Source organism: Edwardsiella sp. A.80236 (genome assembly GCF_044540725.1).
Lineage (GTDB): Bacteria > Pseudomonadota > Gammaproteobacteria > Enterobacterales > Enterobacteriaceae > Edwardsiella > Edwardsiella tarda.
Window position 1 is genome coordinate 114886 of sequence record NZ_JBIUCY010000001.1, and the last position, 230686, is coordinate 345571.

Consider the following 230686-nt stretch of genomic DNA (forward strand, 5'->3'; position numbering starts at 1 on the left):
AGTCGGAGTGTGGTGCGCGAGGCGTTGATCATGTTGGAATTAGAGCATTTGATCGACGTCCGTAAGGGGTCAGGGGTGTATGTGATGGCCCTTCCCCAGCAGGTCTCGGGGGTGCACGTACGCAACCTCGACGAGAATACCTTTGGGCCCTTTGAGCTGCTCCAGGCGCGCCAATTATTGGAGAGCGAGGTCGCCGCCTTCGCCGCGACGCAAGCCACCAAGTCCGATATTTTGCAGATGCGTGAGGCCATCGAGCAAGAGCGCCAGGCATTGAATGGCGGCTGTGCGGATGAGAGCGCGGATGAGCGCTTTCACTGTTTGTTGGCACAGTCGACGCAGAACAGTGTCTTGGCCGGTATGGTGCAGGAAGCTTGGCGGGCACGTCAGCATAATCCGCTGTGGGCGGGGCTGCATGGTCATACCCAGGACTTCAGCTACCGCTGGAATTGGCTGGAGGATCACCAGAAGATCTTACAAGCGGTGTTGCGCCGTGACGCGCTCGCCGCCAAACAGGCCATGTGGCAGCATTTGGAAAATGTGAAGGCTAAACTCTTGGAGATCTCTAATCCGGATGATCCAGGATTTGACGGTTATCTGTTTGACTCCACACCGGTACGACTAGACTGTAAGTAACGAACGATGCGCGTCGGGGTGGGTGGTCGGCGCAGGGAGCGGCGGGCCGTATGGCGCGTCGGGCAAAAGCGAGGCATAGCGGAATGACGCAACTGGGCACTGAGCGTTGGCGCGGTTATTTCCGCCCGCTGCTGTCTGCGGGTGCGGTAGGGATGGTGTTGCTATTGGCGGTGATCACCGTCTCCTGGCAGGCCTCGCGTGGCTTGAGTAATTCGGCGCATCAACGCATTACGCTGGCCTTGGGGCAGATCGAGGAGGCGCTGGGCAATGCCCGCCTGGCTTCCGATGCGGTGTTACGCTATGCCGGACAACCCTGTGATGCCACGGTACACGCCGCGTTGGCCTTCCAAGTGACCACGGTGCCCGACGTGCGCTCGGTCAACCTGGCGCGAGACAGCACCATCTACTGTTCGTCGTTGTATGGCGCCACCCAACGTAAACTTGGTCATGATCGCTACAGCGAGCATCGCTTGACCCTGATGCCGAATAATCAGCTGACGCCGAACCGCTCCCTGTTGGTGTTCAGTACACCGGGGCCGGAGAATAGCAGTGTATTAGTTGGGATCGATGGCTACTATCTGCGCAATATTTTGCGTTCGTTGAGTGAGCCGACCCCGCTGTATCTGCATATCGGCGATCGTTGGATGGATGCGCGCGGCCAGGTGATCGCGGCGCTGCCGCCGGTGGAGGGGCGGCGCATCGTGCAGCAGGCCCCCCATTATGCCGTCTCGGTGGTGACGACGATCCCGGTCAACAGCCACTGGGCCTATATTTTGGATTACTCGCGCGGCAGCCTGGTGCTGTTCTTGGGCCTCGCCATCGTGTTTGGTGTGGTGACCTACCGTCTGGCGGGGCAGGTGAATAGCCCGGTGGCCTACTTGCGTGAGGCGTTGCGTCGTCATCAGTTCATCCCCTACATCCAACCGGTCGTCAGTGGTCAGGATGAGCGTCTGGTCGGCTGTGAGATCCTGATGCGTTGGCAGCATCCCCAGTTGGGGCTGATCCCACCGAATAACTTCATTCCCTTGGCGGAGGATAGCGGGCTTATCGTCGCGATGACGCGTGACATGATGCAGCAGGTCAGTGACTATTTTGCTCCTCGCTGCAAAAGTTTACCGGCAGATTTTCACTTCGGTTTTAACATCAGCGCCAGCCATTTTAACGATCTCAGCCTGGTCGAGGAGTGTCGTCGTTTCCTCGCCGCCTTCCAAGAGAACCCGATTCAGCTGGTGTTGGAGCTGACGGAGCGTCAGCGGGTGCCCGATGGCGCGTTGACGGAGCGTATCTTCGATGAGTTACGCGCATTAGGGGTGCAGCTGGCGCTGGATGACTTCGGTACCGGGCACTCGAGCCTGGCTTATCTACAGCGTTACCCGTTTGATATCTTGAAGATCGATCAGAGCTTCGTGCGGATGATCGGGAGCGACGCGTTATCCGAGCATATTGTGGATACGGTGATCACTTTGGCGAAGCGTCTCAACATGGTGACGTTAGCGGAAGGGGTGGAGTCGGAGCCACAGCTACAGCATTTACGCGCTTACCATCTGGATTTCTTGCAGGGTTATTGGTTCGGTCGTCCATCATCTCTCACGGATTTTACCCAGCATTGGTTAGCTAATGCGCCAACTCAGGCGATGAAATAACATAAAATGTTATTTCACTAGTTATTATCACCGAGCGGTCTATTTCTACAGCCATTATTTGGCTGTATGCATTGTAGACATATTTTATATTTTCAAAAAAACTGATAAAGAAAGTGATGCGCGTGCCGATAACGCTTACTTAATAAATAATCGGCGACAGGAAAATCCGTTCTTATGTTTTCTAAGGTAAAAATAGCAACATTAATTCCGATAATAATCGTTGCGATTTTTTCAATTCAGGCGATCTCATTCTGTATTTTTTATAATGTAATTAATAACGATGATGATCACATACAGGAAAATTATCAGTCACGGCGTAATGTCATGTTCTTCAGCGAAGCCTGGATCAATTTAATTCAGGCGCGCTCGAGTTTACGCGAGGCGTTAAATCAGGTTACGGCAGTAAAGTTTGATCAGGAGAAGGTGCAAGGCCTCTCAGACCGAGCGGAACGGCGGATCGCTGAAGCTCGCCGCAACTACCTGGCATATAAAGATATTCCTGATGTTGATGGTTTATCGGCCGATGTGGTTAATCGGGTAAATAATAATTTCAGTCAGTATCTCACCATTGTTTCTCAAATCTATTCATTTTTAAAGCAAAATGATATCCAGCAGGCGATGGCGCTGAATGAGAAACTGGTCGATCTGAATATTGCGACACAGCATGCCTATAATGCCTGGCAGGAGCAACATGATCGACTCATGCATCAGGGCGTCAGTAAGAGTCAACATGATTGTCTGGTGATGAAGTGGGTATTATCGCTGGTCGGTATGTTATCCCTGCTTTGCCTGTTGATATGTTGGCTCTCGGTGAAAAAAGCGATGCTACTGCCGTTGCAGATCGTCATTCGCCATATTCAATACATTGCCCGCGGGGATTTGACGCAGCGTATCGCCTGTCAGGGTAAAAGTGAAATGCAGGTTTTGTCCAGCCATCTGGCCGAGATGCAGCGGGCGTTACGGGATATTGTTATCTCTGTGAGAGGCAGTGCCGAGGTGATTTATTCGGGGGCTGGCGAGATTTCCTCCGGTGGGAGCAATCTTGCGTCGAGAACCGAACAACAGGCGGCGGCGTTAGAGGAGACGGCCGCCAGCATGGAGCAAATTACCTCTATCGTGAATCAGAATAGCGATAACTCACGCAACGCGGCGCAGCTGGCCAATGAGGCGGCGAAGACAGTGGTGTCGGGCGGCCATGCGATTACGGATGTCGTTAAGACCATGGAGGCGATTTCCGCTAACTCCCAACATATCTCGTCGATCACCAGTGTCATTGACAGCATTGCGTTTCAGACCAATATCCTGGCGCTGAATGCGGCGGTTGAGGCCGCTCGCGCGGGGGATCAGGGGCGGGGCTTCTCCGTGGTAGCCAGCGAGGTTCGCAATCTGGCCCAGCGCAGCGCTCAGGCGGCGAAGGAGATTAATAGCCTGATTTCCGCCTCGGTGGAGAAGGTGAACCAAGGCAGCGCCAGCGTCTCGGCGGCCGGTTCTACGATGGAGAATATCATTAATTCGATCACCCATCTCTCTGCGGTCTTGGGGGAGATCTCGGACAGTGCAGAGGAGCAAAGTCGGGGGATTGTCCAGATAAACCAGGCCATCAACCAGATGGATACCGTGACGCAACAGAATGCGACGCTGGTGGAGGAGTCCACCGCCGCCTCCCATGTCCTGGAGGATCAGGCCAAGGTGCTGACTGAAATGGTCGCGACATTTACCGTTAGCGAGGGGAGCAAAACGTTGCCGGCCGTGTAAGCGGCGAAACGCAGGCCCCGGAGGGGGCCTGCGAGGAGAACGCGAGGCCGTCCAAAGACGGCCTTTTTTTATGCTTGAGCGGCCAGATCGGCACAGCTCTGCGCCGCGCCCTGCTGCATCAGTGACAGGTAGGCGGCGGTCACCGCCTCGACAAAGCGGGACTCTTGCGGCAGCGCGTCACCGAAGACCGCGCTGACGCCCAGCAGCGCCTGGACACGCTCTGCGCCGTCGGCGCTGTTGGCTACGCACTGCTTCAGGGTTTCCGCCATCGGGTCGCGCACGTCGATCGGCTGCCCGGCATCATCGATAGCTCCGACGTAACGCATCCAACCGGCCACGCCCAGCGCCAGGCAAGGGAAGGCGCTATCGTGCGCCAGATGCCAGCGGATGGAGTCCAGCATGCGTTGCGGTAGCTTCTGGGTGCCGTCCATGGCGATCTGCCAGGTACGGTGCTTCAGAGAGGGGTTGCTGTAACGGTCGATCAGCAACGCGGCGTAGCGTGCCAGATCGACGCCGCTGACGCTCAGGGTTGGCGCCTGCTCTTGCAGCATCAGACGATGGGCATCTTGACGGTAGGCGCCATCCTCCATGCAGTCATTGATGTGTTGATAGCCTGCCAGATACCCCAGGTAGGCGAGGAACGAGTGGCTACCGTTAAGCATGCGTAGCTTCATCTCCTCGTAGGGCAGCACATCGCTGACCAACTCGGCGCCGGCGATCTCCCACTCGGGGCGACCGGCGACGAAATTATCCTCGACCACCCACTGAATAAAGGGTTCACAGGCGATGCCACACGGGTCGTCGACGCCCAGTGCCGTATGGATCTCCGCCAGCGTCTCGGCGGTGGCCGCCGGTACGATGCGATCGACCATGGTGCTGGGGAAGGTGACATTGGCGTCGATCCAGGCGGCCAGTTGCGGGTCACGCGCCTGGGCCAGATCCAATACCGCATTCTTCACCACATGGCCGTTTTCCGGGATGTTGTCGCAGGAGAGTACGGTAAAGGGGGCGAGGCCGCGCTCACGACGTAGGCGCAGCGCCTCAACGATGGCGCCAGGGGCGGAGGCGGGTTGGTGCGGCGTGGCCAGATCGGCCTGGATCAACGGGTTGTTCAGGTCCAAGCGTCCGCTACCCGGCTCGATGCAGTACCCTTTTTCGGTGACCGTCAGAGAGACGATGGCGACCTGCGGCTCGGCCATCTTCTCGACCACCGCCTCGATGCCATCGAGGGTGGCGTGCAGCGACTCATGCACCGCGCCGACCACGATCGCCTGATTGTGGCTAGCGCCCTTCTCCAGCACGCTATAGAGATGATCCTGCTGGCGCAATTGCTCGATCAAGGCCTCCCCGCCGATCAGGTTCACCTCACAGTATCCCCAGTCACCGCCTTGCTTATTCAAGACGCGATCGGTCAATAAGGCTTGATGCGCACGGTGAAAGGCGCCAAAGCCTAGGTGTACGATACGGGACTTCAGGGCGCTGCGATCGTAGCTGGGACGCTGCACATCGGCCGGTAATGTATGGTTGGCGAGGTTTTTCATTCGGAGCTCCATCTAATGGATGAGTGAAGCAGCACCGCATGGGCGGCCTGTTTCATAGCAATACGCAAAGGTGTTAGACCACTTTATCGAGAGCCGTCACCTGAATCGCGCTAAGCCCACACGCATTCACAGGGTGGTCAGACAGCATCACATGGGCTTGCAGTCTAAATTGATATGACAGAAAATCAAATTGGTTAGTCCAAAATTCCCCGATAATCGTGAGGCGGATCAACCAATGAGACTTTCGCTTTTGACAGGCGCATCGGGATGCGTCAGGGTAAAGCTGAGTGATATCTGTGACGATTTGGTATGACAGATTGTGCCGGCGATGGCCGTGAATCGTGAAATCTGTCTGACCCGTCAGAGCAGTACCCGTTAACACACCGCAGAAGGTAACAGTAGATGGAACAAACTTGGCGTTGGTATGGCCCGAACGATCCGGTTTCCCTTGATGATGTCCGCCAGGCTGGCGCGACCGGCGTCGTGACGGCGTTGCACCATATTCCGAACGGCGAAGTGTGGAGTGTCGAGGAGATCGAGCAGCGTAAGGCGATGCTGGCTGAAAAGGGATTGACCTGGTCGGTGGTAGAGAGTGTTCCGGTTCACGAAGAGATCAAGACGCAGACGGGTGACTATCAGCGTCATATCGACAATTACAAACAGAGCCTGCGTAATCTGGCGGCCTGTGGCATCGATACCGTCTGCTATAACTTCATGCCGGTATTGGACTGGACGCGTACCGATCTGGAGTTTCTGATGCCGGATGGCTCCAAGGCCCTGCGTTTCGACCAGATCGCCTTCGCCGCCTTCGAACTGCATATCTTGCAGCGTCCGGGTGCCGAACAGGATTACAGCGCGGAAGAGCAGCGCCAGGCCAAGGCCTACTTCGACGCGATGAGTGAGGCCGAGGTGGCCAAGCTGACGGGCAACATCATCGCCGGATTGCCGGGAGCGGAAGAGGGTTATACCCTGGATCAGTTTCGTGCCCGCCTGGCCGAATATGATGGCATCGACAAGGCGCAGCTGCGTGAGCATATGGCTCATTTCCTGCGTGAGATTGTCCCGGTGGCCGAGGCCTGTGGTCTACGCCTGGCGGTACATCCGGATGATCCGCCGCGTCCGATCCTCGGCCTACCGCGTATCGTCTCGACAATCGAAGACATGCAGTGGCTGAAAGAGACGGTCGACAGCATCTACAACGGGTTCACCATGTGCACCGGTTCCTACGGCGTGCGGGCCGATAACGATCTGGTGGAGATGATCGAACGCTTCGGCGATCGTATTCACTTCACTCATCTGCGCGCCACCTGCCGCGAAGATAACCCGAAGAGCTTCCATGAAGGGGCGCATCTTCAGGGGGATGTCGACATGTTCGCCGTGGTCAAGGCGATCCTGACGGAAGAGCAGCGTCGTCAGCAGGCGGGCGATCTGCGTCCGATTCCGATGCGTCCGGACCATGGTCACCAGATGCTGGACGATCTGAAGAAGAAGACCAACCCGGGCTACTCCGCCATCGGGCGCCTAAAGGGGTTGGCCGAGGTTCGCGGTGTCGAGCTGGCGATTAAACGTGTCTACTTCCCGCAGATGAAGTGATGCGCTCGGCGCCTTGGCGCATGAGATAACCAACAGGGGGGACGCGATGCGTCCCCCCTGTTGCGTACCGAGCGGCGTCACCTGCCGCATGGGCGGCGACTTAGTCGGCGCGGCCCATAAAGCGACGCTCTTCGACGTGAATACGGATCTTCTCGCCGTTGCTCAGATACTCCGGTACCTGGACGACCAGCCCGGTTGGCAGGGTAGCCGGCTTGGTACGCGCACTGGCGGAGGCACCCTTGATGCTCGGAGTGGTCTCGATGATTTCCATGTCGACGGTCTGCGGCAGTTCGAGTGCCAGCACCTGGCCTTCCATGGTCAGCACCTGCATCCCCGGGATGCCGCCTTCCGGGATAAACAGCAGCTCTTCTTCGATCTGCTCTTTCTTGAAGGTGTACGGGGTGTAGTCTTCGTCATCCATAAACACATACTCGTCGCCGTCGATGTAAGAGAAGGTGACGGGACGACGGCTCAGGGTGATGGTCTCCAGCAGATCGTCGCCTTTAAAGCGCTCTTCCACTTTCAGCCCGGTACGCACGTCGGAGAAACGCATTTTGTACAGGGTCGCCGCGCCGCGTGCGCTGGGGGACTGGATATCAATATCGCGGACCAACAGCAGCTTACCGTTGTAGTTTACCGCCATACCGCGTTTGATTTCGTTAGCTCTGGCCATGATTGCAATACCTTAAAAAAACAGCGGGGTTATTCGGCCGCGCTCCCATCCGTTACGGATACCACTGGCGATACGGCGGGAGGCAGTCAGGTGGCGACACACTACCCGTACACCGCGTTTCAGGCAAGGGGAGGCGGCGGAAAAAGTGGCCTCGACGGGAAAAGAGGCGCCCCGGAGAACGGGGCGCGAGTCGTTTAGCGGTAGATTGGTAACAGATTGAACAGAGACAGAATATGGGCGATGGCGTTGAGCAGGCCAAAGCCGATCACCAAGACGATGACCGCGATGCCGCCCGGCACGCGATAGTGCGCTTGCGGGAAGCGGCGGCGGCTGGCGTGCGCCATTAGCGCCGGGACGATCACCGCCCAGATGGTGGCCGCCAGGCCAGCGAAGCCGATGGCATACAGGAAGCCATTGGGGAACAGCAGCGCGCCGATGGTCGGCGGCACGAAGGTGATCAACGCGCTCTTGGCCCGCCCACTCGGTGTATCGGTAAACTTCAGCATGTCGGCGATGTAGTCGAACAGCCCCAGAGAGACGCCGAGGAAGGAGCTGGCCAGAGCCATATAGGAGAAGGCGTTCAGCAACTGCGTCACTAACGGGCTGCTGGCGACGCTGCCCATCTGCTTGAGCAGGCTGCCAATGTTACCACCCTCGGCGATGATCTGGCGGAAGGCCGCCCGGCTGATGTTGCCCTGGATCACATACTGCCAGAAGAGGTAGATCACCAAGGCGATCAGGGTGCCGTACAGCAGGCTACGCACCACCGCGCGACTATCCTTGTTGTAATACTTGACCAGCCCCGGCACGTTGCCATGGTAGCCAAACGAGGTCAGCAGGTAGGGCATCGCGGCCAATGCATAGGGCAGGTAACTGGCCTGTTCGTCGCCGCGATCGAACAAGATGGCGGGATCGACATGGGTAAACATATCACCGGTCGACAGCAGGAAGGTGATCACCATCCCGCCGATGAGCACGGTGCTCAGGCGATCCACCGCCCGCGTCGACAGCCAGACGATGAACCCGACTAACAGGGCGAAGACCCCACCGGCCAACGGCTGGCCAACCTCGACCAACGGTGCCAGCGTATGGGTGATGATCGAACCGCCGGCGGAGATATAGGCATAAGTCAGGATATACAGCACGAAGGCGATGGACAGCCCGTTGAGACTATTCCAACCCTTGCCCAACAGATCGCCCACCATGGTATGGAAGCTGGCTCCCGCCGGGTAGTGCAGGTTGCTCTCCAGGATCATCAGACCGGATAGGTACATGCAGGCCCAGGTGATGAGTAACAGGATGGCGGAGAGGCTGAACCACACCCCGGCGGTGACGACGGGAATGGAAAACATACCGGCGCCAACGGCGGTTCCGGCGATGATCATCGCTCCGCCCAAGATTGAGGGGCGCTGCAACGAGGTGGTCAAGGTCTGCTCCATGGTCATCGGTGACTCCTGTGGATTCTTATGTACTAGCGCAATGGTACGATGCGGCGCATAGAAAGTAAACCGGAGAATCGACGTGTAGAGAAAGAAAACCCGATGGGGTAGAGGAGGAGTCGCGACCGGGCCGCTGAAAAGGCGGCCATGACGTTTTTTTCACCGGCGGGGCTAGCCGACGCGGCGCGGCTTTGTTAGGGTAAGCGCCCCGCCGAGCCGAGCGCCGATTTTTTCTGCGCCGCATCGGTCCTGGCCGCCCATCGGGTGTGCGCCCCTAGCATCGACCGCCCGAGGCGGAGAGGAGAAGTCATCAATGATGGAGTGCCGCGCCGCGTGTGCCGCCTGTTGTATCGCCCCGTCGATATCCAGCCCGATCCCGGGGTTGCCGCAGGGCAAGCCAGCGGCGATGCCGTGTCCACAGTTGGATGAGGCGTTGCGTTGTCGGCTATTTCACTCCGCACAGCGCCCGGCGGTGTGTGGCCAGCTTAAGCCCTGCGCCGAGATGTGCGGCGCGGATCGTGAGGCGGCGTTGGCTTATCTGGGCGCCTTGGAGCGCGCCACCGCACCCTGAGTCGGCGCCACCGCGCGGGCGAGTCCATCGCCACGTGTTCCCCGATAGGCGCCCGGTTTAGGGCGCCGATGTCGAATTGTCCGTGAGTTGACGATCGCTCTTCATCTTCAGCATGCAAGCGCTGGCGGCGAAGAGCATCAGCAGCGACACCGGGAATACCGCCGAGTAGTTCCACCATTCGGCCAGGACCCCGGCGATCGAACCGGCGATGATCCAGCCGATACGTCCGCTGGTGGTGAACAGCGTGGTGGCCGAGCCCGCCTGTCCCGGCATCAGATCCTGGAAGTACAGCATGCCGATCCCCGCCAAGATACCGATAAACACCGCATTCAGCAGTTGCAGAGCCAGCAGGGCCCAGGGATGGGTGATCCAGCATAATCCCGCGTAGAACAGCACCCCGGCCGCCAGCGCCAGTAGCATCAGGCGCCGTTTCCCCAACCGTTTGGCATAGACGCCGGCGATCAGCATCGTCGGGATCTCTAGCCCGGCGGCGCTGCCCATCATCAAGCCGGCCAGCCGCTCCGGGAGTTGCAGCTGATGGCTGATATAGAGCGGCATATTGATTAGATACATGCTATTGCAGGTCCACATTAAGGTGGCGCAGATCAGCAGCAGCAGCGTCTGATGGCGATTACGGCGTGGAGCCTGGGCGCCGCCGCGCGGGGTTTCCGCCGCTCGCGGCATCGTCGGCAGCCAGCGCCACACGATGGCGGCGCATAATAGAAAGGTGAGGGTCGCGGCCAGATACATCAAGGTGAAGCCCCAGCCCAAGGCCATGGCGAAGGCCAGCGGTGGGCCAATCACCCAGGCCAGGGAGATCTGGGCGCGCAGGATGGAGCTGAACATCACCGCCTCCTTGCCGCTGCGATCGGCATACTCGCGCGCCAGGGCGAACATCTGCGGGTTGGCGGTGGAGCCGAAACTGGTTAGGCATACCCCGACCACCAATAACAGGGTGTAGTTGCGGTTGTAGGCGAACAGGAGGCAGCCGAGGGCTCCCAAGAGGCAGCATCCCAGGATTAGTCGCTTACGATCGCCGCGCCGATCCGAGAGGCTGGCGAGCCCTTGACTGACGATGATGCCGATCACGGCGCTGCCAGTATAAAACAGGCCGACCAGCAGCGGACTCTGCGTGACCTCGCTGGAGAGGAACAGGCTGAGCGTCGGGGTTTGAAGCGCCCCGGCGATCCCGGTGAGAAACGCGACGATCAAGAAGGCGCTGCCGGTACGATCGGGGAGTCGTCGAGTGAGGGCGCGGGCAAGAGTGAGCATGGATCAACCGCTAATAAGCTGAGAAAGTAAGGGGGTATTTGGCGCGCATGTTACGCACCTTCTAGATAAATGAAAAGGGATTTCAATATGCGACGGCGCCCGTTGCAGGCGCCGTCAGACGGTGGGATTAACGCGTCGTGCCGGCGTTAGGCGCCGCGCGGCACGTCATGTGCGGTATTGGCCGGAGGGGTGCCCTGGAACTTCTCGATCTCCAACTGCGCCATATGGCCACAGTTACCCTGGGCCAGGCGAGAGGAGCCGATATCGAAGGTCAGGCAGTTGACGTTGCCGTTTCGACACAGCGAACCGGGCTTTGCCGGATCGGCCGGATCGAACCAGGCCCCTTCGCTGATACGCACGACCCCGGGGCGGATATCCTGGGTGACGATGGCGCCGACCAGGATCTGACCACGATCGTTCCAGGCGCGTACCAGATCGCCGTCGGCGATGCCACGTGCCTTGGCATCCTGCGGATGGATCAGGATCGCCTCACGATTGGCGACGGCATACTTCTCACGCAGCGGGGTGTTGTCCAGCTGGGAGTGCAGACGGTTGACGGCGTGCGCGGTACTCAGCGAGAGCGGGAAGCGTTGAGCCACCTCGCTTTGATACCACTCATAGGGTGGCATCCAGCTAGGTAATCCCTTGCAGTCGGGGTAGTTCATCGCGGCGATGGTATCCGAGTAGATCTCGATCTTGCCGGACGGTGTCCCGAGTGGGTTGAGCAGCGGGTTGGCGCGGAAATCGGCGTAGCGCACCCACTCCTTGTTGGCCGGCGGGATCGGGAAGCGGATGTAGTTGTTGGACGCCCAGAACATATCGAATGGCGGCAGGGCGACGCGCGCGTTGCGTGCCTGCGCCGCCATGCCATCGTACATTCCTTTCAGCCATTGCTGTTCATCCTTACCCTCGGTGAAGGCCTCCAGGACCCCAAGCTTCTCTGCCAGCCCCGCGAAGATGGCGAAGTCGTTACGTGCCTCGTGTTGCGGTGGAACGCATTGATGCATCGGGAATACATACAGCTGGGAGTAGTCACCGCCCATCTCCAGATCGTTACGTTCATAGCTGGTGGTGGCGGGCAACACGATGTCGGCGTACTTGGCGGTGGCGGTCCAGTAAGGTTCGTTGACCACGATGGTCTCCGGCCGACGCCAGGCTTCGATCAGGTTGTTGGTATTTTGATGGTGGCCGAAGGGGTTGCCCCCGGCGACATACACCATCTTCACATCGGGATAGGTAACCTTGCCGCCGTTAAAGTCGATGGTCTTGCCCGGGTTGGCTAGGCAATCGGCGATGCGTGCCACCGGAATAGGCGTCGGACTGTTCTTCGGCGCATTCCCCGCCGAGATCCCCGACAAGATGCCGCCGCGCGCCGTGGGGCTACCGCCGGAGGAGTAGTGATAGCTAAAGCCGAAGCCACCGCCAGGCAGGCCGATTTGGCCAAGCATGGCGGCCACGGTGACCAGCAGCCAGTGAGGTTGTTCGCCGTGATGCTGGCGCTGGATCCCCCAGCCCGCCATGATCATGGTGCGCTGACGAGCCATGTCTCGTGCCAACTGGCGCAGGGTTTCGGCCTCGACGCCACTGATGGCCGCCGCCCAGGCGGCATCCTTGACGACGCCATCATCCTTACCATTCAGGTAGTCGGCGAAACGATCGAAGCCGACGGTATAGGTGGCGAGGAAGTCGCGATCGTGCAGCTTCTCGCTCATCAGGGTGTGGGCGATACCGAGTAGCATCGCCGCGTCGGTGTAGGGGTGCGGGGCGATCCACTCGGCGTTGAGCTGGGTGGTGCTGGCGCTGCGTACCGGATCGATACTGATGATACGCGTGCCCTTCTTCTTCAACGCCTCGAAGCCGGTCTGGCCGACATGGTCGGGCATATTCCAGCTGTTTTCCAGGGTGATCATGGGGTTACAGCCCCAGAGCACCACCAGCTCGCTGTGCTCGATCACGTTGGGCCAGGCGGTTTGCTGCTCGTAGACCTCCATCGAGCCGACCACGTGGGTCATGATGACCTGCGCCGCGCCGGTCGAGTAGTCACCGGCGTAGCCGAGGAAGCCGCCGCTGAGGTTCATCAGGCGTTGCAACAGGGTACGGCTATTATGCAACATGCCAACGCTCTTCCAGCCATAGGAGCCGGCGTGGATGGATTGCGGGCCATACTGGCGTTGCAGGCGGGTGATCTGGTCGCTGACCAAGGTGAGCGCCTGATCCCAGCTGACGCGAACCCACTCGTCGCAGCCACGTAGCTCGGGATGGCCATTCTGCGGCCCCCCCTCCAGGTAATGCTTACGCACCATCGGGTACTTGATGCGGTTGGCGGCATGGACCTGATAGGGGGCCATGGTGATCAGCTCGTTGGGGTAGGGATCGTCGCTGACCGCTCGTACGCCGACCATCCGATCGTCGCTCACGATGGCCTCGAAGGCCCCCCAGTGGGCGCCGGTCAACGGCCCCTTTTGGGCCGGCTGCAGGGCGGTAAACTGCGGCAACGCCAGGCTGATGGCCTGCGCCAGCGCCGACTTGGGCCACAGTCCGGCCAGTAGCGGTGCGCCGAGCAGGGCGGCGCCACCGGCGAGGAAATGACGGCGTGAGACGCGCAGCGGCGCGGCGGTGGGGGCGGTTTTCTTATTCATCACTTCGTCTCCTCGGCACGATCGGCAGACATATCGCTGGCGTGTTTTTGGACATATTGGGTCAGTAGGCGCAGCTGTTCTTCATTCAACGAGGTGCGTGAGGCCATGCCCTTGACCACCCCGATCCATTGGTTGGCGTTGAACCGATCCAACGCGGTGAGGCCGTGACAGCCGGTGCAGTTGTCGGACATCATCGTGGCGGCATAGCGCCAGATGGGTTGCTCACTGCCGATCAGTTTGGCCTTCGGCAGCCAGACGGCGAGGCTGACGCGATGCCAGATCAATCCCGTCGCCGCATCGGTCTCGCTCGACAGGACTTTCACCTGCTTACGCGCGGCCTCACCCAGCAATGCCGCCAGAATGCGTTTGCCTTGGGCATCGTAGATCACCTGGTTGACGCCATCCTGTTGCCAGCCATTGAGTTCGCCTTGGATCATCTCGCCCTGGCGTTGCAGGACGCGGATGGCGGTCGACGGCATCAGGCTACCATCGTCGTGCGCGCCGCTGTTCGGGCTCAGGAAGAACGGTTGGGTGGCGATGGCGTACAGGGTGTGGGCGCTGGCCGGTGTCTGGGCGGCGGCGGCGGCCAGTTCGTTGGCGCCGGCGGCCGTCAAGGCGCTCATATCCGGCAGAATATGAGCGACACCCTTATGGCAATCGATACAGGTTTCACCTTGCTTGATCGCCACCGGGTGCTGCTGACGTGCTTCCGGGCTCTGATCGATGATATCCATCGCCTGGTAGCTGTGGCAGGAGCGGCAGGTCGCCGAATCGTTGGCCTTCATGGTGTTCCAGACGCTTTGCGCCATGGCCAGCTTGTGGGCCTGGTACTTCTCGGGGGTGTCGATCTTCCCGGTGAGTTCACCATAGACATCCTTCAGCGCCAACACCTTGGTTTTCAGGAAGTCGAGAGGTTGTTGCGGGACGTGGCAGTCGGCGCAGTCGGCGCGGATGCCGGGTTTATTCTGGAAGTGGACACTGCCCTGATATTCGGCCAGCGGTTGTTGCATGGTGTGACAGGAGACGCAGAACTCGGTGCTACTGGTCTTATGTAGCACGGTGAAGCTGGCGGCGACCAGGATGATGCCGAGGATCACGCCCAGCAGCAGTAACCACGGCCAACGCCGATGTCGCCCAGAGGCGGGATAACGATTGCTCATAGAATGGACCTTATTATTATGAGAGAGGGGTAACACTTGCCATAACACGCCGCGTGTAACACGTCGGCGTTACACTTTTTCCTAATTAATCATATTACGATTAGTGCTATCTACTCTGTTGAATTGCGGTCGAAAGATGGGTTTCGTGAGCGGGCAGACGCTTTTTGTATCGGTCATTAACCCACGGATACAGCACGTTCACACCCCGATTACCTCAGGGGAGGAGACGCCAGCGGGGAGGGGGGAGGACGCCGCCGTAGCGGCGTCGGGTGAGATTAAGGGCGGCGGGCGTGGCGCTGAGATAGGCAGTCGATGACGTCACCCAGCGATAGACGCTGATCCTGAAGCAGCACCAGCAGATGGTAGACCAGATCGGAGGCCTCGTTGACCAGCTCGTCGCGGTCCTGCACGGTGGCGGCCAGCGCCGTCTCGACGCCCTCTTCACCGACCTTCTGGGCGATGCGTTTGGTGCCGCTGGCGTAGAGGCGCGCGGTGTAGGAACTTTGCGGATCGGCGTGCTTACGCGCCGCCAGCAACTGCTCTAACTGATAGAGGAAGAGCCATTGCGGGGTGGCGGGGTCGAAACAGCTGTCCGTGCCGAGGTGGCAGGTCGGTCCCTGCGGCTCGGCCAGCACCAGTAACGTATCGCGATCGCAGTCCGGCGTGATGCTGACCACATTCAGCACATGGCCGGAGGTTTCCCCCTTGGTCCACAGGCGCTGCTTGCTGCGCGAATAGAAGGTGACCTTGCCGCTGCGCTCGGTCTGTTCCAACGCCTCCGGCGTCATGTAGCCCAGCATCAGCACTTGGCCGGAAGCGGCATGCTGCACGATGGCCGGCATCATTCCCTCGACCTTATTCCAATCCAGCCGCTCTTTTTGTTGTTGCGAAAGAAAACCTTGAGTCAACACAGTCGAATCTCCACACCGTTGAGCGCCAGATAGCGCTTGAGTTCACCGATTTGAATAATCTGTTTATGGAATACCGAGGCGGCCAGGGCGCCGTCGACATCGGCCTGGTTGAAGGCCTCTAGGAAATGTTGCGCCGTACCCGCGCCGCCGGAGGCGATCAGCGGCACCTGACAGACGGCACGCATCTGTGCCAACTGACGTAGATCGTAGCCGTTGCGTACCCCATCCTGATTCATCATATTGAGGACGATCTCGCCGGCACCCCGGCGTTGTACCTCCTGCACCCAGGCCTCGGTCTGCCAGGTGGTGGCGCGGGTTCGCGTCTCGTCGCCGGTAAATTGGTAGACCTGATAGCTGTCGCTGGTGGTGTCGTGCCAGGTATCGATGCCCACCACCACACACTGTACCCCAAAGCGATCCGCCAGACGTGAGATCAGCGTCGGATCGGCCAGGGCCGGTGAGTTGATGGAGATCTTATCGGCCCCATAGCTCAAGATCTGCCCGGCCTCCTCGACGCTGCGGATGCCGCCGGCGACGCAGAAGGGGATATCGATCACCTCGGCGACACGGGCGACCCAACGCTTATCGACCGTGCGCCCATCGGCGGAGGCGGTGATGTCATAGAACACCAGCTCATCGGCCCCCTCGGCGGCGTAGCGCTGCGCCAGCGGTACGATGTCGCCGATGATCTCGTGATTACGGAACTGAACGCCCTTAACGACCTGGCCGTCGCGTACGTCTAGGCAGGGAATTATGCGTTTTGCCAGCATGCGATAGCCTCCTCGACACTCATTTTTCCTTCCAACAACGCCCGCCCGACGATCACCCCCTGTACGCCGCTACCGCGTAGCGCGGCGATGTCGGCTAATCCGCCGATGCCGCCGGAGGATTGGAACGCCACCTGCGGGTAACGCGTGCAGATCTGGCGATAGAGCGCCACGTTGGCGCCTTGTAGCGTGCCGTCGCAGGCGATGTCGGTACATAACACGTGTTGCAGTCCCAGTGGTAGGAAACGATCGACCATCTGCTCCAGGGTAACGCCGGAGTCCTCCTGCCAACCGCTGACGGCCACCCGTTTCTCGCCGTCCGCGCCGATGCGGACATCCAGCGCCAGCACCAGCCGCTCGGCGCCGAAGCGGGCAAACCAGCGGGCCACCTCGTCGGGCTGACGCACCGCCGTCGAGCCAATCACCACCCGGGCGGCGCCGGCATCGAGCAGTGCCGCCACATCATCGGCGCTGCGCACACCGCCACCGACCTGGACCGGCACGTGCAGCGCCTGTAATAGGCGTGTCAGCATCGCTAGCTGACGCTGTGCCGGATCGCGCGCGCCGCTCAGGTCGACCAGGTGCAGCGCCTGAGCCCCTTGTGCCTGGTAGGCCAGCAAGCGGGTCAGGGCATCCCCCGCATAGTCACGCTGGCGGCCATAGTCCCCTTGATGCAGGCGCACTACGTTGCCATCGATAAAGTCCAACGCCGGAATGATCATGACGGCATCTCCAGAAAGTTTTTCAACAGGCGCGCGCCAGCCTGACCGGAGCGCTCGGGGTGAAACTGTACGCCATAGAAGTTGTCGCGCTGCACCGCCGCGCTGAAGGTATAGCCGTAGTCGCACTGCGCCAGCGTGTTGGCGCACAGTGGGTAGGCGTAGCTATGGACGAAGTAGAAGTAGCTGCCGTCGGGAATCGCGCGGAACAGCGGATTGCCGGCGCGCGAGCTGACCTGATTCCAACCGGTGTGCGGCAGCGGCAGGCCGGTATCGGTCATCTGCGCCACCGCCGTATCGATCAGTCCGAGGCAGGGGACGTCGCCCTCGGCGCTGCGGCTGGCCAGCAACTGCATGCCGAGGCAGATGCCGAGCACCGGCTGGGTACAGGCGCGGATCAACTCGATCAGATCGCGCTGGCGCAGTTGGGCCATGGCCGCTTGGGCGCTACCGACGCCGGGCAGCAGCAGCTTGTCCGCCGCCAGCACCCGGCGTGGATCGCGACTCACCTGCGGGTCATAGCCCAGGCGACGCAGGGCATACGCGACCGAGGCCAGGTTGGCGCAGCCGGTATCCAGGATCACCACGTTACATTTTTCGCCCATCACAGCACTCCTTTCGAGCTGGGTAAGCGGTCATCCTCGATGCGGATGGCTTGGCGCAGGGTACGGCCAAAGGCCTTGAAGAGGCTCTCGACGCGGTGATGGTCGTTCTTACCCTTGGTCTTCAGGTGCAGCGTGATCCCCATCGCGTAGGCGAGCGATTGGAAGAAGTGCTCCACCATCTCGGTGCTGAGATCACCGACACGCTGATGGCTGAACTCCGCCTTGAAGGAGAGGTAGGGGCGTCCGGAGATATCCAGCGCACAGCGCGCCAGACACTCATCCATCGGCAGGACGAAACCGAAACGGGCGATGCCGCGCTTGTCGCCTAAGGCGACACGTAACGCCTCACCCAATGCCAGGCCGCAATCTTCCACCGTGTGGTGATCGTCGATGTGCAGATCGCCCTGCGCCTCGAGGCGCAGACGTAGGCCGCCGTGGGTGGCGATCTGATCCAGCATGTGATCGAAGAAGCCGATACCGGTACGGATATGGTTATCGCCCTGGCGATCCAGCCACACCTCGGCGACGATCGCCGTCTCGCGAGTGACGCGCTCGACCCGAGCATGGCGATCGCGGCGGGTCAGGCGCTCGGCGATCTGCGGCCAGTCGAGGCTAGTGCCCTCCTGTGGGTCGGCGGCGTAACGCAGGCCGTTGATCCCCATGTTATGTGCCAGCTGCAGGTCACTGTCGCGATCGCCGATCACCCATGAGGCCTGGCTATCGAGGATGCCGGGTTGCAGATAGGCGTCGACCAGCCCGGTGGCCGGCTTACGGCAGGCGCACCCGGCTTGCGGCAGATGCGGGCAGATCAGCACCTGATCGAAGACGATGCCCTGTGAGGTGAAGATCTGCATCATCAGATCGTGCGGCGCGTCGAAGTCCGCCTGCGGGAAGCGTTCGCTGCCCAAACCATCCTGGTTGCTGACCATCACTAGGCGGTAACCAGCCTGTTGCAGACGCAGCAGCGCCGGGATAACGCTGGGCATCAGCGCCAGCTTATCCAGTCGGTCGACCTGAAAGTCCTGCGGCGGTTCGACGATCAGGGTGCCGTCGCGATCGATAAAGAGATACTTTTCCATGGTTACTTCCCCTCCTGGCTATAACGACGCAGCACCGTGAGCACCCGCTGATGTTCGGCGTCGCTGCCGATGGTGATACGTAGGCAGTTGGCTAACGCCGGCTGGCGGCTCTGATCGCGCAGAATGATGCCCTGTTGCCACAGGGTCTGGAAAATCTGGGCGGCTTGGTCGCTGCGGAAAATAAGGTAATTCCCCTGAGAAGGATAGACCTCCTGAATACAGTCGCAGCGCAGTAACTGTGCGATCAGCGCCTGACGCTGCGCGACGATGTAGGCCACCCGCTCACGCATGGCGGCGATCCCGGCGGGCGTGGTCGCCTGCGCGGCGATGTCGGCCACCGGCGATGGCAGGGGATAGGGAGCGATCACCTTCTGCAAGAGGGCGATGATTTCGCTGCTGGCGAGGGTAAAGCCACAACGCAGTCCGGCCAGGGCGAAGGCCTTCGAGAGGGTGCGTAACACCACCAGATGGGGATAGTCGGCGAGCCAAGAGACGACGCTGGCCTCGGGGGCGAACTCGATGTAAGCCTCGTCCACCACCACCAGCGCTCGCCCGGCGGTTAGCGCCAGCAGATGACGCAGCGCGTCGGGGTCGAGCAGGTTGCCCGTTGGGTTATTGGGGCTACAGACAAACACCAGTTTGACGCCGTCGAGGGCGGCGGCGATGGCGGGGAGATCCAGCTGCCAGTCGGCATCCAGTGGCACACAGCGCCGCTCGACGTCACAGGTCTCGGCGCTGACGGCATACATGCCGTAGGTAGGCGGGCAGTAGAGCATCGCATCGCACCCCGGCTCGCAGAAGGTACGGATCAGCAGCTCAATCCCCTCGTCGGCGCCCCGGCTGACCAACACCTGCTGGGGTGTCAAACCGGCGTAGTCGGCATAATGCGCGACCAGCTCGGCGGGCTGACACTCGGGGTAACGGTTAAAGGCGGAGCTACGCAGCGGGTAGCTGACCGGCTGCGGGTATTCGTTGGCGTTGAGCCAGACGTCACCCTGGCCGCCGAGGCGACGCGCGGATTGATAAGGGGTCAGGCGCTGAATAGTCTGGCGCGCCAGTGCGCTGATCGGTTTCATGCTTGGCTCTCCCTAATGGCGGCAACCCGTAGGCTGACGGCGTTGCTGTGGGCGTCGAGGCGTTCGGCCTGCGCCATGACTTCGACCGTCGGCGCCAGCGCCAGCAGGCCGGCGGGGCTGAGTTGTTGCACGGTCATGCGTTTCTGGAAATCGGCCACGCCCAGGCTGGAGTGGGTGGCGGTGTAGCCATAGGTCGGCAGCACATGGTTGGTGCCCGAGGCGTAATCGCCGACCGACTCCGGCGACCAGTCGCCGAGGAATACCGAGCCGGCGCTAGTGATGCCATCGACCCAGGCGGCGGCGTCGCGCGTCTGGATGATCAAGTGCTCTGGCCCGTAGCGATTGCTGATCGCCACGCAGTCGGCCAGCGAGTCGGTCACGATCAGTCGGCTCTGCGCCAGGGCTTGGCGCGCGATGGCCGCACGCGGCAAGCGCGCCAACTGTGCCTCGACTTGCTCGGCGACCTGCTGCGCTAACCCGGTATCCGGGGTCAGTAGGATCACCTGCGAGTCGGGGCCGTGCTCTGCCTGAGAGAGCAGATCGGCGGCGATAAAGGCCGGATTGGCGTATTCATCGGCGATCACCAAGACCTCGGAGGGACCGGCCGGCATGTCGATGGCGGGGCCCTGTACCTGCTGGCTGACCTGGCGCTTGGCCTCGGTGACGTAGGCGTTCCCCGGGCCGAAGATCTTGTCGACGCGTGGAATCGACTCGCTGCCGTAAGCCATGGCGGCGATCGCCTGGGCACCGCCGACCTGGAAGATCTCGTTGATGCCGCACAGGCTGGCGGCATAGAGGATCGCCGGATCGATGGGTGGCGGCGAACAGAGGATCACCCGGCGGCAGGCGGCGACGCGCGCCGGGATACCCAGCATCAGCACCGTGGAGAGCAGCGGGGCGCTGCCGCCGGGGATATACAGGCCGATGGTATCCAAGGGGCGGGTGATCTGACGGCAGATCACCCCCGGCTGGGTCTCAACCTCGATGGCGCGGGGCAGTTGGGCGCGGTGGAAACGGGCGATATTGTCCGCCGCTTGACGCATGGCGCGTTTCAGCGTTTCCGGCAGGGCGTCTGCGGCGGCGTCGCGCGCCTGTGGCGTCACGCACAATTGTTCGGGCGCAACGCGGTCGAACCGTTGGCTGAGGCGGCGCAGGGCGGCGTCACCATCTTGGCGCACTTCTTCGAGGATCGCCGTGACGCTGGCGCCGATCTCGGCGGCGTTGTCGATGGCCGGACGTTGTAACAGGGCCTGCTGTTGTTCGGAGCTACAGGCATTCCATTCGATCAGGGTAGCAAAGCGGCTCATGGTCTCACTCCATCATCTTTTCGATCGGCAACACCAGAATCGAGCTGGCACCCAGGGCTTTGAGCTGTTCCATCGTTTCCCAGAACAGCGTCTCGCTGCTGACCATGTGCATGGCGACACGCTTCTGGTCGCCCGCCAGTGGTAGCAGGGTCGGGCGTTCGGCACCCGGCAACAGCGCCATGATCTGATCCAGGCGATCGCTCGGGGCGTGCAGCATGATGTACTTCGACTCCCGCGCCTGGATCACTCCTTGGATGCGAGTCAACAGGCGTTCGATCAGCGCCTGCTTGGCGGGCGCCATCTCCCCATCACGCTGGATCAGGCAGGCCTTCGAGCGGTAGATCACCTCGACCTCACGCAGGCCGTTGGCCTCCAGCGTGGCGCCGGTAGAGACCAGGTCGCAGATGGCGTCGGCCAGACCGGCGCGCGGAGCCACCTCGACCGAGCCGTTGAGCAGGCAGGACTTGAAAGCGACGCCTTGCTCGTCGAGATAGCGTTTGAGCAGGTGTGGGTAGGAGGTGGCGATGCGGCAGTCTCGCAGGCAACGGACACCGTCGTAAGGGGCATCGAGCGGCATCGCCAGCGACAGGCGGCAGGCGCCGAAGTCGAGGCGGCGCAGTAAGCTGTAACGCGGATCCTCACCCTGGGCGCGACGAGAGAGTAACTCCTCCTCCAGCACGTTTTCTCCGATGATGCCCAGATCGACCACGCCATCCATCACCAGGCCAGGGATATCATCGTCACGCACCCGCAGAATATCGATAGGCATGTTCTCGGCGAAGGCGATCAGGCGTGGTTGATGCAGGTTGATTTTGATCCCGCAGCGGGCCAGGAGTGCCTGAGAGTCTTCGCTCAGACGGCCAGATTTTTGCATGGCGATGCGTAAACGTGTCTTGTCCAACATGATGTTACCCCTTACTTGCCGGCCCGTGTGGCCGGTGCCTGTGAATGATGAACAACAAAAAAGCCCTCGGAAGAAGATCTTCCGAGGGCTTTTTCACATCTTGCGTCTGTCGCCACTGGAAGATCCGTTGACCGTCTTCCAGCACTCATCCGCCTGAAAGAACTAGTCAGGGTGATGATGATGGTGGTGGTTAAACAGTACGCGAGTCAGCATGATGGTGTCCGTATTTCTGGGTGGTGCCCGTAATCAATAATGCATCGCCTTGACGATGCTGCGCAGTATGCGCTCAGTGATTTTTAACCTAAACCAATTCGGTCATGCCTGGCAAGCGCTTTTTTGTTCAGCGGTCAATGACGCGCTGCCCGCCCACCATCAGGGGAGGTGCCGAGGCTGCGTGTCACCTGCGTTGTCGCGAGTAACAATTGTCTAACCGTCGCGGGCAGCGTAGCCTTAACGGAGAATATGCCGACGACGAGACGCGGCGGGGCCGAGATGAGGAGAGGGCAATGAAGCGAGTGGCTATCGTAGGGTTAGGTTGGTTAGGCATGCCGCTGGCGTTATCGCTATTGGCGCGCGGTTATCAGGTGGTGGGCAGTAAGACCACGCCGGATGGGGTCGAGGCGGCGCGCTTGAGCGGCGTGGAGTGTTATCCATTGCTGCTGGCACCGCAACTGGAGTGCGACGAGGAGGATTTGGCGCAGTTGTTACGCGTCGATGCCTTGGTGATCACCTTGCCGGCCAATTGTGGTAACGATGGCGGTATCGCCTATCGTCAGGCGGTGCGTCAGCTGGTGGATAGCGCGTTGGGCTATGGGGTAGCGCGTATCATTTTCCTTAGCTCGACCTCGGTGTATGGCGATGTGGCGGGTGAGGTGAATGAGGATACGCCCCTGTATCCCACGAGTCAGGCCGGCCAGGCACTGGCCGATCTGGAGCGCTGGCTACACGATCTGCCCCATACCTCGGTCGACGTGTTGCGTCTCGCCGGGTTAGTGGGGGAGGGGCGTCATCCGGGGCGCTTCCTGGCGGGGAAAACCGATCTACCGGGCGGTAACGCCGGGGTTAATCTGTTGCATCGGGACGATGCGATCGCGGCGATCCAACTGCTGCTCGAACAGCCGCAGGGGGGGCATATCTATAACCTGTGCGCACCGCATCATCCGGCGCGTCAGCAGTTTTACCCGTCATTGGCCCGCTCCCTCGGCTTGACGCCGCCGCAGTTCCGCACGGCGGAGGATGGGGACGCGGCGGGTAAGTCGGTAGATGGCTCGCGCATTCATCATGAGCTGGGATTTGTCTATCGTTACTCTGATCCTAACGTGATGCCCTATGAATAAGGAGTGAGACGCCGCCGCCCATGATGGCGGCGTTGTTTTTTCTGTTGGTGTTTTTTTGTCTCAGCGAGTAAAAAAGCGCATCGTTTTATGCCGAGTGATGGGGAGATAAATGGCGTAAAATGATATTTTTATTATTTTTATCTGCAAGATGGCTGTTTTATACAAAGTAGCTAACCCATGCCAGGGCAGTAGGGGCGATGAGGAGAAGAACGATGAATTTATGGGATCGTTATGGCGCACCGCAGGCACGGTGCGCCATAAGTATTAGGCCAGAGAGCCCCACATGTCATACTCATCGACATTTTCGATGGTGACGTTGACGATATCGCCCGCTTTAACGTTGCGCTCGCCATTCAGATAGACCACACCGTCGATCTCCGGTGCATCGGCCATGCTGCGCCCGATGGCACCTTCCTCATCCACCTCGTCGATGATCACCGGCAGGGTCAGCCCTACCTTCTCTTGCAGTCGCTCGGCGGAGATCTGCTGCTGCAATTGCATAAAGCGATCATAACGCGCCTGCTTGACTTCATCCGCAACCTGATCGGGCAGGGCGTTGGCCGCCGCGCCTTCGACCGGGCTGTACTGGAAGCAGCCGACGCGGTCCAGACGCGCCTCACGCAGGAAGTCTAACAGCATCTGGAAGTCCTCCTCCGTCTCGCCGGGGAAGCCGACGATAAAGGTGGAACGCAGCGTCAGTTGCGGGCAGATTTCGCGCCAGCGCTTAATGCGCTCCAGGGTGCGCTCGACGGCGCCCGGGCGCTTCATCAGCTTGAGGATGCGCGGGCTGGCGTGTTGCAGCGGGATATCCAGATAAGGGAGCAGTTTACCCGCCGCCATCAGCGGAATGACATCATCCACGTGCGGATAGGGGTAGACGTAGTGCAGACGCACCCAAACGCCCAGCGTCGCCAGCTGTTCGCACAGGCTTAGCATGCTGGTCTTAACCGGCTGGCCGTTCCAGAAGCCGGTACGCTGTTGAATGTCGGCGCCGTAGGCGGAGGTATCTTGCGAGATCACCAGCAACTCTTTGACGCCAGAATCGGCCAGGCGTTTGGCCTCGTCCAACACGGCGCCGATCGGGCGGCTCTCCAGATCGCCACGCAGAGAGGGGATGATGCAGAATGCGCAGCGGTGGTTACACCCTTCGGAGATCTTCAGGTAGGCGAAGTGCTTCGGCGTCAGCTTGACGCCCTGCTCCGGCACCAGGCTGGTAAAGGGGTTGTGCTGCGGCTTGGCGACATATTTGTGTACGTGATGCAGCACCTGTTCATAGCTGTGCGGCCCAGAGATCTCCAGCACCTTGGGATGCACCTCACGGATCTGATTCTCCTTGGCACCCAGGCAACCCGTCACGATGACTTTCCCGTTTTCATTCAACGCCTCGCCGATGGCTTCCAGCGACTCCTGCACCGCGCTGTCGATGAAGCCACAGGTGTTGACGATCACCAGATCGGCGTCTTCATAGGTCGGCACCACCAGATAGCCTTCGGTGCGCAGTTCCGTCAGGATGCGCTCGGAGTCGACCAGGTTCTTTGGGCAGCCGAGTGAGATAAAGCCGATCTTCGGCTGGCGGGATTGATTGCTCATAGCGTAAAAATTCATCGTGTCTGGTTATGATAGGGCAGGGATTTTACAGCGCCCTGCGCTGAATTTGTACCGCTATTTCTCCCGTGTCCGCCGCAGAGGGAATTAGACGAGCGCCGAGCCAGCCTGAGGGGCGTCGGGCTGGCGCAACGCTTGGCGTAGGGCGCTGGGGGTCAGGCCGTAGCGGCGCACGAAGCGGGCGGTGAAACGTGATGGGCTGGCGTAGCCGCTCTGGCCGGCGATATCGCCGATCGGGGCGTTGCCCGACTGGATCGCCAGCAACGCCTGGCCAAGGCGTACCTCATCGAGAATATCGCGAAAGCTTTTGCCTTCGGCGCTCAGGCGGCGGCGCAGGGTCGATTCGGCCATATGCAGGCGCTGGGCGACCTCCCCGGCCTGCCAGGCATGGGCCGGGTCGAGCAGTAACAACTGCTGGATCTGCTCTGTCAGGCGGTCGTGGCGCTCATGCAGCAGCAGCGCGCTGTGGCCGCTCGGCTGGAGCGCCAACAGTAGCCCTTCGGCCAGATGATTGAGCAGCGTGGGCGCCAGCGGCAGACGTAATCCCTGTAACAGTTGCTGCCACAGTAGCGTCAGCGTCGGCGTCATCGCCAGGCAGCAGGAGCGGGACGCCCCTTCGGGGGGCGTCGGCTGAGGATAACGGCGGCGAAACTGCTGCAACAGCGCCGCCGGTAGGTAGAGCATCTCGGCGCGATAGTAGCCGCCCCCCGGCTGGTTTGCCATGCACACCTCGCTGCCCGCCGGGAACAGCACCAACGATGCCTCCCCGGCAACCTCGCAACGCTCTCCCCACTGAATGGTCTTGCTGCCTTGGCGTATCAGGCAGAGGGCCGGGCTGAACAGGGTGACGCGCCGCAGTTGATGACTCTGGCGGGCGCTGATCTCTTGCAGCGTCGGAACAGGGATGACGGGCTGTGGCATGTCGCGCGCTCTCCGGATCTTAGTGACCGTATACCGGCACCAGTTGGGCGGTCGCCAGTTTGTTGGCGTTCAGCATAAAACCAACCAAGGCACCGCTGGAAGCATTATCGATCGGCAGTTTATCGGTTTTCAGCGCCCACACGGTGAACTGGTAGCGGTGCGGTTTGTCTCCCGCGGGCGGGCAGACGCCACCGAAACCGGCATAACCAAAGTCGTTACGCCCCTGAACCGCGCCGGCGGGTAGGGTGGTGCTGTCCTGTGCTCCGGCCCCGGCCGGCAGATGATGCACGGTGGCCGGAATATTGACGACGGTCCAGTGCCACCAGCCGCTGCCGGTCGGTGCGTCGGGATCATAGGCGGTGATGGCGAAGCTCTTGGTCCCTTGCGGGGCGCCGGACCAGCTCAGCGCCGGGGAGCGGTTGCCGCCTTGGCAGCCGAAACCGGCGAACACCTGCTGATTGCTCATCTGTTGGCCTGGCTGCATATCTGGGCTGCTCAGGGTGAAGTCTTGGGCGTGTACCGGCAGTGAGAGCAGCGCCAGGGCTGCCAGGGAAACGGTGGTCTTAGTCATGGGATAGCTCCTCTGTGATGATGACGATAGCCTACCCGAGCCGGCGGGGGGATGTTGTGCCGAAACGCTCTGAGATTGTGCCGAATCGCTCATCCGATGGTGCCCATATGGGGGGGAATGACCGTTACGGCATAGTGTTCATTGCGGCGGGATGGGGCGCGCGGCGCTTGGTGGAGAGCGGCGGCGCGCTCCTCGGTGCGAATGGATAACCGAGAAAAATGTGCCCCCGCCCACAATCGCGCGTCAAGAAGTGTCTTTACATGGAAAAAATCCTGTTAGCGGCGCTATAACGGCGTGAAATGTCATAAAATTAAGTCATGCTTTCTCGGCAGGATTGTCCGCCGGGTGGTGGCGGGCGGAGTCCCTCCCCCACGATACGGTGTCGCTGCCAACGCTATTCCAGGCGCATTGCTGCGGGCAATGACGCGTTGTTTGATCATTTGAATGGACACATTGGTCTTATCATGAAGAATCGTGCGCTTACTCTCTTTCTCCGCCGGCTAACGCTGGGGGCGGGGCTGACCTTGGTTGCCTTACCGTTACTTGCCGCCGAACCGGCGCCACCGCAGATCAACGCCAAGGCTTATATTCTATTGGATTATGATAGTGGCCGCGTGCTGACGGAGGGCAATGCTGATCAGCGTCTCGACCCGGCCAGCCTGACCAAGATCATGGCCAGCTACGTCATCGGTCAGGCGTTGAAGTCCGGTAAGATCGCCCCCGGTGACATGGTGGTGGTCGGTAAGGATGCCTGGGCGACGGGCAACCCGGTGCTGCGTGGCTCCTCGTTGATGTTTCTCAAGCCAGGCGATCGCGTGCCGGTATCGGAGTTGAACCGTGGCGTGGTGATCCAATCGGGTAACGACGCCAGTATCGCGTTGGCGGATCATGTGGCTGGCAGTCAGGACGCCTTCGTCAACCTGATGAACAAGTATGTGGCGTCCTGGGGGCTGAAGAACACCCACTTCCGCACCGTCCATGGTCTGGACTCCGCAGGGCAGTACAGCTCGGCGCGTGACATGGCGCTGATCAGCCAGCATCTGATCGCCGATGTGCCGGATGAGTACCAGCTGAATAAAGAGAAGGAATTTACCTTCAACAACATCCGCCAGACTAACCGCAACCGTCTGTTGTGGGACACGAGCCTGAACGTCGATGGCGTAAAGACCGGCTTTACCAATGGCGCCGGGCATAACCTGGTGGCCTCGGCCACCGACGGCCCGATGCGCTTAATCTCGGTGGTGCTCGGCGCGCCGAGCGATCGGGTGCGTTTTGAAGAGAGCAAGAAACTGCTGACCTGGGGCTTCCGCTTCTATGAAACCGTGACGCCAATCAAGATCGGCCAACCGTTCACCACCCAGAAGGTATGGTACGGCGAGCGCAGCGAGGTCGCACTCGGGGTCGATAAGAGCGCGGCGGTCACCATCCCGCGCGGGCAGATGAAGGATCTCAAGGCCAGCTATACCCTAACCCAGCCGACGCTGGAGGCGCCGCTGAAGAAGGGGCAGGTGGTCGGCACCATCGACTTCCAGCTCAATGGCAAGAGCATCGAGCAGCGTCCGCTGGTGGTGTTGGAGGCGGTGCCGGAGGCGGGCTTCTTTGGCCGCATCATCGACTTTATTATGCTGAAGCTGCATAGCCTGTTCGGCGGCTGGTTCGGCTAAATACGCCTGTCGCGCCGAATGCCTGCAAAAAAATGCCCGGCCAATGCCGGGCATTTTATGTTTAGCGCAACCTTAGCCGCAGGAGAGCACCTTCAGCGCCAGGCCACCGCGCGAGGTTTCGCGGTACTTGGCGTTCATGTCCTTACCGGTTTCGTACATGGTCTCAATGACCTTATCCAGGCAGACGCGCGGTTCGCTGGTACGACGCAGGGCCATACGCGCCGCGTTCACGGCCTTGACGGCGGCGATGGCGTTACGTTCGATGCACGGCACCTGAACCTGGCCCGCCACCGGGTCACAGGTCAGACCCAGGTTATGTTCCATCGCGATCTCTGCCGCCATGCAGACCTGTGCCGGGCTACCGCCCAGCAGTTCGGCCAGACCGGCCGCCGCCATGGAGCAGGCGACGCCGACTTCACCCTGGCAGCCCACTTCGGCGCCAGAGATGGAGGCATTCATCTTATACAGCGTACCGATGACCCCAGAGGCCAGGAAGTAGCGGGTATAGGAGTTGGCGTTAACTTCACGGATAAACTTGTCGTAGTAGGCCAAGACCGCCGGAATGATCCCGCAGGCGCCGTTGGTCGGTGCCGTGACGACACGGCCGCCAGCGGCGTTCTCTTCGTTGACCGCGAAGGCGAACATGTTGATCCAATCGACCACCGCCATCGGATCGATGCTGATCTTGTCGTTGGTGACCAGCATGCGGCGCAACGCGGAAGCGCGACGCGGCACGCGCAGCGGCCCCGGCAATACGCCTTCGGTGTTCATCCCACGCTCGATACCGGTACGCATGACATCCCAGACTCGGGCGAAATGCGCGTCGATCTCTTCTTTGCTGTGCAACGCCAGCTCATTTTGCATCACCAGGCCGGAGAGCGAGAGGCCGGACTCTTTGCACAGACGCTGTAGATCGGCGGCGCTGGCGTAAGGGTAGGGGACGGAAACCTGCTGGCTGCCCTGCTGACCGAAGTGCTCCTCGTCGACGATGAAGCCGCCGCCGATGGAGTAGTAGGTCTTGCTGTAGATCGCCTGATCGCCGGCCAGCGCGGTGATGCGCATGCCGTTCTCGTGCAGGGAGAGGTTATCCTCGTGGAAGTTCATGCTGGTTTCCAGCGGGAACGCCACTTCGTGGCGACCGTTCGCCATCAGCAGACGACCACGGGTCTCCACATCCTTGATAAAGCCAGGAATGCTGTCGATATCGACGCTATCCGGCAGGTTGCCGGCGAGGCCCATGATGATGGCCAGGTCGGTGTGGTGCCCCTTGCCGGTCAGCGACAGGGAGCCATAAACGTCAACAACGACGCGGGTGACGTCGTTCAGTAGACCCTTTTCGATCAGGTCGTCGCAAAATTGTTTACCGGCCTTCATCGGCCCGACAGTGTGGGAGCTGGATGGGCCAATGCCGATCTTATAGATATCAAAAACACTAATCATATCGCCTCCAATAATTCATCAAGGCTGGGAATTAAAGCGGTTGCCAAGCGAAAAAAACGACCGGCGCGAAGACACGCCGGTCGAGTTGTCGAGCTGAATTAACCGAACAGGGTGTACAGGATTGCGGAGATGGCAATCAGACCCATGATGACAACGAATACGTTGCTGATGTGGCCGCTGTACTTGCGCATGGCCGGTACTTTGTTGATGGCATACATCGGCATCAGGAACAGAATCATCGCGATAACCGGGCCGCCCAGGGTTTCGATCATGCCCAGGATGGACGGGTTCAGCGTCGCCACGACCCAGGTGGTGATCAGCATGAACAGCGCGGTGATCTTATTCAGTTTGCCGATTTCGATGCTCTTGCCACGGCCACGCAGTGACTTGATGACCAGACCGTTGAAGCCTTCACGAGCACCCAGGTAGTGACCCAGGAACGACTTGGTGATGGCCACGAAGGCGATGATCGGCGCTGCGAAGGCGATGACCGGCGTATTAAAGTGGTTAGCCAGGTAAGACAGAATAGAGATGTTCTGTGCCTTGGCTTCGGCCAGATCCGCCGGAGAGAGGCTCAGGACGCAGCTGAATACGAAGAACATCACGGTCAGAACCATCATGATGTGCGCGTAGCTCAGGATCTGAGAACACTTCTTCTCGGCCAGTTCGTCACCGTACTCTTCACGCTTCGCCACGGCGAAGGCGGAGATGATCGGTGAGTGGTTGAAGGAGAACACCATGACCGGGATAGCCAGCCACAGGGTCATCCACAGGCCGCTACCGGAGGCAGAGCTGGCGATGGCCGCGCTGTCGAAGATGGCGCCGTTCCAGTTCGGGATCAGATACAGAGCCAGCATCATCAGTACCGCGACGAACGGGTAAACCAGGATGCTCATGACCTTCACGATCAGATGCTCACCGAAACGTACGATGGTCATCAGACCCAGGATCAGGATCAGGGACAGGAGGATACGCGGCGGGGCCGTCATACCCAACTGGTGAGTAATGAAGCTTTCCACGGTGTTGGTGATAGCGACGCTATAGACCAGGCAGATCGGGTAGATGGCAAAGAAGTACAGCAGGGTAATCAGTTTACCTGCGCCGATACCAAAGTGCTCTTCAACCACTTCCGTGATGTCTTCGCCCGGATTTTTACCGGACAGGACGAAACGGGTCAGACCACGGTGAGCAAAAAACGTCATCGGGAATGCCAGGATCGCCATGATGATCAGCGGGATCAGACCGCCGACGCCGGCGTTGATCGGCAGGAACAGAACGCCCGCGCCGATCGCCGTACCATACAGGCCCAGCATCCACATGGTGTCTGACTTACGCCAGGCACTCTTTGCGGCGGAGGTAGAAGCAATAGTACCAGTTTGAGTGGTGTCCATAGTGTCTCCAAATTGAACACATGTGTTCTGATTGGCCTATTTACCCCATGGGCAAACAGACGCTCAATCAGGGAACTGAGTGAGTTAATAATTCCTAATGAAAAAACGAAAAAAGTTTAATCCGTTAAAATAAAGCCGCTGAGCGGAAAAGAGCACAAACAGTAATCGCTCGCTATTTCTTGAGAACAGCGAACCGATTGAATCCGTTCAGAAAACAACTTTTCTTGTTGGTGTGCTACAGCATTTTTCGGGCGCAAAGATATAGATTTACAGTTTAAACGTCCGTGATCAGGCTCGCAAATGCAATATTCATTTATTTTTTGCCGTTTTTTGCCGGATTTTTGGTCAAAAGTCAAACAAAGGCTTAACAAATAAAATCGCGCCGCTTAACATAATTAGCGAGTTAAGTAAAAAAATGTAGAGAGTATGTGATGAATATTCTGCTGCACCATTTTCCCCTATTTAATTGAATTACAGTGAAATAACTCTTATAGGTTACGCCGAGGCTGCATTTTTAATGCATTGTTTTTAAAAGTCTTTTTAAGGAAAGGTCAAGATTCTTCAATTCGGATTAATTATTCATCTAGTCGTTGAAAAATAACGCAACCGTTATCGTTCCAGATAATTTACGAATAATAAAAGAGCCCATTCCTGATATTACATATTATGTATGATAATTAATTTTGTAGTCTGAATAGTGGCTCACACTTTAACGAGAGAAAAATCTTGCGGGGATTTTATACCGGGGGATAAGGCTGCCGTTGTTATGTCTAGCGAGAGAATTAATAACGACGGCAACGATAAAGCAGGTGAGCACCGTGAGGGCTAGTATAATAATTGTACTTTGTGTGTCTGAAGATAGTTCTTTAATTCAGCACGCGGCGCTTGATCGCAGATGAGGGCGCTAAACTGCTCCAAGGGCGCGATCCAGGCGCTGCGTACCTCACCAAATTTGCTGGCGTCGGCGATCAAGATAGTGCGCCGAGAGCATAGCAGAGCCTTGCGCTTCATGGTGATCTCGTCGAGGTTGTAGCACGTCGCTCCCTGTTTAATCGAGATACCAGCCGCGGAGACGAACGCGAGCGTCGGGCAGAGGTTGTCTAACTCGCTGGCGCCGTCGCTAGCGACAAAGATGGCGCTATCTGGGTTAAAGATCCCTCCGCACAGGATCACCCGACAGTGGGGCTTGCTCTGTAAGGCGAGAAAGGTGTTCAGCGAGTAACAGACGCCAGTAAAGCGCAACTGCTCATCGATGGCATCGATGATAAAGGGCACCGTCGTCCCACAATCGAAAAAGACCACATCGTCTTGCTGCACTTGTTTCGCCGCCAAGGCGCCGATGTGGCGTTTCTCTTTGACCTGTTTTTCCTGCTGATCGCTGACAAAGTAGCGCACGCTCTGGTGGATCTTGGGATCCAGTACGACATAACCGCCCAGCAACACTACATCACTGTTCTGGGCCGCCAGATCGCGGCGGATGGTCATTTCAGAGACATTCAGTAATTCGGCCGCATCTTTCAGGTGCAGCTTATCAGTACGTTTCAGTGCCTGAGATAGGCGATTGATACGATCGTAACGCCGGGCTTCCATAATCTCTCTCGCTGTGTGATTCCGTGAATGGCGTCGACGAGCCTGGAGGGAGGGGGCCGCCGTTTGATACAACGCAAGACACCTCGACCTGCGCAGCCATACCTGACTTTCATCAACTTCAGCATGCACCCTAGGTGCGTGGAAACGACGCGTAGGGAAAGCATACTGTGTTACTTCCCCTACATGATACGCCGTTTCTTGATGATTACGTGACATTTTTATTTGTCACGCATCACGCATCACGCGTGTAACACCTGATTATTCCACGCTTAGTTTTGCACCCAACCACGTCGAATCGCGTAGCCGAACAGGCGACGGTAAAGGCGCTGTAGCGCCGCTACCAGCGCGTTGCCATAAGATGGCCAGAGCAGTTGTACCAGGCCACAGCTGGCCAGGGAGACCAGGAAGGCGCCGATCATATCCAGCGGCCAATGCACGCCAAGGTAGACGCGTGACCAGGCGATGGCGAGGCCACAGAGCAGTAGCGCCAATCCGGGCCACTTGCTCGGCGACCAGAGCAGGAACGCCAATGCGAAGCTGAAGATGGCGCAGCCATGATCGCTGGGATAGGAGCTATCGGGCGCATGGGGGAGGAACTGATGACCCAGCCCAATGGCGAAGGGGCGCGGATGGGGCAGTAGCCAGCCGATGATCTGGGCCAACAGGAGGGTGATGATCAGGGTAAGCGTCGCCTGGCTGATGATCACCCGACGGGCGGGCAGCCGCGCGGCATTGCCCCATAGCCAGCCGGCGACGATGGTCAGGGGAATCACCAGGATCACATCTTTGGCGATAAAGCGGGCGAACATCAGCCAGGCTTGCGGTGCGTGCGGCGTGGCGTTGATCCACAGAAAAAGGGTGCGGTTAAACTCTTCCATGCAAACAGACTCAATCAACAACGGAACAGGGAGGACGGCAGCCCGACCTCGCCTAGGGCGAGCGGACGAACGCTAAACTATAGGGAGAAGCGCTCGCCGACGCCAATGCTAATGCGCGGCGGTTGTCGCCGGGTTTAACCACAGCGTAATCGGCCAGGCTTAAGGAAACCTTATTCCGCTCGTGGGGCGTGGAGGAATTGATGGAGTGAATGGTGATTCACGCAGTTGCGCCGGATATCGCCAGTCAGTGCGGCGATCAGGTTCTCTACCGCGCAGCGCGCCATCGCATAGCGTGTCTCATGGGTCGCCGAGCCGATATGTGGCAATGCAACGACATTGGCTAACCGGAGTAGCGGATCGTCGACGGGGAGCGGTTCAGGATCGAAGACATCCAACCCGGCGGCGCGCAGTTGGCCCGATTGTAGTGCTTGGAACAGAGCGTGTTGATCGACAATTTTTCCCCGGGCACCATTGATTAGGATCGCGCCAGGCTTCATCTGAGCGAGTCGCTGCGCATTGATTAGACCTTGACTCTGAGCGGTGAGTGGAAGCGTTAAGCAGACAAAATCGGCGCGCGCAAGCAAGGTTTCTAACGAGCAGCGCTCGGCGGCGAATACCCGTTCTGCTGCGGGATGTGCATGGTGACTGTGGTAGCATACCGACATGTTAAAGCCAGCATGCGCGCGTTGCGCTAAGGCATAACCGATTCGCCCCATCCCGACGATGCCGATGGTTTTATGATGCACGTCGATGCCGTAATGACGGGCGTCGATGCTGTCCCGCCATGCGCCTGCCTTGACCCATTCAGCCAGTTCCAGAGCTCGTCGGGCAGTCATCATCAATAGCATAAACAGCGTATCGGCGGTGGTCTCAGTTAGGACATCGGGGGTATGCATGAGAGCGATGCCGCGCTGGGAAAGGTCGTCGACATCGAACTGATCGATGCCGACGGAGATGGTCGAGATGGCGCGCAGTCGTGGCGCATGGGCTAATAGGGTGGCATCGATGACGGCGCCGGAACCGATCAGGCCGATGGCATCGGGGAGTGCGGCCTCTACTTGCTGGCGATTGTCAGCGGTGAGAGCCGCGAAGCGATGCACGGTAAAGTGCTCAGTAAGGCGCTGTTGCAGATCGGTAGGCAGGGAGTTATAGAGAACAATGCTTGGTTTCATGGTGCCTTTCTCCGTGAAGTGTGATGAGCCGCGAGGAAAGGCGGCACAGAATAGCGCGCCGCCATGATCTCCCTTAATGGCGCCTCTGAACGAGGGCCATTAAGGGAGTCGATGACCGGATAAGCCTTAGCCCATCCAGGCCAACGGTACGGTGACGATTTGCGGGAAGATGATCAGCAGGATCACCACCGAAAACTCGGCGAGTAAGAAGGGCATCATGGCCAAGGTCACGGCTCCGATCTGGAGTTTACCGACGCTGCATACCGAGTTGAGCGAGGTGCCGACAGGCGGAGTGATCAGTCCCAGTGCGGTTATCATGACGAAGATGATGCCAAAATAGACCGGATCGATACCGACGGCTTTCACCACAGGAATTAACACCGGCGCTAAAATCAGGATGATCGGCGTCTGATCCATCGCGGTGCCGATCACGAATAGCAGCGTCACTAATACCAGTAGAAATAGGGTGGGATGGTCGACGAAAGGTTCGAGCACGGTGAGTAACTCTCCCGGCAGATCGGCAACGGTGATTAGCCAGGAGGTGACCATCGCCCCGCCGACTAGGAACATCACGGTGGCGGTCATCTTGGCGGCATTAAGGAAGAGTCGGTAGAGATCGTGGAAGTTAAGTTCGTGGTAGATAAACCTGCCGACAAACAGCGCATAGGCCGCGGCGACGACCCCGGCTTCTGTCGGAGTAAATAGGCCGAACTTCAAGCCGAATAAGATAATGAAAGGCAATACCATCGCCCAGCATCCCTGGCGAAATATCTGGCAGAGCTCGGCCTTGCTAGGTTTGGCGAAGGTTGCAACGTGTTGATCGTTGCGCGCAATCCACCCCCAGACGATGAGGATGCTCAGCCCCATCAGGATACCGGGTACGATACCGCCGATGAATAGCTTGGTGATAGATACCTGCGCGGCGACGCCGAAGAGGATTAGGGCGATGCTGGGCGGGATCACCGGGGCGATCACGCCACCACAACAGATCAGGCCGGCAGAGCGATTGAGGTTATAACCCGCATCGCGCATCATGGGAAGCAGCATCGCCGCCAGTGCGGTGGTATCAGCCAGTGCCGAGCCGGAGAGACTGGCCATCAGGATGGCGGCAAAGACGGCGACATAGCCGAGACCGCCGGGAATATGACCGACTAAAGCCAGCGCCATGCGAACAATACGGCGTGAGAGACCGCCCGCATTCATAAACTCGCCAGCCAGCATAAAAAAGGGCGCCGCCAACAACACGAAGTTATTGGTGCCGTCGACGGCATTCTGTGCGATCAGCTGTGCATCGAAGAGATCCATATGCCACATCAATCCGATACCGGAGAGAAAGAGGGCGAAGGCGATGGGAACACCGATGGCGAGGCTGCCAAGTAGGATGCCGAGGAAGATAAACAGGATCATCGTCTCTCCCCCTGCCATTGACATAATAGGCGCAGAATATTGCGGAGTGCATATAAGGCGATGCCAATGCTGGCGATGACGCTGGTGATATAGAGTGAAGCCATTGGCCAACCGGTGACGGGGGAGTGGGTCGTGATGTTGATCAGGGTCTGCTGCCAGCCGCCCTCGAGTAATAGGCTACAGACGAAGATGATGAGGCCATGGCCGATCAGCATACAGCCTTGTTGAGCACGCGCGGGGAGATGGTTGAGCAAGGAGTCCACATTGATATGACTACCATCGCGCATGGCGATAATCGCGCCGAGGAAGGTCATCCAGACAAAGCATAGCCGTGAGACCTCTTCGGAGAAGGTGATACCAGTGTTGAAGCCATAACGTAGCACCACATTGACGAAGACCATCACCATCATGGCGGCAAGACAAGCGACGATGATCCCGTTGATCAGTGTAATAAGATATTTTTCGAATACAGCCATCGCGATGTTCCCTGAGTTGAGTCTTCCCTTCACTCACTCCCCAACGTGCGTTGTGTCTCTCGCATCAGCGGCATTGGGGCCGTTACCGACGGGATGGGTGAGGACGCTTATAGATTGTTGGTACGGGCTAACTCCTGCTGAAATTGTTTGACCAGTTCAGGATCTAGCTTGGCGGCGTATTTATCGATGACCGGCTGGACCACGCTCTGCATACGAGCCAGTTCGGCGGCAGAGATCTCATTGAGCTGCATACCATTGGCCAGCAGATTCGCCCGCGATTTCTCGGTCATCTCACGAGCGAACTGGCGTTGGGCGTCACGCGCCGTCAGGGCGGCTTGCTGGAAAATCTGCCGCTCGTCCTCCGAGAGTTGGTCCCAGAGCTTCTTACTGACCATCAGCATTTGGGGATTGTAGATATGACGTGTGCCGCTAAAGTATTTTTGTACCTCATAATATTTATTGGCATCGATAGAGGTTTCCGGGTTTTCTTGGCCATCGACAGTCTTAGTCTCCATCGCGGTATAGAGCTCGGGGAAGGGCATAGGAATGGCGTTCGCCCCTAAAGCATTCAGCATGTCGATATATAACGGATTAAGGATAGTTCTAATTTTTAATCCCTTAATATCCTCCAGTGTGTTGATCGGGCGTTTATTATTGCTGATGCTCCGATAACCTTGTTCCATATAGGCTAGACCGACCCAACCCTTCTCCGGCATATAACTCATCAATTGTTTTCCGAAGGGGCCATCTAATACGGCGTCGGCCTGGGCTTCATTTTTTAGGGTGAAGGGGAAATCCAATACGATAAATTGTGGCACGGTCCCGACAATCTGGGCTGGCGACATCATCGAGACTTCGATCGTCCCACCCTGCATAGCTGAGGCTACCTGTTGCTCACCACCGAGTGTGCCGTTGGGAAAGATCTTTATCTTGATCTTACCGTTACTATTTTTAGCTACCTCCTCGGCGAAGACCTTGGCACCAACGCCTTGAGGATGATCGATGGCGTTAACGATCGGCATTTTGAGGATGCGGGAATGAATGTCGGTGGCTGAACTGGTAAGGGGGAGAAGAATAAGGGCGCTGGCTATAAGGGTTCTGGTTATAATGGGTATAGAGAAGAATTTATTTATTTATTTGCATTATATATGCTCCATCGGCGCGGTGATTCCATGAGGGAGAGAGTGCCTATATGGCGCAGCCAATATAATTGGGACCGGTCCCAGTCAAAGTGAAACTCATCACAGATGATTAATTGATCATGAGTCGAAAGATAAAAATGTGAGAGTGACTCAATTAGAGCATGTTGATTGACGGATAATTAACTCAGGTAAACAACGTTGTTCACAGAAATCGCTGAGATCGCCGTTCAAACGCTGGATCAATCGTTCGGCGGCGAGGATACCTATCTGCATGGTCGGTTGGCGGATCGCGCTGATGGTCGGCGTGGCCAGGCGATACCATTCGGCATCGTCGAAGCCGAGTAACCCCAATTCGTGACCCCAGCGTAGGCCAAGGCGTAGCAGCGCGAGAGTGACCTGTTGGGTCAGGGCACCATTGGCGACCAATATCGCCCCCCGACGTCGCGCTGCTGTTGGTAAAAGTCGTATAACAGCATGTCGAGTGCATTGTTGTCTTCACGCTCAACCTGAGCGCATTGAGCCAACCGGGTAGGATATCGTGCTGTAATCTGTTGAAAACTCTGCCAGCGCTCGCTACGTGAAGAGATATGAGCGATGGGTTCGCTAAGAAAGAGCAGCGCATCATAGTGTTGGGAGTAGAGATGGGCGCAGGCTTGCTGCATAGCGAGTTGATTATCCAGTCCGACGAAATCGCCCGCAGTTTGCGCCATGTCACGATCGATGATGACATGTGGCAAGTCGGGTAGTGGTGAGGTCGGTTGAGGGCTGAGGGCGATGGCCGGAGGATGCAGCAGGAGACCTTGTACCCGATAGCTGGCAAAGAATGTCAGGTAACGTTGCATCTGCTCAGCCGAGTTGGCGCTATTACCGAGTAACAGCGTGAAGCCCCGCTGTTGGCAGACTGACTCGATACCCTGTATCAGACCGAGAGAGTAGGGATTAGCAATGTCCGCCAGGATTAGTCCCAACAGGCGAGTTTGCCCATTCCTTAAGCTGCGTGCCACCGGATTGGGGCGATAGTTGAGTTGCTCGATGGCGTGTGCGATGCGGGCTTTAAGCGAGTTAGAGAGTGCATGTTGTTCGCCGTTCAGATAGCGAGAGACGCTGCTTTTCCCTACGCCGGCTACTCGGGCTACATCACGAATCGTTGGCATGACACGGTTATCCTGTCGGTCGGTGCGACCTTCTCCATCTGGGAGGCATATAAAACGATGGTGCGCTAGCGGTTAGCGATAGCATAGAAATATTATCAATAAAGTAAATGTCTTCACATTATATGTTGTGGGTTGGCTGGTGTATTGAGGAGAGGCTCTCATTGGGGAGGTGGACGGAGGTTGGCATAGCAGCTGATGGTTGCCTCAACACGGTTCGGCTCACTGGAGATAAGACAGTTTTTCCTGTTTGGTCAGATGGCTCGTATCAGATATATGATTTATTGGCAGTTCCCGACTTTGTTAATGGAATGGTCGTCCCCTACATCTTGTGCCACAGTGGGGTTACTGACTGCGGCCTGAGTTTTTTAGAGACCATTAAGTACTAGCCGATCAAACCTGTCGTTAAAGGTCGAGATTGCCAAATTCTTCGTAGTGGTCAATCAGCCGTTGTTGGTAGGTCTCGTTGTCTTCGATAAGGATTTTTTGGCCGTTATATGTCCCGTTCAGGAAGAAGGCCATCACGACCTGCTGCGCCTTATCAACACCATAGTCTTCAATCTTGAGTAGGTACTTCGCAATGTAAATCCGGCAGATGTCTTGGAGCAGAAGTGCGACAGTAGCCCGCTACCCGTAAAGATGCCTCAGGAGATTCCGCGATGTCCAATCTGATCGAGCCTGAGTGCGCAACTGAATTACGAAGGACATTCAGCCATTTGAGTCGTTTCAGCGCTTCATCATCTGGATTTTCCGGATACATGCCACCGGCTTTCAAAAAGGCAGCGAGTTTGGCAAGCGCAGATTCATTCGCAAGGTTTTACAAGCGTGGCATGATATCATCAATAATATTTTGATTAACACATGCTTTTTCAAGATTCTTCTTAAATTCCAGACCCGCAGCCTTGATCTTCGCTTTTACTTCGCGAGTATAAGGATTGGAACCTGAGACTTTATACCAGCGGGTGTTCAGCCCATCAAGCGCGGCCGAGCCCATCGCAATTTTCACGCCTATATTGTCATTAGTCATTGCCAAAAGCACTGTTTCCACCGCTTCCCCAGCCCCCGCTTCTCGCAGAACAGGAAGCAGTGTCCAGTCGACCATTGGGTCAGTACGGAAGAAGTTTTTACTGGTGATAGCCTGCCCAGGCGACACCGGCAAGTACGGCTCGACACCATTTCCAACCCGCGTATGGCGACCGCTGAGAAGCGAAAGAATTACCGATAGATCGTAGGCTCCATTCAGCCATGGATTGTCAGGCAAGAGTACGGAGGCTTGATCAAGCTTTTCATGCTCTGCTACAACAGCGGTTATGCTCCAAGTGCCAGAGCTGGAAGGTTCTTCTTTCACGGATTGCTTGAACCCCGAAGAATCCAAAGTACTACTAAAAATTAACCGTTTTGACCGAGCAAAGTCCCCCCCAATGTGCTCCTTACTGACAGTTATTTCGTAGGGGCCAATGAAAAACTTCCCCTCAGAGGTGAGGTGGTGCTCAAAGTTGAAAATCTCTCGAAATCCGGTTTGCTCAACGCTCATACATCTCCTTAGTTCTCGCTGTGTAATCTGTTCACCAAGAGGCCAAGGCTATAGAAAAGTGCTTAAGTTAGCACCATCCCACATTTCCAGATTTGAAAAATTATTTAGCATCTGGTGTCTTGACTAGTTAGACGATGATATCAGTGAATTCACTAATTCACTAATTCACTAATTCACTAATTCACTAATTCACTAATTCACTAATTCACTAATTCACTAATTCACTTCTGGGAATGTTTTAGTCAATGATTATGGCCATCAACTTCGGCTTTTGGCACAGAGCGAACCTTCATTGACGCCATGCGAGTGTCAATGTAATCGCTCGTCTGGACGTTCAGATTATTCTCTCCAGCGCTGGCAATTCATCACTTCTGGCTACGCGTACAGCTCAACATCTGTTGGCAACCGTCTAAGATGAGGGCACACTGTGCCTCGGAAAGTGTTTATACCTCACGGGTTTTTCCCTCCGTAATGAGCAATTTGTGCTATGATTTTTATACCCCTTGAAATCTAAAATGGGATATATGTTTTTGAACGCGCTGACCGCCGTGATGTCAGCAATTTTGTCTGTTTTCCTCTCAGTGCAAAAAATCATTTTGAGCATGTAAGATCATCCTTTATTTAAAAATATCAGTAGTAGGAACGATTAACTTAGTTGCCAGGGCGTCTTATCGCACAGCATATGTATCAAAAGTTCAGAAGATCACTTGGGCGGCCAACATGAGTTCCTGTCAAAGCCTCAATCTTGGATTGAGCATAGGCAATGGGAGATGCTCCACTGAAAACGAGCCACGATACAATCTCGGGATTCGCTATCGAAGTGAACTTGGCAAAATTATCGATGTTTTCTTTGGCTAGTAATACGCGTTTAAGGTGTTTCTTGAGTTTATCTGGTTTGCCCTTTATGTCATCACCTTGATATTCAGATAGTTGCGAGGCAACTTCTGAGTAATTACGAGCAAGGGAGAGGTCCTTACATTCGATAACGAGAATTTGATTGCGGTCTGAGCGCCAGGCAAGAAGATCAATATCCCCCGGATCACCTGGTAGATTCCTGCGAAGAATTTCAGGAAAGCCTATGCCACGTCGAACTGTCCAGCCTGTTTCACGAAGTTCTCTCTCCAAAATTTTTTCGAACGTGTGTCCTTCCCGCGCTCCACCTAACCAAGTGTCTCTCATACCCTCTGTGCGAAAGAAGTCACGCTTAAATTGCCCAGTATATGCACCATCGAAAACGTATTTAAGGGACAGACTCAAGAGGCCTGGTGCGATAACAATTAGTGGATCGTGACTCTCTTCAATCTGTAACAAGGGACGTACAGCAACTGAAAGGCGTCGGCCAAACCTCCAGGGATATATATCAGAAAGGTCAAATCCATCGGGCACTACATCCCATTTCGGACGTGCGCTAAGGATAAACTGGTTGAGGAACGCATCAATAGTTTCATCTGCGAGCCCAGCCGATTTAGCAGCATCCGCTAATTGGCTTCTTTGCATCTCGAAGATTGCTGATTCTTGCTCTATTCCGATGGACTCAAGGAACTGGATAAATCGCATTCCATCCTCGAGAGTGAAGCCCATTTCTGCTTTCCAGAATGCAAGGAAAATATCGGTTTGGTCCTCGGTGGTTTCAGCCGCAATACTATCTTTTTTGCTATTCTCATCATCCCCTCCGGCAGTTTTCACATAGTGTTGCTCGAATTGTGCCGCTTGTTCCTCAAACCGTTCGTTAGTAACTTTTGAAAGCATTGGTTCAAGCACCATTTTGCCGAGTTCATCGCGAAAGAGGAGATCACCTAAGGGGGAGATGCGAATATCAGCAGGCAAAGCACCGAAACGTACGGCATCTGACATACCACCTATGCGAAAAAGCAGTGATGCCCGTGCAAGAAGTTTACTGAGTGTCATATCAGAAGGTTCAATTCCACCGCTAGTCGGGCACACACAGATGGCAAGTTCAATGATTAGCCGGGAAGTTAACGCTGCGCCCGCATAACGGCTCATTTCTTGAGCTATCGTCTCTTCGACAGCCTCTTCTCCTGCATGCAAGCCAAGGACCGCTGCTGCAGTACTACGCCAGTGCGCCTCTTCACAACGTGCCTTTACAACGTTTTCAAGTAATCGCGTTACTGTCTGTTTACGGTCAAATCTTGAAAGTTCGCTTAGTAAGTCTTGGATCAGCACATCAACCACATCATTAAGAAGCTTTCCAACTGCCTTTTTACCCTGATATCGTGATGGTGCATCTGTCGAAACAGCACGCCATGCTAGCTCAATTCGGGCTGCAGCTGAGTCGATATCTTCAATAGCTAAAAGACGTTTAGTTAGTGAACGGCCTAAATATTGGTTGAAGTCATAAGCCTGCATTATGTGGAAGCTGCGCGCTCTGTCATTGGGCACCGCTATCTGCTCAACAACTACCCCTTTACCCACTGGTTCTTTCATCCGAAGAAGTGTGGCAAAGGCCGTACCGAGTGCACGCACCAGAGCTCGTTCTGCACGGTTATCCGGTAGACGAAAACCTGCAAGATACCCATCTTGCAGAACCACGCGAATCGCCCCATGCTCATGGATTCGTTCAAGTCGCCAAAATGTATTCATATCATCAGGAAATTTCTCTCCATCAAATCGGTCAATATTGTCGTTACCATCAAAATGCAGATACACCTTTAATGATTTTTTTATTTGTTGCTTACTCAAGACCTCCAGTGCCTCTCCAATCCGCCAAATCCATGTTTGAACCATTTTGGCAAGCTCAACGATGAGCATCCGATCTTCCATTTCTGGGGCTTCAAGCGTTACCCAAAGATTACCATGCCCCTCATATACACAGGTCAGCCGCTGCGCTTTAAGATCATCTATGGATGCGTAGCACTTGCTCTCACGCTCGGTGGGAAAGAAATCTTCTGCAGAAGGCCTCATTACTCGATGCCATTTACCATTGTTGTCACTAATGCGATGCCGGTCATATCCTGTGTCTGCCGCTATTCGTATATCACGGAGTAAATTCGTGGGAATCATTAACATTAGTGGATGTTCCGGTGTGATACGGTCATCTGGTAACTGGTCATGAGGAACCATATGGCCATCATTGGCGCGTATCCATCCAAGAAGATTGAGAGTTCCGCTCATATTGATGAACCGAACACCAGCTTGCCTGATCGTTTCGACTGCGTCTTGCACACGCCAGAAGGCAATTGGTGACATATCGGGTAATGCCCCGAACCGGACAAAGTCCGCACCAGACATCCATTCAAATTGCCAACCATCTGGCAGTTGGGGAGGCATACCCAAAAAACCCGCCCCCCACCCACATTCTACGCGCACGACTATGCCACGCTGAAAGTCAGGTTGTTTGGCGAGGTCACCTGTAATTTGTTCAACAGAGTTATCTAGAAATTGCGTGGTCTCCTCATCTAGCTGTAGCAAGCTGTTGAAACGGGTATCGGCGTATTGCTGTATGGAAGGCAAGACGAACTGAAGTACCATCAAATGACCAGCATCCACGACGGAGGTTACCATCGTTGTTCGGCTCATTTTGTGCTTCTGCCATGTCAGTCTTCTTAACCTTCTGCCATTGCCGAAGACTGGCATCTCGGAGAAGGTACGGCTATAGGCGTTAGCTAATGCTTTGTCTAGCTCGCTCAATTCTTCGGTGCGCTTTGCAAATTTTATAACTGCCTGGCGAATTGCAATGGTCATGGCGGTAGGAAGTACAACCACAATACCATCGCGTGTGCGGAGCAATGGCCGTTGTTCAAGCATTCCCTCCCCTGGGGCCTGATTTCCAAGCGTGCTTATATGAGAGGGCTCAAGAATGAAAGGTGCTAAGTCAGAGAGTTTGATCCCCTCAGCTCTAAGAGAACGCTCGGACAACGTTACCCTTGAACAGAGCTCTTTCTCATCAAGACCAGCGGTGTCAAGAGAGTCCGGGAATTCGTCTGCGCCTTCCTGAAAACGATGAAGGCCAGAGCGAGCACAAATAGCATCTGAGAGACGGAGAATTGCCTGTATAGCGAGTTTCAGTGAGCGATAGCGGTGCGTATCAGGCATGTCGGATACAATTTCGACCATTAATTGTGTATAAAAACCTGCAGCCTCCCAAACCCCCTCTAGCACACGGTAATCACCTTTTTTATTATCAACAAGGGTGACGAAGACGTCCTCAGCAGGATCTTCTCCAACGATATTACTCGACTCTCCAATAGCGACATACCAGCGTTTCACGTCATCGATATTTGCTTTCTGCTGACCTTTGCAGTGAATAAGTGCAAGGCTCGCTAGGAGCTCGAAGCGCAAACACTGAGATTGGTGTGCCGGGAGAGTAAGAAGGCTGGAGAGTAAAGCTACTGTGCTGTCACGCTCAAAATTGACAAACTCAGTGACAACCAATGCGTTGCTCTTTGCTATGTCATCAAATGAGCATTTAAGCGTTATTCCATCAGCCTGCTCGTCCATTTCTTCAAACAAGGTATGTACATCCATATGAGAGAGATGCTCGTTCACGGGAACTCCTGGCTAAACATTTGTCAACTTGGATTGAGGAGTCATAGCGGAGATGATGACTTTAAGTCAATGTATAACAGATGTTTTTCTGATTTTAGTCTATTTTCCGTACATTTTTACGATGACTATTATCCATAAGCAGCATTTTGAAGTTTTTTCCGACTCTTGTTGGTTTTAGTTCGTATTTTTAATTCAACCAAACAGCCCCTTCAAATTAGTACCGGACAATGCCAAGGGTAATGTGCTGAACTGCTCCCTTACCGTCGATACAGTGTGGACTTACAAACGTCCGCTCTTGGCACGAAGCGGACTAGTTATACAAGCTGAAGGCCCGCTGCGAGCGAGTAGCGGAAGCTCGCAATTGTTATTACCGCGTAGAATGCATTACTAACGTTGCTATGTGTTAACGAACGGGGAGCAGGTCACCAGTAACAGATGACGCTACTTACTTGGTGTTAGCGGAAACACAAAGTTGGCAGCCTTCATTCGTTAGGAGGACTAAAGCATTATCACTGATCTAGCGCTCGGTTCAATTTTCCTCACGTTACAAAAGGGGCAAGGGAGCGATAGGTTGATCAGACAGGTGGTTGTTGAGGGGGTGTCGCCACGTTGTCGCCACATCGTACACGCTGCTTGTATAACAGTTTGATGATAAAACGATTTTTCTACAGGCAATAAAAAACCCGATAACCTTGAACCTAAGCGGCGGGATTATCGGGCTCCTCAATATGGGGACGTCAAAGAAAAGCAGTGGCATTAATTCAGACTGACGCTGGCGTGGAAAGTTCAGCCGCCAGCGACGAAAAAGATGATCTTTTTTCGTCGCCGGTGAGGGGGAGAGCGTCAGCCCACCACGCCGGGCCAGATGATGACGATCAGGGTACCGGCCAGGGTCAGCAGCACGTTGGCGATGGCGTAGGTGCCGGCATAACCCAGGGCAGGGATGTTACTGCGTGAGGCGTCGTTGATGATGTCCATGGCTGGCGCACAGGTGCGCGCGCCCATGATGGCCCCAAACAGCAGCGCGCGGTTCATCTTCAGCACGAAGGCGCCGAACAGGAAACAGATCACCACCGGCACCAGGCTGACGATCAGCCCGGCGATCAGCATCTGGCCGCCGACCTCGCCCAGGCCATTGCGCATGCCGGCGCCGGCGCTCAGGCCGACCCCCGCCATAAACACCATCAGACCAAACTCCTTCACCATGTTCAGCGCCCCCTGCGGAATGTAGCCGAAGGTCGGATGGTTGGCGCGCAGGAAGCCCAGCATGATGCCGGCGAACAGCAAGCCAGCGGCGTTGCCGATCCCGAAAGAGAAGCCGGTGAATTGGAAGGTAATCAGGCCGATCATCAGGCCGATGATGAAGAAGGCGCAGAAGGCCAGCAGGTCGGTAACTTGGCTGTGGATCGAGATAAAGCCGATGCGGTCGGCCACGCTCTTGACGCGGCGGGCATCGCCGCTGACCTGCAACACGTCGCCCTTGTTGAGCACGATATTGTCGTCGATCGGCATCTCGATCTGGCTGCGGATCACCCGGTTCAAGAAACAGCCGTGGTCGGTCAGCTTGATCTGGCTTAGACGTTTGCTGACGGCGTTACTGTTCTTCACCACGATCTCTTCGGTGACGATGCGCATATCCAGCAGGTCGCGGTCGAACACCTCTTTGCCGTTACGGAAGCTCGGGTCGAGGCGTGCGTGCGCATCGGGGTAGCCCACTAAGGCGATCTCATCGCCGACCTGGAGCACCGCGTCGCCGTCCGGCGTCGCCAGGATGCCGTTGCGGCGGATGCGTTCGATATAGCAGCCGGTTTGGCTGTAGATCCCTAATTCACGCAGATTCTTGCCATCTGCCCAGGCGACCAGCTCCGGGCCGACGCGGTAGGCGCGGATCACCGGAAGAAACACCTTGCGTTGGGTGTCGTTGTCCAGGCCGCGCTCACGGGCGATCTGTTGGGCTGAGGTGGGCAGATCCTGGTGTTGTAGCTTCGGTAGGTAGCGAGCGCCGAAGATCAGGCTGACTAGGCCAACCAGGTAGGTCAGGGCGTAGCCCAGGCTCAGGTGATCTTGCAGTTGCCCCAAGTGAGGATCGTTGGCCAGCGTCTGACGCAGGGTATCACCCGCGCCCACCAACACCGGCGTCGAGGTCATCGAGCCGGCTAGCATCCCGGCGGTCAGGCCGATGTCCCAGTGAAACAGCTTACCCAGCCCCAGCGCGATAAACAGGGCGCTGGCGACCATCACCAAGGCCAGCATGAGATAGTTTTTCCCGTCGCGAAAGAAGATAGAGAAGAAGTTGGGTCCGGCTTCGATACCGACGCAGAAAATAAATAGCATGAATCCTAGGTTGAGGGCATCGGTGTTGATGGCAAAGTGTTGTTGGCCCAGTAGCAGGGAGACCACTAACACACCGATGGAGTTACCCAGTTGGATGGAGCCTATGCGCAGCTTTCCGAGGCAAAGCCCCAGCGCCAGGACCACGAACAGCAGCAGGATATAATTGCCTGTTAACAAACTCGCGACATCAATATTCATGTAGAATAACTTATTGTTAACTATCAGGTTCTTGATATGATCGACTGTTAGAGCTAAATTCAGCCGTAGAATATATGAGAATTCACCGAGGACTCGCCAGCGGTGAATGGTGGATACCCAATGGGTATGACCGCCCATTTTAGACGGTTGGCTGACGGACAGCCAGTAAAAAGCCGCCTTCAGTTGATGGTTCGTTGTTTTTCTGCGCCGGGAAGAGATTCGCTCGCTGCTGGTAGGCCGTTCGCGGTTTGTCGGGGGAGGGGCTGTGGTATCTTTTCGCTGTAGGGAGGCATGGGGTGGCGAACAAACGGCGTTGGTTTTCTTTTATTCTTTGTTTTTTCTTGGTGACGGCACTCTTTTTACTGCTGCACGGCTATAGCCAGGCGAATGGTGGCGCGACGGCGCGTCTGCCGGGGCTGCGCCCCGGGTTATTGCTGTATATGCTGCCGGGCGCGATCGCTTGCCCCTTGGCGCAGCGGCGTCGTGTCTTGACGGTGTTCTACGGCGCGTTGCTGGCGGCGCTCTTCTGCCTGCTGCTGCATACGCTGTGGTTAGCCTGTCAGGTGAGTGTGTTGCAGTTGTTGCCCTACAGCGCCAGCATGGTGTTTTGGTGTGTGTTTGGCGCGCTGCTGTACTGGTTCGCGGCGGTGATGCGAGGTCGGCATGCTATTCGATAGTTATAATCGATGATGATCCTTTCACCTGGCGTCAAAAACGCGCGCTAGAGGCATAAAAAAAAACCGCAGTCGCGGTTTTTTTTATTGGCCGTCGTCACGCGTTAGTTGGTGTTGTTGAACAGCTCCAGATTCGCCTTCGCATAGGCTTCGAAGTCGGTGCAACCACCGATGTGCTGCTGATCGATAAAGATCTGCGGTACGGTTTCTACCGGCTTACCGACGGTCTTGGAGAGATCTTCTTTACTGATGCCTTCCGCATGGATATCGACATAACGGAATTTAAAATCATCGCGCTCGGCGCTCAGCTTCTCGGCCAACTCTTTGGCACGGACACAATAGGGGCAGCCCGGACGCCCAAAAATCACTGCAAACATGAGAGGACTCCTTAAAGGAAATGGCGAGTCCCACTAAATCCCTAACGGGTTTAGCATGGGCTCCTTGATGCGCACTACTATGCCTGTAGCGCGCGGCAAAAAAAAGTAGGATTTGCCTGTTACTTTGATAAATTTCATCTATCCAATGCTAAGGTTTGACCGATGTCGGCGCACCCAGGGTCAACGGCGGGGTGGAAGAACGCGTTAGCATCGGAGCATGCCGTCCCACAGTGTTACTTTATTCGTTTACGCGACTCATCAGGGAGCTAGCTAATTCATGATTTCGACCATCGATTTGCTGTGCGATCACCGTTCCATTCGCCAATTTAGTGCCGAACCGATCGGCGAGGCGCAACGTCTGGCGATCCTCGAGGCGGCGCGCGCCACCTCGTCGTCCAGCTTCTTGCAATGTACCTCGATCATCCGTATCACCGATCGCGCCCTGCGAGAGCAGCTCGTGGAGTTGTCCGGCGGGCAGCAGTATGTCTCGGAGGCGGCGGAATTCTGGATCTTCTGCGCCGATTTTCAGCGCCATCAACAGATCTTCCCGCAGGCCGAGTTGGGATCAGCGGAGCAGTTGCTATTGGGCTGCGTCGATGCGGCGCTGATGGCGCAGAATGCGCTGACTGCCGCCGAGTCGTTGGGGTTGGGTGGGGTGTTTATCGGTGGCATCCGCAATCATATCGAACAGGTGACCACGTTGCTGGCCTGCCCACAGCATGTGTTGCCGTTGGTCGGCCTCTGTCTGGGCCATCCGGCGCAGCGCCCTGAGCAGAAGCCGCGCCTACCGTTGAACATTCTGGTACACGAGAATCGCTATCAGCCGTTAGATCGCGCCGCGCTGGCCGCCTATGATGCGCATGTCCGCAGCTATTACGCCCAGCGAAGCGACCATAGCCGCCAGGATAGCTGGAGCGATCAGATCAGCCGCACGCTGGAGAAAGAGCGGCGTCCCTTCATGCTGGACTATCTGCACCAGCAGGGCTGGATCACCCATTAAGGCGCGTGAAGCCCGCCGATCGCGCGTTAAGCCCGGCGGGCACAGGCCTAGCGTGGGATGAACTGGTTGCTGTCGCGGTAATAGCGGAAGCCGGCAGCGGCCAGGCGTGACTCCAATAGGGGCTGTGGGATTTCGTAGCGCGCGCACAAGGCTGGCAGTGAGTCGCACTCGTCGCGCAGCTTCATGTTGATGATGCTCAGCAGCATCACGGGGTCCATCGTGGCGTAACGGGATAACGGCATGGCGATCTCCTGGTCGTGAGTGCGGGTGGCAGGCTTTCCAGACGTCAACGCGGCAATAAATTGCCCTCGGGCATGGCGCAAGCGGCTAAAGTTCCGTAAGCTATGCCCCCTTTCTAATAACAATTACCCGATTTATCTTTGTGAGGTAGGGCGCAATGGATCCTCTAATCGTCCCCGATCTGGACGTGTTACGGCACTGGCTGGATCAACTGGGTACCACCTTCTTCGAGTGTGACTCCTGCCAGGCGCTGCATTTACCACACATGCAGAATTTTGACGGGGTATTCGACGCGAAAGTCGACCTCCTCGATAACACTATCCTGTTTACCGCCTTGGCGGAAGTCCGTCCTACGGCTTTGATCGCGCTAGTGGCGGAGTTAAGCCAGATTAATGCCAGCACGCTGGGCGTCAAGGCGTTTGTCGACATCCAGGATGACAACCTGCCGAAACTGATCGCCTGCATGTCGCTTAATGCGAGCGTCGGCATAACGCTGGAGCAGTTCGCCGCCTTTATGCAGCAGGCCGAGGAGCAAGTCTCCATGGTGATGATGGAGGCGCGGGCGAATGGCATGCTGTTTCTGGGCGAAGGGGAAGAGGGCGAGGGCGAGTTCAGCGCCGAGAGCAGTGGCGGTCCGCTGCTGCATTGATTCCCCAAGAGGCTAACCTCTTGATGAAGTATCGTTATTCGGCATCGATGGCTTGTCTCGGCCCAGCATCCTCCTTATGATGGAAGCGGTGAGGTCCCGCGGAGTAGGATGCGATGGCGCAGATGATCAGTATACAGCCAAGGATAGATAGCCTGTTTGCTGCCCCGGTGCCGGTTTTGATTGCCGGCACGGCGTTAATCGGGGTGCGTCTGGCGAGCGTGGTGCTGCTGTGTGTCGCCCTCGGCCCGAGTGGCATCGCCGCCTTTCTCAGCGAAGCGCTGCACAGCTGGCAGACCATCCTCCTGTTGGTCGCCAGCCTAGCGCTGTGGGTGATCGAGTTGGGCTGCGGTCTGGCGTTGATGCTGGGTAAGCCGCTCAGTCGCTGGATCTACCTAGGGTGTCAGCTGCTGGTGGTCGGCTACATGTGGTGGGCCTCGCTCGGCTGGTTCCATCCCGAGTTATTCCGTGTACCCGGCGATGACGGTGGCCAGATCCTCCAGGTCTTGTTAGGGCAGAAGTTGCCTGACTTGTTGATCCTGGCGTTGCTGTTTATTCCCTCCGCCAGTCGGCGCTACTTCCGCCGTTCGCTGTGATACAATCCCCCGCCCCGACCGTTTTCATTTCCATCGAGTGAGTTGTGATGCATTGTGCCCAGTATCAGGCGGGTCGCTGTCATTCCTGTCAGTGGCTTTCCCTTCCCTATTCCCGTCAGTTGGACGATAAACAGCACCACTTGGCCGCGCTGCTAGACGATCAGCCGGTGGGTGAGTGGCTGCCGGCGTGTCCCAGCGCCGAACAGGCGATGCGTAACAAGGCGAAGATGGTGGTTACGGGCAGCGTCGAGCGTCCGTTACTGGGCATGTTGACGCGTGAGGGCGAGGGGGTGGATCTGTGCGATTGTCCGCTCTATCCCGCCAGCTTTGCCCCGGTGTTCGCCGTGCTGAAGGCCTTCATCCCGCGCGCCGGTCTGACTCCCTATAACGTGGCGCGTCGGCGTGGCGAGTTGAAATATCTGCTGTTGACGGAGAGCTGCCTCAATGGCGAGATGATGCTTCGCTTCGTGTTGCGCTCCGAGAGCAAGTTGGCGCAGCTGCGCCAGGCGTTGCCGTGGTTGCAGGCACAGTTGCCGCAGCTGGCGGTGATCAGCGTCAACCTGCAGCCGGTGCCGATGGCGATTTTGGAAGGGGAGCAGGAGATCTTCCTGAGCGAGCAGCAGGCGTTGGAGGAGTCCTTCAACGGTGTGCCGCTCTATATCCGCCCGCAGAGTTTTTTCCAGACCAATCCCGCGGTGGCCGAGGCACTCTACGCCGAGGCACGCGACTGGGTACGCGCGTTGGGCGTGACGGCGATGTGGGATCTCTTCTGTGGCGTCGGCGGCTTTGGCCTGCACTGTGCCACGCCCGAGATGGCATTAACCGGCATTGAGATCAGCGCCGAGGCCATCGCCTGCGCGCGGCGTTCGGCTGCGCGTCTGGGGTTGGAGAAGGTGAGCTTTGCCGCCCTCGATTCCACCGCCTTTGCCGACGAGCATGGCCAGGCGCCGCAGTTGGTGCTGGTCAATCCGCCTCGGCGAGGCATCGGTGTGGCGTTGTGCGACGACCTCCGGCGCATGGCGCCCCCCTATATTCTCTACTCCAGCTGTAACGCTCAGAGCATGGCGCAGGATATTGCCTGTCTGGAGCGCTACCGCATCGCCAAGATCCGTCTGTTCGACATGTTCCCGCATACCGCCCATTACGAGGTGTTGACGCTGTTGGTGCATCAACGCGTTCAGGCGTGATAAGGGATCCCTTCGAGATCCAGCAGGGCTTGCTTGATCGCCAGACCGCCGCTGTAGCCGGTCAGATTACCCGCCTTGCCGAGGATGCGATGGCAGGGGATCAAGATGGCGATCGGATTGCGTCCCACGGCGCCCCCGACGGCGCGTACGGCGCGTGGGTTACCCAAGCGCTCGGCCAGGGCGGCATAGTGGCTGCTCTCCCCATAGGAAAGGGCACATAGCAACTGCCACACCTGTTGTTGAAAGGGGGTACCCTGCGGCGCCAGCGGCAGATCGTGCCAGTCGGGACGTTGGCCGGCGAAGTAGGCGTCGAGCAGTGTGCGGGTACGCTGCAAGAGGGGAAAGGCTCCGTCATGCCGCCAACTGGCGGGGATCACGCGGCTGATCAGTTCGTTGGGCAGCCACAGTTGGCGCAGGCCCACGTCATCGGCGACCAGCAGCAACGGGCCGATCGGTGAAAGGTAATGGTCGTAATGCATGCAGGCTCCGGGCGGTAGACGGGCGATATTGACTATGCTAACAAATCGCTCGCGGCGCGCCAATCGGAGCCGAAAGGCGCGGCCTCGATGTGCATCAGGAGGCGGGGAACCACTTGTCGCTGATCTTCTGGTAGGTCCCGTTGGCCTTGATGGCAGCCAACGCCTGGTTGAGTTGTGCCAACAGGGCCTTGTCGCCCGGACGAACCGCGATGCCTAGCCCGATGCCGAAGTAGTGCGGATCGGTGACATGCTCGCCGACCGACGCCAGCTGTGGGTTGTTCTTCAGCCACTCATTGACCACCGCCGTGTCACCGAATACGCCGTCGATGCGCCCACTCTTCAGATCCAGAATGGCGTTCTGGTAGCTGTCATAGGCCACGGTTTTGATCTCCGGGTGCTTCTCTTGCAGGTATTTCTGATGGGTGGTGCCATTCTCCATCCCGACGCGTAACCCTTTCATGTCGGCCATGCTGTGATATTTCCCCTTCTGGGCGATGATGATCGCCGAGTTGGCGTAGTAGGGCTGAGTAAACGCCACCTGCTTCTGCCGCTCGGGGGTGATGTCCATGCCGGAGATGACGGCATCGTAACGCTTAAACTTTAACGCGGTGATTAAGCTGTCGAACGCTTGGTTGCTGAAGGTACAGTTCGCCTTCATCTCCTGGCACAGCGCCTTGGCTAAATCGATGTCGAAGCCGACGATGTTGTTGTTGGCATCGAGGGACTCAAATGGCGGGTAAGTGGCCGATGAGGCGAAACGAATATTCTCTGCCGCCTGAGCGCTAAAACTCATTGCAGCGACGATGGCGCAGACCAGTAACTTCTTCATAGCTCACTCCTGTACAAGGCCCATCCCGCGGGGTGTGATTGATTTTATTGGTTGTCTGTCAGTGGGGGTCGAGGCGGAAAACGGGAACGACCGTCGCCGCCTCTACCTGTCTGAATGTGCCATTGGGTGAATTATTATGCAATACTTATGAGTAAATATTTTCAAATGCGCAACGACAGGAAATAAAAAAAGATCGGTCGAAACCGATCTTCTTCGCGAATAAGGGCGGGACTAGTTACGCTGTTCGAAGGCCAGGGCGCGGCGTTCGATCAGGCGCATCATCAGGGTGAGCAAGCCGTTGACGCACAGGTAGACGACCCCGGCGGCACCGAACACCATCACGTCGTAGGTTCGCCCGTACAGCTGCTGGGCATAGCCCATCACTTCCATCAGGGTGATGGTGTACGCCAGCGAGGTACTCTTGAAGATCAGCACCACCTCGTTGGAGTAGGAGGAGAGGGCGCGTTTAAAGGCATACGGCAGTAGGATGCGTAGGGTTTGTCCCTTGGACATCCCCAGCGCCGCGCAGGATTGCCACTGGCCATTCGGGATCGCGCGCATCGCGCCGTAAAACAGTTGCGTACTGTAGGCCGCGCTGTTCAGCGCCAGCGCCAGCATGGCGCACAGCCAGGGTTGTGACAACGCACTCCACAGCCAGGGGGTCTCGCGGATCCAGGCAAACTGCCCGGGCCCGTAGTAGATCAGGAAGATCTGTACCAGCAGCGGGGTGCCAGTAAACAGGGTGATGTAGCCCTGTACCAATAGCGTCAGCCCCCGTGGCCGCAGGGTCAGCACCACGGTAAAACAGAGCGCGAGCACCAGGGCCACCAGCAGGGAGACCACGGTCAATGACAGGCTGGTGTGCAGCCCCTGCAATAAGTCGGGAATATAGCTCAACATCAGGAAGCACTCCGTTCAAAGCGGGTGGTACGCGACTCGATATGCTTGAGCACAGACTGGCTGAGTAGCGTGATCAGCAGATAGATGGCGGCGGCCACGCAGTACCAGGTGAACGGTTCCTGGGTCCGGGTGGCGATGCTCTTGGTTTGCAGCATCAGATCGTTGACGCTGATCAGCGAGACCAGCGCGGTATCCTTGAGCAACACCAGCCATTGGTTACCCAGCCCCGGCAGGGCATGGCGCCACATCTGCGGCATCACCAGACGGAAGAAGATATGCGTCTTGCTGAGCCCCAACGCCATCCCCGCTTCACGTTGCCCCTGCGGTACCGCCTTTAGCGCGCCGCGTAGGGTCTGGGAGCCGTAGGCGGCATACAGTAAGGCCAAGGCCAACACCCCGCACAGGAAGGGACTGACCTCGAAGTTATCGATGTTCAACTGTAGTGTGAGGGTGGTGAACCCCAGGTTCAGTGGGATGCCATCCGAGAGCCACAACAGCAGCTGTGAGGAGCCGAAGTAGATGAACAGGACCACCAGGATCTCCGGCAGCCCGCGCAGCAGGGTGACCCAAGCGGTACCCAGCAACGCTAGGGGCCGGAAACGGACCGATTCCCAGACGGCAAACAGCATGGCGAGAACCAGGCCGAGCAGGAGAGAGCAGAGAGCCAAGCCGACAGTGATGCCGGCGGCATGGACTAAGGGAATAAATTCAATCATTGCCTGACGCCTATCCCATCAGGCGGCCTGCGCCGCCTGCATGTTACTAACCATAACGCCTACGCCGATAGGCACTACTGGCATTTCCGATGATTACTTCTGGAACCACTTGTCATAGATGGTCTGGTAGGTGCCATCCTGCTTGAGCTGATTCAGCGCCTGGTTAAACTGCTCCAGTAGCTTGCTGTTGCCCTTGCGCACCGCGATGCCCAAGCCGCTGCCGAAGTAGTCGGCATCGGTCACCTTACTGCCAACCGGTGCCAGATTCGGGTTCTGTTTCAGCCACTCGTTGACTACCGCCGTGTCGCCGAAGACCGCATCGATACGGCCATTCTTCAGATCGAGGATAGCGTTCTGGTAGCTGTCGTAAGGCACGGGCGTCAGCTCTGGATGTTTGTCCATCAGGTACTTCTGATGGGTGGTACCGTTCTGGATGCCGACCCGCTTGCCTTTCAGCGCCGCCACATCGGCGACCTTGCCCTTCTCGGCGATGAACAGGGCCGAGTTGTCATAGTAGGGCTGAGAGAAGTCGACCTGCTTCTGGCGCTCAGGCGTGATGTCCATCCCGGAGATCACGGCATCGATCCGCTTGAACTTCAGGCTCGGGATCAGGCTGTCGAAAGACTGATTGCTAAAGGTGCAGGTGGCCTTGATCTGGGTACAGATGGCGTTGGCCAGATCGATATCGAATCCCTGCATCTTATTCTGCGCGTCCATAAACTCGAACGGCGGATACGAGGCTTCGGCGGCGAAGCGAATGGTTTCGTTTGCCGAGGCAGAGACGCTGATACCGGCTAACATCGCAGCAATTATGATTTTTTTCATCGCAGACTCCAACGGTTACGCATGGCCTAGCGGGCCGTTAATGGGACAAATATCCGGCAAACTCTTGGGTCTGCGGATGAATAAAGTGGCTGGCGTCGCCCTGTTCGATGATGCGACCCTGCTCCATATACACGACGCGGCTGGCGGTCTTACGCGCCACCTCCACTTCGTGGGTGACGATAACCTGGGTGATGCCGGTCTCCGACAGCTCATGGATGATGCTGACGATCTGGGCGGTGATCTCCGGGTCGAGGGCGGCGGTCGGTTCGTCGAACAGCAGCACCTGCGGCTCCATCATCAAGGCGCGGGCGATGGCGACCCGCTGCTGCTGGCCACCGGACAGATGCAGCGGATAACGGTCGGCGAACTCGCTGAGACGCAACCGGACCAATAGCTTCTCGGCGCGCGCCAGCGCGGCCTCCTTCGACAGCCCCAGCACGCGGCAGGGCGCCTCGATCAGGTTATGCATCACCGACAGGTGCGGCCACAGGTTATACTGCTGAAACACCATGCCGACGTTACGCCGCAGATCGCGAATGGCCTTTTCTCCCGGAGGCTGGCGGAAATCAAACTGATGACCGGCGATACCCAGGGTGCCAGAGCGCGGCATCTCCAGCAGGTTCAACACCCGTAGCAACGAGCTCTTACCCGCGCCGCTCGGCCCGAGCAACACCAGCGTCTCGCCGGCCGAGCATTCCAGGGTAATGTCAAACAGCGCCTGGTGTGCGCCGTAGTAGCAGTTGATGCCGTCGATTTGAATACTCATGCGCCTAATCTGAATAGCAATTGATAGGGCAAAGAGTAACTTCATCAGAATAATTATGCAATATTTGTGGGTTAAAATTTGGAGATGTGCATATTGAGCGCTGAAAAATAGTACGATGTCGGGCCGTGAGATGGGGGGCGGGGGGAATATGGGGAGCTAAGGCGGCGCGGCGGCCTGAGACCGCTCGCGCCATCGCTTACTCGTAGTCGATGTTGATGGTAACGTTGGCCTCCAGTTGACCAGGCTGAACCTTGCTACGGTCATAGAGGTAATAACCGGCGCGGATAGGGATGCTGAATCCCCGCTCGGGCAGCGTCGTCCACTGGGGGATCTGCCGGATGACGCTGGGCTGAGCCGCCGCGCCGCCCAGCGTGATGGGCTGCTGCTGCTCGTCGTACAGAATAAAGCCGACGCCGCCCGATCCCACATGCGGCCGCACGACCCGGGGATTCTCCGGTAACAGCGTATCGCTGCTCAGGGTCACCCGCAGGGTGCGGTTGGTCTGTGTCCCGCTCAGTTGGTCGCATTGGGCGACCAGGGTATGGTCGGCGATCATGCCGGTAACCGCACCGCTCTGCGTCAGGTCGCCGATGGAAATGGGCGGCAGCGTGAGTAGCGTGTCGGTAAATTGACAGGTGGTCGCGCGGTAGTCCAGCGTCAGATTAAGATTCACCTGGTACAGGTCGTGTTCCGATGCGGGCCATTTCCCGGTTGAGAGAAACATGAGGAGACGCCAGAGAAACTCCAGCAGAGAGCCGGATGCACCGCTGCCGGCGCTGATTACCATCGCGGACTCCAGCAGATACTGCCCTTCTGGGGCGAGCCGATCGGTCTGGGTGGGGGCGACCTGCCTGGCGGTGACGGTGATCTGATCGAGAAACTGCGCCGCCGTATAGCTGCCCACGGGTAGCTTGATGTTTTCCTGAGGCGGCTTGTGGACGATGATCTCGATAAAGACGTTGTCATAAAACTTGACCACGACGCCCTGATTGTAGGGCGTGCCGAGATGCACCTCGTTTCGCTTATTGCTGTAGTTGTCACATACGGTTTGCTTGCTGAACTGCGGCAGCGGTACCGACACTTGCTGCCCGCCGGGAGACATATTCTGATTACTTATCAGCATCTGCCCCAGCTGGATCTCTAAGCCCGGGTTTTCCAGTTTACACCAGGAGAGCGCCGGGCCGCTGAGCAGCAAGAGTAGGATAAAAAGATAACGGCGATAGTTCATGAGTCGACCTCGTAATACTCAGCGGCAAAGGTGGGTTTGACTGCTCAGCGTGGCGGCTGAGAGGGTAAGGGTGCAGCGGGTGCCCGCCTGCGGATCCAGCGGTACCGTCACCTGCGCCGGCAGCGTGTCGCTGCGCAGGGAGATCATGCCGCCCTGACCGACCAGCCCCAGGGTCTCCCCATCGAGGGCGTTGACCGGATAGCCGAAGCCGAGCGGCGCACCGTCGGCGCGGCGCGCCTTAAAGTAGAAGCTTTGGCGCGTATCGGTCTCAAAGCGCGCCAGCACCACGGCCCCTTCATAGGGCACTCGCTTCTGCATGTTCCCCTTCAGCTCCACCGTATCGTCCTGCGGTGACGGCGTCAGGCGCAGGCTGTTTTCGCGGTAGGGGGTCAGGGCGGCGTAGAGTGCCTGACCGGCGCCGTTGGTGGCGTGATAGCCATAGCCATTGACGCTGGCGTCGCGCAGCCCCGGGGCGTCGACGATCGCCATGGTGTCCGTCAGGGCATTGCTGAACAGCACGCCGCCGCGATAGGCCACCACGCCGCCGCTGATGCCGGCGCTGGTCTGACGATAATCCTGCGACTGGCTATAGCTGGCGCTCAGGGTCGCCGAGCGGGCCCGATAGCTGAGGTTGGTGCCCAGCGCGGTGAGGCGATCCTGGCGCTGGTTATTGAGGCTAACGCTGTAGTTAAACTGCTGCCACTCGCCGGCGTAGCCGCTCAGAGAGGCGTTGTTGGACTGGTAGCCATCGCGATCGAAGGTGGTGGCGTTCGAGAGATACAGGGAGCGCCGCGGCTCGCCAAAGCTCAGCGGCAGGGTGAAGTAGAGATAGACGCGGCGGTCGCTGTTCAGTCCCTGATCGTAGGTCTGGCTGGCGGCTAGGGTATAGTTGAGCTGCTGCCAGCTGTTGCTGTAGCTCACCTGGTAATCCTGGCGGCGGGTACCGGCGCCCCAGTAGTCGCGCCAGGTGCCAGAGAAAAACACGGATCCCCAGCCCTGCGGCAGCGTCTGGCTCAGGTTGATAGCATAGTTGTTTTTACGGCCCGGATCGTAGCGGTAATAGTCCCAGTCGCTGTTCGGGCTAGCGCGGTTGTCATTAAGATAGAGATGATCGCTCAGGGTGCGGTAGTGGCGTGACGAGTAGCGGTAGGCGGCCAGTGAAAACTGGGTTGCCGTGGCGGCCAGATACTTGTTGTAGGCTATCTGGTAGCTTTGCCCGCGCTGTTCGTCGCGATCCGTCAGGCGGCTGGAGGAGTGAGTGATATCTAGCGAGAAGGCGCCGATGGCCGTGTTAAAACCGTTGCCCAGCAGCAGCGCATAGTAATCCTGACTCGCCTGCGCGCCGCCGTAGAGGGTCAGCAGGCTGTTGAGACCGTGCTGGTAGCTGCCCTGAAAAAAGCCGCGCTGATCGTTGATATCACTGAGGTAGGTTTTCCCCACCGCCAGATCGTACTTGCCAACTCCCGGCTGCAGCATGTTAGGCAGAGAGGAGTAGGGAACAATAAAGCGGTTGATGCGCCCATCCGCCTCCTGCACGCTGACATTGAGATCGCCACCACCGCCCACTAACTGCAAATCCTCGATGGAGAACGGCCCCGCCGGCACCTCTTGGCGATAGACGATGATATCGTTTTGCTCGACGGTGACCAGCGCGTTGCTCTGGGCTACGCCACGCACCAGCGGGGTGAAGTTCTGCTTGGAGCTGGGCAGCATGCGCAGATCGCTATACAGACGGACGCCGTGAAAGCGCACGCCGGTAAACAGATCGGAGGCACTGTACATGTCGCCGACGCGCAGCACGCCGTTGATCGGGGCAAAGCTGCGCTGCAGATAGGCGCTGTTGCTGCTCCAGTCACCGCGCTGGGTATCGCGCTGATTATAGCTGGTGGTGGCGCGCAGCTGCCAACCGAACAGGTTTAGACCGCTGTTAAGGTTGAGATAGGTATTGCTGCTGTGGCCGCTGCCGCGGTAGTCGCTGTAGTAGTAGCTGGCGTTATAGCTGGTGAAGAAGGCGTTGATGCCGCGATCCCAGCTTTCCGGGGCGATATAGCCCTTTTCCCTGCTGATCACGAAGGCCTGTGGCACGGTCAGCTCCAGCTGCAGCAGGCTGGTGTTAAAGCGGTAGCTGCCGCCGTGCAGCGCCTGGCGCAGCGGGATACAGCGCGTATCCCTCGGCGATGCGGGGAGCTTAATCCCCAGCCCGCGCAGCTGCGACTCACTCAGACAGGTGTTGTCGGGCCGTTGGCTGACGCTCAGTGTATACACGCCGCGCCATTCGCCGTTGACCATGATATCCAACGGATAGTCGCCGGGGTAGGGCGCGTTGGGATCCAGCGTAATCTGACTCAGCTGGCGATCTTTCGCCGTGCCTTTAAGAAAGTGAGTATCGAAGGTGTCTGTCGCGTTGGCCATGGCATAGGCCACGGGAAACAGTAGGGTCAGGGAGAGGGTAATGGCGTTTAACCTGAGCATCCGTGCCTCACTCGTTGCGATTAGTTAAGGGGAATGGCCTGCTGACGCTTTACGCCATAGTCATTCAGATAGGAGAGGGTCAGCGTGGAGACTCCGCCCGGTAGGCCGGCGACGGCGACGTGCCGTTGGGAAAAGGGGGCCAGCATCAGGGTTGTCTTTAGCAGCTGCTCCTGTTCACCGGCACCGAGCGCGGTAATCGTGATGTGGTTAGGCGAACGGTTATCCAGCGTCACCCCCTGTGCACTGCGACGGGCGGAGAGCTGATCGACGTTTTTTTCGCCGAGCGCGGCGATCCCCTGAGGGCGGTAGAACAGCTTGATACGGTTTTGCATCGCTAGCTTGAGCAGGTTGCCGCTACGCGCCGGGTTATCCGGTGGAATGTCGAGGACATTGAGGTAAAACAGCGACTCCCGATCCTGCGGCAGGGCGTTGGGCAGCGCTCGAATCCGCAGCTGCTGGCCGTTACCCGCCGTGATGGTGGCGATCGGCGGCGTCAGCAGGAAGGGGGCCTTAACCTCTTCGGGGGGAACATTGGGATCCCCGTCATCGATCCAGGCCTGGATCAGCGAGGTCTTGTGGCCGCGGTTGGCTAATTGGACGGTTATTTCCTGGCGCTCTGCCGGGTAGATAATCCGGGTGCCGTAGATCACGATGGTGGCGTAGGCCGGCCAGGCGGTGATGGCGCACAGTAAGGCGCATAGCACTTTCTTCATAGGATCACCAAATGGTAGGGACTCCCGACGGAGTCCCGCAGGCTTCAGGTTAATCGTGGGTAATGGTGTAGGTGACGGCGGAGCTCACCGCGCCTTTGCTCACGGTGCCGCTGATTTTGTGGTAGTAGGCGGTGATGGGCAGGACATAGTTGCCGCCCGTACCGGTTAGCGTGTGCTGGGTGTTATAGCCATCGATTAGCTTATCCTTGACCTTCAGCTGAAAACCGACGCCGGTCTCGGCGCCGCGGGTCGGGATAATTACGCCTTTGTCTGTCATATTGCTATTGGCGAAGCTGAGCGTCAGGTTACCTTCTGTGTAGTCGCTGCAGACGATGTTGATATCGGCCTGCGCGGAGGCGCCGGTATAAATATTACCCGCTTCGAGGGTCCCAAACTGATCGGCGCCGACCTGTGGCAGCTGGAGCAGTTGATCTGAGTTTTGAATCATGCAGGAGGCGCCCACGATTTCGCCCTGAATCTGCAGCTGACCCGAGGGGACAGCAAATACCGCAGACGAAATAAAAAGGCCGCTTAACATCGCTATGGAAATAATACCGTTCTTCATGACAACTCCTTGTTTTAGGATGGGCATTATTCCGCCGCGTGATGGGGCGCATCACAGAACGGAAAAATCTCATCTTTAAAAAATAAAATCACGATTGACAGGCTGTCGTTTTTTCCAGCCGTTTTATTTTTGTCTGTTACCTTTAGTTTGTAACTAATACAAAGTTCGTATTTATATCGGCAAAAAAGAGTATTTTAATTTGCTAGCGTTGCTATCTAATTTAAGCTAAAAATGATAAGCGGTGCACTGATTAGTTACCTACTGGAGTAAATAGCTTTTATTGCACCAACATTCAGATAGGATGTTTTGACAGCTGAATAATTACCGAATATGCTTAGACAGGCTATTCAGCCTGTGCCTTTTCCGCCGACGGTGGACGTCGCGGTCTATGTGGGTAATCCATTATAATGCCAGCAATAGCCAGCGTTTTATGTCGACTGCATGGGGAGTGTATGGGCGTCGCGTCATTCTTTATTACTTTTTCCTGATCATATTGTGGGGTGATATCTCAATTAGTTATTAGTCAGTGCCTAGCCTTTCGTTAAAAATTAGTGTCTGCGTTTCCATGAAGAGGATTTCATGATGGCGATGAGCCATGACGTATTTAAGGAAAAAAACGGGCTGTCATTAATTACCTATCCCACGCTACAGTCGATGCTTCTCGTCGATATGCTTAATAACTATCTTAGCGTGCCCATTTATCTGTGTGATGCGGCCAGAAATTCAAACTGTTTATTTGATGATGATGCCTTTGTTATATTTGATGCAATGTTGCTTGACGGCGAGTCGGAGCAGCGAGCGTATTGGCTTGAGGCTATATTTAACCCGCGAGTTGGTCGGCGAATTATTTTGATCAATGTGAATATCTATGATGAGAGGCTGGCGTGGCGCCAGCATGGAAATATCATCGCCGTCTTTCCGGCCAAGACGCATCAGCAGGCGCTGATCCGCCGGCTGCGCACCCTGCTGGTGGCCGCACAGGAGGAGGCGGGAGACGTGGCGTCCCCACCGCGCCTGACGCGGCTGACGTTGCGCGAGCAGGAGGTGCTAAAGGCGATGCAGCAGGGGGCTAGCAATCTGGATATCTCGCGTATTCTGTATATCAGTGAAAATACGGTCAGAACGCATGTCTATAATATTTTTAAGAAAATAGCGGTGAAAAATCGGATCCAGGCGGTGAAATGGGCCGATGCCCACCTGTGCGGATAGCGGAGCATGGACGGCGGGGCTGACGTTGCAAAACACAACGGGTAATATCTGCGCTGGAGAATTCAACGCGCAGAGGCGAAACGATGAGGGGAAAAACGTCCGCCCTATTGGCACTCTTACTGCTGGCGGGCTGCCAGCAGCCACCTGCGCTGCGTGATCGCGGAGACTACCTGGTGGATGATAGTCAGCAGGCGTTGCGCGCCGAGCCGCGGGTACGTTACCTGGTGATCCATTACACCGCGGAGGACTTCGCCTCTTCCCTCAAGGTGCTGACGGACGAGCAGGTCAGCGCACACTATCTGGTGCCGGCGCAGCCACCGCAGCGCCAGGGTAAGCCGGTGGTATGGCAACTGGTGCCGGAGTCGCGTAGCGCCTGGCATGCGGGGGTCAGTTACTGGCGCGGCCAGACTCGGCTTAACGATAATTCTATCGGTATCGAAATCGAGAATCCCGGTTATCGGCGTACGGCCAACGGCATCGTCTGGTACCCCTTCAGCGCGCAGCAGATCGCGGCGGTGCGCGCCCTCAGCCGCGACATCGTGCGGCGCTATCATATTGCACCACCAGACGTGGTGGGGCACATGGACATTGCGCCACAGCGTAAGGTCGATCCGGGGCCACTGTTTCCTTGGGCGTTGTTGGCGGAGCAGGGCGTCGGAGCCTGGCCCGATGCCGCACGCGTGCGCGCCTACCGCCAGCGTTATCAGGCGTCGCCGCCAGGCGTGGCCTACCTGCAACGGCGTCTGGCCCTCTGGGGCTATCAGATCGCCGCGACGGGGATCAACGACGCCGCCTCACGACGCGTCATCGCCGCCTTCCAGATGCATTATCGTCCCACCGATTTTCGCGGCGAGGCCGATGCCGAAACGTGCGCCATCGTCGATGCCCTGTTAGCGAAGTACGGCCCCGGCCCGCAACCCCCTGAGCGTTAATTAGAGCTGGCGCAGGCGCCCATGGTCATGCAGCCAGCGCGCGGTACGCACGATGCCCTCTTCCAGCGAGACGATGGGTTGGTAGCCCAACTCATTCTGCGCTCGCCCGGTATCCAGCGTCATGTCGAAGTTGAGCTTGGCCGCGCCATAGTGGGTCAGGGTGGGCTCCTTGGCGCTACGCGTGCTCAGCTTTTCCATGGTGCGTGCCACGATGTCCAGCATCGGGTAGGGAATGGCACGCAGCCGGCAGGTGACGCCCAGCGCGTCGATCAGCTGTTGCAGCATCAGATGGAGCTGGCGTGGCTGGTGGTTGGTGATGTTATAGGCGCGCCCCGAGGGGGTATTCGGATGCTGGGTCGCCAGCCACATGGCATGCACCGCGTTCTCTTCGTAGGTCATGTCCAGCAGCGCCACGCCGCCGCGCGGTAATAACAGGTAGCCATGCTTCTTCATGGTGCTGAGCAGACGGGGCAGCAGCACCTTGTCGTGCGGGCCGAACAAGCCTTGTGGACGCAGGATGGTGAAGTGAGTCTGTGGGTTGGCCAGCGCCAAGGCGCGGATCACCTCTTCGCCGGCCGCCTTACTGCGGGCGTAGTAGTTAGCGTAACGCGCCGGGGTAAACTCTTCTTTGATGTCGTGGTGATGACGATAGTCGAAGTAGACGGCGGGCGAGGAGATATGAATGAACTGGCGCACGCCATAGGCGGCGGCCCACTCGCCCAAGCGGCGGGTGGCGCGCACGTTAGCGGTTTCAAACAGCTCTTGAGATCCCCAGGGTGAGGTGAAGCCGGAACAGTGCCACAGGGTATCGACATCGCTTAGCATCGCCTTGGCCTGGGCGGAGACTAAGTTGCCGAGATCGGCGTGAATAAACTCCGCTCCCATCTTTTGTAGCACCTGCCCCATGGCCAGGTTGTCCCCCGCAGCGCGCACGCTGATCCCCCGCTGGCGTAAATACTCTACGGCATTACGCCCGAGACCGCTGGTTGCCCCGGTCACCAAAACTTTCATACTTGCCTATCCACCGTGAGCCTGTCTTGATCAGGCCATTCGTTGCGGCCGATTAGCGGCCGTTCTGACTGCCGGGAACACGATTCGGCTCCGACTGCACAATAAGGGTGCCATTTTTCCGTGAATCGGCCCGACATGCAATCGGATTACTCAGCAGATTTGTTGTTGTCTGTGTCTGGCGGTGGCGCTATCGTGCTATTAACCTGGTCTGGATGAGGATTACGCGCTGAGTGCCTCGTTACTCGGCGTATCCGATTCGACCGATGACCTCATGCAAGGTGGGATTGCGCGAGGCGGCCGCTCGAGAGGCGACCCGCGCGTTGCGACGGGCTGCCGGGTGGTGCCCCCATTGGTGTTACATCGCGCCACGCGCTCTCCTCTGTGCTCGTCTAGCAAGAGGGAAGCGGCGCGGAGGGAGGGCCGGCTTTTCTGATGGTAGGCCGCACGTTTGATAAGCGTGAGCGGGAGGAGCAGCGTCAAGTCGCATAGGGATAATGCCAAGGTCGAACGCTTAATAGGGCCAATAACGTCAGCCACGAAAAATATGACCAAGCCGGTGATGCCGCCCCTGCTTTGGCAGGAAAGATAACCATGGTAATGGCTATGGCATTGGTAACAATAAGCCCAATACAGATAAGCATGAAATATAGGGGGCGCAGCGTAAACATATCGGGCGGCTAAGCGCATCGATGAATGGCAGGGGGCCTCCCGCCTTAAGCGTCACTGCGTTATTAAACTTGGTGATAAGGTCTCGGTTAATAATAGCGCCGATAAAGTAGGCTCTAAGCCGAGGCGCATGCGAGATAGCCAGAGCATCACTCCGTATGGTGTAAGGGTTGTTCCTATTAAATAAGGGCCGACTGTATTGCAAACCAAGACTGAGCTATCGCTTCCGCCCTAGATAAGGCGTAATGGTGCCAAGAGTGAATGGAGTAGCGCGCGTGGACGCGGGGGAAAGGAAAAGGCAGATGATAAGTATGGCGCCGTCATAGAGGGAGAATAAGTAAAAATTGGCTGGCCAGCGAAAACAATGCCACAGATTCGCGCCAATGCTCGGGGCGATGATGGGCCTCGATGGCCAACGTAATACAAAATAGTTGGCCATTTTTTTAGCATCGAAACGCAAAATAGCTCGACGCAAATTCCCCCTCATGCCGGAGGCTACGCCGGCGACAGCGCCACCTGGTATGCCTCTCCTGCCGTTTATCATTGCGCCAGAGCCGGGCAGGACAGCGAAGCGCGAATAAAAATACCGCGAGGTGTAAACCAAGACTTTTTCGCCCCTCAGCCAGTTAGGCGAGTTTGCCCTTGCGCTAGTGTGGCAACCGCGCGCGTAGGGTGAGGCATAGTCCTGCCGTATATGTCCCATGTATATCCTCGTCGCTGGCCGCCTGGCTAGATCTCGCGTTGGCTTATGGGGTGGATGACTCAAGCCGGTGAGCCTGCCATCGCGCCGGCGATGGCAAGCGTGAACGGGGTGGGTGACCCGGTTGGCGACCCGTTAGCGCTAGGTTTACTCGCCGGGTGTGGCGTTTGTCCCCTTGGGCTCCTCGGGGGTGTTCGGCGTGGCGTCGAGCGCCGTGCTGCGGCTATCGCGGCTGCTGGTGGGCTGGGCATCGTCCCAGGCCTCGGCCAGATCGGCGATGCGTTGCGCCATGCCGCGGAAGATAAACAGATGCGCTGGCATCATCGCAAACCAATACAGCAACCCGGCGAAGCCTGCGGGGTGCCACCAGGCGCGGACATCCAGTGAGCGTAAGCCGTTATGCTCGTCGAGGGTAAAGGTCAGGCGCCCGAGCCCAGGCGCCTTCATGCCGAACAACAGCGTCAGTTGGCGCTCTTCCTTCAGGGTGATCACCTTCCAACCGTCGATCTGGTCGCCGAGTTGCAGGGTGGGGCGTGCCGGGCGGCCATAATGGACACGATTACCGGTGAGATCATCCAGGCGGGCGCGGATCTGCCACAGCAGGTTGGCGAAGAAATACCCCTGATCGCCGCCTATCTGCTGCACCACATGCCATAGCGCCTGGCGTGAGGCGCGGGTGGTGAGGCGACACCCCGCCTGTTTCGGGTAGAAGCCGTAGCCTGGCCGCCAGCGGGCCAGCGCCTGGGCGTCGTAGCCCCAATCGGCGGAGTCGATCACCTGTTGCTCATGCGCCAGGGTATCCGTTAACGCCTGATCGAAACCGATCAGCGTCTGCGGGATCAAGTGGGCGATCGCCCGGTCGTCGGCCGGGAGATCGTGCTTGAGCCCTTCGATCAGGGCGCGGGCGATACTGGTCGGCACCGAGGTGATCAGATGCAGGAAATAGACCGAGATCAAGCGGGTAGGGATCGGCAACGGGATCACCCAACGCCGCTTGCCGCTGACGCGGATAAAGCGCTCGAACATGGTCTGGTAGCTGATGTATTCGGGGCCTGCGACCTCGAACACCCGGTTGTCGCCGTCCGGCAGATCCGCCAGCGCGCAGAGGTAGGTCAACAGGTTCTCCAGCGCGATGGGCGCGCTTTTGGATCGCACCCAGAGCGGCGGCGTCAGGATCGCCAGGTTATAGACCATGTCACGCATCACCTCGAAGGCAGCTGATCCGGGGCCGATGACGATCCCCGAGCGAACCTCGGTGACCGGTACGCCGCTGGTGCGTAAGATATCGCCGGTCTCACGCCGTGCGGCCAGATGACGTGAAGGATCGTCGGGCGGCTGCAATGCCCCGAGGAAGATCACCTGCTGGACGCGTGAGATGCTCAAGGCCCGGCTGAAGTTCTGCGCCGCCTGGAGTTCGGCGCGCACGAAGTCATCGCCGTCTCCCATGGCATGCACCAGATAGTAGACCAGATCGATGCCATCTAACGCCGCCGTCAGGGTCTGCGGCTGGTAGAGATCGACATACTGACACTCGACGCCGGGCCAGTTACGCTCTTGCAGCCAGCGAATACGGCGCGCGGCGGCACGCACATGATGCCCCTGGGCACACAGTTGGGGGATCAGATGTTGGCCGATGTAGCCGCTGGCGCCTAATACCAGAATACGCAATCCGCGCATGCACACCTCTCTGGGAATCGATTAGCCGTAAGGGGTTGGGGCCGGGGCCGCGCCGCTCGTCGGGCGATATTCCTGACGGAAGGTGCGCCACAGGGCGATCAACCGTTCTAGATCGGTTCGGCTGACATCCAGATGCGTGACCAGGCGGGTGGTGGCCGCCGCGCTGATCAGGATGCCGTGGCGCTGCATCCAGGGGCCGAGTGCGGCGGCCTCGTCGGCGGGCATGCACACGAACAGCATGTTGGTCTGGGCGCCGGGCGGCAGCAGCGTCAGCCCTAACTCCTGCACGGCCTGTGCCAGCCAGGCGGCGTTAGCGTGGTCGTCGCGTAGGCGTTCGACGTTGTGCTGCAGGGCGTAGCGCCCGGCCTCGGCCAGGATACCGGCTTGGCGCATGGCACCCCCGGTCATCTTACGCCAGCGCCGCGCCTGGCGAATGAAGGCCTCGTCGGCGCACAATAGCGATCCGACCGGTGCGCCCAACCCCTTAGAGAGGCAGAGGGTCAGGGTGTCGCAGTATTGGGTCAAGGTGGTCAGCGGCACCTCCAGCGCTACCGCCGCATTCATGATGCGCGCGCCGTCGATATGCAACGCCAGCCCCTTCTCGCGGCTGAATGCCCAGGCCTGCGCCAGATACGCCAGCGGCAGCACCTTACCGTTATGGGTGTTCTCCAGACTCAACAGGCGGCTACGGGCGAAGTGGATGTCGTCGGGCTTGATCACGCTCGCCACCTGCGACAAGGGGAGGGTACCATCCTCGGCGGCATCGATAGGTTGCGGTTGAATGCTGCCCAACACCGCCGCGCCGCCCGCCTCATACATGTAGTTATGGGCCTTCTGCCCGACGATATACTCGTCACCGCGCTGGCAATGGGTCAGCAGTGCCACTAGGTTGGCCTGCGTACCGCTGGGCAGAAACAGCGCCGCTGGCTTGCCGCTGAGCTCGGCAGCCTCTTGCTCCAGGCGGTTGACGCTGGGATCGTCGCCATAGACGTCATCGCCGACGTCGGCGCGTGACATAGCCAGGCGCATGGCCTCGCTGGGACGGGTTACGGTATCGCTACGTAGATCGAGCATCGGGCACTCCTTGGTCGGCTAAATCCATTGAGAAAACTCTGTTGTATCATGCCGACCGATGGGCTGCCAAAGGAAAAGCAAGGGGGCGACGCGATCGATTGCGTGCACCGATTAGCGATAGCTGAGTAGAAATATCCCGCGGGCGCTCACATCGCCGGGAATGAGTGGCTCACCGCTGCGCGCGTAGTAGAGATGGAGCGGCAGATCGACGCTACCACTGTCGGGGATGGCACCATCGTAGCCCTCCTCCCCACTCCAGCGTACCGCCTGCTCCGGCTGTCGATCCGCCAAGGTGACGATAAACCCGACGCCGCGCGAGGCGCTGAGTAGCTGGGGGAGATCGTTGGGATGTCGGCCAAGAAAGTGGAGGGTGAACCCCTCGGCCACGCCGGGAGTACAGCGAATGGCGAGTTGTACGCTCTCTGCGCCCTGAGTCAAGGGTTCACCGACCTCGAGCCGCTTGAGGCGCGCGATGTCGACCGGTGGCATCTGCACCGTCAGATCGCGTTGCTGTGGGGCGCAGGTACCGGCGTGGATCTCGGCGGCGACATAGATGGCGCCGCTTTGCAGTGGTTGCGTACTGTCGCCGTGCAACGGTTCGAGATACCAGCGCAGCAGCGGGCGGGTCGGGTCGAGGCGCCCGGTCTGATGGCGAGTGCCGATGGCGAACAGCGAGAGGGTCAGATTGGGATCGTCTGGGGTGGTCTCGCGGGTGTCCAATGCGATACCGATGCCCGGCAACGCGCTAAAGAAGCGGTAGTGCCGCGCCGTTGGCGATCCGGGGATCGGTAGGCCGACGCGCTCCCAACGCAGACGGGTGTGTTGGCACGCTGGCGCACAGGTGAGGGGCAGGGTGAGGCGCTGTTCCGCCAGGGTTTCGTTGGGGGCCAGGCTAAAGCGTGGCGTCACGCCGCCAAACTGCACCAAGCTGGGTAGCTCCGCCAGGGCACACAGGCTAAAGAGCAACCCGATGCCAGTGCCGCATAACAGGCCGATCCGCTCTCGATTCATCCGCGTTTCTCCTCACATTCTAGGCTGAGCTGTTGCAGGGCCCGTGCCGCTAAACTGATAGTCAGCCTGGCAACGAGGGTGACTGTTCCACTGCGCCTCGATATGCCCCTGGGGCGGCAGTCCAGACAGGTATACCTGCCCTTCGTCCCCCACCAAACCATGGATGACGCCATTGGCATGTGTGACCTGTACCTGCGCGCCCAACGGCAGAGCTTGGCCCCGTTGCCGCAGGGTGATCAGGGCGCGATAGCCGGCGCTGACGTTAAAGCGCAGCGGGATCAGGGCGCCGCGAGCCGGGAGCACGCGCTTATCCGTCTCGCCCGCTTCGGTGTCGTCGCGGAAGCGGTTGACGTCCAGCGCGACGTTGTTGATCTGGTAAGGCGTCAGGTTGGGCAGCAGGGCATAACCATGCAAGTCGGTCTGTAGCGAGCCGCCGCTCTTCACCGGCACACCGGCCACGCCTTGGGCGTCGATCAGGGCGGTGCCGGCATTGAGCGAGAGGGTCCGCGAGAGCGTCAGGCCGCCGGGGTGTAGCGCGAAGCCGCCGAGTAAGCCATAACTGAGCATATCGCCGTGGCGATAGTGGTTGTAGTTGGCGGTCAGTTGCCCCTGCCCGGCGCTCCACATCAGGTTGGCGCTCTGCGAACGTGACTGCCCATCCTGGCTCCAGCTGTTGGCCAGCCCCCAATTCAGCCGCCCGTCGGCGGCGCTGCCGGAGAGGCTGGTCTGATTCGACAGGCGACCGTTGAGCCGCGTGGTGGTGTTGCCGAGGCTCAGCGGGGCGCCACCGAGCAGGTTGGCAAGCGGCAGCGACAGGCCTAAGGAGATCAGCGTGTCGTGGGCTTGTCGCGGCGCTTCGCTGTAGCTGAGGGCGAGGTTGACGTTAAGTGGACCGAGGCTGTTGCTCCAGTAGGCCGTCCAACTGCTGCCCGCGCTCGCCTGCCGCCAATAGGCTTCCTGGCTGCCGGAGAGCGATACCTGCCCCAGACTGGCCAGCGACTGGGAGAGCTGGAGCGAGACGCGCCGCTTGACCCGCAGCGTGGCGGCGTCGTGCCAGAAGGGCGTGTCGTCGAGGCTATCCGCCAGGGTATAAAACCCTTGGCTGGCGTAGTGGGACCAGGAGAAATTAAGCGCGGTGCCGCTGTTAAAACCACGGGCGTAGGCCAGGCGGTAGGCGTAACCCGTATGGCGCTGGGGCGCACCGAGCCGGGTATCCATCGGCTGGCTCTCGGCATAGCTGGCATCCACGGCGAGCGCCCCGAGGAGGGCGTCGTATTTGCCCGCGCCGAGCTGTGCCGAACGATAGCGGCCGCTAAGCAGCAATCCGCCGTACAGCGTACTCTCCCAGGGCAGACCGTAGGCCGCACTGGCACTGGCGAAAAGCGGCTGCTGGCGTTGCCGGTAGCCATTGTAGCGCCCGCTGGCCAGGCTGTACTTCAGCCGTCCATTGCGTTGGAGCAACGGCAGCGTGGCGGCGGTCTGGGTATAACGACGTTCGCTGCCGTCGGCCTCACGGATAGTCACCTCCAGATCGCCCCCGTTGTAGGCCACCAGATCGCTGAACTCGAACGGCCCAGGCGGCACGTTTTGCTGGTAGATCACCTGTCCGGACTGGCGCACCGTCACCTGCGCCTGAGAGGCGGCGATGCCCCGAATGCGCGGGGCATACTCGGTGAGCGCGGGCCAGAGCATGCCGTCGTCCGACTCCAGCTTGACGCCGATAAACGGAAAGGCGTCGAAGAACTCGCTGCTGGTGGCCGTCTCCCCCAGGGTAAACTCGCCCCCTTGGCCCGCACCATAGCTGTGTTGCAGGTAGCTGCGCAGCACCTGGAAGCGCCCACCCTCCTGGCCGTAACGGTAGTTGCTGGCGTTATACAGCCGCCAGCCGCCCAGATTGACGAGCGCGTCCGTACCGAGAAACAGCGTATGTTCGCCCTGCGCGTGCGCTACCAGTAGCCCCTGTTTGCTGCCGTTGAGGCTGTAGTTGGCCTGGAGCGCCGGCGTGCCCTGCTGCCACTGCTCCGGTGTGGTGCGCAGCCAATCGCTGTGCAGCAGATAGGCCTGCGGCACGGTGAGACGATACGCCATCTGGCTCAAGTCGACGGCTTCGTGCAGGTTACTGTCGCCCGCGGCCAGAAAGGCGTGGCAGGGGACGTCGGCGTCGGGAGGATGCGGTAGGGCGATGCCCCAACGCAACAGCTGCTCGGCGCTGAGGCAGGGCGAGAGTAAGCCGGGATGCTGTTCGGCGGAGACGAAGTGCAGGGTACTCTCTTCGATGCGTTGATCGTTGATCCAGACGCTAACCCGGTAGTCGCCCGGCATCTGGCCGCCCTTGACGGCGAAATAGGAGAGATCCGTCTCGCGCGCCGCCTCACCGTCAGCCAGGGTAAGAAAGTGTGGATTAAAGCGTAGCGTCTCGCTGGCGTCGGCGGGAACGCTCGCCAATATCAGCAGCCCCAGCCAGGCCGGCGATCGGCGCCGCTGGGGTGTAACGCGAGGGACTCGTCTACTCCGCATGCGTCGAACGACCCGCCGAAGGAAGGGGGGTGATGGTATAGCGGGTAGAGCGTCCACCATAGTCGCCGATCACCTGGTAGCTGATCTCGCGGGCCTGACCGCGATGGGCGATCGTCAGCTCGCCATAAGGCGCCAGCATAAAGTCTTGCCCCTTGCCCTGTGCCTCGCGTTGATCGATCTGGGTCGCGTTGAGCGTGAGGTAGTAGGGTGACGGGTTGTGTAGGGTCACGCCACGCTGATCTGGGTAGGCGCGTATCTGGCTGTAGGCGGCCTTCACCGCCTGGTTATCGACGATGGCCGCCGGGCGGTAGAACAGTTTGATGCGGGTGTTAATGGCGAAGCTTACGTTGCCGTGCGTATCGCCCTGGCTGGACGGCGTGGGCTCCGCCGTCGGCGGGATCGCCAGGACATTTAAGTAGAAGAGTGACTCACGGTCGGCGGGCAGCGCAGCGGTATTGAGTGCGTTGATGCGCAACTGCACCTCGTTGCCGGCATCGAGCCGGTAGAGGGGCGGGGTGACGACAAACGCCGAGCTCTTCTGCTGGCTTTCTGCCTCCGCCACCCAGCCGCGCAGCAGCCACACATCATGCTGCGAGCTATTATTGACGCCGAGCGCGATGCTGCTCTTATCACCGGGGTAGACCACTCGGGTCTGGGCGAGGGAGAGTCCGCCGGCGGCCAGGGCGGATGGCCCGCCACTTAGCGCCAGGCTCATGATGAGGATTGTTGTCAGACGATTCATGGCTCATCTCGTCCCCGGCGCGCCGCGCCAGGGAACATGGGTTAGAAGTAGGTGAAGCTATAGGTGAAGGTGGCGCTCAGTGCGGGGGTAACCGCTGACGTTTCCGCGTCCTCTGGCGACGTCTCGCCTTCTGGTGTGCTGCCGATTAACGCACGGACGGAGGGCGTGGGGCTGAGTGCTTGGGCGCTACGCTGAATATTGACCGAAATATCGAAGGTGGCGGTTTCGGCGTTGGATTCGAAGATCGGCCCTTGCGATTGGGCCGCCCCGTTCTGGAACACGATCGACTCACCGGTTGCAACGGGGCTCTTCTTCTCGCCGTCACTCGCCGTGTTGGGCCGGTACCAGCTACCGCTGGCGGCATCGGGTTGCGTGACGATCTGGTAATAGATCCCCGCGCGGTCGTCGCCGTCAAAGGCGTTATGGCTGGCATCGCCCTGATAGGGTTTCCCCTGGATGGCAATCTGTACCGGCGTCCCTTGGCAATGCGTCAGGGTAAAGGTGAAGGGCAAGCGGGCGAGAACCTCATCGGTGCTCGCCTCCGTGAGGGCGCGGGGGTTAATCACGAAATCCCCCGTATTTTCGGAGATGGCTAAATCACAGGTATTGTTGATGATATACCCGTTGATGGTGATGGTACCGCTGCCATTCGTGATGGTACCCCCCGCGGCGCATGCCTGATGACTGGCGAGTATCAATGCCAGGCTCAGGCCAGCCCATTGCAAGTAATTACGCATTATTACTCCATCCTCTATAGTTTTATTCGTTATTCATTCCATAAATCAACCCGCGGCGATAATCACTCCTGATGGAACGAACATCACGCTGATGATGTTGAGCGCACCGGGAGGGATTGATCGCTCGCGTGGAATAAGTAGTTTTATTTTATACCGTTAGCTGGGCTAATCAGCCAGCCTATAGGGCTGACTTACCCTTATTTTCAGAGCGATTGCACTCCAGGGCATGTTCTATCGCCGCCGATTACCTTAGTTTATTGTCTTTCATATTTATAATTTTATGATCGCTATTTTTTTGTTCGCCATCATTCTCTAGAAGAGATAATATTAAATTTAGAAATAGGTGAACTCATAGGTAAAACTAGTGGTAATCTCATCTAGATCAGAAATGGGTGTGTAATTATGCTCACCCAATGTTTTAACAATCACCATATTGATAGTAAATCGTTCGATCTCTGTGAGGGGGGTAAACAATAGCGCCGCTCTCTGGGCGGTATTGTAATTACGTAGGGGAATGCCACCGTTTTCGTTTATTACTAACGATTTGGTCTGCGATCTCTCGATACCTTGCCATTGTTCTTGATTGATATTTTTAGCAAATAAGAATAATCGATATATAAGTGAATCGATTTTGTCAAAAGAATACGAGTAATCCTGGCTGTTTGACATTTTTAACATGAATACAACCGGCATATTGGCACATTGTGCGAGAGTAAAGGTGAAGGGGAGCGTGGCTAATACATCATTCAATACCGCGGTCTGTACCTGACTCTGGCTGAGGGTAAACTCAGCGCTGTTCTTATCGACTGAGACGGCGCAGCTGCTGTTAATCAGATGGCCGGTAACATTGATGGTGCCGCTACCGCCGGGTACGGGTATGCCGGAAAGCAGGGATCTCTCTACGCTAGAGGCGGAGGATGGCACCGCCCCCACGCCGCCGTAGCGCTTAATCCCATGGCCAGGGCAATCGCACCGACCCCCACCCACCCCCGATGATTCCGCTGATCTGCCATAAGCTCCCACTTGAACATATTAATAGTTAATCGATAAACATCATCACCCTAGCGCTCTGCCGTTTCCGTCGGTACGCGACTAGGATGCGATAATATAAGACAATTATCTCAGATAAGATTATTTATACTGTTACATCCTTTGCTGTCAGACGCCATTCTTGATCTATCGCCAGGTTGAATTTTCAGAGAAAGTGTCGAGGTCGAGGCCTTAATGATAAATGGTTTTTCTGTTTTAAATTGGTGGTATTGCTTTGAAATATATTTCTGTCCGACGTAATGCGTGGATGCGGTTCAGGTGATGGCAGGGCGATGAATAGTATTAAAGCAGCTAGATAATACTAAGATAAATCGACTGCACTCATTTCTTACTGATGGCAAATATGACGCGGTATAACCATTCACATACGTTATATTCTATTAATGGCTCTATTTATACTAATATCGGCCATAATGGCCGTCATTGTTGCTATTGGGCCTTGGCTGGCGACAAGGTGGCTATACTCAAATCATCGCTGGCTTATCGCCAGGCATAAAAATAAACATCATTTCTCGACTCAATAAATTGGAATACAACTGGGGCGCCCGACTGGAGCCGGGTGTGCACGCGTGTCGTGAGCAACAAGGCAAGGAAAGATTAATGATGAGTGACTAAATAAAACGAAGGAAAAAGTATGTGTGAACATGACCGATTATCTCCCCCTCCCTCAGCGCGGGTTGGATCGGCGAAAACCCCGCGTGGCGCGTTTATCGATTTCCTGTTTTTCTTGAACATGTTGTCGTGGTTTGCCATTGGCACCGCATCCTGGCTGGGGATCGCCTTATCGCTATTTTGCTTTGTGTTATCAGGTATTACGGTGAAGAGTAGCCCGGTTGAATATCGGGCAAAACATATCGCGTTGCTCTTGCTGTCGCTGGTCTTCCTCTGTGCATCGATCACGGCACCGGGCATTCATCAGGTGATCTGGGGGTAATGATGGCTGATACAAATAATGGTGGGACGCATGCCGGATTTTATCCGATGTCGGCATTGCTGGCGCTGAGCGTATTGCGCATCGCGGGCTCGTGGAACTGGATTAATGGCGCCTTTTTCGGTGCCGATGCTAAGTCTTCGCTCGCCTGGTTATCGGGCAGTGGTCTGGTCGAGCGCATCGGCGGGTCGGGCGGGTTTGCGGCCAAGGCGATGTATCCTTGGGTCGGGGACATTATCACGCAGGATATCGCGACGCATCCCGCGTTTTGGGCCTTTTTTATTTTCCTGGCCTATGCGGTTCCAGGGATAAGCCTGTGCCTAGGGTTATTTACGCGGGTCGGTGGATTGGTGGCGATATTGGCCTCGCTGATGAACCTGCTTGCTGCCGCGGGGAATGGGGCGGATACGATTGGTCAGAATGTGCTGCTGTTGTTGATTGGCGCCCTCTGTATGTTGACCGGTGCCGGACGCGCCTATGGGATCGATGGGTGGCTACTGGCGCATTATTCGGCCAGGTGGCTGCGCATTGTCGCCTGATCGCCTGGCATTCAGCCCTATACGCGCGGCTTGGCAGGCCGCGGCCTCTTTTTCAGCGCCCAGTGTGGACGCTTATTGGTTCACGCCTCTCTGGATAGGGGAGGCGGATTTGACGTGGCGGATTGATGCGCTAATACGCCCGCGTTAGTAGTAAAAGAAATAATAGATAATACGAGCGTTCAGCTCACGTGGGGTCGTCTCTAATTTATGGTGGTTATGATGCGAGATTCTGAGGATAAAGTTTACTGTTGCAGTATCACTGTGTGCGCTGAACGCATAGCCACGCTTTTCGTTTTCGGAGACAGACGCCGGAAAAATTAGATTTCCATAGGAGATTCTACCGAGGTGCTCCTTGCTAGTCGCCGTTTCATGGTAGTACTTATACCAGGTTCCCTGCGAGCCCGTGCTCTCGGCGACGATCTGGTAATGAAGGAAGGGGACCTGGTCAAAGGCATTGAACTCTCCCGAGGGTTCTCCCCGGATAACGCTGGGTTGTCCGCCGCTTAGGGCGACGCGTACCGGGGTATCTTGGCAATGCAGTAGGGTAAAGCTGAAGGGGATCTCTTGCACAAGGAGTCCTTTGAGATCCCGTAGTTGTTGACTGGTGAGGGTGAACGCGATAGTGGGATCATTCACGACGAGGCCGCAGCTATTATTCATGATCTCCCCATGGAGGGTCACGCTACCGTTGCCATTTCTGATCGCCTCACCGTGCGCTGCCCTGGCGCTAGCGGGCATCAATGCGTAGACGATGAGGGTCAAACATAATCCTAAATAATATTTTATTGTCATGATATTAGAGTCGGTAACAAATTAGGTGCGTCGATGAGCCGTTCTCGGAATTCAGCCTTATGGTGCTGTCGTCTAATTAAAGCGAATTGATCTTAATAATATTAATTTTGTGAGTATTACATGGTCGCGAGGCATCGGCCACGACCTAGGCAGGTCACGGCCTCTTTTTCAGAGCCAGTGCGAAATGAAGAGGGGGAAATACGACGTGGGTGAGTCCATCGCCGTATTATGCGCCTCCCGGTAGGGGAGGCGCATGGCGAGAGACCGGCACAAGTGGGCGCGGATAGCGGCGCGGGGGGACGCGGTGCCCCTTATAGATCTCGCCTTGCCCGCGCGCAGGGGATACATGCTGGCCTGCGTGCTCGGTTAGGCTAGCTCGACGTCCCCGTTGAGTTGGCAGCAACAGGCCAGCACGTAGCCCTGAGCGATCTCCTCGGGGGTCAGCGTCTGGGTGCTACCGGCCTGATAGTCGCCCCGTAGGATGCGGGTCTTACAGCTGCCGCAGACACCGGCGCGGCAGGCCGCCTGTACCGGTAGCCGGTTTTGCTCCATCGCGCTGAGTAGCGTGCTGCCGACGGCGGCGCGGTAGTCGCCGGGGTGTGAGCAGGAGAGGATGCGCAGCGTGCCGCCGAGCGGGGTGCTCGCCGCCTCCGGTTGGAAGCGCTCCAGATGGATCTGTTGCGCTGGGACGTTTAATTCGCTCAGCAGCGTCTGCGCGTGGCGCATGTAGGGCGCCGGGCCGCAAATCATCACCGTGCGGGCGGCTAAGTCGGCGACCTGGCCCAGTACCGCCTGATTCAGGCGACCCGCCAGGATCGCGCCGCTGGCGTCGTCTTCGGCCAGCAGGATCAGTTGTAGGCGAGGATGGGCGGCGGCCAGACGGTGCCACTCCTCGGCAAAGATGATATCGCGCGGACTACGTACCGCGTAGATCACCGCGATATCGCTGGCCGGGCGGTGTACCAAGAGCCAGCGAGTCATGGCGATGATCGGCGTCACCCCACAGCCGGCGGCCAGCATCAGGTAGGCGTCGGCCCCCGGTTGCGGGCAGGTGAATTCCCCCTGAGCCGGGGAGAGCCACAGGTAGTCGCCGGGTTTTACCTGGTGGGTGAGCCAGCCAGAGCCGATGCCGCCGGTAATGCGCCGTACCGTGAGGGTGATGAAGGGGCTAAGGCCCGGCGTGGAGGAGAGGGTATAGGCGCGCAGCGTCTCGGCGTCACCGCCGATGCTGACCAGGGCATATTGCCCCGGCTGGTACGGGTAAAAGTCGGGGCAGATGAGGTTCAAGGTCCAGACGTCGGGGGTTTCTTGGCGTAGTGAATGGACCTGCATCCGATGCGGACATTGCGGAGTGGGCATAGTCATGATGGTGAATTCTCGCAGTACTAAGGCCGCCCCTGGCGCGGGGCCGGGGCGGCGTAAGGATTAAGCCTGGTTGAGGAGTGCGTCGAGATCGGCCTCGACACTGCTGATGCCGCGCATGCCGAACTGCTGGTTGAGGATCGCCAGGAGGTTCTCCGTCAGGAATGCCGGCGCGGTCGGCCCGGTATAGATATTTTTTACGCCCAGCGACAGCAGGGTCAGCAGGATGACGATGGCCTTCTGTTCGAACCAGGAGAGCACCAGGCTCAGCGGCAGATCGTTAACGCCGCAACCCAACTTCTCGGCCAGCTTGACCGCCAACATGATGGCGCCGTAGGCGTCGTTGCACTGGCCGACGTCCAGCAGGCGCGGTAGCCCCTCCAGGGTGCCGAACTCCAGCTTATTGAAACGGTACTTGCCGCAGGCCAGGGTCATGATCAGGCAGTCTTGTGGGATGGCTCGGGCGAAGTCGGTGTAGTAGCTGCGCTCGTCGCGGCTGCCGTCGCACCCGCCGAGCAGGAATACGTGGCGCAGCTTCTTCTGGGCGACCAGGTCGATCACGCTATCCGCCGCGTTGAGTAGGGTGGCGCGGCCAAAGCCGACGGTGATCCACTGCTCAATCTCACTGTAGGGGAAGCCGTCACACACCTGAGCCTGAGCGATCACCTGGCTGAAGTCATCCCCTTCCAGGTGACGAACGCCCGGCCAACCGACGATGCTGCGCGTCCAGATGCGATCGCTGTAGTTGCCGACGTTGGGATCGATGATGCAGTTGGAGGTCATCAGGATCGGGCCGGGGAAACGGGCGAACTCTTGTTGTTGATTCTGCCAGCCGCTGCCGTAGTTACCGACCAGATGGCGATACTTACGCAACTCAGGGTAGCCGTGAGCCGGCAGCATCTCACCGTGGGTGTAAACGTTGATGCCGAGGCCATCGGTCTGTTCCAGCAGCATCTGGAGATCTTTCAGATCGTGGCCGGAGATCAGGATGCACTTGCCGGCGACCGGTCGCACGTTGACCTGCGTCGGCGTCGGATCGCCGTAGGCGTCGGTCGAGCCCTTATCCAGCATCGCCATGATGGCGAAGTTCATCTTGCCGATACCCATGGCGTTGTTGAGTAGGGTTTCCATGTCGCGCGGCTGGGTGCCGAGCCAGGCCATATAGTGGTGGTAGTCGGCGTAGATCGCCTCGCTGTGCTGGCCGAGAACATGGGCATGTTCCAGGTAGGCAGCGGCGCCTTTCAGGCCGTACAGGTTTAGCATGCGTAGACCATGGATGTCATCGCCGATCTCGGCGCGGTCGCTATTCAGGGCGAAGGCGGCCGCCTGCTGGCGGAGGGTGGCGATATCGTCGCCTGCCAGGCGCAGATCGGCCAGTGGATGGTCGCACTGCGTGCCTGGTGTCTTGGCCAGGCAGGCGGCGCGCAGGCTGTCACGCATCGCCAGGGCGTCACGGGCGTAGCCGATGATGCGTGCAGAGTCGAAGTTGACGTTGGTCAGGGTGGAGAAGAAGGCGCGCGGCGCAAAGCTATCGATGGCGTGATCGCGGATGTCCAGCGTGCGGGCGACGAGCGCCCAGGCCGAGAGGCTTTGCAGCGCGGCGACCAGCAGATCTTGCAGATCGGAGGTTTCGGCGCTCTTGCCGCACATCCCTTGGGCGTAGGAGCAGCCGTTACCGGCCGGCGTACGGATGGTTTGCTCACATTGAACACAGTACATGGGGAACCCTCTGTTTAAAGTTGCATTTATTATGCTTGTTTTTGAGGGTAAGGCGGACGCGGGCAACAAAAAAGGAGTTTTTAATACAACTTCTACTTTGTTTGATTTAGCGCAAAATTAATTTGCGAATGGGAAGTATTTACGTGGAGTCGAGGCGGCGCGGTGCGCCGCCTCGGGCCTCAGGAGGAGAAGAGCGCCATCAACACCGGTGCCAACAGGCTCAATAGAAAGCCGTGGACGATGGCGGCCGGGACCAGTTCGAGACCACCGCTGCGCTGCAAGACGGGCAGGGTAAAGTCCATCGAGGTGGCGCCGCATAGCCCTAACGCACTGCCGCGATGGTGTTGGATCAGCGTCGGGATCATCATGATGGCGAACAGCTCGCGCGCCAGGTCGTTGAAGAAGGCGGCACTGCCGATCACCGGGCCAAAGGCCTCGGTCAGCATGATACCGGAGAGGGAGTACCAGCCATAGGCGGAGGCGATGGCCAAGCCGGTCTTAATCGGTAGGCCCAGCAGCGCCGCGGCCAGGGCGCCGCCAGCCAAGGCGCTGACGCAGACCACACAGCCGATCATCATCCCACGGCGGTTAAGGAGGATCTGTGTCGGTGACATGCCGCTGTTGCGTAGCTGGAGGCCGACCAGAAACAGCAACCAGATCAGCGCGTACTCGCTGGCGTGGGTCGCGTTGCTCAACCATGGCCATTGTGTCAGCCCCAATAGGAAGCCGCCGACCACCACGCCGCACAGCTTTAGCGACTCCAGCGCCATGTGCAGCCGCGAGGGCAGCGCCTCCTGGCGATGGGCGACACGCCAGGGATAACGTTTCTCCAGTAGCCACAGCGCCAGCAGGTTGGCACCGATGATCAGCACGAAGAATAGCGAGGCATACTTGGCGATCAGCCACAGGTTGCTGCCCAGGTTGTCGAGGAATGCCAGGCTGATCCCCATGAAGAACAGGATCAGATAGACCATCCAGCTCAGCATGCGGTTAATGAAACGGATCAGCGTCTTGTGATGCAGGGGCAGCAGGTAGCCAAGCAGCAGTGGCACCAGAATGATCAGGAGTCCAGAATACATAACAGCCTAACTTGTTAAATTTTAAAGCTAATACCGTACTGAAAAGGGGGAGGTGAGTAAAGCTGCAGCAGCCTAGCGGGTGATAAAAAGGTGTTTTTAGCTTTTTTCTCTGCGTACTTTTTAGAAAAGCAGCACAAAATGGCGCAACGACCGTGGCCTTACCTTGACCCGTTTACGCTTTGCCCGCATTCTCAAAGAGTGTGCAGCGGCGAGAGAGGGATGGCATGTATCTGGAACGCATTGAGGTCGTTGGGTTTCGCGGGATCAATCGTATCTCGTTGTCGCTAGATGAGAATACCGTGCTGATCGGTGAGAACGCCTGGGGTAAGTCGAGCCTGCTGGATGCCTTGACGCTCTGTCTATCGCCACAAAACGATCTCTATCGTTTCGAGGCGCACGATTTCTATTTTCCACCGGGCGATGAGACGGCGCGCGAGCATCATTTGCAGATCGTCTTCACCTTCTGTGAAAGCCTGCGCGGTCACGCCCGCTCCCGCCGTTATCACCGCCTGTCACCACTCTGGCAACAGGGCGAGGATCGCCTACAGCGCATCTACTTCCGGCAGGAGGGCGAGCTGAGCGACGATGGGACGGTCTGTACCTGGCGCTCCTTTCTCAACGAACAGGGGGAGGCGCTGGCGCTGCATCATGTCGACCTGTTGGCGCGCGAGCTGATCCGCCTGCATCCGGTACTGCGTCTGCGCGACGCCCGCTTCATTCGCCGCCTGCATCCTAACGTGCTGGCGGGGCGCCAGCACCCCGACCAGGGGCAGTTGGCACAGCAGTTAGCCGATCTGACGCGCGAACTGGTGTGCAATCCGCAGAAGCTCAGCAACAGCGAATTACGTGCCGGGTTGGGCGCCATGCAACAGTTGCTGGAGCACTACTTCGCCGCCAATGGCGATGAGACCGCCGCCGGTGCTCGTCGGCGTCACCGCAACGAGATCATCCATGGCCGTCAGGCCTGGCGCTCCCTGGAAAACATCAATCAGATGATCGCCGAGTCGGGTAGCCGCAACATGCGGCTGATCCTGTTGGGGCTCTTCTCGACACTGTTGCAGGCGCAGGGGGCGGTGATCCTCGATCATCATGCGCGCCCGTTGCTGCTGATCGAGGATCCCGAGACGCGTCTGCATCCGATCATGCTGTCGGTCGCCTGGGGGCTGCTCAACCTGCTGCCCTTGCAGAAGGTGACCACCACCAACTCCGGTGATCTGCTGGCGCTGATGCCGGTCGAACGGGTGTGCCGCCTGGTGCGTCAGTCTGGGCGGGTGGCGACCTATCGCATCGGGCCGCGCGGTATGTCGCCCGAGGATAGCCGGCGCATCGCCTTTCATATCCGTTTCAATCGCGCCTCGTCGCTGTTTGCCCGCTGCTGGCTGCTGGTGGAGGGAGAGACCGAAGTCTGGCTACTGAGCGAGTTAGCGCGCCAGTGTGGCTACCACTTCGACACCGAGGGCATCAAGGTGATCGAGTTTGCCCAGTGTGGCCTGCGTCCCTTGATCAAGTTCGCCCGGCGCATGGGGATTGCCTGGCATGTGTTGGTCGATGGCGACGAGGCGGGGCGCAAATACGCCGCCACGGTGCGTGGCCTGTTAGATGGCATGCAGGAGACGGAGCGCGATCGCCTGACCATGCTGCCAGCGCCGGACATGGAGCATTTCATGTATCACGAGGGCTTTGCCGAGGTGTATCACCAGATGGCGGGCATCCCGGCCTCGGCGCCGATGGCGGCGCGTAAGGTGATCATCAAGGCGATCCACCGTTCCTCCAAGCCCGATCTGGCGATCCTGGTGGCGGCGCGAGCGGAGGAGGCGGGGGTGAGCCAGGTGCCGCTGCTGCTGAAGAACATGTTCTCGCGTGTGCTGTGGTTGGCGCGCGGCAAGGCGGATTAACGCGGCGGGGAGGGGACGATGGTGCAAGACGGGGAGTTGGCGTTAGCCGCACTACTCGGCTTGGCGCTCGGGTTTCCGTTGCATCGCCTATTGTGCGCGTTACCGCCGCCATTACTCCCCCCGCTCTGTTGGTATGACCGCCATATCTCTCCCTTTCCCGCTCCTGCGGCGTTGTCGTGTGGCCTGGCGGCGATCGCCCTGATCCTGGCCAACGTCCTACCACCTGGCGCGCCCTGGCTGTGTGGGATGGGCTTCTGCACCCTAACGCTGGGATTGGCGTTGCTCGATCGCGCCGCGCTGCTGTTACCCGATCGGCTGACATTGGCGTTGCTGTGGCTCGGGTTGCTCTGGCAGGCGAGTTATCGTCCCGCCGCCTTGCCCGACGCGGTGTTCGGCGCGGCGGTAGGTTATCTGCTGTTGTGGTTGGTAGCCTGGGGCTTCTGGTGCTGGCGTGGCATAGAGGGGCTGGGCGGCGGCGATGCCAAGTTAGTGGCGGCACTCGGCGCCTGGGTCGGCGCCTCACGCTTGCCGACGCTGCTGTTAGCGGCCTGCCTGCTGGCTTTGGCCGGTTTCGCCTGGCGTGCCTGGCGCCAAGGGGGCTTGGTGCCGTATCCCGCCCCCTTCGGTCCGCCACTGGTACTGGCTGGGTTATGGCAAGGCTTGCCGCTGCTGTTGAGCGCGGCGAGTTAATCGGAGCTGGGCGCCTGGTCGAGGTGGTCGCGTAGCGCTTGCTGTAGGGCATCGAGCAGCTGATAGCGGCGGCGGTATTCGGCGCGCTTCTTACTCGGAATGCTCTCCGCCGGCTTACGCGTGGGCGTCAGGGGCAGGCTGAAGTAGCCCTCCTCATTCGGCTCGCCGTTGAGGGAGCGCCAGAAGCCATCGTAGTCGGCCAGCATTTGGGACTGCTTCTTGCGCCGATAACGCCAGTGGCTGTAAATATGATCGGCGTTGCCGACCGCCAGGATCTGCTGGCACCGCGCCCGTTGCGCGATCTCACTCAGTGCCTCGGCCAACAGGCGCTTAGGAAAGAGCCCATGACATGCCTTGGTCGCCGCCTGCGTGTAGCTGTGCGGCAGCGATGGTGAGGAGCCTTGCAGCCCGCCGATGAAGAGTGTGGGCACGCCATGATGCGTGAGCAGAGTGAAGGTGCAGACAGCGAGCAGATGATCCTGCTGATCGTGCAGGGAGAGGGAGAGTTCCCCCTCCTTGCCCAAGCGCTCCCTTACCGCTAGGCGCAGGGTGTAACTCTGCTCCTGCTTGCCGCAGACCTGCGCCAGGGTTAACGACTGGCCGCTATACAGCGCCTGGCGTTGTGCGTGGCTGAGCCAGTGGTCGATCAGGCGGTAATGTGTGCTTAAGGCGGCGATGATCTGGTGCCGGGAAAAACGGCGACTCAGATAGGGATGATGCAGGCGGCAAGGCAGACGGGGCTGGCAGCTCAGGATGGCATCGCGTTGCGCCAAGCTGGCCAGCATGGTCAGCAGTTGTCCGCTGGCGCGGGGCATTAACAGGGTACGCAGGGCAAATTTGGCGCGGAAGCTGGCCTTATGCCACAGCCCAGACGGGCGGTACTTCCCCTGTGCCAGCGCGGCGAATAGCGTGAAACCGGGGTGGGCGGGGCGGCGAGCGTGGCCGATCTCAAGAGTGGACATGGTGCGACCTGTCATGGCTGATGAACGATGTCAGCATTGTCGCGGAGCGAGTTTAAACCGTAGCACAATATGCTAAACGGTTGTTGGCGAGATAACCGCCGGGTTGAGCCGGGGTTGAGGTTAAGCGGGCACCAGCCGGGAGAGCCGGCTAGTGCGAGCGCCGATTACGCGAGCGGCTCGTTGGGAAGGGGGATAATGGTGTCGGCATGATTGCCTTTCGGCCCAATATGAAGCTCAAACTGTACCCGTTGACCCGCCTTCAGCGTGCGGTAACCCTCCATTTGAATCGAGGTGTAATGGGCAAAAATATCGTCGCCGCCGCCGGCTGGACAGATGAAGCCAAAGCCTTTGGCGTTGTTAAACCACTTTACGGTACCCGTCTCCATGCTTATACATCCCTCGTTACGGTGGCAGATCGCGGCGGGTGGCAGCGATCACGGTTAATGAGATAAGACTGATTCAAGATCGGTTCTTAACCTGTCGCAGATGGGGCGGCAACAGCTTAGGAACAGACCCTACGGGCGGCGGCAAGCCATGCCACGGGCGAGTCACCGGGCGGTGAGGCGGCGGAGAATTCCATGCATCGACCGCTTGTCTACACTCTATTGATGCCCCTGTCGGCGTCAAGCATTGGTTATTTTTAGCGCGCTAACTTTTGGTTAAAGTTTGAGGTGGTTAACGCAATTGCGCACCGTTGCATTTTTTTTATCCTATTAAGCGGCCAGAACGCACGGCGGGCTGGTAATCTTATAGAGAGTTGTGATATCGCTCAGTAATGAATGATGACCGGCGATGCCGGGGGAAGGAAATAGGTAACAGATTGAAATGGCAAACTTGAACGATTGGCTGAATCTTGAACCCCTGGCCGATGAACGGACACGCGAGGCGGTGAAGCCGCCGTCACTGTATAGCGTCATCTTGAATAATGATGACTATACGCCGATGGAGTTTGTTATTGAGGTATTGCAAAAATTCTTTACCTACGACATCGAACGTGCAACGCAGCTGATGCTGACTGTGCATTATAAGGGAAAGGCGGTGTGCGGCGTGTTTACCGCTGAGGTGGCGGAAACCAAGGTGGCGTTGATCAACCGCTATGCGCGCGAGAATGACCATCCGCTGCTGTGCACGCTGGAAAAAGCCTGACCGGGTAACTGAAGAAGGGAGATGCCCATGCTCAACCAAGAACTGGAACTCAGTCTCAACATGGCGTTCGCCAGAGCGCGCGAGCATCGACACGAGTTTATGACTGTCGAACATCTGCTGCTGGCGTTGTTGTCCAACCCGGCGGCGCGCGAGGCGTTGGAGGCCTGTGCGGTGGATCTGGTCGCCTTGCGTCAAGAGCTGGAGACCTTCATCGAACAGACGACGCCGCAGTTGCCCCAGGGTGACACCGAGCGCGATACCCAGCCGACGCTGAGTTTTCAGCGGGTGTTGCAGCGGGCGGTGTTCCATGTGCAATCTTCTGGACGCAATGAGGTTAGTGGCGCCAACGTGTTGGTGGCCATCTTCAGCGAGCAGGAATCCCAAGCGGCCTATCTATTGCGCAAGCATGATGTCAGCCGGTTGGACATCGTTAACTTTATCTCCCATGGTACCCATAAACACGATGGCGGCCCCGAGGCGGGCGGTGGGAGCAGCGATGGCGCCAGCGGGGAAGAGGGCAACGCGGTGCCCGGCGGTGAAGAGCGGATGGAGAACTTCACCACCAACCTGAATCAGCTGGCGCGTGTCGGCGGCATCGATCCGCTGATTGGGCGCGATCGTGAGTTGGAGCGCACCATCCAAGTCTTGTGCCGTCGGCGCAAGAATAACCCGCTACTGGTTGGGGAGTCCGGGGTCGGGAAGACCGCCATCGCCGAAGGGCTGGCCTGGCGCATCGTACAGGGCGAGGTGCCGGAGGTGATGGCCGACTGTACCCTCTACTCGCTGGATATCGGCTCGCTGCTGGCCGGTACCAAGTATCGTGGCGATTTTGAGAAACGTTTTAAGGCGTTGCTGAAACAGTTGGAGCAGGACAGCAACAGCATCCTGTTTATCGATGAGATCCATACCATCATCGGGGCGGGCGCCGCCTCCGGGGGCCAGGTGGATGCGGCCAATCTGATCAAGCCGCTGCTCTCCGGTGGGCGTATCCGCGTCATCGGTTCGACCACCTACCAGGAATTCAGCAATATTTTCGAGAAGGATCGCGCCTTGGCGCGTCGCTTCCAAAAGATCGATATCAGCGAGCCGAGCGCCGACGAGACGGTGCAGATCCTCAACGGGTTGAAGGCCAAGTATGAGGCGCATCACGACGTACGCTACACCGCCAAGGCGCTGCGGGCGGCGGTCGATCTGTCGGTCAAATATATCAACGATCGCCATCTGCCGGACAAGGCCATTGACGTGATCGACGAGGCGGGCGCGCGTAGCCGGTTGATGCCAGCCAGTCGGCGGAAGAAGACCATTAACGTGGCAGATATCGAGGCGGTGGTCGCGCGTATTGCGCGCATTCCAGAGAAGACCGTCTCCGCCAGCGACCGCGACGTGTTGAAGAATCTGGGCGAGCGTCTACGGATGCTGGTCTTCGGCCAGGATAAGGCCATCAGCGCTTTGACCGAGGCGATCAAGATGAGTCGTGCCGGGCTAAATCAGGATCATCGCCCGGTGGGATCGTTCCTGTTCGCCGGGCCGACCGGGGTCGGTAAGACCGAGGTGACGGTGCAGTTGGCACGCGCGCTGGACATTCCGCTGCTGCGTTTCGACATGTCGGAGTATATGGAGCGCCATACGGTGAGCCGCCTGATCGGCGCCCCGCCGGGCTACGTCGGCTTCGATCAGGGGGGACTGCTGACGGATGCGGTGATCAAGAGTCCGCATGCCGTGCTGCTGCTCGATGAGATCGAGAAGGCGCATCCGGATGTCTTTAACCTGTTGTTGCAGGTGATGGATAACGGAACCCTGACCGATAACAACGGGCGTAAGGCGGATTTCCGCAATGTGATCCTGGTGATGACCACCAACGCCGGGGTGCAGGAGACCCAACGCAAATCCATTGGCTTCAATCTGCAAGACAATAGCAGTGACGCGATGGAGGAGATCAAGCGGGTCTTCACGCCGGAGTTCCGCAACCGTCTGGATGGCATCATCTGGTTTAATCACCTCTCCAGCGAGATCATTCACCAAGTGGTGGATAAGTTTATCGTCGAGTTGCAGGCGCAGTTGGACGGTAAGGGGGTGTCACTGGAGGTGAGCGACGCCGCACGGAATTGGTTGGCGGAGCGGGGTTACGATCGGGCGATGGGTGCACGGCCGATGGCGCGAGTGATCCAGGAAAACCTGAAGAAACCGCTGGCGAACGAACTGTTGTTCGGCTCGCTGGTCAACGGTGGCTCCGTCAGCGTGGATGTGGTGAGCGGTGAGGGGAACCTGAGTTATCAGTTCCGCAGCACCCAGCAGCGTAAGGCCGAGGATGCCATGCCATAACCCCCGCGTGGGCGAGGTAAAGAAAGAGCGCCATCAGGCGCTCTTTTTTATGGTCGGAAGTCTATTCCGACCCGGAAGCCCCTCTTGCCGCTGCCGGTCAGAATCATGCTGCCGGGTATGCTAGCGCCCGCGGCACGGGAAAAAGCCTATCAGCGGCTACGGAAGACAATGCGGCCTTTGCTCAGGTCGTACGGGGTCAGCTCTACAGTGACTTTGTCGCCCGTCAGGATGCGGATGTAGTTCTTACGCATTTTACCGGAGATGTGAGCGGTAACGACGTGTCCGTTTTCCAGTTCTACGCGGAACATCGTGTTGGGCAACGTATCCAGAACGGTACCCTGCATTTCAATATTGTCTTCTTTGGCCATCGAATCCTCTAGGTATGAATACCACAGTTTTTAACCGGCAAGATAATGCCGAAAAACCCAGGTTATGTAAAGGCAAGTTAGCTTTGCTTGGGCGATTAAGGCGTAATCGGCGCAATTGGGGGGGGATCCCCCAGTGTAAGAGACTGCTGTCGCCAACAGCGTGCATCGAGCGACTGTCCTCGGCAGGCGAGCAGTTGTTGTAAATAATGGCGGCGTGGGATCTCCTCGGCGCCCAGGGAGGCCGTGTGGCTGTTTAACACCTGGCAGTCGATGAGTTGCCCGCCCATCGCCTGAAAATGGCGACAGAAGCTCCACAGCGCCATCTTGGAGGCATTGCTGACTCGACTGAACATCGACTCACCGCAGAAGAGCGTACCTAGCGCCACGCCATACAGGCCGCCGACCAGCTGTTCCCCTTGCCAGACCTCCACCGAATGGGCATGGCCCAGCCGATGTAACTGACCATAGGCCTGCTGTACGCTAGGGCCGATCCAGGTGCCATCGCTACGCCGTTCGGCGCACCCGGCGATGACGCCGGCGAAGTCGTGATTGAGGGTGACGCGTAGGGGAGTGCGCCGCGCCGCCTTGCGTAGGCTGTGGCTGATATGCAGCGCCGCAGGCGATAATACGGCGCGTGGATCCGGCGACCACCAGAGGATCAACTGCCCCGGCGAGAACCAGGGGAAGATGCCGCGTTGGTAGGCGAGCCATAGACGCTCCGGTTGCAGATCGCCGCCGATGGCCAACAGGCCATTCGGCTCACGCAGCGCCTGCTCCGGCGAGGGAAACGCCAGGGCGTGTTTATCCAGTTGCATGATGCGCATCAGGCGCCCTCCCTCTGCATCCGCTTAACGCTGCTGACTGCACAGCTGATAGTAACGGCCACGTGCCTGTAACAGCGACTCATGCCGCCCCTGCTCGACGATACTCCCCTCGTCCATCACACAGATGCGATCCATCTGGGCCAGCCCCTGTAGCCGATGGGTGACCAGCAACAGGCTCTTCTGGGCGCAGTGTTGGCGCAGCAGCGCCAGGATTTGGCGCTCAGTTTCGGCATCCAGGCCCTCGGTCGGCTCATCCAATAGCAGTAACGGCGCCCGATGGAGCAGCGCGCGTGCGATGCCCAGGCGGCGTTGCTCACCACCAGACAGCGGGCGGCCACCGTCGCCGAGCCAGGCATCCAACGCACGATCGTCCAGCAGGCGCTCCAGACCGACCGCGCGTAGCGCTTCGCTGAGCTGGGCGTCGCTGGCCTCTGGGTCGGCGAGTAATAGATTATCACGCAGGGTGGCGCTGAAGATGTGGACCCGTTGGCTCACGACGGCGCAGGCGGCGCGTAGCGCGCCTTCATCCAGGCTGTCGAGCGGGAGATCGTTGAGGCAGATCGTCCCCTGATCGCACTCCCAGGCGCGGGTCAGCAGTTGCAACAGCGTCGACTTCCCGCAGCCGGTCCGCCCCAGTAAGGCGACATGCTCCCCGGCACGGAGCGTTAGCGTGACGCCATTCAGCACCGCCCGCGACTGACCGGGGTAACGGAAATGGACATCCTCGATGCTCAGGGCGATCGCTGCGTCCTCATCCAGCACCTTGCCCTGCTCGGGAAAGCGTATCTGCGGCGTTTGATCGATCAACTGCGCCACCCGCTGTGCCGAGGCCATCACCTGGCCCAGCTGTTGGAACGCGCCGGCGACGGGAGCCAGTGACTCGAAGGCGGCCAGCGTGGCGAAGACGAACAGGGCGATCAACGCACCCGGCGTCGGATCATCGGCGATGCCGCCAGCCGCCAGCCAGAGGATCAGGGTAAAGGTCAAACCGGAAGCGAGGATCATGATCCCTTGGGCGAGCGCACCCAGTGCCGCCTGACGCTGTTGTTGCTGCTGCCACTGCCGCTCTTTTTCCTCCAGCTGGTCGCGGAAGCGCCCCAACGCGCCGTAGATCGCCAACTCGGCGTTGGCACGGATCCAGCCGACTAACTGCGTGCGGTAGTCGGCGCGCAGCGAGGTCAAGGCGGCCCCGACCGGCTTGCCGGCGTGGTAGAACAGGATCGGCAGGCCGATCAACAGCAGCAACATGATGCCGCCGAGCGTCAGGGCGAGATGGACATCGAGCCAGGCGAGGCCGCACACCACCACCACGATGATCACCAGCGCGCTGATCAGCGGTGACAGTACGCGCAGGTAGAGGTGGTCCAGCGTATCGACATCGGCCACCAGGCGGTTGAGCAGTTCAGCCTGGCGGAAGCGGGCCAGGCCGCCGGGTGACAGCGGTAGCAGGCGGCTGAAGGTGAACACACGCAGGTGCGAGAGCACCCGGAAGGTGGCGTCGTGGCTGACCAGCCGTTCGGCATAACGCCCGGCCGTGCGGATGATGGCGGCGCCGCGAACCCCAGCGGCGGGCAGCATGTAGTTGAAGGTGACTAATCCGGCGAGTCCCGCCAGCGCGGAGGCGGCGAGGAACCAACCGGAGAGGGTCAACAGGCCGATGCTGGCCAGTAGGGTGACGATCGCCAGCAGCATGCCGAGCGACATGCGGAACCAGTGTCGGCGGTAGAGGGCCAGGAAGGGCAGTAATACTCGCATGATTAAATCTCCTGACGACGGCTGGCGAGGAGGGTGGCGAAGGGGCTACCCCGTTGCTGGGAGAGGGCGGCGAAGTCCCCCTGCTGTACCAGCATGCCTTGATCCATCACCCAGATGCGATCGAAGTGCGCCAACTCGTCCAACTGGTGCGTGACCATCAGCGTGGTCTGGTTACGGGCGGCGGCTTGCAGGGCGCGCATCACTAAGCGTTCGCTATTGGCGTCCAGGCTGGCGGTTGGCTCATCGAGCAGCAACAGGCGGCAGGGGCGAATCAACGCACGGGCCACGGCGACGCGTTGTGCCTGGCCGACGGAGAGTCGCGCGGCGTCCTCTCCGATGGGGGTATCCAGTCCCTGGGGTAGTTGCGCCAGAAACTCGGCGACGTAGGCGCACTCGATCGCCGTCTGTAGTTGCGCCTCATCCGCCTGGGGATTGCCCAACAGGATGTTGTCGCGCAGGGTGGCGAGGGGGAGCGTCGGGTTTTGCCCGACCCAGGCTAACTGGCTGCGCCAGGCATCCAGGGCACTACTGACTAACGGCTGGCCGTCAATCAGCAACTCGCCACGATAGGGCAGGAAGCCGAGCAGTAGGTTGATCAATGAACTTTTCCCCGCGCCGCTGTGGCCAACCAGGGCGATACGCTCACCGGCGGCGATACGGAAGTTAAGCGGCCCGGCCAGTATCTGGCCTTGGGGCGAGAGGATTTCCAGGTTATGCGCCTCCAAGGTCAGCGCGCTGTCATGGGACAAGGTGGTGCAGGATGCGCTGGGAGGCGGCGTCGTATCGGCCGCCACCGTTTGCACGGCCTGAGCCTGATCGCTGTCATCGAGGAAGGTGACCAGTGCCTCCGCCGCCCCGATGGCCTGAGCCTTCGCATGGTAGAAGGCGCCCAGATCGCGTAGCGGCTGGAAGAATTCGGGTGCCAGGATCAGCACCAAGAAGCCGGCGAACAGGGTCACGCCGTGATCATAGTGACCGAAGTTGAGCTCGCCTAAGTAAGAGAAACCGAAGTAGACCGCCACCACGGCGATCGATACCGAGGCGAAGAACTCCAACACCGCCGAGGAGAGAAAAGCCAGGCGTAATACCTCCATGGTGCGCTTGCGGAAGTCTTCCGATGCCTGGGCGATGTGCTGGGTTTCGGCCTGGGCGCGATGAAACAGGCGCAGGGTATCCATACCACGTAGGCGGTCGAGGAAGTTGGCGCTCAGACGGCTCAGGGCCAGGAAGTTACGCCGGTTGGCATCGGCGGCCCCCATCCCGACCAGCGCCATGAACAGCGGGATCAGCGGGGCGGTGGCGAACAGGATCAGTCCGGCGGCCCAGTTGATGGGAAAGACGGCGGCCAAGATCAACACGGGAATGGTCACCGCCAGTGCCATCTGCGGCAGATAACGGGCATAGAAGTCCTGCATCTCTTCGATCTGTTCGAGGATCAGCGTCGCCCAGTGACCGGCGGGGTAGCCCTGGATCCAGGCCGGCCCCAGCAACGCCAGGCGATCGAGCACCAGGGCGCGGATCTCGCGGCGTACCACCTGACCGCAGTGAAAACCGACGCGTTCGCGCAGCCAGCCCAAGAGCGCGCGCAGCACGATGGTGGCGATTAATAGGGCGAAGTCGTTGAGCAGGGCGGAGCGTGGGGTGTGGTCGATGATGAGCTGTTGCAGTAGGGTGGCTAATAACCAGGATTGCGCGATGATTAGCAGACCGGAGAGGAGGCCGAGCAGCATGGAGAGCCGCAGCCAGCGACGGGCTAGGCGGCTATGCTGTTTTAGCCACTGAGTGAGTTCGCGTTGTCGTTGTTTATTCATTAAGCGATCGTGTCTAGTCTGATGCAGGTGAATTAAGATCAGGCCCGGAGCACAGGCGTACGGCAGGCTGAACGCATGCGCCGACCCAAGCGGGGGTCGGCGGCGCCCTTGATATTACAACGCCTTATTAACCGTTGAAACCGGGGGCAGAGAAATTCTCTCACCCCGGCCTGGCGTGACCAGAGACGACCCGCCGCCACAGGCGGCAGGTGTCAGACGGAGTGACGCTTACAAGGCGGCGTGGGCGAGACCGTCGAGATAGCGCTCGGCATCCAGGGCCGCCATACAGCCGGTACCGGCCGAGGTGATCGCCTGGCGATAGATGTGATCCATGACGTCACCGGCGGCAAAGACCCCAGGGACGCTGGTCTGGGTGGCATTACCGTTCAGGCCTGAGTTGACCTGGATATAGCCATCTTTCAGTAGCAACTGTCCTTCGAAGATGGCGGTGTTCGGGCGATGGCCGATGGCGACGAATAGGCCGGTCACGGCCAGCTCTTCCTGCTGATCGCTCTGGGTATCTTTCAGCCGCAGGGCGTTGACCCCCATCTGATCGCCCAGTACCTCGTCCAGGGTACGGTTTGTATGTAGGACGATGTTGCCGCTCTTAACTTTATCCATCATGCGGTCGATGAGGATCTTCTCGGCGCGGAAGGTGTCGCGGCGGTGGATCAGATGCACCTTGGCGGCGATGTTGGCCAGATAGAGGGCCTCTTCGACAGCGGTATTCCCCCCCCCGATGACGGCCACCTCTTGCTGGCGATAGAAGAAGCCATCACAGGTGGCGCAGGCAGAGACGCCGCGCCCTTTAAAGGCCTCTTCCGAGGGGAGTCCCAGGTAGCGGGCGGAGGCACCGGTAGCGATGATCAGCGCATCACAGCTGTACTCCTGGCTATCGCCGAATAGGTGGAAGGGACGCTGGCTCAGATCGACGCGTTGGATATGGTCGAAGACGATCTCGGTGTTGAATTTGGCCGCGTGCTGGTTCATCCGCTCCATCAGCAAAGGACCGGTTAGCCCTTCCGGATCGCCGGGCCAGTTCTCCAGATCGGTGGTGGTGGTCAATTGCCCCCCCTTCTCGACCCCCGTGATCAGTACCGGATTGAGGTTGGCGCGCGCGGCATAGACGGCCGCGGTATATCCCGCCGGGCCAGAGCCCAGAATGAGAAGCTTGCAATGTTTTACGGAGCTCATGAGATCCTCTTTTCCTCTGTGGTACACCTTGTATGGCTGCTGATTTTAAGAAAACTTGCGGATTAAAAAAAGCATGCAAAAAAGATGTTATCAATCTGTGTGATAGGTATTTTCTATCAATAAACCTAACCAATATTAGCAAGATGCGCTGTTTTCACATGGATATCCAGTCTTTTTAACGGGAATTTTTCCTTTATATTGCTTAAAAGTAGCAAAATCATCCTGCAACCGTGTGGTGATTTTAACCTGAGCAAACGTTGCCTTACGGGCTTATTCGGCAGGTTCCTCTGGTTTTATTTCTTTTGCTTTGACAATCGGCTGTTCATTTGCGAAAACATGGAGAAGAGGTGGGGATTTAGGCCCGATTTACTGGCTGTATGCTTAGCGATGATGCGCTTTGTGTCGCTGTCAGGTCAATCGTCCTCTCTTCTGGGCGGCGTTCCGCCGAGGCGTGCGTAGTAGCATGATGACGCTGTCATGCTGGGCGCGTTGTGAGCCGTCCTGCCGTACACCACGGGTGTGGTACTGGCAGGCAGTAGGAAAACCGGGGTGATCCCGGGAGGTTGTTAAGCGCGGCGTTCCGGGCTATCCGGCGGTCGCAGGAGGTGGCAATGGAAATTGCCAATTGACGGGCAGGCATAACATCTTCTTTTGAGACGATTCTTGGGCAATAACCGCTTGCCGCAAGGGGGTCGCAGAGAAGAGTATAAGAGAGATAACAAGATGGTAGATAATAAGAAACGCCCCGGTAAGGACCTTGATCGTATCGACCGCAATATCCTCAATGAGCTGCAAAAGGATGGTCGAATCTCCAACGTTGAGCTTTCCAAACGTGTAGGGCTTTCGCCGACACCGTGCTTGGAGCGTGTGCGCCGTCTGGAGCGGCAGGGATTTATTCAGGGGTATACCGCGCTATTGAACCCGCATTATTTGGATGCCTCGCTGCTGGTGTTCGTCGAGATCACCCTGAATCGTGGGGCGCCGGATGTGTTTGAGCAGTTCAATACGGCGGTGCAGAAATTAGAAGAGATCCAGGAGTGTCACCTGGTGTCCGGTGACTTCGACTATCTGTTGAAGACCCGTGTACCCGATATGTCCGCGTACCGTAAATTGCTCGGGGAGACCCTGTTGCGTCTGCCGGGCGTTAACGACACCCGCACCTATGTGGTGATGGAAGAGGTAAAGCAGAGCAACCGCTTGGTGATCAAGACGCGCTGATCGCGGGCAGGTGCAAAGCCGCAATAATTTGGGTACACTCCTGTGTATGTATACAGTTTCAGCGCCGGGATACGCCTCGGCGCTGTTCTTATGGCGGGCAGGCCAGATAACATGTTCGCAATGGCAGACAACAGGACCCTGGAGAGCCTTTCTTGAGCCAGGAATATACAGAAGATAAAGAGGTCGTCCTCAAGCATGTAAGCGGTGGACGGCGAGTGTACGAGGCGCTACTTATTCTGGTCGCGCTATTTGCCGTCTATATGATGGCGTCCTTGATCACCTTCGACCCCTCCGATCCCAGTTGGTCGCAGACCGCTTGGCATGAGCCCATTCATAATATTGGCGGCGGCGCCGGAGCCTGGCTGGCCGATACGCTCTTTTTCGTCTTTGGCGTACTGGCGTATGCCTTGCCGCCGATTATGTTGGTGTTGTGTTGGGTCGCCTACCGTAAACGGGACGATAATGGCTATGTCGATTATTTCGCCATCGCCTTACGCCTGGTGGGCATGCTGGCGCTGGTAGTTGCGTCCTGCGGGCTCGCGGCATTGAATGTGGATGACCTTTACTACTTTGCCTCCGGCGGGGTGATCGGCAGCCTGATCAGCAGCGCGGCGTTGCCGTTGCTGGGGAGTATCGGCGCGACGCTGGCCATGCTGGGCGCGTGGGCCGTCGGCTTGTCGCTATTTACCGGCTGGTCCTGGTTGACCATCGCCGAGAAGATCGGGGCGACCTTGCTCGGAGCCTTGACCTTTATGAGCAATCGCTCGCGTCGCGATGAGGCGGTAGAGGATGAGTACGACGATGACGACGAGCGGGACGATGTCGACGAGGCGCCACTGGCCGCGCCTTCGACTGGGCGAGTCGCTCCATTGTTGGATGACGAGGCCCCGGATCCCCTGTTTACCGGGTTGAGTGCGCGTGATGAGGCGCAGCCGGACGATCCGTTACTGGCCCCGACGGCGGTGAAGGGATTGCGTCCGTTGGATCAGGTCGATGATACTCCGCCCGAGGCGGTAGCACAGGACAATGAGGTCGCGGGGATTGCCGCGGCCGAGCCGACCCTCACCCATGCGCCGAGTGGCGGCACGATCGATGCGCCGCACACGGCTTCGCCTGCAGCGGCGGCGACGCAGTCAGCGACGACGCTGGCATCGGGCGCGCCACCGTTCGTCCCGGCTCAGCCGTTGGTGACGCCTTCGGCGGCAGCGGCTCAGGCAGCGACGACGCAGACATCGAGCGTGCAACCGTTCGTTCCCGCTCAGCCGTTGGCGACGCCTACAGCGGCGACGCAGGCATCGGGCGCACAACCGTTCATCCCGGCTCAGCCATTGGCGACGCCTTCGGCGGCGGTGACACGGGCGCCGAGTTCCCTGGCGTCGGAGGCCTCCTTCTCTGCCGTGGCCGCGGAAGACGCGCCGTCCTCGGCGAGCGAGTCCCCTTATCGCTTTAGTGCCAGCGACGCGGAGAGTGACGTGTCGTTGGCGCCGATGTACCCCTTTAACCCGTCCGAAAACCCGTCCGACGCGCGCCCTCAGGCATCCGCCTCGGCGCACCCCGTCGGCGGACGTTCCCCCTCGTCGCGCGACGTCGAACCGCCGCTGGGTCACTGGCCGAGCGAGTCGGAACCGGCTGCGGCGGGTCCGCGCGCGGCTTCGTCGAGCGATCTGCCCTATATCAATCCGGGTCTGTCGCCGGATCTACCGGTGTTCGGGGCGGCCAGCCGCCACGAGGATCTGGCGCTCGGCGCGGCCGCCAGCGCCGCCTTCACACCGGCTATCGGCGCACTGGATGGGGGGCCGCAGGTGAAGCAGGGCATCGGCCCCGAGTTGCCAAGGCCCAATCCGGTACGTATCCCGACGCGACGGGAGCTGGCTTCGCTAGGGATCAAACTCCCCTCGCAGCGGATGGCGGAAGAGCAGGCTCGGCGCGAGGCCCAGCAACGCCGGGCGCGTGAGGAGCAGGCGGAGCTGGAGCAGATGCCTGAGGTGCAGGTGACGCCGTTGGGTGCGCCAGCGCAAGCCTCTGCGGATCTGGCGGGTCAGTCTATCTTTGCGCAGGCCACGGCACGGGCTACGGCCGAGCGTGTGACGAGCGCGGAGGCAGACAGCGCCGCGGCGTCCTTGCCCCACTTCTCCGCCTACTCCGAGCCTAGCGCTGCGGCGTCGGTTGAGACGACGGAGGATGAGGATCGTGCCAGCCTGCTGGAGCAGGCTGCACTGCGTGAGGCCTTTGTCAGCCAGCAACGCGCCCGTTATGGTCAGGCCTATCTGCATGAGGGCGAGGATGAGCATGCGTTGGAGCAGGCGCGCTTGCAGCGTGAGTTTGTCGCCGCTCAGCAGCAGCGTTACGCCGATGCGTCGGCCACGCCGACCGCCTCCATCGCCCCGCCAGCGCATCGCCCAGCGCCTTCCGCGCCGGTCGCGCCGCAAACAACATCGGCGGCGCACGATGGGTTGCTTAACTTCTCCGCCCGCGAGGTCTTGGCGCGCGCGGAGCCGTCGCCATCGGATAGCGCGCTGGCCGACTTTGACTTCGCCGCCGTGGATGAGGGGCCGATAGAGCCACTGTTCACGCCATCGCCGCTGCCCAGCAGCGCGCTGGAGGCCCCGACCCATGACGTCACGCCGCCTCAGCCGCTGGCGGCCAGTGGCCATACGCCCGCCCAGGTCAATCCGCAGGATGCCCTGGTGCATCCCTTCCTGATGCGTGATGAGCGGCCACTGCACAAGCCGACTACGCCGCTGCCGACGCTGGATCTGTTGGCCTCACCGCCCGCCAATGCCGAGCCGGTGGATATGTTCGCCTTGGAGCAACAGGGGCAGTTGGTCGAGGCACGCCTGGCCGATTATCGGGTCAAGGCGTCGGTGGTCGGCATCTCGCCGGGGCCGGTGATCACTCGCTTCGAGTTGGATCTGGCGCCGGGGGTGAAGGCGGCGCGTATCTCTAACCTGTCGCGCGATCTGGCGCGTTCGCTCTCCGCCGTTGCGGTGCGCGTGGTGGAGGTGATCCCGGGTAAACCCTATGTCGGTCTGGAGTTACCGAACAAGCACCGCCAGACGGTCTACCTGCGTGAGGTACTCGACTGTCCGCAGTTCCGCGATAGCCCGTCGCCGCTGACGGTGGTGTTGGGTAAGGATATCGCCGGTCAGCCGGTGATCGCCGACCTGGCTCGCATGCCGCACCTGCTGGTGGCCGGTACTACCGGTTCCGGTAAGTCGGTCGGGGTCAACGCGATGATCCTCAGCATGCTGTTCAAGTCGACGCCGGATGAGGTGCGCTTCATCATGATCGACCCGAAGATGCTGGAACTGTCGGTGTATGAGGGCATTCCGCACCTGCTGACCGAGGTGGTCACGGATATGAAAGACGCCGCCAACGCCCTGCGCTGGTGCGTCGGCGAGATGGAGCGGCGTTATCGCCTGATGTCGGCGCTCGGGGTGCGTAATCTGGCGGGATACAACGATAAGGTCCGCCAGGCGGCCGAGATGGGGCGTCCGATCCCCGATCCGTTATGGCGTCCGGGGGATAGCATGGATGCCTTGCCGCCGGCGTTGGAGAAGCTGCCCTACATCGTGGTGATGGTGGATGAGTTCGCCGACCTGATGATGGCGGTGGGTAAGAAGGTCGAGGAGCTGATCGCGCGCCTGGCGCAGAAGGCGCGTGCCGCGGGGATCCATTTGGTGCTGGCGACGCAACGCCCGTCGGTCGATGTGATCACCGGCCTGATCAAGGCCAACATCCCCACCCGAATCGCCTTTACCGTCTCCAGCAAGATCGACTCCCGCACCATCCTCGATCAGGCCGGGGCGGAATCGCTACTGGGCATGGGGGATATGCTCTACATCCCGCCCAATACCTCGATGCCGGTGCGTGTTCACGGCGCCTTCGTGCGTGATGAAGAGGTTCATGCCGTGGTGCAGGACTGGAAGGCGCGTGGGCGTCCACAGTATATTGATAGCATCACCGCCTGTGAGGATGGCGAGGGCGGCGCTGGTGGCGGCCTGGACAGCGACGATGAGCTCGATCCGCTGTTCGATCAGGCGGTCGCCTTCGTGATCGATAAGCGTCGCGCCTCGATCTCCGGGGTGCAGCGCCAGTTCCGCATCGGCTATAACCGGGCGGCGCGCATCGTCGAGCAGATGGAGGCGCAGGGGATCGTCAGTCCGCAGGGGCATAACGGCAACCGTGAGGTGTTGGCGCCCCCGGCGGGTGATTACGATTAATCGCGTGCTGGCGCGTGGTTTTTCCCGCGTGCCAGCGTACGCCTTGGCGTATACTCACTACGCGGTGCCATGTCTGCCCGTGGCTGCGCTGGTCCGGGTAGACCGAACTTATTCTTGTTGAAGGTAATCATTCCGATGAAAAAGCTGTTAGTTGCCTGCTGTGTTGTCGTGAGCGGCATGATGTCGGCCTCCGTTCTGGCGTCGCCGAGCAGCGATCTGCAAGGCCGTCTGAACAAGGTCAATAGTTTCCATGCCAGCTTTACCCAGGCCGTCAGCACGGCGGATGGGACGGCGGTACAACAGGGTGAGGGCGAGCTGTGGGTGAAGCGTCCCAATCTGTTTAACTGGCACATGACCTCACCGGATGAGAGCGTGCTGGTCTCCGATGGCAAAACCTTGTGGTTCTACAATCCGTTCGTCGAGCAGGTCACGGCCACCTGGTTAAACCGGGCCACCAGCAATACGCCGTTTATGCTGATCACCCGTAATGACGCCAGCGAGTGGGCGCACTATAACGTGACCCAGCAGGGTAACACCTTCGATCTGACGCCGAAGAGCAACAAGAACAACCTGAAGAAATTCACCATTACCGTGTTGCCGGATGGCACCATCAATGGCTTCAGTGCCGTCGAGCAGGACGGTCAGCGCAGCGTCTATACCCTGAAGCGCCAGCAGAATGGGGCGGTCGATGCGGCCAAGTTCCGCTTCACGCCACCGCCGGGCGTGACGCTGGACGATCAGCGCCAGAAGTAAGCCCAGGACGCCGCTCGTGAGTAATCTCTCCCTCGACTTCGCCCAGGATACCTTCCAACCGCTGGCCGCGCGCATGCGGCCGCAGACGTTGGAACAGTATATCGGTCAGCGTCATCTGTTGGCGGCGGGCAAGCCGCTGCCGCGCGCCATCCTGGCCGGCCACCTGCACTCGATGATCTTGTGGGGGCCGCCGGGAACCGGTAAGACCACGTTAGCGGAGTTGATTGCGCGCTATGGCCATGCCGAGGTGGAGCGCATCTCGGCGGTCACCTCGGGGATCAAGGAGATCCGCGAGGCGATCGAGCGGGCGCGCCAGAATCGCGATGTCGGTCGGCGCACGATCTTGTTCGTCGATGAGGTGCATCGTTTCAATAAGAGTCAACAGGATGCCTTCCTGCCGCATATCGAGGATGGCACCATTACCTTTATCGGCGCCACCACCGAGAACCCCTCCTTCGAACTGAACTCGGCGTTGCTGTCGCGCGCACGGGTCTATCTGCTCAAGGCGCTGGAGGCGCAGGACATCGTACAGGTGTTGCAACAGGCGATGAGCGATAGCGAGCGTGGCTACGGTGGGCAGGATCTGCTGCTGCCGGAGGAGACGCGCGATACACTGGCGGAGCTGGTTAATGGCGACGCCCGTCGGGCGTTGAATACCCTGGAGATGATGGCCGATATGGCCGAGGTGGATAGCCAGGGCCAGCGTCGCTTGACCATGGATCTGCTGCGTGCGGTCTCCGGCGAGCGCAGCGCGCGCTTCGATAACCACGGCGATCGCTATTATGATCTGATTTCCGCGTTGCATAAGTCGGTGCGCGGGTCGGCGCCGGATGCCGCCCTGTACTGGTATGCTCGCATCATCACGGCGGGGGGCGATCCGTTGTATGTGGCGCGGCGCCTGCTGGCCATCGCCTCGGAGGATGTGGGCAACGCCGATCCCCGCGCGATGCAGGTGGCGATCGCCGCCTGGGACTGCTTCACCCGCGTCGGTCCGGCGGAGGGGGAGCGTGCCATCGCCCAGGCCATCGTCTACCTGGCCTGTGCGCCGAAGAGTAACGCGGTGTATACCGCCTTCAAGGCTGCCCTGCGCGACGCCAAGGAGCGCCCGGACTATGACGTGCCACCTCATCTGCGCAACGCGCCGACCAAACTGATGAAGTCGATGGGGCTAGGCGAGGAGTACCGCTACGCCCACGACGAGCCCAATGCCTACGCAGCGGGCGAGGTCTACTTCCCGCCGGAAATGGCGCAGACGCGCTATTATCAGCCGACCTCGCGCGGCCTGGAGGGCAAGATCGGCGATAAGCTAGCCTGGCTCGCTGAGCAGGATCAAAATAGCCCGACAAAACGCTACCGCTGATTCATTCATTGCGGTAAGGTTATGAAGAAATCCGCTTTGCATTGAGTGCGTTGCCGCCATCGCGACGGCCGCTTCAGTGTATGAGTTTATTAAAACCCCTCAATAATTCACAGGATTAGCATGCTAGATCCCAATCTGCTGCGTAATGAGCTAGACGCAGTCGCCGAAAAACTGGCTCGCCGAGGCTACAAACTGGATGTTGACACACTGCGTCAGCAGGAAGAACGCCGTAAAGTGTTGCAGGTGGAGACGGAATCCCTGCAAGCCGAGCGTAACTCGCGATCCAAATCCATCGGTGCGGCCAAGGCCCGGGGTGAGGACATCGAGCCGCTGCGCCGTGAAGTCAACGAATTGGGTGAAAAGCTGGATGCCGCTAAGGCCGAGCTGGACCAGCTCCAGCAGGAAATCCGTGATCTGGCGCTCTCCATCCCCAACCTGCCGGATGACTCTGTCCCGGTCGGCAAGGATGAGAACGATAACCTGGAGGTCAGCCGTTGGGGTGAGCCGCGTCACTACGATTTCGAGGTGCGCGACCATGTGACCCTGGGTGAGATGGCCGATGGTCTGGACTTCGCCGCCGCGGTGAAGCTGACCGGTGCCCGTTTTGTGGTGATGAAGGGTCAGATTGCCCGCATGCACCGCGCACTGGCGCAGTTTATGCTGGACCTGCATACCGAGCAGCACGGCTATCTGGAAACCTATGTCCCGTACCTGGTGAACCACGATACCCTGTACGGTACCGGTCAGTTACCGAAGTTCGGTGCGGATCTGTTCCACACCCGTCCGCTGGAAGAAGAGGCCGATAGCAGCACCTATGCGCTGATCCCGACCGCCGAAGTGCCGGTGACCAACCTGGTGCGTGGCGAGATCCTGGACGAGAGCGAACTGCCGCTGAAGATGACGGCGCACACCCCGTGCTTCCGCTCTGAAGCCGGCTCCTATGGCCGTGATACCCGTGGTCTGATCCGTATGCACCAGTTCGATAAGGTTGAGCTGGTTCAGATCGTACGCCCGGAAGACTCCATGGCGGCATTGGAAGAGCTGACCGGCCATGCCGAGAAGGTGTTGCAGCTGCTGAATCTGCCGTACCGTAAGGTGCTGCTGTGCACCGGCGACATGGGCTTCGGCTCCAGCAAGACCTACGATCTGGAAGTCTGGGTCCCGGCGCAGAACACCTACCGTGAAATCTCCTCCTGCTCCAACATGTGGGATTTCCAGGCGCGCCGCATGCAGGCCCGCTATCGCAGCAAGGAAGACAAGAAGCCGCGTCTGCTGCACACCCTGAACGGTTCCGGCCTGGCCGTAGGCCGTACGCTGGTCGCCGTGATGGAAAACTACCAGCAGGCCGATGGCCGTATCCAGGTGCCGGAAGTCCTGCGCCCGTATATGAATGGCCTAGAATATATCGGTTAATCGCCCTCGCGCTGTATCGACGAAGACCCCGCCTCGCGGGGTCTTTTTTTTGCCGGGTGAAAAGCGCCTGCTCGACCGGGGGCAGTAACGCCTTTCGCTCAGGATTTGCCTGGGCGTCTGTCTGCGTTAAGTGCGAGCGGCCGGATCCCACCGGAAAGGCGAGTCATCTCGCTGGCGTCAGCGCGTCGTTTTTCTGTGTGATCTCAGGCTAAATAGTTATTGTTATCAAAAGGAAAACGCCAAATTAAGCCGATAAAAAACATTTACGTGATTCTGTGAAATCCGACGGATTCTTTTTTGATATGAAACAAATGCGGGCGAAATGAAAGCCGTATGCTCATGAGTGAGGCGAGGAGTTGCCATGGAGTTGGTTAGTAGGATGATTATTTTAATGTTTAATGGGTCCTGAACTCGTGTCCCAATGAGCTGGCATCTGCCGGGTTATTGCGATCTCTCCTTTGCCTTATTCCGTTTTTCTTTCTTTGCGTCAGCATCTCTCCTGAGCGAGGGGGCGAGCGCGTATTAACCAGTAGAAAGCAAAATAAAAGTGAGCATGCTATGAAAAAACACAATCGGACGGCATTGCTAGATGCGGCGCTGACACGGCGTACTCTGGTGAAAGGCGGCGCGATCGGCGGGCTGGCGGCGGCCAGCGGTGCGCTCTCGCTCCCCTTTACGCGTCGAGCGGAGGCACAACCCGCCCAGCCCGCCCCGGCGGCGCAGGATGAGCAGGTGATCTGGAGCGCTTGCACCGTTAACTGCGGCAGCCGCTGCCCGCTACGTATGCACGTCGTGGATGGTGAGATCAGCTATGTCGAAAGCGACAATACCGGTGACGACCGTTATGACGGTCTGCACCAGGTCCGCGCCTGTCTGCGCGGTCGCTCCATGCGTCGTCGCGTCTATAACCCGGACCGTCTGAAGTACCCGATGAAACGGGTCGGTAAGCGCGGTGAAGGGAAATTTAAACGTATCTCCTGGGAAGAGGCCTTCGATACCATCGCTGTCAGCATGAAGGGGATCATCAAAGAGTACGGTAACGAAGCGATCTACTTGAACTATGGCACCGGTACGCTGGGCGGCACCGTGACGCGTTCCTGGCCACCCGGCGCGACGCTGATCGCCCGCCTGATGAACTGCTGTGGCGGTTACCTCAACCACTATGGCGACTACAGTACCGCGCAGATCGCCGCCGGGCTGAATTACACCTATGGTGGCTGGGCGGACGGTAACAGCCCGTCGGATATCGAGAACAGCAAGCTGGTGGTGATGTTCGGTAACAACCCGGGCGAGACGCGCATGAGTGGCGGTGGGGTGACCTACTACCTGGAGCAGGCGCGCGCCAAGTCCAATGCCAAGATGATCATCATCGATCCGCGCTACACCGACACCGGCGCCGGGCGTGAGGATGAGTGGATCGCCATCCGTCCGGGGACCGATGCGGCGTTGGTGGCCGGTCTCGCCCATGTGCTGATCAGCGAAGGCTTGGTCGATCAGCCCTTCCTCGACCGTTATTGCGTCGGTTACGACGAGCGCACGCTGCCCGCGGGCGCACCCGCCAACGGCCACTACAAGGCTTACATCCTCGGTCAGGGGCCGGATAAGACCGCCAAGACCCCAGCCTGGGCGTCGGCGATCACCGGCATTCCAGAGGATAAGATCATCAAGCTGGCGCGCGAGATCGGAAGCGCCAAACCGGCGTACATCTGCCAAGGGTGGGGGCCACAGCGTCACGCTAACGGCGAGTTGACGTCACGCGCCATCGCCATGCTGCCGATCCTGACCGGTAACGTGGGGATCAACGGGGGCAACAGTGGCGCACGTGAAGGCTCTTATAGCCTGCCGTTCGTCCGCATGCCGACCCTGGAGAACCCGGTTAAAACCAGCATCTCGATGTTCCTGTGGACCGACGCCATCGTGCGTGGCCCGGAGATGACGGCGACCCGCGACGGGGTGCGCGGCAAGGAGAAGCTGGATGTCCCGATCAAGATGATCTGGAACTATGCCGGTAACTGCCTGGTTAACCAGCACTCTGAGATCAACCGTACCCACGACATCCTGCAAGACGATAGCAAGTGCGAGATGATTGTGGTGATCGATAACCATATGACCGCCTCGGCCAAGTATGCCGATATCTTGCTGCCGGACTGCACCGCCTCGGAGCAGATGGACTTCTGCCTCGATGCCTCCTGCGGCAACATGAGCTACGTGATTTTCGCCGATCAGGTGATCGCGCCACGCTTCGAATGTCGCACCATCTATGACATGACCAGCGAGATCGCCAAGCGGATGGGCGTCGGTCAGCAGTTTACCGAGGGACGCAGCCAGGAAGAGTGGCTACGCCATCTGTACGCCCAGTCGCAGCAGGCGATCCCCGGATTGCCGTCGTTTGAGGCGTTCCGCAGCCAAGGGATCTACAAGCAGCGCGATCCGCAGGGGCATCATGTGGCCTACCGCGAGTTCCGCGCCGATCCGCAGGCCAATCCGTTGACGACGCCTTCCGGGAAGATCGAGATCTACTCGGCGCCGTTGGCCGAGATCGCCGCCACCTGGCAGCTAGCGCCGGAAGATGTCATCGATCCGTTGCCGATCTATAGCCCCGGATTCGAAAGCTATCAGGATCCGCTACGTAGCAAGTTCCCGTTGCAGATGAGTGGGTTCCACTATAAGGCGCGCACCCATTCCACCTATGGCAACGTGGATGTGCTGAAGGCCGCCTGCCCGCAGGAGGTGTGGATCAACCCGTTGGATGCGGCGCCGCGCGGCATCGCACAGGGGGATGTGGTGCGCATCTTTAATGATCGCGGTGAGGTGCGTATCAACGCCAAGGTGACGCCGCGTGTGTTGCCCGGGGTGGTCGCACTGAGCGAGGGTGCCTGGTATAGCCCCGACGGCGCGCGCGTCGATCACGGTGGCTGCATCAACGTCCTGACCACCCAGCGCCCCTCGCCGTTGGCGAAGGGTAACCCGTCGCACACCAATCTGGTTCAGGTTGCTAAGGCTTAAAGGAGTAGCTGATGACAACGCAATACGGTTTTTATATCGACTCCAGCCGTTGCACCGGGTGTAAGACCTGCGAGCTGGCCTGTAAGGATTACAAGGATCTACCGCCGGACATCAACTTCCGCCGCATCTATGAGTATGCTGGTGGCGAGTGGCATCCGGATGGCGATACCTGGCACCATGACGTGTTCGCTTACTATCTCTCCATCTCATGCAACCACTGCGACGACCCGGCCTGCGTCAAGGTATGCCCGAGCGGCGCGATGCACAAGCGCGAGGATGGCTTCGTGGTGGTGGACGAGTCGGTATGCATCGGCTGTCGCTATTGCCACATGGCCTGTCCTTACGGCGCGCCGCAATACAACGCGCAGAAGGGGCATATGACCAAATGCGACGGCTGTTATGAGCGTGTCGCGCAGGGGCTGAAGCCGATCTGTGTCGAGTCCTGCCCGCTGCGGGCATTGGACATGGGGCCGATCGAGGAGTTGCGTGCCCGCTATGGTGATCTCGCCGCCGTGGCGCCGCTGCCAGCGGCACACTACACCCGGCCGAATATCGTGCTGAAACCGAATGCCAACAGCCGCCCGGTCGGGGATACCTGCGGTTATCTGGCGAATCCGAAGGAGGTCTGAGATGGGTATGGGATGGCATGAATGGCCGTTGATGATCTTCACGGTATTGGGGCAGAGCGTCGCCGGTGCCTTTATCGTCATGGCGTTGGCGTTGTTGTGCGGTCGGCTGGAGGCGGGGCGAGTCCTGCGTATTCAGGGACGCATGTTCTTCCTGTGGCTGCTGCTGGCTATCGCTTTCGTCGCGTCGGTGATGCACCTCGGTTCGCCGCAGCGCGCCATCAATGCGCTCGATCGAGTCGGTGCTTCCGCGCTGAGTAACGAGATCCTGTGCGGCTCGTTGTTCTTCGCCGCCGGGGGGCTGTATTGGCTCCTGGCGGTGTTGAATAAGATGCCGGCAGCGCTGGGACGCCTGTGGTTGCTGGTGACCATGGCGCTGGCGTTGGTGTTCGTCTGGTCGATGACGCGCGTGTACCTGATCGACACGGTGCCGACCTGGTACACGGGTTACACAACCCTCAGCTTCTTCGTGACCATGCTGGTCGGTGGCGCGTTACTGGGCTACCTGTTGCTGCTGTCGGTCGATATGGCGCCCGGCTCACTGCGTCTGCTGCCGCCGATCGCCTGCTGTGCCGCGTTGATCGGCGTGGTGGCGGGCGGAATGCAGGGTACCGACTTGGCCGTAATCCATAGCGCCGTGCAGCAGGCTTATGCCTTGGTGCCTGATTACGCCGGGTTGTTGGCGTTGCGCAGCGTGTTGCTGGCGTTAGGCCTGGGATGCTGGTTGTACCCATTATTGCGCGGGAAGATCCCGTCGATGGGGGGGCTGATCCTGGCGCTGATCCTGGTGCTGGCGGGTGAGCTGGTGGGCCGTGGCGTGTTCTATGGTCTGCATATGACCGTTGGCGTGGCTATCGCCGGTTAATGGAGGGGGAGGGCGGCGTCTCGCTGTCGCCCTCCCGTAAGGATTGCTATGTTACAACCACAACAATTACAGGATATGGCGCTGACGGCGCGGGTGCTGGGCACCCTGTTGTACCGCACGCCGGATAGCGAACAGGCCGCGCCATTGGTGGCGGCATTGCGCCAGCCGCAAGAGGTGCTGCACTGGCCCTATGGCACCCCCGCCCAGCGCGAGCACTGCGCCGCGTTGCTGGCTGCACCAGCGGACGAGCCTCTGGCCGAGGCGTATCAGCGTCTGTTTATTGGGCCGCACGCGCTGGCGGCACCGCCCTGGGGATCGGTTTACCTGGATCGTGAAAGCGTGCTGTTTGGCGACTCGACCCTGGCGTTACGTCACTGGATGCGGGCGCAGGGGATCGACTGGCAGACGGATAGCCGCGAGCCGGAGGATCACATCGGTCTGCTGCTGTTGTTGGTGGCCTGGTTGGCCGAGGAGCAGCCGCACTGGTTGGCGCCTTTGCTGCAACAACATCTGTTGCCCTGGAGCGGCCGTTATCTGACCTTGCTGGAGCAGGCCGCCGAGCACCCCTTCTATCAAGGGATCGCGGCGTTGAGCGCGCTGACATTACGCACCTGGCAGCACCAGTTTGCTCTCGCCGATGCCGACGTGAAGTTGTATCGCTGATGAGCGAGCGGCGCGATGAGCGTTACTACCGGGCCTGGATGAGCCATCGTCACGTCAGTCGGCGCGGGTTATTGCGTGGTTTATTGGGGGGCGGGCGCGCGGTGCAACGCCAGGCGTTGCAGGCCCCCCTACAGCGTGCGCGCGGGCGCCCGCCTTATGCCTTGGCGGAGGCGGCCTTTCTGGCGAGTTGCGATGGGTGTGCGGCCTGTGTCACTGCCTGCCCCTACGGCCTGATCGCCCTGCATGAAGGGGTAGCCTGGCTGGAGGTCGACTTCTGTGGTTGCGACACGCAGCACTGTCAGGCCTGCGCCGATGCCTGCTCCCGGGGGGCATTGCTGGCGCAGTTACCCGCCGATACCGCCTGGCGTCCGCAGTTGGACAGCCATTGTCTCGGGCGCTATAGCGACTGCCGCCAGTGCCAGCTCGCCTGTCCTCAACAGGCGTTGTCGTTTGATGCGCAGAGTCAGCCGCAGCTGGATGAGGCGCGCTGCGATGGCTGTGGGCTGTGCAAGCTGGCTTGCCATTCCGGCCATTTACACCTCCAGGCTGGCATCGCTCATGGGCGCGATTGAGGCCTTGTCCCGCGACCTTGCCAGGGTGCGTGTTACCAGATTGCAACATTTTTAGTTGAACAGTTAATGAACAATTGACATTTTTGTCGCAAGTGGCATGATGCGCACACTTTTCTTGTTTTTGTCGGTGCGGTCACGTTTCCATGTTCTCGCTCTCTCGTCCGGTGTTCGCTTTGCTCTGTGGGCTGTTACTGCTGACGGTCGCCATGGCACTGCTCAATACCCTGGTGCCGTTGTGGCTGGATCAACGCCATCTGGCGACGTGGCAGGTCGGCCTGGTCGGTTCCTCCTACTTCCTGGGTAACCTGGTTGGCACCTTGCTGACCGGTTGGGTCATCCTGCGTCACGGTTTCAACCAAAGCTACTACTATGCCTGCCTGCTGTTTGCCGCCTCGACGGCGGCATTGGGGATGGCCAATGGGTTTTGGGGCTGGCTATTGTGGCGTTTCCTGGCCGGTATCGGCTGCGCCATGATCTGGGTGATCGTGGAAAGCGCCTTACTGCGCAGCGGAACCAACGCGAACCGCGGCCAGTTATTGGCGGCCTATATGACCATCTACTATCTGGGCACCGTGTTGGGGCAGTTGGCGCTCGGCGCCATCGCTACCGCGTTGTTGCAGGTCATTCCGTGGACCACGGCGCTGATGGTGGTAGCGATGCTGCCACTCTGTTTCGCGCGCATCGAACGTCCCCAACCGCATGCGGGAGGGATGTCGCTCTGGCCGCTGTTGCGTCGGCGTAGCGCCCGGCTGGGGGTGAATGGCTGCGTGATCTCGGGGGCGATCCTCGGCACGCTGTATGGCTTGTTGCCGCTCTATCTGAGTCACCAGGGGATGAGTGACTCACGCATCGGTTATTGGATGGCGCTGCTGGTCAGCGCCGGTATCCTCGGCCAGTGGCCGGTGGGGCGCCTGGCGGATCGTTATGGTCGCCTGTTGGTGCTACGTGTGCAGGTGTTTGTGCTGATCCTCGGCAGCCTAGCGATGCTAATCAGCCCACAGGGGATGGTGCCTGCGCTGTTTACCCTGGGTGCGGCCGGGTTCACCCTCTACCCGGTGGCGATGTCGTGGGCCTGTGAGCGCGCCGATCGCCATGAGTTGGTGGCGATGAATCAGGCATTATTGATGAGTTATACCCTGGGCAGTCTGGCTGGGCCAGCGGTGGTGGCGTTACTGATGCAACGCTTCTCCGATCACTGGATGTTCGTCACCATTGCCGCCATCGCGCTGTGTTATCTGTTGATGCTGCTGCGCCGCCCCGAGGGGCACTCCGCGTTACCCGTTACCTAAAATAACACACCCCGCACCGTGACGGTGCGGGGTGCCGAGTTTGTGCGCGTCGCCCGGGAGGGGCGTGCCACTTAGTGCAGCAGGGTCGCCTGAATACGGGCACCCAACATGTTTTGGCTGGTTGCCTGGGTCAGCAGTTCGAAACCGTTGTTGATTTCCAACCAGTTTTCGATCTGGCCGTGCAAATCATACAGTGCCTGCTGCGTCCCGGCGGAGAGCGTGATAATCAGGGTCACTTCAGCTCCATCTGGCATGACGACCGGTTTATCACACTTGAGTACGGATGCTTCCCCCTTCTCACTGAGTACCCCATGTTGCGGTTGGGCAAATACCAGCATCACACCTTCGCGTACCATGAAATCCTGCTTGCCCCGTTTCAGTGCGTCGATGATGTGCAGCGGATAATGGGCGTTAACCTTCTTATCGCTGATCAGCGGTTGACAGGCAAGATGGATGGCATGGCGCCAGCTCAGCGGCTGGTGGCAATACTGCCAGCGTTGGTCGAGAGTTGCATCAATAGACATAAAATCCTCCGGTAACCTTGCACCTAAAAGCGTTATCCATACTGTCCCTAGTGATAACGTTATGGGGACGCTTAACGAATAGAGTGTGAAGCGTGGGTACAAGTTCAGCATTTAAAAACAGTGTTTCACGCGTAACAGATTGATTTATAACATCTAATCTCTTGCGGTGTAAAAACAGTGTATCGACTCAAGTCACAGAAGTCACTGACTAGAAGAATTTCTAATAATCGTCATTCTCTCATTACATTACTTAAATTATTGCCGCTATCTTGGTGTAATAATTCAGCAAAAAGCCGTAATGTCCGATGAATATCCTAAAAAAATAGCGGGACGCATAAGATCCGCGGAGGCGGTGAGGTGAGCGGGGCAGGGTAAAGCGGCCCCGTTAGGGGCCGTGGCGATTATTTATAGATTTCGGCGGTGGCGGTCACGCTGTTACCCATGCCGGTGGTGCCTAATCCGGTGATATGGAAGTACTCTCCCCCTTGTTGCGCGGCCTTCTGGGCCAGCGCCGCGACGGCCTGATCCGGCGTCCCGTTGGGGATCTGGACACGAATGGCGCCGATGCGCTGCTGATCCATGGCCCGCTGGCTATCGATCTGGCTAGCGGCGAAGGCGGAGGTGGCGCTTAACAGTAGGGTCAAGGCGGTGGCGATGGTTACTTTTTTCATGGTGAAATCCTTATTGTCGTTACGGGTCGTTGATGAATTACAGTGCGGTGGTGAGGTTAATCAGCCACGCGGGGGAGAGGGCGATCAAGGCGCTCTCCAATTTTTTATCCAGACCGCTGAGCACCAGCAGTCCCACGCTGAGCAGGCTCCAGCCCATCAGTTTGCGTCCCCATTCACTCAGCTGTGCCAGTCTGGCGCGGCGCTGCAGGAAAAACTGGCGCGACAGCAGGCCGATGCCGATCAACGGGAGCAGGGCGCCGAGGCTGAACAGCAGCATGACACCGCCGACGGCGAAGAGGTTTTCTCCTCGACTGGCCAGGGCGATGGCGGCACCCAGCGTCGGGCCGATACAGGGTGTCCAGACCAGACCTAACAGCAGGCCGACGATCAGTTGACCGCGAGCGGTGTTCGGCTGAAAGCGGCTCAACCAGGTCTGTCCCCGGCCGCTGAGCGCGGCACTCTGTCGGCTCATCCAGGCCTGTACTCGGCTATTCAGCAGCCATAGCGCCGCCAACAACATCAAAACCGCGGCCATGTCGCGTAGGAGACGGCCATCGAATCCTAGGCTGAAGCCCAACGAGGCGATGAACACCCCGGTCAGGGTGAAGGCCGCCGCCATGCCGAGGGCCAGAAACAGGAGCCCCCAGCGGCTGCGCGCCATCGCCGATGAGGCCACGATGGGCAGGATCGGTAGCACGCAGGGAGAGAGGGTGGTCAGTATGCCGGCCAGCAGGCTGAGCCCCAGCGTTAATAGGCTTATCTCCATGGCAACCCCTTAGTGACGCAAGAAATCGGCGAGCGCTTGGGGTGAGGTCTCACCGATGCTACGCCGTACCTCTTGGCCGTTGCGATAGAGGATCAGGGTGCTCTGTTGGCTGACACGAAACGATTTCAACGCGGCCCTCTGGGTATCGAAGTTCAAGGTAAAGACACGCAGATCGCGCTGGGCCGGCTGGGCGAAGAGCGGTGTCAACTCACGCATCTGGCGTTTGCACACCGGACACCAGTCGGCATAGACATCGATCAGGACCGGGGCGCCGCTGGCCCGAGCCTGGTTAAAGGCGGCCTCGTCGTACTTTTCCACCGTGGCGGCCTGTACGGCCGCCGACAGTAATAGCGCGGGGAGCAGGAGCCAGGCGTTATGCATTTTCATCAGGCTTTCTCCGAGGTGGCGGCGGTCAGTACCGCGCGGTTACGTTCGACGATACTGAGACTGATGGCGAAGAAGGCCAGATCCTTAAACAGGAAGAATTCGGTGATCGGTACGCCATCCACCACCTTGAAGACCCCCGGGGTGGTAAACATAAAGCTGAGTGTGACGGCGAAGACCACGCAGGAGGCGAGTCCGGCATAGAGGCCGATGCGTGCCTGCTTCAGGCCGATCAGCAGTGCCACCCCGATCACGATCTCGGCCAGACCGATCAGGTTGGAGACGGTCTGAACGCTGAAGACGCCATATAACCAGGCCATCAAGAAGTGATGCTCGACCAGGGGGTTGATCGCCGCTGCCTCTGTCGGGGTGAATTTAAAGATCCCTAACCAAATCAGGATCAGCGCCGTCGCCAACAGGCCGATCACTTCGCCGCGGCGGCCGTGGTATTTGCATGATTTCATCGTTATCACCTTTTTGTAATGTTCAATACAATATACTATGTGTTGGATCATGTAGCGCAGTCAAGTATTTTGTAGTGATAAATACAAAAATAGAAAAACAGGGTGGTAGGATGAACGCGCAGACAACGAAGAAGGCCGGTCGACCTCAGAAGTTCGATCGGGAACAGGTGCTGGAGAAGCTGCTGCAGCTATTTTGGCTACAAGGGTATGAGGGGACGTCGATCGCGGAGATCGTTAAGTGTGCGGGCATCAATCCGCCAACGCTGTATGCCTCGTTTGGCAGCAAGGAGCAGGTGTTCGCCCTGGTGATGGAGCGCTATATCCAGCGCTACCTGAGTGAGGTGATCGCCAGCATCGAGGCCCCGGGATTATCGCCTGGCGCGCGTATCGAGCTGTTTCTGACTCGTTTCGTCGAGGTGATCACCCAGCCCGCTTACCCGCGTGGCTGCATGTTGCTGTTCGAACTGTTTACCTATCATAAGAAACCACCGGCGATCTTTGCCGGCATGAACGAGGCGGGCAAGGCGTTCTTTGCTGACTTCTGCGCGCTGGTGGCGCAGGGGATTGCCGATGGCGAACTGCAAGAGATGGGCTCGGCACAGCAGACGGCGCTGTTGATCCTCACCTTCGAGAAGGGGCTGGCGATGCAGGCTAAGGCGGGCAGCGATCGCGAGACCTTGCTGCACATCAGCCGTCAGTTTGTGCGTATGTTAAGTCGCGCGTCGAGATAACTAGACACGGCGCCCTGGGGCGCCGTGTCTTAGGCGCGCCTTAGTAGATCACCTTGTGACCATACTCTTCGAGGATACCTTTGACCCTCTCCATGATCTCGCGTGAGGGTGGTTTCACGTCGCCCAGTTGGTAAGTTTCCCCCATCGCTTCCCATTTGTGCTTGCCCAGTTCATGGTAGGGGAGTAGCTCGATCTTTTCGATATTCTTCATATCTTTGGTGAATTCACCCAGCAGACGGGCCGAGGCCTCATCGTCCGACCAACCCGGTACCACCACGTAACGGATCCAGGTCTTCTGATTGCGCTTGGCCAGATAGCGGCAAAACTCCAGCGTGCGGTGGTTAGAGACGCCGACCAGGTTCTTATGGATATCGTCGTTCATCTGCTTGAGATCGAGCATCACCAGATCGGTGACGTCCAGCAGTTCATCGACCACCGGATCATAGCGGCGCACGAAGCCGTTGGTATCCAGGCAGGTGTGGATGCCTTCTGCCTTGCAGGCGCGGAACCAGTCGCGCACAAACTCGGCCTGGAGCATGGCCTCGCCGCCGGACGCCGTCACACCGCCGCCGGAGGCATTCATAAAGTGACGATAGGTGACGGTGTCTTTCATCAGCTCTTCGACGGTCACCTCTTTACCGCCGTGGGTATCCCAGGTATCGCGGTTATGACAATACAGGCAACGCATCAGGCAGCCCTGGAAGAAGGTGATAAAGCGGATGCCTGGGCCGTCGACGGTGCCGCAGGATTCGAACGAATGGATACGACCGGTTACTGACATTGCGGGGTTATCTCCAAAATTGACTGATCAATAGCAGTCGTGAAGCCATACGGTGCGGGCGGCGTTAACGGATTACCCGCGACCGATGGTAGTAACTGTTTTGCCCGGTCTCCCGGCCTGGCTCATGACGGAGAGCGACCCGGCAAAACAGTCAAGGCTGCCGTCGTGGCGGCATGGCTCGAGTCGGTTTTCCTCCCGTGGCAGGACGCACAATAGTAAAAAGGCCCCACCGGGGTGGAGCCTTTATTTTATGCCATTTTACCCAGTCAGGGAATTACATGGACTGCGTGAAGGTACGGGTAATAACGTCCTGCTGCTGTTCTTTAGTCAGCGAGTTGAAACGGACGGCATAACCGGACACGCGGATGGTCAACTGCGGATATTTTTCCGGGTTTTCCATCGCATCCAGCAGCATTTCACGGTTCATGACGTTGACGTTCAGGTGCTGACCGCCTTCGATGGACGCTTCGTGGTGGAAGTAACCATCCATCAGACCCGCCAGGTTGGCTTTACGCACTTCGTCGTCTTTACCCAGCGCATTCGGCACGATAGAGAAGGTATAGGAGATACCATCTTTGGCGTAGGCGAACGGCAGTTTAGCGACGGAGGTCAGAGAGGCAACGGCGCCTTTCTGGTCACGGCCGTGCATCGGGTTAGCACCCGGGCCGAACGGAGCACCGGCGCGACGGCCATCCGGGGTGTTACCGGTCTTCTTGCCGTAAACCACGTTAGAGGTGATGGTCAGTACGGACTGAGTCGGGGTAGCGCCACGATAGGTGTTCAGTTTCTGAATTTTCTTCATGAAACGTTCAACCAGGTCGCAAGCCATGTCGTCAACGCGCGGATCGTTGTTACCGAACTGCGGGTATTCGCCTTCGATGTCGAAGTCGATAGCCAGGCCGTTTTCGTCACGGATCGGCTTAACCTTGGCGTACTTGATGGCAGACAGGGAGTCGGCAGCAACGGACAGACCGGCGATACCGCAAGCCATGGTGCGGAATACGTCACGATCGTGCAGCGCCATCAGAGAGGCTTCGTAGCTGTACTTGTCGTGCATGTAGTGGATGATGTTCAGGGCGGTGACATACTGCTTAGCCAGCCAGTCCATGAAGTGATCCATGCGCTCCATTACTTCGTCGAAGTTCAGGACGTCGCCTTTGATCGGCTCAGATTTCGGACCGACCTGCATCTTCAGCTTCTCATCCACGCCGCCGTTGATCGCGTACAGCATGGTCTTAGCCAGGTTGGCGCGCGCGCCGAAGAACTGCATCTGTTTGCCGACAACCATCGGGCTAACGCAGCAGGCGATAGCGTAGTCGTCGTTGTTGAAGTCCGGACGCATCAGGTCATCGTTCTCATACTGGACAGATGAGGTATCGATGGACACTTTGGCGGCGTACTTTTTGAACGCCAACGGCAGTTTTTCAGACCACAGGATGGTCATGTTCGGTTCCGGAGACGGCCCCATGGTGTACAGGGTGTTCAGGAAACGGAAGCTGGTGCGGGTAACCAGGGTACGACCGTCCAGGCCCATACCGGCCAGGGATTCGGTTGCCCAGATCGGGTCGCCAGAGAACAGCTCATCATATTCCGGCGTACGCAGGAAGCGTACCATACGCAGTTTCATGACCAGGTGGTCGATCATTTCCTGCGCTTCTTCTTCAGTCAGTTTGCCGGCTTTCAGGTCACGTTCGATGTAGATATCCAGGAAGCTGGATACGCGGCCGAAGGACATGGCGGCACCGTTCTGAGACTTGACCGCGGCCAGGTAGCCGAAGTAGGTCCACTGCACGGCTTCGCGAGCATTGGTAGCCGGGCCGGAGATGTCGCAGCCATACTTGGCAGCCATCTCTTTGATCTGACCCAGTGCGCGATGCTGATCGGCGATCTCTTCACGCAGACGGATGGTCGCTTCCAGATCGATACCGTTTTCCAGTTTTTCCTGCAGAGAGGTGAACTGGGCAAACTTATCTTTCATCAGGTAGTCGATACCGTAAACGGCGATACGACGGTAGTCACCGATGATACGGCCACGGCCGTAGGCATCCGGCAGACCGGTCAGCACGCCGGATTTACGGCAGCGCAGGATGTCCGGGGTGTAAACGTCGAATACGCCCTGGTTGTGGGTCTTACGGTATTCGGTGAAGATCTTCTTGATCATCGGGTCCAGTTCGCGGTTGTACGCTTTGCAGGAACCTTCGACCATCTTGATGCCGCCAAACGGGATGATGGCGCGCTTCAGCGGAGCATCGGTCTGCAGACCGACGATCTGCTCGAGATCTTTGTTGATGTAACCGGCGTCGTGCGCGGTAATGGTAGAGGCGATGTTGGTATCAAAATCGACCGGCGCATGGGTGCGGTTTTCGATTTTGATGCCTTCCATGACTTTATCCCACAGGGCAGTGGTCGCAGGGGTGGCACCGGCCAGGAAGGACTCGTCGCCTTCATACGGGGTGTAGTTTTTCTGGATGAAGTCACGTACGTTGACTTCTTTCTGCCAGTCACCGCCGGTAAAACCTTCCCATGCGGCTGCTTGTTTTTCATTAAGTTCGGTCATTTAAACACCTACCTTCTAGTGTGGATTTCTTTGTAACCCGTTACTACGCGTACAACAGACGATTAATGTTTGTCGCCACCGCGCAGATAAATTACCCAGTATGTCAGACCTACCAGCAGGCCGCCGCCGAGGATATTCCCGATGGTGACCGGGATCAGGTTGGCGGTAATAAAATTACTGACTGTCAGGCTTGAAAACTGTTCTGGTGCAGCGCCGACGGCTTGCCAGAACTCCGGCGTTGCAAAATTTTTGATTACGATACCCAAAGGGATCATGAACATGTTTGCGATACTGTGCTCAAATCCGCTGGCAACGAACATCGCCACCGGTAATACCATAGCAAACATTTTATCCATCAGACTGCGGCCGGAGTAACTCATCCACACGGCCAGACAGACCATCAGGTTAGCCAGGATGCCGAGGCAGACGGCTTCGATAAAGGTGTGATGGACCTTATGATCGGCGGTCTTGAGCACGTTTAATCCCCAAGCGCCATTCGCTACCATGTACTCGCCGGCGAACCACATCAGCGCGACGAAGAACAACGCCCCGATCAAGTTGCCGAAATAGACATTCAACCAGTTTAATCCTAGCTGACGCCAGGTGACGCGCCCGCTGGCTTTAGCGACCACAATCAGTACCGTCGAGGTAAACAGATCGGCGCCACAGACGACGACCAACATCAAACCGAGAGAAAAACAGATCCCTCCGACCAGTTTGGCCAGGCCAAACGGCACAGCGGCGGTCCCTGTCGTAACGGTGATGTAAAAGGTGAAGGCAATAGAAATGAAGACGCCAGCGGTGATCGCTAAATAAAAGGTTTTTAGCGGATGCTTTGTGGCTTTATAGACACCGGCATCTTCGGCCACTTTGGCCATGGCTGCGGGTAGAAGTAGGTCAAAGGGGTTGTCAGCTTTCACACTAACTCTCTCTTAAGATTAATCAGCGCCGAGATACTAACAAAGCAGTATACGGTAAAAATTGACATGGATCATGTCTAGCGGCAGTGGGCGTAGTAAAAACACCCCAAAAACAGAGGCTTAATGGCAAAACCCATTGAAATAAAAAGGGAAAATTTTTTTTAATTTTTACGCGCTGAGTTGAAAAAAACGCGTATCACGGGAGAGAGAAAAGCATCAATATCGTTATAGAGGTAATCCCAGCGTGTAATGATTGTTTTTATTGTTTCAACATCGCATCGAATGTAATTTTACTGTTAATTCTGACACCAGTGATGTCGCGATGCCGTCTAGGATAGGGAGCTTGCCGTGCGCTGTAAACCCGCCCCCACGGGTCGCGGGGGCGGTGACTGTATATTAGGCTTGCCAGAAACGGCGTTTAGCCTGTTGCAGCTTTTCGTAGGCGGCCAGCATGGCGCGATGAGCCGGTAGGCTGGCGAAGTCGTCATCGATTGCCGTGAGGCCGTAGAAGCGCAGCTCGCCATTCAGGCTGGCCAGGGCGATCTCCAGCGTCTGCTCGCCATACATGCGACGGAAGGCATCCATATATTGGTCGGGATCGCGATCCTCCTCCATGGCCAGCAGCAGCAGGGTATGCAGGCAGCGGTAGAAGGCGGCGCGTTGCTCGCTGAAGACCGAGGCGTTGAATTCCTGGGTCCACTCCGTCCAGGTCAGCGCCTGTTCCAGATCGCCACCGGCCAGTGCCAGTAAGGCCTTTAGCTCGCCGATGCGTAGGGTATGCCAGGCGCTGTCGCTGTCGCAGACGATGCCCAGCAGTTCGCGCACCCGCGTGAAGTCGTCTAGCCCTTCCTCATCCAGGCGAGCCAGCAATGCCAAGTAGCGCTCCTCGTCCCACTCGCTCGCCGGCAGTTGCAGCAGGGTCGCGCGCAGATCGGCGCCCATGTTGTTGTTGGCCAACAGTAAATCTTCCGCCGGGTAGATGTCGGACATGCCCGGGGCCAGGATACGGCAGGCATAGACGCCCAGATGTTGGTAATCGGCGATGTAGACCTCTTGCCCTTCGTGGGCGAACAGCGCCATCAGCGTGGCGAACTCTTGCTCGCTGCTGCCGCTGAAGTTCCAGTCGACGAAGGAGTAATCGGCATCGGACTTGAACAGATCCCAAGAGATGCTGCCGCTGGAGTCGATGAAGTGAGTCTCCAGGTTGGTGTGATCGGCCACCTCCTCATCGTCGAAGGTCGGTGCGGCGAACACATCCAGATCTTTCAGGCTGCGGCCCTGCAGCAGCTCGGTGACGGTACGCTCCAGCGCCACGCCGAAGTCGGGGTGGGCGCCGAAGGAGGCGAAGCAGGTGCCGTTAGCCGGGTTGAACAACACCACACAGATCACCGGATAACGGCCACCCAGTGAGGCGTCGTAGGCCAGAATCGGGAAACCCTCGCGCTCCAGGGTGGCGATCGCCTCGACCACCTGGGGGTAGCGCGCCAGTACCGTGTCGGGGATGGCCGGTAGGCTGATGGCCTCGGCGATGATGCGGTTCTTCACGTAGCGCTCGAAGATCTCGGAGAGTGCCTGCACGCGCGCTTCATTCGGGGTGTTGCCCGCCGACATGCCGTTGGAGACATACAGGTTGCCAATGATATTGACCGGAATGTAGACCGTGGCCCCGTCGGATTGGCGGATAAAGGGCAGGGCGCAGATGCCGCGCTCGGTGTTTGCCGATTGCAGATCGATCAGATCGCTGGCGGCCAGATCGCCGGCCGGATCGTAGAAGGCGCGCAGATCGTTATCCAGTAGCCCGGTGGGCAGGGTGGCGTCCGCTGGTAGGGGGAACCAGCGCTCGTTCGGGTAGTGGACGAAGTCGCCGTTAGCGATGTGCTTGCCAAGGTAAAAGTCGGCAAAGAAGTAGTTGGTCGACAAGCGCTCAAAGTACTCACCCAGCGCCGAGGCCAGCGCTGCCTTCTGGCTGGCACCCTTACCATTGGTGAAACATTGTGGGCAATCGCGGTCGCGGATGTGTACCGACCAGACGTGTGGAACCGGATTTAGCCAGCTGGCCTCTTCTATATTAAAGCCGAGCGCCTGGAGCTGTTGCTGAAAGCGGCTGATCGAATCTTCCAGCGCGGCGTCTTTGCCGGGGATAAAAGTCTGTGTCATTTATGTCACTTTGTGCGGTAGTCAAAAGCGCATGATACGTTTTTTTAGCCTATTCCTCCACGTATTCCCTATGTCTGCCTGATGTCACATTTTTAGTATGGATAAAATAGATAATTCATGCAGTTAACATAAGGAGAGTAGGGATGAAGTTAGTCAAGGTTAGCCTGTTGGCATTATTGGTTTCCGGTTTTAGTGGCGCCGCGCTGGCGTTGCCGAGCATCACGGTGCTGGCGACGGGCGGAACGATCGCCGGCGGCGGCGACTCGGCCACCCAATCCAACTACACGGCCGGTAAGGTCGGCGTAGAGGCGTTGGTCGATGCGGTACCGCAGCTGAAAAAAATCGCCGACATTAAAGGTGAACAACTGGTCAACATCGGTTCCCAGGACATGAATGACCAGGTTTGGCTGAAGCTGGCGAAGAAAATCAACGCCGAGTGCAGCAAGACCGATGGCTTCGTCATCACTCACGGCACCGATACCATGGAAGAGACCGCCTATTTCCTTGATCTGACGGTGAAGTGTGATAAGCCGGTAGTATTGGTTGGCGCGATGCGTCCCTCTACGGCGATGAGCGCCGATGGCCCGTTTAACCTGTATAACGCGGTGATCACAGCTGCCGATCCGGCTTCGGCCAATCGCGGTGTGCTGGTGGCGATGAACGATACGGTGCTGGATGCGCGTGATGTCACCAAGACCAACACCACGGGCGTCGAGACCTTCAAGTCCGTCAACTATGGCCCGTTGGGTTATATCCATAACGGTAAGATCGACTACCAACGTGCGCCGGAACGCAAGCATACCACCCAGACCCCCTTCGATGTCAGTAAGCTGACCTCGCTGCCGAAAGTCGGTATCGTCTATAACTATGCTAACGCCAGCGCCCTGCCGGTCGAAGCCTTGGTGAAGGATGGTTATCAAGGGATCGTCAGTGCGGGTGTCGGCAACGGCAATATGTATAAGACGGTATTCGATGCGTTGGCAAACGCCGCGCATGATGGCGTCGCGGTCGTCCGCTCCTCTCGCGTACCGAGCGGTGCCACGACACAAGACGCTGAAGTTGATGACGCCAAGTATGGCTTTATCGCTTCCGGTACCTTGAACCCACAGAAGGCGCGTATCCTGCTGCAACTGGCGCTGACGGAGACCAAGAATCCGCAACAGATCCAGAAGATCTTTAATACCTACTGATCGATCGTCGCGATCGTCAGCGACGCGGGGGAGTCGCTTTCCCCCGTCGTCGCCTTCACGGCCCGGTATCGTCCTGATGCCGGGCCGTTAGCCCGCATGTTATCCCCTTTTTGACTATCCTTTATGAATGGGTCGCTCGTCGCGAGAGCGATGAGGGCGGGGCGTGTTTGGGGCCATCGCCGGCGGCGTGATGGGCACAGCGGGTGATAACCGTTGCGGCCTGTGTCCTGCGGTGATACAACCAATTATCTGTTAACGAAACACCTGCGGGTGAACTTGAGCGAGAGCGGTGAGGGAGATGACACAGGTTTATAATTTCAGCGCCGGGCCAGCAATGCTGCCGGTAGAGGTGTTGCGCCGGGCCGAACAAGAGCTGTGCAACTGGCATGGACTGGGAACCTCGGTAATGGAGATCAGCCACCGGGGCAAGGCGTTTATGCAGGTGGCGGAAGAGGCCGAACAGGATCTGCGTGACTTGCTGAAGGTCCCGGCGGATTACCGCATCCTGTTCTGTCACGGTGGCGCGCGCGGGCAGTTCGCCGCAGTACCGCTTAACCTGCTAGGCGCCGAGCGTACGGCGCGGGCGGAGTATGTCGTCGGGGGCTACTGGGCGCAGAGTGCGGCGAAAGAGGCGAGCAAGTACTGCGATCCCTATATACAGGACATCGCTTGCCGGGTCGATGGCAAGCTGGCGATGAAACCGATGGCGGAGTGGACGCTACAGAATGACAGCGCCTACCTGCACTATTGCCCGAACGAAACCATCGATGGCGTGGTCATCGATGAGGAGCCGGATTTCGGTGACCGGGTGGTCGTGGCCGACATGTCCTCGGTGATCCTCTCTCATCCCATCGATGTCAGCCGTTACGGCTTGATTTACGCCGGGGCGCAGAAGAACGTGGGTCCGGCGGGGATCACCCTGGTGATCGTGCGTGAAGATCTGTTAGGGCGTGCGCGGCGTGAGGTGCCATCGATCCTCGACTACCAGGTGTTGGTGGAGAATGACTCGATGTACAACACGCCACCGACCTTTGCCTGGTATCTCTCCGGCATGGTGTTCAAGTGGCTTAAGGAGCAGGGCGGGCTGGGCGAGATGGCGCGTCGCAATCAGGCCAAGGCCGATCTACTGTATCGTGCCATCGACGGCAGCGATTTCTACCGCAACGATGTGGCCGCGGCGAACCGTTCACGCATGAATGTGCCGTTCCAGATGGCCGACAGTGCCCTGGACCCGTTATTCTGGGATGAGGCACAGCAGGCCGGTCTGCACGCCCTCAAGGGGCACAAGGTGGCCGGTGGGATGCGCGCCTCCATCTATAATGCGATGCCATTAGCCGGCGTGCAGGCCTTGGTCGACTTTATGGCCGACTTTGCCCGTCGTCACGGTTAATGTCGTGGCGCGTAGGCTGACCTACGCCTCTACTAACCCCGCCTGGCGGGGTTTTTTTATGCCGGTGTTTTTAGATGACAGTCGGCGCTAAACACGGTACAAAAATAACCTAACTACGTTACTGTGCGCGGCCATGATGGCGGCGCCGTTTTTCCTCCAGGAGTGATTTAGCATGCCGTCCGCCCTGACCTTGAATCCTATCCGCCGCTTCGCCGGCGAGATCAACCTCCCCGGCTCGAAGAGCGTCTCCAATCGCGCCTTGTTGCTGGCGGCACAGGCCCGAGGCGTGACCCGGCTACATAACCTGCTCGATAGCGATGATGTGCGCTATATGCTCGATGCCCTGAAGGCATTAGGGGTGCGTTATCAACTCTCCGACTGTCGTACTCGCTGCGAGGTGCAGGGCGTCGATGGGGCGCTGCCGGTCGCCGGCGTGCTGTCGTTGTTCCTCGGTAATGCGGGCACGGCGATGCGCCCACTGGCGGCGGCGCTCAGCCTGGGGCGGCGCGAGGTGATCCTGACCGGTGAGCCCCGGATGAAGGAGCGGCCTATCGCCCATCTGGTGACGGCGCTGCGTCAGGGAGGGGCGCAGATCGACTACCTGGAGGCGGAGGGCTACCCGCCGTTACGTCTACGCGGCGGCTTCGTCGGCGGTCAGATCGCGGTCGACGGATCGGTCTCCAGCCAGTTTCTGACCGCGTTGCTGATGGCGGCGCCGTTAGCGGAGCAGGATACCGTGATCACCATCCTGGGGGACTTGGTCTCTAAGCCCTATATCGATATTACGCTGGCGATGATGCGCGCCTTCGGCGTCACGGTCGAGAATCAGGCCTATCAGCGTTTCGTGGTTCGAGGCCGACAATCTTATCAGGCCGCAGGCGATTACCTGGTGGAGGGGGACGCGTCGTCCGCCTCCTACTTCCTGGCCGGCGCGGCGATCGCCGGCGGTACGGTGCGGGTGACGGGGATCGGACGTCACAGTATGCAGGGCGACATTCACTTCGCCGACGTATTAGAAAGGATGGGGGCCCATATCGAATGGGGCGACGACTACATCGCCTGCAGCCGTGATCGCTTGCACGGTATCGACATGGACATGAACACCATCCCCGATGCGGCGATGACCATCGCCACCACCGCGCTGTTCGCCGAGGGGCCGACGACCCTGCGCAACATCGCGAACTGGCGGGTGAAGGAGACCGATCGTCTGGCGGCGATGGCCTGCGAGCTACGCAAGGTGGGGGCACAGGTGGAAGAGGGGGCGGACTTCCTCCGCATTGAACCACCGGCGCAGTTGAAGGCGGCGCAGATCGCCACCTATAACGATCATCGTATGGCGATGTGTTTTTCGCTGGTGGCGCTCTCCGATACGCCGGTCACCATTTGCGATCCGGGCTGTACCGCGAAGACCTTCCCCGACTACTTCGCTCAGTTCGCCGCCTTGAGCCACCCCCGCGACTAGCGGGAAGGTGACACATTTTTTTCTCCTGAGCCAGCCGCTTATCGCGCTGGCTTTTTCACGTCTGGTCGCGGAGCGCAACCGTTTGGTCGTGTCGCGTCGGCTGCGCCGCGACGCCAGTTTTTCCCGCAATCGCCGCCGTCGAGGGTAACAGTTCGCCCGGCGTCAGCGTATAATGCGCCCCGCACCTTGGCCGTGGGCCGAGTGTGTTGCGGGATGGGGGCGGTGTCGCGCGTTATCATCCCCCAATACGCTTTCCCCGGTTGGTGTAACTGGGGTTTCCAATTGAGAGGAGACAAGAATGACGGCGATAGTTCCGGTCATTACCGTAGATGGGCCAAGCGGCGCGGGTAAAGGGACGCTATGTAAGGCGTTGGCGCAGGCCTTTGGCTGGCATTTACTCGACTCCGGTGCGATTTATCGCGTGCTGGCGCTGGCGGCGCTGCATCATCAGGTCGATATCGATTCAGAAGAGGCGCTGGTGCCGCTGGCGGCACACTTGGATGTGCGTTTCGATGCCAGCCACGGGGACCTGCGGGTGGTGTTGGAGGGGGAGGATGTCAGCACGGCGATCCGTACCGAAACCGTCGGCAATACCGCGTCGCGGGCCGCCGCCTTCCCGCGGGTGCGTGAGGCGTTGTTGCGCCGTCAACGCGCCTTCCGTGAGGCTCCGGGCTTGATCGCCGATGGCCGCGACATGGGCACGGTGGTGTTCCCCGATGCGCCGGTCAAGATCTTCCTGGACGCCAGCGCCGAAGAACGCGCCCAGCGTCGCATGTTGCAGTTGCAGCAGAAGGGCTTTGATGTTAACTTTGAAAGTCTTTTAGCTGAAATTAAAGAGCGTGATTTCCGCGATCGTAACCGTGCCGTCGCCCCCTTGGTGCCCGCCGCGGATGCGCTGTTGCTCGACTCGACGATGATGTCGATCGATGAGGTGATCACGCAGGCATTGGCCTATGCGCGCCAGCATCTGGCGTAAGCAGGCATTCACGGCGATCCGGCGTTGCCGGCGGCAAGGATGGCCATCGGGAGAATTTTACCCGCTGTCTATTGTTGTTATTGATAAATTGTTCGTTTAGCTGTGAAAAACGTTGTATAATTAGTACCCCTCGTCGCGATGGAATGCAGCGAGGTATGTTAAATAACCCCGTCTGGCCGGATGCCGGATGGACGTTCAATTAAAGAATCCTGAAGATTATCAACATGACTGAATCTTTTGCTCAACTCTTTGAAGAATCCCTGAAAGAAATCGAAACCCGCCCGGGTTCCATCGTTCGTGGCGTTGTTGTTGCTATCGACAAAGACGTCGTGCTGGTTGACGCCGGCCTGAAGTCTGAGTCTGCCATTCCGGCCGAGCAGTTCAAAAACGCTCAGGGCGAACTGGAAATCGCGGTAGGCGACGAAGTTGATGTGGCTCTGGATGCAGTAGAAGACGGCTTCGGCGAAACTCAGCTGTCCCGCGAGAAGGCTAAGCGTCACGAAGCTTGGCTGATGCTGGAAAAAGCTTACGAAGAAGCTGCAACTGTTACCGGTGTGATCAACGGTAAAGTGAAGGGTGGCTTCACTGTAGAGCTGAACGGTATCCGTGCGTTCCTGCCGGGCTCCCTGGTAGACGTGCGTCCGGTGCGTGACACTCTGCACCTGGAAGGCAAAGAGCTTGAGTTTAAAGTTATCAAGCTGGACCAGAAGCGCAACAACGTTGTAGTTTCTCGTCGTGCTGTCATCGAGTCTGAAAACAGCGCAGAACGCGATCAGCTGCTGGAAAACCTGCAGGAAGGCATGGAAGTTAAAGGTATCGTTAAGAACCTCACTGACTACGGTGCATTCGTTGATCTGGGCGGCGTTGACGGCCTGCTGCACATCACTGACATGGCTTGGAAGCGCGTTAAGCATCCGAGCGAAATCGTCAACGTTGGCGATGAAATCACCGTTAAGGTGCTGAAGTTCGACCGCGAGCGTACCCGTGTATCTCTGGGTCTGAAGCAGCTGGGCGAAGATCCGTGGGTCGCTATCGCCAAGCGTTATCCGGAAGGGACCAAACTGACCGGCCGCGTGACCAACCTGACCGACTACGGCTGCTTCGTTGAAATCGAAGAAGGCGTTGAAGGCCTGGTTCACGTATCCGAAATGGATTGGACCAACAAGAACATCCACCCGTCCAAAGTGGTTAACGTGGGCGACGTCGTGGAAGTTATGGTTCTGGATATCGACGAAGAGCGTCGTCGTATCTCCCTGGGCCTGAAGCAGTGCAAAGCTAACCCGTGGCAGCAGTTCGCTGAAACCCACAACAAGGGCGATCGCGTTGAAGGTAAGATCAAGTCAATCACTGACTTCGGTATCTTCATCGGTCTGGAAGGCGGCATCGATGGTCTGGTGCACCTGTCCGACATCTCCTGGAACGTGGCTGGCGAAGAAGCCGTTCGCGAATACAAGAAGGGTGATGAAATCGCTGCCGTTGTTCTGCAGGTCGATGCAGAGCGCGAGCGTATCTCCCTGGGCGTTAAGCAACTGGCGGAAGACCCGTTCAACAACTACATCTCTCTGAATAAGAAAGGTGCAATTGTTACTGGTAAAGTCACCGCAGTTGACGCGAAAGGTGCTACAGTTGAATTAGCTGATGGCGTAGAAGGCTATCTGCGTGCTTCTGAAGCTTCCCGCGACCGCGTTGAAGATGCGACTCTGGTTCTGAACGTAGGCGACGAAGTTGAAGCTAAGTTCACTGGCGTTGATCGCAAGAACCGCGTTGTAAGCCTGTCTGTTCGTGCTAAAGACGAAGCAGAAGAGAAAGATGCTATGGCTGCCGTAAACAACCAGGACGATGCAAACTTCTCTAACGCAATGGCTGAAGCATTCAAAGCAGCTAAAGGCGAATAATGATGAGGGCGGCGTAACGCCGCCCTGTAACGGTAGTTAAGCTGCATCGTGCGTTCTCCTTTCTTGGGAGACACAGCTTGGAGGATATATGACCAAGTCAGAACTCATTGAAAGACTTGCCAGTCAGCAACCCCATCTGCCTGCGAAGGCCGTTGAGGATGCGGTAAAAGAGATGCTGGAACACATGGCCGCCACACTGGCCGATGGTGAACGCATTGAGATCCGTGGTTTTGGCAGTTTTTCACTTCACTACCGTGCTCCCCGGATCGGTCGTAACCCGAAAACCGGTGAAAAGGTGGAGCTGGAAGGTAAATACGTTCCCCACTTCAAGCCGGGTAAAGAGTTGCGCGATCGGGCAAACATCTACGCTTGATTGCGAATCGAATCGATTAAAATGGCGCCGCTTGGCGCCATTTTTCTATTCAGCGTACCAGCGTACGCCCCGTTTACGGCCTGGCGCATGTGTCTAGGCACGCGATGCGCCCAGGTCGGCCTACGTGGCCTGACGTAGGTAACGATGCGTCGAGGATGCACTATCTTCGCGCGTGTGCGCCATCGTCCTCTCTTTTTCCCCACTGCCGCGTTAAGGATGAGCTGGCCAGCGAGTGGGACCCACACCGTCCCGATCGAGATGGGCATGCTGTTGCTCCACCATGAATGACGTCCTGCGCTCGTCCTCGCGCCCATCGGCCCCCTCCACTATGGCAGAGGTTAATCTCTCGGCCGACTTGCCGCTGTCGCCTGCCTCAATGCGATGTGCTGGGGGTGTCGATGTCGCGCTTTCCCTGCGGCGGTGCCCGCACTGCTGTGCCGTGCTGAGGTGATCGCGGGGGACAAGTCGGCACAATGTCCTTTTGCCGAGGAGGGGAGGTGATGGGGGCGGCGACGGCATTAGGTTACCTGGCGGCCGGCATGTTGCCGTTACTCTGGCTGACGACGCTACCCACGCGTGGGGCTTCGTTACTGCTGCTGATCTTCGGGCTAGCAGCGGCTTGCTGGCATCATCCCTGGTTACTGCGTCTGGGTTTACTGAGTCTGGGGTTGCTCTGGGGCAGCGAGCGGGCGCAACTGGCGTTACAACCGTTAACCTATGCGGATCGTCAGGTGACGCTAGAGGGGCGGATCGAGACACCCTACTTAGGCGAGGAGACGTCGCGCCACGCGCTCTACCTGTGGGTCACACGCCTCGATGCGCGAACCATTGCGCCATTCCGTCTACGGCTCTATTGGAACGCGACGCGCTTCCCCTATGCCGCCGGACAACGCTGGCGTATCACGTTGACCCCACGGGCGTTGCATGGCTCGCTCAATCCGGCGGGGTTCGATCGCCAACGCCATCAGTTGGCGCAGGGGGTGGTATTGAGTGGGACGCCCCGTCGTTACCAGCGTCTCGATGCTCAGCGTTCGCTACGCCAGCGTGCCATCGATCAGGCCTGCGCACGTTGGGGAACGCATCCCGCCTTCCCACTGCTATTGGCATTGGTGTATGGCGAGCGGGGGCGTTTGACGAGCGAGCAGCAGGCGCTGTTGCGTCATAGCGGGATTCTGCATCTGCTGGCGATATCGGGGCTACATATCGCCTTGGCCGCGGGGTTCGCCGCCGCCCTCTGGCGACTCCTCTGCCTCGGCTTACCGCTGCGCTGGCAGACGCCGTACCCGCCTCTGCTGTTGGCCTTGTCTGCCGCCTGGGGGTATGCCTGGCTGGCCGGTTTGTCGCCGCCGACACTGCGTGCCGCGCTGATGGTGACGCTGTACCTGGTATGGCGCTGGGGTGGGCGCCAGGCGGCGCCGCGCGATATCTTGACCCTGACACTGTCCTTAACATTATTGCTCGATCCGCTGTTGCTGTTATCCAGCGCATTATGGCTGTCGCTGGGCGCGGTGGCGGCCTTATTGCTCTGGCACGATGGCTGGCCGTTTCGCCCACGTTGGCGCTGGGCAGGGTGTAACGCGCTGGGGCGATTGTTACATCTCCAATGGGGATTATTGCTGCTGTTGACGCCGTTACAGCTGCTGTTATTCCATGGACTCAGCTGGAGCGCGCCAGGGGTCAATCTGCTGGCGGTGCCGTTGGTATCATTGGCGGTGATGCCGTTGGCGTTGGCGGGATTACTCCTGACACTCGTGGTATCGCCGACGCTGGGCGCGCTGGCCTGGCAGGCCGCGTTGTGGTTGCTCGATGGATTATTGGCGCTGTTGACTCGCCTGCCCGATGGGTGGCTCTATCTGTCTGAGCCGACATTACTGGCGGCCTGCTGGGTGCCGTTGATGGTGCTACTGTGGTCATGGCGCCAGGATGGATGGGATGCTGGGCATGCGTTATTGGCGAGCCTGTTGGCGTTGACGGGGCCGCTCGCGGAACGCGCTGAGGCTGAGGCGACGGGCTGGCGGGTGGAGATGATGGATGTCGGGCATGGCCTAGCGGTGCTGATCCAGCGTCATGGTCACGCCTTGCTGTACGATACCGGTGGGCGCTGGCCGGGGGGCGATGCGGCGCGTCAGACCTTACTGCCTTACCTACGTTGGCGCGGCCTGATCCTGGATGGGATGATCATCAGCCACGCCGATAGCGACCATGCCGGAGGGCGTGCCAGCCTACAGCGGGCCTATCCGTTAGCGTGGGTCGCGTCGCCCGATCCTGCCGATCGTCCATGCCGTCAAGGGCTACACGCCTATTGGCGGGGGTTGCGCCTGGCGTTTCTTTGGCCTCCTCGCCCGGTAGCGACGCCACGTAATAATGATTCTTGTGTGCTGCGTTTGCAGGGGCCGGGTGGGACGCTGTTGTTGACTGGGGACATCGAGGCGATCAGTGAACAGGCCTTGGTCGCCAGCGGTGCTTCGCTGCGCGCTGCGCTGCTACAGGTTCCCCATCATGGCAGCGCGACCTCTTCGTCGCCCGCTTTGCTACAGGCGGTACGTCCCGCTGTCGCCTTGGCCTCGGCCGCGCGCTACTCCGCGTGGCACTTTCCGGCGCCGGCGGTACGCCAACGTTATCGTCAGCAAGGGATCGCTTGGCATGATAGCGCTCATGACGGGATGATCCGCGTCGACTTTTCCAGCGCGGGCTGGCAGATCCGCGCTCAACGCTCACAAATAGATGCACACTGGTATCATGCTTGGTTTGGCGTTACTGAACATAACGGGTAAAATAATCCGCTGTTTCATTCTTAACTGGTTTATTACATGCTGCATGATAAAGATCTCTCGACCTGGCAGACCTTTCGCCGCCTGTGGCCGATGATCAACCCTTTCAAGGCTGGGCTCATTGTGGCCTCGGTCGCGTTGGTGATCAATGCCGCCAGCGATGCCTACATGCTGTCGCTATTGAAGCCGTTGCTGGACGATGGCTTCGGTAAGACCGGCTCCGACATCTTGAGGTGGATGCCGTTTGTCGTGATCGGGCTGATGGTGATCCGGGGTATCTCCGGGTTTGTCTCCTCCTATTGTGTCTCTTGGGTGTCTGGCAAGGTGGTGATGAATATGCGCCGCAAGCTGTTTTCCCACATGATGGGGATGCCGGTCTCTTTCTTCGATCAGCAGTCGACCGGTACGCTCCTGTCGCGTATCACCTACGACTCCGAGCAAGTCGCCTCGTCGGCATCGGGTGCCCTGATCACCGTGGTGCGCGAGGGTGCCTCGATCATCGCCTTATTCTGCCTGATGTTCTATTACAGCTGGCAGTTGTCGGTGATCCTGATCGTGTTGGCGCCGATCGTGTCGTTCGCTATCCGTTATGTCTCCAAGCGTTTCCGCAACATCAGTAAGAATATGCAGAACTCGATGGGGCAGGTGACGGCCAGTGCCGAGCAGATGTTGAAGGGGCACAAAGAGGTGTTGATCTTCGGCGGACAGCAGGTCGAAAGTGAGCGCTTCAACAAGGTCAGCAACCACATGCGTCAGCAGAGCATGAAGATGGTGACGGCCTCGTCGATCTCCGATCCGATCATCCAGTTGATCGCCTCGTTTTCGCTGGCCTTCGTGCTGTATGCCGCCAGCTTCCCGAGCGTGATGGAGACCTTGACCGCCGGGACCATCACCGTGGTGTTCTCCTCGATGATCGCCCTGATGCGCCCACTGAAGTCGCTGACTAACGTCAACTCCCAGTTCCAGCGTGGGATGGCGGCGTGTCAGACGCTGTTTGCCATTCTGGATATGGAGCAGGAGAAGGACGAAGGTAAACTCGTCCTGACCGCCGATCATGCCAAGGGCGATATCCATTTTGAGCAGGTGACCTTTACCTATCAGGGCAAAGAGGCGCCGGCGTTGCGGGATATCAGCTTGACCATCCCGGCCAACAAGACGGTCGCGCTGGTCGGCCGCTCCGGCTCCGGCAAGTCGACCATCGCCCATTTAATGACGCGTTTCTACGATATCCAACAGGGTAAGATCCTGATCGATGGCCATGATTTGCGTGAATATACCTTGAGCTCGCTGCGTGATCAGGTGGCGTTGGTTTCGCAGAGCGTGCATCTGTTTAACGATACCATCGCGAACAACATCGCCTATGCGCGTGACCACGTCTACACGCGTGAGCAGATTGAGCATGCGGCTCGTCTGGCCTATGCGATGGACTTTATCGACAAGATGCCGCAGGGCTTGGATACCATCATCGGCGAGAATGGCGTGATGCTGTCCGGTGGCCAGCGTCAGCGTATCGCCATCGCGCGTGCGCTGTTACGCGATTGCCCGATTCTGATCCTCGACGAGGCCACCTCGGCGTTGGATACCGAGTCGGAGCGAGCCATTCAGGCGGCGTTGGACGAGTTGCAGAAGAACCGTACCTCGCTGGTCATCGCGCATCGCTTGTCGACCATCGAAAACGCCGACGAGATCCTGGTGGTGGAAGACGGCTGTATCGTAGAGCGTGGCGCTCACCGAACCCTGCTGGATAAGGGAGGCGTCTACGCCCAGCTTTATCGGATGCAGTTCGGCCAATGATCGCGCGTATCTGGTCTGGGCGCTCACCGCTTTACCTATTGCTGCTGCCTTTCTCCTGGTTGTACGGTCTGATCGCCTGGTTACGCCGCCAGGCTTATCGGCGTGGTTGGCGGGCGGTGTGGCGCGCGCCATTGCCGGTGGTGGTGGTCGGCAACCTGACGGCGGGTGGTAACGGCAAGACACCGCTGGTGATCTGGTTGGTCGAGCAGTTACAGCAGCGCGGCTACCGGGTCGGGGTGGTCTCGCGCGGTTATGGCGGTCATGCGGCGCACTATCCGCTGGTGTTGGATAGCACGACGACCAGTCAGGCGTGCGGCGATGAGCCGTTACTGATCGCTCAACGTACCGGGGCTCGCGTGGCGGTGGCTCCCCAGCGTAGCGCCGCGATTCAAGCGCTGTTGACGCAAGGGGCGTTGGATGTGGTGATCACCGACGATGGCTTGCAACATTACGCGCTAGCGCGCGACATGGAGCTGGTGGTGGTCGATGGCGTCCGTCGTTTCGGCAATGGCTGGTGGCTACCGGCAGGGCCGATGCGTGAGCGGGCTTGCCGACTGAAGACGGTCGATGCGGTGATCGTTAACGGAGGGGCGGCGCATCCCGGCGAGATCCCGATGACGCTCTGCGGTACGACCCTGGTCAATCTTCGTAGCGGTGAACGGTGCGATGCCGCGATGCTGACGGGGGAGGTGGTAGCGATGGCGGGTATCGGCCACCCACCACGCTTCTTCCAGACGTTGATGCAGCTAGGGCTGACGCTACAGGCGACGCATGCCTTCGCCGATCATCAGTCCTATCAAGCCTCGACGCTGGCGGCGCTGACGCCGCAGGGGCAGGCGTTGCTGATGACGGAGAAAGACGCGGTGAAGTGCCGTGCCTTTGCCCAAGATAATTGGTGGTACCTTCCCGTGAGCGCCGACTTGCCTCCGGCGGAGGGCGAGGCGTTATTGGCGCGTATCGCCGCGCTGATCGCTCGGCGGCGCGCTATCTGAGGCTGGCTGGATACCCCCGTCGATGGTCGGCGGGGGACATTTAGTGGTTTTATGTCTCCACAGAGAGATTTTCAGAGAAAAAACGTCTTGCTCAATCGTCAGCTTTATGCGTAAATGGTGTTGGCCTGTAAAACAGACCCGATTTATGTACGACATGAGAATAATGCTGTTACTCTTTTAAGACGTTATCCTTGGTGATTCCGCTTGTTCGAGAACCCTCTTCTTAGTGCCACCCATAAGTTAGTTTCTGCATTCGGCCTAACCCCCCGATGGGGCAATTTCAGTTAAAATTTAAGGTAATTCAAATGTCTAAGAAGACTGGTCAGGTAAAGTGGTTTAACGAAAGCAAAGGCTTCGGCTTTATCGAGCAGCATGACGGCGGTAAAGATGTATTCGTACATTTCTCTGCCATCACCGGTGACGGTTTCAAAACGTTGGCTGAAGGCCAGCGTGTAGAGTACACCATTCAGGACAGCCCGCGCGGGCCGGCTGCCGCCAACGTCGTCGCTCTGTAATTACACGGTGTGACACGTGACAACGCACAATCGTTAGCTCGGCGACCTCTTCGCTGGTGACGTGCGTTGTTCTCGAGAAAGCCCGCCTTAATGGTGGGCTTTTTGTTTATTTGGGATTCACCAAGGCTCAACGGGGTTGATAACGATAACTTGATAGAGCATGACCACCCAGAGCGGGCACTGCCGGCGCGGGTGTAGAGAAAGAAGGATAAAAATAATGACATTAAAGATGGGTTTCGTGAAGTGGTATGACCCGAGTGCGGGTCTGGGTGTCATCTCTCCCCTCGATGGTGGGGATGATCTGTATGTTAGCCGTACCGCTATCGCCAGCTCACGCAATAAGCTACTGCGTGAGGGGCAACGGGTCGAGTTTTCGACACCGCGTGGTCGCCGCAGCCAGATCGCCGAAGATGTGATCGCCTACTGATGTACCGTGCAGCCAGCGTTTTCCCTACTTGTTTCACCGCTGGCTGCTGATAGTCCCTCCTGTTCACTCCCGCTACACCGACCTTTTCCCCACCCCTGTTGTATCCCATCCCCGACTGACGTGTATCGATGAGTGTGTCCGCGACGGCGGCGATTATGTGAACCAAGCAGAAACGGCACGTGTCAACGGATGATAAATTCCCTCGAAGGGGGTATGCTAACGCCACTTGTGGATAGCAAATTGGTAGCTAGGACCCTTTACACATGGATCACCGTTTACTCGAGATTGTTGCCTGCCCCGTCTGTAACGGAAAGCTCGTGTTTGACCAAGAGCATCAGGAGCTGGTTTGTAAGATCGACCGTTTGGCCTTCCCACTGCGTGATGGCATCCCCGTGATGTTGGAGTGTGAGGCTCGTACTTTGCCATTGGAAGAGAACTGATGAGTTTTATTGCGATTATCCCCTCGCGTTATGCCTCGACCCGCCTGCCGGGTAAACCGTTGGCCGATATCGCGGGTAAGCCGATGGTCGTGCGGGTGATGGAGCAGGCCCGAGCCTCTGGAGCCCATCGCGTGATCGTCGCGACGGATCACCCTGAGGTGCAGCAAGCCGTGTTGCAGGCCGGAGGCGAGGTGTGCATGACGCGCGCCGATCATCACTCTGGGACGGAGCGCCTGGCCGAGGTCGTGGAGCGTTGTGGCTTCGCCGACGATGACATCATCGTCAACGTGCAGGGCGATGAGCCCTTGATTCCACCGGCGATTATTCGTCAGGTGGCCGAAAACCTGGCGCGCAGTGAGGCCGGGATGGCGACCTTGGCGGTACCGATCCATGAGGCGGCCGAGGCGTTTAATCCGAATGCGGTGAAGGTGGTGCGTGACCATCAGGGCTATGCCCTTTACTTCTCCCGCGCCACGATTCCTTGGGATCGTGAGCGTTTCGCCGCCTCACAGGCGCAGATCGGCGAGAGTTTCCTACGCCATATCGGTATTTACGCTTACCGGGCGGGTTTTATCCGCCGTTATGTCACCTGGGCACCCAGTGAGCTGGAGCAGATCGAGATGCTGGAGCAACTGCGCGTGTTGTGGCATGGTGAGAAGATCCATGTGGATGTGGCGTTGCAGGTGCCGGGGCCGGGGGTCGATACCCCGGAGGATCTCGCCCGTGTGCGCGCCATCGTGACACAAGGCTGAATGGTCAGTTAACCGAAGAGAAAAGCGTGCGATTGCACGCTTTTTTGATCTTACTGGGCGTGTGAGCGGCGATTTTTGCTCATGATAGATCGAGATGACGAGCCGATAAGGGAGGCGGGGATGGAGGCACTGAGGGCGGAATTGAGCGCGGCGTTGGGTGAGCCCATCGGCCGTATGGAGCAGATCAGTGAGCAGCCTTATGCCTATCTGTATGCCCTCTATACTCGCCAGGGCGCGGCGATCCCGCTGGTCGCCAAGAGCTATCTATGCGCCGGCGTAGCGCAGCAAGAGGCCTACAAGCTGTCGATGCTAGCGCGCCAGGGGACGGTGCGTCTGCCGGCGGTATTCGGCGTGCTCACCACCTGTCAGGCGCCGTTTCAGGAGATCTTGCTGATCGAGCGGCTGCGCGGTGTCGCCGCCGAGGCACCGGCGCGTAACCCGGCGCGTTGGGAGAGTCTGAAGGAGCAGATTGTCGAGGGGCTGTTGGCGTGGCACCGGATCGATAGCCACGGTTGTGTGGGGAATGTCGATAGCGTGCAGGAGAACGGCTGGCCACAGTGGTATCAGCAGCGCGTAACGGTGATCTGGTCGTTGTTGGATGCGGCGCGTATGGGCGCGCTCTCGATGCCGGTACGCCGCGCCCTGTTCCGCAGCCAGGCGCAGCTGGATACGCTGTTCAACGGCTTCGACGATAGCGCGGTCTTGGTGCATGGTAACTTGACGCTACGCAGCATCCTGAAAGATAGTCGTAGCGATCAGCTGCTGGCGATGCTCAATCCCGGAATGACGCTATGGGCCCCGCGCGAATACGATCTGTTCCGTCTCAGCGAGGATGAGCCGTCGGCCGATCTGCTGGCGAGTTATCTCCGTAAGGCACCGGTCAGCGAAGCGTTTATGGCACGGCGCTGGCTGTACATGCTATGGGAGGCGACTAACCGCTACCTGCATACGGGTGTGCAAGAACAGGCGGTATTGACGCGCGCCGCCCAGCAGTTGCTTCCCTGGTTGGGCTAATCGCGCGCATTGCCCGCGTTGCTGCGCGGGTAATCACTTTGAGCCAATCGTTGCAGAAATGATACGCCGCGCTACCACTTTGATAGCGTCGAGCAAACGTTTAACCTTTCGTGCCCCCTCATCGGCACCATCCTGCGCTTACCGCGGGGATAAATGTGACTCCCTCCTCAAATCTCGTTTCACTTTTACCTGACTGACGTTTTAACCGTTAAACGCGCACGCTCTGTGCATGGTGATAGGACTATCGTCCGCCACCGGGTGGGCGATCTGCGTGCCATGATCGATGCACCCGATGAATCAGGGGAAGCGTATGCCTCTCGAATCGTAGCCGGCGGCCGTCGCCGTCGTGCCGTAAGGAGTGATGAGTCCATGAGCGTCATGAAGAACCCGCCGGCGGCCAGCGAGAGCCAGCCCGTCGATGAAGTCGAACGTAAGCTACCTATCGTGCAGCTTTTTACCCTGGGATTGCAGCATGTTCTGGTGATGTATGCCGGGGCGGTGGCGGTGCCATTGGTGATCGGGGGCAGCCTCGGCCTACCCAAGGAGCAGATCGCCTTCCTGATCAGTTCCGATCTGTTCTGTTGTGGGGTGGTAACCCTGTTGCAATGCCTGGGGATCGGCCGTTTCGCCGGTATCCGTTTGCCGGTGATCATGTCGGTGACCTTCGCCGCCGTGACGCCGTTGCTGGCCATCGGCGCCGATCCGACCATCGGCCTGACGGGGATCTTCGGTGCGACCATCGCCTCGGGGATCCTGGCAACCTTGATGGTGCCCCTGGTCGGGCGTCTGATGCCCCTTTTCCCCAACGTGGTCACCGGGGTGGTGATCACCTCCATCGGCATCAGCATCATGCAGGTCGGCATCGATTGGGCCGCCGGCGGCAAGGGGAATCCCAACTACGGTAGCCCGCTCTATTTGGGCACCTCGCTACTGGTGCTGGTGTTTATTCTGCTGGTGACCCGCTATGCCAAGGGGTTTCTCGGCAATATCTCGGTGCTGCTGGGCATCGTCTTCGGCTTTGTGCTGGCGTTGGGGATGGGCGAGGTCAACTTCAGCGGCCTGGCTGACGCCTCCTGGTTCGCCCCGATCCATCCTTTCGCCTTCGGTTTCCCGACCTTCGAGCCAGTCTCGATCATCACCCTGACGGTGGTGATGTTGATCACCTTCATCGAGTCGATGGGGATGTTTCTGGCCCTGGGCGATATCGTCGGTCGCCCGGCCAAGCAACATGACATCGTGCGTGGCTTACGGGTCGACGGCATCGGTACCATCATCGGTGGCATGTTCAATAGTTTCCCCCATACGTCGTTCTCGCAGAACGTCGGCCTGGTGAGTGTGACCGGCGTCGCCAGTCGTTGGGTGTGCGTGATGTCCGGGGTGATCCTGTTGATGTTCGGCTTGATCCCCAAGATGGCGGTGGTGGTGGCCTCGGTGCCGCAGTTTGTGTTGGGCGGGGCCGGTATCGTGATGTTCGGCATGGTATTGGCGACCGGGATCCGCATCCTCTCCCGCACCGACTTCAGCCATAACCGTTTTAACCTGTATATCGTCGCCATCAGCCTGGGGGTCGGCATGATCCCGACGGTATCACAACACTTCTTCAGCCAGTTACCGTCCGCGCTCCAGCCATTGCTGCACAGCGGCATCCTGTTAGCCAGTGTCAGCGCGGTGGCGTTGAACCTCTTCTTCAATGGTTATCAGCATGATGAGCGGGTGGTGAAGATGCGCGCAGAGCGGCGGGCGGCTAAGCAAGAGAGCCCGTCAGAAGCGTCTTAGTGGCGAACCATCGCCCGATGGTCGCCGAGTCACGAGAGGGAAGGGTATGCACAACAAGAAAACGCTGATGATTAAGAATGCCGATCTGTTGGTCACCATGGACGATCAGCGGCGTGAGATCCGCTCAGGCTGCATGCTAGTCGAGGGTTGTCGCATCGTGGCGGTGGGCGGTGAGGAGCTGCTGGCGGCCGGTGCCGATGAGGAGTTGGATCTGCGCGGCCATGTGGTGATCCCGGGGATGGTCAATACTCACCATCACATGTTCCAAACCCTGACGCGTGCGCTGCCGGGTGCCCAGGATGCGGAGCTGTTCGACTGGTTGGAGACGCTCTACCCGGTGTGGGGGCGGCTGACGCCGGAGATGATCTACATCTCGGCGCAGACGGCGATGGCCGAGCTGATGCTTTCTGGCTGCACCACCTCGAGCGATCATCTCTATCTCTTCCCCAACGGTTGCCGCCTGGACGACAGCATCGATGCGGCCCGCGAGATCGGCATGCGCTTCCATGCCTGTCGCGGCAGCATGAGTGTGGGGCGCAGCCGCGGCGGCTTACCGCCCGATGCGCTGGTGGAGTCGGAGGCGGCGATCCTGGAGGATTCGCTGCGCCTGATCGAAAGTTACCATGATGCGGCCCGTTTCAGCATGCTACGTATCGCGCTGGCGCCCTGTTCCCCCTTCTCGGTCAGCCGCGAGTTGATGAAGCGCAGCGCCGAGCTGGCGCGTCGTCACGGCGTGTCGCTGCATACCCATCTGGCGGAGAACGACAACGACGTCAGCTACAGTCAACGTCATTTCGGCATGACCCCGGCGGAGTATGTGCGCGACCTCGGCTGGACCGGCCCGGATGTCTGGCATGCACACTGCGTCAAACTCGACCCCGAAGGGATCGCGCTATTCGCCAGAACCCAGACCGGCGTGGCCCATTGTCCTTGTTCCAACATGCGATTGGCCTCCGGTATCGCCCCGATCCGCCAGATGGTGGATGCCGGTGTCCCGGTTGGCATCGGGGTGGATGGGTCGGCCTCCAACGACGGCGGTTCGTTGCTGGCGGAGGTGCGCCAGGCGATGCTGTTACAGCGTGTCGCCAGTGGGCCGCAGGCGATGAGTGCGCGCGAGGCGTTATGGCTGGCGACGCGTGGCGGCGCGCAGATCCTCAACCGCGATGACATCGGTTGCTTGGCGCCGGACATGGCGGCGGACTTCGTCGCCTTCGATCTACGTGGCTTGGGGACCGCCGGGGCGCGGCATGATCCACTGGCCGCGTTGCTGTTCTGTAACCCGGGGAATGTAGCGCTGAGCGTGATCAATGGCCGGGTGGTGATCCGCGACGGTCAGTTACAGACCATCGATCTGCCGCAGGTGATCGCGAAGCATAACCGTTTGAGTACGCTGCTGTTGCATTCTCATGCGTTGTAGGACACCGCCGTTCAGTCGTTAGCGTGTCTGTCGCAGCCAGCGCCGGCACGCCAGATAGACCAGCAGCGGTAAGGGCAGCAGGCAGGCGGCACCGGCCAGCAGCGCCGCCTGCGTGTTGAGGCCGGTGGTCCAGGCGAAGAAGAAGCCCAGCATGCTGATGGTCTCCAGCGGGTTGCCATTCAGGGCGACATTCTGCGGCTTGGAGAGCGCATCGAACAGCAGCACCTGGCATTCGATGCTCAACAGCGCGGCGAGCAGGCTGACGAGGCGAGGATGGCGGCGTAATCGGGCCAATGACATCATGATTTCTCCTGTATCGCCGCTGGGCGGTGATCCTGCGTCTGGCCGAGGAGCCCTTGCCAGAGACGGCCTAGCGTCTCATACCAGGCGCGCTCACTATGGCCAAGGTAGAGCGGTGACGGAATCCAACGCTCCCAAGGGTTAAGGGGGCTGGTGATCGCCAACTGGTTGGCGGGGGCGGGGATGGGATCGAGCCCCTGATGGCGGAAGAAGCGCAACGCGCGCGGTAGATGGTTAGCTGACGTCACCAGAATCAACCGGGCGTGGCCGACGCGTTCCGCCACCGCCTCGGCCTCCTGCGCCGTGTCGCGCGGGCTATCCAATACGATGATGCGTTGTTCCGCGACGCCCAGCGAGCGCGCTACCTGCGCCGCGACGGCGGCGCTGCTGTAGGGATTCCCTCGTGCCGCCGCGCCGGTCAGGATCAGCTGTGCTTGGGGGTTGAGTGCGAGTTGGCGTATCCCCTCCGTCAGCCGCGCCAGGCTATTGTTGATCAGGTTGGAGCTGGGGGCCCACTGTGGGTTATAGGTATAGCCACCGCCCAGCACCACCACGTAATGCGCCTGCTGGCCGTGATTGAGGGTCGGATACTCCGCCTCCAGCGGCGCCAACAGGCGATCGGCCAAGGGTTGCAGGCTGAGTAGGAAAATTCCCAACCAAGCGAGCGAAACCAACACTTTCCCCATACGCTGATGGCGGCTGAACCACAATAGCGCCAGGCCAAGCGCGCATAGCGACAACAATAAGGGCAACGGTAGCAGTAGCGTACCGATCACTTTTTTTAGCGCAAACAGCATGGCTAACGCCCTCTTTTGAGTGAAAAAACGTCATTCGCATCGAATATCAGACTGATAATATTCATTCTACGATAGTCTGTGTCAAAATGGACCCTTTATCCTTCGGTGGCGTCACGTAACGCCGGGCCACCGACGGGGCGACGTCGTCGCCCCCAGTCACCCGTGGTACGGCGGCGGGATGCGGAGTGAGGAGCATGCAGGATCGTAATTTTGACGATATCGCGGATAAATTTGCGCGTAATATTTATGGCACCACCAAGGGGCGTATCCGTCAGGCGGTTCTGTGGCAGGATCTGGAGACGCTGTTGGCGACCTTACCGCAACGTCCGCTGCGTATCTTGGACGCCGGCGGCGGGCAGGGGCAAATCGCCTGTCAGCTGGCGGCACGCGGCCATCAGGTGATCCTGTGCGACATCTCCGAACAGATGCTGGCGCGTGCGGCGCAACATGCCGCCGAGCAAGGTGTTAGCGCGCGCATGGAATTGGTACAAAGTCCGGCGCAGGAGATGCATCACCATTTGGCCGCACCGGTGGATCTGGTATTGTTTCATGCCGTCCTTGAATGGGTGGCGGAGCCACAGGCGGTACTGGCGGCGTTGGAAAAATGTTTGGCCCCGGGTGGGGCGCTGTCGTTAATGTTCTATAACTACAACGGACTACTGATGTTGAATACCCTGGTGGGGAATATGGAGTATGTGAAGCGCGGCATGCCGAAGCGCAAGCGGCGCTCGCTCTCGCCCGATCATCCGTTGGATCCCGTACAGGTCTACGACTGGCTGGCACAGCTGGGATTGACCATCAGTGGAAAAACCGGGGTGCGGGTCTTCCACGACTACCTGCGTGACAAGAGCCAACAAGAGGGGGCCTTTGACGACTTACTGGCGCTGGAGCAGCGCTACTGCCGTCAGGAGCCCTTTGTGAGTTTAGGGCGCTACATCCATGTGATGGCGCACAAAGGTGACATTAAGGATCCATTATGAGCGATTTTTCCCAGACGGTACCGGAGCTGGTTGCCTGGGCGCGCAAAAATGACTTCTCCTTAAGCTTACCGACGGAGCGGCTGGCTTTTCTGCTGGCCATCGCCACCCTGAATGGCGAGCGTTTAGATGGTGAGATGAGCGAAGGAGATCTGGTCGATGTCTTCCGTCATGTCAGCAAGGCATTCGAACAGACGCAGGAAACCATCACCCAACGCGCCAACAACGCGATCAACGACTTGGTTAAGCAGCGTCTGCTTAATCGCTTTACCAGCGAGCTGGCGGAGGGGAGCGCAATCTACCGTCTGACGCCGCTGGGGATCAGTCTCTCCGACTACTACATCCGCCAGCGTGAGTTCTCAACACTCCGTCTGTCGATGCAACTCTCCATCGTCGCACAGGAGCTGCGCACGGCGGCCGAGGCGGCGGAAGAGGGGGGCGATGAGTTTCACTGGCAACGTAACGTCTTTGCGCCGCTGAAGTACTCGGTGGCAGAAATCTTCGACAGTATCGATCTGACCCAGCGTCTGATGGATGAGCAGCAACAGGGGGTGAAAAGCGACATCGCCGGGCTGCTGAATCAGGATTGGCGGGCGGCGATCTCCAGTTGCGAGCTGTTGCTGTCGGAAACCTCCGGTACGCTGCGCGAGTTACAGGACACGCTCGAGGCGGCGGGTGACAAGCTACAGGCGAACCTGTTGCGTATTCAGGAGGCGACCTTAGGCCAGACGGCGTTGGAGTTCGTCGATAAGCTGGTGTTCGACTTGCAGGCCAAGCTGGATCGGATCATCAGCTGGGGGCAACAGGCGATCGATCTGTGGATCGGCTATGACCGCCACGTCCACAAGTTTATTCGTACCGCCATCGATATGGACAAGAACCGGGTATTCGCCCAACGTTTACGCCAGTCGGTACAGCACTATCTCGATGCCCCCTGGGCGCTGACTTACGCCAATGCCGAGCGTCTGTTAGACATGCGTGACGAGGAGCTGATGCTACTCAATGCGGAGGTGACCGGTGAGTTGCCGCCCGATCTGGAGTATGAGGAGTTCTCGGAGCTGCGTGAGCGGTTGGCGGCCCTGCTCGAACAGGAGTTGCAGGTGTATCGCCAGGAGCAGCGCCCGCTGGATCTTGGCCGCGTGTTGCGCGACTACCTGGCGCGCTATCCGCGTCAGCGCCATTTCGACGTGGCAAGAATTTTGGTTGACCAGGCGGTGCGCCTGGGTGTAGCCGAAGCAGATTTCACCGGATTGCCGGCCCAGTGGCAGGCGATCAATGAGTACGGAGCCAAGGTACAGGCCCATGTCATCGACAAATACTGAAAACACGATGCCGGCCAAGCTGGCGCAAGCGGTATTCAATCCGCTGTTTCCCGCGCTGGATAGCCAGCTGCGAGCAGGGCGCCACATCGGCATTGACGATCTGGATAATCACGCCTTCTTGATGGATTTCCAAGAGGAGCTGGAGCTGTTCTACGGGCGTTATAACGTGGAGTTAATCCGCGCGCCGGAGGGCTTCTTCTACCTGCGTCCGCGTTCTACCACCCTGATCCCGCGCTCGGTGCTCTCCGAGCTGGACATGCTGGTGGGCAAGATCCTCTGCTATCTCTACCTCAGCCCGGAGCGGCTGGCCCACGAGGGGATCTTCAGCCAGCAGGAGTTGTACGACGAGCTGCTGACCCTGACCGACGAGAATAAGCTGCTCAAATTGGTGAATCAGCGCTCGACCGGTTCCGATCTCGACCGGCAGAAGTTGCAGGAGAAGCTGCGTACCTCGCTGAATCGCCTGCGTCGCTTGGGCATGGTCTTCTTTATCACCAATGATAGCAGCAAGTTCCGCATCACCGAGTCGGTGTTCCGTTTCGGCGCCGATGTGCGCAGCGGTGACGACGCCCGTGACGCCCAACTGCGCCTGATCCGTGATGGTGAGGCGGTCAGGCTGGAACCATCGTTGGCGCTGAATGAGGACGGCGAGGGGGCCGAGTATACCCCGACGGAGCTGGAATCCGAGGATGCGGAGGATGAACAGGAATGATTGAACGCGGTAAGTTTCGCTCGCTGACCCTGGTCAACTGGAACGGCTTCTTTGCCCGGACCTTTGATCTGGACGAGCTGGTCACTACCCTCTCCGGCGGTAACGGGGCGGGGAAATCCACCACCATGGCAGCCTTTGTCACCGCCCTGATCCCGGATCTGACGCTGTTGCATTTCCGCAACACCACCGAAGCCGGCGCTACCAGTGGTTCACGCGACAAGGGGTTGCACGGTAAGCTGCGCCCCGGTGTCTGCTATGCCGCGTTGGATGTGGTCAACTCGCGTCATCAGCGGGTACTGGTGGGGGTACGCCTACAGCAGGTGGCCGGACGTGATCGTAAGGTCGACATCAAGCCCTTCGCCATCCAGGGATTGCCGACGGCGATCCAGCCGACGCAGCTACTGACCGAGACGGTGGGCGAGCGCCAGGCGCGCGTGCTGCCGCTGGCGGAGCTGAAGGAGCGCGTCGAGGCCATCGAAGGGGTGCAGTTTAAGACGTTTAACTCGATCACCGACTATCATGCGCTGATGTTCGATCTGGGCGTGGTGCCGCGTCGTCTGCGCTCCGCCGCGGATCGCAGCAAGTTTTATCGTCTGATCGAGGCATCGCTGTATGGCGGTATCTCCAGCGCCATCACCCGTTCGCTGCGTGACTACCTGTTGCCGGAAAACAGTGGGGTGCGTAAGGCGTTCCAAGACATGGAGGCCGCGCTGCGCGAAAACCGTATGACGCTGGAGGCCATCCGGGTCACGCAGTCCGATCGCGATCTCTTTAAGCACCTGATCAGTGAGGCTACCGCCTACGTGTCGGCGGACTATATGCGCCATGCCAACGAGCGGCGCAGCCATCTGGATCAGGCGCTGACCCTACGCCGCGAGCTGTTGGGGGGGCGTAAGCAGCTGCTGAGTGAGCAATACCGTCACGTGGAGATGGCGCGTGAGCTGGAGGAGCAGAACGGCGCCGAGTCCGATCTGGAAACCGATTACCAGGCGGCGAGCGATCACCTTAACCTGGTGCAGACGGCGATGCGCCAGCAGGAGAAGATCGAACGCTACCAGGGCGACCTGGAGGAGCTGAGCTACCGCCTGGATGAACAGAGCGAAGTGGCTGCCGAGGCGCAGGAGCAGTACGACACCTGGCAGGAGCGTAGCGAGGCGGCCGAGGCCGAGGTTGACGAGTTGAAGAGCCAGCTGGCCGACTACCAGCAGGCGCTGGATGTGCAGCAGACGCGCGCCATTCAGTATCAACAGGCGCTCCAAGCCTTGGAGCGCGCGCAGACGCTGTGCCAGTTACCGGCGCTGAGCGCCGACGATGTCGACGGCTGGCTGGAGACGTTCGCGGCGCGCGAGCAAGAGGCGACGGAGCTGTTGCTGCAGTTGGAGCAGAAGCTGAGCGTGGCCAATGCCGCGCACAGTCAGTTTGAACAGGCCTACCGTCTGGTATGTCAGGTGGTGGGCGAGGTGAGCCGCAGCGAGGCGTGGCAGGCCGGACGTGCACTGTTACGCGAGTGGCCGGCGCTGCAGCATCAGGCACAGCGCGTGGGCCCGATCGGCATCCGTCTAGCCGAGCTGGAACAGCGCCTCAATGCGCAACAGGATGCCGAGCGGCTGTTGCAGGAGTGCGTCAAGCGCAGTGGGCGTGAATGTGATATCCAGGCGCTGGACACGCTCCAGGCCGAACTGGAGGCGCAGATCGACAGCCTGAGCCAACAGGCGGCAGAGGCGGGCGAACGCAGCATGGCGTTGCGTCAGGAGCTGGAGCAGAGCGCCGAGCGCGTGAAGTGGCTCAGCGCCCGTGCCCCGGCCTGGATCGCGGCACAGGAGGCGTTGAACGCACTGGAGTCCCAGTGTGGCGAGACGCTGGAGGATAGCCGCGCCGTCACCGATCAGATGCAACAACTGCTGGAGCGTGAGCGCGAATACACCGTCGAGCGCGATGAGGTCGCCGCCCGCAAGGGGGCGCTGGAGCGTGAGATCGAGCGGCTCAGCCAGCCTGGCGGCGCCGAGGATGCGCGCCTGATCGCCCTGGCCGAACGTTTCGGTGGGGTACTGCTGTCGGAGATCTACGACGACGTCACCCTGGAGGACGCGCCTTACTTCTCCGCCTTGTATGGCCCGTCGCGTCATGCCATCGTGGTGCCGGATCTGGCGGCGGTACGCGCCCAGCTCGCCGGGCTGGAGGAGTGCCCGGAAGATCTCTATTTGATCGAGGGGGATCCGCAATCGTTCGACGACAGCGTCTTTGCCGTTGAGGAGCTGGAGAAGGCAGTGGTGGTGAAGATCGCCGATCGCCAGTGGCGTTACTCGCGCTTCCCATCGCTGCCGCTGTTTGGCCGCGCGGCGCGTGAGAGCCGCCTGGAGACGCTGTATGGCGAGCGGGAGGCCCTCGCGGAGCGCTACGCCACGTTGTCATTCGACGTCCAGAAGATCCAGCGTCTGCATCACGCCTTTAGTCGTTTTATCGGCAGCCATCTGGCGTTGGCCTTCGAGGCCGATCCGGAGCAGGAGCTGCGTCAGTTGCAGCAGCGGCGTGGCGAGATCGAACGAGAGTTTGCCGGCCAAGAGGCGCAGACGCAGCAGCAGCGTCAACAGTTGCAGCAGGCGCGCGAGTTGATCGGCCTACTCAATCGCCTGGCACCGCAGGCGGCGTTGTTGGCGGACGAGACGCTGCCCGACCGCGTCGCTGAGCTACGCGAAGAGCGGGAGCAGGCGCAGGAGGCGGCGCGTTATCTGCACCAGCATACCGCCGCGCTCACGGCGTTGGAGGCGGTGATCGAGGTGTTGCAGAGCGATCCGCAACAGCACGAGCAATTGCAGCAGGACTACCAGCAGGCGCAGCAGGCGCAGCGTCTGGCGAAGCAACAGGCCTTCGCCCTGACGGAGGTCGCCCAACGGCGTGCGCACTTCAGTTACAGCGATGCGGTGGGCATGCTGAGCGAGAATGCCGACCTCAACGAGCGTCTGCGTCAGCGTCTGGAACACGCCGAGGCCGATCGTAGCCGCAGTCGCGAACAGTTGCGTCACCATCAGGCTCAGCTGGCCCAGTACAATCAGGTGTTGGCCTCGTTGAAGAGCGCCTTCGATGCGAAGCGTGACATGTTGCAAGAGCTGCAGCAGGAGATGCAGGCGATCGGGGTGGCGGCGGATGCGAATGCCGAGGCGCGCGCCCGCGCGCGTCGTGACGAGTTGCATGCCGCCCTGAACGAGAACCGGAGTCGCCGTAATCAGTTGGAGAAGCAGATCACCATCTGTGAGGCGGAGATGGAGGCGCTAATCAAGCGGCTGCGTAAGGTGGAGCGCGACTACCATCTGCTGCGCGCTCAGGTGACCCAGGCCAAGGCGGGCTGGTGCGCGGTGATGCGTCTGGTGAAGGATAACGGTGTCGAGCGCCGGCTACATCGGCGTGAGCTGGCCTATATGGACGCCGAGGAGCTGCGCTCCATGTCGGATAAGGCGTTGGGCGCCCTGCGTCTGGCGGTGGCCGATAATGAACACCTGCGCGACGTGTTGCGCCTGTCGGAAGATCCGAAGCGGCCCGAGCGTAAGGTGCAGTTCTATGTCGCGGTCTATCAACATCTGCGCGAACGTATTCGCCAGGATATTATCCGCAGCGACGACCCGATCGATGCCATCGAGCAGATGGAGATCGAGCTGGCGCGGCTGACGGAGGAGTTGACGGCGCGCGAACAGAAGTTGGCCATCAGCGCGCGCAGCGTGGCGAACATCATCCGCAAGACCATCCAGCGCGAGCAGAACCGCATCCGTATGCTGAACCAGGGATTGCAGTCGGTGGCGTTTGGTCAGGTGAACAGCGTGCGCCTCAACGTCAATGTGCGTGAGACCCACGCCATGCTGTTGAATGTGCTCTCCGAGCAGCAGGAGCAGCATCAGGATCTGTTCAATAGCCAGCGTCTGACCTTCTCCGAGGCGTTGGCCAAGCTGTATCAGCGCCTGAACCCGCAGATCGACATGGGGCAGCGCACGCCGCAGACCATCGGTGAGGAGCTGCTCGACTACCGCAACTATCTGGAGATGGAGGTGGAGGTCAATCGCGGCTCCGATGGTTGGCTGCGCGCCGAGAGCGGGGCATTGTCGACCGGGGAGGCCATCGGTACCGGGATGTCGATCCTGGTGATGGTGGTGCAGAGTTGGGAAGAGGAGTCGCGTCGTCTGCGCGGTAAGGACATTTCCCCCTGCCGCCTGCTGTTCCTCGACGAGGCGGCGCGTCTGGATGCCAAGTCGATCGCGACCCTGTTCGAGCTGTGTGAGCGTCTGGAGATGCAGTTGATTATCGCCGCGCCGGAAAACATCAGCCCGGAGAAGGGCACCACCTATAAGCTGGTGCGTAAGGTGTTTAATCACACCGAGCATGTCCACGTGGTCGGGTTGCGCGGCTTCGCGAGCGAGCGCACTGGCGAGGTAGCGGAGACACTACACCAGGAGGCGTCGGCCTGACGGGCGCATATGGTGTAAAGCGGGTGTGAGTGTGCGCCCATGACGGCCCGCTGGTTGCGGGCCGTCAGCTTTCTGCCCCGCTGGCTGATTGATGATATGCCGCCTTCCCCCTAATGCCGCTGACTCGCTTGTCTCCGCCCGGCACGCGCGTGCCGCGCTCCGAAAAATGCCGTAGCCCTTTAATTCACACTATCTTTTACTAATGTAGTGAAATACATTGCAATCAATCTGTCGTGGCTAGACTTTTTGCCCGGCACATTTTTTTGGCAAAATAACCGGTAGTTTTATCGAGTCGCGCCTGGACACTCTACGGGGCACGACTCTGCACTCCGCAAGACTTGGCCGATGGCGGTATTACGCCTGCCGGGCAGCCCAATGGCGGTTTATCCTGTATAATTGGTTGTATGTGCCTGACAGTATTGCTGTTGGCAAGATGGGAGCAAGGAAGTCATGCTGAGCGCGAGATTCGCTTTTCACCGGCGTCTGGCCGGAACGTTGTTAGCGGTGACGCTGTTGCCGTGGGGGGGAAGTGCATTAGCCGAGGAAGGGGGAGCATCCCGAGAGGCGCCCCAGGCACTATCCCCGTCGACGCCTGCCGCCGAACTACAGTCATGGCTGCCCGCCGGGATCACGCTACATTATGGCCCGCTGTTGGCACAACTGTATGCCGCCAATCAGATGCAGCCGATGTGGCGAGATAACGAGGCGCGGCGTGACTTTCAACAGCAGTTGGCGGAGCTGGCGCTGGCTGGTGTGCAACCCCAGTTTGCGCGTTGGGCCGATGAGCTGACGGATGAGCGCATCCAGGGCATGGCGCGCGACGTGTTGCTATCCGATGCGTTGCTGGGCTACCTGCAGTATGTCGCCGGGGTGGGAGCCAATGGCGAGAGTTGGCTATATGGCGGCAAGCGCTACACGCTCGCGACCCCGCCGACCGGTTTAGTCGACAATTGGCAACGAGCCTTGCATCAGGGAACCCTGACGGTGTTCATCCGTTCGTTGGCGCCCTCCAGTCCACAATACCCGGCGATGCGCGCCGCCTTAGCGACCTTGCTGGGCGAGAGCCAACCCTGGCCGAAGCTGCCCAGCGGGCCGACGATCCGCCCGGGCGACAGTAGCCCCGCGTTACCGATCCTGCGTGAGATCTTACGGCGGAGTGGCGTGTTGTCGGCGAATCAGGCGGACGAGGGGGAGGTTTACACGCCAGCGTTGGTGGCGGCGGTGAAGCGCTTCCAGCGAGATCAGGGATTAACGCCGGATGGCGTCATCGGCCCGCGTACCTATGCCTGGCTCAATGTCACTCCGCAACTCCGCGCCGCACTGCTGGCACTGAATATCCAGCGCCTGCGTATCCTACCGGCGGCGATGCAGACCGGCATTATGGTCAATATTCCCAACTACTCGCTGATCTACTACCGTGATGGTAAGGATGTGTTGGCCTCGCGGGTGATCGTGGGGCGGCCGAGCCGTAAGACACCGCTGATGAACAGCGAGCTGAATAACGTGGTGGTCAATCCGCCGTGGAATGTGCCGACCAAGCTGGTGCGCGAGGACATCGTGCCCAAGGCGATGCGCGATCCCGGTTACTTCGATCGCCACGGTTATACGTTGCTCTCCGGTTGGAGCAGCGACGCGCAGGTGATCAACCCCTATATGATCGACTGGAACAGTGTCTCGGCGCGCAACTTCCCCTACCGGGTGCGTCAGGCGCCGGGGGCGAGCAACTCGCTGGGACGCTTCAAGTTCAATATGCCGAGCCAGGATGCCATCTATCTGCACGATACGCCGAATCATGCGCTGTTTAATCAGGACATCCGCGCCCTCAGTTCCGGCTGTGTCCGGGTGAATAAGGCCTCGACGCTGGCGGATATGTTGTTGGCTGATGCCGGTTGGAGCGATCAGCGCGTCGCGGCGGCGTTGCAGGCGGGGAATACCCAATATGTTCCGATCCGCCAGCCCATTCCGGTGCGTCTCTATTATCAGACCGCGTGGGTGGATGGCGATGGGGCGCCGCAGTTCCGCACAGATATTTACAATTATGATCAGCTGGCGCGTGAAGGGAGCCGCAGCGCCGCGCAGGCACGTCAGCTTTTCCATCTGTAGCAGGTGGTTATCCCGCCGCTTTGCACTTAGTCACGGCGGTGAAACGGGCAAAAATTTTGTGATGGCCGGCGGCGGCGGCCATCTGGCTGGTTGACGCCGTCTGAAGGGGCAGTTAAGGTGCGCAAATAGGATGCCGCGCAAACGCTTTCACCTCCCGCATCATCAGGGGGAGCGCGTGGCGCAAGGCATTAAACGATAGGGGCCGGACAGGCCCCACTTTGTGCGCATTAGGCGTGACGTTCAGCGATTTTTTGCCAGGTCAATATTTGCTCATGGAACCGATAGACTTTCAACGCCGTAAATGGTTGGCGCTCGGTGGTGCGGCAATAGGATTTGCCCTGCTGCCGGGGGTAGCCCAGGCGACCCTTTCGACGCCGCGCCCGCGTGTGCTGGTGCTCAATAATCTCAATACGGGTGAGCGGTTGCGCGCCGAGTTCTTCGATGGCCAAGCCTATATTCCGGAAGAGCTGGCACGTCTCAACCATTTCTTCCGCGATTACCGCGCTAATCAGGTAAAGCGCATCGATCCGCGCCTGTTCGATCAGATCTTTCGCCTGCAACTGTTGTTGGGCAATCAGAAGCCGATCCAGTTGGTCTCCGGCTATCGCTCACCGCTTACCAACCGCGAGCTGCGCGCGCGTAGCCGTGGGGTGGCTAAGCAGAGCTACCATACCAAGGGGCAGGCGATGGACTTCCATATCGAGGGAGTCGCGTTGGCCAACATCCGCAAGGCGGCGCTGAAGATGCGAGCCGGCGGTGTGGGGTATTATCCGCGCAGTAACTTCGTCCATATCGATACCGGGCCGGTCAGGAGTTGGTGATCGACGCGAGGATGCGTATGATGGGGTCAGATAACGGCGATGCCGGCTATAAGCCGGCGTTTTTATGCGCGGAGAATTAAGATGAAATATCACATCATTCCGGTTACGGCCTTCCAGCAAAACTGCACCCTGCTGTGGTGCGAGCAGACACGAGAGGCGGCGGTCGTCGATCCCGGCGGCGAGAGCGCCAAAATCTTGCGGGAAATCGCTGCACGTGACTTGACGGTGACTCAGATCCTGTTGACCCATGGCCATATCGATCATGTTGGCGCGGCGGCGCGTCTGGCGCAGACCCTATCGGTGCCGATCTACGGTCCGCAGCAGGAAGATCAATATTGGCTGGAGCAGCTGTCGCAGCAGGCCGATATGTTTGGCTTTACCGACTGTCAGCCGTTTATGCCGACCCGCTGGCTGCAACAGGGCGATGAGCTGACGGTAGGCGAGGAGCGCTTGGCGGTCTTGCATTGTCCGGGCCATACGCCGGGCCATGTGGTCTATTTCTGCGAGCAGGCACGCCTGGCGCAGGTGGGGGATGTGCTATTTCGTGGCAGCATCGGGCGTAGCGACTTTGCCGGCGGTAACCATCAAGATCTGATCAATAGCATCTGGACCCGGTTGTTCACCCTGGGCGACGATGTGGCGTTTATCCCAGGTCATGGTCCGATGTCGACCATCGGCGAGGAGCGGCGTAGCAATCCCTATGTGCGTGACGAGCCAGAAAACTGGTAAGCCGTCAGCGACGATTACCGAGAGAAAAGACGCGTCAGCGTCTTTTTTTTGTCTATGGAAAACCCCCAGCTAGGCTGGGGGTTCCGGAAAGCTTTCAGCTTTGAGCCAGTTATTAAAACACCTTTTGATTTGTTAAAACGTCTTGCGGTCTGGCAACTGCAAGCGTTCAACAAGAAATCAAAAGGGGGTCCCAATGGGGGACGAGAAGAGCTTAGCGCACACCCGATGGAACTGTAAATATCACATAGTTTTTGCGCCAAAATACCGAAGGCAGGCGTTCTACGGAGAGAAAAGCAGGGCAATAGGCAGCATCTTAAGAAAACTGTGTGAGTGGAAAAACGTACGGATCTTGGAAGCGGAATGTTGCGCAGATCATATCCATATGCTTGTGGAAATCCCGCCCAAAATGAGCGTATCTGGCTTTATGGGTTATCTGAAAGGGAAAAGCAGTCTGATGTTGTATGAGCAGTTTGGGGATATGAAGTTTAAATACAGGAACAGGGAGTTCTGGTGTCGTGGATACTACGTAGATACGGTGGGTAAGAACACGGCGAAGATACAGGAATACATAAAGCACCAGCTTGTGGAGGATAAAATGGGAGAGCAGTTATCGATCCCTTATCCGGGTAGCCCGTTTACGGGCCGTAAGTAACGAAGTCTGATGCAAATGTCAGATCGTATGCGCCTGTTAGGGCGCGGCTGGTAACAGAGCCTTATAGGCGCATCCGAAAAACCTCCGGCTATGCCGGAGGATATTTATTGGCCGAGAGGTTAGGGGGCGTGCATCTCGCTGAGGATCACCGCCAGGCGGTCGAAGAGCGTTTGCAGCATGTGCTCGGTAAAGGGGGCCAGCATCGGGATCAACATCCCGAGGGTCAGCATGCCGATGGTCAGGGTCAGGGGAAAACCGACCACGAAGATGGAGAGCTGAGGCGTCATGCGGTTGAGCAACCCCAGCGCCATGTTCAGCGTTAACAGCAGGGTGATGAGCGGCAAGGCCAACATCATGCCGTTGAGGAAGATCAGGTGACCGCTCTGCGCCAAGGCGAGAAAGCCATTCCCCGCCAGCGGTGCCGTGGAGAGCGGCAGGGTATGGAAGCTGTCGGACAGCAGCGAGATGATCCACAGATGGCCGTTGAAGCACAAGAACAGTAGCAGCATCAGCAGATTGAGCAGTCGCGCCAGCACCGGCATGTTGGGGCCGCCGGAGGGGTCGAAGAAGGTGGCGAACGATAGCCCCATTTGCATGCCGATCACCTCGCCAGCCAGGCGCACCGCGGCGAAGGCCAGCTGCATGGTCAGGCCGATGGCACAGCCGATGAGGATCTGCTGGATCGCCAGCCACAGGGCGCCGCCACTGGCCAGGGTGATGGTGGTCGGCGGTAACTGGGGGGCGATCAGAAAGGCGGTCAGCGCCGCCAGGGCGATGCGGACCTTACGCGGGATCGCTTTCTCGCCCAGCAGCGGTGCGGTGCTGTACAGCGCCAGTAGACGCACGAAGGGCCAGAAAAACTGCCCGAGTAACAGCGTGAGCTGGGCGGGATCGAAGGTGATCATGGCTAGCCGATCAGATTCGGCAGGCTGCTGAAGAGGGTGCGCATATAGTCTAGCAGCAGGCTTAGCATCCAGGGACCCGCCACCACCAGGGTGGCGAAGACGGCGAGGATCTTGGGGATAAACGATAGCGTCATCTCGTTGATCTGCGTCGCCGCCTGTAACAGGCTGATCAGCAGGCCGCTGATCAATGCCGCCAATAGCAACGGGGTGGCCAGCGCCAGCCCCACTTTCATCGCCTGATAGCCCAGGGCCATTACCGATTCGGGTGTCATGGCATTCTCCGGTTAGGTGTAGAAGCTCTGCGCCAGGGAGCCGAGTAGCAGTTGCCAGCCATCCACCAGGACGAATAGCATCAGTTTAAAGGGCAGCGAGATGGTGGCTGGCGGGACCATCATCATCCCCAGCGCCATCAATACGCTGGCGACCACCAGGTCGATGATCAGGAACGGAATGAAGACGGTAAAGCCGATCTGGAACGCCGTCTTCAACTCGCTGGTGACATAGGCCGGCAGCAGGATGCGCAGCGGGACATCTTCCGGCCCCTGCATCTGCGGCTGTTTCGCCAGGCGAGCAAACAGGGCTAGATCGGTCTCTCGCGTCTGGCGCAGCATGAAGGCGCGCAGGGGCTTAGCGCCACGCTCCAGGGCGGTCTCCATGCTGATCTTCTGTTCACTGAAGGGCTGATAGGCATCCTGATAGATCTTGTCGAGTACCGGCGACATGATGAAGAAGGTCAGGAACAGTGCCAGCCCCAGCAATACCTGGTTTGGCGGCGCGGAGGGGGTACCCAACGCGTTGCGGAGCAGACCGAGGACGATGATGATCCGTGTGAAGCTGGTCATCAACAGCAACACGGCGGGCAGGAAGCTGAGTGAGGTCAGGAAGACCAGCGTCTGCACCGGCAGTGACCAGCTTTGCCCACCGTGGGCGAGCGGTTGACTGATGATGCCGGGCAACTGGGCCAGCGCCGCCGGCGCACAGAGTAGTAGCCCCGGCAGCAGGGTATAACGCAGGATACGCCGCATCAGGAGTTCTCTTTGTTTCGGCCAAATCGCTGGCGAGCGGCCTGGCGCAATAACTGCTGGAACGAGGCGGCCTGCGCCTGCTTGCCTGCGCGAGGCGAGGTTGGCGTCGGCGGTGCCTCGAAGGTATGCAGAGGAGTAATGGTGTGGGCGGTGACGCCCAGCAGTAGACATTGGTTGTCGACTTCGACGACGACCAGCCGCTCGCGCTGGCCGAGGTTACAACTGGCGCGCACGTTGAGCAGCCGCTCGCCACGCGGGCGGGCGACGAAGCCGAGGCGTTTCGCCAGCCAAGCCAGTACCAGGATCAGCAGCAGAATACCGCCCAGCGTACCGCCCACTTGGGTCAGTACGCTCTCCGTCGGTAAGGCGGGGGCGCTGGGTAGCGCGGTGATGGCGGTTGACATCTCAGCGACTCAGACGGCGCATGCGCTCGGAGGGGGTGATAATGTCGGTAATACGTACACCGAACTTGTCGTTGACGACCACCACTTCCCCTTGGGCGATCAGATAGCCGTTGATCAGCACATCCAGCGGTTCGCCCGCCAGCCCGTCCAGCGACACGACAGAGCCCTGCGACAGGCGCAGCAGCTCCTTGATGGTCATCTTGGTACGACCCAGCTCCACGGTCAGTTTCACCGGGATGTCGAGGATCAGATCGATATCTTGGCCGGCACTGCTCCCCAGGGTTGCCCCCTCTTCCAGATTCTGGAAGATATCACCGCTGTGTTGACTGGCGGCCTGTTGTTCTCCCATAGCTTCCGCCCACAGGTCGGCGGCGTCATCCTGAGCGTCAGCTGACGGCTTGTTGGCGTCACTCATCGGAATTTCCTCGCGAAGTCACATCTAAAATAGGATTAATCATTTTTTCTACGCGTAGTGCGTATTGGCCGTGGTAGCAGCCATATTGGCAGGTTAACACCGGTACACCGTCGACATTGGCGATCAGTCGATCCGGCCGATCGATGGGTAGCACGTCGCCAACCTGTAACTTGAGTACGTCGGAGAGACGTAGCGGAATATCGACAAAGTTAGCGACCAGCTCCAGTTCGGAATGCTGCACCTGCTTGCTGAGCGTATCGCGCCAGTGCTGATCCTCCTGCTTGGAGTTCTCCAGCGGGGGGTTGACCAGCAGTTCGCGCAACGGTTCGATCATCGAGAAGGGAATGCAGATGTTGAACTCCCCGCTTAGCGCGCCGACTTCCACGGTAAAGGGCGTGGTGACGACGATATCGTTAGGCGAGGTGGTGATATTGGTAAACTTCACCTGGATCTCCGAACGGACGTATTCGACCTCCAGCTTGAAGATGGCCCCCCAGGCATCACGATAGGCATCGAGAGCCAGGCGTAGCATGCGCTGGATCACCCGTTGTTCGGTATGGGTAAATTCACGCCCATCCACCTTGGTCGGGAAACGGCCATCGCCACCGAACAGGTTATCCACCGCCATAAAGACCAGGCTGGGCTCGAAGACCATCAATGCCGTGCCGCGTAGCGGCTTCAGGTGGACCAGGTTGAGGTTGGTCGGTACCGGCAGGTTGCGGGCAAACTCATGATAGGGCTGGATGCGTACCGCACCGACGGTGATGTCGGGGCTGCGGCGTAGCAGGTTAAACAGCCCCATACGGAATTGACGGGCGAAACGCTCGTTAACGATCTCTAACGCCTGTAGGCGTTCGCGCACCACGCGGCGTTGCGTGGTGGGATCATAGGGGCGAACCTCGCCATCGCGATGTTCTAGGGACGCATGCTGCTCGCTGGGCGCGGCATCGCTGTCGCCATTGAGCAGCGCGTCTATTTCGGCTTGAGACAGAATGCTATCGGACATAAGGGTTACCGCAGGATGAACGCTGTGAACATGACATCATTGACCACTTGGCCGGCTTGGCCGTTGATGACTGGCGCGCGCAGGGTGGCTTTAATCTCGTCCATCAATGCCTTCTTGCCCTGCTCGGTCGCCAATGCGGAGGCCTGTTGGCGTGAGAGCAGCAGTAGTAAACGGCTGCGAACTTCGGGCAGGTAGTCGTTTAGACGCTTGCGCGTCAGCTCGTTCGGCAGACGCAAGGTGATGCCGACGTACAGGACGCGATCGCTATCATCGTCATTGCCCAACAGATTAACCGTAAACGGATCCAATGCCATGAAGACGGGAAGCGGTGCGGGTGCCTGTTTGGCAACGTGTGATTGGCTTTGTTGATAATAGTGCCAGCCGAAGTAGCCGCCGCCGGCGGCCAGCGCGGCCAAGATCACCAACAGGATCAATACCCATTTGCGCCGTTTTCCGGAGCGGTTAGGGAGTGACATATCAGACATAAGGGGGATGATTCCTGTAGCTGTGTGCGCAAGGCGCGTGGAAATTCGCTAACGCTATTATCCCTGCCGCGTCGTCGGAACAATGGCAGGAATAACGTGAAAAAACGGGGCTAATCGAGCGATTGCCCCGTTAGCGCGGCCGCGTTGCGCTACACGCTGATGTCGACGGCACCCAGATGGCGGCGTACGACGGTGGGCGCCGCCGGATCCAACGGGGCCGGGGGCGCGTTGTCGGCCAGGCTGAAGACGGCACCGGACGCCGACTCTTGGCGCTGCTGTTGGCCGCCGTTCCATTGGGATTGCGCCTCGCCACCGATGCTGCTCTGCCCCAGTTGGATGCCGCTCTCCGCCAGCGCGGTGCGCAGGTGAGGCAGGGCCGCCTCCAAGGCGGCTCGGACTTGGCTATGGGCGGCGGCCATGTGTAACTGAGCCTGATTATCGTCCAGACGCAGACTGATCTGTATCGCGCCGAGATCCTGCGGGTGTAGGCGCAGTTCGGCTTGATGTTGCCCGTTGCGGGTAAACATCAACACCTGTTGGCCGAGCGCCTGTTGCCACTCATTGCTCCCCAATGGCGCACTGAGCAGGGGGGCGCTGGCGGTGGCGGGTGAGGCCAGCGGCGCGGCATTCACCGACGGCGTGGCCGGTGTCATGTTCACGCTGTGGTGTAGCGCCGTCGGCGTGATGGCCTGCGCGCTAGTGGGCGTCTGCCCCCCATGGCTCAGCGCGCGGCGGTTCGGGGCATCCAGGCTGATCAGGGTGCTGCCGGTGTCGACGCTATTGATCCCCGGCGTCGTGGGGGAGGTCTTGGCTTGCAGCAGCGGGGTGAAGTCGCTCGCGCGTGCCGCGCTATGTTCATCGCCGCGCGCCGTCTCCAGCAGATGACTCAGCGAGGCATCATGCGCTCCTTGGCGGGGGGTGAGCAGACGCGCCAGATCATCATGTTGGCTCACGCCCGCCTCTGCCGTTAACGGGCGCGGTGCGTCAGCGCGCGCCGGCAGCATGGCCAGCAAGGCGGCGATGGCTTGCTGTGCACCGGCCTGGTCCACGTCGGGAGAGCGAGGGGTGTCCGTCGCCGTGGGTGGCGTCTGCAGCAGGGCAAGGGGGGCATCGGGCAAGGGGGTGACACCGTCCGGCGTCGCGGTACGCAACTGCTCAAGCAGCGTCTGACGCTGCTGTGCATCCAACTGTGAGAGGCGGCCGAGCAAGGCCGATTGGGGGCCTTTGGCGTCGCCGTCGAGCGAGGCTTGCAGGTTTTGGAGTAGCGCCTGCTTATCTCCCGGTTGGCTGAGCAGCGCCAGGATATCGGCAAACGGGGAGCCATCGACGGCTGGCGTCGTCGCCGTCGGGCTATCCGACTGGGCGCCGAGCGAGGTAAGCGTGATGGCCACGGGCGTTGTCATGATTTTTCTCTCCTCAGGCTGGCACGCTGAGCGTACTCATCCATCCGTTTTTGATCTTGTTTGTTCAGTATGCTCTGGCGCTGCGCCTCGGCGCGTTTGTGCAAGGTGCTGAAGGCGTTGAGACGCTGGTGTTTCTGTTGCCAGCTATGTGTCGCGCTCTCCAGGCGGGTGCGGCATTGGGCCAGTTGACCGCGATGCTGCTCGATGGCCTGCTCCAGCGTCAGGATAAACTGCTGGTAGTTATACCAACTGGCCGCCGCGATACCGCCGCTCATCCCGCGATTCAGACGCTGGCGGTACTCATCCTGGTAGTTCAGCAACATCTCCAGTTGTTGCTGAGCCTGCTGGCATGCCTGACGGGCATGGCCCAGGGCGCGAGTCGCCTGATCGACATCCTGTTGCGCCAGTTCGCGCAGGGTATTTAATGCTGATGACATCTCAACCTCCGGCCTGGATGCGGCTATCACTCAGTAAACAGTGCCTGTAGCGCGTTACAGGCTTGTGTGTAGTCGCTGCGTTCAAAAATGCCCTGTTGCAGGAAAGCCTCGAGCTGCGGATAGAGCGCGATGGCCTGATCCAGTAGGGGATCGCTCCCGCGCGCATAGGCGCCGACGCTGATCAGATCCCGGTTGCGCTGATAGCTGGAGAGTAACTGCTTGAAGCGACGAACCCGGGCGTAGTGCGCTTCATCGATCAGCGAGGTCATGGCGCGGCTGATCGAGGCCTCGATGTCGATGGCCGGGTAGTGACCCGCCTCGGCCAGGCGGCGCGATAGCACCACATGACCATCGAGGATGGCGCGCGCCGAGTCGGCGATGGGATCTTGTTGGTCGTCCCCCTCGGTCAGTACGGTATAGAAGGCGGTGATCGAGCCGCCACCGCTGATACCGTTACCGGCACGCTCGACCAGGGCGGGCAGTTTGGCGAAGACCGAGGGCGGGTAACCCTTGGTCGCCGGCGGTTCGCCGATCGCCAGGGCGATCTCGCGTTGCGCCATGGCGTAGCGGGTCAGGGAGTCCATGATCAGCAGGACATGCTGGCCGCGATCGCGGAAGTCTTCGGCGATACGCGTGGCGTAGGCGGCACCTTGCATGCGCAGTAACGGCGAGACATCCGCCGGGGCGGCAATCACCACCGAGCGTTTACGTCCCTCTTCACCGAGGATATTTTCGATGAAGTCTTTCACCTCTCGACCACGTTCGCCGATCAAGCCGACCACGATCACGTCGGCCTGGGTGTAGCGTGCCATCATGCCCAGCAGCACACTCTTACCGACCCCGGAGCCGGCGAATAACCCCATACGCTGGCCACGCCCTACCGTCAGCAGGGCGTTGATCGCTCGCACGCCGACGTCCAAGACCTGGGTGATGGGTGTGCGTTGTAACGGGTTGAAGGGCTGGCTGCTGAGCCCGCCATGGTTGCTCTCGTCGGGCGGCGGTAATCCATCCAAGGGACGCGCGCTGCCGTCGAGTACCCGCCCGAGCAAGGCCGGGCCGAGGGGTAACTGCTTGCCGCTGTGCAGGGCGGCGGCGGGGGCCCAGACGCGAGCGCCGGGAACGATGCCGTCGACCTCTTCCAGCGGCATCAGAAACAGTTGGCGACCATTAAAGCCGACGACCTCAGCCTCGACATCGATGATTTGCTGACCGTCGTGGCGTTCGACGCGGCAGGTGGCGCCGATCGGCAACTGGAGTCCGGTCGCCTCCAGCACCAGGCCGGTGGCGCGGGTCAACTTACCGTAGCGTCGTGCCTCCGGTAGGGTAGGGATGCGGCGCTCGAGGGTCGCTAAGGCGCCGAGCCAGGTGTCGAGCCGGCTACTCATAGCGGTAGCTCCGGCGCGGCCAGCTTACACAGCTCCTGCCAGCGGGTGGCGATGCTGGCGTCCAGCTCGCCGCCCTCGGCACTGATCTTGCAGCCGCCGCGATGCAATTGGGTATCGGCCAGCAGCTTCCAGCCCTGTTGCTCCAACTGCACCCCGAGATGCTGCTGCACCAGCGGCAGATCCTGGGGGTTGACGCGTAGCTGGAGGTTACCGCTGAACAGCGGCTCCTGCTGGATCAACTGCTGGATCTGTTGCAGGACACCGCTGGCATCGCACAGCGGTGTCTGGCCGATGATCTGCTTGGCGGCGGTCAACGCCAGCTGCATCAGGCGCGCGGCGATGACGCCATCCAAGGAGTTAAGGGAGCGTTGAAACTCGCCGGAGAGCGTGCGCCAGCTGTCCAGCAGCGGTTGCTGCTCGGCCAGCGCCTGCTGCATGCCCTGGGTGCGTCCCTCGGCCAGTCCCTGCTGAAAACCGGCGTCGTAGCCCTGTTTCTCGCCTTGTTGCAGGCCGATCTGTAACCCCTGCTGTTGGGCGTCGTGGCGCAGACGCTCCAGCTCAGCCTGGGTTGCGGCGGCCTGCGCCTGGGCGGCGGCGTTGGCATCCTCGGCCGCATTGGCTTCGTTACGGGCGCGTAACGGACGACGCGGCGCGGCGAAGTCGCGCATCTCCCAGCGTTGCCAACGCGGATCGCGAGCCTCCGGGCTGTCTTTGGCGAGGACCTGCTTACGAAAGGGAGAGTTAGACATAGGTATCCTCGCCACCGCCGATGACGATCTCGCCGCTCTCCGCCAGACGGCGGACGATCAGCAGGATGGACTTCTGCTCGGCCTCGACCAGCGACAGGCGTACCGGGCCACGGGTGGCCAGATCGTCGCGCAGGATATCGGCGGCACGCTGAGACATGTTGCGCATAAACTTCTCGCGCAAGGCCTCGTCCGCCCCCTTCAAGGCGATCAGCAGCGACTCGTTCTCCACTTCCTGCAGGATACGCTGGATGCTGCGGTCGTCGACATCCACCAGATTCTCGAACAGGAACATCTCGTCGATGATCTTCTGCGCCAGTTCGCCGTCGTGGCTGCGCATGGCGTCGATGACCGACTCTTCCTGCTGACTCTTCATCAGGTTGATGATCTCGGCGGCGGTACGTACGCCCCCCAGCTTGCTGCGCTTGAGATTCTGGCCGTCGAGCAGGTTATTCAGCACGTCGGTCAGCTCCTGGAGCGCCGTCGGCTGCACCCCGCCGAAGGTGGCGATACGCAGCATGACGTCGTTACGCTGGCGCTCGTCGAAGTGCGCCAGGATATCCGCCGCCTGGGCGCGCTTCAGGTGCACCAGGATGGTGGCGATAATCTGCGGGTGTTCCTCGCGGATGATATCGGCGGCCGCCTGCGGCTCCATAAAGTTGAGGGTTTCGATGCCGTTGGCGGTATCGCGTGATTCCAGGATGTCTTCCAGCAAGCTGGCGGCGCGCTCCTCGCCCAGTGCCTTGACCAGCACCGAACGCAGGTAGTCGCCGGCATTGACGCTCAGGGCGGCGAACTGCTCGGCCTCATCCTGAAACTCATTCAACACCTCACTCAGTTGCTGATGCGAGACCTGGCGCATCCCGGCCATGGTACTACTGAGTTGTTGTACCTCTCGGGTCGAGAGGTGTTTAAACACTTCGGCGGCGCGGTCTTCGCCGATGGTCATCAATAATACCGCGCTTTTTTCGGTCGCAGTCAGGCTCATTGTGGTTCTGTGCTCATCCATTGGCGGATCACCAGCGCGACAACGCGCGGATCCTGCTCTGCCATTTCACGTACGCGTTCGGTCTGCGCTTCGGCGGTCGTACGCTGTTGTAGCTTACGACGCTGTTGTAGCTCTTCGTTGCTCGGTTGCTTGACCGGCTGCGCGGATACCGGCGAGGTATTGACTTGCTGGCGCAGGGCGGCGGCTTGCTGCTGTTTGGTCAGCATCGGTTTCACCAGCTTGCGCCACAGCAGCCAGGCGACCAGGGCGACTAACAGGTAACGGCCCAACGTGCTCAGCAGATCGATAAAGGCCTGTTTCTGCCAGAAGGGCAGTTCGCCGCCGTTATCGGCTACGCTGTTGAACGGTGTGTTGACGACGCTCAGCGTATCCCCACGATTCTGGGAGAAGCCCATCGCCTCACGAACCAGGTTATTGATCTGATCCATCTTCTCTTGTGAGAGCGCGACCTCTTTCCCTTGCGGGGTGGTGGCGTAGTTGACCACCACGGCGACGGACAGGCGTTCGATGCCGCCAGCACGCTCTTGAGTATGACGAATGGTCCGATCGACCTCATAGTTCGTGGTCTCGTCGCGTCGTATATTCTCGTTACGGCTCGCCAGGCGACCATTATTGCTAAGGGTGCTGCTACGGCTTGGCGTCGATTCGTTGCGATTCCGCCCGTTGGTTCCAGTGCTATTGCGCGGCTTATCGATGTTGCCGGTCGCCGGTGGCGCCGGTTCGTTCGACAGCGCACCCGGGACACCACCGTTTAGCTGGCCACCGGACTGATCGCTCTGGCTGATCTGCTGGCTGCGGATCGCCGCCTGGTTTGGCAACTGATTCGGCTTGTACTCCTCATCGGTCTGCTCACGGTTGGCGAAGTCGAGTTGGGCGGTGACCTGGGCATGGACGTTACCGCTGCCGAGCATCGGCTGCAGGATGGTCTCAATACGGCGTTGCAGGCGGCCTTCCACCTCGGAGGTAAACTTCAGCTGGGCGGCATTCAGATCGCGCCCGGTGCCGTCGGGCTGGGTCAGCAGATGACCGAACTGATCGACGACGGTGACGTTACCCGGCGGCAGGCCGGCGACGCTGCTGGAGACCATATAGACGATGGCATTGATCTGGCCATCATCTAAGGCGCGTCCCGGTTCCAGCGTCAGCGTGACCGAGGCGGAGGGCTGTTTCTGTTCGCGTACGAATAGCGACGGCTTGGGCAGGGCCAAATGCACGCGGGCGCTGACCACCGGGCCGAGCGTCTCAATGGTCCGTGCCAGCTCCCCTTCTAAGGCGCGCTGGTAGTTGACCTGTTCGCTGAATTGGCTGATGCCGAATTTCTCTTGATCGAGCAGCTCGAAGCCAACCGCGCCTCCTTTAGGTAGCCCCTGTTGGGCCAGCTTGAGGCGCAGGTCATACACCTTGTCCGCCGGTACCATCAACGTGGTGCCATTGTTGGCGAAACGGTAGGGGATGTTCATCTGGCTGAGTTGCGTGACAATGGCGCCGCCATCGCGATCGCTGATGTTGCTGTACAGAACCCGATAGTCGGGCGCGCGCGCCCATAGCGCCAGTACGACGACAATGGCAATGGCGACGGCGCTGGCCAACAGTAAGGGAATTTTGGGATTGGCCCGTACGCGCTCCAGTATGGCTTTAATACTATTTTCAGCGCTCTTTGCTGCGGTGCCTGCGGTACCGGTGGCTGAAGCGTTCATGGGCTTACCTTATTGTTCAGTTGCGTCCGGACCTGAGGCCGGTATGAATGGATGTGTAACAAATCAGACTCCCTGACGCGGCAATGCGAATCGCGGAATACCTGCAAAAGCAGGCACTTTATTATTGGCATGTGCTGGCAAAACGATGGCGGGAGAAAGGGTCATTTTTGGTGTCATTTACCCGCTTTGCCTTTGGCGTCTTATGGTAGGTTGTCATGCAATCGGCAGTTTCAATCATTAAGGAGCCTTTCGTGGCAGTCACCGGCATCGAGAACGTCTTACAACAACTTCAGGCCACCGCGCTTTCCGCCAGTAACCGCACGCCACAAGAGAGCGTGGCACCGGGCGCGTTTTCCACCGAGCTGAAGGCGGCCATCGATCGCATCAGTGACAATCAGAACCATGCCCGCGTCCAGGCACAGCAGTTCGAGATGGGCGTGCCCGGCGTGGCGCTTAACGATGTGATGCTCGATCTGCAGAAATCCAGCGTCTCCCTACAGATGGGGATCCAGGTTCGTAACCGTCTGGTCGCCGCCTATCAGGACATCATGAATATGCAGGTTTAGCCGTGTGCTTTACTGTCCCTGGTGAGGCGATACAATAGGGCCTCTTTGTTCCTGCCTCGTTAAGGAGAGCATCATGCGCTCGCTCTATCTGTTGGCGTCGTTAGTCTTACTCAGCGCCTGTAGCAGCGCTCCGGGTCACTTCGTGCGTAGCGAGGAGGATCCGGTTTCACACTCCCTGGTGTATCGCTTCGATCCCGCCCAGGTCGATCGGGCGGCCATGGAGGCCGATGCATTATCCTATTGCCGACATAATGGTTTCGATCGCGCCTATGCCATTCCCGGGCTGAAGTCGAGCCCCACCGGGCAGGCCCGCGCGGCGTATCTGTGTGTCTATCAACCGGTACACGCCGTCACCAGCGATAAGCGATAAATTCATCGACATCGATCAGTGCACTAGCAATGTCACGCCATTCGATATATATTTAGTTATATAGCGATAGCTGAACTCGATTGCTCACGGCTTATCGCTCACATTGTTTGATACAGTCTACTTTTTGCTTTCATTCCCCCGTGCCTTGGTGCGGGGTCTTTTTATCTCTTACTTCAGGGGGCGTGAAGGAGAGGGGGAGGCGGGGCCAGTGCCCGGCGCACCGCATCTTGTCATCGAGGCTGCTATGACAGTATGGGACGCCAGCGGACTGGTGGAAAGAGGGTGAGAGGCGATGTGATGATGCGTTATTATAGGTGCTCGCCGGGCAGCAGGATCTCGCCGGTGAACTGACCATAGGCATGGCTCAAGGCCTGTTGACGGTTACCGTTGCCGATCAACTGGCGTAATTCGTCCATCCTGGCCTGGAGCTGTTTTTTCACGTCAGCCTCGTTGCTTAGGATCTGCTGTATTATCTGGCGCAGTTGGTTTTGCTGCGCAGGGGTCGGTTCAGACTGTGACATCAGTTGGGCCGTGTTCGATACCGCCGTAATGTAGTCCACCTCCAGCGCGATCAGCGCCTCCCATTGGTCTTGCTTTGCTAAGTCACGCATGCGCTCGCTTAAGGCCAGAACCTGATGGTAGGCTTGGAGTAGCGGCGGTAGTCCATACATAGTGTTACCCCTGCTGGGTGGTTGGAGAGTGGGGGCCTATTTGGCGCCAGGCGTCTGCAATGTTGTCGAGGAGTTCTGTCACGTGGCGAACGGCGTCGGCATCGTTGTGCAGGTTAGCCTGCAGTAGACGTTGCACCATATAGTCGTACAGCGCGCTCAGGTTCTGTGCCAACTCGCCACCCTTCTCCAGATCCAATCCAGCCTTGAGGCCGTTATCGATGATGTTGATGGCTTTGCTGAGCGCCTGCCCTTTTAGTGCGACTTGCCCAGCATCGATATGCAGCGCTGCGCGAACCAGGGCGCTATGCGCCCCGTCAAACAGCATCACGATCAGTTGGTGTGGACTGGCGCTCATCGCGCCGCTCTCCAGTCCGACTTTTGCATAGGCTTGGCTGCCCATTGCGTTATACATAGTAACGATTACCCTTATTTACTGTTGCTCATAGCATTAAATTGTTGGGTGAGATAACTACTGGTGCTGTTCAGTTTGGCCATCATCTTATCCAGTTGGACAAACTGGGCCTTATAGCGGTTGATGGTCTCGTCGATACTCTGATTGACGCTATCGATACGATCGCTCAGGTGCTGCAGGCTGTTGTTGATGCTCTTGGTGGTCGAGTCGATGACGCCATCGCTCTTGATATAGCTCTGGATCTCTTTGTGGATCATGTTAGCCATACCGCTATCTTTGCCGTCTCCGACAAAGAAGTGCTGCAATTGTTCTGGGTATTCGTCGATGACTTTCTTCAGTTTGCTGTCGTCGATACTCAGTTTGCCGGTCTGCGGATCGGTACTGATGCCCAGGTTCCCCAGCCCCTTGATGTTAGGGTTGTCTTGCGCCGAGCTCATCACCCCTTTGACGCCGGACTGGATGGCGCGCAGCGTGTTGTCGCCCAGCAGAGGGCCGTTGGTGAAGTTTTCGGCCTGGCCTTTCTTGACCGGGGTAAACTTGGTCAGCGAGGCGAAGGTATCGATCAGCGAGTTATAGCCGTCGACCCAATCGTGGATCTTCTTGCTCACGCCTTCGCTGTCGTTGCTGATCACCAGGTTTTGCGTGTCTTTGGTGACGGCTTTTAGCTCCAGCGTCACGCCTTGGGGCGCATCGGTAATCTTATTGCTGCTGCGAGTGATTTCGATGCCGTTCAGGGTCATCTTGGCATCTCGACCTTCAACGGTCTGGGCCATATTCGTCGTACCGGTCGCGGGGTGGCTGCTATCGTAGTTCAGCATATCGCCTAACTTACTGTCCCCGCTGACATTGAGCTTGATATTACTCTTCGCCCCGGTCTCGGCGGCGGTCACGGACAGGGTGTACTCCTTATCAGAGATCTGGATCACACTGGCTCTGACACCGGCGCCAGACTTGTTGATGGCGTCGCGTAACCCGGTCAGGGACGTTTGTTCGTCGCTCAGGGCGATCTTGGTCTCTTTCGGCGGTTCGCCGACGGTGATGGTTAGCTCGCGGCCGCTGGCTCCGGCGCTGCCCATTTGCTCCGTCTGGCTGGTGGCATGAGTCTGTGCAGTCAGGCTCTGTGCCTGAGCCAACTGGGTCACATTGATCGCGTAGTTGCCCGGCACTGCGCTGGCGCTGGTGGTGACGGTAAACTGGTCGTGGCTACTGGCCTTGGTGATGGTGAACGCATCACTTTTCGCCAGCTCCTTGCTCACATCATCGAACTTTTCTAATGCCCCCTTCAGGGTGCCATAGGCGGTCAGCTTGGCCTTATAGCTGCTCTGTTGGGTGGTATAAGGCACCAAGCGTTGTTTCTCGACCCCGGTTAGCTTGGTCAGCAGGGAGTTGAGATCGAGTCCAGAGCCGATCCCCAGTGATGAAATGGTTGCCATGAATATTTCCTTTCTGAATGACTAGTGCGCTATACGCGTTATCGGCTCTGTCCAAGAAAAGTTTACAGAAAGATCGTAAAAAACGATGGGGGAAATAGAAGCAGAAAAATGGGGGCTTTTTCGCCGATTGGCGGCGTGACAAAAAAATAAAAAAATTTGCTAAAGGTTGTCAGGGGAGAGCCGATACCTGAGGGGACGGTGGCTGATGACGCCGTGGGGCAATCAGGCCCGACCAATTAACTGTGATGCGCAATGGCGCAACATTCCAAGGAAAGCACACTATGGCACAAGTCATTAATACCAACAGCCTGTCGCTGATGGCGCAAAACAACCTGAATAAATCCCAGTCTGCCCTGGGCACCGCCATCGAGCGTCTCTCTTCTGGCCTGCGTATCAACAGCGCCAAGGATGATGCTGCCGGCCAGGCGATCTCCAACCGCTTCACCGCTAACATCAACGGCCTGACCCAGGCGTCCCGTAACGCCAACGACGGTATCTCCCTGGCGCAGACCACCGAAGGCGCGTTGAACGAAGTCAACGACAACCTGCAGAACATCCGCCGTCTGACCGTACAGGCGCAGAACGGCTCCAACTCTTCCAGCGACCTGCAGTCCATCCAGGACGAAATCACCCAGCGTCTGAACGAGATCGACCGTATCTCCCAGCAGACCGATTTTAACGGCGTGAAGGTACTGAGCAAGGATCAGAAGCTGACCATTCAGGTGGGCTCTAACGACGGTGAAACTATCGATATCGATCTGAAGAATATCAATAAAGATACACTGGGCTTAACTAGTTTCTCTGTTGCTCAAGGTATTGATGGAACTCAAGCAACGGGTGCTGTTACAACGGAAAACTTAGCGACTACTGAAAGTGTCACGTTGAAAACAGGTACATTGAAAATTGATGCAAAAGACGTGACTGGTTTTGTCCTCGGCGATAATAATAAGCTATACGCTAAAACTGCAACTGGTGAATATCAATCAGTTAAATCTGTTGGTGCAGATGGAACAGTTGCATTAACTGCAACGACCGCATTAACTGCTGGTGCTGATTTAACAGCTGCACAGGCTGGCTCAGCGACTTCTACTGGGAAAGTGACTGTGCTGGGATCAGCCTTAAAGGGTAGTGATGCCGCAAAAGTTGTAAAATATAATGGCACTGAAGACGGAGCTCCACAGGCTGTTATTAAAGATGGTGATAAGTTCTATGCGATGAGTATTGCTAAGGACGGTACTGTAACTCGCGGTAATGAATTGGCATCTGTTCTGAAAAGTAAAGATCCGCTGGCAACCTTGGACAAAGCTTTATCTGATGTTGACCAGTTGCGCAGCGGCTTAGGCGCGGTGCAGAACCGTTTCGATTCTGTTATCAATAACCTGAACAGCACCGTTAACAACCTGTCCGCTTCCCGTTCACGTATTCAGGACGCGGACTACGCGACCGAAGTGTCCAATATGAGCCGTGCGCAGATCCTGCAGCAGGCCGGTACTTCTGTATTGGCGCAGGCTAACCAGTCTACCCAGAACGTTCTGTCCCTTCTGCGTTAATCGTATCTGCAGCCTGTGCGGCGCCCATCGCTGCGCGTTTCAAAACAAAACCCGCCTATTGGCGGGTTTTTTTGTTTCCCTTCACGAGAGTTGGCACACCACTCTCCAGGTTGGGGGCGGGGGCGTGATTTAGCGCGGCGGCCATATCGTCGTCTATTAGGATTAACTGCCGATAATTTAAACAAAAAAAGAGAAAACGATACTAAAGCTTTGCCGCAGGGGGTCGATAAATAAATTTGTATAACCAATCATGTAGTAAGGAAATTTATTATGGCACAAGTAATCAACACCAACAGCCTGTCGCTGATGGCACAGAATAACCTGAATAAATCCCAGTCTGCCTTGGGTACCGCCATCGAGCGCCTGTCCTCTGGCCTGCGTATCAACAGCGCCAAGGATGATGCTGCCGGCCAGGCGATTTCTAACCGCTTCACCGCCAACATCAACGGCCTGACCCAGGCATCCCGCAATGCCAACGACGGTATCTCCCTGGCGCAGACCACCGAAGGCGCGTTGAACGAAGTCAACGACAACCTGCAGAATATCCGTCGTCTGACCGTGCAGGCACAGAACGGCTCTAACTCCTCCAGCGACCTACAGTCTATCCAGGACGAAATTAATCAGCGTCTGTCCGAGATCGATCGTATCTCCCAGCAGACCGATTTCAACGGTGTGAAGGTACTGAGCAAGGATCAGAAGCTGACCATTCAGGTCGGTGCTAACGACGGTGAAACCATTGATATCGATTTGAAGAATATTAACTCTGATAAGTTAGGATTATCTAATTTTTCAGTTAATACAATTGATAGCGCTAAAATTGCGGCGGCTGTACCTGAAAATGTCATTAAAACTAATGATCAAGTAAAATTTGATCTTTCTGGCGCTAAGGTTGATGCAGCTACTGCTGGTGGTAAAGCTGCAACTGGGGTTGTACTGGGAACTGATAATAAGCTATATGCGACAGATGGCACTAAGTTTTCGGAGATTACTGCTGTAGCAGCGGATGGTAAATTAACTGTAAATACTGCTGCTGCCTCAGGTGCTGCATTGACTGCTGCTCAAGGTGGCAAAGTAGTAACTACAGGTAATGTTACATTCGATGCTGGCGCTGCTGGTGCTAATCTGAAAGGTGCAGATAAAGCGAACGTTCGTGCATATGCGGACGGATCTGGTAACCCGAGCTATGTGATCCAGGAGGGCACTGGCGATAAAGCAAAATACTATAAAGCCACAATCTCTGGTGATGGAACAGTAACGCGTGGTGACTCTGTAAATCTGAAAGGTTCGAATCCGCTGGCAACCCTGGATAAAGCCCTGTCTCAGGTTGATGACCTGCGCAGCGGCCTGGGTGCGGTACAGAACCGTTTCGATTCTGTTATCAACAACCTGAACAGCACCGTCAACAACCTGTCCGCTTCCCGTTCTCGTATTCAGGACGCCGACTACGCGACCGAAGTGTCCAACATGAGCCGTGCGCAGATCCTGCAGCAGGCCGGTACCTCCGTACTGGCTCAGGCTAACCAGTCTACCCAGAACGTCCTGTCTCTGCTGCGTTAATTCTCAGCCGAGTCCGTCTCTGTCAAACCCCGCCTCGGCGGGGTTTTTTCATGCTTAGCGCACCGTAGCGCGCTCTGTTACGCAGAACAAAGCGGTTAAAAGGAGGCTTTTTTACCGACTAATTGCACCATTGCTCCCGCTAAGATCCGGGATAATAGCCCAGCATTCATTAACCCGAGTTTTGTCGACGTGACTGATTTGTATACCGCTGAAGGCGTGATTGACAAAAATACGTTATGGCAGCGCTATGCGCCGCTGGTACGTCATGAGGCACTGCGCCTACAGGTTCGTCTTCCGGCCAGTGTGGAGCTGGACGACCTGCTGCAGGCGGGCGGCATCGGGCTACTGCATGCGGTGGAGCGTTATGACGCCATGCAGGGTACCGCCTTTACCACCTACGCGATCCAGCGTATTCGTGGCGCGATGTTGGACGAATTACGCAGTCGAGACTGGGTGCCGCGTAGCGTGCGCCGCAATGCCCGAGGCGTCTCGGCGGCGATGCAGCGTGCCGAACAGCGTCTGGGACGGGTGCCGAGCGACGGTGAGATCGCCCAAGAGATGGGGATTCCGTTGGCGGAGTACCAGCAGATCCTGCTGGATACCAATAGCAGCCAGCTCTTTTCCTACGATGAGTGGCGTGAGGAGCATGGCGACAATGCGGAGCCGGTATGGGGCGAGGAGGAGAGCGCAAACCCACTACGCCAGTTGCTGGAGAGCGATCTGCGCGGTCGGGTGATCGCCGCCATCGAGGCCTTGCCGGAGCGGGAAAAGTTGGTCTTGACGCTCTACTACCAGGAAGAGTTAAACCTCAAGGAGATCGGCGCGGTGTTAGAGGTGGGTGAGTCGCGGGTGAGCCAGCTACATAGCCAGGCGATTAAGCGTTTGCGCAGTCGTCTCCTCTCTCAGCATTAAGCCGTCTCTATGCCTATAGCGGAGTGCTGCGATGCCATTCATCTCTTTTCCATCCCTCAGCAAACCACGGCCGTTGAGCCGTTATCTGAAAGACTTTAAACATAGCCAAAGCCACTGTGGCCATTGCGGACGCGCATTAGATCGCATCTCGTTGGTGTTGGGCGGTCACCTGCTAAACCGCGCGCGTCAGGCACAAATGGAGCGGCTGATCGATGACGATGACTGGGCCGACTTGCAACAGTCGTTGCTGGTGTTATGCCGCTTCTGTAGCGATGTCTATTGTCACGCCCAAGGCAGCCGTTTCGACATCATGGGCTTTAAACAGTATCTGTGTGAGCAGACCGACATGCGCCATAGCAGCATCCGGGAGTATGTGGTGCGTTTGCGCCGTTTGGATGAGATGGCGGAGCTGCGTGAGCTCTCGGCGCAGACCCTCAATGATCCCAACACCGAATGGGAGTGGTTGGCGCGTTTGCCGGCGTGTAGCCAGAACAACTATCGCATCGCGCTGCGTAAGTACCGCCAGTTCCTCTGTGCCGGGCGGGAGAGTCAGCACGAGGTCGAACGGAGCAGTTATTTCAGTTAACGATTAGCATATGCTTTTTTATTCCTTTTCATGCGGTGATGGCTTGCTACAGTGGCCGCAGAAGGCGCCGAGAGAGGGCGCGATGAGGAGAACAGAGCGTGAGCGCCATCGAACTGACACAACTGGTGAAGTCTTATCATCATCAACGCGTCTTGCACGGTATCGACCTGAGCATCCAACCGGGCGAGGTGGTGGCCATCATCGGCCCCAGCGGCTCAGGTAAGAGCACCTTACTCCGGAGTATCAATCTGTTAGAGTCGCCCGATGCTGGTCATATTCGCGTTGCTGGCATCGAGGTGGATGCCGCGCGTCCGTTGACGCGGCAAAAGGCGCAGATCCGTCGCCTGCGTCAGCAGGTGGGCTTCGTCTTTCAAAACTTCAATCTGTTTCCCCATCTTACGGCGCTGGAGAATGTCAGCGAGGGGCCTCGTGTGGTCAATGGCGTCGCGCGGAAAGAGGCGGAACGCCAAGGGTTGGCGTGGCTGGCGCGCGTGGGGTTAGCCGATAAGGCGCACGCCTATCCGAAGCGCCTCTCTGGGGGGCAGCAGCAGCGGGTGGCCATTGCACGGGCGCTGGCCATGCAACCACAGGTATTGCTGTTCGATGAGCCGACGTCGGCGTTGGATCCCGAGCTGGTGGGGGAGGTGTTAGCCACTTTGCGCTCCCTGGCGCAGGAGCGGCGTACCATGGTGATCGTCACCCACGAGATGCGTTTCGCCCGTGACGTCGCACAGCGCGTGATCTTTATGGATGGTGGGCGCATTATCGAACAGGGGCCGGCCGAACAGCTGTTCAACCGCCCGCAGCAGCCGCGTACCCGTCAGTTTCTCGCCCAGTATCTGGCCGAGGTGATGACGCCTGAGTTTGAGATTTAGGGCTCATCCTCGCTGGGAAAACGGCGCACCCCGCGCTTTGCGAGGGGGCACGATATCGCCCTGACTCCCCGCACCACCCCGTACCAGCTCCCGACATAGCGTGCCGATCGAGTTAGCCTATCCCTTAGTTAACAGCGGCTTGTGCCGGGAGAGGCTTGCATCTTTCGCGGAGGCTGGCTAGGCTTGAGGTAGGGAGTGTGAATAGAGAAACGTGTTCGGCACCTCCATGTAGCGCGTGTCTTTTCTGTGCCGGGTACGTTTCATCTATGGGCATTTCGCCGCATCGTTTCCCTGCTCTCATGGCCGTAGAGCTCCAGTTTAACTTGCTGCGCATACACTGATACCTCGGTAGGCTTAAGGATGGAGCGGGACAGTGAAAATCAAAGGATGGGTATTGCTCACCAGCATCGCGCTGGCGGCGGGGTTGTTCGTCTACGCGGTATTATTTAGCGCGGATAAGGTATGTGAGCATCAGCGGCTATTTTCTGACTTCTGTCGTCACGTCGATATTTCCGCACCCTATATCAGCAAATGAACCTCGCAGCGGAGTCATCGGATAATGCGCTATAGGGGCGTGGTCGTCACGCCCCTCGCGCGGAAAATTCCCCCGAATTTCGCCTTATGCCGTTGACGGCCTGTGGGCGGCATGCCCTTATCCCCGGTGTGGTCGCGATATCTCTTCTTTCATACGCCTCCGCTTGTCCATCCTGCGGTTACGTCCGCTCTCTGCTCGCGGCGATCTCCGTGTGTAACGTGCGAGTGAATTTGCACCATTTTGTTCATTTCCTTTTTAAATCAAAGTGATTTATCCCCGCTTTTACCAAACATACGACAATTAATCCCTAATAGTTTGATTTCGATCCGGTTACTTCACCTGGGTTATTTGGCAGGATGAAACTATCTGATGATTAACTCTGGTCTCAGGTTGCCTGGTTTCATACCCATACTGAGCGCGATCGCACAATGTTATTTGTAAATGCTGTGTTAACATCAAGATAATTAAATTAACAGGCAGGCGCACCAGGCCGTCCGAAAATTTACTGAAGCTGATGGTGTAAGTGAGAGCAAAATGTCAAATAAACCGTTCCATTACCAAGATCCGTTTCCGCTGCAAGGCGATGACACCGAATACTATCTGCTGAGCAAGGAGCATGTCTCCGTGGTTAGCTTCGAAGGTCAGGAGATGTTGAAGGTGGAGCCGCAGGCGCTGACCCTGCTGGCACAGCAGGCATTCCACGACGCCTCCTTCATGCTGCGTCCGGCGCATCAGCGTCAGGTCGCCGCCATCCTGGACGATCCCGAGGCGAGTGAGAACGACAAGTATGTCGCGCTGCAATTCCTGCGTAACTCGGAGATCGCCGCCAAGGGTGTGCTGCCGACGTGCCAGGATACCGGTACCGCCATCATCGTCGGTAAGAAGGGGCAGCGGGTGTGGACCGGTGGCGGCGATGCCGAGGCGTTGTCACGTGGGGTCTATAACACCTATATCGAAGATAACCTGCGTTACTCCCAGAACGCCGCGCTGGATATGTACAATGAGGTCAACACCGGTACCAACCTGCCGGCGCAGATCGATCTGTATGCGACCGACGGCGAAGAGTATAAGTTCCTCTGCGTCGCCAAGGGCGGCGGTTCGGCCAACAAGACCTATCTGTATCAGGAAACCAAGGCGCTGTTGACGCCGGAAAAACTGAAGGCGTTCTTAGTCGAGAAGATGCGTACCTTGGGGACGGCCGCTTGCCCGCCGTACCATGTCGCCTTCGTGATCGGTGGGACCTCTGCCGAGTCGACCCTGAAGACGGTCAAGCTGGCCTCGACGAAATACTACGATGCGTTGCCGACCGAGGGTAACGAATACGGCCAGGCCTTCCGCGATGTGGCGCTGGAGCAGGAGTTGTTGCAAGCGGCACAGGAGCTGGGGCTGGGTGCGCAGTTCGGCGGTAAATACTTCGCGCATGACGTCCGGGTGATCCGCCTGCCGCGTCACGGCGCCTCTTGCCCGGTAGGTATGGGGGTTTCCTGCTCCGCCGACCGCAACATCAAGGCCAAGATCAACCGTGAGGGGATCTGGATCGAGAAGCTGGAGCACAATCCGGGCAAATATATTCCCGAAGCATTGCGTCAGGCTGGCGAAGGGGAGGCCATCAAGGTCGATCTTAACCGCCCGATGAAAGAGATCCTGGCTCAGCTCTCTCAGTACCCGGTATCGACCCGCCTCTCTCTCTCCGGCACCATCATCGTCGGGCGCGACATCGCCCATGCCAAGCTGAAGGCGTTGCTGGACGAGGGCAAACCGTTGCCGCAGTACGTGAAAGATCATCCGATCTACTACGCCGGCCCGGCCAAGACACCGGCAGGCCACGCTTCCGGCTCCTTGGGGCCGACCACGGCGGGGCGTATGGACCCCTATGTCGATCTGTTCCAGGCTAACGGTGGCAGCATGATCATGCTGGCGAAGGGTAACCGTAGCCAGCAGGTGACCGATGCCTGCCATAAACATGGCGGTTTCTACCTGGGCAGCATCGGCGGCCCGGCGGCGGTGTTGGCACAGCAGAGCATCAAGAGCCTGACCTGTGTGGCCTACCCGGAGCTGGGAATGGAAGCGATCTGGAAGATTGAGGTAGAAGACTTCCCGGCCTTCATTCTGGTGGATGATAAGGGTAACGACTTCTTCCAGCAGATCCTGAGCACGCGCTGCAATGGCTGCATGAAGTAAGCCGTCCGCGCCGCCAGGATAGCGGCGGCGCTGCACAGCATGAATCGATCCCCGCAGAGGTATGTTGCGGGGATTTTTTATGCCTTAACGCAACTGGTCGCGCGCGGTGTAGAACTTGGCGTAGGCCAGATAGCCGGCGATGATGGTGGAGAGGCTGGCGGTCGACAGCAGCATAAAGGTCACCATGATCTGGTAACGGATGGCCTTGACCGGATCGATACCGGCGAAGATCAGCCCGGACATCATACCCGGCAGGCTGACCAGACCGACGGTCTTGGCGGAGTCGACCGTCGGGATCATCGCCGCCTTGATGCTGGCGCGAATGATCGCCGCCGAGGCCTGTTTCGGGCTGGCGCCCAGGCTCAGCATCTCCTGCACGCGCTGACGCTCGTCGTGGAAGCGTTGACGCAGGTTGTTGTAGCACAGGCCGACGGCCACCATCGCATTACCGGCGATCATCCCGGCGATCGGGATCACCTGCATGGGGGTAAAAACGATGGAGCCGCTGACGATCAGGATGGTTAGTGTCAGGGCGGTGCCGGTGACGATGGCGATCAGCGACATGGCGAAGGCATTGCTCAGATTCTTACTGCGCTTCTTGGCGTTCCAGGCGGCGTTGACGCAGATAAAGAGCACCATCAGCAGGGTTAACAGCGCATTATCCAGATGGAAGATATATTTCAGGACGTAGCCGACCACGATCAACTGGACGATGGCACGGCTGACGCTCCACAGAATATCCTTGCCGAGCCCCAGCTTTTCGCGTCCGCTGATGACCAGGGCGATGGCGACTAACGCCAGCGCCATCACCAGAGATTGGTCGGTAATGTTGTGACTATTCATGGCGTGTTCCCTCCTGAGCCGGACTATCATCCTGCTCTGCTTCGTCTTCATCATCGGCCAGACGCGGTAGCGTCAGGATGTTATCGCACTGGGTGATCTCGTCGCTATTGTGCGTTACCCAGATGATGGCGATCCCCTGTTGCTGATTCAGTTGGTTGATCACCTCGTGGACGATGGCGCGGTTGTGGTTATCCAGTGCGCTGGTGATCTCATCCAGCAGCAGCACCTGCGGCATATATTGGATGTTGCGTAACAGCGCCACACGTTGGCGTTCGCCCCCGGAGAGATCTTCGATGCGTTGATCCAGGGTATGCAGCGGCAGGGCGAACTGCATCAGGCCACGGCGAATGCGGTCCATGTCGGGCGGGTCATTACGGATTTGGTAAGGGAATAGCAGATTATCCCGTACCATGTCGCCGAACAGGACCGGCGTCTGGAAGCTATAGGAGACTTGCTTGCGGTACGCCTCCGGTGAGTAGTCACTCAGCGGCTTACCCTGGAGGCGGATCTCGCCCTGCTGCGGATCTAGCAGCGAGGCGGCGATCTTCAGTAGGGTGCTTTTGCCGCAGCCCGAGGGGCCGGTAATGACTTTAAATTCGCCGGGTTGTAGCGCCAGCGAGACATCGTGCAGGATGGGGCGTCCATTGGCGCTGAAGTGGATGTGGTCGAGCGCCAGTAAGGGGGTGGTCACCATGTTTTCCCTCATGGAGTAGCAATAAAAAGGCCCGTCCCGGGGGGACAGGCCCGTAGCATGTGTTAGGCAAGATTAGTCGCGAACCGACCAGCGCAGCGTTTCGCCAGCCAGGAAGGGAATCAGGGTCTCTTCGCCGCAGGCAATGCTGTCGACCATCGTCGCAGGTTCTTGAACCAACTCAATATACTCTTCATTTGCCGGGAGTCCATAGAACGCCGGGCCATTCAGCGAGCAGAAGGCTTCCAGGTGTTGCAGCGCCTGCTCCTGTTCGAAGACGGTGGCGTAAGCCTGCAGGGCGCTGGGGGCATTGAAGACGCCGGCGCAGCCACAGGCGGACTCTTTCCGTCCGCGGAGATGCGGGGCGGAGTCGGTGCCGAGGAAGAAACAGGATTGGCCGCTGGTGGCCGCCTTACGTAGCGCCTGTTGGTGCACGCTGCGCTTGAGGATCGGCAGGCAGTAGAGATGGGGACGGATGCCCCCCACCAACATGTGGTTGCGGTTAAACATCAGGTGCTGCGGGGTGATGGTCGCCGCCAGGTAGCGATCGCCCTCGGCAACGAATTGGGCGGCCTCTTGGGTGGTGATGTGTTCGAAGACGATGCGCAGCTGCGGGAAGTCACGGCGTAGCGGGATCATCACCTGGTCGATAAAACGCGCCTCGCGATCGAAGATATCGATGTCAGCCTGGGTCACTTCACCGTGGATCAATAGCGGCAGACCGCTCTGTTGCATCGCCTCGAACAGCGGGTAGAGCGCCGGGATAGAGGTGACACCGGCGGCCGAGTTGGTGGTGGCGTTGGCCGGGTAGAGTTTGGCGGCGTTGAAGACCCCCTCGCGCTGGCCGAGCATCAGCTCATCGACGCTCAGGGCGTCGGTGAGGTAACAGGTCATCAGCGGGGTAAAGCGTTGCCCTTGCGGCACGGCGTCTAGGATACGTTGGCGATAGGCGAGGCACTGCTGCACGGAGGAGACCGGTGGCGTCAGGTTCGGCATCACCATAGCACGGGCGAAGTGGCGGCTGGTATAGGGTAATACGCTGTGCAACATCTCGTCGTCACGCAAATGGAGGTGCCAATCATCGGGGCGGCGGATCTTCAAGGTGGACTGCATTACGGTCATTACGAACTCCGGCTGATAGAGATGTTTGCGAGGTTGCGTAGCGATTGCGTTGCCGAATAGCAACAGGTCACGACGCGGTACAGTAAACGGTGCCGGGCGGTAAGGATAACGGGAAACGGTGCATGATGCATCCGTTAGTTACACCGGCGGGACGAATTTGTGTGCAGAGAGTGGGGGGAGGGGCGTGATGGAGACGTCGCGCGTTCGTCGGAGAGGGGATACCTGAAAAAAGGGAGCGCAGGCCGATCGGCCTACGCTCCATTGTCGTGTCGCGCTTAGAAGGGGGCGGACGCGTGGCTGGTTAAGTCGTATAACGTATATTTCCGATTCAACATTTGCCCACCGTCACGCGTCAGCGGTAGCCAACTGATGGTGCCTTTGTTGGTGGTCGGGCGAACTAACATTAAATCAAATGGGATGGTGATATAGATCCCCTTGGTGAAACTGCCCTCGCCATACTCGTCGGATGACACATTGGTTTTGGTGGCAAAGACGCCGGCGACAATCCCCGAGGAGAAGCGTTTGGCAAGATCGAGGGTCGCGCCATAATCCCCGGCTAAATAACGTCCTAGCGAGAGGCGTACGCTGACATCATCGACATAGGGCGGCTGCCAATAGCCTGTAATATGCCCGGTTACCACATCGTAATCGGCCATTTTTAACGTGTTATTCCAGTCGCGCTGCTTGACCCAGTTGAGGTTAGCGGCGACGGCCCATGAGCGCCCGAAGGGACGATAGAGCAGTTCTGTACCGCCACCGGCGTACATCATCTCTAGATAGCCGGCATAGGCCTGGCCATACCACTCGGGAGAGAACTGGGTAAAGTGAGTGGCTTGGAGGTTGTTGAGCAGCACATCGGAGGAGCTGACATACTCGCGGATCCAGGTACGGACGCGCGGTAAGGCCGCACCATCCGCCGGTGGGGTCGTGTAGTTGAATTTGTCGTAGTTGTTGGCCAGATTGACGAAGAGCGTGCTGCTCAACCAGTTCTCTTCACTCATGCGCCACTCGCCATTCAGATTAACGCCGACTTGGTACATATAGAATGATTCCGGTCCACCGATCGACTGTGTCAGGACGGGATCTATGCTGTAACTGAGCGGCGCATTGCGACTGGCGAATTGCGTGGTTGCGGGGGCGAGAGACACGGGCGTGACCGTGGAGTGCATCGCGGTTTCTTGGCCCAAGGGCTGATCGCTATGAGCCTGGCGTACCGATTCGAGATCGATGTCGGTATCTCGGATAGCCAATCCTTTCTTGCGTTCAACGATGTGCAATGACTTGACGGAGGGCGGCAACGCGTTGGCACCGAGCAGGGCGAGACGCTCCTCCGCGACGCCGGGTTGGCGGTACTTCGTCTGTTCACCGCTGACGGTGAGGCGTTGAGCGTCGCCGGACCAGATAGTATCCCGGTAGCCCGCGTTCTCCTTCGCCTGCTGACTGAGGGTCGGCCAATCTACCTGTGCCAGGTTTTGCGGCGCGGCTTGGTGGCGCGGCGTCACTTTGGGCTCATCCAGATGTGCCTGATAGAGATGGTTGAAGTTGGTGCGTAACGTCACCCCCCACATCAGGGTATTACCTCGTTGGTAGCTGAGGTGGGTCTCCAGATTCTCCGATAGGCGATATACGGCGCCCACGTTGATAGGAGAACTTTGTGGAAGTGCCCCGTATTGATTGGCGAACTCTTGGCTATAGTCGTTGCCATCGTATTCGAGTTTCAGACGTAGTGGGCGCCAGGGCGTTTGATATTCGATACCGCCAAAGAGCGCCGCCGGGCCATGGAATAGGTTATCGAACTCGAATTTGCCACCATTAGCCGAGTAGCTATTGCTGCGTTGGCACCAGCCTGTGCGATAGTCGCAGAAGGGGTTACGGATGTTACCGCTCTGCGCCATGTTGCCCCAGCCGACACCTAAGGTGAAGTCGAAGGGGCCATAGCGTTTACTGGCGACGATATATTCGCTGTCAAACAGGCCGGTGCCCATCAAATCACGAAAACCAAGCGCGATTTGTGGCAGATAATCAGACTCCTGCCAGAGGCGGAACTTCACATCGAAGGATTTATCTTTATAGCTTTGATCACCGCTAAAATCGGTGTTGGCGCTGTAATGACGGGTACGGACATCGGTATAGCGTAGCGTGGTTTCTAACCAGTCAAACGGCTGCAGGGAAATTGACCAGCGTCGGTACTCATCGTTATCGACGTAGTTGAAGCTGAACTCTCCCTCTTCGGCCATCCTGGCGCTTGGCATTTGCAGTAGACCGACGCCGCCGAAATCATCTTGCGAAGGCGCGTAAGGATCGGGATAACTGGGCGCCGCGCTACACGTTGCCGAGATAGCTAGGGCCATATAGGAAAGTCGTGAAATCATCATTCGGGTACTCGGTTTGAAATTATCTCGGCGATACGTTGGTTAATCCCTTGGAAGCGAGAGGGAAGCGTATTCGGGTCAAACCCGATCAAGATGCTGGCACCGGCCATGGGCTCGCGTAGGCGCTTATTCCAGACGGCGACCGGCACTTGACTGATATCGCCTGTCGGTTGGATGAGCCAGACATGGGCGCTATCGGCAGCGGGTAAGAGCGCATCGCGTCGCCAGTATTCACTGACGTCTTGGGCTGGGATCAAGGGGAGCGTCGGTAATGCGTGTATCAGTCCCAACATCATAACCTGTGCTCGGCGCGGCGCGATAAAGAGCTGGTAATCGCCGACGAGACGGGGATTGTCGGCCTGTGAGCGTTGCGCTTGGCGGGGATCGAGCACGATAGGCAGGCGCCCCGTGAGGCGTAATGCCGACAGTTGTCGGATGAGATGGCGGGTACTCTCTGCCCAGGCCTCCTCGCCTTGCTGTCGCCATAGTGTCTCCAATGCGCCCAGTTCACTCAGGAGTGCACGACGTTGTTGTTCGATAGCGACTTGGTGGGCCGGTGTGGTGATTTGCGCACTACGCCAATAGATGTCTGACGGTAGCCGGCTATCGTTGAGCAGGGTGGCCAGGCGAGCATCATCGTCGAGTTTGATCTCGGGTAATGGCTTCCCCTGATAGGAGAGTTGAACGTCGGCCTGCGCCTGGCACAGGCCGCTGACGAGTAACAGAGAAAGGAGCGCTATTTTCATGACGAGAAAGGTTTCAAGATAGTGAGTTCAATGATCGGCATGTCTGGGCCCAACTGTTGGCGAGTCTTTACGATTTGTCCGCTCTGTGGGTCACGCCAGAATTGGTTATGCCAGCTGCCGATATCGGGGGTTGTGGTGACGTATTCGTCAAAACGCTCGCTAACCAGGCGGCGGGTCACGAGGTCCAGCGTCTCGCTTGTCTGGCGGGTGAGTTGGCCGTTCAGTCGGTAGCCGCTGACATAACGGTATTGCCACTCGGCGAGCATTTGCCACTCGGCGACGGCGCGTGCGGGTTGAGCGAGTGGGTCGGCTGATTTCTCTGCGCTTAATACCAGATCGTTCTCTAGACCAACCGTTTTGATGATACGACCATGGCGGGTGACGATCATGACATTGTCCGCCGTTAACCAGGAAAGCTCATCGCCGTTGACGTAGGCTAATACGACAAATGCTCTAGGATTGTCACCGATCTTTAAATAGGCGCTGGCATAAGGGAGTTGTGTTACCTGGGTAGCGCTGACCGTGACATCGCCGGGGCCGATGAGGGCATATTTTAGGGTCTCTCCCGTGATCGATGCAGTATTGGAGCACGCACTGAGAGCCATCACACTAATAAGCAGCAAATTACGAATAAGAGGCATAGTCGGTAGGGAGTCAGTTAAAAAATAAGGCTGCTGATGCAGCCTTAAGGGGATTAGCGCGTGCTGGTGGTAGTACCAGTGCTGCTAGAGTCATCGTCAGAGCTGGCGATGGCGACGCCGGCTACGACGGCGGTCACTACACCGACAGCGACGATCGTGCTGGTACCGATCGCGGCCGAGCCAGCGCCGACGCCTGCGGCGGTGCCGCTGGTTGATGCGCTACCGGTCGCCGTTGAGGTACCGGCCGCCATGGCACAAGGGGACAAGGCTAAGGCTGTCGCCAGCACTAAGGCTATTTTCTTCATAAGTACAACTCCTTGTTGATTTATTATCTAGTTACTACTACCTGCAGATGATCCAAGACACGGTAACCCTCTTGCTTGTCGTACCCTGTCTTAGTCAATCGATAAATCATGTCATGACTAACCACGGTCTAGGCGATGGAGGGCAGAGGTAGCGTATTCCCTCGTCCACCGCTTCGCGCATGGCTCTTATTGGCGGAGGCCAGGGCAGCAATCATCCTTGCTAGCGCATTTATCAGGACGATTTCCCCCCCTTATTGCTATAGCCATAATGGTAATAACCATTGCTGTAGTTGCCGTAATAGCTACTGGCCTTTTTCTCTACCGCATTGAGCAGAATGCCCTTAATGACGACGCCATTCTGTTCGAAGCGACGTACCGCAACCTCCACCTCTTTCACGGCGGTCTTGGCGAAACGGGCGACGAGCAGCGAGGTACCGGCATGCTGACCAATGATCGCGGCATCCGTCACCGCGAGGATCGGCGGCGAGTCGATGATGACGAAATCGTAGTGTTGGTTAGCCCAATCCAGTAGTGCCTGGAAGCGAGGATGCATCAGCAGCTCGGAGGGGTTGGGCGGGGTGCTACCGCGACAGATAAAGTCTAGTCCATCGAATCCCGTCTGGTTGATCGTTTGAGACAGCTCACTCTGGCCAGAGAGATAATCGCTTAACCCGCTATCCAATGAGCGGCCCATTACCTTGTGGATATAGCCTTTACGCATATCGGCATCGATGAGCAGCACCTTTTTACCCCCCATCGCCAAGGTGGCCGCGAAGTTGGTCGATACGAAGGTTTTGCCCAGGTTTGGCCCGGGGCCGGAAATCATCACGGTATTGTTTTGCGTCTCCATCATGGCGAAGTGTAGGCTGGTACGTAAGCTACGCAGTGCCTCCATCGCCAGATCGGCCGGGTTACGGACGGCGAGTAACGACTCGTTGAGCGGCATAATCCTTTTATGCTTCTTCTGTTTCTGCTCGATACCGGACTGCTCCCCGGAGTAGGGGATGGTGGCGTAAACGGAGAGGCCGATCTCTTCCAGCTGTTCGGGACTCTCAATGCCGCGATGGAAGGCGGCACGCACCAAAATCAGGCCGACAGAAAGCATCGCGCCCAGCAGTGTCGCCAGAATCACGATCAAAGCCTTCTTCGGTTTAACGGCTTGGGTTGCCACGGCGGCTTCGTCGATGATGCGGACGTTGCCGATGGTGCCGGCCTTCATCACGCTAAGCTCTTGCTGCTTGTTCAGTAACTGTACGAAGATCTCCTGATCGACTTGCACATCGCGCGTCAGACGTAGGATTTCTTGTTGTGTCTTAGGCAAGCGTTTGATCGACTTATTGATGGCATTTTTGGTGTTCAGCAAGGTCTGACGCTTTTCCAGCAAGGCGATATAGGCGGGATGCTGGCGGGTATATAACTGTTGTAACTCTGCTTCACGGAAGGTTAGCTCGTTTAACTGCTTTTCCAGTCCAACCATGGTCTCTAGCGCTGCTTTGGCTTCCAGCGAGAGATCGACAGACTCGTTTTTTTGTCGATACAGGTTGAGTTTCTCTTCCGCGTCATTCAGCGCGCTCTTAACCTGAGGGAGTTGTTCCTTCAGGAAGTCTAAGCTCTTTTGCGTCTCTTCGGTTTTCCGGACGATATTCTGTTGGAGATAGTTTTGACTGATATTATTCAGAATCTCGCGAATCCGGCGCTTATTGGTGCCCTCTAATGCTAATTCGATGATCCCAGTATTTTTGCCTTTCTCGCTGACCTGGAGTTGTTGCTGGAGTCGGGTAATGGCGTCCAGCGCAGGCTCCTGGCGCAGGGTGAACGTCTGATCTTTATCGGCTGCGATGTCGCTGATTAGGAGCGTCAACTCGGGGGTGGTCAGCGTCTTACCGACCTCACCTTGCACGGTTTTCCCCTCTACGTCGAGAGTAAAACGGTTGTCACCGAGTACTGTCAGGGTCAACGGCGTATTCAGCAGATCGGGAGTGATGCTGAAGTGTTTAATGGAGAGATGTGGCGTCGACTGTCCCAGGAGACGCGCAACGCCCCGCCCGAGTAACGGGAAATAATCTGGCGTGGCGAGGGTGTTCAGATTAAGTTCGTGTACGGTCCGCCCCAATACCATCCGCGAGGTGAGGAGCTCGATCTCCGCGGCGGCGTCAGGCTGATCGTCACCGAGCATGTCTGCCATATTGCCTAACAGCGCGGAGGCATTGGCTTTTTTCTCGACTTGAAGGAGCGCATTCGCCTTATAGACGGGAGTGGCCATCAGGGCATAGGCCAGTCCGAGGATCATAAACAGGGCCGTGATGGTGATAATCCACCAACGGCCGTCGATCAAGTAGCCGAGCAAGCGCCCCAGATCGATCTCATCATTTTCCACCGCAGCATTACGTGGCTGGGACGAAACAGAAGACATGGTCATTAAACACAATCCATTTTTTTATCAGAAGAAATCCAGGTCTGATTAGACATGACGAGGCGTGTCATAGTTTTTTGGCCCAACTATCGGCACCACGCTCTAATAATGCGTACACGTGTTCATAGGCTTCACGACTCAGGCGATAGGGGTCAGGCACTTCACTCTCACCAGACCAGTGGCCGAAGAGCATCGTCTTGCCGCGAGCGCTAGGATCGATAGAGGCCACGGCGGAGATATGGCTCTTTTCCATCACCAGGATGAGGTCGGCGTCTTGGCATAAGGCGCGTGTGAGTTGGCGGGCGCAATGCCCTGTCATGAGGAGACCGTGTTGCTGGGCGACCTCCGCCGCGAGCGTATCGGCCGGCTCCCCGACACGTGCGCTAATACCCGCAGAGCTGATATGGCGATCCGTGAGACGTTGGCGCAGCAAATACTCACCGGTCGGGGAACGGCAGATATTCCCGATACAGACGATAAGAATTTTTTTGAACATAGTTTTAAATAGGGCGTCGTTGTTGGTCATGATTCCCGCACCCGGTCATAAGCGTAATATGGCGGGCGCGGCGTGTGAGTGTCGCTGGGTTACCAGCGACGTATCCGTTGCATCCCTTCGGTCAGCTTGTTAAACCCATCGATTGTGGGGAGGATCTGACTCAACACACGGTTCCAGCGCGTTACCGGCGCCGTCGTCACATACACAACGTCGTAAGGCTGTAGCGTAAACTCGGTCCCCATTACCAGCGCAGTCGCATCACTCAAGTCGAGCTGATAGATCGATGCCTTAGGCTGGTTCTTCCCGGCAGGGCGTAGGACAAAGATCCCCGTGGCATTCGCCGCATTCTGATTGAGCCCTTCGGCCGAACTGAGTGCCTCAGTGAGGCTCATTCCTTCCCGACCGATGGTTAGGGTGGACGCCTTATTCACCTCACCCATGACGAAGACCTTCTGAGCATCGTTACGTGGCACATAGAGCATGTCGCCATCTTGCATCAATTGGTTACGGGAGAGATCGCCATACTGCAATAGGTCTTGCAGCGATAGGGTCTGCTCCTTGCCCTTGCGGGTTAATACCACGTGCTGCCAGTCCGCGGTTGCAGTCAACCCCCCTGCGAGATTGAAGGCATCCAACAACGTCATGGGGACGTTGGTGATAGGCTGAGCTCCCGGCTTGGCGACTTCGCCGGAGATATATACTTTTTGTGAGCGGAAGGCGGCTACATTGACATCGACTTGTGGACTTTCAATAAACTGTGCCAGTCGGCGGGCGATATCGCTGCGTACTGCGGAAACGGTTTTACCGACGACGGAGACTTTCCCAATATATGGATAGAAGATCGTACCATCGGCATGTACCCAGTTACCGGCTTCGCTCGCGCTACGATAAGATCCCGCAGGAATAGTGAGCTCAGGATGATCCCAGACGGTGACATTGAGGATATCACCCACGCCAATATGGTATTCATAGGCGCTGATTTGACGATTAAGTTCAGGGTTAGCTTTCCCGACGACAGGGGCCTTACGCATTTGGTCGAGCAGGGTTGGGGTGACCGGATAAATATCGGCTAAATTGTCGATATCGACTTGGCCTGTGGCGACTCGACTCTTGCCGGAGGTGGATAAATTGGTACCCGGTATTACGGTGCAGGCACTGAGTAATAGTACCGCCGGTAATAGTGGAATCAGTTGGATCGTTTTCACTGCTAAACCTTATTAAGCGTAAAATGAGAAATGATCGAATATTCGAGTGCTGACGCGACTATCCATCTCTATGCTAACCTGCACACGAGGGAAAATTACCTCAGTGCTTTGTGTCCCGCGAAATAATAAGGGGACTACGATGCGATATCTGCCTTATCATGAGCGGTAAATTTTACTCATGCGGCAATATTCAGTGATGCCGTAGATGGTTCGTCTTGGCTGATGGACAGTGTCTGGTATTCTTTATGCGTTTGGCCCAGCGTCCAAGCTTCCAAGCGTAAGATAAAGCCAAGGTGTAGACAACAAATAATAACAAGTAGAGTGCCATCATCAGCCACTCGGGAAATTGTAGTTGCTCAGCGAACACACCGAAGCAGACGATGGCAATATCGACTAGCACCATCAATAACAGCGATTCACGCGCACTGAATCCCGCATGCAGTAAAATATGGTGCATATGATTACGGTCAGGGCGCAATGGTGACTGCCCCTTACGAATACGGCGTATCATTATTCCCACCATATCCATGAGCGGTAAGCCGATTAACCATAGGGCGATGACCGGACGAAATGCAGGCAGGGTATTCAGATGTTGTGAGCCCAACAGCACCAGATAACCGATGATGAAACCCAAGAACATCGAACCTGCGTCACCTAAGAAGATCTTGTGCTTAAAGGGGGGAATGGTCAGATTAATGATCATGTAAGGGATGAGGGCGATGACACTCACCAGGCAGAGTTGGCTTATTATCGGCATGGTATCGGCAAAGAGTACGGCGAGTCCCAGCAGTGTGATGCCGGCCATGCTACCTGCTAAACCATCAATACCATCCATCATATTATAGGCATTAATCGCCGCACAGACTGCGATAACCGTAATAACAAGACTGAGCGCCGGGAAAGGGATCGTCAGATTGCCGATGCCCAATACATCACCGAATTGGTGTAGGCTGATATCGGTAGCGAAGCAGAGAATCAAGATCAGCAGCGCCTGTAGTGTCAGGCGAAGCCAAGGGGAGATGTCTTTTGCGTCGTCAACAGCGCCCATCAGGGTGATACATCCTGCGCAGGCTAATAAGAAGAGTAACGTGGGTTCAAGCGGCAATGTCAGCCATACACTAAGATAGATACCGATGCAAATGGCGAGGCCACCGATAAGTGGAATGGCGCCATCATGCTGTTTGCGCTGGTTAGGAAGATCGAGCAGGTGAAACTTGGCTGATAATGGACGTAAACCACCAATGGCTAATAATGTGCCAGAGAACGCTATAAACGCAGAGGTTTCCATGCTATTTATTCCTTGCTAAGCTCAAAAAAGCTGCTTTGCTCTGTGAGCAGAGAGAGAAAGATTAATTGATACCCTGGTATGAGGCGTTCTCACCATTAGGCTTTAGCTAGGATGCTATCTGTCTGGATGAGGAAATAATGTCAGTGCCAAATAATACATCTATTATAGTTTAGTGCGGTATTATATTTTTTATTGTAATGGTGCGTGGCTACGCTACCGCTCTTAGACTATCTCTGTCTAATTTATTGAGCGGAATTTTTAACGGGGGGATTATACATATAGAACATGCATTTTATTAATATAAAGTATTTGTTTTCTGTATATCGAATTGATAAATGTGATGAATGTCACAATTATTTCAATATGTGACAAGAAATCTTTACATTTGTCATTATGTTTTTGATGGTTAATTCAGCTAACCAATGGAAACAAAATGTTAACTGTAGTGATTATTGCTCGCGACTCATTTTGCTTGATTGCTGTTACGCAAGATGGCGCGACTACCACAGCCGTGGTGATACCATGAGCGATCGGTAGACTCACTTGTCTCGCTGAGTGATAAAACGTGGTGGCCACCAAGGTGGTATAGCGCACACGAAGGGCGTGGCTCTGGCGAGAAAAGGCGTAAGGTGATCCGTCAGGAGACCTAACATGCTGGGTCTGGTTATTCAGCGAGAGGAGCGGATTATGAATGAAGTACGCATCGTCGCGACGCTAGTCGCATCGCCAGGGCAGATCGAAGGGGTTCGTCAGGCGGCGTTGTGTTTAGTGGAGCCCAGTCGGGCGGAGCGAGGCAACGTGTGTTATGACCTGCATCAGGTACAAGGGCAAGCCGATACATTGCTCTTCTTCGAGATTTGGCAATCCCAGCAGGCCTTGAATCAACACGAAGGTAGCCCCCATTTTGCTTCTTTCCTCGCGGCGATCGAGGGGAAATGCCTCAGCATAGAGGTCAAGGTGTTACAGCCGATCGCCTAAGTTAGCGCGCTTCATCCGGCAGTGTTGACGAGTGGGGCGGTGATGTCTCGGGGATGCGACGAAAAAGAGGCAAAGAAAAACCCGCCATCAGGCGGGTTTTTTTATGCTATCGAACGCGATGGCGTTTTATGGCATCTGCGGCTTCGTCGCTGGTGCGGTTGCCTGATTGGTAGCGGCAGCACCACCGGCGGCACCACGACCCTGGAACGCATAGGTCGGGCGTACCCAGGTGCTAACGATGACGGCCGGAGCCTCATAGGCCGGGGCCGGGGCTTGGGTCATCGGTGCACTAGCATGACCATGTCCATGGACGACTACCGTGTCGTCTGGACGGCTTGCCATTTCCACCGGCTGGGCGTTTACACTGGCTTCGGCTTCGGCTTCGGCTTCGGCTTCGGCTTCGGCTTCGGCTTCGGCTTCGGCTTCGGCTTCGGCTTCGGCTTGTGCCAGCGGTAAAATCGTCTCGGTTAAGGTCGGTGCCGCGGCGTCGCAGGTAGCGTGTGTCGTGGCGGGCTCATTAGCCGGAACCGGCTCAGCCTCGACGTGCGCGACAGGACTCTCGACGACGCTCTCAGCGACGACGGGAGTCTCGACCGCGAGGGTCTCGACGGTGGCGTCGAGGGATACCGGTGCGGCGATATCAGCTGCTGCGTGGGTGGCCTCCTCTGGCGGCAAGGCCGGCTGAGGTGCGCTGTCGGCGGCGGCGATCGGGGCGATGATGTTTGTTGCCACGGCGTCGGCTGGCGCGGTGTGCTCCGCCTCATGGACGTTACTGCTCACCGGGGTAATCGGGTAGCTGATCCACACCTTGCCGGAGGCCATCTCGGGTGAGTAGACCGCCAGAGTCAACGGCATCGGCGACTGCTGCGGATAGCGCTCGTCACGGTAACGACGGCGGCGCTGACCGCTGACGCGCAGGTGACGCGGAGAGCGACGAGAACGACGCGGCATACCATTCTCATGGCGGTTGCCGTTCTCCTCTTCGCTCACCGCTGTGGCGGTTTGCGGTACGCTTTCCGCTAACGGAGCGCTGACTACCGGCAGCGTTGCTTTGCTCTCCTCGGCGGGAGCCTCGACGACGGCCTCGCTGGCGCTCGCGGCAACGGCGGCATTGTCGACGATACGCACCTTCTGACTCAGTTGGCGACGCTGACGACGCTGTGCCGGTGCGTTCTCCTCGACGATCTCCTCGTCGGGTTGCGCGGCGACATCCAGTGCCTTGACCTCTTGCTGAGCCTGGCGTTTCTCTTCCTGACGACGACGCTGACGCTCGTTACGCTGCTCGCGGCGTTGCTGTTGCTCTTCGCGCATCGGCGAGGCGTTCTCACTCCCCCCCTCGGCAGACTGAGCCGGTTGAGACTGACGGCGATTACGGCGCTGTTCGTCACGGGCCTCACGATTTTCGCGGTTGCCACGATCCTGACGCTCGCCGCGTTCACCGCGTTCACCGCGTTCGCTACGATCACTGCCATTGCGCTCGCCACGTTCACCACGCTCACCACGTTCACGACGCGGATTCTGACGGCGGGCGCGACGCTCCTGTGGCGCGCGGTTTTCTTCACGCGGGCTCGATGTTTCTTGCTGCGGTGTGGCTTCCTGTTGCGGCGCATCGCCGGCGAAGAGGCCTTTCAGTGAGGCGACCAAGCGACCAAACAGGCCTGGGCGAGCGGCAGCGCTCGGTTGGGTACGTGTTTCGCTCGGTGCTACTGCGGCGGCGACGGGCTTGCTCTCACTCTCTTCCAACGGTGGTGCGCTGACATCCAGGGTAAAGGCTGCCAGGGCAGGCTGTTCTGGGCGCTTCCGTTCGGCAGGAGCCTCTTCTTCGCCACAGGCTTCCGCTTCGTGCAGTTGCGGCAGCTTATAGCTCAGCGTATGCGTCTCTTCGCCTTTGCGTACGCGCATCACGGCGTAATGCGGCGTCTGCATCTGATCGTTAGGCACCACGATCACCCGAATATCTGGCTGACGTTTCTCGATGGCGCTCACGGCGTCACGTTTCTCGTTCAGCAGGTAGGAGGCGACCGGAACCGGTACGATGGCATGGACTTCGCGCGTATTCTCCTTCAGCGCCTCTTCTTCGATCAGACGCAGGATGGAGAGTGCCAACGATTCGTTGTCACGCACGGTACCGGTACCGTTACAGCGCGGGCAGACGTGATGACTGGACTCGCCCAATGACGGGCTGAGGCGTTGACGCGACATCTCCAGCAGACCAAAGCGCGAGATGCGACCGATCTGAATACGGGCGCGATCCTGACGCACCGCATCGCGCAGGCGGTTCTCCACCTCACGCTGGTGGCGTACCGGTGTCATATCGATGAAGTCGATGACGATCAGGCCGCCCAAGTCGCGCAGGCGCAACTGGCGCGCGATCTCATCGGCCGCCTCCAGGTTGGTGTTAAAGGCGGTCTCTTCGATATCGCCGCCGCGCGTGGCGCGCGCGGAGTTGATATCGATGGCGGTCAACGCTTCGGTGCTGTCGATAACGATCGAGCCGCCGGAGGGCAGACGCACCTCACGTTGGAAGGCGGATTCGATCTGCGACTCGATCTGATAGTGGCTGAACAGCGGGATTTCACCGGTGTACAGTTTGATCTTGCTGCTGAAGTCCGGGCGGCCCAAGGCGGCGATATGCTGCTTGGCCAGGTCGAGGATCTTCGGGTTGTCGATCAGGATCTCGCCGATGTCTGGGCGCAGGTAGTCGCGGAAGGCGCGGACGATGACGTTGCTTTCCTGGTGGATCAGGAACGGCGCCGGGCGACCCTCTGCGGCTTTCTTGATGGCGTCCCAATGTTTCAGGCGGAACGAGAGATCCCACTGCAACGCATCGGCAGACTTGCCGACGCCCGCGGTGCGGACGATGAGTCCCATTCCATCAGGGATTTGCAGCGATGAGAGCGCCTCTTTTAGCTCGGTGCGATCGTCACCCTCGATGCGACGTGAAATACCGCCGGCGCGAGGATTGTTCGGCATCAGCACCAGATAGCTACCCGCCAGACTAATAAAGGTGGTCAGCGCGGCGCCTTTGTTGCCACGCTCCTCTTTATCAACCTGGACGATGACTTCCTGCCCCTCACGCAGCACGTCTTTGATATTCGGACGGCCATGGGCGGAGTAATTGCTGGGGAAGTATTCGCGGGCGATCTCTTTTAAGGGTAGGAAACCGTGTCTTTCGGCACCGTAATCGACGAAGGCAGCTTCTAGACTGGGTTCAATACGGGTGATTTTACCTTTGTAAATGTTTGCTTTCTTCTGCTCGTGACCGGGGCTTTCGATATCCAGGTCATACAGTCGCTGGCCATCCACAAGGGCGACACGCAACTCCTCCTGCTGAGTTGCGTTGATTAACATTCTTTTCATCGTTAACGTACTCGTTTTTTTGCATTGGCTACTTAAGCTGCGGGCGAAAAGACCTATCTGACCGGGAGGAAGACCGATGACCCCGAGTCTTATCGCAAAGTCGTCAACCTCACGGTTGTCGCCTGCATAGGGGCGCAATATTCGGTAAGCCTGCATTTCTTTGTGAAAGGCAGCGCTGTTTATCAGGATGACGCCGCAGAAAAAGGATGCGGCAAACTGACTCCATGTTGTTGGTCAGACTGCGACCCGCAGCCCGCTAATTACTTGATTTCGCATTACGTCTTACGCCATTGCTGCATTTTTGCGCTATCAGGTAAACATCGTATCCCGCTTCTTTTTCCACATTGGCGGAAAAAAACGCGGAAAACGGCTCCATTATTCCACTGCAATGGCAAATATAGCAAGACGCCATTGCGCCTGGTGCGCAGAAAGTTGCTCAATAGCACAACGTCATGCTATTTGGCATATCTATGTATATACGCCGTCGAGGCGCTTGTCAGGGATATTGCCGAATTATTGTTCCTGTGTGTCAAAATAGCAGTGGCGTATAGGCCTGCCGCTCTTTAAAATCGCGCCCCATGAATACACAAAACACTTCCGTCAAGTTAGTCACGATCGCCGCCGACGAGGCGGGCCAGCGGATCGATAATTTTTTGCGCAACCAATTAAAGGGTGTGCCGAAGAGTATGATCTATCGTATCGTGCGCAAGGGTGAGGTGCGGGTCAATAAGAAACGCATCAAGCCGGAATATAAGCTAGAGGCCGGGGATGAGGTGCGTATCCCACCGGTTCGGGTCGCCGAGCGTGATGAGGCACCGGTTTCCGCACGACTGGATAAGGTGGCGGCACTCAACGATTGCGTCCTGTATGAGGACGACTACCTGATGGTGCTGAACAAGCCTTCCGGTACGGCGGTACATGGCGGCAGCGGGCTGAGTTTTGGCGTGATCGAAGGGCTGCGCGCCTTACGCCCCGAGGCTCGCTTCCTGGAGCTGGTACATCGGCTGGATCGTGAGACATCAGGGGTGCTGCTGGTCGCCAAGAAGCGCTCGGCGTTACGCTCGTTACATGAGCAGTTGCGTGAGAAGGGGATGCAGAAGGATTACCTGGCCCTGGTGCGTGGCCACTGGCAGTCGCACTGCAAGGTAGTACAGGCCCCGTTGCTGAAGAACATCTTACAGAGCGGTGAGCGCATCGTGCGCGTTAACGCGGAAGGGAAGCCGTCGGAGACACGTTTTAAGGTGGAGGAGCGCTTCGCCAACGCGACCCTGGTGAAGGCCAGCCCCGTGACCGGGCGTACTCACCAGATCCGCGTGCATACCTTGCATGCCGGCCATCCGATCGCCTTCGATGACCGTTATGGCGACCGTGACTTCGATCGTGAGTTGGCGGAGACCGGCCTCAATCGTCTGTTTCTGCATGCGGCGGCCCTGCGTTTCGTCCATCCCCATAGCGGCGAGACGATGCGGGTCGAGGCGCCGTTAGACGCCGCGCTGCGCCGTTGCCTGGCCGTATTACGCGCCGCGAATACGCCGCGTTAACCTCGGCGCATCCTCCTCGCCTCGGCAGGCCTCGGCGGCCTGTTGAGGCGCTCTTCTCTTGCCCGCCTCCGGTTCTACGTTATTCCGCTGCTCCGCGCTGGCTGACGTGCGGCACGCTAGGCGTCGACTGCATGGCGCGGCAGACTCACGGGGCGGCACCATGATACGCAGCACCGCCTTATCCCTCTATTATCCTGCCCTCACACCTTGCCCAGGCACCTGACTGTCGCGCGAGGGTGTGCCACGATGTGCCCGGTCTCGCGTCGGCACGCGCCTGTTGGCTTGCTGCCTGGCAGAAGATTAATCGCGGGGGACCAGTAGGGGGTTGACACCGTGACGGCGGAGCAGCGTGTTGAGGGCGATCAGCGGCAGCCCGATCAGGGCATTGGGATCGCGCCCCTCCAGACGTTCGAACAGTAGAATGCCGGCGCCCTCGCACATAAAGCTGCCGGCACACTGTAATGGCTGCTCCAGCGCGACATAGGCCGCGATCTCCGCCGTGCTCAGTTCACGAAAATGGACATGGAAGGGTTCGCACAGGGTATGGCACTCGCCGTTGCCGCTGTTGAGTACGCTCAAACCGCTATAGAAGGTGACGCGTTGTCCGCTGGCGGCGCGCAGTTGGGCGCAGGCGCGCTCGACGCTGAGGGGCTTGCCGCTGATTTGTCCATTGAGCACACACACCTGATCACCGCCGATAATGAGATGGTCCGGGTAGGCATCGGCCAGGGCGCGCGCCTTAGCCTCGGCCAGACGGCAGACCAACGCCTGCGCCGTTTCACCGGGCAGCGGGGTTTCGTCGGTGTGCGGCGCGGCACAGCTGAAGGGAAGCGCCAGCTTCTCTAACAGGGCGCGGCGGTAGGGGGAGGTCGAGGCGAGCAGTAGGGGTAACATATTTTTTTCCGAAAGCATGGCGTTAATCATGTCATCATTTTAAACTGTCCGCCGCTCAGGAAGCGAATATTGGGGGAAAGGGGTGCGAGAGTGGCCTTTTCCTTTGACTCAATGGCTTTACAAAGTTAATATGCGCGCCCTATGCAAAAGGTAAAATTACCCTTGACCCTTGATCCGGTTCGCGCTGCGCAGAAGCGTTTAGACTATGTTGGTGTCTATGCTTCCGAGCAGGTTACGCGCTTAGCTGAATCTGTGGTCAGCGTGGACAGCGATGTCTGCGCTGAAATGTCCTTCTCGATCGACAATCAGCGCTTGGCTGTTATTCGCGGGCATGCCGACGTGACTGTAACGTTGCAATGCCAGCGTTGTAATCAGCCATTCCAGCATCACCTCCACGCAACGTATTGCTTCAGTCCGGTCGCCAATGACGAGCAGGCTGAGGCATTACCGGAAATTTACGAGCCGATCGACGTCAATGAATACGGCGAGGTCGATCTGCAGGCGATGGTCGAAGATGAACTCATCCTTGCCTTGCCGGTGGTTCCGGTGCATGAATCTGAACACTGTGAAGTGTCCGACGCGGACATGGTCTTCGGTAAGCTGCCTCCCGAGGCAGAAAAGCCGAACCCATTTGCCGCATTAGCCAGTTTAAAGCGAAAGTAATCAAGGAGTAAGGTCAATGGCCGTACAGCAGAACAAAAAAACCCGCTCTTGCCGTGGTATGCGTCGTTCCCACGATGCGCTGACCACTGCAACCGTCTCTGTTGACAAGGTTTCCGGTGAAACTCACCTGCGTCACCACGTCACTGCGGATGGTTTCTACCGCGGTCGCAAGGTTATCGCTAAGTAATACAGCTCTGTATTAACAAGGCGATACTTTGACTCGTCTAACCCTAGCGTTAGATGCGATGAGCGGGGACTTTGGTCCCTGCATCACAGTGCCTGCCGCGTTGCAGGCACTGGCTTCAACCTCGTCACTGTCCCTTTTGTTGGTCGGCCAGCCCGACGCCATCGCGCCTTATCTCTCCGCCGCGGACGCTACGCTGCTTTCCCGCTTGCGCGTGGTCGCCGCCGAAACCGTAATCCCCAACGATGCCAAGCCATCACACGCTATTCGTAATAGCCGTGGCAGCTCGATGCGCGTTGCGCTAGAGCTGGTGAAAAATGGCGAGGCGCAGGCGGTGGTTAGCGCGGGAAATACCGGTGCGTTAATGGGTCTGGCGACACTGTTACTCAAACCGCTGGAGGGTATCGAACGCCCGGCATTGGTGACAGTATTGCCGAATCAACGGCAGGGGAAGACCGTGGTGCTGGATCTGGGGGCTAACGTGGCCTGCAGTAGCACCATGCTGGTACAATTCGCCGTGATGGGCGCTGTACTGGCCGAAGAGATAGTCGGTATCCCGGCACCGCGTGTCGCGTTGCTGAATATTGGCGAGGAGGAGTGTAAGGGACTGGACAATATCCGCGAAGCCGCCGCTGTGCTGAAGACAACGCCGGCCATCGACTATATTGGTTATCTGGAAGGCAACGATCTGCTGAGCGGAAAAACCGACGTGTTGGTGTGTGACGGCTTCGTGGGTAATGTTACGCTGAAGACCATGGAGGGAGTGGTGCGCATGTTCCTCTCCCTGCTAAAACCGGCGGGCGATAAGCCGCGTAGCGCGTGGTGGCTACGCTGGTTAGGTCGTTGGATACAAAAAAAAGTGGCAAAGCGTTTCGGGCAGTTGAACCCCGACCAGTATAATGGCGCTTGTCTGTTAGGATTACGCGGCACCGTAATCAAGAGCCATGGGGCGGCAAACCAACGGGCATTCGCCGTCGCCATACAACAGGCTGTGCAGGCGGTGCAACGGCAGATCCCCGTGCGGATCGCGCTGCGCCTTAAGGCTGTATTACCCAAGAGTGACTAATCGTACATGCATACAAGAATTCTCGGTACGGGGAGCTACCTGCCCGTACAAGTACGCACCAATGCTGATTTAGAGAAGATGGTGGAGACCTCTGACGAGTGGATCGTCAGTCGTACCGGCATCCGCGAGCGTCGTATCGCCGCGCCGGACGAGTCTGTCGCCACCATGGCATTTGAGGCCGCCAAAAACGCCCTCGAGATGGCTCAGGTCGATAAAGACGACATTGGCCTGATCATCGTGGCGACCACGTCGGCGAACCACGCCTTTCCGAGCGCCGCCTGTGAGGTGCAGAACCTGCTGGGGATGCGTAACGGCTGCCCGGCATTTGATGTCGCTGCCGCCTGTGCGGGTTTCACCTACGCCCTGAGTATCGCCGATCAATATATCAAAGGGGGCGCGATTCGCCATGCCCTGGTGATTGGCTCCGATGCGCTGGCGCGTACCGTCGATCCGCAAGATCGTGGCACGGTGATCCTGTTTGGTGACGGGGCGGGTGCCGTGGTTCTCGGCGCCGCCGAGCAGCCGGGGATCCTCTCGACGCACATTCATGCCGATGGCCGCTATGGCGAGCTGTTGACCTTGCCGAATCGCCCGCGTCATACCGAGGATCAGGCTTACCTGACCATGGCTGGCAATGAGGTCTTTAAGGTGGCAGTGACCGAGCTGGCTCACATCGTCGATGAAACCCTGCAGGCGAATCAATTGTCCCGCGAGGATCTCGACTGGCTGGTGCCGCATCAGGCTAACCTGCGCATCATCAGCGCCACCGCCAAGAAACTGGGGATGAGCCTGGATAGCGTGGTGGTGACGCTGGATCGTCACGGCAACACCTCCGCCGCCTCGGTACCGGCGGCGTTGGACGAAGCGGTGCGCGATGGCCGTATCCAACGCGGTCAGTTGATTTTGCTGGAAGCCTTCGGTGGGGGATTCACCTGGGGTTCCGCCTTGGTTCGTTTTTGATTTTTTGTTCAGGAAAACACTCATGTCTACATTTGCAATGGTATTCCCGGGACAAGGCTCGCAGAGCGTCGGGATGCTGGCCGATCTGGCCGCACACTATCCGCTGGTCGAGCAGACCTTCGCCGAGGCCTCCGAGGCGCTGGGTTATGATCTGTGGAGCCTGGTGCAGCAGGGGCCAGCCGAAGCGCTGAACAAGACCTGGCAGACCCAACCGGCGCTGTTGACCGCCTCCGTGGCGATCTACCGTGTCTGGCAGCAGAACTATGGCAAGCAGCCGGCGATGATGGCCGGGCATAGCCTAGGGGAATACTCCGCGCTGGTGTGTGCCGGGGTGATCGACTTTAAACAGGCGGTACGCCTGGTCGAGTTGCGTGGCCAGCTGATGCAGCAGGCGGTACCGGAAGGCACCGGCGCCATGTATGCCATCATCGGGTTGGACAATGACGCCATCGCGCAGGCCTGTGCCGATGCCGCTCAGGGTCAAGTGGTGGCGCCGGTTAACTTTAACTCACCGGGTCAGGTGGTGATCGCCGGTAATAAAGAAGCCGTCGAGCGTGCCGGTGCCGCCTGTAAAGCGGCTGGTGCCAAGCGTGCGCTGCCGCTGCCGGTCAGCGTGCCGTCCCACTGTGCGCTGATGAAGCCGGCGGCCGATCAGTTGGCTGAGGCGCTGCAGGCGATCCCGTTCAATGCCCCGCTCTGCCCGGTGATCAACAACGTCGATGTGCAAGCGGTCAGCGACGCCGACGCGATCCGTGATGCGCTGGTACGCCAGCTGTATAATCCGGTCCGTTGGACGGAGAGCGTGCAGCAGATGTCCGCCGAAGGGGTGACCCAGTTGCTGGAAATCGGCCCAGGCAAGGTGTTGACTGGCCTGACCAAGCGTATCGTGGACACCATGACGGCCGCCGCGGTGAATGATTGCGCTTCCCTGAGCGCCGCTCTCGAACAGTAATACGAGGAAAACATGAGCTTAGAAGGTAAAATTGCACTGGTAACCGGTGCCAGCCGTGGCATCGGCCGCGCTATCGCCGAGACGTTGGTTGCGCGCGGCGCACGCGTCATCGGTACCGCGACCAGCGACAAGGGCGCGGAAGCGATCAGCGCCTATCTGGGCGATAACGGCAAGGGAATGGCGCTGAACGTGACCGATTCCGCCTCTATCGATAGCGTACTGGAGCGTGTACGCGCCGAGTTCGGCGAGATCGATATCCTGGTCAATAATGCCGGTATCACCCGCGACAATTTGCTGATGCGCATGAAGGATGACGAGTGGCAGGATATCCTGAACACCAACCTGACTTCCGTTTTCCGCCTGTCAAAAGCGGTAATGCGCGCTATGATGAAGAAGCGTTGCGGGCGTATCATCACCATCGGTTCGGTGGTGGGGACCATGGGGAACGCCGGGCAGGCTAACTATGCCGCTGCCAAGGCGGGCCTGATCGGGTTCAGCAAATCGCTGGCGCGCGAAGTCGCTTCACGCGGCATCACCGTCAACGTGGTCGCGCCGGGTTTCATTGAAACCGACATGACGCGCGCGCTCTCCGATGAGCAGCGCAGCGGCATTCTGGCCGAGGTTCCGGCCGGTCGTCTGGGCGATGCTAAAGAGATCGCTTACGCTGTCGCATTTTTGGCCTCTGATGAGGCGGCTTACATTACCGGTGAGACATTGCATGTCAATGGCGGCATGTACATGATCTAAAAATCACGAAAACTATTTGCCTTTCTTGCGCGAAACACCGCAAAATAGGGTAAAATCGTGGTTTGACCAGCCGGGATTTGGTTGCATCTTTTTCAACTTTCAATACACTACGAAAACCATCGCGCAAGCGAGTTTTGATAGGAAATTTAAGAGTATGAGCACTATCGAAGAACGCGTTAAGAAAATCATTGTTGAACAGCTGGGTGTTAAAGAAGACGAAGTTGTGAATTCAGCTTCTTTCGTTGACGATCTGGGTGCTGATTCTCTTGACACCGTTGAACTGGTTATGGCTCTGGAAGAAGAGTTTGATACTGAGATTCCGGACGAAGAAGCAGAGAAGATCACCACTGTTCAGGCCGCTATCGACTACATCGAAGCTGCAAACAAGTAAGTGAACTCATCTAGGCGGTCACTCGACCGCCTACGTTTTTCCTGCATTTAATCAGTATCATTTCCCTCCCTGGAGGACAAACGTGTCTAAGCGTCGAGTTGTTGTGACCGGACTGGGCATGTTGTCTCCTGTCGGCAATACCGTAGATTCCACATGGAATGCGCTCCTTGCCGGTCAGAGTGGCATCAGCCTGATCGACCATTTCGATACTAGCGCCTATGCAACGCGTTTTGCGGGCTTAGTAAAGGATTTTAATTGCGAAGAGCATATTTCGCGCAAAGATGCGCGGAAGATGGATCTCTTCATTCAGTACGGGATCATGGCCGGCATTCAGGCCTTCCAAGACTCCGGGCTGGAGATTACGGAAGAAAACGCCCCGCGTATTGGCGCCGCTATCGGCTCCGGGATCGGCGGCTTAGGATTAATCGAAGAGAACCATACGGCCTTGATGCACGGTGGTCCGCGTAAGATTAGCCCGTTCTTCGTCCCGTCGACCATCGTCAATATGGTGGCCGGGCATCTGACTATCATGCTGGGGTTACGTGGCCCGAGCATTTCTATTTCGACGGCTTGTACCTCTGGCGTACATAACATCGGCCATGCCGCGCGCATGATCGCCTATGGCGATGCCGATGCCATGTTGGCCGGTGGGACCGAGAAGGCCAGTACCCAACTGGGTGTTGGCGGGTTCGGTGCCGCGCGTGCGCTCTCGACGCGTAACGACAATCCGCAGGCGGCCAGCCGTCCGTGGGATAAAGATCGTGACGGTTTTGTGTTGGGTGATGGCGCCGGCATTCTAGTGCTGGAAGAGTACCAGCATGCCAAGGCTCGTGGTGCCAAGATCTATGCCGAGCTGGTTGGCTTTGGCATGAGCAGCGATGCCTATCACATGACGTCCCCACCGGCCGATGGCGCCGGTGCGGCGCAGGCGATGGAAAACGCCTTGCGTGACGCGGGTGTGACGCCGGCACAAGTCGGCTATATCAACGCCCACGGGACCTCGACGGCGGCGGGCGATAAGGCGGAAACCCAAGCGGTGAAGAGCGTCTATGGTGATGCCGCCGCGCGCGTGATGGTCAGCTCGACGAAGTCGATGACCGGTCACTTGCTGGGCGCCGCTGGCGCGGTCGAGTCCATCTTTACCATCCTGGCGCTGCGCGATCAGGTGGTGCCGCCGACCATCAACCTGGACAACCCCGACGAGGGCTGTGATCTGGACTTCGTACCGCACGAAGCCCGTCAGGTTAGTGGTCTGGAGTATGCCCTGTGTAACTCCTTCGGCTTCGGCGGAACCAACGGCTCGATCATCTTCCGTAAGATGTAAGCGGGTCACGCCGGCTAATGGCTCCTTCGGGAGCCATTTTTTTTGTCTCGCCAGGTAGAATAGGGCACTACGGCATAAGGAGGCGGCATGTACTGGATCGATGGCGAAGAGCAGCATCAGATTGCGTTGAGCGATCGCGGACTGAACTATGGCGACGGTTGCTTTACCACGGCACGCGTCTGCCAGGGGCGCGTCGATGGATTGCGTGCGCATCTGGCGCGCATGCACCAGGCCTGTGATCGTCTACAGATCCAGGGCGTGGACTGGAGCCGTTGGCTGACGGAGGCCGAGCGCTATGCCGCGTTGCTGGGGGAGGGGGTGCTCAAGGGGATGATCACGCGGGGGAGCGGTGGACGTGGCTATGATCCGCATGGCGCCGATACGCCCCGTCGCATTTTCGTCACCGCCCCGGCGCCGACCCACTATATGGCGTTGCGTGAGCGAGGCATCACCTTGACCGTCAGCCCGATCCGCCTGGCGCGTCAGCCGCTGCTGGCCGGTATCAAACACTTGAACCGGCTGGAGCAGGTGTTGATCCGCGCCCATCTGGCGCAGACACAGGCGGATGAGGCGCTGGTGCTTGACACCCAGGATAGGCTGGTGGAATGCTGTGCGGCCAATCTGTTCTGGCGGTGTGGGCAACAGGTGTTCACGCCGCGCCTGACGCAGTGTGGGGTTGATGGCGTGATGCGCCAGCGTATCTGCCGCCTATTGGCGCAGAGTCCCTATCGCCTGCAGGAGGTGGAGAGCGGGTTGGCGGCCTTGCAGCAGGCCGATGAGGTGGTGGTGTGCAATGCGTTGATGCCGCTGTTACCGGTTAACCAGGCGTTGGGGCGCGCTTTCGCCGCACGCACATTGTATCAATTTTTATTGCCGCATTGCCTACAGGTTGAGGCATAGCGGCGCCATGGCGGTGGAATGAAGAAAAAACGGATAGCCTTGATTGCGGCGTTGGCGCTGCTGTTGCTGGTCGGTTTAGGCGTGGTGGGGTATCACCAGGTGGAGCGCTTCGCCCGCACCCCTTTGCCGCTGAGTCAGCCGACCCTGTTTAAGCTGCCGGCGGGGAGCGGACGGGAGATGCTACAGGCGTTGTTGGTACGCGATCGTCTGATTCGATCTGGACGTTACCTTCCCTGGTTGTTGCAGTTGGATCCGGCGTTGGCCAAGTTTAAGGCGGGAACCTACCGATTGACGCCCGGCATGACGGTACGAGACATGCTGGCGCTGTTCAGCAGTGGGCGTGAGGCGCAGTTTGATCTGCGTTTTATCGAGGGAACCCGTTTCAGCGACTGGCTGAAGGTGCTGGCCGAGGCGCCACAATTGAAGCATACCCTACAGCGAGAGAGTGAGGCGCAGATCGCCCAACGGCTGGGGATCAAGGCGGGGCAGTCGCTAGAGGGATGGTTCTATCCCGATACCTATCGTTATACTGCCGGTACCACGGATCTGATGCTGTTGAAGCGCGCCTACGCCCGCATGGAGAAGACCGTGGAGCAGCAGTGGGCGCAGCGTGATGTGGCCTTGCCCTACAAGACGCCGCAGCAGTTGGTCACCATGGCGTCGATCATCGAGAAAGAGACGGGACTGGGTGAGGAGCGTCCCAAGGTCGCCTCGGTATTCATCAACCGTCTGCGCATCGGGATGCGTCTGCAGACCGATCCGACGGTGATCTATGGCCTGGGAAATGCCTATAATGGCAACCTGACGCGGCGTGATCTTCAGCAGCCGACCCCCTATAACACCTATGTCATCGCCGGTCTGCCGCCGACGCCCATCGCCATGCCGAGCAAGGCCTCGCTGGTCGCCGCGGCGCACCCGGCCAAGACGCCCTATCTCTACTTCGTGGCGGATGGTAAGGGCGGGCATGTATTTAGCACTAACCTGCAAAGTCATAATCAGGCGGTGCGCGCCTATTTGCAGGCATTAAGGGATAAGAATGAAAAGTAAGTTCATCGTGATCGAGGGGCTAGAAGGCGCCGGCAAGACGACGGCACGCGACGTCGTGGTGGAGGAGTTGCGCCGACACGGCGTGCAAGAGGTTGTCTTTACCCGAGAGCCGGGCGGTACGCCGCTGGCCGAACAGCTGCGCCAGTTGGTGAAAGAGGGCTGTGCGGGGGAGACCCTGACCGATCGCGCCGAGGTGCTGATGCTCTACGCCGCACGGGTTCAACTGGTAGAGAACGTGATCAAGCCCGCGCTGGCGCGTGGTGCTTGGGTGATCGGCGATCGTCACGATCTCTCCTCACAGGCCTATCAGGGGGGCGGACGTGGCATCGATCCTCAGCTGCTGCAAACCCTGCGTGATACGGTACTGGGATCGTTCAAGCCCGATCTCACCCTCTATCTGGACATCCCGCCAGAACAAGGGTTGGCGCGGGCGCGTAGCCGTGGTGAGTTGGATCGCATCGAGCGTGAGTCACTGGCGTTTTTTGAGCGGACTCGGGCGCGCTATCTGGCGTTGGCCAGCCAGGATGAGCGCATCGTCACCCTCGATGCCTCACAGCCGCTGGAACAGGTGAGTGACGCGATCCGCCAGGCGTTGCAAGCGTGGCTGGCGCGTCAGGAGGCGCAGGCGTGAATTGGTATCCCTGGCTCAACGCCCCCTATCGTCAATTACTGGCGCAGCATCAGAATGGGCGAGGCCATCATGCGTTACTGCTGCATGCCATCGAAGGCATGGGGGAGGCATCGCTGGTCTATGCCTTGGCGCGTTGGTTGCTTTGTCAGCATCCCGAGGGGGAGCGGAGCTGTGGTCAGTGCCATGCCTGTCGCCTGATGATGGCAGGCACGCATCCCGACTGGCATTGTCTCCAGGCGGAGAAGGGGAAAAATACGCTGGGCGTCGAGCCGGTACGCCAGATCATCGAGCAGTTGCAGAGTCATGCTCAGCAGGGCGGGGCGAAGCTCGTCTGGATCGCGCGCTGTGAGCAGCTGAGTGAGGCGGCGGCCAATGCGTTGTTGAAGACGCTGGAGGAGCCGCCGGCTCAGACCTATTTTCTGCTGAGCACCCGCGAACCCGCGCAGTTGTTGCCTACCTTGCGCAGCCGCTGCTTCTATCTGCATCTGGCCGCGCCGGTGGAGAGCGTCAGCCTGCATTGGCTACAACAGCAACAGCCCGGGGATCCTCAGGCGATGAGCGCCGCCTTGCGTCTGTGCGGTGGGGCACCGGTCGCCGCCCTGGCGTTATTGCAACCGGCGCGCTGGGCCCAGCGCGAGGCGTTATGCCAGGCGCTGAGTCAGGCGCTGGCGAGCGATCAGTGGCTCGATCTGCTGCCGTCGTTGAACCAAGAGGATGTCAGCGAGCGGCTGGGATGGCTATGCGCGCTGCTGCTGGATGCACAGAAGCGTCAGCTCGGCGTGGCCGCGAGCATCGCCAATCGAGATCAGCTGGCGCTGGTGACCCTGCTGGCAAAGCGGCATGCGCCGGCCAAACTGCAACAGCTGCTGCACGCCTGGGTGGCGTGCCGCCATCAACTCCTGGCGACGCCAGGGATCAATCGTGAATTATTGCTTATGCGCCAGCTGTGCGCATGGAGCGACTCCTCGCCGGCCGGCTAATTGGCCCGGCATAGACAGAATAGGTTGGTTATGTATCTAGTCGATTCTCACTGCCATCTCGATGGCTTGGATTATGATGGACTGCACGATAGCGTCGATAGCGTGTTGGCCGAAGCGCACGCTCGTGGTGTCGGGTTTGTCCTGGCCGTCGCCACCACCCTGCCCGGTTACCGCGCGATGCGCGCCCGTATCGGCGATCGTCCCGATGTCGCCTTCTCGTGCGGCGTGCATCCGCTGAATCTGGACGAACCCTATACGCCGCAGGCGTTGCAGAGTCTGGCCGCCGAACCGGGGGTGATCGCGTTGGGCGAGACCGGGTTGGATTACTTCTATCAGCAGGACAATATCGCCGAACAGCAGGCGGCCTTCCGCCAGCATATTCGTATTGGCCGCGAGTTGGGCAAACCGGTGATCGTGCATACCCGTGAGGCACGCCAGGATACGCTCGCGATCCTGCGAGAGGAGGGGGCCGATCAGTGCGGTGGCGTGCTGCACTGTTTTACTGAGGATAAGGCGACGGCGGCGGCGTTACTGGATCTCGGTTTTTATATCTCTTTCTCGGGTATCGTCACCTTCCGTAATGCCGAGGCGTTGCGTGAAGTGGCGCGTTATGTGCCGCTCGATCGCCTGCTGGTGGAGACCGACTCGCCCTATCTGGCGCCGGTGCCACATCGCGGACGCGAGAATCAGCCGGCCTATGTGCGCGATGTCGCCGAGTATCTGGCGGTGTTGAAGGGGATTGACGCGCAGGCATTGGCGCGCGCGACCAGTGCGAATTTTAGCCGCCTGTTCGCGGTGACGCTGCCGAACATGGATTAATATATTTTACACTGCGTAAAAATGCCCATCGATGGGCATTTTTTGTGCGCAACAGTGATCGGCTAACTGGCTAATAATGCAACATACTCGCTAGGGTTGGTCGATTTTCTTGCGTAAATGTTAAATAGATCGCTGTAATGTGTGAAACGTGACAGCCATCAAACACCAAATGCTCTATTTATTTTACTCTGCGTAAAAAATAACAGGGTGCAAAGACACCCCTTGCCGGGGGCCCTCTTCCCTCTGGCACACGCCGCCCCTAGCGTGAATAAAAAGAGCATTTTTACTCAGGAGCACACTCAAACATGTTTAAAAACGCATTTGCTAACCTGCAAAAGGTAGGCAAGTCGCTGATGCTGCCAGTATCAGTCTTGCCCATCGCAGGTATTCTTCTCGGTGTCGGTTCGGCTAATTTCAGTTGGCTACCCGAGATTGTTTCCCATGTGATGGCCGAGGCGGGCGGGTCAGTATTTGCCAATATGCCGCTCATCTTCGCTATCGGCGTGGCATTAGGCTTCACCAACAATGACGGGGTTTCGGCGCTGGCCGCCGTGGTTGCCTATGGCATCATGGTGAAAACCATGGCGGTGGTCGCACCGTTAGTGCTGCATTTACCGGCCGAAGAGATCGCCTCGAAACATCTGGCGGACACCGGGGTGCTCGGCGGGATCATCGCCGGTTCCATCGCGGCCTATATGTTCAATCGCTTCTATCGTATCAAGTTGCCAGAGTACCTGGGCTTCTTTGCCGGTAAGCGCTTTGTGCCGATCATTTCTGGCCTGGCCGCCATCGCCCTTGGTGTGGCGCTCTCCTTTATTTGGCCGCCGATCGGATCCGCCATTCAGCACTTCTCTCAGTGGGCCGCTTACCAGAACCCGGTTGTGGCTTTCGGTATCTATGGTCTGGTAGAACGCGCGCTGGTGCCCTTTGGCTTGCACCATATCTGGAACGTCCCGTTCCAGATGCAGATCGGTGAATACGTCAATGCGGCCGGTCAGGTGTTCCACGGCGACATTCCGCGTTATATGGCGGGGGACCCGACGGCGGGCAAACTCTCCGGTGGCTTCCTGTTCAAGATGTATGGCCTGCCGGCCGCCGCGATCGCCATCTGGCATTCGGCGAAACCGGAAAACCGCGCCAAGGTTGCCGGGATCATGATCTCGGCGGCGCTGACCTCATTCCTGACGGGGATCACCGAGCCTATCGAGTTCGCCTTTATGTTTGTGGCGCCGATCCTGTATGTGATCCATGCCATCCTGGCCGGTCTGGCCTTCCCGATCTGTATCCTGCTGGGGATGCGCGACGGTACCAGCTTCTCGCATGGTTTGATCGACTTTATCGTGTTGAGTGGTAACGGCAGCAAGCTGTGGCTATTCCCGATCGTCGGCCTGTGCTACGCCCTGCTGTATTACGTGATCTTCCGTGTGCTGATCGTCAAGCTGAACCTGAAGACGCCGGGGCGTGAAGATAGCGCGGCCGAACAGTCTGCCCAGGGGAGCAACGAGATGGCGGCCTCACTGGTACAAGCCTTCGGGGGCAAGGACAATATCACTAACCTGGATGCCTGTATTACGCGTCTGCGCGTTAGCGTCGCCGATGTCGCCAAGGTGGATCAGGCCGGCTTGAAGAAGCTGGGCGCCGCTGGCGTCGTGGTCGCGGGTTCCGGTGTTCAGGCCATTTTCGGCACGAAATCGGATAACCTGAAGACCGAGATGGATGATTATATTCGTAGCCATTGATGCAAGTACGTGATACGCCTGTGACAGGGCGATGACGTCGCTTAGCCCCCGTTTTGGGGGCTTTTTTTATGCTTCAGCGCGCCTGACCGGGGCACGCTGCTGAGCATAGGCATAGGCATAGGCATAGGCATAGGCATAGGCATAGGCATAGGCATAGCGTGGGGCGTGCGGGATGTGATAACGCGGAGGGGGGTGAGACACGAGAGGTGCGGGCGGCGTTATACCGCCCGTGAGTGGGCGGCTCAGCCGTTCAGCAGATGGCCCATCTTGGCGGCCTTGGTGGCCAGATAGCGTTCATTCTTCGGATTGCGCCCGACGATCAGCGGCACGCGTTCGACAATGTTGATCCCCGCCTGGGTCAGGATATCGACCTTCTTCGGGTTATTGGTCAACAGACGCACCTGGCTCACGCCCAACAATTTAAACATGTCGGCGCACAGGGTAAAGTCGCGCTCATCGGCGGCGAAGCCCAACTGATGGTTGGCCTCGACGGTATCGGCGCCCTGATCCTGCAAGGCATAGGCACGGATCTTATTGAGCAGACCGATGTTACGCCCCTCCTGACGATGGTACAGCAGGATGCCGCGCCCCTCTTCTGCAATGTGTTCCAGCGCGGCTTCCAGCTGGAAGCCGCAGTCGCAGCGCAGGCTGAACAGGGCATCGCCCGTCAGGCACTCGGAGTGAACACGCGCCAGTACCGGCGTCGTGCCGGAAATATCTCCATAAACCAGGGCCAGATGGTCATGACCTGTCGCAATCTCTTCAAAGCCGACCATTAAAAAGTCGCCCCATGGCGTCGGCAGTTTTGCCTCTGCCACCTGTTTAAGCTGCATGTTTGTCTCCACAACCACATCATTTTCCATCATGACGGCGTCACATCTACGGCACACTGCGGATGTAGATAGCACAGGGTACGCAAGAGGATGAGTGACGCTTCCTACTTCGGCTATAAAAGTCTGGCCTCATTTTGCCATAAAATGTGCGTAAAGCTCGGCCAAGAAAGCACATTTGTTGCAGCCGATGGCGCAAAAAAGGGAATAAAAATGCTGCATCAATAGTAAAACTATTATTTGATATGGTGATACCCATGGCGCGATTCAAGGGTGGCGGGCGCAGAGATTGTGGCGATGGTACAAAAATAGCGCAGCATTCAATAAACCCTTGCCTTTCTGCTAGGCGGGGTTTCCATGCCCCATGAGTAAATGTTAATTTAGACGCTGTCTCGATTTTCTAAGCATTATTCATTTGCTTAACCTGAACAACGGGAAGAAATGTGAAATATTTGCTGATTTTTCTGATCGTACTGGCCATCTTCGTACTGTCGGTTACCCTCGGCACGCAAAATGATCAGCTGGTTACCTTCAACTACTTGTTAGCGAAAGGGGAGTACCGCCTGTCGACGCTGCTGGCGACGCTGTTCGCCGCGGGCTTCGTCCTGGGCTGGTTGATCTGCGGGCTGTTTTATTTGCGCGTGCGGCTGGGGCTGGCTCGCGCTCAGCGCAAGATCCGTCGTCTGGAGCAGCAACTGGCGCCGGCTGATGTGCCGGTGGGTGCTAGCGCCGCGCCGACCCGCGCCGCCAAGGAATAACCGTCATGCTTGAGCTGCTGTTTCTGCTTCTCCCGGTAGCGGCTGCCTATGGCTGGTATATGGGGCGCAGGAGTGCACAGCAGGATAAACAGCAAGAGGCTAATCGCCTGTCGCGCGAATACGTGACCGGGGTGAACTTCTTATTGTCTAACCAGCAAGATCAGGCGGTCGAGCTGTTCCTCGATATGCTCAAGGAGGACAGTAACGCCGTCGAAGCCCATCTGACACTCGGCAACCTGTTTCGTTCTCGTGGCGAAGTCGATCGCGCCATCCGCATCCACCAGTCCTTAATGGAGAGTGCCTCGCTCTCCTTCGAACAGCGTCTGCTGGCGGTGCAACAGCTGGGGCGCGACTATATGGCGGCGGGCTTGTATGACCGCGCCGAGGAGATGTTTAGCCAACTGGTCGACGAGGCCGATTTTCGTCTGTCAGCACTGCAGCAGTTGCTGGTGATCCACCAGGCTACCAGCGAGTGGCACAAGGCCATTGAGGTGGCGGAGAAGCTCGTCCGGCTAGGAAAAGAGCAGCAGCGGGGCGAAATCGCCCACTTCTACTGTGAGCTGGCGTTGCAGGCCATGGGCAGCGACGATCTCGATAAGGCGCAGAGTCTATTGAAGAAGGCGGCGGCGGCAGATAAGGGCTGTGCCCGCGTCTCCATCATGCAGGGCCGAGTCTATCAGGCCTTGGGTGAGCCTGCCAAGGCTGTAACGGCCTTCGCCCAGGTTCTCGAACAGGACCGCGCCTTCGTCAGTGAGGTCTTGCCGTTGATGGAGGCATGCTACCAGACCCTGGGCCAAGCGGGGCCGTGGCATGACTTCCTACGCCGTTGCGTCGAGGAGGATGCAGGCGCCAGCGCCGAGTTGATGCTCGGCCAGGTGATCGAGGCGGAGGAGGGGCTGGAGGCGGCACAGATCTATGTGAGTCGCCAGTTACAGCGCCATCCGACCATGCGGGTGTTCCATCGCCTGATGGACTACCATCTGGCAGAGGCTGAGGATGGCCGGGCGCGTGAGAGTTTGCTGCTGTTACGTGACATGGTCGGCGAACAGATCCGCACCAAACCTCGTTATCGTTGCCTGAAGTGCGGCTTCACTGCTCACAGCCTGTACTGGCATTGCCCCTCTTGCCGAGCCTGGGCGACGGTCAAACCGATCCGTGGCTTGGACGGTCAGTAAGCATCGGGGGAGGATTTGCCCCGCGAATAGGGCGAGGCCCTAGGCAGAGCGGGGCACGCTGTGTACAATGCCCCCCCTGAAAAAGGTATTTCTCCGATAAACGCCAGATTCAGGAACCCACCATGTCAAAATCTATCCCGATGCGAGCTCCCAGCCACTCACCGATCATCGTCGCCCTCGACTATGCCGACCAGAACGCCGCGCTGGCGCTGGTGGACGCCCTCGATCCGCGTGACTGCCGTCTGAAGATCGGTAAAGAGATGTTTACCCTGTTCGGGCCGCAACTGGTGCGTACCCTGCAACAGCGTGGCTTCGATATCTTTCTGGATCTCAAGTTCCATGATATTCCCCATACCGTGGCGCGGGCCGTCGCGGCGGCGGCGGAACTGGGCGTCTGGATGGTTAACGTGCATGCCAGCGGCAGCGCTCGCATGATGACGGCCGCACGTGAGGCGCTGCTGCCTTATGGCGCCGAGGCCCCTTTGCTGATCGCGGTGACCGTGCTGACCAGTATGGAGCAGGCCGATCTGCAGGCCATCGGTATCGATATGGCGCCGGCCGACTATGCCGAGCGCCTGGCGCGTCTGAGTCAGGAGTGTGGTTTGGATGGGGTGGTGTGTTCGGCCCAGGAGGCGGTACGCCTCAAGGCCTGCTGTGGCCCGGCGTTTAATTTGGTCACCCCGGGTATCCGCCCGCAGGGGAGCGACGCCGGGGATCAGCGGCGCATCATGACGCCGCAACAGGCGCTTCAAGCCGGTGTCGATTACATGGTGATCGGTCGCCCGATCACCCAGGCGGCAAAGCCGGCCGAGGCATTGCACGCCATTCTGGCGAGCCTAGCATAACGAGAGATAGAGAACCGAGTCATGCAAGAGAGTAACAGTCGTTTGGTCTACTCCACCGCCAGCGGGCGTATCCAGCAGGAGGCGGCGCCGATCGCGCGCCCGAAAGGGGACGGCATCGTACGTATTCAGCGCCAAACCAGCGGGCGTAAGGGGAAAGGCGTCTGCGTGATCAGCGGGCTGGATCTGGATGATGGCGCGACGCAGGCGCTGGCGGCCGAGCTGAAGAAGCGCTGTGGCTGCGGCGGTAGCGTGCGTGACGGGATGATCGAGATCCAGGGCGATAAACGCGATTTACTGAAACAGCTGCTGGAGGCGAAAGGCCTGCGGGTGAAGTTGGCTGGCGGTTAAAGGCGGCGCTTCGCCGCCATCGCGTGTGAAGACAAGAAAGCCGGCATGCTTGCCGGCTTTTTCATGCCTACGACCGGGGTGAGCCGAGCGACATCACTTGCCGACCTGATGGCCGATCAGCCCGCCGATGGCGGCTCCGCCGACGGTACCCAGCGCGCTACCATCGGTCAGGATGGCGCCACCGATCGCACCGGCACCGGCGCCGATGGCGGTATTGCGATCGCGTTTAGACATGTTGGAACAGGCACTGAGGGAGGCGACCAGGGCAAGCGCTAAGGCGACGCTGGTGACGCGTTTCATGGTGAGGTTCATGTTGGGCTCCTTACTGCGTCCGACACGTTTTAAGTATAGTTGAGGCGTGGCGGAACCGGCTGATAATGAGAGCAGTATAGGTGCCGGAGAATTTATCGACAGGTAAATAGTCTGATTTCTGTCGCCCTCGGCGCAGGTGACGAGGGCGACAGCGTGTGGGGTTAGGCGTGCGGTTGCCGACGGCGGCGCAGGAGGAGTAACAGGGTGCCGATCAGGCCGCTGACCAGCAAGACCACCGGCAGGACGATGAGGATCGACATCACCTGATCCTGATGCTGTTTGACGAAGGGGATGTGGCTGATAGCCAGTCCTAACCCCAGCACCACGCCGACCCAGAGCAGGGCACTGATCCAGTTGAAGATCTGAAAGCGTGTGCTACGCAGTCCCGATAGCCCGGCGAGTACCGGCAGGATGGTGCGTACGAAGGCCAGGAAACGGCCGATGAGCAACGCCATCAAACCGTGGCGATGGAAAAGATTGTAAGCGCGTTGATGGTATTGTGGCGGCAGGCGTAACAGCCAGCCTTGTACCAAACGAGTATCGCCCAGCCAACGCCCCTGCAAGTAGCTGAGCCAGCACCCTAGGCTAGAGGCGATGACCAGCAGGCACAGGGTGGGGAAAAAGGGGAGTACCGAACGCGCGATGAGTGCACCGGATAGCAGCAACAGGCTGTCACCCGGTAGAAAGGCGGCGGGAAGCAAACCATTCTCTAAGACCAGAGTCGTAAATAGAATGGCGTAAATAATCCAGACTACGTGCGGATCGCTTAGCACGGCGAAATCTTGGGCCCACAGTGCATGCAGGATCTCTTTGATGACTTCCATTACCTTACCTTAATTAACCACGAACGGATGCCAGAGGGAAAAGGACGAGCGACTCGTTGCCATCCCGGTAACCAGACTGGTCGCCGATTCGGTGAGCCGTGATACCCCAAATATCAGACAAGTTCGCAGGATAGCGTGACGTGACGATGGTACCATAAATAAGATAATACAATTGTAAATCAGTCTGAAATAGCGTGCGGGAATGTGACCGCCTTGGAAATCTACGCGGCGCGCCGTTGAAAAAACGCGCATATATCGCGCATTGCGCAACGGGGGCGCGGGGAGAGCCTGTTAGGCTAGCTTAACCGAGGACACAGACTGATACAGAATGGGCTGTGGCACAACAGATTGCCCCTTTTCTTGTCAGTTTGACGCATTAGGATAGTAGCAAAACATTTCTAGAGGAAATGATGATGAATAAACCCTTTCTATGGCTCGGCGCCAGCTTGATGGCATGGTATGCCGCCAGTGCCTCGGCAGAGCCTAGCACCTCGGTGACGATCGCGACCCCGCATCCGGTCATCAGCGCGCCTTCGAGCGGCGTGGCCCCGACCAGTGCGGCCACGACGAACACGGCCGCGAGCGCGGCGCAGGCTCAGGTCAAGGTACCTGCCGCCAGCCTGCGTTATGAGCAGGCGTTGCAGTTGGCCTTTTATCATGAGGTCTATCGGCGTTGTAACCAGCAGAACAGCCTGTCGCCGTTGTATAACACCACGGTAGACGCGTTACGTACGGTCACCTCGTTGGGGGAGAAGAATCGCCTGACGGATCTGCTGTATAACGAGATGGCCGGTAACGCATTGGGGTTGGCGATGGCCAGCGACCCCGATCGCCAGCGTTGTATCGTGGCGGGTGACATCTATCAGCAATTGCTGAATAGCGATGCGCCTCATGCCCTGCAACAAGATTTCCGCCTGCAATTGCCGAGCAATGCGCTGCCGGCCGCCTGAGCGGCGCGACGCCGCCCCATGGCGTGCTCTTTAGACCAACGCCAACTCCTTGGCCGCCCGGGCGATGATTTCCAGCGCCCGGCGGATCTTCACCGCCGACAAGGCACTGAAGCCAAATAGCATCAACGGCGCGCCGTCGTGCTCCAGGTAGGCGCGCTCCGAGCCGTTACACATACTCTGTAGGGTATCGAAACGCACGCCGTCGCGTAGGCAGCGTTCGCGTAGGCGATTGACGCTCTGTGCGCTGAGATCGGTCTTGAGCGTCAGGTGGAGGCCGGATGAGGTGCCTAACAGACGGGCGCGGGGGAACAGGGCGCACAATCCCTCACGCAGCAGCGCCTGGCGAGCGGCATACTCCAACTCCAGCTTACGCAGGTGACGGTGATAGCCCTGATCCGACATAAAATCGGCGAGGAACTGTTGGTAGAGCCAACTGGCGCCGTGATTCCATAACGCCTTTAGATTGAGGATGGGATCGACCAGTCGATCCGGGCAGACCATGAAACCGAGCCGCATCCCTGGACCGAGCGTCTTCGAAAAGCTACTCAGATAGATCACGTTGTTAGCGTCTTCCAGCGACTTGAGCGCGGGTAACGGCTGGGTGCCATACAGGAAGGTGGTATCGTAGTCGTCCTCGATCACATAGGCATTCGAGCGGCGCGACCAGTCGAGCAGGGCCAGGCGGCGCGTCAGCGGTAGGGTGCTGCCGACCGGGTATTGGTGCGAAGGGGTGACGTAGGCTAATGCACACTGCTGTTCGGGGAGTAGCTCGGTACGTAGCCCACACTCATCGACCGGGATGGCATGGATCTGCGGGGCGAAGCTAGTAAACAGATTCCAGGCTCCGGGGTAGCAGGGCGACTCGACGGCGATATGCTCCTGCGGCGTCAACAAGGTTCGCGCCAGTAAGGCCAACCCCTCCTGTACACCGTTGGTGATGATGATGTGCTGGGCATCGGTATGGATACCGCGCGCCGCCGCCAGGTATTTGACCAGCTCCTGGCGTAGCGAGAGCAGACCGGCCGGTGGATGGTAGCGGGTCATCAGCAGATGCTTGCTGCGCGAGGCTTTGTTGTTCCAGCTGCGCCAACGTTGCCAGGGAAAGGCCGACTCGTCCGGATTGCCCAGGCTGAAGAACAGTGGGCTGTCGACGTCGACATAGGTTTCAGGCGCCTGGGTGCGCAGTACACTGGGGGGATGGTCCAGCTCATGGCGCGCCGTCGGCGTCTCCGGGAGATCGATGTGGCTGGCGTAGATCACGTCGTAGCCCACGCCGGGCCGGCTGGCGATAAACCCCTCTTGCAGTAGCTTTTCATACACGGCGGTGATGGTATTGCGCGATACGTGTAGCTTGCCGCCCAGTTCGCGGATCGAGGGCAGCCGCTCGCCATGGCGTAATGAGCCATCATGCAGCGCGGTGTGAAATTGCTGATAGAGTTGCGTTTGTAACGCCAGCGGGCTGTTGCGATCCAGAGTAAACGACAGCATAGCAGATACCAAAGAGGGTTAACGTACTGAAAGCACAGCTATCAGCATAGCGGATCGTACGGTGCACACGCAATGCGCCATGCGTCGTATGCTCAGCTTACCATGAAGTAGTAGAGGTCAAAGGCCAACAGTAACAGCGACACGACGAGGTAAAAAATCAGGTGATGGCGCACATTTTCGATTAGGCGTTGCAACAGACGGTCGAGCATGATGCCTCACGGCACAGAAAGCGGGATCCGAGTATAGGAAAAACCCGCCAGCCCCTCAAGCCTCGCCACGCAATCCTTAATAGAGATGACGCAGCAGATTATACAGATAACAGAGCTCGATGCGGTTTCTCACGCGCATTTTTTCGATGATGCGTCGCTTATGGGCGTAGATGGTGCGTGGACTCAGGCGTAGACGTTGGGCGATACGATGATTGGCGATCTGTTGCATCCAGTCGTGCAGTACGGTGATCTCGCGGGGGGTTAGCAACGGCCAGGCTCCGTAGATCTGCGCGATCTGGTCGCTGGGTGTTAGCGATGACTGGGGCGGCTGGCGACCGATCAGATGGAGCAACGTCAGCGTCATCTTTTTATTAATTAAATAAATACCATTTTGTAGATATAACGGTTGTTTAGTATAGGGGTAGTGCGCCTCGGTATAAATAAAGCTTATTGCGCGTCGAGGACGATGGAGAAAAGTCTGTAAGTCGCTACTTATCGCATGATGTTGGCAATAAAGGCTGAGATTGGCGAAAATAAAGTCTGTCTGTGCTGTTGCGTGGTCACCATTAATTTTGGTGATATCATCGACATAATTAATATTGATATTTTCCTCATCCTTAATAAATAAATCGATGCCCATTTGGGTATAGCGGCAGGGTTCAATAACCAATAACTCCATGACTCGTCCTTTAGCGATAGCAGCGACCACAACCACGTGCTGTGGTGCGGTGTCAGGCACCATACTTGGCGCACTCCCGTGACTAGGCAGGACACGGGTGATAGGGAATAGAGGATAACGGCCCGAGGCGTATTAAACCCACAAACTAATTTTTTTGTTGTAGCGTGTCAATGGAAAAGCCGAGCATCTGTCTGTGGTTGGGAATTATTTTTCTCGCGCCAGGAAATAGATAAATAATAAAAATATCTCGTTATATTAAAATAAATATTAGTGAGTGACATTGACGGTATGATGAGCGCAGGCGGTACGGTTAGGCTTCGTGTTCGCGTATGAGATGGGTAAAGGTAATGATGACGAGGTGGCTCTCGTCCTCCACCTCTTGCACCATCATCGCATCATCGCATCACGCTAACACGCCAGCATCGTGTCTCTGATCCCGTGGGGCCGGGAGGGAGACGAACGTAAGCCGCCCCCTCACCATGGTGTAGGGGGCGGGGCGTTTCCCGCCGCCGATTAGTGAGCGGGCGTTCCCCAACGGTCGAGACGAAACGGGCTCAGATCGAGCGCCGGCATTTCATCGTGTGCCAGGGCGAGCGCCAGTTCGGCCAACGCCGGCGCAAACTTAAACCCCTGACTACCGAGGCCGGCCACCACGATAATCGCCGAAGCCCCGGGCAGTCGGTCGAGAATGAGACGATCGTCGGGTGTTGAGGCGACGCTGGCGATCTCCCCGCGTAGGCAGGGACCGACTTGGGGGAGAAATTGTTGCAGGTAGTCGTGGATCGCCTCATCTTCTCGGGCGTCGCGGGCACTGGGACAATGTGCAGGTGGGACGATGGGGAGACCGCCATCGTAACGTCCCGCCTTGAGGGCACCATCCACGGCGGGAAAGCTATAGAAGTAGCGGCCCTGCGGCGTCAGAGTGTGCAACGCAGGGAAGTGACGAGCCTCGCTGAAACTCGCCCCCGCTTGATACCAGGCGAAGGGTTTACACCAGATACGCAGCGGTAGTGCGGGTAACAGGCTGTGGGTCCCGCTGCCGGCACAGACGATGACGCGCCGGGCATACCAGTCGCCCTGCGGGGCGCATAGACGAACGCCATCCCCTTCGGCTTGTAAGGTATGTAATGGGCAGTCGAAGTGTAGTCGGGCCCCGAGATCGGCCGCCTTCTCGATCAGGGTAGCGATGGCCAGATGGCACTTGAGGTAGCCGGCATCCGGCTCCAGTAGGGCAGCGTAGGTCTCCGGGAGGCGGATGGTCGGCCAACGCTCAACGAGGGCCTCCCGGCTTAGGAGGTCGAGCGTCACGCCTTGCTGGTGCGCACTGGCCTGGATACCGCGCATGAAGGCGCTGTGTCGGGGGCCGAGGCTCAGCACGCCGCAACGATGAAACAGGGGGAGCGCGCTGATCTCCTCTAAAGCCAGCCAGAGTCGCTGTGACCGCAGGGCCAAGGCGGCGTACTGTGGCGTGATGGCGTCGGTATGGCGCATTAGGCGGGTATCGCCATGATGGCTCCCCAGACGATGGGGGGGAGAATGGCGGTCGAACAGGGCGACATTGAGGCCGGCCAGGGCAGCATAGTAACCGGCGGCGGCGCCGACAGAGCCACTGCCAACGATTGCCAGATCATAGTCCATCTCCGCCTCCGTCACGCGGCTACGCGTTAGATTGGTGTGCAGGAGAGGCGCCTAGGCGGCCTCTCTGTTTAGTGTATACCGGGATGGTCTAGGGCGCCTGGGTGCCCAAAGAAAAACACCGCCTGGCGGCGGTGTAGGGGAAGGTTAATGCTTGATGTAATCAATCTGTTGGTAATCGCTGTCCTCGATCTTGGCGATACCGGCCTCGAGGATGGTGATGAGCTGCCGGGCCACATCGGTGGTCAACCATAATGTGCGGTCGACGCGGGCATCTTCCGGGGGTTGATCTTGCGATGAAAGGTAGTGAAGACGGATCATTAAGGCATCATAACTGTCGACGGTACTGATATCCCAACCGATAACCGGGTGCGTCTGGATCACTTCATCTTTGCCGTTCATAAGACCCCCTTAAGCGTAGTCACTGAAATACGTACTAACGAGGAGCAATAAGCTAGGATCAACAAACGCATGCCATGCGCCTTTTCAGTATATGCTTCCGCGTCGTGGGCGATAGTTTTTTTCTGCGTCCACCAGAAAAAACGTGACTTAGCAAGCTATTAGCGCCAGGGATCAGGCCGATAGCACCTTATTCCGGGTAATCGGGGTTGAACCAGTCGTCGGCGCTCTCCCAGGTCTCTTGCAGGATGGTCTCGATGATCTCCCGGTCGCTCTTGTTTCCCCCTAGGACACTCAGGTTGTTGGCACCGGCCTGGCGTACCTGCACGATACAATCGGGGTAGTGTGGTTGAATACGGCGGGAAAACTCGTGCCGAAAGGCATCAAGTGCCCCGTCGGGTAGCGGGTTGCGCTTGTCCAGAGTCAGTTCAATGCGCATGGTTCACTCCTCATGAGTAATATTACTGTAAATATATACAGTAATACAGACCCAGTGCAAGGGTGGACGCAGGATTTTTTTCTTTCTTCGCGCGCGCCTCAGCGAATGCCACTCTCGGAGACTTTATCGACGGCGATCCCCAACGCCTCCAGCTGTTCTCGCTGCGTATCGGCGAGGCGATAGTCGGTGATCACTCGACTGATGGCGGAGGCAGGCAGCACGGGGTTGGGATGGATCTGGCCGAACTTCGAGGCGTCGGTCAGGATGATATTCTGCGCCCCCTTGGCCAGCACCGTATTGACCACCTCGGCCCGCATCATGTCGCGCCCGGTAAAACCGGTATCGGGATGGAAACCGTCGATGCCGATGAAGGCCTTACTGAAATGGACCTGTTGGATACACTGACGTGTCAACGGGCCGACCACCGTCTCGCTACGCTTCTGGTACATCCCCCCCATCAGGATGACATCGCAGTCGGTCTCCTTGAGGAGGTGGGCGATATAGGTGCTGACGGTGACCAAGGTGATGTGCTTGCGCTCGGCCAGGTAGCGCGCCAACAGGGCATTAGTGCTGCCGCTTTCGATGAAAATGGTCTCCCCATCCTCAACCAGCGAGGCGGCATAGGCGGCCAGCTGTTGCTTCAGGGTGAAGTTAATCCTCATACGCGCATCGACCTCTTCGCTCTCTTCGCTTTCCAGGGCGGTGGCGAAACCGTGTACCCGCTTGAGGTAGTTGCGTTTCTCTAGCAGTGTCAGATCCTGGCGGATAGTGACCTCGGAAACCTGGCAGATCTGCGCCAGTTCGGCGACGCTGATGCGGCGTTTGTCGTTAACTAATTGCAGAATAAGCTGTTGTCTGGCGTTCATGGCGTCCTAATGCAGGCAGGCGGCGGATGGCGCCGGAGTGTGCGCCACGATGTGGCCATGATAGCACCGCATCCCGGCAGGATGAATATCTCAGGCGCGATGGCGCGCGGGGGCGTGCCGCTGGCGCTAGGTGGGGGCATTGTCATCGCCATGTTGCCAGTCTGGCTATTAAGTTTAAAAAATCGGCGCCAACGCACAAAAAATAGCCAAACAATCACCACTTTATTTGATTTGAATCAATTTTGGTATGACCATATTACCCTTTGTGGTATTGTGCCCGCAGTGAATGAAATTAACCTTCGTCAGCCAAGCCGCCACTCTGGGTTATGCGGAAGTCATCTTCGGTTAACGAATGGTTTACATTTTTTACCAAGGGAGAGAGCTTTGAGCGCAGCAAAGAAGAAAATCGTGATTGTCGGTGGTGGTGCCGGCGGACTCGAACTGGCGACCAGCCTGGGCCATTCGCTGGGGCGGAAAGGAAAGGCGGAAGTGGTGCTGATCGATCGCAACCATAGCCACCTGTGGAAGCCGTTGTTGCACGAAGTGGCGACCGGCTCGCTGGATGATGGGGTGGATGCCTTGAGCTACCTGGCCCATGCGCGCGCTCATCACTTCACCTTTCAGCTGGGCAGCATGACCGAACTCGATCGTCAGCAGCGCCGTGTCACCTTGGCGGCGATCCATGATGAGCAGGGCGCATTGCTGGTGGCCGAACGTCAGCTCGACTACGACATTCTGGTGATGGCGTTGGGCAGTACCTCGAACGACTTCGGGACGCCGGGCGTCCGCCAGAACTGCATCTTCCTGGACAGCCCGCAGCAGGCGCACCGTTTCCATAACGAGATGCTAAACCTCTTCCTGAAATACTCCGCGGCGGGCAAGCCGGAGGAGCAGGTCAATATCGCCATCGTCGGCGGGGGCGCGACCGGGGTAGAGCTGTCCGCCGAACTGCATAACGCGGTGCAGCAGTTGCAAAGCTACGGTTACGAGAACCTGAGCAGCGCGGCGCTGAATGTGACGCTGGTCGAGGCGGGGGAGCGAATCCTGCCGGCATTACCGCCGCGCATCTCGGCCGCCGCCCATCAGGAGCTGAGTAAGCTCGGCGTGCGCGTCCTGACCCAGACCATGGTAACCTGCGCGGAGAGCAACGGCCTACAGACCAAAGGCGGCGAGTTTATCCCGGCCGATCTGATGGTATGGGCGGCGGGCATCAAAGCGGCGGATTTCCTGCGCGATATCGGCGGCCTGGAGAGCAACCGCATCAACCAGTTGGTGGTGGAGCCGACGCTGCAAACCACGCGCGATGCGCACATCTTCGCCATCGGCGATTGCGCCGCCTGTCCGCAGGCGAACGGTAGCACCGTGCCACCGCGTGGTCAGGCCGCACATCAGATGGCGAGTTTGTGTGCCGACAACATCCTGGCGTTATTGCAGGGCAAAGAGCTGAAACCATTCATCTATCGCGATCGCGGCTCGTTGGTCTCGCTCTCTGAGTTCAGCGCCGTCGGTAGCCTGATGGGCAACCTGACGCGGGGCTCAATGATGATCGAGGGGCGTATCGCGCGTCTGATGTACATCTCGCTCTACCGTATGCACCAGATCGCCCTGCATGGTTATCTGAAGACGGGTCTGCGCATGTTGGTCGATAGCATCAACCGGGTGATCCGCCCGCATCTCAAACTGCATTAATCCCGTCATAGGCGCCGCTGTGCGGCGCCTATATCCTGCCTCTTGACCGCATCCGGCGCGGCGCGCACACTGAGCAGTCCGTTATCTGTGACTGGTTCCTGCCGATGTCGTCCCATTCTGTTTTTCGTCCGATGCTCTCACGCCAAGAGTTGATCCTGATCTTCATCACCATGCTCTGGGGCGGTACCTTTCTGATCGTGCATCATGCCATGACGGTAAGCGGTCCCTTCTTCTTCGTCGGGTTACGCTTCGCCGCCGCCACGCTGATGCTACTGTTGCTGAGCTGGCGCCATCTGCATGGCTTTACCCGGCGCGAATGGGCCTGGGGAGTGAGCATCGGTGCGGCGATCGCCGCCGGCTACGGCCTCCAGACCTATGGCCTGCAAACCATCAGCAGCAGTAAGTCGGCCTTCATGACCGCGCTGTATGTGCCGTTGGTGCCGCTGTTGCAGTGGCTGTTTCTCGGACGCAGGCCGCGTCTGATGGCCTGGATCGGCATCGGCCTGGCGTTTATTGGCCTGTTGCTGTTGGCGGGCCCCCAGAATGGGGACGGGGCGTTCGGCGTCGGCGAGGTGATGACCCTGATCAGCACCCTGGCCATCGCGGCGGAAATCATCCTGATCAGCGGTTGCGCCGGGCGGGTCGATGTGCGCCGGGTGACCTTGATCCAGCTGGCCACGGCGTCGCTGCTCAGCTTCGTGCTGATGTGGCCGAATGGGGAGTCGCTGCCATCCTGCTCCAGCTATCTGCTGTTCAGCGCCTTGGGGCTGGGCGCCGCCAGTGGCATCATCCAGGTGACCATGAACTGGGCGCAACGCAGCGTGTCGCCAACCCGTGCCACGGTGATCTACGCCGGTGAACCGGTGTGGGCCGGGGTGGTGGGGCGTATCGCCGGCGAGCGTCTGCCGGGCGTGGCGTTGTTGGGGGCCGCGTTGATCGTCATCGGGGTGCTGGTCAGCGAGTTGAAGTTAACCTCCCGTCGGCGTCGCGCGCGTCCCTCAGAATTGTCTTGAATCCCGCCTTATAGCCCGCCTGGCGGGCATTTCTTCCGTTATTCCGATTGTTGATGTCCCGTCCCCTGCGCACACTGCCTGTCATCACTTGAGTCATGACTGGCCGTGCCGCGCCGCTTAGTGTGGGCGCCGGGCCAGACAACAGAAGGATCACGCAGATGAATAAGTCCATGTTGGCCGGTATCGGCATTGGGGTCGCGGCCGCGTTAAGCGTGGCGGCGGTCGCCGGATTGAAGGTTTTCGACGCGGCACCGCAGTATGCACGGGTGCTCTCGGTCCAGCCGATCCATGAGACGATCAAGACGCCGCGTAAGGTCTGCCGTGAGGTGACCGTGATGCGCCGTCGACCAGTGCAGGATGAGAATCGCCTGGCTGGGTCGTTGCTGGGGGCGGTAGCCGGTGGGGTGCTGGGCCATCAGGTCGGCAGCGGACGGGGACGCGATGTGGCGACGGTGCTGGGGGCGCTGGGCGGTGGCTATGCGGGGAATCAGATCCAGGACCGTATGCAGCAGAATGACACCTATGCCACGCGCGAGCAGCGTTGCAGCACCGAGTATGACAAGTCGCGGCGTCTACTTGGCTATGACGTCACCTACCTGATCGGCGAACAGCGAGGTCGGGTGCGCATGGATCGCGATCCAGGCTCGCAGATCCCGCTCGATAGCAAGGGGCAGTTGGTCATCGACCAGAAGGCCTAACCCAGTAACGTCGAGCCATCGGCACGCCATGCCGATCGTCAACCCAGACGGCCCGACGGGGCCATCTGGGTGACTGCCGCGATGAGGCGCAGCGGCGGAGGGGATTAGATGCGATGCTCGGCGAAAGCCGCCAGCAGTTGGCCGATGAACTCGAGTCGCGCCGGGCGCTCGGCGAGATCGCGAATAAACTTCAGCTTGCTGGGACCATCCAGACGGAAGACGCCCGGTTGCTGTTGCAGCAGCCCGATCAGATAGCCCGGATCGACGTGGTTGCTCTCGCTAAACTCGATAAAGCCCCCCTTATCATGCCCTTCGATGCGTCGGATACCCAACGCCGCCGCCTGTTGACGCAGCGCGGCACACTGTAGCAGGTTGCGCGCCGCCTCGGGCAGCGGGCCGAAGCGGTCGATCAGCTCGGCGCGTAGATCGGCCAGCGTATCCGCGTCGCCGGCACTGGCGATGCGTTTGTAGAAGGAGAGGCGGGTGCCGACGTCGGGGATCATCTCTTCCGGCAACAGGGTTGGCATGCGCAGCTCTACGTCGGTCTGCTGGCTGGTCAGGTCCTCCAGCGAGGGTTCGCGCCCGGCCTTCAAGGCATCGACCGCGCTCTCCAGCAGTTCCATATACAGCGAGAAGCCGACGCTGGCCATCTGACCACTCTGATCGTCGCCCAATAGCTCACCGGCACCGCGGATCTCCAGATCGTGTGTCGCCAGGGCGAAACCGGCACCCAGATCTTCCAGCGAGGCGATGGCCTCCAGGCGTTTCTGGGCGTCGACGGTCATCGCCTTCGGCGGCGGTGTCAGGAGGTAGGCGTAGGCCTGATGGTAGGAGCGTCCCACGCGTCCGCGCAACTGGTGCAGCTGTGCCAGACCGAAGTGGTCGGCGCGCTCAATGATGATGGTGTTGGCGCTGGGGATGTCGATGCCGGTCTCGATGATGGTGGTGCACACCAACACATTGAAGCGCTGATGGTGGAAGTCGTTCATCACCCGCTCCAGCTCACGCTCACGCATCTGGCCGTGGCCGATGGCGATGCGCGCCTCCGGTACCAGGGTCGCCAGTCGATCGGCGGCCTTCTGGATAGAGTCGACGTCGTTATACAGGTAGTATACCTGGCCGCCGCGCAGGGTTTCGCGCAGGATCGCCTCGCGCACCAGCAGGCTGTCGTATTCGCGCACGAAGGTCTTCACCGCCATGCGCCGCGCTGGAGGGGTGGCGATGATGGAGAGATCGCGCATGCCGCTCATCGCCATGTTCAGGGTGCGCGGGATCGGTGTCGCCGTCAGGGTCAGGATGTCGACATCGGCGCGCAACGCCTTGATGCGCTCCTTCTGACGTACGCCGAAGCGGTGCTCCTCGTCGACGATCAACAGCCCTAGATCCTTCCACAGCACATCGGTCTGTAGCAGCTTATGGGTACCGATCAGAATATCGACTTTGCCCTCGGCGGTGTCCGCCAGCACCTGCGCCTGCTCCTTGGCGCTGCGGAAGCGCGAGATTAACTCGATACGTACCGGCCAGTTGGCGAAGCGATCGCGGAAGTTATCGTAGTGCTGTTGCGCCAGCAGGGTGGTGGGCACCAGCACCGCCACTTGTTTGCTGTTATGGACCGCCAGGAAGGCGGCGCGCATCGCCACCTCGGTCTTGCCGAAGCCGACGTCGCCGCACACCAGGCGATCCATCGCCAGCGGCTGGCACATGTCGCCGAGCACCGCATTGATCGCCATCTCCTGATCGGGGGTAGTTTCGAACGGGAAGCCCTGGCAGAACAGCTGATAGGCCTCACGGTCATGACGGAAGGCGAAGCCCGCCTTGGCGGCGCGCATGGCATAGATGTCCAACAGCTCGGCCGCCACGTCGCGTACCTTCTCCGCCGCCTTCTGGCGTGCGCGCGTCCAGGCGTCGCCCCCCAGGCGGTGCAGCGGGGCGCTCTCGTCGGCGCCGCCGGCGTAGCGGCTCAGCAGATGCAGCGAGGAGACCGGCACATAGAGCTTGGCGTCGCCGGCATAGCAGAGGATCAGGTACTCGCCCTTGATGCCGCCAGCCTCCAGGGTGGTCATGCCGCCGTAGCGCCCGACGCCGTGCTCCAGATGCACCACTGGCTGGCCGGGTGCCAATTCCGCCAGGTTGCGGATCAGGGTATCGGTATTGATGGTACGCCGATTGTCCTGGCGTCGCCGACTGACACGTTCGCCGAGTAGATCGCTTTCGCAGATCAGCGCCAGCGCCAGTTGGCTGTTAATGAAGCCATGCTCGCTGGCGCCGACCATGATGTAATGGCCGCCGGGCTCCGCCTCTTCGAGGCGTGCTATCAGCCGTGGCGCGATCTGAATGCGGGCCAGCAGCTCTAGCAAGGTTTCGCGCCGCCCCTCGCTCTCGGCGGAGAACACCACGCTGCCGTCGAACTGCGCCAGGAAGCGCTGCAGGTTGTCCAGCGGCTTCTTGCTCTGCGCCTCGACCGCCAGGGTCGGCAGGGGTTGGTAGTGCAGGTTACAATGCCCGGCGCGTTCGCTGAGGGTCTCGCGCGTCAGTTGGATGCGAGGCCACTGCTTCAGGGCGGTGAACAGCTCATCTACCCGCATCCATAGGCTTTCGGGCGGCAGCAGGGGGCGCATCGGATCGACGCCCCGGCTCTGGTGGCGCTGCGCGATGTCTTGCCAGAAGCGTTCGGCAGCCTGATGTAAGTCGCCCAGTCCCAACACCAGGGTGCCGCTGGGCAGGTAGCTGAACAGGGTCGGTAGCGGCTGGTCGAAGAATAACGGTTGCCAATACTCGATCCCTGCCGGCCAGACTCCCTTGCTGACCTGCTGATAGATGTGCTCGGCGTCGCGGCGCACCTCGAAATGCTCGCGCCATTGGCTGCGGAACAGCTCGATGGCGTTCTTGTCGGTGGGGAACTCGTGCGCCGGCAGCAGATCGATGCGTTCGACCTCGTTCAGGGTGCGTTGGCTGTCGACGTCGAACAGCCGTAGGCTATCGATCTCATCATCGAAGAAGTCGATGCGGTAAGGCTCGTCGCTGCCCATCGGGAACAGATCGAGCAGGGCGCCACGGGTGGCGAACTCGCCATGCTCCATCACCTGATCCACGCTGCGGTAGCCCGCCTGCTCTAATTGGGCGCGCAGGGTGTCGCGCGATAGCCGCTGCCCCTTCTGCATCACCAAGGCGTGGCCATGCAAGAAGCTGTGCGGGCAGACGCGTTGCATCAGGGTGTTGATCGGCAGGATGATGATGCCGCGCTCCATCCCCGGCAGATGGTAGAGGCTGGAGAGGCGGGCGGAGATGATGTCCTGATGCGGCGAGAAGTTGTCGTAGGGCAGGGTCTCCCAGTCGGCCAGGGTGGTGACCCACTGACGGCTGAATTGGGGGATCTCGTCGCGCAGGCGGAGCGCGGTCTGCATGTCGGGCACCACCAGCATCACCGCGCCGGGATGGCGCGCGGCGATCTCGGCGCACTCCAGGGCGCAGGCCGAGCCACTGAGCTGGCCCAGTTGGCGAACATCGCCGGCACGGGCAGGCAATGGGTAGCGTTCTGGCAGGGTAAGTCGATATTGTTCAGACATAGGGCGTTAGCGGATCTCGTGTACGTCGTGTCCCGCGCAGGGGAGCGATACGGATGTCAGCGTAGATAATACCACTATATGCCAGCGGCGCGACACGCGCACGCCATGAGCGATGCCGCTGGCGGGCGTCGCGCTGCCCATTGTGGTAACCTGTTCACAGACATATACTTGCCAATCACTTTGCGCATTGCAAGAAAGAGAGCCATGCATCAACCTGTCGCCCTATTTATTGGCCTGCGTTACATGCGCGGGCGCGCTTCGGACCGCTTCGGTCGTTTTGTCTCTTGGTTATCCACCATCGGTATCACCCTGGGGGTGATGGCGCTGGTCACCGTGTTGTCGGTGATGAACGGTTTTGAGCGTGATCTGGAGCAGAGCATCCTTAGCCTGATGCCTCAGGCATTGGTCACTACGCCGCAAGGGGAGCTCGATCCCGCCCGCTATCCGGCGTCACTGCTGAAGGGGTTACCCGGCGTGACCCGCGTGGCGCCATTGACCAGCGGTGACGTGGTGCTACAAAGCCCACACAGTGTTGGCGTCGGGGTGATGATCGGCGTGAACCCACAGGAGGCCGATCCGCTGGATCGTTACCTGAGTGGTGTCAGTCAGCAACAGCTGCAGCCGGGCCAGTACCGTGCCATCCTCGGCAGCCAGTTAGCCGCCTCGCTCGGCGTCAAAGCGGGCGACCGGGTACGCCTGATGGTGCCGAGCGCCAGCCAGTTTACCCCGATGGGGCGTATTCCCAGCCAGCGTATCTTCACCGTGATCGGTACCTTTAACGCCGATAGCGAGGTGGATCAGACGCAGTTGCTGGTCAACCAGCAAGACGCCTCGCGCCTGATGCGCTACCCGTTGGGTCACATCAGCGGCTGGCGCCTGTTTATGCAACGCCCGTTGGACATCGAGGCGCTGGTGGCCCATCCGCTGCCCGAGGGGTTGGTGTGGCAGGATTGGCGCGCCCGTAAGGGCGAGCTGTTCCAGGCGGTGAAGATGGAGAAAAACATGATGGGGCTGCTGTTGAGCCTGATCGTCGCCGTCGCCGCCTTTAACATCATTACGTCGTTGGGACTGCTGGTGATGGAGAAGCAGGGCGAGGTGGCCATCCTGCAAACCCAGGGGCTGACCCGGCGCCAGATCATGAGTGTCTTCATGGTGCAGGGCGCCAGTGCCGGCATCATCGGCTCGTTGCTGGGCGCCCTGTTGGGGGCGCTGCTGGCCAGCCAACTGAATACCTTGTTGCCGTGGCTGGGCGATATGCTCGGCGGCGGCACGCTACCGGTAGACATCCATTCCGGTCAGGTGATCACCATCACCCTGGTCGCCATGCTGCTCTCTTTGCTGTCAACGCTTTATCCGTCCTGGCGCGCCGCCGCCGTTCATCCTGCCGAGGCATTACGTTATGAGTAACCCTTCATCCCAGACTCCCGTCCTGTTGCAGTGCAACGACCTGAGCAAGAGCTACCAGGAGGGCAAGCTGAGCACGGACGTGTTGCGTCACGTCTCGTTCGACATTCACCCGGGTGAGATGATGGCGATCGTCGGCAGCTCCGGCTCCGGTAAGAGCACCCTGTTGCACCTGTTGGGCGGGCTGGATAGCCCGACTTCCGGGGAGGTGATCTTCAAGGGGCAGTCGCTCAATCGCATGTCGCCGTCAGACAAGGCGGCGCTGCGTAACCGCGAGTTGGGCTTTATCTACCAGTTCCATCATCTGCTGCCCGATTTCAACGCGTTGGAGAACGTGATGATGCCGCTGTTGATCGGCGGCATGAAGCCGAAACAGGCTCAGCCGCAGGCGTTGGCGATGTTGAAGGCGGTGGGTCTGGCGCATCGCGCCCACCACCGCCCGTCGGAGCTGTCCGGCGGCGAACGGCAACGCGTCGCCATCGCGCGGGCGCTGGTGCATAACCCGTCGCTGGTCTTGGCCGATGAGCCGACGGGTAACCTGGACATGCGTACCGCCGATACCATCTTCGATCTGTTGGGCGAGCTGAATGTGCGTCAGGGCACCGCCTTCCTGGTGGTGACCCACGACCTGTCGCTGGCGCGCCGTCTGCGTCGCCAGCTGGAGATGCGCGACGGCCAGCTGACCCAGGAGCTGACGCTGATGGAGGCGCAGTGATGGGAATGCCGTTGGCTTTACAGATCGCGCGGCGCTTTAGCCGAGGACGGCGCCGTGGCGGGATGGTTTCGCTGATCTCGGTGATCTCGACGGTCGGTATCGCGTTAGGGGTGGCGGTGTTGATCGTCGGCCTGAGCGCGATGAATGGCTTCGAGCGCGAGTTAGATCAGCGTATCTTATCGGTGGTGCCGCACGGGGAAATCTACCCGGTGGAGCAGCCCTTTCATGACTGGCCATCGGTCTTGACGCGCGTCGCGCAGGTCAAGGGGGTGGTGGGGGCGGCGCCCTATGTCACCTTCACCGGCCTGATGGAGCATGGCAGCCAGCTGCGTGCGGTGCAGGTGCGTGGTGTCGACCCCGCCCAAGAACATCAAGTTAGTTCCCTGCCGCGCTATGTGTTGGATGATGCCTGGGCGGATTTTCACGCCGGGGCGCAACAGGTGGTACTGGGTAAGGGGGTCGCCGACGCCTTGGGCGTCCGGCGTGGCGACTGGGTGACGGTGATGGTGCCTAACAGCGATCCGCAAATGAAGCTGTTGCAGCCGAAACGCATTCGTCTCCAGGTGAGCGGTATCCTTCAGTTGAGCGGCATGCTGGATCACACCTTGGCGCTGGTGCCGCTGGCCGATGCCCAGCAGTATCAGGATCTGGGTGATAGCGTGACCGGGATCGCCATCAAGGTGGCCGATCCCTTCAGCGCGGATAAGGTGGTACGCGCCGCCGGTGAGGTGACCAACGACTATGTCTACATTCGGAGCTGGAAGGGCACCTACGGCTACATGTTCCGGGACATCCAGATGATCCGGGTGATCATGTATCTGGCGATGGTCCTGGTGATCGGGGTGGCCTGTTTTAACATCGTCTCCACCCTGGTGATGGCGGTGAAGGATAAGAGCGGCGATATCGCCGTGCTGCGTACCCTGGGGGCGAGGGATGGCCTGATCCGCGCCATCTTCATCTGGTACGGGCTGTTGGCGGGCTTGATGGGGAGTCTGTGTGGGGTGGTAATCGGGGTACTGGCCTCGTTGAAGCTGACCCTGATCGGGCGTTTCATCGAGCGCCTGCTGGGCCATCGTCTACTCTCCGGGGACATTTATCCGATCGACTTCCTGCCCAGCCAGTTACAGTGGTTGGATGTCTTGGCGGTGTTACTGACCGCCATCATCCTCAGCCTGCTGGCGAGCTGGTATCCGGCGCGGCGCGCCAGCCGCATCGATCCGGCGCGGGTATTAAGCGGCGGCCAGTGACGGAGGCGACGATGTACTACGGTTTCGATCTCGGCGGTAGCAAGCTGGCGCTGGGGGTCTACGACGCCGGCTTGAGGCAAGTCGGCTATTGGCGCGTGGCGACGCCGCGCGATGACTACCCGGCATTGCTGGCGGCGCTGACGTCGTTGACCGAGGAGGCCGATCGGCGCTATGGCGTCTCGGGTAGCGTCGGCATCGGTATCCCTGGCCTGCAACGCCCGGACGGCACGCTGTTCTGTGCCAACGTCCCGGCGGCGATGGGGCAGCCGTTGGCCGCCGATCTGGCAGCCCGTCTCGGCCGCACGGTGCGCATCGAGAATGATGCCAACTGTTTCACCCTATCGGAAGCCTGGGATCCGGCGGCGCAGGCCTATGGCAGCGTGCTGGGACTCATCCTCGGCACCGGGGTCGGTGGTGGGCTGGCGATCGCGGGGCGCATCTATCGTGGCGCCAATGGCGTGGCCGGTGAGTTGGGCCATCTGCGCCTGCCGCTCGATGCGCTCGACTACTTGGGCGCCGATGCGCCGCGTCTCCCCTGCGGCTGCGGTCAACGTGGCTGCCTGGAGAACTATATCTCGGGGCGCGGTTTCGCCTGGTTATATCAGTGGCGTCACGGCGAGGCGTTGAGTGCCCCGCAGATCGTGGCACGCTACCGCCAAGGCGACGCACGGGCGCGCCAACACGCCGCCGAGTTCGCCGATCTGCTGGCCATCTGCTTGGCCAATCTGTTTACCGTGCTCGATCCCGAACTGGTGGTGATCGGGGGCGGTCTGTCTAATTTTAGCGAGCTGTTTGCCTTGCTGGAGCCGCGTATCGCGCGCCACCTGCTACGCGTCGCCACGCCCCCCGTCATTGTGCCGGCGCGTTACGGCGACGATGGTGGGACACGCGGTGCGGCGTTCCTGCATCTGAGCGACGCCCGTTGCGCCGCCCGGGCGGCGGCGTGTGCGGATTAAGGAGTCATCATCATGAAAACGCGCCATCGTATCTGTCGCTTCAGAAAGAATAAACGGCTGCGCCATCAGCGCCTGCGCTCGCTGGTCTATTATGAGGATAGAGTATGGGGAGGGGGCATGGAGAAGAGTGAAACGATCAATCGGCCGCGCGTCGTCGTATTAACCGGCGCGGGTATCTCGGCGGAGTCGGGGATCCGCACCTTCCGAGCGGCGGATGGGCTGTGGGAAGAGCACCGGGTGGAGGATGTCGCCACGCCGGAGGGGTATCGGCGCGATCCCGAACTGGTGCAGGCGTTCTATAACGCCCGCCGTCGCCAGTTGCAAACGCCGGCGATCCAGCCGAATGCCGCCCACTTGGCGCTGGCGCGGCTGGAGCAAGAGCTGGGCGACCATTTCCTGCTGGTGACCCAGAACATCGATAATCTGCATGAGCGTGCCGGCAATCGACGTGTTATCCATATGCATGGTGAGTTGTTGAAGGCGCACTGCACTCAGTCGGGGCAGGTGGTGAAGTGGTTGGGTGATCTGAGCGTGGACGATCGTTGCCACTGTTGCCAGATCCCGGCGCCGCTGCGTCCGCACGTGGTGTGGTTCGGCGAGATGCCGCTCGGCATGGATGAGATCTATCAGGCGTTGCAACAGGCGGATGAGTTTATCGCCATCGGCACCTCCGGCCACGTCTATCCCGCCGCCGGCTTCGTCCATGAGGCGCGACTGAGCGGCGCTCATACCGTGGAGCTGAACCTCGAGCCGAGTCAGGTCGAGAGCGAGTTTGCCGAGAAGCATTACGGCCCCGCCAGTCAGGTGGTGCCGCATTATCTCCAGCAGTTGTTGATCCGCTGCGGGCTGCCCTCTAGCGCGTGGTAACGCGTAGCGGCCACGGCATCGGCGCCCGCCAGACGGGCGCCGACGTCGGGATTAGTCCTGGAAGAACCAGTAACCGCTATTGATCAATCCCGTCAAGATGATGAGAAACGCCGGATCCTCCAGCGCCTCGCCCAGACTAGCCGCGTTCAGGCAGGCATGACGCGCCAGGGTATCGAGCGCCGCCGTATTCGAGCACTCGAGCCGCTCCCCGTTGACGTAGCACGCCTCGGCCAGGCGTAGCACCCGGATCCCGCCTAAGCGCTCCAACACCTCGCCGGCCTGTAACAGTTCATAGATCTCGCCAGCCTGGTAGGGCGGCTCCGGCGGCGCGATGTCCAACTCGTGGCGTGACTGACTGATGAACTCACCGAACCACTGGCGGAAG

209 protein-coding genes and 1 other annotated feature (2 of these 210 running past the window's edge) are annotated in these 230686 nt (G+C 58.8%); of the genes, 94 read left to right on the top strand and 115 right to left on the bottom strand.

The features are described 5' to 3' along the window. The 3 genes from ACEQFP_RS00500 to ACEQFP_RS00510 all read left to right on the top strand — a co-directional run. Positions 1–633: the 3' portion of an FCD domain-containing protein gene (locus tag ACEQFP_RS00500; protein WP_005287930.1), read on the top strand. Its footprint begins 114 nt before the window's first position; only the last 633 of its 747 coding nucleotides appear in the window; its start codon lies off the left edge, out of view; it ends in the stop codon at positions 631–633. An 83-nt stretch (positions 634–716) separates the two neighbouring features. After that, positions 717–2276, top strand: a complete 1560-nt coding sequence (locus tag ACEQFP_RS00505; protein WP_005287928.1) for an EAL domain-containing protein — start codon at positions 717–719, stop codon at positions 2274–2276. 174 nt (positions 2277–2450) lie between these two features. Further along, positions 2451–4031: a methyl-accepting chemotaxis protein gene (locus ACEQFP_RS00510; RefSeq protein ID WP_370555228.1), complete on the top strand. Its 1581-nt coding sequence runs from the start codon at positions 2451–2453 to the stop codon at positions 4029–4031. A gap of 68 nt (positions 4032–4099) precedes the next feature. Here the strand turns inward: ACEQFP_RS00510 and ACEQFP_RS00515 are convergent, their stop codons facing one another. Next, the gene (locus tag ACEQFP_RS00515) at positions 4100–5572 is read right to left on the bottom strand and encodes a mannitol dehydrogenase family protein (RefSeq protein ID WP_370547314.1); all 1473 of its coding nucleotides are present in this window, start codon (positions 5570–5572) and stop codon (positions 4100–4102) included. Positions 5573–5974: 402 nt separating this feature from the next. On the opposite strand from ACEQFP_RS00515, the gene uxuA reads away from it, so the two are divergent. After that, on the top strand, positions 5975–7165 hold the full coding sequence (gene uxuA / locus ACEQFP_RS00520) for a mannonate dehydratase (protein WP_005287915.1): 1191 nt from the start codon (positions 5975–5977) through the stop codon (positions 7163–7165). A 100-nt stretch (positions 7166–7265) separates the two neighbouring features. Here uxuA and yeiP read toward each other — a convergent pair whose 3' ends face one another. Next, entirely contained in the window at positions 7266–7838 is a 573-nt protein-coding gene (gene yeiP / locus ACEQFP_RS00525; protein WP_370547316.1) for an elongation factor P-like protein YeiP, read from the bottom strand. 194 nt (positions 7839–8032) lie between these two features. After that, a complete protein-coding gene (gene mtr, locus ACEQFP_RS00530; RefSeq protein ID WP_370547317.1) occupies positions 8033–9283 on the bottom strand; it encodes a tryptophan permease in 1251 nt (416 codons plus the stop codon). 310 nt (positions 9284–9593) lie between these two features. On the opposite strand from mtr, the gene ACEQFP_RS00535 reads away from it, so the two are divergent. After that, on the top strand, positions 9594–9848 hold the full coding sequence (locus tag ACEQFP_RS00535; protein WP_035595087.1) for a hypothetical protein: 255 nt from the start codon (positions 9594–9596) through the stop codon (positions 9846–9848). Between the two features lie 57 nt (positions 9849–9905). Here the strand turns inward: ACEQFP_RS00535 and ACEQFP_RS00540 are convergent, their stop codons facing one another. The 12 genes from ACEQFP_RS00540 to hisL all read right to left on the bottom strand — a co-directional run bounded on the left by ACEQFP_RS00540 (position 9906) and on the right by hisL (position 22497). After that, a complete protein-coding gene (locus tag ACEQFP_RS00540) occupies positions 9906–11120 on the bottom strand; it encodes a sugar efflux transporter (RefSeq protein WP_005287903.1) in 1215 nt (404 codons plus the stop codon). A 146-nt stretch (positions 11121–11266) separates the two neighbouring features. Further along, complete coding sequence (torA, locus tag ACEQFP_RS00545; protein WP_109610598.1) at positions 11267–13759, bottom strand: trimethylamine-N-oxide reductase TorA; 2493 nt, start codon at positions 13757–13759, stop codon at positions 11267–11269. After that, the gene (locus ACEQFP_RS00550; RefSeq protein ID WP_035602443.1) at positions 13759–14919 is read right to left on the bottom strand and encodes a NapC/NirT family cytochrome c; all 1161 of its coding nucleotides are present in this window, start codon (positions 14917–14919) and stop codon (positions 13759–13761) included. Before ACEQFP_RS00550 ends, torA begins: the two co-directional genes overlap by 1 nt. 275 nt (positions 14920–15194) lie before the next feature. Continuing rightward, on the bottom strand, positions 15195–15830 hold the full coding sequence (gene hisIE, locus ACEQFP_RS00555) for a bifunctional phosphoribosyl-AMP cyclohydrolase/phosphoribosyl-ATP diphosphatase HisIE (RefSeq protein ID WP_035596053.1): 636 nt from the start codon (positions 15828–15830) through the stop codon (positions 15195–15197). Further along, complete coding sequence (hisF, locus tag ACEQFP_RS00560) at positions 15824–16600, bottom strand: imidazole glycerol phosphate synthase subunit HisF (protein ID WP_047059491.1); 777 nt, start codon at positions 16598–16600, stop codon at positions 15824–15826. The genes hisIE and hisF overlap by 7 nt, the downstream gene beginning before the upstream one ends. Next, the gene (hisA, locus tag ACEQFP_RS00565) at positions 16582–17319 is read right to left on the bottom strand and encodes a 1-(5-phosphoribosyl)-5-[(5-phosphoribosylamino)methylideneamino]imidazole-4-carboxamide isomerase (RefSeq protein ID WP_109610596.1); all 738 of its coding nucleotides are present in this window, start codon (positions 17317–17319) and stop codon (positions 16582–16584) included. The genes hisF and hisA overlap by 19 nt, the downstream gene beginning before the upstream one ends. Next, entirely contained in the window at positions 17316–17921 is a 606-nt protein-coding gene (gene hisH, locus ACEQFP_RS00570) for an imidazole glycerol phosphate synthase subunit HisH (protein WP_370547318.1), read from the bottom strand. Before hisH ends, hisA begins: the two co-directional genes overlap by 4 nt. Further along, positions 17921–19000 (bottom strand): bifunctional histidinol-phosphatase/imidazoleglycerol-phosphate dehydratase HisB, encoded by a 1080-nt coding sequence (gene hisB, locus ACEQFP_RS00575; RefSeq protein ID WP_370547319.1) that lies wholly within the window; start codon positions 18998–19000, stop codon positions 17921–17923. Before hisB ends, hisH begins: the two co-directional genes overlap by 1 nt. Positions 19001–19002: 2 nt before the next feature. After that, positions 19003–20076, bottom strand: a complete 1074-nt coding sequence (gene hisC, locus ACEQFP_RS00580; protein WP_370547320.1) for a histidinol-phosphate transaminase — start codon at positions 20074–20076, stop codon at positions 19003–19005. Further along, entirely contained in the window at positions 20073–21383 is a 1311-nt protein-coding gene (gene hisD / locus ACEQFP_RS00585) for a histidinol dehydrogenase (RefSeq protein WP_370547321.1), read from the bottom strand. The genes hisC and hisD overlap by 4 nt, the downstream gene beginning before the upstream one ends. 4 nt (positions 21384–21387) lie before the next feature. Continuing rightward, positions 21388–22287, bottom strand: coding sequence for an ATP phosphoribosyltransferase (gene hisG, locus ACEQFP_RS00590; RefSeq protein ID WP_370547322.1), 900 nt, complete (start codon positions 22285–22287; stop codon positions 21388–21390). Positions 22288–22341: 54 nt separating this feature from the next. Beyond that, positions 22342–22474, bottom strand: a sequence feature (His leader region). Beyond that, the gene (gene hisL, locus ACEQFP_RS00595) at positions 22450–22497 is read right to left on the bottom strand and encodes a his operon leader peptide (protein ID WP_106389040.1); all 48 of its coding nucleotides are present in this window, start codon (positions 22495–22497) and stop codon (positions 22450–22452) included. It overlaps the preceding feature by 25 nt. 296 nt (positions 22498–22793) lie before the next feature. Here hisL and ACEQFP_RS00600 point away from each other — a divergent pair, with 296 nt between their 5' ends. Beyond that, the gene (locus tag ACEQFP_RS00600; RefSeq protein ID WP_370547323.1) at positions 22794–23624 is read left to right on the top strand and encodes an SDR family oxidoreductase; all 831 of its coding nucleotides are present in this window, start codon (positions 22794–22796) and stop codon (positions 23622–23624) included. A 264-nt stretch (positions 23625–23888) separates the two neighbouring features. Here the strand turns inward: ACEQFP_RS00600 and rimO are convergent, their stop codons facing one another. The 3 genes from rimO to ACEQFP_RS00615 form a co-directional block, all read right to left on the bottom strand. After that, positions 23889–25214, bottom strand: a complete 1326-nt coding sequence (rimO, locus tag ACEQFP_RS00605) for a 30S ribosomal protein S12 methylthiotransferase RimO (protein WP_005294722.1) — start codon at positions 25212–25214, stop codon at positions 23889–23891. A gap of 102 nt (positions 25215–25316) precedes the next feature. Next, positions 25317–26150: an AraC family transcriptional regulator gene (locus ACEQFP_RS00610; RefSeq protein ID WP_005287861.1), complete on the bottom strand. Its 834-nt coding sequence runs from the start codon at positions 26148–26150 to the stop codon at positions 25317–25319. A gap of 19 nt (positions 26151–26169) precedes the next feature. Then, a complete protein-coding gene (locus ACEQFP_RS00615; RefSeq protein ID WP_005287858.1) occupies positions 26170–26721 on the bottom strand; it encodes a kinase inhibitor in 552 nt (183 codons plus the stop codon). 464 nt (positions 26722–27185) lie between these two features. On the opposite strand from ACEQFP_RS00615, the gene ACEQFP_RS00620 reads away from it, so the two are divergent. Then, the gene (locus ACEQFP_RS00620) at positions 27186–28385 is read left to right on the top strand and encodes a serine hydrolase (RefSeq protein WP_035596025.1); all 1200 of its coding nucleotides are present in this window, start codon (positions 27186–27188) and stop codon (positions 28383–28385) included. A 72-nt stretch (positions 28386–28457) separates the two neighbouring features. On the opposite strand, the gene ACEQFP_RS00625 is transcribed toward ACEQFP_RS00620, so the two are convergent. The 13 genes from ACEQFP_RS00625 to ACEQFP_RS00685 all read right to left on the bottom strand — a co-directional run bounded on the left by ACEQFP_RS00625 (position 28458) and on the right by ACEQFP_RS00685 (position 47604). Beyond that, positions 28458–29825: an L-serine ammonia-lyase gene (locus ACEQFP_RS00625; protein WP_005287847.1), complete on the bottom strand. Its 1368-nt coding sequence runs from the start codon at positions 29823–29825 to the stop codon at positions 28458–28460. A gap of 98 nt (positions 29826–29923) precedes the next feature. Then, positions 29924–31216, bottom strand: coding sequence for an HAAAP family serine/threonine permease (locus tag ACEQFP_RS00630; RefSeq protein WP_005287844.1), 1293 nt, complete (start codon positions 31214–31216; stop codon positions 29924–29926). Between the two features lie 825 nt (positions 31217–32041). Beyond that, entirely contained in the window at positions 32042–32806 is a 765-nt protein-coding gene (gene deoR, locus ACEQFP_RS00635; RefSeq protein WP_047059503.1) for a DNA-binding transcriptional repressor DeoR, read from the bottom strand. A gap of 269 nt (positions 32807–33075) precedes the next feature. Beyond that, positions 33076–33684 (bottom strand): undecaprenyl-diphosphate phosphatase, encoded by a 609-nt coding sequence (gene ybjG, locus ACEQFP_RS00640; RefSeq protein ID WP_097364485.1) that lies wholly within the window; start codon positions 33682–33684, stop codon positions 33076–33078. Between the two features lie 170 nt (positions 33685–33854). Continuing rightward, on the bottom strand, positions 33855–34856 hold the full coding sequence (gene ghrB, locus ACEQFP_RS00645) for a glyoxylate/hydroxypyruvate reductase GhrB (protein ID WP_370547324.1): 1002 nt from the start codon (positions 34854–34856) through the stop codon (positions 33855–33857). 126 nt (positions 34857–34982) lie between these two features. Continuing rightward, the gene (locus ACEQFP_RS00650; RefSeq protein ID WP_005294734.1) at positions 34983–36263 is read right to left on the bottom strand and encodes a TRAP transporter large permease; all 1281 of its coding nucleotides are present in this window, start codon (positions 36261–36263) and stop codon (positions 34983–34985) included. Further along, positions 36260–36739 (bottom strand): TRAP transporter small permease, encoded by a 480-nt coding sequence (locus ACEQFP_RS00655; RefSeq protein WP_068870744.1) that lies wholly within the window; start codon positions 36737–36739, stop codon positions 36260–36262. The genes ACEQFP_RS00650 and ACEQFP_RS00655 overlap by 4 nt, the downstream gene beginning before the upstream one ends. A gap of 107 nt (positions 36740–36846) precedes the next feature. Then, complete coding sequence (locus tag ACEQFP_RS00660; RefSeq protein WP_225856934.1) at positions 36847–37761, bottom strand: TRAP transporter substrate-binding protein; 915 nt, start codon at positions 37759–37761, stop codon at positions 36847–36849. Positions 37762–38031: 270 nt separating this feature from the next. Next, the gene (locus ACEQFP_RS00665) at positions 38032–38307 is read right to left on the bottom strand and encodes a substrate-binding domain-containing protein (RefSeq protein WP_370547325.1); all 276 of its coding nucleotides are present in this window, start codon (positions 38305–38307) and stop codon (positions 38032–38034) included. After that, entirely contained in the window at positions 38286–39035 is a 750-nt protein-coding gene (locus ACEQFP_RS00670) for a LacI family DNA-binding transcriptional regulator (RefSeq protein ID WP_370547326.1), read from the bottom strand. The genes ACEQFP_RS00665 and ACEQFP_RS00670 overlap by 22 nt, the downstream gene beginning before the upstream one ends. Before the next feature lie 814 nt (positions 39036–39849). Continuing rightward, a complete protein-coding gene (locus tag ACEQFP_RS00675) occupies positions 39850–40566 on the bottom strand; it encodes a hypothetical protein (RefSeq protein ID WP_370547327.1) in 717 nt (238 codons plus the stop codon). A 687-nt stretch (positions 40567–41253) separates the two neighbouring features. Further along, positions 41254–45072, bottom strand: a complete 3819-nt coding sequence (gene upx, locus ACEQFP_RS00680; RefSeq protein WP_370547328.1) for an anti-phage protein Upx — start codon at positions 45070–45072, stop codon at positions 41254–41256. An 843-nt stretch (positions 45073–45915) separates the two neighbouring features. Further along, entirely contained in the window at positions 45916–47604 is a 1689-nt protein-coding gene (locus tag ACEQFP_RS00685) for an aspartate:alanine antiporter (protein ID WP_005294756.1), read from the bottom strand. Positions 47605–47900: 296 nt separating this feature from the next. Here ACEQFP_RS00685 and ybjM point away from each other — a divergent pair, with 296 nt between their 5' ends. After that, positions 47901–48281, top strand: coding sequence for an inner membrane protein YbjM (ybjM, locus tag ACEQFP_RS00690; protein WP_035599960.1), 381 nt, complete (start codon positions 47901–47903; stop codon positions 48279–48281). Between the two features lie 101 nt (positions 48282–48382). On the opposite strand, the gene ACEQFP_RS00695 is transcribed toward ybjM, so the two are convergent. Continuing rightward, positions 48383–48655, bottom strand: coding sequence for a GrxA family glutaredoxin (locus ACEQFP_RS00695; protein ID WP_370547329.1), 273 nt, complete (start codon positions 48653–48655; stop codon positions 48383–48385). 277 nt (positions 48656–48932) lie between these two features. Between ACEQFP_RS00695 and nfsA the strand changes: the two genes are divergently transcribed. Next, positions 48933–49655, top strand: a complete 723-nt coding sequence (gene nfsA, locus ACEQFP_RS00700) for an oxygen-insensitive NADPH nitroreductase (protein WP_005287752.1) — start codon at positions 48933–48935, stop codon at positions 49653–49655. Between the two features lie 47 nt (positions 49656–49702). On the opposite strand, the gene ACEQFP_RS00705 is transcribed toward nfsA, so the two are convergent. After that, a complete protein-coding gene (locus ACEQFP_RS00705) occupies positions 49703–49897 on the bottom strand; it encodes a DUF4250 domain-containing protein (protein ID WP_005296885.1) in 195 nt (64 codons plus the stop codon). Positions 49898–50052: 155 nt separating this feature from the next. On the opposite strand from ACEQFP_RS00705, the gene ACEQFP_RS00710 reads away from it, so the two are divergent. The 3 genes from ACEQFP_RS00710 to rlmC all read left to right on the top strand — a co-directional run bounded on the left by ACEQFP_RS00710 (position 50053) and on the right by rlmC (position 52324). Continuing rightward, a complete protein-coding gene (locus ACEQFP_RS00710; RefSeq protein WP_005287746.1) occupies positions 50053–50544 on the top strand; it encodes a YbjN domain-containing protein in 492 nt (163 codons plus the stop codon). 122 nt (positions 50545–50666) lie between these two features. Then, a complete protein-coding gene (locus ACEQFP_RS00715) occupies positions 50667–51137 on the top strand; it encodes a YbjO family protein (protein ID WP_230456002.1) in 471 nt (156 codons plus the stop codon). Between the two features lie 47 nt (positions 51138–51184). Beyond that, positions 51185–52324 (top strand): 23S rRNA (uracil(747)-C(5))-methyltransferase RlmC, encoded by a 1140-nt coding sequence (rlmC, locus tag ACEQFP_RS00720; protein ID WP_370547545.1) that lies wholly within the window; start codon positions 51185–51187, stop codon positions 52322–52324. Here the strand turns inward: rlmC and ACEQFP_RS00725 are convergent. The 10 genes from ACEQFP_RS00725 to ACEQFP_RS00770 form a co-directional block, all read right to left on the bottom strand. Further along, positions 52315–52803, bottom strand: coding sequence for a methylated-DNA--[protein]-cysteine S-methyltransferase (locus ACEQFP_RS00725; RefSeq protein ID WP_005287736.1), 489 nt, complete (start codon positions 52801–52803; stop codon positions 52315–52317). The two genes, rlmC and ACEQFP_RS00725, sit on opposite strands and share 10 nt — an antisense overlap. Positions 52804–52897: 94 nt before the next feature. After that, positions 52898–53632, bottom strand: a complete 735-nt coding sequence (locus ACEQFP_RS00730; RefSeq protein WP_005287733.1) for an arginine ABC transporter substrate-binding protein — start codon at positions 53630–53632, stop codon at positions 52898–52900. A gap of 231 nt (positions 53633–53863) precedes the next feature. Next, positions 53864–54532 carry an arginine ABC transporter permease ArtM gene (gene artM / locus ACEQFP_RS00735; RefSeq protein WP_005287731.1) on the bottom strand — a complete coding sequence of 223 codons (669 nt, stop codon included), beginning with the start codon at positions 54530–54532 and terminating at the stop codon, positions 53864–53866. After that, on the bottom strand, positions 54532–55248 hold the full coding sequence (gene artQ / locus ACEQFP_RS00740) for an arginine ABC transporter permease ArtQ (protein ID WP_005287728.1): 717 nt from the start codon (positions 55246–55248) through the stop codon (positions 54532–54534). The genes artM and artQ overlap by 1 nt, the downstream gene beginning before the upstream one ends. 93 nt (positions 55249–55341) lie before the next feature. Beyond that, a complete protein-coding gene (artJ, locus tag ACEQFP_RS00745; RefSeq protein WP_005287726.1) occupies positions 55342–56073 on the bottom strand; it encodes an arginine ABC transporter substrate-binding protein in 732 nt (243 codons plus the stop codon). 37 nt (positions 56074–56110) lie between these two features. Further along, positions 56111–56839: an arginine ABC transporter ATP-binding protein ArtP gene (artP, locus tag ACEQFP_RS00750; RefSeq protein WP_370547330.1), complete on the bottom strand. Its 729-nt coding sequence runs from the start codon at positions 56837–56839 to the stop codon at positions 56111–56113. A 196-nt stretch (positions 56840–57035) separates the two neighbouring features. Beyond that, a complete protein-coding gene (locus ACEQFP_RS00755; RefSeq protein WP_370547331.1) occupies positions 57036–58067 on the bottom strand; it encodes a fimbrial protein in 1032 nt (343 codons plus the stop codon). Positions 58068–58085: 18 nt separating this feature from the next. Beyond that, on the bottom strand, positions 58086–60539 hold the full coding sequence (locus ACEQFP_RS00760; protein ID WP_370547332.1) for a fimbrial biogenesis outer membrane usher protein: 2454 nt from the start codon (positions 60537–60539) through the stop codon (positions 58086–58088). A gap of 20 nt (positions 60540–60559) precedes the next feature. Beyond that, positions 60560–61252 (bottom strand): molecular chaperone, encoded by a 693-nt coding sequence (locus tag ACEQFP_RS00765; RefSeq protein ID WP_370547333.1) that lies wholly within the window; start codon positions 61250–61252, stop codon positions 60560–60562. Between the two features lie 49 nt (positions 61253–61301). Then, entirely contained in the window at positions 61302–61817 is a 516-nt protein-coding gene (locus ACEQFP_RS00770; protein WP_068870766.1) for a fimbrial protein, read from the bottom strand. Between the two features lie 579 nt (positions 61818–62396). On the opposite strand from ACEQFP_RS00770, the gene ACEQFP_RS00775 reads away from it, so the two are divergent. Beyond that, entirely contained in the window at positions 62397–63026 is a 630-nt protein-coding gene (locus ACEQFP_RS00775) for a LuxR C-terminal-related transcriptional regulator (protein WP_068870768.1), read from the top strand. A gap of 83 nt (positions 63027–63109) precedes the next feature. After that, entirely contained in the window at positions 63110–63958 is an 849-nt protein-coding gene (locus ACEQFP_RS00780) for an N-acetylmuramoyl-L-alanine amidase (RefSeq protein WP_370547334.1), read from the top strand. On the opposite strand, the gene ACEQFP_RS00785 is transcribed toward ACEQFP_RS00780, so the two are convergent. The 8 genes from ACEQFP_RS00785 to ACEQFP_RS00820 form a co-directional block, all read right to left on the bottom strand. Further along, on the bottom strand, positions 63959–64969 hold the full coding sequence (locus ACEQFP_RS00785) for an NAD(P)-dependent oxidoreductase (RefSeq protein ID WP_005287693.1): 1011 nt from the start codon (positions 64967–64969) through the stop codon (positions 63959–63961). Between the two features lie 1513 nt (positions 64970–66482). Further along, entirely contained in the window at positions 66483–68012 is a 1530-nt protein-coding gene (locus ACEQFP_RS00790) for a DUF2867 domain-containing protein (RefSeq protein ID WP_035598117.1), read from the bottom strand. Between the two features lie 21 nt (positions 68013–68033). Beyond that, positions 68034–69086: a low-specificity L-threonine aldolase gene (gene ltaE, locus ACEQFP_RS00795; RefSeq protein WP_005287681.1), complete on the bottom strand. Its 1053-nt coding sequence runs from the start codon at positions 69084–69086 to the stop codon at positions 68034–68036. Between the two features lie 111 nt (positions 69087–69197). Next, on the bottom strand, positions 69198–70097 hold the full coding sequence (locus tag ACEQFP_RS00800; protein ID WP_005287679.1) for a fimbrial protein: 900 nt from the start codon (positions 70095–70097) through the stop codon (positions 69198–69200). A 12-nt stretch (positions 70098–70109) separates the two neighbouring features. Further along, positions 70110–72542 carry a fimbria/pilus outer membrane usher protein gene (locus ACEQFP_RS00805; RefSeq protein WP_370547335.1) on the bottom strand — a complete coding sequence of 811 codons (2433 nt, stop codon included), beginning with the start codon at positions 72540–72542 and terminating at the stop codon, positions 70110–70112. Positions 72543–72603: 61 nt separating this feature from the next. Further along, complete coding sequence (locus ACEQFP_RS00810) at positions 72604–73356, bottom strand: molecular chaperone (protein WP_370547336.1); 753 nt, start codon at positions 73354–73356, stop codon at positions 72604–72606. A 41-nt stretch (positions 73357–73397) separates the two neighbouring features. After that, on the bottom strand, positions 73398–74093 hold the full coding sequence (locus ACEQFP_RS00815) for a hypothetical protein (RefSeq protein WP_370547337.1): 696 nt from the start codon (positions 74091–74093) through the stop codon (positions 73398–73400). Between the two features lie 333 nt (positions 74094–74426). After that, complete coding sequence (locus ACEQFP_RS00820; protein WP_370547338.1) at positions 74427–75080, bottom strand: type-1 fimbrial protein, a chain; 654 nt, start codon at positions 75078–75080, stop codon at positions 74427–74429. A gap of 697 nt (positions 75081–75777) precedes the next feature. Here ACEQFP_RS00820 and ACEQFP_RS00825 point away from each other — a divergent pair. Beyond that, positions 75778–76077 (top strand): hypothetical protein, encoded by a 300-nt coding sequence (locus ACEQFP_RS00825; RefSeq protein ID WP_005296915.1) that lies wholly within the window; start codon positions 75778–75780, stop codon positions 76075–76077. A 2-nt stretch (positions 76078–76079) separates the two neighbouring features. Next, positions 76080–76613: a TQO small subunit DoxD gene (locus tag ACEQFP_RS00830; RefSeq protein ID WP_242934594.1), complete on the top strand. Its 534-nt coding sequence runs from the start codon at positions 76080–76082 to the stop codon at positions 76611–76613. 144 nt (positions 76614–76757) lie between these two features. On the opposite strand, the gene ACEQFP_RS00835 is transcribed toward ACEQFP_RS00830, so the two are convergent. From ACEQFP_RS00835 to ACEQFP_RS00850, 4 genes are all read right to left on the bottom strand, one after another. Beyond that, positions 76758–77375, bottom strand: coding sequence for a type 1 fimbrial protein (locus ACEQFP_RS00835; protein ID WP_370547339.1), 618 nt, complete (start codon positions 77373–77375; stop codon positions 76758–76760). A gap of 396 nt (positions 77376–77771) precedes the next feature. After that, positions 77772–78770, bottom strand: a complete 999-nt coding sequence (gene hcr, locus ACEQFP_RS00840) for an NADH oxidoreductase (RefSeq protein WP_370547340.1) — start codon at positions 78768–78770, stop codon at positions 77772–77774. A gap of 60 nt (positions 78771–78830) precedes the next feature. Beyond that, the gene (gene hcp, locus ACEQFP_RS00845; RefSeq protein WP_370547341.1) at positions 78831–80486 is read right to left on the bottom strand and encodes a hydroxylamine reductase; all 1656 of its coding nucleotides are present in this window, start codon (positions 80484–80486) and stop codon (positions 78831–78833) included. Positions 80487–80665: 179 nt separating this feature from the next. Then, positions 80666–81565: a lysine exporter LysO family protein gene (locus ACEQFP_RS00850; protein WP_005287641.1), complete on the bottom strand. Its 900-nt coding sequence runs from the start codon at positions 81563–81565 to the stop codon at positions 80666–80668. A gap of 224 nt (positions 81566–81789) precedes the next feature. Here ACEQFP_RS00850 and ACEQFP_RS00855 point away from each other — a divergent pair, with 224 nt between their 5' ends. After that, positions 81790–83460, top strand: a complete 1671-nt coding sequence (locus ACEQFP_RS00855) for an ATP-dependent endonuclease (RefSeq protein WP_005287638.1) — start codon at positions 81790–81792, stop codon at positions 83458–83460. Positions 83461–83478: 18 nt separating this feature from the next. Then, positions 83479–84150, top strand: a complete 672-nt coding sequence (locus ACEQFP_RS00860; RefSeq protein ID WP_005287635.1) for an A24 family peptidase — start codon at positions 83479–83481, stop codon at positions 84148–84150. Here ACEQFP_RS00860 and ACEQFP_RS00865 read toward each other — a convergent pair. Then, positions 84147–85112 (bottom strand): VirK/YbjX family protein, encoded by a 966-nt coding sequence (locus ACEQFP_RS00865; protein ID WP_005296933.1) that lies wholly within the window; start codon positions 85110–85112, stop codon positions 84147–84149. The genes ACEQFP_RS00860 and ACEQFP_RS00865 overlap by 4 nt on opposite strands. A gap of 164 nt (positions 85113–85276) precedes the next feature. Continuing rightward, positions 85277–85498 (bottom strand): cold shock domain-containing protein CspD, encoded by a 222-nt coding sequence (cspD, locus tag ACEQFP_RS00870; RefSeq protein ID WP_005287631.1) that lies wholly within the window; start codon positions 85496–85498, stop codon positions 85277–85279. A 439-nt stretch (positions 85499–85937) separates the two neighbouring features. On the opposite strand from cspD, the gene clpS reads away from it, so the two are divergent. Both clpS and clpA read left to right on the top strand, forming a co-directional pair. After that, positions 85938–86258: an ATP-dependent Clp protease adapter ClpS gene (gene clpS / locus ACEQFP_RS00875; RefSeq protein WP_005287629.1), complete on the top strand. Its 321-nt coding sequence runs from the start codon at positions 85938–85940 to the stop codon at positions 86256–86258. Positions 86259–86285: 27 nt separating this feature from the next. Next, positions 86286–88580: an ATP-dependent Clp protease ATP-binding subunit ClpA gene (gene clpA / locus ACEQFP_RS00880; RefSeq protein ID WP_005296938.1), complete on the top strand. Its 2295-nt coding sequence runs from the start codon at positions 86286–86288 to the stop codon at positions 88578–88580. 149 nt (positions 88581–88729) lie between these two features. Here clpA and infA read toward each other — a convergent pair whose 3' ends face one another. The 5 genes from infA to trxB all read right to left on the bottom strand — a co-directional run bounded on the left by infA (position 88730) and on the right by trxB (position 94532). Further along, on the bottom strand, positions 88730–88948 hold the full coding sequence (gene infA, locus ACEQFP_RS00885) for a translation initiation factor IF-1 (RefSeq protein WP_002211347.1): 219 nt from the start codon (positions 88946–88948) through the stop codon (positions 88730–88732). A 95-nt stretch (positions 88949–89043) separates the two neighbouring features. After that, positions 89044–89772 carry a leucyl/phenylalanyl-tRNA--protein transferase gene (gene aat, locus ACEQFP_RS00890; RefSeq protein ID WP_005287624.1) on the bottom strand — a complete coding sequence of 243 codons (729 nt, stop codon included), beginning with the start codon at positions 89770–89772 and terminating at the stop codon, positions 89044–89046. Between the two features lie 24 nt (positions 89773–89796). Beyond that, complete coding sequence (cydC, locus tag ACEQFP_RS00895) at positions 89797–91527, bottom strand: cysteine/glutathione ABC transporter ATP-binding protein/permease CydC (RefSeq protein ID WP_370547342.1); 1731 nt, start codon at positions 91525–91527, stop codon at positions 89797–89799. 2 nt (positions 91528–91529) lie between these two features. Further along, positions 91530–93338 carry a cysteine/glutathione ABC transporter permease/ATP-binding protein CydD gene (gene cydD, locus ACEQFP_RS00900; RefSeq protein ID WP_370547343.1) on the bottom strand — a complete coding sequence of 603 codons (1809 nt, stop codon included), beginning with the start codon at positions 93336–93338 and terminating at the stop codon, positions 91530–91532. Between the two features lie 228 nt (positions 93339–93566). Then, positions 93567–94532, bottom strand: a complete 966-nt coding sequence (gene trxB, locus ACEQFP_RS00905) for a thioredoxin-disulfide reductase (RefSeq protein WP_068870790.1) — start codon at positions 94530–94532, stop codon at positions 93567–93569. Positions 94533–95255: 723 nt separating this feature from the next. On the opposite strand from trxB, the gene lrp reads away from it, so the two are divergent. The 11 genes from lrp (at position 95256) to ACEQFP_RS00960 (ending at position 110520) form a co-directional block, all read left to right on the top strand. Continuing rightward, on the top strand, positions 95256–95750 hold the full coding sequence (gene lrp / locus ACEQFP_RS00910) for a leucine-responsive transcriptional regulator Lrp (protein ID WP_005287608.1): 495 nt from the start codon (positions 95256–95258) through the stop codon (positions 95748–95750). A gap of 152 nt (positions 95751–95902) precedes the next feature. Beyond that, positions 95903–99973, top strand: a complete 4071-nt coding sequence (locus ACEQFP_RS00915) for a DNA translocase FtsK 4TM domain-containing protein (protein ID WP_370547344.1) — start codon at positions 95903–95905, stop codon at positions 99971–99973. Between the two features lie 135 nt (positions 99974–100108). Then, entirely contained in the window at positions 100109–100726 is a 618-nt protein-coding gene (gene lolA / locus ACEQFP_RS00920; protein ID WP_005296955.1) for an outer membrane lipoprotein chaperone LolA, read from the top strand. Positions 100727–100742: 16 nt separating this feature from the next. Then, positions 100743–102086, top strand: coding sequence for a replication-associated recombination protein A (locus tag ACEQFP_RS00925; RefSeq protein ID WP_370547345.1), 1344 nt, complete (start codon positions 100743–100745; stop codon positions 102084–102086). Positions 102087–102206: 120 nt separating this feature from the next. Further along, positions 102207–103499 carry a serine--tRNA ligase gene (gene serS, locus ACEQFP_RS00930; RefSeq protein WP_005287597.1) on the top strand — a complete coding sequence of 431 codons (1293 nt, stop codon included), beginning with the start codon at positions 102207–102209 and terminating at the stop codon, positions 103497–103499. Between the two features lie 558 nt (positions 103500–104057). Next, complete coding sequence (gene dmsA / locus ACEQFP_RS00935; protein WP_035599198.1) at positions 104058–106505, top strand: dimethylsulfoxide reductase subunit A; 2448 nt, start codon at positions 104058–104060, stop codon at positions 106503–106505. A gap of 11 nt (positions 106506–106516) precedes the next feature. Further along, complete coding sequence (locus ACEQFP_RS00940) at positions 106517–107134, top strand: DMSO/selenate family reductase complex B subunit (RefSeq protein ID WP_005296960.1); 618 nt, start codon at positions 106517–106519, stop codon at positions 107132–107134. 1 nt (position 107135) lies between these two features. Beyond that, positions 107136–107996, top strand: coding sequence for a DmsC/YnfH family molybdoenzyme membrane anchor subunit (locus ACEQFP_RS00945; protein WP_005287580.1), 861 nt, complete (start codon positions 107136–107138; stop codon positions 107994–107996). A 48-nt stretch (positions 107997–108044) separates the two neighbouring features. After that, complete coding sequence (gene dmsD / locus ACEQFP_RS00950; protein WP_098143060.1) at positions 108045–108659, top strand: Tat proofreading chaperone DmsD; 615 nt, start codon at positions 108045–108047, stop codon at positions 108657–108659. Continuing rightward, a complete protein-coding gene (locus ACEQFP_RS00955) occupies positions 108659–109231 on the top strand; it encodes a 4Fe-4S dicluster domain-containing protein (protein ID WP_005287574.1) in 573 nt (190 codons plus the stop codon). Before dmsD ends, ACEQFP_RS00955 begins: the two co-directional genes overlap by 1 nt. Positions 109232–109374: 143 nt before the next feature. Then, a complete protein-coding gene (locus ACEQFP_RS00960) occupies positions 109375–110520 on the top strand; it encodes an MFS transporter (RefSeq protein ID WP_068870798.1) in 1146 nt (381 codons plus the stop codon). Positions 110521–110591: 71 nt separating this feature from the next. Here ACEQFP_RS00960 and ACEQFP_RS00965 read toward each other — a convergent pair whose 3' ends face one another. From ACEQFP_RS00965 to ACEQFP_RS00985, 5 genes are all read right to left on the bottom strand, one after another. Then, positions 110592–111044: a PTS sugar transporter subunit IIA gene (locus tag ACEQFP_RS00965; RefSeq protein WP_005287569.1), complete on the bottom strand. Its 453-nt coding sequence runs from the start codon at positions 111042–111044 to the stop codon at positions 110592–110594. A gap of 401 nt (positions 111045–111445) precedes the next feature. Next, positions 111446–111715, bottom strand: a complete 270-nt coding sequence (locus ACEQFP_RS00970; protein ID WP_035599205.1) for a YdgH/BhsA/McbA-like domain containing protein — start codon at positions 111713–111715, stop codon at positions 111446–111448. Positions 111716–111752: 37 nt separating this feature from the next. Next, positions 111753–112481 (bottom strand): cytochrome c biogenesis CcdA family protein, encoded by a 729-nt coding sequence (locus tag ACEQFP_RS00975; RefSeq protein ID WP_035599208.1) that lies wholly within the window; start codon positions 112479–112481, stop codon positions 111753–111755. A 9-nt stretch (positions 112482–112490) separates the two neighbouring features. Beyond that, on the bottom strand, positions 112491–112868 hold the full coding sequence (locus tag ACEQFP_RS00980) for a thioredoxin family protein (RefSeq protein ID WP_005287556.1): 378 nt from the start codon (positions 112866–112868) through the stop codon (positions 112491–112493). Beyond that, the gene (locus ACEQFP_RS00985) at positions 112868–113329 is read right to left on the bottom strand and encodes a DUF417 family protein (RefSeq protein ID WP_396463729.1); all 462 of its coding nucleotides are present in this window, start codon (positions 113327–113329) and stop codon (positions 112868–112870) included. The genes ACEQFP_RS00980 and ACEQFP_RS00985 overlap by 1 nt, the downstream gene beginning before the upstream one ends. Positions 113330–113439: 110 nt before the next feature. Between ACEQFP_RS00985 and ACEQFP_RS00990 the strand changes: the two genes are divergently transcribed. Continuing rightward, entirely contained in the window at positions 113440–114060 is a 621-nt protein-coding gene (locus ACEQFP_RS00990) for a TetR/AcrR family transcriptional regulator (RefSeq protein WP_005287549.1), read from the top strand. A 40-nt stretch (positions 114061–114100) separates the two neighbouring features. On the opposite strand, the gene pflA is transcribed toward ACEQFP_RS00990, so the two are convergent. The 4 genes from pflA to ycaO all read right to left on the bottom strand — a co-directional run bounded on the left by pflA (position 114101) and on the right by ycaO (position 120475). Next, entirely contained in the window at positions 114101–114841 is a 741-nt protein-coding gene (gene pflA / locus ACEQFP_RS00995) for a pyruvate formate lyase 1-activating protein (RefSeq protein ID WP_005287546.1), read from the bottom strand. Between the two features lie 274 nt (positions 114842–115115). Then, complete coding sequence (pflB, locus tag ACEQFP_RS01000; RefSeq protein WP_005287541.1) at positions 115116–117398, bottom strand: formate C-acetyltransferase; 2283 nt, start codon at positions 117396–117398, stop codon at positions 115116–115118. A 62-nt stretch (positions 117399–117460) separates the two neighbouring features. Then, a complete protein-coding gene (gene focA, locus ACEQFP_RS01005) occupies positions 117461–118318 on the bottom strand; it encodes a formate transporter FocA (RefSeq protein ID WP_005287539.1) in 858 nt (285 codons plus the stop codon). 396 nt (positions 118319–118714) lie between these two features. Then, positions 118715–120475: a 30S ribosomal protein S12 methylthiotransferase accessory factor YcaO gene (gene ycaO / locus ACEQFP_RS01010; RefSeq protein WP_370547346.1), complete on the bottom strand. Its 1761-nt coding sequence runs from the start codon at positions 120473–120475 to the stop codon at positions 118715–118717. Positions 120476–120618: 143 nt separating this feature from the next. Here ycaO and ansB point away from each other — a divergent pair, with 143 nt between their 5' ends. The 16 genes from ansB to ACEQFP_RS01090 all read left to right on the top strand — a co-directional run bounded on the left by ansB (position 120619) and on the right by ACEQFP_RS01090 (position 139659). Next, entirely contained in the window at positions 120619–121665 is a 1047-nt protein-coding gene (gene ansB / locus ACEQFP_RS01015) for an L-asparaginase 2 (RefSeq protein ID WP_005287532.1), read from the top strand. Between the two features lie 298 nt (positions 121666–121963). Further along, entirely contained in the window at positions 121964–123055 is a 1092-nt protein-coding gene (gene serC / locus ACEQFP_RS01020) for a 3-phosphoserine/phosphohydroxythreonine transaminase (RefSeq protein WP_005287530.1), read from the top strand. 172 nt (positions 123056–123227) lie between these two features. After that, the gene (gene aroA / locus ACEQFP_RS01025) at positions 123228–124517 is read left to right on the top strand and encodes a 3-phosphoshikimate 1-carboxyvinyltransferase (protein ID WP_068870802.1); all 1290 of its coding nucleotides are present in this window, start codon (positions 123228–123230) and stop codon (positions 124515–124517) included. A gap of 298 nt (positions 124518–124815) precedes the next feature. Further along, entirely contained in the window at positions 124816–125493 is a 678-nt protein-coding gene (cmk, locus tag ACEQFP_RS01030) for a (d)CMP kinase (protein ID WP_005287520.1), read from the top strand. A 224-nt stretch (positions 125494–125717) separates the two neighbouring features. Further along, the gene (rpsA, locus tag ACEQFP_RS01035; protein ID WP_005287513.1) at positions 125718–127388 is read left to right on the top strand and encodes a 30S ribosomal protein S1; all 1671 of its coding nucleotides are present in this window, start codon (positions 125718–125720) and stop codon (positions 127386–127388) included. Between the two features lie 88 nt (positions 127389–127476). Then, on the top strand, positions 127477–127761 hold the full coding sequence (ihfB, locus tag ACEQFP_RS01040) for an integration host factor subunit beta (protein ID WP_005287510.1): 285 nt from the start codon (positions 127477–127479) through the stop codon (positions 127759–127761). 473 nt (positions 127762–128234) lie between these two features. Beyond that, positions 128235–130535: a DNA internalization-related competence protein ComEC/Rec2 gene (locus ACEQFP_RS01045; protein WP_396463734.1), complete on the top strand. Its 2301-nt coding sequence runs from the start codon at positions 128235–128237 to the stop codon at positions 130533–130535. Between the two features lie 36 nt (positions 130536–130571). Beyond that, positions 130572–132326, top strand: a complete 1755-nt coding sequence (msbA, locus tag ACEQFP_RS01050) for a lipid A ABC transporter ATP-binding protein/permease MsbA (protein WP_035600690.1) — start codon at positions 130572–130574, stop codon at positions 132324–132326. Further along, positions 132323–133318, top strand: coding sequence for a tetraacyldisaccharide 4'-kinase (lpxK, locus tag ACEQFP_RS01055; RefSeq protein ID WP_035600693.1), 996 nt, complete (start codon positions 132323–132325; stop codon positions 133316–133318). The genes msbA and lpxK overlap by 4 nt, the downstream gene beginning before the upstream one ends. 305 nt (positions 133319–133623) lie before the next feature. Beyond that, positions 133624–133833 carry a cold-shock protein gene (locus tag ACEQFP_RS01060; protein WP_005296986.1) on the top strand — a complete coding sequence of 70 codons (210 nt, stop codon included), beginning with the start codon at positions 133624–133626 and terminating at the stop codon, positions 133831–133833. 217 nt (positions 133834–134050) lie between these two features. Continuing rightward, the gene (locus ACEQFP_RS01065; protein ID WP_005287486.1) at positions 134051–134260 is read left to right on the top strand and encodes a cold-shock protein; all 210 of its coding nucleotides are present in this window, start codon (positions 134051–134053) and stop codon (positions 134258–134260) included. A gap of 263 nt (positions 134261–134523) precedes the next feature. Continuing rightward, the gene (locus tag ACEQFP_RS01070) at positions 134524–134700 is read left to right on the top strand and encodes a Trm112 family protein (protein ID WP_005287482.1); all 177 of its coding nucleotides are present in this window, start codon (positions 134524–134526) and stop codon (positions 134698–134700) included. Further along, on the top strand, positions 134700–135452 hold the full coding sequence (gene kdsB / locus ACEQFP_RS01075) for a 3-deoxy-manno-octulosonate cytidylyltransferase (protein ID WP_370547348.1): 753 nt from the start codon (positions 134700–134702) through the stop codon (positions 135450–135452). Before ACEQFP_RS01070 ends, kdsB begins: the two co-directional genes overlap by 1 nt. Before the next feature lie 120 nt (positions 135453–135572). Next, the gene (locus tag ACEQFP_RS01080; protein WP_068870808.1) at positions 135573–136466 is read left to right on the top strand and encodes a YcbJ family phosphotransferase; all 894 of its coding nucleotides are present in this window, start codon (positions 135573–135575) and stop codon (positions 136464–136466) included. Positions 136467–136835: 369 nt separating this feature from the next. After that, the gene (locus ACEQFP_RS01085) at positions 136836–138242 is read left to right on the top strand and encodes a nucleobase:cation symporter-2 family protein (protein WP_005296993.1); all 1407 of its coding nucleotides are present in this window, start codon (positions 136836–136838) and stop codon (positions 138240–138242) included. A gap of 46 nt (positions 138243–138288) precedes the next feature. Next, positions 138289–139659: an 8-oxoguanine deaminase gene (locus ACEQFP_RS01090; RefSeq protein ID WP_035600701.1), complete on the top strand. Its 1371-nt coding sequence runs from the start codon at positions 138289–138291 to the stop codon at positions 139657–139659. An 18-nt stretch (positions 139660–139677) separates the two neighbouring features. Here the strand turns inward: ACEQFP_RS01090 and ACEQFP_RS01095 are convergent, their stop codons facing one another. Together ACEQFP_RS01095 and elyC are read right to left on the bottom strand one after the other, a co-directional pair. Then, positions 139678–139962, bottom strand: coding sequence for a hypothetical protein (locus tag ACEQFP_RS01095; RefSeq protein WP_226086003.1), 285 nt, complete (start codon positions 139960–139962; stop codon positions 139678–139680). Next, positions 139959–140756 (bottom strand): envelope biogenesis factor ElyC, encoded by a 798-nt coding sequence (elyC, locus tag ACEQFP_RS01100; protein ID WP_035600704.1) that lies wholly within the window; start codon positions 140754–140756, stop codon positions 139959–139961. The genes ACEQFP_RS01095 and elyC overlap by 4 nt, the downstream gene beginning before the upstream one ends. A gap of 194 nt (positions 140757–140950) precedes the next feature. Between elyC and cmoM the strand changes: the two genes are divergently transcribed. The 8 genes from cmoM (at position 140951) to tnpA (ending at position 152526) form a co-directional block, all read left to right on the top strand. Then, complete coding sequence (gene cmoM / locus ACEQFP_RS01105) at positions 140951–141736, top strand: tRNA uridine 5-oxyacetic acid(34) methyltransferase CmoM (protein ID WP_005287462.1); 786 nt, start codon at positions 140951–140953, stop codon at positions 141734–141736. Then, positions 141733–143055 carry a chromosome partition protein MukF gene (gene mukF / locus ACEQFP_RS01110; RefSeq protein WP_005287459.1) on the top strand — a complete coding sequence of 441 codons (1323 nt, stop codon included), beginning with the start codon at positions 141733–141735 and terminating at the stop codon, positions 143053–143055. The genes cmoM and mukF overlap by 4 nt, the downstream gene beginning before the upstream one ends. Next, positions 143036–143767, top strand: coding sequence for a chromosome partition protein MukE (mukE, locus tag ACEQFP_RS01115; RefSeq protein WP_005297001.1), 732 nt, complete (start codon positions 143036–143038; stop codon positions 143765–143767). Before mukF ends, mukE begins: the two co-directional genes overlap by 20 nt. Further along, positions 143764–148221 carry a chromosome partition protein MukB gene (mukB, locus tag ACEQFP_RS01120; RefSeq protein WP_370547349.1) on the top strand — a complete coding sequence of 1486 codons (4458 nt, stop codon included), beginning with the start codon at positions 143764–143766 and terminating at the stop codon, positions 148219–148221. The genes mukE and mukB overlap by 4 nt, the downstream gene beginning before the upstream one ends. Positions 148222–148671: 450 nt before the next feature. Beyond that, a complete protein-coding gene (gene ldtD / locus ACEQFP_RS01125) occupies positions 148672–150324 on the top strand; it encodes a L,D-transpeptidase (protein WP_370547350.1) in 1653 nt (550 codons plus the stop codon). A 272-nt stretch (positions 150325–150596) separates the two neighbouring features. Continuing rightward, on the top strand, positions 150597–151145 hold the full coding sequence (locus ACEQFP_RS01130) for a YcbK family protein (RefSeq protein ID WP_005287445.1): 549 nt from the start codon (positions 150597–150599) through the stop codon (positions 151143–151145). 81 nt (positions 151146–151226) lie between these two features. Next, entirely contained in the window at positions 151227–151874 is a 648-nt protein-coding gene (locus ACEQFP_RS01135) for an MBL fold metallo-hydrolase (RefSeq protein WP_097364513.1), read from the top strand. Between the two features lie 193 nt (positions 151875–152067). Continuing rightward, positions 152068–152526: an IS200/IS605 family transposase gene (gene tnpA, locus ACEQFP_RS01140; protein ID WP_370555230.1), complete on the top strand. Its 459-nt coding sequence runs from the start codon at positions 152068–152070 to the stop codon at positions 152524–152526. A gap of 119 nt (positions 152527–152645) precedes the next feature. On the opposite strand, the gene fliR is transcribed toward tnpA, so the two are convergent. From fliR to fliF, 13 genes are all read right to left on the bottom strand, one after another. Continuing rightward, the gene (gene fliR / locus ACEQFP_RS01145) at positions 152646–153431 is read right to left on the bottom strand and encodes a flagellar biosynthetic protein FliR (protein ID WP_035599417.1); all 786 of its coding nucleotides are present in this window, start codon (positions 153429–153431) and stop codon (positions 152646–152648) included. Positions 153432–153433: 2 nt separating this feature from the next. Continuing rightward, entirely contained in the window at positions 153434–153703 is a 270-nt protein-coding gene (gene fliQ / locus ACEQFP_RS01150; protein WP_005297013.1) for a flagellar biosynthesis protein FliQ, read from the bottom strand. Positions 153704–153715: 12 nt separating this feature from the next. Continuing rightward, the gene (gene fliP, locus ACEQFP_RS01155; protein ID WP_005287433.1) at positions 153716–154456 is read right to left on the bottom strand and encodes a flagellar type III secretion system pore protein FliP; all 741 of its coding nucleotides are present in this window, start codon (positions 154454–154456) and stop codon (positions 153716–153718) included. Then, a complete protein-coding gene (gene fliO, locus ACEQFP_RS01160; RefSeq protein WP_370547351.1) occupies positions 154456–154860 on the bottom strand; it encodes a flagellar biosynthetic protein FliO in 405 nt (134 codons plus the stop codon). Before fliO ends, fliP begins: the two co-directional genes overlap by 1 nt. A gap of 1 nt (position 154861) precedes the next feature. Then, on the bottom strand, positions 154862–155275 hold the full coding sequence (gene fliN / locus ACEQFP_RS01165) for a flagellar motor switch protein FliN (protein ID WP_005287426.1): 414 nt from the start codon (positions 155273–155275) through the stop codon (positions 154862–154864). Continuing rightward, complete coding sequence (gene fliM / locus ACEQFP_RS01170) at positions 155268–156281, bottom strand: flagellar motor switch protein FliM (protein ID WP_005287424.1); 1014 nt, start codon at positions 156279–156281, stop codon at positions 155268–155270. The genes fliN and fliM overlap by 8 nt, the downstream gene beginning before the upstream one ends. Positions 156282–156286: 5 nt before the next feature. Then, entirely contained in the window at positions 156287–156766 is a 480-nt protein-coding gene (fliL, locus tag ACEQFP_RS01175; protein WP_005287421.1) for a flagellar basal body-associated protein FliL, read from the bottom strand. Between the two features lie 149 nt (positions 156767–156915). Further along, positions 156916–158169 carry a flagellar hook-length control protein FliK gene (locus ACEQFP_RS01180; RefSeq protein ID WP_396463745.1) on the bottom strand — a complete coding sequence of 418 codons (1254 nt, stop codon included), beginning with the start codon at positions 158167–158169 and terminating at the stop codon, positions 156916–156918. Beyond that, positions 158166–158606: a flagellar export protein FliJ gene (fliJ, locus tag ACEQFP_RS01185; protein WP_370547354.1), complete on the bottom strand. Its 441-nt coding sequence runs from the start codon at positions 158604–158606 to the stop codon at positions 158166–158168. The genes ACEQFP_RS01180 and fliJ overlap by 4 nt, the downstream gene beginning before the upstream one ends. 26 nt (positions 158607–158632) lie before the next feature. Next, positions 158633–159991 (bottom strand): flagellar protein export ATPase FliI, encoded by a 1359-nt coding sequence (gene fliI / locus ACEQFP_RS01190; RefSeq protein WP_370547355.1) that lies wholly within the window; start codon positions 159989–159991, stop codon positions 158633–158635. Further along, positions 159988–160740, bottom strand: a complete 753-nt coding sequence (gene fliH, locus ACEQFP_RS01195; RefSeq protein ID WP_005297024.1) for a flagellar assembly protein FliH — start codon at positions 160738–160740, stop codon at positions 159988–159990. The genes fliI and fliH overlap by 4 nt, the downstream gene beginning before the upstream one ends. Further along, complete coding sequence (gene fliG, locus ACEQFP_RS01200; RefSeq protein ID WP_005287405.1) at positions 160733–161725, bottom strand: flagellar motor switch protein FliG; 993 nt, start codon at positions 161723–161725, stop codon at positions 160733–160735. The genes fliH and fliG overlap by 8 nt, the downstream gene beginning before the upstream one ends. Beyond that, entirely contained in the window at positions 161722–163443 is a 1722-nt protein-coding gene (gene fliF / locus ACEQFP_RS01205) for a flagellar basal-body MS-ring/collar protein FliF (protein ID WP_035599435.1), read from the bottom strand. Before fliF ends, fliG begins: the two co-directional genes overlap by 4 nt. Before the next feature lie 251 nt (positions 163444–163694). Here fliF and fliE point away from each other — a divergent pair, with 251 nt between their 5' ends. After that, positions 163695–164009 carry a flagellar hook-basal body complex protein FliE gene (gene fliE / locus ACEQFP_RS01210; RefSeq protein ID WP_005297033.1) on the top strand — a complete coding sequence of 105 codons (315 nt, stop codon included), beginning with the start codon at positions 163695–163697 and terminating at the stop codon, positions 164007–164009. A 73-nt stretch (positions 164010–164082) separates the two neighbouring features. Next, entirely contained in the window at positions 164083–164379 is a 297-nt protein-coding gene (locus ACEQFP_RS01215; protein ID WP_005287388.1) for a hypothetical protein, read from the top strand. Between the two features lie 308 nt (positions 164380–164687). On the opposite strand, the gene fliT is transcribed toward ACEQFP_RS01215, so the two are convergent. Genes fliT through fliD form a run of 3 tightly spaced genes read right to left on the bottom strand, consistent with a single transcriptional unit; the run spans position 164688 to position 166895 of the window. Next, positions 164688–165050: a flagella biosynthesis regulatory protein FliT gene (gene fliT, locus ACEQFP_RS01220; RefSeq protein WP_005287386.1), complete on the bottom strand. Its 363-nt coding sequence runs from the start codon at positions 165048–165050 to the stop codon at positions 164688–164690. A 4-nt stretch (positions 165051–165054) separates the two neighbouring features. After that, on the bottom strand, positions 165055–165462 hold the full coding sequence (fliS, locus tag ACEQFP_RS01225; protein ID WP_035599440.1) for a flagellar export chaperone FliS: 408 nt from the start codon (positions 165460–165462) through the stop codon (positions 165055–165057). A 14-nt stretch (positions 165463–165476) separates the two neighbouring features. Next, positions 165477–166895, bottom strand: a complete 1419-nt coding sequence (fliD, locus tag ACEQFP_RS01230) for a flagellar filament capping protein FliD (RefSeq protein ID WP_035599443.1) — start codon at positions 166893–166895, stop codon at positions 165477–165479. A gap of 281 nt (positions 166896–167176) precedes the next feature. Here fliD and ACEQFP_RS01235 point away from each other — a divergent pair, with 281 nt between their 5' ends. The 7 genes from ACEQFP_RS01235 to fumA all read left to right on the top strand — a co-directional run bounded on the left by ACEQFP_RS01235 (position 167177) and on the right by fumA (position 175091). Beyond that, positions 167177–168445: a FliC/FljB family flagellin gene (locus ACEQFP_RS01235; protein ID WP_370547357.1), complete on the top strand. Its 1269-nt coding sequence runs from the start codon at positions 167177–167179 to the stop codon at positions 168443–168445. 270 nt (positions 168446–168715) lie between these two features. After that, positions 168716–170002 carry a FliC/FljB family flagellin gene (locus ACEQFP_RS01240; protein ID WP_370547359.1) on the top strand — a complete coding sequence of 429 codons (1287 nt, stop codon included), beginning with the start codon at positions 168716–168718 and terminating at the stop codon, positions 170000–170002. A gap of 189 nt (positions 170003–170191) precedes the next feature. Then, complete coding sequence (locus ACEQFP_RS01245) at positions 170192–170914, top strand: RNA polymerase sigma factor FliA (protein ID WP_005287369.1); 723 nt, start codon at positions 170192–170194, stop codon at positions 170912–170914. Between the two features lie 31 nt (positions 170915–170945). Further along, on the top strand, positions 170946–171500 hold the full coding sequence (gene fliZ, locus ACEQFP_RS01250; protein WP_068870817.1) for a flagella biosynthesis regulatory protein FliZ: 555 nt from the start codon (positions 170946–170948) through the stop codon (positions 171498–171500). A gap of 98 nt (positions 171501–171598) precedes the next feature. Further along, positions 171599–172375: an L-cystine ABC transporter ATP-binding protein TcyN gene (tcyN, locus tag ACEQFP_RS01255; RefSeq protein ID WP_005287365.1), complete on the top strand. Its 777-nt coding sequence runs from the start codon at positions 171599–171601 to the stop codon at positions 172373–172375. 373 nt (positions 172376–172748) lie between these two features. Further along, positions 172749–172910, top strand: coding sequence for a hypothetical protein (locus ACEQFP_RS01260; RefSeq protein WP_005293801.1), 162 nt, complete (start codon positions 172749–172751; stop codon positions 172908–172910). A 534-nt stretch (positions 172911–173444) separates the two neighbouring features. Beyond that, the gene (gene fumA, locus ACEQFP_RS01265) at positions 173445–175091 is read left to right on the top strand and encodes a class I fumarate hydratase FumA (RefSeq protein WP_370547360.1); all 1647 of its coding nucleotides are present in this window, start codon (positions 173445–173447) and stop codon (positions 175089–175091) included. A gap of 84 nt (positions 175092–175175) precedes the next feature. Here fumA and fetB read toward each other — a convergent pair whose 3' ends face one another. The 11 genes from fetB to ACEQFP_RS01320 form a co-directional block, all read right to left on the bottom strand. Continuing rightward, positions 175176–175934 carry an iron efflux ABC transporter permease subunit FetB gene (gene fetB, locus ACEQFP_RS01270; protein ID WP_005287357.1) on the bottom strand — a complete coding sequence of 253 codons (759 nt, stop codon included), beginning with the start codon at positions 175932–175934 and terminating at the stop codon, positions 175176–175178. After that, a complete protein-coding gene (gene fetA, locus ACEQFP_RS01275; RefSeq protein ID WP_370547361.1) occupies positions 175927–176628 on the bottom strand; it encodes an iron efflux ABC transporter ATP-binding subunit FetA in 702 nt (233 codons plus the stop codon). The genes fetB and fetA overlap by 8 nt, the downstream gene beginning before the upstream one ends. A 72-nt stretch (positions 176629–176700) precedes the next feature. After that, on the bottom strand, positions 176701–177747 hold the full coding sequence (gene pyrC / locus ACEQFP_RS01280; RefSeq protein ID WP_370547362.1) for a dihydroorotase: 1047 nt from the start codon (positions 177745–177747) through the stop codon (positions 176701–176703). 275 nt (positions 177748–178022) lie between these two features. Continuing rightward, positions 178023–180122 carry a YjbH domain-containing protein gene (locus ACEQFP_RS01285; RefSeq protein WP_109728286.1) on the bottom strand — a complete coding sequence of 700 codons (2100 nt, stop codon included), beginning with the start codon at positions 180120–180122 and terminating at the stop codon, positions 178023–178025. Then, on the bottom strand, positions 180119–180865 hold the full coding sequence (locus ACEQFP_RS01290; RefSeq protein ID WP_337977795.1) for a capsule biosynthesis GfcC D2 domain-containing protein: 747 nt from the start codon (positions 180863–180865) through the stop codon (positions 180119–180121). Before ACEQFP_RS01290 ends, ACEQFP_RS01285 begins: the two co-directional genes overlap by 4 nt. After that, on the bottom strand, positions 180862–181470 hold the full coding sequence (locus ACEQFP_RS01295; protein WP_225856949.1) for a YjbF family lipoprotein: 609 nt from the start codon (positions 181468–181470) through the stop codon (positions 180862–180864). The genes ACEQFP_RS01290 and ACEQFP_RS01295 overlap by 4 nt, the downstream gene beginning before the upstream one ends. Positions 181471–181559: 89 nt before the next feature. Further along, complete coding sequence (locus ACEQFP_RS01300; protein ID WP_047059601.1) at positions 181560–181811, bottom strand: hypothetical protein; 252 nt, start codon at positions 181809–181811, stop codon at positions 181560–181562. A gap of 232 nt (positions 181812–182043) precedes the next feature. Further along, a complete protein-coding gene (locus ACEQFP_RS01305) occupies positions 182044–184230 on the bottom strand; it encodes a polysaccharide biosynthesis tyrosine autokinase (RefSeq protein ID WP_047059602.1) in 2187 nt (728 codons plus the stop codon). A 61-nt stretch (positions 184231–184291) separates the two neighbouring features. Beyond that, positions 184292–184720, bottom strand: coding sequence for a low molecular weight protein-tyrosine-phosphatase (locus ACEQFP_RS01310; protein WP_005293816.1), 429 nt, complete (start codon positions 184718–184720; stop codon positions 184292–184294). A gap of 89 nt (positions 184721–184809) precedes the next feature. Then, the gene (locus ACEQFP_RS01315) at positions 184810–185925 is read right to left on the bottom strand and encodes a polysaccharide export protein (protein ID WP_068870826.1); all 1116 of its coding nucleotides are present in this window, start codon (positions 185923–185925) and stop codon (positions 184810–184812) included. 190 nt (positions 185926–186115) lie between these two features. After that, positions 186116–187213: an undecaprenyl-phosphate alpha-N-acetylglucosaminyl 1-phosphate transferase gene (locus ACEQFP_RS01320; RefSeq protein ID WP_035601087.1), complete on the bottom strand. Its 1098-nt coding sequence runs from the start codon at positions 187211–187213 to the stop codon at positions 186116–186118. A gap of 651 nt (positions 187214–187864) precedes the next feature. Here ACEQFP_RS01320 and ACEQFP_RS01325 point away from each other — a divergent pair. Beyond that, positions 187865–188191, top strand: coding sequence for a putative quinol monooxygenase (locus ACEQFP_RS01325; protein ID WP_370547364.1), 327 nt, complete (start codon positions 187865–187867; stop codon positions 188189–188191). Between the two features lie 126 nt (positions 188192–188317). Here ACEQFP_RS01325 and rne read toward each other — a convergent pair whose 3' ends face one another. Then, complete coding sequence (gene rne, locus ACEQFP_RS01330) at positions 188318–191551, bottom strand: ribonuclease E (RefSeq protein ID WP_370547365.1); 3234 nt, start codon at positions 191549–191551, stop codon at positions 188318–188320. A gap of 578 nt (positions 191552–192129) precedes the next feature. On the opposite strand from rne, the gene rluC reads away from it, so the two are divergent. Beyond that, a complete protein-coding gene (gene rluC / locus ACEQFP_RS01335; RefSeq protein WP_005287317.1) occupies positions 192130–193092 on the top strand; it encodes a 23S rRNA pseudouridine(955/2504/2580) synthase RluC in 963 nt (320 codons plus the stop codon). Positions 193093–193392: 300 nt separating this feature from the next. Here rluC and ACEQFP_RS01340 read toward each other — a convergent pair whose 3' ends face one another. Further along, a complete protein-coding gene (locus ACEQFP_RS01340; protein WP_035596166.1) occupies positions 193393–193986 on the bottom strand; it encodes a nucleoside triphosphate pyrophosphatase in 594 nt (197 codons plus the stop codon). Positions 193987–194127: 141 nt separating this feature from the next. On the opposite strand from ACEQFP_RS01340, the gene yceD reads away from it, so the two are divergent. The 14 genes from yceD (at position 194128) to ptsG (ending at position 206389) form a co-directional block, all read left to right on the top strand. Further along, on the top strand, positions 194128–194649 hold the full coding sequence (gene yceD / locus ACEQFP_RS01345; protein WP_005287310.1) for a 23S rRNA accumulation protein YceD: 522 nt from the start codon (positions 194128–194130) through the stop codon (positions 194647–194649). Positions 194650–194665: 16 nt separating this feature from the next. Continuing rightward, on the top strand, positions 194666–194836 hold the full coding sequence (gene rpmF / locus ACEQFP_RS01350; protein ID WP_005287307.1) for a 50S ribosomal protein L32: 171 nt from the start codon (positions 194666–194668) through the stop codon (positions 194834–194836). 28 nt (positions 194837–194864) lie between these two features. Then, positions 194865–195899, top strand: a complete 1035-nt coding sequence (gene plsX / locus ACEQFP_RS01355) for a phosphate acyltransferase PlsX (RefSeq protein WP_074428723.1) — start codon at positions 194865–194867, stop codon at positions 195897–195899. Positions 195900–195905: 6 nt separating this feature from the next. Next, a complete protein-coding gene (locus tag ACEQFP_RS01360; RefSeq protein WP_068870834.1) occupies positions 195906–196859 on the top strand; it encodes a beta-ketoacyl-ACP synthase III in 954 nt (317 codons plus the stop codon). Positions 196860–196881: 22 nt separating this feature from the next. Then, positions 196882–197811: an ACP S-malonyltransferase gene (fabD, locus tag ACEQFP_RS01365; protein ID WP_370547366.1), complete on the top strand. Its 930-nt coding sequence runs from the start codon at positions 196882–196884 to the stop codon at positions 197809–197811. Positions 197812–197823: 12 nt separating this feature from the next. Further along, entirely contained in the window at positions 197824–198558 is a 735-nt protein-coding gene (gene fabG / locus ACEQFP_RS01370; protein ID WP_005287291.1) for a 3-oxoacyl-ACP reductase FabG, read from the top strand. 154 nt (positions 198559–198712) lie between these two features. Continuing rightward, positions 198713–198949, top strand: a complete 237-nt coding sequence (acpP, locus tag ACEQFP_RS01375) for an acyl carrier protein (protein WP_005293837.1) — start codon at positions 198713–198715, stop codon at positions 198947–198949. Positions 198950–199031: 82 nt separating this feature from the next. Further along, positions 199032–200273 carry a beta-ketoacyl-ACP synthase II gene (fabF, locus tag ACEQFP_RS01380; protein WP_005293840.1) on the top strand — a complete coding sequence of 414 codons (1242 nt, stop codon included), beginning with the start codon at positions 199032–199034 and terminating at the stop codon, positions 200271–200273. Positions 200274–200360: 87 nt separating this feature from the next. Then, complete coding sequence (pabC, locus tag ACEQFP_RS01385) at positions 200361–201173, top strand: aminodeoxychorismate lyase (protein ID WP_005293843.1); 813 nt, start codon at positions 200361–200363, stop codon at positions 201171–201173. A gap of 18 nt (positions 201174–201191) precedes the next feature. After that, positions 201192–202220, top strand: a complete 1029-nt coding sequence (gene mltG, locus ACEQFP_RS01390) for an endolytic transglycosylase MltG (protein ID WP_370547368.1) — start codon at positions 201192–201194, stop codon at positions 202218–202220. Continuing rightward, positions 202210–202851 carry a dTMP kinase gene (gene tmk / locus ACEQFP_RS01395; protein WP_068870840.1) on the top strand — a complete coding sequence of 214 codons (642 nt, stop codon included), beginning with the start codon at positions 202210–202212 and terminating at the stop codon, positions 202849–202851. The genes mltG and tmk overlap by 11 nt, the downstream gene beginning before the upstream one ends. Next, positions 202848–203831, top strand: a complete 984-nt coding sequence (gene holB, locus ACEQFP_RS01400; protein ID WP_370558340.1) for a DNA polymerase III subunit delta' — start codon at positions 202848–202850, stop codon at positions 203829–203831. The genes tmk and holB overlap by 4 nt, the downstream gene beginning before the upstream one ends. Before the next feature lie 30 nt (positions 203832–203861). Beyond that, complete coding sequence (locus ACEQFP_RS01405; protein ID WP_370547369.1) at positions 203862–204650, top strand: metal-dependent hydrolase; 789 nt, start codon at positions 203862–203864, stop codon at positions 204648–204650. 305 nt (positions 204651–204955) lie between these two features. After that, positions 204956–206389 carry a PTS glucose transporter subunit IIBC gene (gene ptsG / locus ACEQFP_RS01410; RefSeq protein ID WP_035596173.1) on the top strand — a complete coding sequence of 478 codons (1434 nt, stop codon included), beginning with the start codon at positions 204956–204958 and terminating at the stop codon, positions 206387–206389. A gap of 66 nt (positions 206390–206455) precedes the next feature. On the opposite strand, the gene ACEQFP_RS01415 is transcribed toward ptsG, so the two are convergent. After that, positions 206456–206590 (bottom strand): hypothetical protein, encoded by a 135-nt coding sequence (locus ACEQFP_RS01415; RefSeq protein WP_370547370.1) that lies wholly within the window; start codon positions 206588–206590, stop codon positions 206456–206458. Between the two features lie 41 nt (positions 206591–206631). Then, a complete protein-coding gene (gene ribA, locus ACEQFP_RS01420) occupies positions 206632–207222 on the bottom strand; it encodes a GTP cyclohydrolase II (protein WP_005293851.1) in 591 nt (196 codons plus the stop codon). A gap of 440 nt (positions 207223–207662) precedes the next feature. On the opposite strand from ribA, the gene ACEQFP_RS01425 reads away from it, so the two are divergent. The 4 genes from ACEQFP_RS01425 to yciH all read left to right on the top strand — a co-directional run bounded on the left by ACEQFP_RS01425 (position 207663) and on the right by yciH (position 210345). Continuing rightward, positions 207663–207977, top strand: a complete 315-nt coding sequence (locus ACEQFP_RS01425; RefSeq protein WP_005287250.1) for a LapA family protein — start codon at positions 207663–207665, stop codon at positions 207975–207977. 5 nt (positions 207978–207982) lie between these two features. Continuing rightward, positions 207983–209152, top strand: a complete 1170-nt coding sequence (gene lapB, locus ACEQFP_RS01430; protein ID WP_035596176.1) for a lipopolysaccharide assembly protein LapB — start codon at positions 207983–207985, stop codon at positions 209150–209152. Positions 209153–209274: 122 nt separating this feature from the next. Then, positions 209275–209997, top strand: a complete 723-nt coding sequence (gene pyrF, locus ACEQFP_RS01435) for an orotidine-5'-phosphate decarboxylase (RefSeq protein ID WP_005293855.1) — start codon at positions 209275–209277, stop codon at positions 209995–209997. 21 nt (positions 209998–210018) lie between these two features. Then, complete coding sequence (gene yciH, locus ACEQFP_RS01440) at positions 210019–210345, top strand: stress response translation initiation inhibitor YciH (RefSeq protein WP_005287240.1); 327 nt, start codon at positions 210019–210021, stop codon at positions 210343–210345. Between the two features lie 93 nt (positions 210346–210438). Here yciH and osmB read toward each other — a convergent pair whose 3' ends face one another. Together osmB and ACEQFP_RS01450 are read right to left on the bottom strand one after the other, a co-directional pair. After that, a complete protein-coding gene (gene osmB, locus ACEQFP_RS01445) occupies positions 210439–210657 on the bottom strand; it encodes an osmotically-inducible lipoprotein OsmB (RefSeq protein WP_068870842.1) in 219 nt (72 codons plus the stop codon). Positions 210658–210818: 161 nt separating this feature from the next. Further along, complete coding sequence (locus ACEQFP_RS01450) at positions 210819–211481, bottom strand: DedA family protein (protein ID WP_035596186.1); 663 nt, start codon at positions 211479–211481, stop codon at positions 210819–210821. A 413-nt stretch (positions 211482–211894) separates the two neighbouring features. Between ACEQFP_RS01450 and ACEQFP_RS01455 the strand changes: the two genes are divergently transcribed. Next, positions 211895–212431 (top strand): hypothetical protein, encoded by a 537-nt coding sequence (locus ACEQFP_RS01455; RefSeq protein WP_005293863.1) that lies wholly within the window; start codon positions 211895–211897, stop codon positions 212429–212431. Between the two features lie 30 nt (positions 212432–212461). Here ACEQFP_RS01455 and ACEQFP_RS01460 read toward each other — a convergent pair whose 3' ends face one another. The 7 genes from ACEQFP_RS01460 to ACEQFP_RS01490 form a co-directional block, all read right to left on the bottom strand. Beyond that, positions 212462–213919, bottom strand: a complete 1458-nt coding sequence (locus ACEQFP_RS01460) for a PLP-dependent aminotransferase family protein (RefSeq protein ID WP_005293866.1) — start codon at positions 213917–213919, stop codon at positions 212462–212464. A 92-nt stretch (positions 213920–214011) separates the two neighbouring features. Then, on the bottom strand, positions 214012–214128 hold the full coding sequence (locus ACEQFP_RS01465; protein WP_097364525.1) for a DUF2770 family protein: 117 nt from the start codon (positions 214126–214128) through the stop codon (positions 214012–214014). Positions 214129–214204: 76 nt separating this feature from the next. Beyond that, positions 214205–214807: a helix-turn-helix transcriptional regulator gene (locus ACEQFP_RS01470; RefSeq protein WP_370547371.1), complete on the bottom strand. Its 603-nt coding sequence runs from the start codon at positions 214805–214807 to the stop codon at positions 214205–214207. Between the two features lie 513 nt (positions 214808–215320). Beyond that, on the bottom strand, positions 215321–216445 hold the full coding sequence (gene solA / locus ACEQFP_RS01475; protein ID WP_370547372.1) for an N-methyl-L-tryptophan oxidase: 1125 nt from the start codon (positions 216443–216445) through the stop codon (positions 215321–215323). Positions 216446–216589: 144 nt separating this feature from the next. Next, a complete protein-coding gene (gene bssS, locus ACEQFP_RS01480) occupies positions 216590–216844 on the bottom strand; it encodes a biofilm formation regulator BssS (RefSeq protein ID WP_005287207.1) in 255 nt (84 codons plus the stop codon). A 187-nt stretch (positions 216845–217031) separates the two neighbouring features. Further along, positions 217032–217280 carry a DNA damage-inducible protein I gene (gene dinI, locus ACEQFP_RS01485; protein WP_005287203.1) on the bottom strand — a complete coding sequence of 83 codons (249 nt, stop codon included), beginning with the start codon at positions 217278–217280 and terminating at the stop codon, positions 217032–217034. 98 nt (positions 217281–217378) lie between these two features. Then, positions 217379–218146, bottom strand: coding sequence for a DNA-binding transcriptional regulator YciT (locus ACEQFP_RS01490; protein ID WP_005293873.1), 768 nt, complete (start codon positions 218144–218146; stop codon positions 217379–217381). 384 nt (positions 218147–218530) lie between these two features. Here ACEQFP_RS01490 and ACEQFP_RS01495 point away from each other — a divergent pair, with 384 nt between their 5' ends. The 3 genes from ACEQFP_RS01495 (at position 218531) to ACEQFP_RS01505 (ending at position 221546) form a co-directional block, all read left to right on the top strand. After that, a complete protein-coding gene (locus ACEQFP_RS01495) occupies positions 218531–219835 on the top strand; it encodes an NAD(P)/FAD-dependent oxidoreductase (protein WP_370547373.1) in 1305 nt (434 codons plus the stop codon). A 104-nt stretch (positions 219836–219939) separates the two neighbouring features. Beyond that, positions 219940–220848 carry a DMT family transporter gene (locus ACEQFP_RS01500; RefSeq protein ID WP_370547374.1) on the top strand — a complete coding sequence of 303 codons (909 nt, stop codon included), beginning with the start codon at positions 219940–219942 and terminating at the stop codon, positions 220846–220848. 158 nt (positions 220849–221006) lie between these two features. Further along, positions 221007–221546, top strand: coding sequence for a glycine zipper 2TM domain-containing protein (locus tag ACEQFP_RS01505; protein ID WP_035596196.1), 540 nt, complete (start codon positions 221007–221009; stop codon positions 221544–221546). Between the two features lie 104 nt (positions 221547–221650). Here ACEQFP_RS01505 and mfd read toward each other — a convergent pair whose 3' ends face one another. Further along, a complete protein-coding gene (gene mfd / locus ACEQFP_RS01510; RefSeq protein ID WP_370547375.1) occupies positions 221651–225112 on the bottom strand; it encodes a transcription-repair coupling factor in 3462 nt (1153 codons plus the stop codon). A 204-nt stretch (positions 225113–225316) separates the two neighbouring features. Between mfd and lolC the strand changes: the two genes are divergently transcribed. The 5 genes from lolC to cobB are packed head-to-tail and all read left to right on the top strand — an operon-like array spanning position 225317 to position 230301. Next, entirely contained in the window at positions 225317–226519 is a 1203-nt protein-coding gene (gene lolC, locus ACEQFP_RS01515) for a lipoprotein-releasing ABC transporter permease subunit LolC (RefSeq protein WP_035596202.1), read from the top strand. Next, positions 226512–227231: a lipoprotein-releasing ABC transporter ATP-binding protein LolD gene (lolD, locus tag ACEQFP_RS01520; RefSeq protein WP_035596205.1), complete on the top strand. Its 720-nt coding sequence runs from the start codon at positions 226512–226514 to the stop codon at positions 227229–227231. The genes lolC and lolD overlap by 8 nt, the downstream gene beginning before the upstream one ends. Continuing rightward, positions 227231–228478, top strand: a complete 1248-nt coding sequence (gene lolE / locus ACEQFP_RS01525; protein ID WP_005287181.1) for a lipoprotein-releasing ABC transporter permease subunit LolE — start codon at positions 227231–227233, stop codon at positions 228476–228478. The genes lolD and lolE overlap by 1 nt, the downstream gene beginning before the upstream one ends. Before the next feature lie 11 nt (positions 228479–228489). Further along, complete coding sequence (gene nagK, locus ACEQFP_RS01530; protein ID WP_005293890.1) at positions 228490–229434, top strand: N-acetylglucosamine kinase; 945 nt, start codon at positions 228490–228492, stop codon at positions 229432–229434. A 6-nt stretch (positions 229435–229440) separates the two neighbouring features. Next, positions 229441–230301 (top strand): Sir2 family NAD+-dependent deacetylase, encoded by an 861-nt coding sequence (cobB, locus tag ACEQFP_RS01535; RefSeq protein ID WP_370547546.1) that lies wholly within the window; start codon positions 229441–229443, stop codon positions 230299–230301. Between the two features lie 51 nt (positions 230302–230352). On the opposite strand, the gene ACEQFP_RS01540 is transcribed toward cobB, so the two are convergent. Beyond that, positions 230353–230686: the final stretch of a cupin domain-containing protein gene (locus ACEQFP_RS01540; RefSeq protein WP_109728278.1), read on the bottom strand. 788 nt of this gene lie beyond the right edge of the window; the window shows 334 of its 1122 coding nt (coding positions 789–1122); the start codon falls outside the window, past its right edge; the stop codon is at positions 230353–230355.

What these genes read in the sequence shown, in the direction of transcription:
- ACEQFP_RS00505 (WP_005287928.1), top strand. Translation starts at nt 717, where the DNA reads ATGACGCAACTGGGCACTGAGCGTTGGCGCGGTTATTTCCGCCCGCTG.
- ACEQFP_RS00510 (WP_370555228.1), top strand. Translation starts at nt 2,451, where the DNA reads ATGTTTTCTAAGGTAAAAATAGCAACATTAATTCCGATAATAATCGTT.
- ACEQFP_RS00515 (WP_370547314.1), bottom strand. Translation starts at nt 5,572, where the DNA reads ATGAAAAACCTCGCCAACCATACATTACCGGCCGATGTGCAGCGTCCC.
- uxuA (WP_005287915.1), top strand. Translation starts at nt 5,975, where the DNA reads ATGGAACAAACTTGGCGTTGGTATGGCCCGAACGATCCGGTTTCCCTT.
- yeiP (WP_370547316.1), bottom strand. Translation starts at nt 7,838, where the DNA reads ATGGCCAGAGCTAACGAAATCAAACGCGGTATGGCGGTAAACTACAAC.
- mtr (WP_370547317.1), bottom strand. Translation starts at nt 9,283, where the DNA reads ATGACCATGGAGCAGACCTTGACCACCTCGTTGCAGCGCCCCTCAATC.
- ACEQFP_RS00535 (WP_035595087.1), top strand. Translation starts at nt 9,594, where the DNA reads ATGGAGTGCCGCGCCGCGTGTGCCGCCTGTTGTATCGCCCCGTCGATA.
- ACEQFP_RS00540 (WP_005287903.1), bottom strand. Translation starts at nt 11,120, where the DNA reads ATGCTCACTCTTGCCCGCGCCCTCACTCGACGACTCCCCGATCGTACC.
- torA (WP_109610598.1), bottom strand. Translation starts at nt 13,759, where the DNA reads ATGAATAAGAAAACCGCCCCCACCGCCGCGCCGCTGCGCGTCTCACGC.
- ACEQFP_RS00550 (WP_035602443.1), bottom strand. Translation starts at nt 14,919, where the DNA reads ATGAGCAATCGTTATCCCGCCTCTGGGCGACATCGGCGTTGGCCGTGG.
- hisF (WP_047059491.1), bottom strand. Translation starts at nt 16,600, where the DNA reads ATGCTGGCAAAACGCATAATTCCCTGCCTAGACGTACGCGACGGCCAG.
- hisA (WP_109610596.1), bottom strand. Translation starts at nt 17,319, where the DNA reads ATGATCATTCCGGCGTTGGACTTTATCGATGGCAACGTAGTGCGCCTG.
- hisH (WP_370547318.1), bottom strand. Translation starts at nt 17,921, where the DNA reads ATGGGCGAAAAATGTAACGTGGTGATCCTGGATACCGGCTGCGCCAAC.
- hisB (WP_370547319.1), bottom strand. Translation starts at nt 19,000, where the DNA reads ATGGAAAAGTATCTCTTTATCGATCGCGACGGCACCCTGATCGTCGAA.
- hisC (WP_370547320.1), bottom strand. Translation starts at nt 20,076, where the DNA reads ATGAAACCGATCAGCGCACTGGCGCGCCAGACTATTCAGCGCCTGACC.
- hisD (WP_370547321.1), bottom strand. Translation starts at nt 21,383, where the DNA reads ATGAGCCGCTTTGCTACCCTGATCGAATGGAATGCCTGTAGCTCCGAA.
- hisG (WP_370547322.1), bottom strand. Translation starts at nt 22,287, where the DNA reads ATGTTGGACAAGACACGTTTACGCATCGCCATGCAAAAATCTGGCCGT.
- ACEQFP_RS00600 (WP_370547323.1), top strand. Translation starts at nt 22,794, where the DNA reads ATGAAGCGAGTGGCTATCGTAGGGTTAGGTTGGTTAGGCATGCCGCTG.
- rimO (WP_005294722.1), bottom strand. Translation starts at nt 25,214, where the DNA reads ATGAGCAATCAATCCCGCCAGCCGAAGATCGGCTTTATCTCACTCGGC.
- ACEQFP_RS00610 (WP_005287861.1), bottom strand. Translation starts at nt 26,150, where the DNA reads ATGCCACAGCCCGTCATCCCTGTTCCGACGCTGCAAGAGATCAGCGCC.
- ACEQFP_RS00615 (WP_005287858.1), bottom strand. Translation starts at nt 26,721, where the DNA reads ATGACTAAGACCACCGTTTCCCTGGCAGCCCTGGCGCTGCTCTCACTG.
- ACEQFP_RS00620 (WP_035596025.1), top strand. Translation starts at nt 27,186, where the DNA reads ATGAAGAATCGTGCGCTTACTCTCTTTCTCCGCCGGCTAACGCTGGGG.
- ACEQFP_RS00625 (WP_005287847.1), bottom strand. Translation starts at nt 29,825, where the DNA reads ATGATTAGTGTTTTTGATATCTATAAGATCGGCATTGGCCCATCCAGC.
- ACEQFP_RS00630 (WP_005287844.1), bottom strand. Translation starts at nt 31,216, where the DNA reads ATGGACACCACTCAAACTGGTACTATTGCTTCTACCTCCGCCGCAAAG.
- deoR (WP_047059503.1), bottom strand. Translation starts at nt 32,806, where the DNA reads ATGGAAGCCCGGCGTTACGATCGTATCAATCGCCTATCTCAGGCACTG.
- ybjG (WP_097364485.1), bottom strand. Translation starts at nt 33,684, where the DNA reads ATGGAAGAGTTTAACCGCACCCTTTTTCTGTGGATCAACGCCACGCCG.
- ghrB (WP_370547324.1), bottom strand. Translation starts at nt 34,856, where the DNA reads ATGAAACCAAGCATTGTTCTCTATAACTCCCTGCCTACCGATCTGCAA.
- ACEQFP_RS00650 (WP_005294734.1), bottom strand. Translation starts at nt 36,263, where the DNA reads ATGATCCTGTTTATCTTCCTCGGCATCCTACTTGGCAGCCTCGCCATC.
- ACEQFP_RS00655 (WP_068870744.1), bottom strand. Translation starts at nt 36,739, where the DNA reads ATGGCTGTATTCGAAAAATATCTTATTACACTGATCAACGGGATCATC.
- ACEQFP_RS00660 (WP_225856934.1), bottom strand. Translation starts at nt 37,761, where the DNA reads ATGCCGATCGTTAACGCCATCGATCATCCTCAAGGCGTTGGTGCCAAG.
- ACEQFP_RS00670 (WP_370547326.1), bottom strand. Translation starts at nt 39,035, where the DNA reads ATGCCAACGATTCGTGATGTAGCCCGAGTAGCCGGCGTAGGGAAAAGC.
- ACEQFP_RS00675 (WP_370547327.1), bottom strand. Translation starts at nt 40,566, where the DNA reads ATGAGCGTTGAGCAAACCGGATTTCGAGAGATTTTCAACTTTGAGCAC.
- ACEQFP_RS00685 (WP_005294756.1), bottom strand. Translation starts at nt 47,604, where the DNA reads ATGAATATTGATGTCGCGAGTTTGTTAACAGGCAATTATATCCTGCTG.
- ACEQFP_RS00695 (WP_370547329.1), bottom strand. Translation starts at nt 48,655, where the DNA reads ATGTTTGCAGTGATTTTTGGGCGTCCGGGCTGCCCCTATTGTGTCCGT.
- nfsA (WP_005287752.1), top strand. Translation starts at nt 48,933, where the DNA reads ATGATTTCGACCATCGATTTGCTGTGCGATCACCGTTCCATTCGCCAA.
- ACEQFP_RS00705 (WP_005296885.1), bottom strand. Translation starts at nt 49,897, where the DNA reads ATGCCGTTATCCCGTTACGCCACGATGGACCCCGTGATGCTGCTGAGC.
- ACEQFP_RS00710 (WP_005287746.1), top strand. Translation starts at nt 50,053, where the DNA reads ATGGATCCTCTAATCGTCCCCGATCTGGACGTGTTACGGCACTGGCTG.
- ACEQFP_RS00715 (WP_230456002.1), top strand. Translation starts at nt 50,667, where the DNA reads ATGATCAGTATACAGCCAAGGATAGATAGCCTGTTTGCTGCCCCGGTG.
- rlmC (WP_370547545.1), top strand. Translation starts at nt 51,185, where the DNA reads ATGCATTGTGCCCAGTATCAGGCGGGTCGCTGTCATTCCTGTCAGTGG.
- ACEQFP_RS00725 (WP_005287736.1), bottom strand. Translation starts at nt 52,803, where the DNA reads ATGCATTACGACCATTACCTTTCACCGATCGGCCCGTTGCTGCTGGTC.
- ACEQFP_RS00730 (WP_005287733.1), bottom strand. Translation starts at nt 53,632, where the DNA reads ATGAAGAAGTTACTGGTCTGCGCCATCGTCGCTGCAATGAGTTTTAGC.
- artM (WP_005287731.1), bottom strand. Translation starts at nt 54,532, where the DNA reads ATGTTGAGCTATATTCCCGACTTATTGCAGGGGCTGCACACCAGCCTG.
- artQ (WP_005287728.1), bottom strand. Translation starts at nt 55,248, where the DNA reads ATGATTGAATTTATTCCCTTAGTCCATGCCGCCGGCATCACTGTCGGC.
- artJ (WP_005287726.1), bottom strand. Translation starts at nt 56,073, where the DNA reads ATGAAAAAAATCATAATTGCTGCGATGTTAGCCGGTATCAGCGTCTCT.
- artP (WP_370547330.1), bottom strand. Translation starts at nt 56,839, where the DNA reads ATGAGTATTCAAATCGACGGCATCAACTGCTACTACGGCGCACACCAG.
- ACEQFP_RS00755 (WP_370547331.1), bottom strand. Translation starts at nt 58,067, where the DNA reads ATGAACTATCGCCGTTATCTTTTTATCCTACTCTTGCTGCTCAGCGGC.
- ACEQFP_RS00760 (WP_370547332.1), bottom strand. Translation starts at nt 60,539, where the DNA reads ATGCTCAGGTTAAACGCCATTACCCTCTCCCTGACCCTACTGTTTCCC.
- ACEQFP_RS00765 (WP_370547333.1), bottom strand. Translation starts at nt 61,252, where the DNA reads ATGAAGAAAGTGCTATGCGCCTTACTGTGCGCCATCACCGCCTGGCCG.
- ACEQFP_RS00770 (WP_068870766.1), bottom strand. Translation starts at nt 61,817, where the DNA reads ATGAAGAACGGTATTATTTCCATAGCGATGTTAAGCGGCCTTTTTATT.
- ACEQFP_RS00775 (WP_068870768.1), top strand. Translation starts at nt 62,397, where the DNA reads ATGATGGCGATGAGCCATGACGTATTTAAGGAAAAAAACGGGCTGTCA.
- ACEQFP_RS00780 (WP_370547334.1), top strand. Translation starts at nt 63,110, where the DNA reads ATGAGGGGAAAAACGTCCGCCCTATTGGCACTCTTACTGCTGGCGGGC.
- ACEQFP_RS00785 (WP_005287693.1), bottom strand. Translation starts at nt 64,969, where the DNA reads ATGAAAGTTTTGGTGACCGGGGCAACCAGCGGTCTCGGGCGTAATGCC.
- ACEQFP_RS00790 (WP_035598117.1), bottom strand. Translation starts at nt 68,012, where the DNA reads ATGCGCGGATTGCGTATTCTGGTATTAGGCGCCAGCGGCTACATCGGC.
- ltaE (WP_005287681.1), bottom strand. Translation starts at nt 69,086, where the DNA reads ATGCTCGATCTACGTAGCGATACCGTAACCCGTCCCAGCGAGGCCATG.
- ACEQFP_RS00800 (WP_005287679.1), bottom strand. Translation starts at nt 70,097, where the DNA reads ATGAATCGAGAGCGGATCGGCCTGTTATGCGGCACTGGCATCGGGTTG.
- ACEQFP_RS00810 (WP_370547336.1), bottom strand. Translation starts at nt 73,356, where the DNA reads ATGAATCGTCTGACAACAATCCTCATCATGAGCCTGGCGCTAAGTGGC.
- ACEQFP_RS00815 (WP_370547337.1), bottom strand. Translation starts at nt 74,093, where the DNA reads ATGCGTAATTACTTGCAATGGGCTGGCCTGAGCCTGGCATTGATACTC.
- ACEQFP_RS00825 (WP_005296915.1), top strand. Translation starts at nt 75,778, where the DNA reads ATGTGTGAACATGACCGATTATCTCCCCCTCCCTCAGCGCGGGTTGGA.
- ACEQFP_RS00830 (WP_242934594.1), top strand. Translation starts at nt 76,080, where the DNA reads ATGGCTGATACAAATAATGGTGGGACGCATGCCGGATTTTATCCGATG.
- hcr (WP_370547340.1), bottom strand. Translation starts at nt 78,770, where the DNA reads ATGACTATGCCCACTCCGCAATGTCCGCATCGGATGCAGGTCCATTCA.
- hcp (WP_370547341.1), bottom strand. Translation starts at nt 80,486, where the DNA reads ATGTACTGTGTTCAATGTGAGCAAACCATCCGTACGCCGGCCGGTAAC.
- ACEQFP_RS00850 (WP_005287641.1), bottom strand. Translation starts at nt 81,565, where the DNA reads ATGTATTCTGGACTCCTGATCATTCTGGTGCCACTGCTGCTTGGCTAC.
- ACEQFP_RS00855 (WP_005287638.1), top strand. Translation starts at nt 81,790, where the DNA reads ATGTATCTGGAACGCATTGAGGTCGTTGGGTTTCGCGGGATCAATCGT.
- ACEQFP_RS00860 (WP_005287635.1), top strand. Translation starts at nt 83,479, where the DNA reads ATGGTGCAAGACGGGGAGTTGGCGTTAGCCGCACTACTCGGCTTGGCG.
- ACEQFP_RS00865 (WP_005296933.1), bottom strand. Translation starts at nt 85,112, where the DNA reads ATGTCCACTCTTGAGATCGGCCACGCTCGCCGCCCCGCCCACCCCGGT.
- cspD (WP_005287631.1), bottom strand. Translation starts at nt 85,498, where the DNA reads ATGGAGACGGGTACCGTAAAGTGGTTTAACAACGCCAAAGGCTTTGGC.
- clpS (WP_005287629.1), top strand. Translation starts at nt 85,938, where the DNA reads ATGGCAAACTTGAACGATTGGCTGAATCTTGAACCCCTGGCCGATGAA.
- clpA (WP_005296938.1), top strand. Translation starts at nt 86,286, where the DNA reads ATGCTCAACCAAGAACTGGAACTCAGTCTCAACATGGCGTTCGCCAGA.
- infA (WP_002211347.1), bottom strand. Translation starts at nt 88,948, where the DNA reads ATGGCCAAAGAAGACAATATTGAAATGCAGGGTACCGTTCTGGATACG.
- aat (WP_005287624.1), bottom strand. Translation starts at nt 89,772, where the DNA reads ATGCGCATCATGCAACTGGATAAACACGCCCTGGCGTTTCCCTCGCCG.
- cydC (WP_370547342.1), bottom strand. Translation starts at nt 91,527, where the DNA reads ATGCGAGTATTACTGCCCTTCCTGGCCCTCTACCGCCGACACTGGTTC.
- cydD (WP_370547343.1), bottom strand. Translation starts at nt 93,338, where the DNA reads ATGAATAAACAACGACAACGCGAACTCACTCAGTGGCTAAAACAGCAT.
- trxB (WP_068870790.1), bottom strand. Translation starts at nt 94,532, where the DNA reads ATGAGCTCCGTAAAACATTGCAAGCTTCTCATTCTGGGCTCTGGCCCG.
- lrp (WP_005287608.1), top strand. Translation starts at nt 95,256, where the DNA reads ATGGTAGATAATAAGAAACGCCCCGGTAAGGACCTTGATCGTATCGAC.
- lolA (WP_005296955.1), top strand. Translation starts at nt 100,109, where the DNA reads ATGAAAAAGCTGTTAGTTGCCTGCTGTGTTGTCGTGAGCGGCATGATG.
- serS (WP_005287597.1), top strand. Translation starts at nt 102,207, where the DNA reads ATGCTAGATCCCAATCTGCTGCGTAATGAGCTAGACGCAGTCGCCGAA.
- dmsA (WP_035599198.1), top strand. Translation starts at nt 104,058, where the DNA reads ATGAAAAAACACAATCGGACGGCATTGCTAGATGCGGCGCTGACACGG.
- ACEQFP_RS00940 (WP_005296960.1), top strand. Translation starts at nt 106,517, where the DNA reads ATGACAACGCAATACGGTTTTTATATCGACTCCAGCCGTTGCACCGGG.
- ACEQFP_RS00945 (WP_005287580.1), top strand. Translation starts at nt 107,136, where the DNA reads ATGGGTATGGGATGGCATGAATGGCCGTTGATGATCTTCACGGTATTG.
- dmsD (WP_098143060.1), top strand. Translation starts at nt 108,045, where the DNA reads ATGTTACAACCACAACAATTACAGGATATGGCGCTGACGGCGCGGGTG.
- ACEQFP_RS00955 (WP_005287574.1), top strand. Translation starts at nt 108,659, where the DNA reads ATGAGCGAGCGGCGCGATGAGCGTTACTACCGGGCCTGGATGAGCCAT.
- ACEQFP_RS00960 (WP_068870798.1), top strand. Translation starts at nt 109,375, where the DNA reads ATGTTCTCGCTCTCTCGTCCGGTGTTCGCTTTGCTCTGTGGGCTGTTA.
- ACEQFP_RS00965 (WP_005287569.1), bottom strand. Translation starts at nt 111,044, where the DNA reads ATGTCTATTGATGCAACTCTCGACCAACGCTGGCAGTATTGCCACCAG.
- ACEQFP_RS00970 (WP_035599205.1), bottom strand. Translation starts at nt 111,715, where the DNA reads ATGAAAAAAGTAACCATCGCCACCGCCTTGACCCTACTGTTAAGCGCC.
- ACEQFP_RS00975 (WP_035599208.1), bottom strand. Translation starts at nt 112,481, where the DNA reads ATGGAGATAAGCCTATTAACGCTGGGGCTCAGCCTGCTGGCCGGCATA.
- ACEQFP_RS00980 (WP_005287556.1), bottom strand. Translation starts at nt 112,868, where the DNA reads ATGAAAATGCATAACGCCTGGCTCCTGCTCCCCGCGCTATTACTGTCG.
- ACEQFP_RS00985 (WP_396463729.1), bottom strand. Translation starts at nt 113,329, where the DNA reads ATGAAATCATGCAAATACCACGGCCGCCGCGGCGAAGTGATCGGCCTG.
- ACEQFP_RS00990 (WP_005287549.1), top strand. Translation starts at nt 113,440, where the DNA reads ATGAACGCGCAGACAACGAAGAAGGCCGGTCGACCTCAGAAGTTCGAT.
- pflA (WP_005287546.1), bottom strand. Translation starts at nt 114,841, where the DNA reads ATGTCAGTAACCGGTCGTATCCATTCGTTCGAATCCTGCGGCACCGTC.
- pflB (WP_005287541.1), bottom strand. Translation starts at nt 117,398, where the DNA reads ATGACCGAACTTAATGAAAAACAAGCAGCCGCATGGGAAGGTTTTACC.
- ycaO (WP_370547346.1), bottom strand. Translation starts at nt 120,475, where the DNA reads ATGACACAGACTTTTATCCCCGGCAAAGACGCCGCGCTGGAAGATTCG.
- ansB (WP_005287532.1), top strand. Translation starts at nt 120,619, where the DNA reads ATGAAGTTAGTCAAGGTTAGCCTGTTGGCATTATTGGTTTCCGGTTTT.
- serC (WP_005287530.1), top strand. Translation starts at nt 121,964, where the DNA reads ATGACACAGGTTTATAATTTCAGCGCCGGGCCAGCAATGCTGCCGGTA.
- aroA (WP_068870802.1), top strand. Translation starts at nt 123,228, where the DNA reads ATGCCGTCCGCCCTGACCTTGAATCCTATCCGCCGCTTCGCCGGCGAG.
- cmk (WP_005287520.1), top strand. Translation starts at nt 124,816, where the DNA reads ATGACGGCGATAGTTCCGGTCATTACCGTAGATGGGCCAAGCGGCGCG.
- rpsA (WP_005287513.1), top strand. Translation starts at nt 125,718, where the DNA reads ATGACTGAATCTTTTGCTCAACTCTTTGAAGAATCCCTGAAAGAAATC.
- ihfB (WP_005287510.1), top strand. Translation starts at nt 127,477, where the DNA reads ATGACCAAGTCAGAACTCATTGAAAGACTTGCCAGTCAGCAACCCCAT.
- ACEQFP_RS01045 (WP_396463734.1), top strand. Translation starts at nt 128,235, where the DNA reads ATGTCCTTTTGCCGAGGAGGGGAGGTGATGGGGGCGGCGACGGCATTA.
- msbA (WP_035600690.1), top strand. Translation starts at nt 130,572, where the DNA reads ATGCTGCATGATAAAGATCTCTCGACCTGGCAGACCTTTCGCCGCCTG.
- lpxK (WP_035600693.1), top strand. Translation starts at nt 132,323, where the DNA reads ATGATCGCGCGTATCTGGTCTGGGCGCTCACCGCTTTACCTATTGCTG.
- ACEQFP_RS01060 (WP_005296986.1), top strand. Translation starts at nt 133,624, where the DNA reads ATGTCTAAGAAGACTGGTCAGGTAAAGTGGTTTAACGAAAGCAAAGGC.
- ACEQFP_RS01065 (WP_005287486.1), top strand. Translation starts at nt 134,051, where the DNA reads ATGACATTAAAGATGGGTTTCGTGAAGTGGTATGACCCGAGTGCGGGT.
- ACEQFP_RS01070 (WP_005287482.1), top strand. Translation starts at nt 134,524, where the DNA reads ATGGATCACCGTTTACTCGAGATTGTTGCCTGCCCCGTCTGTAACGGA.
- kdsB (WP_370547348.1), top strand. Translation starts at nt 134,700, where the DNA reads ATGAGTTTTATTGCGATTATCCCCTCGCGTTATGCCTCGACCCGCCTG.
- ACEQFP_RS01080 (WP_068870808.1), top strand. Translation starts at nt 135,573, where the DNA reads ATGGAGGCACTGAGGGCGGAATTGAGCGCGGCGTTGGGTGAGCCCATC.
- ACEQFP_RS01085 (WP_005296993.1), top strand. Translation starts at nt 136,836, where the DNA reads ATGAGCGTCATGAAGAACCCGCCGGCGGCCAGCGAGAGCCAGCCCGTC.
- ACEQFP_RS01090 (WP_035600701.1), top strand. Translation starts at nt 138,289, where the DNA reads ATGCACAACAAGAAAACGCTGATGATTAAGAATGCCGATCTGTTGGTC.
- ACEQFP_RS01095 (WP_226086003.1), bottom strand. Translation starts at nt 139,962, where the DNA reads ATGATGTCATTGGCCCGATTACGCCGCCATCCTCGCCTCGTCAGCCTG.
- elyC (WP_035600704.1), bottom strand. Translation starts at nt 140,756, where the DNA reads ATGCTGTTTGCGCTAAAAAAAGTGATCGGTACGCTACTGCTACCGTTG.
- cmoM (WP_005287462.1), top strand. Translation starts at nt 140,951, where the DNA reads ATGCAGGATCGTAATTTTGACGATATCGCGGATAAATTTGCGCGTAAT.
- mukF (WP_005287459.1), top strand. Translation starts at nt 141,733, where the DNA reads ATGAGCGATTTTTCCCAGACGGTACCGGAGCTGGTTGCCTGGGCGCGC.
- mukE (WP_005297001.1), top strand. Translation starts at nt 143,036, where the DNA reads ATGTCATCGACAAATACTGAAAACACGATGCCGGCCAAGCTGGCGCAA.
- mukB (WP_370547349.1), top strand. Translation starts at nt 143,764, where the DNA reads ATGATTGAACGCGGTAAGTTTCGCTCGCTGACCCTGGTCAACTGGAAC.
- ldtD (WP_370547350.1), top strand. Translation starts at nt 148,672, where the DNA reads ATGCTGAGCGCGAGATTCGCTTTTCACCGGCGTCTGGCCGGAACGTTG.
- ACEQFP_RS01130 (WP_005287445.1), top strand. Translation starts at nt 150,597, where the DNA reads ATGGAACCGATAGACTTTCAACGCCGTAAATGGTTGGCGCTCGGTGGT.
- ACEQFP_RS01135 (WP_097364513.1), top strand. Translation starts at nt 151,227, where the DNA reads ATGAAATATCACATCATTCCGGTTACGGCCTTCCAGCAAAACTGCACC.
- tnpA (WP_370555230.1), top strand. Translation starts at nt 152,068, where the DNA reads ATGGGGGACGAGAAGAGCTTAGCGCACACCCGATGGAACTGTAAATAT.
- fliR (WP_035599417.1), bottom strand. Translation starts at nt 153,431, where the DNA reads ATGATCACCTTCGATCCCGCCCAGCTCACGCTGTTACTCGGGCAGTTT.
- fliQ (WP_005297013.1), bottom strand. Translation starts at nt 153,703, where the DNA reads ATGACACCCGAATCGGTAATGGCCCTGGGCTATCAGGCGATGAAAGTG.
- fliP (WP_005287433.1), bottom strand. Translation starts at nt 154,456, where the DNA reads ATGCGGCGTATCCTGCGTTATACCCTGCTGCCGGGGCTACTACTCTGT.
- fliO (WP_370547351.1), bottom strand. Translation starts at nt 154,860, where the DNA reads ATGTCAACCGCCATCACCGCGCTACCCAGCGCCCCCGCCTTACCGACG.
- fliN (WP_005287426.1), bottom strand. Translation starts at nt 155,275, where the DNA reads ATGAGTGACGCCAACAAGCCGTCAGCTGACGCTCAGGATGACGCCGCC.
- fliM (WP_005287424.1), bottom strand. Translation starts at nt 156,281, where the DNA reads ATGTCCGATAGCATTCTGTCTCAAGCCGAAATAGACGCGCTGCTCAAT.
- fliL (WP_005287421.1), bottom strand. Translation starts at nt 156,766, where the DNA reads ATGTCTGATATGTCACTCCCTAACCGCTCCGGAAAACGGCGCAAATGG.
- ACEQFP_RS01180 (WP_396463745.1), bottom strand. Translation starts at nt 158,169, where the DNA reads ATGACAACGCCCGTGGCCATCACGCTTACCTCGCTCGGCGCCCAGTCG.
- fliJ (WP_370547354.1), bottom strand. Translation starts at nt 158,606, where the DNA reads ATGTCATCAGCATTAAATACCCTGCGCGAACTGGCGCAACAGGATGTC.
- fliI (WP_370547355.1), bottom strand. Translation starts at nt 159,991, where the DNA reads ATGAGTAGCCGGCTCGACACCTGGCTCGGCGCCTTAGCGACCCTCGAG.
- fliH (WP_005297024.1), bottom strand. Translation starts at nt 160,740, where the DNA reads ATGTCTAACTCTCCCTTTCGTAAGCAGGTCCTCGCCAAAGACAGCCCG.
- fliG (WP_005287405.1), bottom strand. Translation starts at nt 161,725, where the DNA reads ATGAGCCTGACTGCGACCGAAAAAAGCGCGGTATTATTGATGACCATC.
- fliF (WP_035599435.1), bottom strand. Translation starts at nt 163,443, where the DNA reads ATGAACGCTTCAGCCACCGGTACCGCAGGCACCGCAGCAAAGAGCGCT.
- ACEQFP_RS01215 (WP_005287388.1), top strand. Translation starts at nt 164,083, where the DNA reads ATGCGCTCGCTCTATCTGTTGGCGTCGTTAGTCTTACTCAGCGCCTGT.
- fliT (WP_005287386.1), bottom strand. Translation starts at nt 165,050, where the DNA reads ATGTATGGACTACCGCCGCTACTCCAAGCCTACCATCAGGTTCTGGCC.
- fliS (WP_035599440.1), bottom strand. Translation starts at nt 165,462, where the DNA reads ATGTATAACGCAATGGGCAGCCAAGCCTATGCAAAAGTCGGACTGGAG.
- fliD (WP_035599443.1), bottom strand. Translation starts at nt 166,895, where the DNA reads ATGGCAACCATTTCATCACTGGGGATCGGCTCTGGACTCGATCTCAAC.
- ACEQFP_RS01235 (WP_370547357.1), top strand. Translation starts at nt 167,177, where the DNA reads ATGGCACAAGTCATTAATACCAACAGCCTGTCGCTGATGGCGCAAAAC.
- ACEQFP_RS01240 (WP_370547359.1), top strand. Translation starts at nt 168,716, where the DNA reads ATGGCACAAGTAATCAACACCAACAGCCTGTCGCTGATGGCACAGAAT.
- fliZ (WP_068870817.1), top strand. Translation starts at nt 170,946, where the DNA reads ATGCCATTCATCTCTTTTCCATCCCTCAGCAAACCACGGCCGTTGAGC.
- fumA (WP_370547360.1), top strand. Translation starts at nt 173,445, where the DNA reads ATGTCAAATAAACCGTTCCATTACCAAGATCCGTTTCCGCTGCAAGGC.
- fetB (WP_005287357.1), bottom strand. Translation starts at nt 175,934, where the DNA reads ATGAATAGTCACAACATTACCGACCAATCTCTGGTGATGGCGCTGGCG.
- fetA (WP_370547361.1), bottom strand. Translation starts at nt 176,628, where the DNA reads ATGGTGACCACCCCCTTACTGGCGCTCGACCACATCCACTTCAGCGCC.
- pyrC (WP_370547362.1), bottom strand. Translation starts at nt 177,747, where the DNA reads ATGACCGTAATGCAGTCCACCTTGAAGATCCGCCGCCCCGATGATTGG.
- ACEQFP_RS01285 (WP_109728286.1), bottom strand. Translation starts at nt 180,122, where the DNA reads ATGATGATTTCACGACTTTCCTATATGGCCCTAGCTATCTCGGCAACG.
- ACEQFP_RS01290 (WP_337977795.1), bottom strand. Translation starts at nt 180,865, where the DNA reads ATGAAAATAGCGCTCCTTTCTCTGTTACTCGTCAGCGGCCTGTGCCAG.
- ACEQFP_RS01295 (WP_225856949.1), bottom strand. Translation starts at nt 181,470, where the DNA reads ATGGCTCTCAGTGCGTGCTCCAATACTGCATCGATCACGGGAGAGACC.
- ACEQFP_RS01300 (WP_047059601.1), bottom strand. Translation starts at nt 181,811, where the DNA reads ATGAAGAAAATAGCCTTAGTGCTGGCGACAGCCTTAGCCTTGTCCCCT.
- ACEQFP_RS01305 (WP_047059602.1), bottom strand. Translation starts at nt 184,230, where the DNA reads ATGACCATGTCTTCTGTTTCGTCCCAGCCACGTAATGCTGCGGTGGAA.
- ACEQFP_RS01310 (WP_005293816.1), bottom strand. Translation starts at nt 184,720, where the DNA reads ATGTTCAAAAAAATTCTTATCGTCTGTATCGGGAATATCTGCCGTTCC.
- ACEQFP_RS01320 (WP_035601087.1), bottom strand. Translation starts at nt 187,213, where the DNA reads ATGGAAACCTCTGCGTTTATAGCGTTCTCTGGCACATTATTAGCCATT.
- ACEQFP_RS01325 (WP_370547364.1), top strand. Translation starts at nt 187,865, where the DNA reads ATGCTGGGTCTGGTTATTCAGCGAGAGGAGCGGATTATGAATGAAGTA.
- rne (WP_370547365.1), bottom strand. Translation starts at nt 191,551, where the DNA reads ATGAAAAGAATGTTAATCAACGCAACTCAGCAGGAGGAGTTGCGTGTC.
- rluC (WP_005287317.1), top strand. Translation starts at nt 192,130, where the DNA reads ATGAATACACAAAACACTTCCGTCAAGTTAGTCACGATCGCCGCCGAC.
- ACEQFP_RS01340 (WP_035596166.1), bottom strand. Translation starts at nt 193,986, where the DNA reads ATGTTACCCCTACTGCTCGCCTCGACCTCCCCCTACCGCCGCGCCCTG.
- yceD (WP_005287310.1), top strand. Translation starts at nt 194,128, where the DNA reads ATGCAAAAGGTAAAATTACCCTTGACCCTTGATCCGGTTCGCGCTGCG.
- rpmF (WP_005287307.1), top strand. Translation starts at nt 194,666, where the DNA reads ATGGCCGTACAGCAGAACAAAAAAACCCGCTCTTGCCGTGGTATGCGT.
- ACEQFP_RS01360 (WP_068870834.1), top strand. Translation starts at nt 195,906, where the DNA reads ATGCATACAAGAATTCTCGGTACGGGGAGCTACCTGCCCGTACAAGTA.
- fabD (WP_370547366.1), top strand. Translation starts at nt 196,882, where the DNA reads ATGTCTACATTTGCAATGGTATTCCCGGGACAAGGCTCGCAGAGCGTC.
- fabG (WP_005287291.1), top strand. Translation starts at nt 197,824, where the DNA reads ATGAGCTTAGAAGGTAAAATTGCACTGGTAACCGGTGCCAGCCGTGGC.
- acpP (WP_005293837.1), top strand. Translation starts at nt 198,713, where the DNA reads ATGAGCACTATCGAAGAACGCGTTAAGAAAATCATTGTTGAACAGCTG.
- pabC (WP_005293843.1), top strand. Translation starts at nt 200,361, where the DNA reads ATGTACTGGATCGATGGCGAAGAGCAGCATCAGATTGCGTTGAGCGAT.
- mltG (WP_370547368.1), top strand. Translation starts at nt 201,192, where the DNA reads ATGAAGAAAAAACGGATAGCCTTGATTGCGGCGTTGGCGCTGCTGTTG.
- tmk (WP_068870840.1), top strand. Translation starts at nt 202,210, where the DNA reads ATGAAAAGTAAGTTCATCGTGATCGAGGGGCTAGAAGGCGCCGGCAAG.
- ACEQFP_RS01405 (WP_370547369.1), top strand. Translation starts at nt 203,862, where the DNA reads ATGTATCTAGTCGATTCTCACTGCCATCTCGATGGCTTGGATTATGAT.
- ptsG (WP_035596173.1), top strand. Translation starts at nt 204,956, where the DNA reads ATGTTTAAAAACGCATTTGCTAACCTGCAAAAGGTAGGCAAGTCGCTG.
- ribA (WP_005293851.1), bottom strand. Translation starts at nt 207,222, where the DNA reads ATGCAGCTTAAACAGGTGGCAGAGGCAAAACTGCCGACGCCATGGGGC.
- lapB (WP_035596176.1), top strand. Translation starts at nt 207,983, where the DNA reads ATGCTTGAGCTGCTGTTTCTGCTTCTCCCGGTAGCGGCTGCCTATGGC.
- pyrF (WP_005293855.1), top strand. Translation starts at nt 209,275, where the DNA reads ATGTCAAAATCTATCCCGATGCGAGCTCCCAGCCACTCACCGATCATC.
- yciH (WP_005287240.1), top strand. Translation starts at nt 210,019, where the DNA reads ATGCAAGAGAGTAACAGTCGTTTGGTCTACTCCACCGCCAGCGGGCGT.
- osmB (WP_068870842.1), bottom strand. Translation starts at nt 210,657, where the DNA reads ATGAACCTCACCATGAAACGCGTCACCAGCGTCGCCTTAGCGCTTGCC.
- ACEQFP_RS01450 (WP_035596186.1), bottom strand. Translation starts at nt 211,481, where the DNA reads ATGGAAGTCATCAAAGAGATCCTGCATGCACTGTGGGCCCAAGATTTC.
- ACEQFP_RS01455 (WP_005293863.1), top strand. Translation starts at nt 211,895, where the DNA reads ATGAATAAACCCTTTCTATGGCTCGGCGCCAGCTTGATGGCATGGTAT.
- ACEQFP_RS01460 (WP_005293866.1), bottom strand. Translation starts at nt 213,919, where the DNA reads ATGCTGTCGTTTACTCTGGATCGCAACAGCCCGCTGGCGTTACAAACG.
- ACEQFP_RS01465 (WP_097364525.1), bottom strand. Translation starts at nt 214,128, where the DNA reads ATGCTCGACCGTCTGTTGCAACGCCTAATCGAAAATGTGCGCCATCAC.
- ACEQFP_RS01470 (WP_370547371.1), bottom strand. Translation starts at nt 214,807, where the DNA reads ATGGAGTTATTGGTTATTGAACCCTGCCGCTATACCCAAATGGGCATC.
- solA (WP_370547372.1), bottom strand. Translation starts at nt 216,445, where the DNA reads ATGGACTATGATCTGGCAATCGTTGGCAGTGGCTCTGTCGGCGCCGCC.
- bssS (WP_005287207.1), bottom strand. Translation starts at nt 216,844, where the DNA reads ATGAACGGCAAAGATGAAGTGATCCAGACGCACCCGGTTATCGGTTGG.
- dinI (WP_005287203.1), bottom strand. Translation starts at nt 217,280, where the DNA reads ATGCGCATTGAACTGACTCTGGACAAGCGCAACCCGCTACCCGACGGG.
- ACEQFP_RS01490 (WP_005293873.1), bottom strand. Translation starts at nt 218,146, where the DNA reads ATGAACGCCAGACAACAGCTTATTCTGCAATTAGTTAACGACAAACGC.
- ACEQFP_RS01500 (WP_370547374.1), top strand. Translation starts at nt 219,940, where the DNA reads ATGTCGTCCCATTCTGTTTTTCGTCCGATGCTCTCACGCCAAGAGTTG.
- ACEQFP_RS01505 (WP_035596196.1), top strand. Translation starts at nt 221,007, where the DNA reads ATGAATAAGTCCATGTTGGCCGGTATCGGCATTGGGGTCGCGGCCGCG.
- mfd (WP_370547375.1), bottom strand. Translation starts at nt 225,112, where the DNA reads ATGTCTGAACAATATCGACTTACCCTGCCAGAACGCTACCCATTGCCT.
- lolC (WP_035596202.1), top strand. Translation starts at nt 225,317, where the DNA reads ATGCATCAACCTGTCGCCCTATTTATTGGCCTGCGTTACATGCGCGGG.
- lolD (WP_035596205.1), top strand. Translation starts at nt 226,512, where the DNA reads ATGAGTAACCCTTCATCCCAGACTCCCGTCCTGTTGCAGTGCAACGAC.
- lolE (WP_005287181.1), top strand. Translation starts at nt 227,231, where the DNA reads ATGGGAATGCCGTTGGCTTTACAGATCGCGCGGCGCTTTAGCCGAGGA.
- nagK (WP_005293890.1), top strand. Translation starts at nt 228,490, where the DNA reads ATGTACTACGGTTTCGATCTCGGCGGTAGCAAGCTGGCGCTGGGGGTC.